Here is a 230,686-nt window from a genome sequence, read left to right as displayed (position 1 = left end):
CGCTGTCGGTGTCAGCAGGGTCCAGTTCACTTCAGCTCGGAGAGCACGGCTTCCATGCTGGTGATCATTGCGACCGGAGCCTCGAACATCGCGTAGTGCCCGGCGTTCGCGAGGACGTCCAGCTGGCACTGCGGCAGCTGCTCCATCCACGTCGCCTTCATGGTCTCGGCGCCCAGCGCGGGATCGTGCTCGCCGACGATGGCCTTGACCGGGATCGACGTCTGCGGCAGCGCGTCGACGAAATCGGCCCCGCCCCACGAGCGCAGGTACGCGCCGAACGCGGGACGCGTCGTGTGGTCCACCGAGAACTGCGTCATCTGCTTCAGCCACGTCGCCGACTGGCGGTTGCCGGTCGTGAAGTCGAGGATCGCGTAGCGGTTGCCGTCCTCGTTCTCGGCGCCGGTGAACAGCGCATCGCTGTCGGCGTCGAACGGGACACCCGACGCGGGCACCGGGCTGATGCCGATCACCGCGGTGATCCGCTCCGGGGCGTCGGCCAGGACGCGCAGCGCCGCGGCGCCACCCATCGAATGACCGACCAGGGCGAAGCGGTCCCAGCCGAGCTCGTCGGCGAGAGCGAGGGTGTCCGCCGAGATCTCCTCGAGCGTGTACTCGCCGGCCTCGTCCTTGCGGGCGCCGTAGCCGCGGTAGTCGATGAGCGCGTACGTGTAGGCGTCGGCGTCGACGAGCTCGGGCAGCATGCCCCAGCCCTCGGACGTGCCGAACCAGCCGTGCAGCGCGATCACCTTGACCGGGCCGTGTCCGACGAGCTTGTGAGCGATGGTCATTCGAAGTCTCCTGTCTGTAACTGCTGCCGTCGAGTATGCCCAACGAGACGGGCCCCGGCCCGATCCCACGCGGGGGAGCGAACCGGGGCCCGGTCGTCAGGCCGGATCAGCCGAACCGGCGGTCTCGATCACGCGACCGCATCGAGGTCCACGCCCTTGGTCTCCCGGCTCAGGGACAGCGCGATCACCGTGATCGCCATCGTCACCACCAGGTAGCCGACGACCATGCCGACACCGAAGTTCTCGATCAGCCACACTGCGATGAACGGAGCCGGGGCGCCGGCGATGATCGACGAGCCCTGGAACACCAGCGACGAACCGGCGTAGCGGTAGCGGGTGGGGAACAGTTCGGTGATCCACGCGGCCTCCGGGCCGGCGAGCATGCCGTGGAAGAACGCGCCCACGCACACGCCGAGCCACAGCATCGGCAGGCTTTCCATCTGGACCAGCCAGAAGAACACCGGCGCCCACACCACGAGGACGATCGCGGGCACCAGCATGGCCTTCTTGCGGCCGATGCGGTCCGACCATGCGCCGCCGCCGATCATGCCGACGAATTGGAACAGCGACGCGAACGTCACGGCCAGGATGATGTCGCCGCGGTGGAAGTCGAAGTACGTGGTGGCGTATGCGATGACGAAGACCGTGTACACGTAGAACGCGATGTTCTCACCGAGGCGCATGCCCAGGCCCACCAGGACGGCGCGCGGGCGGGACAGGGCCTCGAGGATCGACGAACGCTCCTGTGTCGCCGGAGTCTTCGCGGCCTGTTCCTGCGCGGCCTTGAAGACGGGGGACTCCTCGACTCCGCGACGCACCCAGAAGCCGACGATCAGCAGCGGGATCGCGAACAGGAAGGCGACACGCCAGCCCCACTGGTCGAACGCGTCGTCGGTCAGGAAGACGCCGAGAACCGAGACGATCACGGTCGCCAGGACGGTGCCCATCGGCGCACCGGCCTGCGGCCACGACGCCCAGAAGCCGCGCTTCTTCGGCTCACCGTACTCGCTGACCAGCAGCACCGCGGCGCCGAATTCGCCACCGAGCGCGAAGCCCTGGATCATGCGCAGCACCACCAGCAAGACCGTCGCCCAGATGCCGATCTGGTCGTACGTCGGCAGCAGGCCGATCGCCGCGGTCGCGGTACCCAGCATGATGAAGGTGGCAACCAGCATCGGCTTGCGGCCGAACTTGTCACCGAGGTGACCGAACACGATGCCGCCCAACGGGCGAGCGACGAAGCCGAGACCCTGTGTGGCCAGCGCCAGCAGCAGCTTCGTGACGCCGCTCTCGCCCGGGAAGAACAGCGGGCCCAGGACGGTCGCGGCGAGGATGCCGTAGATCGCGAAGTCGTACCACTCGAGGACGGCACCGGCCATGCTGCCGGTCAGGACGCGCTTGAAGCTCGACCGGGGTGGCTGGTCGGTCGTGGGCGAGCCCGGAGACGCGGCGGCCCCGGTGACGGTCGGAGATCCCATGACGGATCCTTTCGGGTGCTGAGGAGATTCTGGGGGAGGTGGGTCAGAGCGCGAGGGTGATCTTCTTGCCGCACGCGCGCGAGCAGCAGGTCATCATCGACTTGTTCTGAGCCCGTTCGGTTTTGGTGAGCACCATGTCGCGGTGATCCACCTCGCCGTCGAGGACGGGGGCTTCGCACGATCCGCACAGCCCCTCCTCGCAATCGCTCTGGATATCGATGTTCGACGCGCGCAGGGCATCGAGCACCGTCTGGTCGGCCGCCACCTGGATGGTCAGCCCGGAGTCGCGCAGTTCGACCTCGAACGCGTGCTCGTCGGCCGGATCGAGGGTCGCCAGGTTCGACGTGAAGTGCTCGACGTGGAGGGAGTCCTCCGGCCAGTGCGCGGTGGCCTCGTCGAGTGCGGTGAGTAGACGCTCCGGCCCGCACGAGTAGATCTGGGTGCCCTCGGTCGGCGTCGCGAGCAGTGCCGGGATGTCGAGACGGTTGCCGGTGGCGCTCGAATGGATCTCGACCCTGTCGCCGTGGTCGGCAGTGAGCCGGTCGAGCAGCGCCATGGTCGCGACATCGCGTCCGCAGTAATGGATCTCGTAGTCCTTGCCGGCGGCCTTGGCATGATCGGCCATCGCGATGACCGGAGTGATGCCGATGCCGCCCGCCACGAAGATGTAGCGCCCGGCATCCGGGTCGAGCTTGAAGTGGTTGCGCGGACCACGCATCTTCAGTGTGTCGCCGGTCTGCAGCGTGTGGTGCACATAGCGCGACCCACCGCGGCTCTCAGGCTCGTCGAACACCGCGATCTCGTAGTGCGACAGGTCGTTCGGGTCGCTGCACAGCGAGTACTGCCGAGACAAGTCGCCGAGTTCGACGTCGATGTGTGAGCCGGGGGTCCACTTGGGTAGCGGCTTGCCCGACGGATCGGACAGCGTCAGACGCACGACGCCGTCGGCGGCCGTGGTGATGGCGTCGACCGAGACGGTGCGCGAGATATTGGTCTTGGACGGCTCACCGATCTTGACCGGCTGGCGGTCGTCGAGGATCGACGGGTCGGCGCGCTCCGGGTTCTTCGTCGGATCCCACTGCACCAGAACGTGGTCCGGTCCACGGAACGACGTGTTGGGTAGGTAGGTGAACTTCTGGTCCGGGACCAACTCCATGTGCGGGAGGCGCTTGGTGAACTCCTCGAGGAAGATCTGCATCTCCATGCGGGCCAGGTTCTTGCCCATGCACTGGTGGCTGCCGTAGCCGAACGTGAGGTGGTCGCTCGAGTTCTCGCGTCGGATGTCGAAGTCGTCGGCGTTGTCGAAGTGGCGCTCGTCGTGGTTCGCGGACGACGTGACGATCAGCAGCTTCGATCCCTCGGGGATGTCGATACCGTCGATGGTGGTGTCGGCGGTGACCAGGCGGCGCCACGCGGCGACCGAACCGGAGTGGCGCAGGCACTCCTCCACGGCGTTGGGGATCAGGCTCGGGTCGGCGCAGATCTCCTCCCACACGCTGCGGTTCTCGAGCAGCAAACGGAAGGCGTTGGCCGAGGCGTTGGCCGTGGTCTCGTGTGCTGCAACGATTCCCGCCATCATCATCGAGTGCAGGTACGAGTCGGTGACGACGTCGGGCTGCTCCTGCTGGACGCGGATACCGAAGGGCATCCAGCCGTGGCCGGACGGATCCTTGCGCATCTTGTCGAGCACCTTGCCGGCGTACTGCCAGAACTTGCCGACGGCCTCGGCGACCGCGACCTGCTCCTCGACCGCGGGCCGACCCCAGGTATTGACGGTGTGGGCGATCGAGTAGCTGCGCAGCTCGTCCATGTCCTCCTCGGGCACGCCGAGGAAGTGCAGAGCGACGGTGAGCGGGACTTCCCACAGCATCTCGTCGACGAGGTCGGCCCGGCCGGTTTCGACGAAGCGGTCGACGTATTCGCGGGTGAGGCGGCGAACCATCGGCTCGTGGTGGACCAGTTCCTTGGGGGTGAACGGGTCCATCAGCACGCGGCGGCGCGGCATGTGCGCGGGTTCGTCCTCGTTCACCATGGTGCGCGCCATCGCGTAGTCGTACTTCGCGAGCGTCGCGGTCGCCTCGTCGGAGACCGGGGTGATCTTCTCGAGGGCGATCGACGGCGAGAACAGGATGTTGTCGCGGAAAACGGCCTTGACGTCCTCGTACCGGGTGACCACCCAGTAGCCGAGTTCCGGGCTGAAGAACACCGGTTCCTCGTCGCGCGACCAGCGCAGCGATGCGGCGGGGTCCACCTGGTACGGCCCGGTGAAGGGATCGAAGGCGGCAGCATTCGCGGAAACCGGGCAGCCCGTGCTCTGCAGGGCTTTGTGGTCGATCGGACACGCGCTCATGACTTGAATCTCCGTTTGTCTGAAACTCGCTCGAACTGCGAAGTTACCAATAACGCACAACTTGTAGCGTTGAGCGAACTGCGCATAGAGTAAGTGCGGTCACATTCGAGGTCAAGTGCGACCTGATAACCACGCAGCTGGTTTGTTATCGGGAGCGGGGAAATGCTCGAAGTCGTGTGCGGGCAGCGTGATTCGCGCGCCCCACCGCCCGTCGCGTTTTGCGCACTCAGCGCTGATTCAGCACGCCGTTTGCCGCGAAAAGTGCGCAAAACGCGAAAAACGGCACCCGCAGGATGCGGGTGCCGTCAGGCGGGTGCCGGCGAGGTGATCGTCAGTTGGTGATGAGTCGTTCGATGTGGCGGGCGCTTCGCTGGACCGCGTCGGCCGCGCGCGCGGTGTCGAGGCCGTCGATCGCGACGACGCCGACGCTGCGCTCGAGCCCGGTCGTGGCGCCGACCCCGGCGGGCAGGCGGATACCTGCCGCGACGCCGACGGCGCCGTGTTCGAGTTGACCGCGGGTGAGGCTGTATCCGTCGACTCGGGCCTGGCGGACCTCGTCGGAGTCGCTCGGCTTCTCGGGGCGAATCGCGAGGATGGCGATGCCGGCCGCGCCGCGGTCGAGGGGGTGGCTGCTGCCGACGCGGTAGCTGACGCGCAGGAGGGTCTGCTCCGGTTCGGCCACCATGATCACGACGCAGTTCTGCCCCTGGGCCACCGAGATGAACGCCGTCGCGCGGGTCTCGTCGGCGAGCGTGTGGAGGATCGGCTGGACGTCGCCCGCGAACTGCGGTTCGAACCGGGAGGCGAGGACGGCGGCGCTCACACCGAGGCGGATTCTGCCGTCGGTCGCGCGGGCAATCAGTCCGTGCGCCTCGAGCGTGGCGACGATCCGATAGCAGATGGCGCGGTGCACATCGAGTTCTCGGGCGAGGTCGGCCACCGAGATACCGGCGGAGGACTGGGCGACGATGTCGAGCGCTCGCAGCCCACGATCGAGGGTCTGCAGTGTGCTCATGCTCATCCTGTTCAGGGGGTCGTCGCGTCCAGTCCGGGGCGCTGTGTCGCTGGTCTGGGTCCTTTGTACAGCCTTTGGGTCGCGTATGGACACCTCATGGGCGCGCAGGGTCGAACGTTGGGGTCGAACGTCCCTCGGGGTTCCGGCCGGCGGTAAGTCAGATGTCCGATATTAGTTAATAGATATACTAATTTGGTGAGGTTTGGACGACGTTTCGAGTGGCGCGAGGCTCTGCGCTGCCGCGATAGGGTGGCCGCATGAACGGCGATGGCGACGAGGGGCGCAGTGCGCACGCGGCGGACGGATCGGCGACGCCGGCCCCCGGGTCGCTCGACTTCTGGTCGTTCATCGACCTCGCCAATGCGCGTCTGAGCACCGAGTTCGGGTCCACCCACCACCTGGCCACGCAGGTTTTACTCACCCTCAACCGGGCGGCGAACGTCATCACCTACGACCTGGAGTCGTCCGTCCACCGCCCGCGAGGGCTGTCGTGGTCGGCGTTCCGGCTGATGTTCGTCACCTGGCTGGCCGGCCCGATCGAACCGAAGAGTGCTGCCAAGCTCACCGGCATGAGCCGCGCTGCCGTCTCGAACCTCGCGAAAACGCTGGTCGCGAGCGGTCTGCTCGAGCGATCCCCGGACGAACGCGACGGCCGTTCGGTGCAGCTCTCGCTCACCGAGCAGGGGCGTTCCGAGATGGCCGCGACCTACCGTGAACACAACGAGCGCGAGTACGCGTGGGCGAGCGTGCTCACCGAGGCCGAGCAGCACATTCTCGTCATGCTCCTGGACAAGTTGATCACCAACCGCAGCCAGTTCGACGTCCGCGGCCGCAACTGAACCCGGCGCCGCCCGCCTCTCCCGCCCCGTCTCATCCCCCCGCGCGTTTTGCGCACTTGTCGCTGTTCCCGCGTCTCCACAAGCGCGCTGAGTGCGCAAAACGCGGGGATGGGGGGCGCGAACTCGCGCTAAGTGCGCAAAACGCGGGGGCGGGGGAGACGAGACCGCTCATGTGGTTGCGCTCACGCCCAGAAACTAGTTAATCTGTTTACTAACCTCGGAGAGAGACCGGCGGGCCGGGGCAACTGCGGTCCGCGCTGCTGTTTCGCCGACGGTGACGACCACAGCCCGAGATCGGGCGCGAGTACACAGGAGGCCGGTCATGGCGTTCTACCGACAGCTCGGCAACGTTCCGCCGAAGCGGCACACGCAGCACCGTGACGAGAACGGCCAGCTCTTCTTCGAGGAGCTGATGGGTGAGGAGGGCTTCTCCTCGGACTCCGCGCTGCTGTACCACCGCCACATCCCGTCGGCCATCGTCGACGCGACCGTGTGGGAGCTGCGCGACCAGACCACCACCCCGAATCATCCGCTCAAGCCGCGGCACCTCAAGCTGCACGATCTCTTCCCCGAGGAGATCTGGGCCGAGACCGACGTCGTGACCGGGCGACGGCTCATCCTCGGCAACGCCGACGTGCGCCTGTCGTACGTGGTCGCGGCCAAGGAGTCGCCGCTGTACCGCAACTCGCTGGGCGACGAGATGGTGTACGTCGAGTCCGGCGAGGCCATCGTCGAGACCGTGTTCGGCGCGCTGCATGCACGCCCGGGCGACTACGTCCTGATCCCGATGTCGACCACCCACCGCTGGGTGCCGCAGGGGTCGGAGCCGTTGCGCGCCTACGCGATCGAGGCGAACAGTCACATCGTCCCGCCGAAGCGCTACCTGTCGAAGTACGGCCAGCTGCTCGAGGACGCCCCGTTCTGCGAGCGCGACCTGCACGGCCCCACGGAGCCGTTCGTGGCCGAGGGCACCGACGTCGAGGTGCTGGTCAAGCACCGCGCGGGCGGCGCGATCGTCGGCACCCGCATGGTGTACCCGAACCACCCGTTCGACGTGGTCGGCTGGGACGGTTGCCTGTACCCGTACACGTTCAACATATCGGACTACGAGCCCATCACCGGCCGCGTGCACCAGCCGCCGCCGGCGCACCAGGCGTTCGAGGGCAACAACTTCGTCATCTGCAACTTCGTGCCGCGCAAGGTGGACTACCACCCGCTGGCGATCCCGGTGCCGTACTACCACTCGAACGTGGACTCCGACGAGATCATGTTCTACTGCGGCGGTGACTACGAGGCCCGCAAGGGTTCGGGCATCGGCCAGGGCTCGATCTCGGTGCACCCCGGTGGCCACGCCCACGGCCCGCAGCCGGGTGCGTACGAGCGCAGCATCGGCGTCGAGTTCTTCGACGAGCTCGCCGTCATGGTCGACACGTTCCGGCCGCTCGAGCTCGGTGAGGGCGCGCTGGCGTGCGAGGACGACGTCTACGCGTGGTCCTGGTCCGGGCGGGGGCCGAACAAGTGACGGCCATTTCCCCGCTCCTCGCCGGCCTGTGCGACGACGCGGCGCTGTTCCCCCCGGGGAACGCGCCGATGGACGCTGCGGTACCCGCGCACCTCGAACACGAGCACGCCGATCACGCTGCGCTGGTGGGGCCGTTCGTGTTCCCGGCCCCGCGTCTCGGTGAGCTGCCCGCGATCCTCGGCGAGACGGCTGCCGAGCAGGACGGCGAGCTCGAGCTGAGCCTCACCGTCCCGGGCGGTACCGACGCGGTCGGCGCGGCGTTGGTGCAGTTGCGTGCCATCGACGGCGTCAAGCTGGTCGCAATGGAGATCGCGGTACCCGAGGGGCAGGCTCCTGCGCAGCTGCTCGCGGCGCTGGACGAGATCGCTTCTGCTGCACCGGGCGTCGAGATCTTTGTCGAGGTCCCGCGCGACGACCGCCGACCCGAGATCCTCGCCGGCCTGGCCGGCTCGCCCTACTCCGCGAAGTTCCGCACCGGCGGCATCGTCGCGGCTGCGTACCCGGACGAGACCGAACTGGCCGCCGCGATTCACACCGTCGTCGGAGCGGGCGTGCGTTTCAAGGCGACCGCAGGTCTGCACCACGCCATCCGGAACACGGACCCCGACACGGGATTCGAGCAGCACGGCTTCCTCAACGTCATGCTCGCGACGCATCGGGCAACCGACGGCGCGAGTGTCGAGGAGATCGCCGCGACGCTTGCCGACCGTGACGGAACCAGCCTCGCCGGAGCACTGGCGGGACTGTCGGCCGAGGCGGTGGACTCGCTGCGCGCGAACTTCCGGTCCTTCGGCACTTGCAGCATCAGCGATCCGCTGACCGAACTGGTCGGCCTCGGACTGGTGCCCCGATCATCCACCGAGCCCTCCGCGCCTACGGGCTCGGTGGATTCCCCCTCGACCGAGGAAGGACCCCTCGCATGACCGTCATCTCGATTCCCGCCGATTCCCTGTTCGGTCTCGACAACCTGCCCTACGGCGTGTTCTCGACCGCCGACGCGGGCCCGCGGGTGGGTGTGCGCGTCGGCGACAGTGTCGTCGACCTCGCCAAGGCTCTGGGCGATGACGTCTTCGCCGAGCCGACTCTCAACGCGTTCATGGCACAGGGCCGCGAGCGCTGGGTCGCGGTGCGTGCGCAGATCACCGAGCTGGTTGCCGGTGAGATTGCCGACGACGCGGTCTTCTCGGTCGACGACGTCGCGATGCACCTGCCGATCGCGGTGGCGGACTACGTCGACTTCTACGCGTCGGAGAACCACGCGACCAACCTGGGCAAGCTCTTCCGCCCGGATTCGGCTGCACTGATGCCGAACTGGAAGCACCTGCCCGTCGGCTACCACGGTCGGTCCAGCACCGTCGTCGTGTCGGGCGTCGACATCGTGCGTCCGTGCGGTCAGCGCAAGGCTCCGGCCGACGCTGCGCCGTCGTTCGGTCCGTCGATCCGTCTCGACATCGAGGCCGAGATGGGCTTCATCGTCGGTGTCGGCTCGCCGATGGGTTCTTCCATCACCCCGGATCAGTTCGCCGAGCACTGCTTCGGCGCCGTGATCCTGAACGACTGGTCGGCCCGCGACATCCAGGCGTGGGAGTACGTCCCGCTGGGCCCGAACCTCGGCAAGAGCTTCGCGACGTCCATCTCCGCGTGGGTCGTTCCGCTGCTGGCGCTCGAGGCCGCCCGCGTCGATACTCCCGTGCAGGATCCGACGCCGCTGCCGTACCTGCGGGGCGACGAGAAGTGGGGCCTCGACATCGATCTCGAGGTCGAGTGGAACGGCGACGTCATCTCACGTCCGCCCTACGCCCAGATGTACTGGTCGCCCGCGCAGATGCTGGCGCACACCACCGTCAACGGCGCGGCCGCCAGCACCGGTGACCTGTTCGGCTCGGGCACCATCTCGGGTCCCGAGAAGGATCAGCGCGGCGCTTTCATCGAGTTGACCTGGGGCGGAGCCGAACCCGTCGAGGTGGCCGGCGAGCAGCGTACGTTCATCGAGGACGGCGACGAGATCTCGATCTCGGCGACCGCGCCCGGTGTGAACGGTGGGCGCATCGGCTTCGGTGAGGTGCGTGCCCGCATCCTGCCCGCCACCGGTGGTGCTGCATGAGCAAGGTCTTCGCATCCGCAGCCGAGGCCGTCGCGGACATCGCGGACGGCTCGACGCTGGCGGTCGGTGGCTTCGGGCTGTGCGGTATCCCCTCCGAGCTGATCGGCGGGTTGGCTGATCGCGGTGTGTCCGGTCTCGAGGTGTTCTCCAACAACTGCGGCGTCGACGACTGCGGGTTGGGAATCCTGCTGTCGGCGGGTCAGATTCGCCGTGTGACGGCGTCGTACGTGGGTGAGAACAAGGAGTTCGCGCGGCAGTACCTCTCGGGTGAGCTCGAGGTGGAACTGACCCCGCAGGGCACCCTCGCCGAGCGGCTGCGTGCGGGTGGTGCCGGGATCCCGGCGTTCTACACGCCCGCCGGTGTCGGTACTCCGGTCTCGGAGGGTGGTCTGCCCTGGCGCTACGACGCCGACGGTTCGGTCGCGATCGCGTCGCCGCCGAAGGAGACTCGCGAGTTCGGCGGCAAGACGTACGTGCTCGAGCAGTCGATCGTCGCCGACTATGCGCTGGTGCACGCCGAGATCGGCGACACCGAGGGCAATCTGGTGTTCAACAAGACCGCGATGAACTTCAATCCGCTGGCCGCGATGGCCGGCCGGATCACCATCGTGCAGGTCGAGAAGCTGGTCGAGCCGGGCGAGCTCGATCCCGCCCAGGTGCATCTGCCGGGTGTGTTCGTCCAGCGTGTGGTGCATACGGGTGTGCAGGACAAGCGAATCGAGAAGCGGACGGTGTCGGCATGAGCTGGTCACGTGAGCAGATGGCCGCGCGTGCTGCGGCGGAGATGATCGACGGCGAGTACGTCAACCTGGGGATCGGGCTGCCGACCTTGATCCCCAACTACCTCCCCGACGGGGTGAAGGTGGTTCTCCACTCGGAGAACGGCATTCTGGGCACCGGCCCGTACCCGAGCGAGGATGCGGTCGATCCCGACCTCATCAATGCCGGTAAGGAGACGGTGACGGTGAACCCGGGAGCGGCGTTCTTCGATTCGGCATTGTCGTTCGGCATGATTCGCGGTGGCCACATCGACACTGCGGTCCTCGGTGGCATGCAGGTCTCCCGTAGTGGGGACCTCGCCAACTGGATGGTGCCGGGCAAGATGGTCAAGGGCATGGGCGGCGCCATGGATCTGGTGCACGGTGCCCGGCGCGTCATCGTGGTCATGGAACACACCGACCGCGATGGCGGCGCCAAGATCGTCGACCGGTGCACGTTGCCGTTGACCGGACAGGGTGTGGTGCAGCGCATCATCACCAACCTTGCCGTGATCGACGTCGCCGACGGCGCCCTGGTGTTGCGTGAACTCGCGCCCGGCGTCACCGCCGTGCAGGTGCAGGACGCGACCGGCGCCCCGCTGGTCGTGGACCTCGACGCCGACGCCGCCTAGCACCACCCCGATCGCCCGTCCGGTCCGGACCTCCCCCCTACGGGCCGGACGGGTTTCCACGTCAGCGGGGGCGGATCGCCTCGGAAATGAATGTGGCGGCCCGCTCGAACTCCACTTCCATGTCCGTGACGGTGTTCTGGCGCCAGTACCGGATCGTCGTGACGTAGACGGCGGTCACCATCTGCGAGAGGAAACGCAGCGGGTAGTCCAGCCGTACTTCGCCCCGGGCGACGCCCGCCTCGAGGATTCGCCCGAACGCCACGATGAATCGTTCCGTGCGGGCAGCGCTGACCGCCGGCGTAGCGAGATCCCGATCGAGTTCCCGCGTGGTCGCCCGGAAGTAATGTTCGAGGGTGACTGCCGCCTCGACGACATCGTCGAACAGGGAATGGATTCGTTCGGCTGTCGTGAGGTCCCGGGCGAGCAGGTCGTCGATGATCCCCGGCAACTTGTTCATGTGGACCATGTGCAGCGCGGCCAGGACAGCGTCTTTGCTGTCGAAGTAGTTGAAGAACGTGCCGCGGGAGACGCGCGCCGCCGCCGCGATGTCGTCGATGGTCGTACGGTCGAACCCGTGTTCGGAGAAGAGTTCGCGAGCGGCCTGGAGCAGCCTCTCGAACGTCCGTTGTCGTCGTTCGTCCCGCCGCGTCACGATCTCTCGACTTTCCCCCACCTTGCCGCCTCCGCGTTCGACTCGCAGTATCGACACCTTCCGACCAGTCGGAATCTACCCGTCGAATGACGGTCTCGGACAAACTTCGTGAATCCGGCGTCGTTCACGGGTGGGGAGTGAGCGTCTCCGCCACGTACGTCGCGGCCATGTGGAAGCCGTCGGCGAGGTCGTAGTTCGCATCCTGGCGCCAGTAGCGGATCGTCGAGATGTACACGGCGGCGATCATCTGGGCGAGGAACCGGGGCGGATAGTCGGAGCGGACCTCGCCGCGCTCGATCCCCGGCTCGAGAATCCGGAGGAGTTCCGCGGTGAAGCGTTCGGTGCGCTCGACGCTGATCTCGGGCGACGCGAGATCGCGCTCGAGCTCTCCCGTCACCGCCCGCAGGTAGCCGGGAAGTTCCTCCGTCGCGTGCACGAAGTCGGCGAAGAGTTCGAGGATCCGTGCCTCGGTCGTCAGGTCCTGCGCCAACAGCCTGTCGATGGTGGCCGACAGTGAATCCATGTTGTCGGCGTGCAGCGCCGCCAACAGGTCGTCCTTGGTCGGGAAGTAGTTGAAGAAGGTGGCGCGGGACACCCCGGCCCGGTCCGCGATCTCCTCGACCGTCGCTCCGACGCCACGCGCGGCGAAGAGTTCGCGCGCGGCGGTCAGCAGGCGTCCCCGCGTCTGCAGCTTGTTGCGTTCGCGGCGGCCGAGTGTCGTGGGCTCGTTCATTCTCTCCAGGTATCTTCCGATCGTGCACTTACACGAGTGTTCCTGTCTGGGTGAATGGCACCCGATAGTCTTCGCCGATCGGCGCGCCCGTGTCCAATCCGGCGGGGTGGGTGACGGGCGGGCGCGAAAGAAATCGTGAATCTGTTCCCAAAACCTAGACTAGCGTCTATCTTTAGCCTCCGAGTCCAGAATTCGAAATAGATCTGGCGAGATCAGCGCGGCCGGAGCGGCATTCGTCGTCCCGGTCGAACCATCTTCTTCGGTAAGGAGGCGGCCTTGGGCGGATCCATCGGTCCTCTGGTGGCAGCGGACGAATACTTCAACCATCAGATCGTCGAGACGTTCGCGACGGTGGCGCAGACCGACTACTCGTGGACCGAGAAGGTGTGCCTGATGGCCGCCGCGAAAGACGGTTCGCTGCAGATCGGATTCGGTTTCGGCAAGTACATCAACCGCAACGTCATCGATGCGTACGCCGGCGTGGCTCGCGGCACCGAGCAGTGGACCGTTCGGGCGAGTCGTGAACTGTCCACCGACCCGGACTCCGTGGACGTCGGGCCGATTCGCTACGAGATCATCGAGCCGCTCCGGCGGATCCGTGCGGTACTCGAGCCCAACGACGTCCAGCCGGTCGCGTTCGACCTGATCCTCGAGGGCGTCGTGCCGTGTGTTGCGGAAGAGCGGGAAGACCGGCGGAACATCACCGGATACCGGCGCACCGCGGACCAGATCCGGTACCACCAGACGGGTGTCGTGGCGAGCGGTTGGATCGAGGCCGACGGTGAGCGGATCGAGGTCGGACCCGAGGACTGGGTGATGACCCGCGACCATTCGTGGGGGGTGCGCCCCGGCGTCGGTGACGACATCGCGGACCTCGCTCCGGATCCCACCGAGCGCTACACGCCGAGCATCCTCGCGGTGTGGAACCCCCTGTACTTCGAGCACCCCGACGGCAGCAACTACGCTTTCCACCAGTACCTTCTGCACTACGAGGGCCCCGGCTACCTGCACAAGGTCGCGCAGGGCGGCTTCGAGTACGCCGACCGGCCGCGGGACCTGATCACCGGCATCGAGCCCAAGATCACGTTCGATCCCCGGAACCGGCGGTTCCTCGGTGGGGCTTTCCACCTCGCAATGTCCGACGGGCGTATTCGCGTTCTGGAAGCAGAACCGGTGTCCGACACGGGATTCCATCTCGGCGCAGGCCACTATCTGCGGCCGAACGGTGAGCGCGGTGGTTCCTGGAAGGGTTCGTTCCACCTGGACGGCAGCTACTACGCCGACACCTCGACACCCGAGGCGGCGGAAAAACTCAACCAGTTCCGGGACTGCGTGATTCGCGTCCACGACGTCGAGACCGGCGCGACCGGATGGGGCAATCTGCAGACCTGGGTCGCCGGCACCTGGCCCGACATGGGTCTGCCCGAGTAGGCCCAGTCGTGACGAGTGATGTGGAGACGGTTCGATGACGGTGCGGTACGAGCGGCAGGATCGCGTCCTCGTGGTCCGGATCGAGCGTGAGGAGCGGCGCAACGCGATCGACCGCGAGACAGCCGAGGGACTCGAGGAGGCATTCGACCTTCTCGACGACGACGATGACCTGTGGGTCGGAGTGGTCACGGGAACCCCACGGATCTTCTCCGCCGGCACCGATATTCGTGAGCGGGCCGATCTTCGTATGCCCCGGGGCGGCGAGTACGGCATCATTCGACGCAGGCGGGTCAAACCGCTGATCGCCGCGGTCGAGGGGTATGCACTCGGCGGCGGCTTCGAGATCGCGCTGGCATGCGATCTCATCGTTGCCGCCCGCACCGCCGAGTTCGGCCTGCCGGAGGCGCGACGGGGACTCGTCGCCGCGTCGGGCGCGCTGTTCCGTGCGCCTCGAGCGCTTCCGGTCAACGTCGCGCGCGAGTTGCTGATCACCGGTCGGACGCTCTCGGCCGAGCGTGCATTCACGCTCGGAGTGGTCAACGAGGTGACCGACCAGGACGGGGCGCTCGCGGGTGCGCTGGCGATGGCGCTCGAAATCTGCGAGGCGTCGCCGGTGGCGGTGCGTGAGAGCCTGCGCGCGCTCGATGCGCAGACCTCGGCCCAGGACGAGCGAGGATGGGAAGTCACCGCGGACGCTCTGGGCGTGGTTCTCGTGTCGGAGGACTTCCGAGCCGGTATCGAAGCCTTCGCGCAGCGTCGCCAACCGGTCTGGTCGGGCCGCTAGACCGTCCTTCTCGCGTTCGTGGTTGTCCCACAATCGAATACGGGAGTCCAGGGTCGGGCCACATCGTGGCCCGGCCGTTCGCCGTTTGTTCCATCCGGCGGTCCCGGTCGGAACTAGAACCCGACTTCATTTTCTTCGTCGAATTCGTTGACACCGGCTCGCAGCGCTGCTGTACTTCTTGGAAGTCCGAGGCGCCGAGCGGGTCGAGAAGCTCTGCACAGCAGACGATTCCGGCCATTCTGGCGCCGTTATCAGCCTGTCCGGACGCACAATCTCACCGTGCGAGGAGCGCCCGCCGTGGACTCGTCTCGCCGAAACGAATGGGAGGTACCGCATGACCGCCGACAGCGTGATGCCAGAGGGTGTGGAAGCGAACATCACGACCACCGAGACAGATCTGGACGCGCTGCGGGAACAGCTCGCCGGATGGCTCGGAGACCGACTGCATGCCGATGCGGCGCCGCGGGTCTACAACGTCGAACGGCCCGGGCACTCCGGAATGTCGAGTGTCTCGGTGCTGTTCGATCTGGACTGGAGGGCGGATGGCGAAGCCCATACGGCGCAGCTGGTGGCCAGGCTCGCGCCGGAGGCCACGGCGTTCCCGGTGTTTCCCGGCTACGACCTGCAGCACCAGTTCGACGTCATGACCGCCGTCCGTGAACGCAGCGCAGTGCCCGTTCCTCGGGTGCGGTGGGTGGAGAATTCCTCGGAGCCGCTGGGTAATCCGTTTCTCGTGATGGATCGTGCGAGTGGGGCCGTACCGGTCGACAACCCGCCGTACGTCTTCGGTGGCTGGCTGCAGGATCTGGACGAGTCCGGCCGGAAGGCTGTGCAGGACGCCAGCGTGCGGGTGCTCGCGGATATTCACGCGATCGACGACCCGGCGAAGGCGGTGCCGTCGCTGGCGGTCCCGGCCGGTGAGACCAGCCTGCGCCGTCACTTCGACAGCGAGCGCGCCTACTACGAGTGGACCCGACGTAACGACGGCCTTCGTATCCCGGTGCTCGAGCGGGCATTCGACTGGCTCGAAGCGCACTGGCCCGTCGCGCCGTCGCCGGACGTGTTGTGCTGGGGCGACTCTCGGATCGGCAACATCATGTACGAGGGCACCGAGGCGGCGGCCGTGCTGGACTGGGAATCGGCGGTACTCGCTCCCCGCGAACTCGACCTGGGTTGGTTCATCTTCTTCCACCGCCAGTTCCAGGACCTGGCCGAGCAGTTCGGCATGCCGGGACTGCCCGAGATGTTCACGCGCGCCGACGTCGTCGCGCAGTACGAGCGGGCCTCCGGGGTAGAGGTTCGCGACCTCGACTTCTATCTCGTGTACGCCGCGCTGCGACACGGCATCGTGATGTCGCAGATCGAACGCAGGCGAATCCATTTCGGGGAAGTGCAGACGCCCGAGAACCCCGACGAGTACGTGATGCATCACCGCATGCTCGCGGCTCTGATCGACGGCACCTACGAATGGGAGAAGTGAAGCATCAGGCCGGTTTCCCTCGACGAGTACCCGATTCGCCAGTCGCCCTTGTCGATGGCGCGTGTGGCGTCCACGGACCGGAACTTCCACGGCCGTAACTACTTCAACGCGCACGACCGCACCGGCGACGTCTACCTGATCTCCGGTTTCGGCGTGTACCCGAACCTGAGTGCGGCGCGGACTTTGTCGTGGACCCCGAAGCGTGGACGGCCGCCACGATCCCTCGGGTTCGTCGGCTGGATGGACAGGGCTCCCTGATCGAACATGACTCGAGATAGGACGAAGGGCAGGGTGGCAATCGCCACCCTGCCCTTCGTCTTTCGTCAGTGCTTGATGCTGATGACGCGGGTGTCGAGGAAGTCCTCGACGCCGGCGGTGCCGCCCTCGCGGCCGAACCCGCTCGACTTCGTTCCGCCGAAGGGGAGTTCGACCTCGAGTGCGTTGTGCTGGTTGATCCACACGGAACCGGCGTCGATCCGGTCGGCGACCTTCTCGGCGTTCTCGATGCTGCCCCACACGGAGGCGCCGAGCCCGAATTCTTGCTCGTCGAGTGTCGCGAGGACGTCCTCGACGTCGGTGTACGCGACGACGGGGAAGACTGGCCCGAACTGCTCGAGGGAGACGATCTCGGCGGTGTCGTCGACGTCGCGGACGAGGGTGGGCTCGAGGAAGTAGCCGGGCAGGTCGGTGCCGCGTCCGCCACCCTTGACGACCGTGGCGCCGCCGGTGACGGCCTTGTCGAGCAGGCCCTGTACGAACTCGAGTTGGGCCTTGTTGTGGAGCGGACCGACCTTGGTGCCGGGCGCCAGTCCGTATCCGACGGGCAGGGCGTCCATGGCGGCGGCGAAGGCGTCGCAGAACTGGTCGATCTTGTCGGCCGGCACGTATGCGCGTTTGGGGGCGACGCACATCTGACCGGTGTTGAAGAACGCGTTCTTGGCGAGAATGGTTGCGGCGCCCTCGATATCGGCGTCATCGAGGATGATCGCGGGATCGTTGCCGCCGAGTTCGAGGGTGACCGGGGTGATCGTGTCCGCCGCCTGGCGCATGATTTGGCGGCCGACGCCGGTCGATCCGGTGAACGAGACCTTGCGGACGCGGCGGTGCTCGACGAGAGCGCGGCCCACCTCGGGTCCGCCGTGGACGATCTCGATGACGCCGGGGGGAAGGGTGGACTGCAGGATCTCCACGACTTTCCCGACCACCAGCGAGACCGATTCGGCGGGCTTGACGACGACGGTGTTGCCTGCGGCGAGTGCGGGCGCGATCTTCGCGATCAAGAGGAAGACGGGGAAGTTCCACGGCACGATGGCGGCGACGACGCCGAGGGGGCGGTGTTCGATCCGGGCGGTGCGTCCGGCGGCTTCGGGTGCCTCGGTGACGTCGTCCCAGTCGAGGCGGGCGTTGTGGGCGAAGCATTTCGCGGAGATCCAGATTTCACCGCCGGCGTCCTCGGCGGTCTTGCCCTGCTCCATGGAGAACAGGGGGACGATCTCGGGGATCTTGCGCATCAGTTCGTAGGAGCAGGCGGCGAGGAGGCCCTGTCGGTGGGCGCGGTCGGTGCGCCAGGTTGCGAAAGCGTTGTGGGCGCGCTCGATTCGGGTGCCGAGTTCGGTGAGCGTGGTGACCGGGGTGCGGCCCACCTCCTGCAGGGTGGCGGGATCGATCGAGACGAGTTCGGTAGTGTCGGACATGTGTGTGTCGTCCCCTTTTCTACTGGGCGGCCGCGGCCATGGCCGGCGCGATGTAGTTGCGGAAAACCATGGAGCTCAGGCCGCCGTCGACGGGGATGTCGGCGCCGCTGACCCACGACGACTCGGACGAGGCGAGGAAGAGCAGGGCGTCGGCGATTTCCTCGGCGTGGGCGTGCCGGCCGGCCCACATGGCGGCGCCGTCGATGTTCTCGGCGCCCATGGTGGCGGTGAAGTCCGCGAGCAGTGGGGTGCCGATCGTGCCGGGGGAGACGCTGTTCGAGCGCAGTCCGATGTGTTTGGCGTCGACGGCGAGGTTGCCGGAATTGATGATGGCGGCTTCCTTGGACAGGTTGTAGCAGGCGGTGTCGATGTCGGGGAAGTCGGCGAGGGAGTCCAGGGCGGTATCCCAGTCGTCGATCGCGAGGAAGGCGTTGAGCCGGGCGAAGTTCTGCTGCCACTTGAACCCGGCCTGCGATGCGGTGGTCACGATGACGGGTTCGGGCCCGAATTTGGGCAGGAGGGCGCGGGTGAGGTCGCGGGGGGCGAGGGTGTTGATGGAGAGCACTGTTCGCCACGGGAGGGTGGCGGCGACACCGGCGTTGTTGATGAGCACGTCGATGGGGCCGGTGATCTGGTCGGCGATGGCGCGGACGCCGTGGTGGGTGGACAGGTCGCCGATCACCATGTGGGTGATGGCGGGGTCGGTGCTCGCGACGCGGTCGACACCGATGACGGTGGCGCCTTGGACGGCGAGTTTGATGACGGCGGCGGCGCCGACACCGGACGAGCAACCGGTGACGACGACTTTCTTGCCGGAGAAGTCGGGCATGGACGGACTCCTTGCGGGATGACAGGTATGGGCCGGGTGTGCCGGAGGCGAAGCGGGGTGGATTCTTAGACCCAAGTCTAAGAATTGAATGTGAACTGTAACACTCGATCGGCGCTGCGAAAAGGGGTGAACTCTGCATTTCCATAGCAGGGCAGCGCTTCTCGGAACTATTGACGCGTGTCAATTTTGGCCCTACGGTGTGAGTCACCTCACGTATGTGCCTGATGGGCGGTCTCGGCGACGCACCCACGCACGCGGTCCACCTCGAACGGAGCACGATGGCGAAACCCACGACCTGCATCATCGGAGCCGGAATCAGCGGTCTGACGGCCGGCAAGATGCTCACCGACTACGACATCCCCTACGAGTGCTTCGAGAGCTCCGACCGCATCGGCGGCAACTGGGCGTTCGGGAACCCGAACGGTCATTCGAGCGCTTACCGGTCGCTGCACATCGACACGTCCAAGCACCGGCTGTCGTTCAAGGACTACCCGATGCCGGAGGAGCTTCCGGACTTCCCGCATCACACCGACATCAAGCGGTACCTCGACGACTATGCGTCCGCGTTCTCGCTGCTCGACCGAATCCAGTTCGAGAACGGCGTCGAGCATGCGGAGCACCTGCCGGGAGGTGGGTGGGAGGTCTCGACCCAGGACGGCGAGACGCGCCGCTTCGACTTCCTTGCTGTCGCGAACGGGCACCACTGGGACCCCCGACTGCCCGACTTTCCCGGCGAGTTCACCGGCGAGTCGATCCATTCGCACGCGTACATCGATCCGGAGACCCCGCTGCATCTGCGGGACAAGCGAATTCTCATCGTCGGACTCGGAAACAGTGCTGCGGACCTTGCCGTCGAACTGTCGCAGCGTGCGCAGCGCAACAAGGTAACGATCTCCACCCGCTCCGGCGCGTGGATCGTGCCCAAGTACGCGTTCGGCGTCCCCGCCGACACGCTGATCCAGACGATCCCACAGATTCCGCTGTCGTGGCAGCGGCGGATGGGCCGCCGCGGCCCGATCTTCCTGTCCGGCCGACCCGAGAGCTTCGGCCTGCCCAAGCCGGACCATCACTTCGGCGAGGCGCATCCCACGCAGTCGCAGGAACTGCTGGTGCGCTTCGGGTCCGGTGACCTCGATGCCAAGCCGAATATCGAGCGACTCGACGGCGAAACCGTGCACTTCGTCGACGGCACGAGCCGCGACTTCGACGTCATCATCTACGCGACCGGATACAACATCACGTTCCCGTTCTTCGACCAGGACTTCCTGAGCGCGCCCGGGAACGACTTCCCCTTGTACAAGCGCATGTTCAAACCCGGCATGGACGATCTTGCGTTCGTCGGCTTCGCGCAGTCGGCGCCCACACTGTTCCCGTTCGTCGAGTGCCAGTCTCGTACGCTTGCCGCCTATCTCGCGGGCAACTACCGGCCGCCGGCCGAGGCCGAGATGCACCGCGTCATCAAGGCTGACGAAGAACGGTTCGTGGGGCACTTCAACAACCGGCCCCGTCACACGCAGCAGGTCGACTACTACATCTACGAACACGAGATGCGGACCAAGGAATTGCCGGCCGGACTGGCGCGGGTGCAGAGGGAGGGTGCCGTCCGATTCGCGGCTGTCCCGGCATGATGGGATCCCGTACGCCGTAGCCGACCGGAAAGCCGAAACATGAGCAGTCGCCCAGCCTCTACCGACGCGACGCGCACACGGAGAGCGAACAAGGGTGAGGAGCGCCGCGCAGCGATCCTCGAGGCCGTCGAGTCGCTGCTCGAGGACCACGCGCTCGATGAGATCAGCATCAGCGACATCTCGCGCGCGGCGGGGGTCACCCGGTCGGGCTTCTACTTCTACTTCGACAACAAGGCGAAGGCCGTCGCGGCGCTGTCACGGACCGTCTACGGCGAGATGCAGGAGGGCGCTCGCGCCTATCTCGGCCGGGTGGGCAGCCCGCGGGAGATGATCGCGGGCTTGATCACCGAGGTGATCAGCACCTGGGAGCGCCACCCCAATCTGTATCGGGCACTGCGGGATGCACGAGACTCCGACCCTGCGGTGCGCGAGATGTGGGACGGTGATCGCTCGAGCTTCATCGAGCCGGTGGCGTCGGTGATCGACGCCGAACGGGCGTCGGGACGGGCGGTCGACGGACCCGACAGCCGGGCACTCGCCGTGGTTCTACTCGACATGAACGATCGCGCCGTCGAGAGCCTGTCGCGAGGCGGACCGGGGGCTCTCACCCCCGAGGCCGCCAACGAGGCTCTCGTTGCGGTGTGGCTCAACACAATCTATGGGAGCAAACTGTGACACGTACCGATATGGACATCCCCGTCCAGGGGGAAACCTGCTCGGCCTGGCTCTACCGGGGTGAGGGCGATGCGTTCCGGAACGAGGCCGGTCGCCCGTGCGTCGTGATGGCACACGGATTCGGCGGAACCGTGGACTGCGGGCTCGAGGGCTTCGCCGAGGGCCTCGCCGCGGCAGGACTGGACGTCCTGGCCTTCGACTACCGTGGATTCGGACGCAGCGGCGGTGCGGTCCGTCAGACGATTTCGATCCGCGACCAGCTCGAGGACTATGCGGCCGCGATTGCCGCAGCCCGACGCACCGACGGCGTCGACCCCGATCGCGTTGTCGCATGGGGAGTCTCGCTGTCCGGCGGTCACGTCCTCAGCCTGGGGGCGAGCGACCCCCGGTTGGCGGCGCTCGTCGCACTGACTCCGGCGACGGATGCCCGGGCGGCGTCCGCTGCGTCGATGAAGCAGTACAGCGCCGGACATCTGGCGAAGAGTTCGTGGGCCGCGCTGCGTGACAAGGTCGGAGCCTCGCGCGGAGGCGGCGTCTCCATCCCACTCGCGGGTCGTCCCGGCGAGGTGGCCGCGCTGTCCCTGCCCGGAATCTACGAGGACTACCTGTCGATCGCCGGCCCCAGTTGGCGGAACGAGGTCACCGCGCGGTCCTTCCTCGAGATCGGTTCGTACCGCCCGGTCACGGTTGCCGAGAAGGTGACGGCGCCGCTGCTGGTGCAGATCGGGGACCTCGACCGCAGTGCGCCGCCGCACGCCGCGGCGAAAGCTGCCGAGAAGGCCCGTGCCGAGGTGCGGCACTATCCGTGCGACCACTTCGACGTCTACCCGGGCAAGCAGTGGTTCGACCGCGCACTCGAGCATCAGATCCTGTTCCTGCGCAGGCATCTCGCAGTAGAGCCGGCCGCAGCCGTCGTCGAGGAGGTGCGCGATGCGCGCGTTGCAGCTGGTTGAGCACGGCCGAATCGCGGTCGTCGATACCGACATTCCTGCGATCGGACCCGGCGAAGTGCTGATCGAGGTCGCTGGAGCGGGGTTGTGCCACTCGGACATCCACGTGCGGCACTCGCCGATCTCGATGCTGCCGCCGCCGATGACCCTGGGGCACGAGACCGCCGGCCGCATCGCCGCGCTGGGCGACGGCGTCGAGTCGTTCGCGGTGGGCGACGCCGTCCTCGTATTCCTGGTCTGGAGTTGCGGGACGTGCCGGGCATGCGTGCAGGGCCGGGAGAACTCGTGTGAGCGTGGGACCGGACGTCAGGGTGTGCCGCTGTGCCCCGGACTCGCCGCGCACGGCGGCATGGCCGAGTACATGAAGGTCGATGCCCGGTTCGTCGAGCCGCTCGGCGACCTGGATCCGGTGACAGCGGGGCCGCTCGCCGACGCCGGCCTCACCACCTATCACGCGATCGACGGCGCCCGGGACCGACTCGGGCCGGGCACGACAGCGGTGGTGCTGGGCATCGGCGGGCTGGGGCACACTGCCCTCCAGATCCTCGCGGCGACGACGTCGACCCGGATCGTCGCGGTGGACTCGGCGGAGGACAAGCTCGAACTGGCGACCACGTTGGGCGCCGACCACGCCTTCGCCAGCGACCCATCGTGTGTCGAGAAGATCCTCGAGCTCACCGACGGGATCGGAGTCGACGCGGTCTTCGACTGCGTCGGCGTGCAGGCGACGGTCGACATCGCGACCCAGGTCATCGGCCGGGACGGGGCACTGCGGGTGCTGGGACTCGGTGGTGGACAGTTCGACTGGACAGGATTCGCGCTGCCGTGGGGCGCGAGTGTGCGCACGAGTTACGCCGGCACCCGCGCGGATCAGCGCGCGGTGATCGACCTGGCCCGTCGCGGACTCGTGACCATCGAATCCGAGACGATCCCCCTCGAGGACGCCGTCGCGGCCTTCGACGCGCTCGAGGCGGGGAAGATCAAGGGCCGGGCCATCCTGGTGCCGGGCAAGGGCTGATCCTCGAACGCCGAACGGGAGTCCACGGCACGCTTTCGTTGACGAAGCGTGCCGTGGACTCCCGTTTGCGGGACGACGTCAGTACAGACGGTCCCCGTGCGCCTTGCGGTCGAACTCCGGCATCGGGTCGCCGTCTCGGAGGCGCTGCGAGATAGCGGGATCCGCCATGTGCAGGCGTCCGATCGCGACGAGGTCGAACTCGGCCTCGTTCACGCGGCGCATGAGGTCCGGCAGGGTGTTCGACATCTGCGGCAGGCCGGCGATGACCTGCTCGTTGAGCGCGCTGTCGAGGCCGACGCTGCCGACCGCCATCACGGTGGCGCCGGTCAGCTTCTTCGCCCACCCGGCCAGCGAGAGGTCGCTGCCCTCGAACGCGGGGGCGTAGAAGCGGCGGATGCTCGCGTCGAGGATGTCGACACCTGCATCCACGAGCGCGTTCAGCACCACACCGAGTTCCTCGGGCGTCTCGGCGATCTTGGAGACGAAGTCCTGCTGCTTGTGCTGCGAGAATCGGAAGATGATCGGGTAGTCCTCGCCGATCTCCTTGCGGATCGCCTTGACGACCTCGACGGGGAATCGGGTGCGGCGCTGTAGATCTCCACCCCATTCGTCGTCACGCTGGTTGGTGGGTTCCCACAGGAACGCGTCGAGCAGGTAGCCGTGGCCACCGTGCAGGGCGATGCCGTCGAATCCGACATCGATCGCGTTGCGCGCCGCGGCGGCATACGCCGCGATCACGTCGGCGATGTCCTGCTCGGTCATTGCGGCGGTCACCGGACGCATCTGCTCGACGTACTCGTCGGAGTACATCGTGTTGCCGACCGTGCCCCAGTGTCCGGACGGGCGCATCGGGGTGACGTCACCGACCGGTCCCATCGCGCCGAACAGTGGTCCGACATGCCACAGCTGCGGGACGATCTTGCCGCCCGCGGCATGGACGGCGTCGACGACATTGCGCCAACCCGACAGTGCCTCTTCGCCGTACATGACCGGGACGGTGTCGGCGTCGACAGCAGACGGATGCTCGATCGCGACACCCTCGGTGACGATGAGCCCGGTGCCGCCCTCGGCGCGCCGACGGTAGTACGCGACGACCTCGTCGGTGGGAACGCCACCCGGCGATCCGTGGCGGGTCATGGGCGACATCGCGATTCGGTTCCTCAGCTCGAGGGACCGGACGGTGAGCGGCTCGAAGAGCGCGGACGTGTCGAGGGCTGCGGTGGTCACAGGGCTCCCATGTAGTCGAAGAAGTTGGGGGTGTGGGTTTCGCGCAGGCGGGTGAGCTTGCGGTAGCTGATCAGCCACGTGCCCTCCACCTTGCGGTACTCCTCGTGGTAGTGGCCGTAGCCGTGGAGGTGCTCCTCGGCGTCGCCGTTGGTCCACCACAGCTCGTCCTCCATGGCCCAGATGCCGGTGGCGGTGGTGTCGGAGGTGAGGGTGATCTCGGGCTGATGGCCGTGGTGTGCGGTGGTGACGTGAGTCGAGGAGCCCAGCATGCCGCGGATCGAGTTGGTGAGGTGCTCGCGTCCCGACGCGCGGTTGGCCTGCCCGTTCGCCTTCGGCTGCTTGTCGCCCGGCAGCCCGGCCCACGTCTCGGTGACGACGTCCTCGGTGTGCAGGGGGCCGTAGAGATCCCACTGCTTGGTGTCCATGACGCGCAGGCGCGTAGCGAACACCCGCTTGATCTCCTCGATGGCGAGCAACTGCTCGGCGGCAGTCATCGTCAGTTCACCGGTGGGTGCGGCCATGCGTGGACCTCTTTCGTCGATCTGGTTTCACTCAGTCAACCAAGCAATTGCTTTGGTGATCTGGAGCACAGCATATCTAGCGCGGCGGACGGGTGGTTCCGCGGTAGTCGTAGAAGTCGGGCGACGCGGTTTCGCGCAGGCGGGTGAGCTTGCGGTAGCTGATCAGCCACGTGCCCTCCACCTTGCGGTACTCCTCGTGGTAGTGGCCGTAGCCGTGGAGGTGTTCCTCGGCGTCGCCGTTGGTCCACCACAGCTCGTCCTCCATGGCCCAGATGCCGGTGGCGGTGGTGTCGGAGGTGAGGGTGATCTCGGGCTGGTGACCGTGGTGCACACTCGTCACGAAAACTTTGCCGTCCAGAGTGTTTCGAATCGCGTCGGCGAGCAGGTCGCGTCCGGTGACTCGGTTGCCGGCGCCCCACGACTCACTCACGACGTCCTCGGTGTGCACGGACCCGTAGAGGTCCCACTGTTTGGTGTCCATGATGCGCAGGCGCCGCGCGAACACCTGCTTGATCTCTTCGACGGCGAGCAACTGCTCGGCCGGCGACAGCGTCAGTGACGGCGGCTGGTGGTTCGTGTCAGGCGTGCTCATGATCGACCTCCGGAATCTGGGAGTGATACAGCGGGCTGTTGACCGGCCTGGAGCCTAACCGCGAAACATCCCCGGGGGACCGGCGTTCCCGGCCAGTCGGATCGGAGGACGCCGAGATGTCAGGCTGCCGCGGGTGCCGGTGCGTCGTGCTGTGAATCCGGATGGGAGCAGTGGGTATCGACCGCGAATCCGTCGAGAAAGATGGTCACACAGTCCGCGGCGAGACGATGGGTGGTGTACGCATCGTCGGCGGTGTGCCATCGCGTCGACAGCCACACGCAGTCGCGGATGAAGCGATGGAATACGTCCGCCGGCAAATCGTTTCGGAAGGCACCGCGGCGTTTGCCATCCTCGATCGTGTCGATCCACGCCTGCTGAACCTCGTCCGCGAGCTCACTCGCGCGGGTGCCCGGTGAACGCTTCCGCAGGTGGGGGAGTTCGTCCTGGTAGACGGCCGTCGCATGCGGACGTTCGTGTGCCACGGCGAGGGAGGTGTCGACGATCGCCTGCAGGCGTGAGCGCGGGTCGAGATCGCGTGAATCGATCGCGCGGTACCGGCGTTGCAGTTCTTCGAGGTAGTCGATCACGAGTTCGTCGACGATGGCGAGTTTGGACGGAAAGTGGTGGTAGAGCGCGCCCGACACGACGCCGACACGGTCGGCGATCTCGCGGATCGTCGTCGCGGCCACGCCTTTGCGTGCGAACAGTTCGGCGGCCGCGTCGAGGATCTCGCGGCGTCTCGTCGAGCATTCCGTCATGGTCAGGCCCTCCCAGCAGTGCCAAGCAATCGCTTGGCTGAAACTATAGGGTGGAGGAGCCCTGCGGAAAAGGATTGTTCCGCTCAGCAAAACGCTGCTGAACTGCGTTTATCCGCCATCGACGCGGCCGGAGACGGGTCCGGCCGGTCAACCTAACGGCGTTTGGTTCTCAGGCCAGGATCTTCGCCTCGATGTCGTAGGTGAAGTCGACGGTGAGTTCACGCCGGGCGATCCGCCAGGCCCCGTCGGCACGGAGGTATTCGTCCTGGTAGCGGATCGCCACGACGTAGTCGCGGTGACCGGTCTCGGTCGCGTACACGTGGTGCGCCTCGCCGTAGACCTGGCCGCGGGCGATGTCGGCCGAGCGGTCGACGATCTGCTGGTTGACCACGTGCCGGGTGACGTGGAGATGCGCCACGGCCTCGAGGACGCCCCGGGCGATGTCGGTGTTCCCCGTCAGGATCGCGCTGCGGCCGCGTCGGACCAGGCCGGTGGGTTGCACCAGTTCCGCGTCCGCCGTGAAGAGTGCCATCAGCGCCAACTCGTCACGGCGATCCACCGCGATGGCGTATTGGGCGACGAGATCGGACAGGGCCAGGCGGTCTGCGAGTTCACTGCTCATGAGAAGCATTCTCCCTGCCGACCCGGGGGTCGGCAGGGAAACTTCTCACTGATCGGCAATGTCGCCGTTACGGGGTGACCTGAGCCTCCATCGCGGCCAGGAATCCGTCCCCGTACGGCGGCAGCATCCCCCACTCGCCGCGAGGATCGTGCTCGGGAGCCTCGAAAACCGTACGGGCATGGCTGAATTCGAGGAAGCCCTCGCGGCCGTGGTAGTGGCCCATGCCGGACGCGCCGACGCCTCCGAACGGGGCGTCGTGCATGCCGGGGTGCATCATGATGTCGTTGACCGTCACGCCGCCCGAGCAGGTGCGGGTGAGGACGGCCTGCTGCTCGACGGCGTCGGTTCCGAAGTAGTACAGCGCCAACGGCTTCGGTCTGCTGTTGATGTCGGCGATGACGTCGTCGGTCTGGTCGTACGGCAGCAGGATGATCGCAGGGCCGAAGATCTCTTCCTGCATGATCTTCGAGTCGGCCGGCGGGGAGACCACCAGGCGCAGGGGCCGCTTGCGGTCGCCGTCGACCGGATCGCTCTCGTCCACCGGTGTCGCGACGATGAGCGCTCCACGGTCACGCGCATCGGCGACCAGTGCCTCGACCCGGGAGAGATGCCGGTCGCTCACGACCGCAACGACATCGGGGTTGTCGGTGATCGACGGCAGCAGCGACGCGTACGACTTCTCGAGCGCGCTCACGAACGTGTCGAGCTCCTCGCGGGGCACGTACACGACGTCGGGGGAGACGCAGATCTGGCCGGAATTGGTGGCCTTGGCGATCGCGATCTTGCCGGCCGCGTCGTCGAGGTCGGCGCTGCGACCGACGATGGTCGGCGACTTGCCGCCCAGTTCGAGGGTGACCGGGACGAGGTTCTTGGCGGCGTTGGCCATCACCAACTTGCCGACCTCGGTGCTGCCCGTGAAGACGAGATGATCGAACGGCAGCGACGTGAAGGCGTCGGCCACGTCCGGTCCGCCGGTCACGACAGCGACCTCGGCGGGATCGAACATCTCCGCGACGGCGTCGGCGAGGACCTGCGCGGTCTGCGGCACCACCTCGGACGGCTTGAGGATGACGCGGTTGCCCGCGCCCAGCGCGCACGCCAGTGGGCTCAGCAGCGTGAACAGCGGAGCATTCCACGTTCCGATGACGCCGACCGATCCCTTGGGCTGGTACTGGATGTACGCCTTCGCGCCCAACTGGTCGTACGGCGGGTACGGCGGCCGCTCCTCGTTCTGCATCCAGGCATCGAGCGAGTCCCGGGTGTGCTTGAGCGACGTGATCGATCCGAGGATGTCGTTCATGATCGAGAACGCGACGAGGCGCCCGCCGAAGTCGGCATCGATCGCCTCGGTCAGCGGCTTGTGATAGCGAACCAGCAGGTCGATCATCTTCTGCAGCCGGGCGCGACGCACCTCTGCCGACGGGATCCCCTGTTCGGACGCAGCACGTTTCTGGGCCTCGAGGATCTGGGGGAGGCGGGTGATCGTCGCACTGTCCGTACTCATGGGTAACTCCTGTCGTTGCCGATGTCACGAAGTTAACGACCTGTGTCGGCGGTAACAGCACGACGTCTCGCCCACCGGGAGTGTTCTTCACTGGTCGGCTCAGGAGGGGTCGACCGGGGGAGTTCCATCCCGGTAGGAGGTACCCCGGGCAGGGGAGTCGGGGGACCTCGCTAGTCGGGACTTCCGTCCCCCCGGTGGGACTCGTCGCCGGGGTCGTCGGGTTCATCGAGGGCGGCGCCGCTGCGCGTGACCACGAGGGCCGTGCCCCCCAGTCCGATGAGAACCACCGCGATCGCGACGCTCGGCCAGCCTTCGGTCTGCCAGTAGACGTCGCGCAGCGAGATCAGCAGTGCGGCCTCGTCGACGATCAGGGCGAGTGCGATACCCAGTGCCAGGCCCATCCAGGTGCGGGCCCCGGGGCTGCGATCGACCATCCCGAAGATTGCGACACCCGCAAGGATCAGAATGCCCCAGAGGTAGTGGTGCAGGTGGGTCCCTCCGGCGGAGATGTCGCCGACGTCGCGGGTGTCGATCTGGATCAGCCACGTCACCAGTCGCGCGCCGCCGAACGTGACCGTGAATGCGAGCCACGCCAGGACGATGCCGCGTCGCGTCTCGTCGATCTGCTTCCATCTGCGCGGGAAGCGCACGCGGTTGATCTCGGCGTGCTTCCGGTGGTCGTCGTGGCGAGGTCGTTCCATGTCTTCTGTATTACTCGCGGTCGGCGCTCACCGCAGGGCGCCGAACGGGCGTACACATTCCGCGACAGTTGGAACGTGTTCTAGCTACGATGCGGCATGCGCAAAGCGAAGATGTCGACGCTGTCCCTCCTCGCCGTGGCTGCCGCGGCCGCCGTTGCCGTCGTGACCCCCGCGGCAGCATCGGCCGCGCCGAACCCGTCCGACTCCCCGAACGAAGCGATGGCGCGCGCCTACATCGACGCGCTCGTCAGCCACGATGCGAGTGCCGTGCTGTTCACGCCCGACGCCACCCGCGTCGAGGCCGGACTGCAGACCGGATTCAACGGGCCGCAGTTGGCGAACGACCTCGATCACGGCATCCAGTACCGCGTCATCCAGGGAGTGCGTGATCTGACGATGAGCGAGTCCGGTGACACCGTCCACACCCGATACCTGCTCGACGCGGGTGTGGGGCCGCAGCGGCTGATGACCGTCGAGATCGTCGAGTCGTTCGAACTGGAAAACGGTGCGATCGACCGGATCGTCGCCACCATCTCACCGGTCTCCCTGTCCTGATGCGGCAGTCCGCGTAGCCTCACCGACGGACGACACCGGACAGTGGGAGGAAGCGGCAATGACGGACGGCAACCAGCGGGTCGCAGTGGTCTCGGGTGCGGCGCGGGGCATCGGCGCCGCGATCGCCAAGCGTCTCGCGTCGGACGGTCTCGCCGTCGCTGTCCTCGACCTCGACGAATCCTCGTGCGGTGCCACGGTGTCCGCGATCCGGGACGCGGGTGGCCGCGCGCTTGCCGTGGGCGCGGACGTCTCCGACGAGGCATCCGTCGAGGCCTCGGTCGACCGGATCGCCGGCGAACTGGGCGCCCCGACCGTCGTCGTGAACAACGCCGGCATCACGCGCGACAACCTGCTGTTCAAGATGTCCGTCGACGACTGGGACGCCGTGATGAACGTGCACCTGCGCGGGGCCTTCCTGCTCACGCGGGCCGCGCAGAAGTACATGGTCGAACAGAAGTGGGGGCGGATCGTCAACCTGTCGAGCATCTCGGCGCTCGGCAACCGCGGCCAGGTGAACTACTCGGCCGCGAAGGCGGGCATACAGGGGCTCACCAAGACGCTCGCCCTCGAACTGGGTCCGTTCGGCGTCACCGCGAATGCCATCGCACCCGGATTCATCGCCACCGAGATGACGGCGGCGACAGCCGAACGGCTCGGTGTCTCGTTCGACGACTTCATGGCCGCCGCCGCCGCGGAGACTCCGGTGCGCCGGGTCGGCCTGCCCGAGGACATCGCGCACACCGCGTCGTTCCTGATCAGTGAGGGCGCGGGATTCGTCTCGGGACAGGTGATCTACGTGGCGGGCGGCCCGAAGGACTGAACCTCGAGGGCCAACTGGGTGCGGGACGCGCATCCGGTGGCCGCGAGGATGCGGCTCACATACTTCTTGACGGTGTCCTCGGTGAGTGTGAGTCGACGGGCGATCGCCGCGTTGCTCAGTCCGTCCGCGACCAGTCTCGCGACGTCGCGCTGGCGTTCGGTGAGCGCGGCGAGCAGGTCGCGCCGCGGTGCCGCCTCGAGGTTGCGGGTGAGCGCCGACAGGTGCCGGGCCAGCAGGCGCAGCGTGGCCAGGTCCCGGGCGCCGAGCGCGTTGTCGTCGCAGTCGAAGAGGCCCACGAGCGCCCGCGCCTGGCCGGGCAGGTCCAGGTGCATCGCGTTGACCGAGCGCATGCCCCAGGCGCCCAGATAGTCCCGCACGTAGGCGGCCGACTCGGCGGGCAGGTCCTGCAGATCGTCCAGCGACACGACCCGGGTCTGCTCGAGCCGGCGTCGCGCCTCGGGAGTTGCGAAGACGTCGTGCCGGGCCCACTTCTCCTGGTAGACGGGACGTTTGCGGTCCCATCCGAATCCGCCGACGAGCGTGGCATCGGGATCCGTGAACTGGCTGTCATACGAGTCGCCTACGAAGCACGTCGCCACCTGCACCGGGAAGACATCGGTCATCGCCGCGGCGATCCGGGCGCGGAACTCGGGCACCGTTCGCACGTCCGCGCACCGGTCGAGCACCGCGAACACGCGCCGGTAGTCGGTGGCGCGCAGCGAGACGTCGGACAATTCGGTCACCACCAGCTCGATTCGAAACGGCGTGCGCCGTAGTGGTTCACGGGAACTGTCCACCAAAGTGCACTGCCGGTAGGGCGAAACGAATTCTAGCGTCGGAGACGACTGTGTTTCAGTGATTTCCCGAGGAGTACACGCATGAGCAGGCTACGTTTCGGCGCATTCATCGCACCGCACCACGCGATCGGACAGAATCCCACCGTCGCGCTGCAGCGCGACCTGGAACTCGTCGAGCACCTGGACCGCCTCGACTTCGACGAGGTGTGGATCGGCGAGCACCACTCCGCGGGCAGTGAGATCATCGGCAGCCCCGAGATCTTCATCGCCGCTGCCGCCGAACGGACCAAGCGCATCAAGCTCGGCACCGGCGTGACCTCGCTCAGCTACCACAACCCGCTGTGGGTGGCCGACCGCCTGGTGCTGCTCGACCACCTCACCCGCGGGCGCGTCATGCTCGGCGTCGGACCGGGCTCACTGCCGACCGACTCGGCGATGATCGGCCTCAACCCCACCGAGTGCCGCGAGTTGCTCGACGAGAACCTCGACATCGTCGTGCGTCTGCTGAACGGCGAGTCGGTGACCGCGACCACCAAGACGCACACCCTCGTCGACGCCCAGCTACAGCTGCGTCCCTACTCGCACCCGTGCTTCGACATCGTCGTCGCCGGGGTGGCATCGCCGACCGGCCCGCGGCTGGCCGGCAAGCACGGCCTCGGCCTGCTGTCGATCGGCGCGACCCTCACCCCCGAGGGCTTCGACGCGCTCGGTCATCACTTCGGGATCATGGAGGAGCGCGCCGCCGAGTACGGCACCGCCGTGAATCGCGATCAGTGGCGTCTCGTCTGCCCGATGCACATCGCGGAGACCGAGGAGCAGGCCCAGGAGGACGTCCGCTTCGGGCTCGGCGAGTGGATCGACTACTTCGGAAAGGTCGCGGCGTTCCCGCATTTCGGCTCCGGCGGAGCCGCGATGGAGGACATGATCAAGTACATGAACCACTCCGGCATGGGCATCATCGGCACCCCGGCACAGGCGCGGGAGCTGATCGACAAGCTCGCCGCCCAGTCCGGCGGATTCGGCTCGATGCTCATCATGAACGCCGACTGGGCCAACCCGGCCGCGACGAAGCGCTCGTTCGAGCTGATCGCCCAGCAGGTGGCCCCGCACTTCCAGGGCCAGTCGCAGCCACTGCTCGCCGCCGCCGCCCGCGCCGGCCAGAAGCGCGACGGGTACAACGAGGCTCAGCACGCCGCGATCGCACACATGACGAAGAAGTACGAGGACGAATTGGCGGCCAAGGCATGAGGGCCGCGGTCCTGCACGGCATCGACGACCTGCGCGTCGTCGACGTTCCGGAGCCGGAACTGAAGGACGGATACGTCCTGATCGACGTGGCGTTCAACGGGATCTGCGGATCCGACCTCGGCATGATCCACTCGTTCGGGATCTCCGAGCACCCGCATCCGCTGACCGGCGCGTGCGGACCGCAGATCCTCGGCCACGAGTTCTCCGGAACCGTCCGCGAGGTGGGCGCCGGTGTCGTCGGCGTGGCCGTCGGCGACCGCGTCGCGGTACAGCCGAACTATCACTGTGGCAACTGCATCCGCTGCCGCGACGGGCACCGGCACCTGTGCACGTCGGCCGCGTTCCACGGGATCAACGCCCCGGGCGGCGGTCTCGCCGAGCGCACCGCTGTCCCCGCCGGCAACGTGCACGTGCTGCCGGACGGGGTCTCGCTCGAGCAGGGCGCGGTGGTCGAACCGCTGGCCGTCACGCTGCACGCCGTCGAACTGTCGGGCGTCGAGGCCGGACAGAGCGCACTGATTCTCGGTGCCGGGCCCATCGGTATCGCGACCGCGCTGAACCTGCGCGCCGGTGGCGTGGACCGCATCCTGCTCAGCGAACCGTCCGAGACCAGACGGAACGTCGCGGCCGCACTGGGATTCGACGTGATCGATCCCTCCGTGACGGATCCCGTTGCCGCGGTGCAGGATCGCACCGACGGCGCCGGAGTGGACGTGGTGTTCGAGTGCGCCGGCGTCGGCGTCGCGGTGCAGACGGCGCTCACGGCCGTCCGGTCGCGGGGCGCGGTGGTCCTGCTCGCGACGTACAAGGAGCAGGTGCCGCTGAACACGTACGCGCTGATGTTCGGCGAGATGCGGCTGATGTCGTCGCTCGCATACTCGCGCAAGGAATTCGCCTCCGTCATCGATCGCATGGCGGCGGGCGCCTATCCGCTCGACGGGTGGGTGGAGCGCGTCCCGCTGACGGACGTGCTCGACGGTGTCCAGGCGGCGTCCGACGGTCGTCGTATGAAGGTTCTCGTGGAGGTGTCTCATGTCTGACAACACATTCGACGGTTCGCGCTTCGCCGGGCGGGTCGCGGTCGTCACCGGCGCGGCGTCGGGCATCGGTGCCGCCGTTGCGACCCGGCTGGTCGGCGAGGGTGCGTCCGTCGTCGGCATCGATGTCGCGGCCGAGGCGCTCACCCTGATGGAGAAGGAATTGGGGGAGCGCTTCGTCGGCGCGACCGCCGACGTCACCGTCGAGGATCAGGTCGCCGAAGCTGTCGCCGTCGCGGTCGAGCGGTTCGGTGCCCTCGATCTGGCATTCAACGTGGCCGGTGCGGCACGGGGCGGCAAGATCCTCGACCTCGAGGAGTCCGACTGGGACTTCACCGTCGACCTCGTGCAGAAGGGCGTGTTCCTGTGCACCAAGCACGAGGCGCGGCACATGGTGACGAACGGCCGCGGCGGCGCGATCGTCAACGTCGCGTCCCTCAACGCGCACGTGCCGATGATGGGCGGCAGCCCCTATGTGACGGGTAAGGCGGGCGTCGAGATGTTCGGCAAGAACGCCGCGCTCGAGCTTTCGTCGCACGGCATCCGCGTCAACACCGTGCTGCCCGGTCTCGTCGACACCCCGCTCGTTGCCGGCGTCACCGGCTGGGAACCGCTGCTCAACGGCTTCCTCGAGCGGATCCCGATGGGCCGGCCCGCGACGCCGGACGAGATCGCCGCGCCGTGCCTGTACCTCGCCAGCGACGACGCCACCTACATCACCGGCGCGAGCCTCATGGTCGACGGCGGCTGGGAGATCTCCAACTACCCGGATGTCATGAAGTTGGTCGGCTAGCGCTGTCGGCCTGAGCGCCCACTCTTTCCTCGTGCACGCGGGTTCCCGTCGATCGGGGCGAGGAGTGGGCGCTCAGGCCCGGCAGTTCAGTACAACTCAGTACAACTCAGGGCCACTCAGTGCCACGTGTGGTCGACGATCGGCGTGCGCGGCCCGAACTTGGGCTTGCGGGCCTGCCCGCTGATCTCGAGCAGGCGAATCGCCCGGTAGCGGTGCGGGCGTAGGTCGGCGAGGTACTCGACCATGCCGTCGTCGTCGAGGGGGCGTCCGAGCAGGGACCATCCGACGATCGCGGCGAGGTGGAAGTCGCCGACGGACAGGGCGTCGGCATCGCCGAGCGCGCGCTGGGCCACCTCGGCCGCCGTCCACTCCCCGACGCCGGGGACCGCGCGCAGACGCCGGTACGCCGCGTCGTGATCCATCCCGACGGTCTCCTCGAGGCGGTCTGCGACTCGCGCGCACGTGACGACGGTCTGCGCCCGCCGCGGGTCGACGTTGGCACGGTGGAACTCCCACGACGGGATCCGCCGCCAGGCCTCCGCGCTCGGTGGGACTCGCATGCCGTCGGGTGCGGGCCCCGGTGCCGGCGTGCCGAACCCGGTGACGAGCCGACGCCACGACGCCTGGGCGGCAACGGTGTGCACGCGTTGCTCGAGGATGGCCGGTACGAGTGACTCCATCACCCGTCCGGTCCGCACGATCCGCAGGTTCGGGAAGCGGCGGTGTGCCTCGGCCAGTGTCGGGTGGGCAGGCGCGAAGTCGTCCGAGCGTTCGGCGTCGTCCTCCCCGACGAGGCCGGGCAGGTACGTCTCCAGTTCCGCCGCGCCGGGACCCCATGCCCGGGCGTCGACGACGTTGGGGCCGCGCTGCCGGAGACGGTAGGTGACCGCGCCCGACGGCAGCAGCGACGTACGCCAGACGGTGCCGTCCGGTTCGCGGCGGTGACACGGATCGAAGCGGCCACGGCGCAGCGGCGACAGTGTCGACGCGAGATCCACGGGACGTCGCGTCGACACCTCGAACTGCACTTCGGAGGCCGTATCGGTCATCACCGGCAGCCTATCGCCGCCGCGCCGGGACCTGTCCGGCGCCTGTCGTAGCGGCAACGTATTGTCCGAACCCATGATCATCGTGAGTACCGACGGTTCGTGTCTGAAGAATCCCGGTGGCGCCATCGGGTGGGCGTGGGTCGATCACGAGGGTCCGAGCCGGTCGGGCGGTGCGGTGGCCGGCACCAATCAGATTGCGGAGTTGTGGGCGCTGGTCGAAGCGGTCGTCGCGCATCCCGGCCCCGAACCGCTGCTCATCGAGTCCGACTCGCAGTACGCCATCAAGTGCGCGACCGAATGGCTGCCCGGGTGGAAGCGCAAGGGCTGGAAGACGGCGTCGGGCGGCCCCGTCAAGAACCTCGAACTGGTACAGGACATCGACCGGGCCATCGCCGAACGCACCGGTCCGGTGCGGTTCCGCTGGGTCCGTGGACACGTCGGAAATCACTTCAACGAGGTTGCCGACAAGCTGGCAGGGGAGGCGGCGCGCGCCGTCGCCTCCGATCCGGAGCGGGCCCGCCCGTGGCGCGGACTCGCACCGCAGGTGGCCCCTCCGGCCGCCTCGGCGGCGGCCCCGGCCCCCGTTCGTGGGCCGGAACCTGTGCTCACGCTGTTCTGAGCTAGGCGACGACGTACTGCGGCCGCCCGGCGTCCATCCACTCGTGGAAGCGGGCGCCGATCCGCTCCGCGATCACGTCGTACGTCTCCCAGCTGTCCTCGACCCGGTAGATCTCGTCCGCGGTCGTGTCGAACGCGTCGACGTAGTCGTCGAGGTAGCGGGAGTCCTCGTTCTGGCCGGCGTAGTACGCGACGGCGAAGGCGTTGCCGTCGGCGGTGAGATCGTCGCTGACGAACTTCTCGTCGAGCACCGTCATCAGGAACGCGCCGGGCGTGATCTCGCGTGAGTCGAGCGGCTCGAGCTCGTCCTCCACGCTCTCCCCGGCGAAGCCGGTCAGCAGGCACCAGGTGGCGAACATGCCGATGTGGGTGGCGCCGGCCTCGTTCGGCAGGTCGTCGGGAAAGTCGCCGCCGTAGTGCCAGTCGGCGTCGTCGTACGTCGTCAAGAGTTCAAGTCCTTCGGGGTCGGTTTGGGCTGCGATGCCGCCCAGACGAGCTGGTCGCCGCAACTCCTCGTGCGGAGGTGTTGCGGCGACCAGGAGATCACGTCGAGCGAAGGCCTACGTCAGCGAGCCCTCGTGGACCTCGCGGACGAACTCGGGCAGCGGGTCACCGGCGCGCAGCGTCGAGGCCAGCGCGGGGTCGGCCAGGTGCAGGCGGCCGATCGCGATGAGATCGAATTCGCCGCCACCGATGCGCTTCTCGAGCTCGGGGATGTTGTCGACGACGGGAGTGGAGCCCTCGACCCGGCTGTCGCGCAGCGACTTTCCGAGACCGACGCTGCCGACCGCCATCGTGAACGCGCCCGTCACCTCCTTGGCCCAGCCGGCCAGCGACACGTCGCTGCCCTCGAACGCGGGGATGTCGAAGCGGCGGATGCTGGCGTCGAAGACGTCGACACCGGCGTCGGCGAGCGCGCCCAGGATCGTCTTCAGCTCGTCCGGGGTCTCGGCGATGCGGGCGGTGTAGTTCTGCTGCTTGTGCTGCGAGAACCGGAAGAAGATCGGGAAATCCTCGCCGATCTCGGCGCGGATCGCCTTGACGACGGCGACGGGGAAGCGGGTGCGACGCTCGAGGTCACCACCCCACTCGTCGTCACGCTTATTGGTGCCTGCCCACAGGAACGAGTCGAGCAGGTAGCCGTGGCCGCCGTGCAGGGCGATGCCGTCGAAGCCGACGTCGACCGCGTTGCGGGCCGCGCGCACGAACGCCGAGATGACGTCCTGGATGTCCTGCTCGGTCATCGCCTCGGTGGCCTGCTGGACCCACGAGGTGTACGACTCCGGGTACGACGTGACGCCGAGCGGGCCCCACTCGCCGGACGGGCGCATCGGCTTGAGGTCGGGGTCGACCTTGCCCATTGCGCCCCACAGCGGGCCCACGTGCCACAGCTGCGGAATGATCTTGCCGCCGGCCGCGTGCACGCCCTCGACGACCTTGCGCCAGCCCGCGAGGGCCTCGTCACCGAACAGGCGGGGGACGCGCGAGTTGTCCACCGCGGTCGGGTGGTCGATGGCAACGCCCTCGGTGACGATCAGGCCCGTGCCGCCCTCGGCGCGGCGGCGGTAGTACCCGGCCACGTCGTCGCCCGGCACACCGTCGATCGAGTACGACCGCGTCATCGGCGACATGACGATGCGGTTGGCCAACTCGAGCGAGCGCACCTTCAGCGGCTGGAACAGGGGAGATGAAGAGGTCATATCGTCGGCGCCTTTTCGGGATCGTCGTAAACCAAGCAATTGCTAGGTAGCGTTTCAGGCAGTTTCCGGAACCGTCAAACCGGGGTCTCACTCAGCGCAAACGTGCCGGGACTAGGGTCGGCTCGTGTGCTCGGGGCCACTCGGGCCACCCGAATCGAGAGGGGCATGTCCGTGTGTGAATCGGTGGTGGGGACGGAGCTCGACCGGGAGTCCGAGGCGGCCGGTGTGGTCGCCTTCCGTGAGGCGTTGGGACTGTCCACGCTGATCGACGTGCACACCCACTTCATGCCCAAGAACGTGATGGACAAGGTGTGGGCGTACTTCGACTCGGCAGGCCCGCTCACGGGCCGGGAATGGCCGATCCGTTATCGGATGGAGGAGGACGCGCGAGTCGCGCACCTGCGGGCGTTCGGGGTCGGCCGATTCACGTCGATGCTTTATCCGCACAAGCCGGACATGGCGGCCTGGCTCAACCAGTGGGCGGCAGACTTCGCGGCGCGCACCCCGGACTGCCTGCACACGGCCACCTTCTATCCGGAGCCGTCGGCTCCGCAGTACGTCGCGTCGGCGCTCGACGCCGGTGTCCGGGTGTTCAAGTCCCACATCCAGGTGGGCGACTACGCCCCCGACGATCCGCTTCTCGACCCGGTGTGGGGACTGCTCGAGGACAGCGGCACCCCGATCGTCATCCACTGCGGTTCCGGACCCGCGCCGGGCAGGTACACCGGCCCGGACCGCATCGCGACCCTGCTCGCGCGGCACCCGCGGCTCGCGCTGATCGTCGCGCACATGGGTATGCCCGAGTACGTCGAGTTCCTCGACCTCGCGGACCGGTACCCACTGGTCCAACTGGACACGACGATGGCGTTCACCGACTTCACGGAAGCGCAGATCCCGTTCCCGCGCCACGAGATTCCGCGCCTGCGCGACCTCGGAGACCGCATCCTGTTCGGCAGCGACTACCCCAACATCCCGTATTCGTATCTCGATGCGCTCGAGGCACTCACGCGTTTCGATCTGGGTGACGACTGGGTGCGCGGCGTGGTCCACGAGAACGCGGTGCGCCTGTTCGGGATCTGACGGCGGTCACGACGGCGTTTCCGGCTGCATGATGCTGAACACCGCGCCCTGCGGGTCGGCGAGCACGGCCATCCTGCCTACCGTCGCCATGTCGAACGGATCAGCCATCAGCGCCCCGCCCTCCGCCGCAGCTTTGGCGACGGTCGCGTCGGCGTCCTCGGTGCAGAAGTACACGTGCCAGTGATTGGGGACGTCGGGGCGCGGTGGGGCGATGCACCCGCCCACTCCGTCCCCGCCGACCTGCAGCACGGTGTACTCGCCGTCGGGCATCGGCATGACGGCGCTGCCCAGGCCCACCACGGCCGAGTAGAAGGCGAGCGACGATGACGCATCGTCGGTGATCAGTTCGTTCCAGATCAGCGCACCCGGTTCGTTCACCAGCGTCGCGCCGACGTGCGAGCGCGCCTGCCACAGCCCGACCTGGGCACCCGAGGGGTCGGCCACGAACGCCATCCGCCCGGCATCCCCGACATCGAACGCCGGGAGGACCAGCTGCCCGCCCGCCGACTCGACCTTGCCTGCCGACGCGTCGGCGTCGTCCACCGACAGGAAGGTGTTCCACGTGGGGGGTGTGTCTGCGGGCGGGGCGCCCGCAGGTAGTGGCGCTATGGCCGCGACTTGCTCGCCGCGCAGTGTCGCAACGGAATACACCACGTCGTCGAGCATCGGCCGGTCGTCGTACGACCAACCGAACAGTGCGGTGTAGAAGGCTTTCGCCTCGGCCTGATCCGAGGTCTGCAGATCCACCCAACTGGGTGTGCCCTCGGCGTAGTTCGAACGTGTAGACATCGCGATGTCCTCTCATCCGTTTCGACGCGTTCACGACGTGGTCGAGTGGGATCGTTCGAGAAAAGGCTATCGCAGACAGCGACCTGCCCGCGTCCCCGGCGAGGCTGCGCGGGGACACGGGCAGGGGCGCTCACTGGAGGTCGGTCGAGATGATCTTCTCCATGTTGCGCTCCGCCAGCGCGGTGATCGTGACGAACGGGTTGACGCCGACGTTGCCGGGCACGAGCGAGCCGTCCACGACGTACAGGCCGGGGTACTCGGGCAGACGCCCGAAGTTGTCGGTCGCCTTGTTCAGCAGCGCGCCGCCCAGCGGGTGGTACGTGAAGTCGTCGCCCCACGTCTTGTACGTCCCGAACAGGTCGGTCCGGTAGATCGTGCCTTCCTTCTTGTTGATCTTGTCGAAGACCTTCTTGGCCATGTCGATGCCGACCTGGTTCTGCGACACCGTCCACGACAGATCGACCTTGCCGGTGCCCGAATTGAACTGGAACCGAGCACGGTTCGGATTCTTCGTGATCGCCAGGTACAGGCTGATGTACGTCTCGAGGCCCGCGGGGAGCGGAGCGATCTCGGCGAAGATGGGCGCATTGGGATCGGCCCAGTTGTCGATGCCCATCGTCGGGATCGTCGCTTGCTTGGAGCCTGTCGCGTCCCACATGTGGTTGGCGCGGCCGACCATCACGTTGCCGTTGTTGCCCCAGCCCTCACCGATCTGCGACGACAGGTTGGGCAGGTGGCCCTGCGCCTTCATCGAGACCAGCAGCTTGCTGGTGCCGACGCTGCCGGCTGCGAAGAACACGCGGTCCGCGGTCACGACCTTGGTCGCGATCTTGTTGCCCTGCTCGTCGATCTGGTCCATCGTGACGCTGTAGCCGCCGCCGGACGCCGGAGCGACCTTGGTGACCTGGTGCAGCGTCGTGATGGTGAGCTTGCCGGTAGCCGCGGCCTGCGCCAGGTAGGTCTTGTCGAGCGACTTCTTGCCCGCGTTGTTGCCGTAGATGACCTCGCCGCCGAGACCCGACTTGGTGACCTGTCCCGCGGCTTCCTTCTTCATGTACTCGAAGTCGTAGACGTTCGGCACGAAGACGGTGTCGAAGCCGGACCGCTGGGCCGTCTTGCGGCCGGTGCGGGCGAACTTGTACCACTCGGTGGACTCGAACCAGGCCTGGTCGATGTTGTTGACGCCCAGGCCGGTGTTCGCGCGCGGGAAGAACTTGGTGTACATCTCGTTCGCATCGACCGAGGGCAGGATCTCCTCGAAGTAGTTGCGCTTCGGGGTGACCGCCATGCCACCGTTGACGAGCGAACCGCCGCCGACGCCGCGACCCTGGTACACCCGGATGCCGGAGAACCGCTCGGAATCCAGCACACCGGTGTACTTGTCGATGTCCTTGTTGATGCCGATACCGATGAACTTGCTGACCGGCTGATCCGTCTTGTTGGACAGCCACGTCGAGCGCTTGTCGGGATTGAGCATCCCGCAGAAGATCTTGCCGTCGGGGCCGGGAGTGTCCCAGCTGCGGCCCATCTCGACGATGTGGGTCTGAATCCCCGCCTGGGTGAGGCGCAGTGCGGCGACCGCGCCGCCGTAGCCGCTGCCGATGACGAGTGCCGGGAGACGGTCGCCGTCGGCGACTGCTCGACGGGGGGAGGCGGAGGCGGACGTGGACATCGACGAGAGCAGCAGGGCTCCCGCGGTCACACCCGTCCCGGCAATGAATCGTCGGCGTGAGACGGACGCAACCCCCCGAGTCGCGTCGCTTCTGTTCGCCCGGCTATCGGTCATGGAACTCCTCTGTCGGCGGTTTGGTAGGTGGCCCGCTTCACAGTGGGCTGCCAGGCTTTATACCGCCGACAGAGGAGGTTACGAGGCAGTACCGGAAAATTGGTACACCTCGGACAGAATCAGCGCAGCTTGACGCTGCCACCGTCCGCCATGACGGTCTGACCCGTCATGTACTTCGAGTCGTCGCTCGCCAGGAACAGTGCGATCGGCGCGATATCGGTCTCGGGATCGCCGATCCGCTGCAGCGGAACCTTCGCGATCGACGCTGCGGCGCGCTCCGGAAACGCCTTCTGCCATGCCACGACGCCCTCGGTCGCAGCGAAGGGGCACAGCACATTCACCCGGATCTGGTCCGCGGCCCACTCGTTGGCGGCCACCCGGCTGATGCCACGAATCGCTTCCTTGGCCGCCGCGTACGAACCCTGGGTCGGCATTCCCTCGAGGCCCGAGCTGGACCCGAAGTTGATGATCGAGCCCTGAGATTCCTTGAGCTGCGGGTGGCAGGCCAGCATCAGGTGCAGCGTCGGGTAGAACCCGGTGCCGAACGAGATGTCGAACATCTCCTGCGTCTGCTCGAGGAGCGGCGCCTGGCGGGACGCGTGAGCGTTGTTCACCAGGATGTCGATCCGACCGAACGCCGCGACCGCGGCGTCGCGGATCGCGGTGGCCGAATCCGCCTGCGAGATGTCGACGTTGAGGAACTTCGCCTCACCGCCGGCCTCCGCGATCTCCTTCTCGAGCGCGAAGCCGTTGTCGTCGCTGATGTCGACGAACAGCACCTTGGCGCCCTCGCGGGAGAACACTCGTGTGATCGCGCGCCCGATGCCGCCGGCACCGCCGGTGACGATCGCAACCTTGCCCTGAAGCCTCATCTCGAACCCCCGGTCCCGATCAGACGCCGGCAGGCGCGTCGGTGGCCAGGGCGATCTTCTCGAGACCCGCGACGCTGTAGGCGGCGTAGGTCTCGTACGGGCCACGGCCCGAGAAGTACGGCGTCATCTGGCCAGCGAGCTCCTCGATGGAGAACTCGGAACCGGCTGCGTCGAAACGATTCTCGACCTTCGGTGCGGCCATGAGCGCGACCATCTTGCCGTACACGACGAACACCTGGCCGTTGATCTCGTCCGACGCGGGCGACGCGAGGTAGCGGACCAGCGTGCCGACGCGCTCGGGTGCCAGCGGGTCGAGGCCCTGGGCGCCGGTGGTGTTCTCGGTGCCGAACGCGTCTGCCGTCATGGCGGTCCGGGCGCGGGGGCAGATCGCGTTGGCGCGCACGCCGTAGCGGGACAGGCCGGCCGCGGTCGACAGCGTCAGCGCGGTGATGCCGGCCTTGGCTGCCGAGTAGTTGGGCTGTCCGGCCGAGCCGAACAGGAAGGCCTCGGACGACGTGTTGATCACGCGACCGAAGATCGGTCCGCCCGCGTCCTTGCTCGCCTGGCGCCAGTGCACGGCAGCGGCGTGCGACGTCGCGGCGTGGCCCTTGAGGTGCACGCGGATGACGTCGTCCCAGTCCGACTCGGACAGGTTGAAGATCATCTTGTCGCGCAGGATGCCCGCGTTGTTGACGAGGATGTCCATCGAACCGAAGTTCGCGACGGCCTCCTCGATCATGCGTCCGCCGAGCGACCAGTCGGAGACGTCGCCGGTGATGGCGAGCGCCTGTCCGCCGGCGGCCTTGATCTCGTCGACGACGTCGTGGGCCGCGGAGCCCATGTCGTTGACGACAACCGCGGCGCCGGCCTCGGCCAGCGCGAGCGCCTCGGAGCGGCCGAGGCCGGCTCCGGCGCCGGTGACGATGGCCGTACGACCGGCCAAGCTCAGGGATTCGTCCATGTCAGGCTCCTAACCTTCAGTGCAATGACCACCAAACTAGTATTCATTCTAGTTCTGGCACAAGGGTCCGCGATGTATTCGTCGCCGACTGTATCTGCCCATCGTGCAGCAGGTTCCCTGGTCTCGCCGGAAGAACCGCCAATGATCTCCGCAGCTATTGATCGATTTATCGAAATATGTTCTACTCGCAGGTGCTGTGACCCCTGGCACACGGGGGCATGTTATGTGGTAGAACGCACTCTGCTGTGTGCGATTCTCTCGAAGGGCTGGCCATGTCTCTCAACCTCGCGGATCTGACCGAAGCTGTGATCGATGCGGTGCCGGACAAGGTCGCGCTCGTGTGCGGATCCGAATCGCGGACGTTCGCCGAGTTCGATGCCGCCGCGAACCGTATCGCCCACCACCTCGCGGCGGAAGGTGTGCAGCCGGGTGACCATGTCGGTCTGCACGCGCGCAACAGTCTCGAGTTCGTCGAGTCGCTGCTGGGTTGCCTGAAGGTCCGCGCCGTCCCGGTCAACGTCAACTTCCGCTACGTCGACGCCGAACTCACCTACCTCTACAACGACGCCAAGCTGGCCACGGTGATCGCGGACGGCGAGTTCAGCGACGTCATCGCCGACGTACTGCCCAAGTGCCCCGGCCTGAAGCGCATCGTGCTCATCGGCGAGCCGGCCGGTCCGGCGCTGTCGGAAGCCGCGGCTGCCGCCGATGTTTCGCTCGTCGACTACCACAAGGCCTCCGCCGAGCAGCCCTCCGCGCGGGACTTCCCGGAGCGCAGTGGTGACGACTTGTACGTCATCTACACCGGTGGCACCACGGGCATGCCCAAGGGCGTGATGTGGCGGCACGAGGACTTCTACCACGCCGCCCTCGCCGGCGGCGCCATCATGGGCGGCGACCCCATCCTCTCGCCCGCCGAGCTCGGTGCCGCCGCGGCCGCGAACCAGTTCGCGATGACCTACCTGGTCACCGCGCCGCTGATGCACGGCGCCGCGTCGTACTCGCTCTTCACCTGCATGTTCATGGGCTCCAAGCAGGTCCTCATGCCCAAGTACGACGCGGTCGAGGCGCTCGAGCTGGTCGACCAGCACAAGATCAACACCGTCATGGTGGTCGGAGACGCCATCGCCCGTCCGCTCGCCGACGCGATCGAGGCACACGGTGAGCGGTTCGACCTGAGCTCGCTGTGGATCATCGGTTCCGGCGGCGCGCTGTGGTCCGCGAGTGTCCGCGGGAAGCTCAACAAGCTGATGCCGAACGTCTACCTGCGCGACGCGTTCGGTTCGTCGGAGTCCGGCAACGACGGCGAACTCAAGAAGGACGAGGACGGCCTGCTGCGGATGCCGCCGTCGCCCAAGGCCCGCGTGGTCGACACCGACTTCTCCACCATCGAGCCCGGCTCGGACAACGTCGGCTACCTCGCCCGCGCCGGACACGTGCCGCTCGGCTACTACGGCGACCCCGAGAAGACCGCCGCAACGTTCCCGGTCGTCGACGGCGTGCGACTGTCCGTGCTCGGCGACCTCGCACGCGTCGAGGCGGACGGCACCATCATCGTGCTCGGCCGCGGCTCGTCGTGCATCAACACCGGCGGCGAGAAGGTGTACGCCGAGGAGGTCGAGGAGGCTCTCAAGGGCCATCCCGACGTGCTCGACGCGCTCGTCGCCGGGATCCCGGATCCCATGTACGGCCAGCGGGTGTCGGCCGTCATCTCGGCCCGTGAGGGCATCGACGATCTCGACGAGGACGAGGTGATCGCGCACTGCCGGACCCAGATCGCCGGCTACAAGGTGCCGCGCACCCTCGTCGTGGTCCCCGAGGTCGTCCGGTCGCCGGCGGGCAAGGCCGACTACCGTTGGGCGAAGGCGACTCTCGAAGCCGCGAGCGAATAGTTCCGACGTCGGAGGCCCGGGCCGCGCCAGTGCGCGGCCCGGGCCTCTTCGCGTTCTGGAACGATCTTCCCGGTTGTCCGGTTTCAGACGAGAATACGTTCTACTCTTCTGCCTCATCGCGCGAAACGGCCCGCCTTCCCCTGGGGTGGGAAGCGGGCCGTTCGTCGTCGTGCGAGCCGATCAGCTGCCGGCGCGACCGAGCAGTTCGGGTGCCTCGGGGTTGCCGTCGAGGACACGCGACGTGCGGCGCTTGATCTGCCACTTACCCTCGATCTTGGCGAGATCGAAGCGGTTCGCGGTGACGCGCCAGACGCGGAACGAATCCTCGTTCGGGTTGCGCAGCAGCAACTGTGAGTGACACGTGGCGATCGCAGTGTCGCCGTCGACCACGATGTTGATCGGATCGAGAAGGTGGCCGCAGCCGTTCTTGATGTAGTCCTGGTGCGGGCTGGTACGGACCATCTCCATGATCTCCGCGCGGCCGTTCATGTTGCGGATGTCGATGTCGTACACCGCATCCTCGGCCCACAGGGCGCCCACCTTGTCGGCGTTGCCGGCGTCGACGGCCGGACCGTACGCGGTGATGAGCTCCTGGATCGCGAGCTTGTCCTCGAGCAGTTCGACTCGCTCGAGAAGCGACTGGACGAGCGCGGCAGTATCGGTCATCGGATCTCCTTCAATGTTTGTCCAGCTATCTGGTGAAACGTGTTGTCCTGCAGATCTATGTCAACGGCCCGCGGTATCGAACTCGATGCCGAGCTCGAGTCCCAGCTCGTGGAGCGACTCCAGCTGATCGCGGTAGTGCGTGCCCGAGGTCGCAGCGACGGATGCGCTGGCGATCGTGGCTCCGGCCTCGCGCCGACGTTCGAGTGCTCGGATCGTCCGCTCGCGTGCGCCCAGCGGGTCGAGGGGTGCACCCGCGCCCAGAACGAGATCGAAATGCTCTGGAATGTCGACCTTTTCGAGCATGCCACGGAGCTCGTCGACGCTCAGCCCGAACGGTGCCCAGCCGTCGCCGTGCGTGATGGCGCGGCGCAGCGACCGCATCGTGCGGCCGCCGATCCACAGCGGCACCCGGTCCTGCACGGCGTGCGGTTCGACCAGTAAACCCTCGAAGTCGTAGTAGGCGCCGTGGTACTCGGGCTCGCTGCGCGAGAGCGAGGCGCGCAATGCGGCCAGGGCGTCGTCGGCGCGAGCGCCGCGGTCCTCGAAAGGCGCGTCCAGCAGATCGAACTCTTCCTTCAGCGTTCCCACGCCCAGGCCGAGGATCAGCCGGCCGCCGCTCACGACGTCGAGGGTGCCGTAGCGCTTGGCGATCTCGAGCGGGTGGTGGTAGCCGAGCACGAGTACCTGGGTGGCGAGCCGGATCGAGGTGGTCCGCGCCGCAAGGTAGCCCAGCGTCGCGAGCGGGTCCCAGTACGTGCCGCCGCGGGCGCGGGCCACCTCCACCGGGACCGCGACGTGTTCGCTGCAAGTCAGGTGGTGGTAGCCGAGCCTGTCGGCGGTTTCCGCGATCAGCGCGAGGTCTTCGATCCGGGCGTCGCGCTCCCACGCGGAGTGGGCGTCGGGGTGCAGGACCACGACTGGGGAGACGATTCCGATGTGCATCCCTACAGCTCCGTTGCTGGTCGGCCGGTGTCGCTTCGTTCTACCGGAGTGGGTGAGGCAGTACCCCCGATTTTCCGGTCACCGGGAGTCTGATCGGTTCAGACGGCGCCGCGAGCGCGGGCAGGTCATGATGGCAATGTCCGATTCGGACAAACGGTCGACCAAGAAAAGGTCCCGCCCAGCGGGACTTTCCTGCTAGCCTGTCAGAATTGATTTCAGTTTTGAGTCAGATTGCCTCTCTGGCCAGGGGCTCGAGATGTTGCTTGGAGGTGTCGATGACTGTCGTCGATTCCGGTGAGTCGGTCACTACCCCGGCCCCGCGCCGGGAGCTGCCGCCTTCCATGGTCGAACGAATGACCCTGATTCTCGATGCGTTCGACGGTCGAGCATCGCGGCTCACGCTCGAGGAAGTGGCGTGCCGTACGCAGTTGCCGCGATCGACGGTGCACCGGATTCTCGATCAGTTGGTGCGGTTGAACTGGGTGGAACACGCTTCGTTCGGATACTGCCTCGGGCGCCGCGCGCTCGGTCTCGGTGGTGGGGACGGTGGGCACAGCGAGATCCGTGCCGCGGCCGCCCCCCTGCTGCACGAACTGCACATGCAGACCGGCATGGTCGTGCACCTCGCGGTGCTGGACGGGAACGAGAGCGTCTACCTCGACAAGGTCGGCGGGCGTTTCGCATCGACGCTGCCGTCGCGGGTCGGTGGCCGCGGTCCCGCCTACTCGACGGCCGGCGGCAAGTCGATGCTCGCGTGGCTCGATCCGGAGCGGGTCGACAGCCTGTACGACGCGCGCCTCGGCCGCTGCACCGACCGGACCATCACGGACGTCGCCACACTCCACCAGGAGCTCAACCGGATCCGGCAGCGTCGTGGTCTGGCCTTCGAGCGCGGCGAATCGGTGCGCGGCGTGGCCTGCGTCGGCGTCGCGGTTCGCGGCTACGACGGCCCGGTCGCCGGCATCTCGCTGTGCGGGGATGCGCGGACCGCTCAACTCGAGCGCGTCGCGCCCCTCGTGGTCGATGCCGCACGTGAGGTGTCGCGCACGCTGTACCCCGACATGGGCACTCCGCGGCGCGCCCGCCGGGCACCCGAACCGCCCGTCAACACCTGGTCCGCCGACGCGATGGACCGACTGCTGTCCATCCAGAGCGGGCAGTGGATCTGACGGGTAGCTGACCTTCGCGCGGAACCCGACGGGAACCGGCGGCACACTTTCTTCGCGGAGGTGTGCCGCCGGTTCCCGTTGGGCACCGACGCGCCGGGATCAGGAGCCCGCGGCCACCAGTTCGGGGGCCGCGATGCCGAACTGGCCGCGGAAGAACACCATCGGGCGCTCCTCGCACACGGCGTCGAGCTCGAGCACGCGGCCGATGATGATGTCGTGGTCGCCGGCGGTGTGTACCTCGTGCACCTCCGCGTGGACTCGCATCAGCACGTCCGGCAGCGACGGGGTGTTCCAGCGGGACAGCTCCCAGTCCAGGTCCTCGTACTTGCGGCCCTTGCTCGAGCCGAACCGGGCGCACAGCTCCGTCTGGTCCTCGTGGAGGACGTTGACGCAGAAGCGTCCGGTCTCGCGGATGCGGGGCCAGGCCCGGCCGCGGTGATCCGCGCAGATCAGGATCAGCGGCGGCTCCAGCGACACCGACGCGAACGACTGGCACGCGAACCCGACGGGGCCCTCGTCGTCCACGCCCGTCACGACGGTCACGCCGGTCGCGAACTGACCCATGACGCGGCGCATGTCGGCCGGAGTCGGCTCGGCTCCCACCGGGTTCTCCTGTGCAATCGCCTCTGTGGGCATGGGGCCACCTCCGATTCGGGAAACTGCTCGGCGTCAGTGCGCCGAAGTCGATGTTTGCGAGCGTATGGCTGCATGTCGGCAGCCCTGAATTGCTGTCTCGATCAGCGGAACCGACCTCGGCGGTGTGGCCTGCGCCACCCGATGGTCTCGCTGATCGGGATGCGATATGGATCTACGACGCGTCGACTGGCACCCTGCTGCCCTGATGGGCTGTGACCCGAATGACATTTTGCGACGGATAGAGGCGGACGATGACTACTGAGCTGAGTTACGAGGACACCCTGCGGGAACTGCAGACCGATCAGGGCGTGCTCCGTTACCACCAGGCCGGCGACGGTCCGCCCCTGCTGCTGCTGCACGGCTCCGGCCCCGGTGTCACGGGCTGGCGCAACTACCGCGGCGTCCTCGCGGACTTCGCGAAGCACTTCACCTGCTACGTGCTCGAGTTCCCCGGCTTCGGCGTTTCCGATCCGTGTGACGGCCACCCGATGGTCGAGGCCGTCAATGCGGTCCCCGTCTTCCTCGAGGGTCTGGGTCTGGGCCCGGTCGACATCATCGGCAACTCGATGGGCGGTGTCGTCGGCGCCCGCATCGCGATCGCGCGCCCCGAGCTCGTCAACAAGTTCGTCTCGATCGGTGGCATGGGCAAGAACGTGCTGTCGTCCTCGCCGGGCGAGGGCATCAAGCTGCTCATGGAGTTCACCGACAACCCGACCCGCGAGAGCCTGGTCCGCTGGCTGCACTCGATGGTCTACAACCCCGCGATCGTGACCGAGCAGCTCATCGAGGAGCGCTGGGCGCTCGCGACCGAGCCCAAGACGCTCGAGATCGCCCGCCGCATGTACAGCAGCAAGGCGTTCGCCGCGATGGCCGCCGCCAACGCGCAGGCAAACGGCACCCCGTACTGGGCTCAGTTCGGCAAGATCAAGGCCCCCACCCTGCTCACCTGGGGCCGTGACGACCGCGTCAGCCCCGTCGACCTCGGCCTGCTGCCGATGCGCGACATCCCCAACGCCGAGTTCCACGTGTTCCCGAACTGCGGTCACTGGACGATGATCGAGGCCCGCGACGCGTGGGTCGCGTCCGTCCTGTCCTTCCTCCTGCGCGACCAGAAGTGATGTGCCGAGCAAAATGACTGAAAACCACAATTTCGACACCGTCGTCGACTTCCTCATCGTCGGCAGCGGCGGCGGCGGCATGGCCGCCGGCATCACTGCCGCGGACCGCGGCCTGTCGGCGCTGATCATCGACAAGGGCAAGACGTACGGCGGTTCCACCGCAATCTCCGGCGGCGGCATCTGGATCCCGAACGCGCCTGCGCTGGTGCGCAAGGGCGCCGGCGACTCCCGCGAGTCGGTCCGCCGCTACCTCGACAAGGTCGTCGACGGCAAGGCATCGGCCGAGCGTCTCGACGCGTACGTCGACAACGGCCCGCCGATGATGGAACTGCTCGAGCGCAGCCCCCACATCGAGTTCTACTGGGTCAAGGGCTACTCCGACTACCACCCGGAGGAGGAGGGCGGACGTCCCCTCGGCCGCACCACCGAGTGCACGCCGTTCGACACCCGCGTGCTCGGCGAGGACGAGAAGTACCAGCGTCCCAACAGCCTCAAGGGCCCGCTGGGTCTGTGGATCACCTCGAAGGACTACCGCGACCTCGCGATGGTCAAGCGCACGTGGCGCGGACGCCGGGCGTCGCTCGTCGCCGCGTGGCGCGTGTCGTCGAACGTCATCCGTCGCCGCCACATGGCGACCGGTGGTCGCGCGCTCGTCGCCCGCATGCGCATGGCGCTCAAGGACGCCGGTGTTCCGCTGTGGCTGAAGACGTCGATGACGGAACTGATCGTCGACTCCAAGGGTGCCGTCGTCGGTATCGTCGCGGAGAAGGACGGCAAGACCGTGCGCATCGGCGCCCGCAAGGGTGTCCTGCTCGCCAGCGGTGGCTTCGACCACAACAACGAGATGCGCGCGCAGTACCTGCCCGAGAACGGCGTCCCGAACATCAGCGCCGGTGCGCGCGAGAACGTCGGTGACGGCATCCTCGCGGGCCAGAAGCTCGGTGCGGCCGTCGACCTCATGGACGACGCGTGGTGGATGCCGTCGGTCATGCACCCGATGGGTGCGGTGATCCCACTGGTGTCCGAGCGGTCCATCCCGCCGGCCGTCATCGTCAACCAGGACGGCAAGCGCTTCACCAACGAGTCGTCGCCGTACGTGAACTTCGTGCACGACCAGCTCGACGGTGGGCACGTCCCGGCGTACTTCATCATGGACAGCAAGGCTCGTTCGCGGTACCCGTTCGCGCAGGTCCTCCCGGGTGCTCCGTTCCCGCAGGGCTTCTACGACAAGGGCATCGTGCACAAGGCGAACTCGCTGAGCGAGCTGGCCGAGAAGGTCGGCATCCCGGCGCCGAACCTGCTCGAGACCGTCGACCGGTTCAACGGCTACGCCCGCACCGGCAAGGACGAGGAGTTCGGCCGCGGCGACAGTGCCTACGACCAGTACTACGGCGATCCGACGATGAAGAACGCGGCCATGGACGAGATCGTCAAGGGCCCCTTCTACGCCGTCCGCATCGAGGCCGGCGACCTGGGCACCAAGGGTGGTCTGGTCACCGACGCCGAGGCGCGCGTCCTGCGTGAGGACGGTTCGGTCATCAACGGCCTGTACGCGACGGGCAACACGTCCGCATCGGTGATGGGCAACGAGTACGCCGGCGCCGGCGCCACCATCGGCCCGTCGATGGTGTTCGGTTACGTGGCTGCGAACCACGTCGCGGACAGCGACGTGAAGCGCGTCGACGGACCCGGGACGAAGTAGTCCGAAAGTCCCCCCGAAACGCTCACTCAGCGGGACTGGGAAACCGGCTCTGACGTGGCCGAATTCCAGTCCCGCTGAGCGGGAGATGTTTTGTCCTCCCAGGGCGATTCCTGGGACCGTTCCAACCACACGATCAGCGCAATCGAATAGCGTTGGTCTCCGATCCGCACCAGGAGGGCGCCATGTTCGCAGGCACCATCCGGCACACCGGTGCGGGCAACCAGACACCTCCCTCGACCTCCACGTCGACGGTGTCCGTCCCAGCTTCCTCGAGCATGCCGCCGCGCATGCCAGGCCTCACGGCGCCTCCGAGCTCTCATCGAGTCCGGGCGCCCGAGCTTGCCGGAGGACAGGAAGACCAATTGCTCTAGTTCGCAGTAGGTCTGGCCGCTAAGAATTGACCCGCGTCGCCGTGGGATCGCAGAGAGAGAGCTGATAGCAATGGGTCAGGTTTTGGACAACATCATGCAGTTCGCGGACGAGATCCGCGAGGGCGGCATCGAGGGCGAGAAGCTCATGCGCCTGTCGGACGGCAACGCGAAGCGTGTTCGCGACGCCGGCGTCATCCGGATGCTGCAGCCGAAGGAGTTCGGCGGCCTCGAGTCCCACCCCCGCGAGTTCGCCGAGACGGCCATGGCTCTCGGTGCCGTCGACGGCTCCACCGGCTGGGTTTCCGGCATCGTCGGCGTCCACCCGTGGGAGATGGCTTTCTTCGATCCCAAGGCGCAGCACGAGGTCTGGGGCGAGGACATCAACACCTGGATCGCGTCGCCGTACGCGCCCATGGGTGTCGCAGTGCCGGTCGACGGCGGCTACATCCTGAACGGCCGCTGGTCGTTCTCCACCGGTAACGACCACAGCGAGTGGGTCATGATCGGTGCTCTCGTCGGTGACCAGAAGGGTGTGCCGACCGGCAAGATCCTGCACGTGCTGGTTCCCAAGGCGGACTACACCGTCGACCACGAGAGCTGGAACGTCGTCGGCCTGCGCGGCACCGGTTCGAAGGACTTCACCGTCAAGGACGCCTTCATCCCCGAGTACCGCACGATCGACGCCGAGATCGTCCTCAGCGGCAACGGTGCCAAGCACGCCGGACGCGACGAGACGCTGTACAAGTTCCCGTTCTCCTGCATCTTCCCGCTCGGCATCTCCTCGTCGCTGATCGGTATGGCCGAGGGCGGTCTCGCTCTGTACATCAACATGCAGAAGGAGCGCGTCGCGGTCACCGGCGTCCCGATCAAGGAGGACCCGTACGTCCTCTACGCCGTCGGTCAGGCTGCCGACGAGATCAACGCGTCGCGCGTCGCGATCCTCGAGACCGTCGACCGCTTCTGGGACAAGACGGAGAAGGGCCAGGAGGTCACCTTCGAGGAGCGCGCCATCGGCCGCCGCACCCAGACCAACGCCGCGTGGCGTGCAGTGAGCGCGCTGGACGAGATCTTCGCCCGCGCCGGTGGCGGCGCCATGAAGGTGACGCTGCCGCTGCAGCGCTTCTGGCGTGACGCGCATGTCGGCCTGACGCACGCGATCCACGTGCCCGGCTCGATCAACCACTCGTCGGCGCTGACGCAGCTCGGTGGGGAGCCGCAGGGCGTCCACCGCTCGATGATCTAGTTCGAACCCACCTGTATCACCCACTCAGGGACGGATTGATATGACGGAAATTCGGGGTCTCGGTTACCTCAGGATCCAGACTCAGGACATCGCCCGCTGGCGCGAGCTGCTCGTCGACGGCCTCGGTATGGCGATCGGCACCGGGCCCGAGGCCGACGGCCTCTACCTGCGGGTCGACGAGCGCCGTTCGCGCTTGGCGGTTCTGCCGGGCGAGTCCGACAAGGCTCTCGCAGTGGGCTGGGAGGTGCGTGACGAGTTCGCTCTGCAGCGCGTCCAGGAAGCTGTCGAGAAGTCGGGCATCGAGGTCGAGGTTCTCTCGCACGAGGAGTCGACCTACCGCGACGCCGAGAAGGTCATCGCGTTCGACGACCCGGCCGGCACCCGCGTCGAGGTCTTCTTCGGACCGGTTCTCGACCACAGTCCGGTCGTCACGCCGCACGGCGGTCGCTGGATCACCGGCACGCAGGGCCTCGGCCACGTCGTGCTGCCGACCGCGAAGTTCGCGGAGTCGTACGCCTTCTACACCGAGGTGCTCGGCTTCCTGCCGCGCGGCGCCATCCGGCTCGCGGACGGCAAGTCGCGCGTCCGCTTCCTCGGCGTCAACGAGCGTCACCACAGCCTCGCGCTGTGCCCGGCGCCGCCGACCGACGAGCCCGGTCTGGTCCACCTGATGACGGAGGTCGACACCCTCGACGCCGTCGGCCAGGCACTGGACCGCGTCGCGAAGGACGGCTTCACGATCTCCTCGACGCTGGGTCGCCACACGAACGACAAGATGATCTCGTTCTACGTGCGTGCACCCGGCGGCTGGGACCTCGAGTTCGGTACCGAGGGTATGCCGGTCGACGAGACCTACTACACCGCCGAGGAAATCACGGCGGACAGCTACTGGGGCCACGACTGGTCGGCCTCGGAGCCGCTGAAGGCGTTCATCCCGAAGGCGTGATCGCTCGGTAAGTGATGCTCTACGAGTAAGGGCCCCACACGGATTCGTCCGTGTGGGGCCCTACTTTTCGTTGTGTCGTCAGGCCGGCAGATCCAGTGACCGCGCGAGGGTCGGCCACGCCTTGGGTAGCCGGTCACGCCAATACGACCAGCCGTGGATCCCGACAGCCTCGTAGTCGAAGGTCGCGGGGATGTTCAGTTCGTCGAGCCGCGCGTCGAGGATACGGGTGCAGCCGTTCACCATGATCTCCATCGGGCCGCCGATGAACACCCGGTCGAACCAGTCGGACGCCGCCGGATCCTCGTACTCACCGGGCACCCCCGACGCTACCGATACGTAGATGTCCATGCCGCGCAGTGCCTCTGCGTTCCGGACACTGTCGTGAGCGGCCCACTCGGGTCCGCCGACCTCACCCCACAGGTTCGCGATGTCGCCGCCGCGCGACGAGACCGTCGACTGCACGCTGAGTCGTCCCAGGTCGTCGACCGTCGAGTAGCATCCGCTGAACACCGCGATCCCGCGGTACATGCCGGGATTGCGGTGCGCGAGCATCATCGCGCCCTGCGAGCCCATCGAGATGCCGAGCAGCGACTTGACGCCGTTGGTGTTCAGACGGGAATCGAGCAGGGTGGGCAGTTCCTCGGTGATGAAGGTTTCCCACTTGTGCAGCCCGACGGCGGGGTCGGCCCGGTCCCAGTCGGTGTACAGGCCCGAAACGCCACCATTGATCATGACGACGTTGACGTTCTTGTCGGCGAAGAATGCCGGCGCACCGCCGATCGTGCCCCAGCCGCTCATGTCCTCGCGCGCATCGACACCCTCGAGTGCATAGATCGACGGACGCGGCACCGAATTATCCTTCGGCAGGAGTACTTCCACACCGACCTCGCGACGCAGCGCCGGTGAGGCGACGGTGAAGCGCACGAGCTGATCGGTCTTGTGCTCCTCGCCGGTGATCGCCGCAGTGGTGATGTCGTCGCGCAGCGGGGGCAGCGACGGATGCTCGTTCTGCAGGGGGCCGGGGATCACCGACCCGGCGGTGACGCTGCCGTTGTCGGAGCTGGCGGCAGCGCTGCCGCTCGACCCACCGGCGGCACTGCCGAGGCTGCCGGTACTCCCGGCGCTGCCGGGTGCGGCCACTGCCTGGCCGGCCAACGGCACCGTCACCAGTGCGGCGAGCGAGACGCCGAGCACGGCGTGCCGAAGTCGACGGCGTGTGGCTGCACGCCGAGGCTCGGAAACCAACATTGCGGAAACCCCCAAATCGTCACGGACCGAGGGTCGAAGGTACTCCGATCCTCGGACAGATATCGCCTGGTCGGTGAAAGACGTTTCGCCCGGTCCGTCCCCGGCCTAGACTCCGTCGGCATGGCGGACGTCCGGGTAGGCATCTCGGGATGGGTGTATCCGGGATGGCGAGGCGGCTTCTATCCGAAGGGTCTGGTGCACCGCGAGGAACTGGCGTATGCCGCGACGCATCTCACGTCGATCGAGATCAACGGGTCGTTCTATGCGTTGCAGAAGCCGTCGAGCTTCGCGAAGTGGTACGACGAGACGCCCGACGGTTTCGTCTTCGCGGTCAAGGGCGGCCGCTACGTTACGCATGTGCGCCGGTTGCGGGACGTCGAAGTCCCGCTCGCCAACTTCTTCGCCGCGGGTGTGCTCGCGCTGCGCGGGAAGCTCGGGCCGATCCTGTGGCAGTTGCCGCCGAACATGCAGTTCGATGCGGCGGTGATGGAGGAGTTCTTGAGCCTGCTGCCGCGGACGACGACGGCGGCCTGCGCCCTCGCCGCTCGCCGCGACGACAAACTCTCCGACGACCGGGTCCTCGACACGACGGATGCCGACCGCCCGATCCGGCACGCGCTCGAGGTTCGGCACGAGAGTTTCGCAGTACCCGAGATGGTCTCGATCGCCCGCGATCACGGCGTCGCGATGGTGCTCGCCGACACCGCCGGCCGGTACCCCAGAATCGACGAGGACACCGCTGATTTCGCGTACGCCCGGCTGCACGGCGACGCTGAGCTGTACGCGAGCGGCTACACCGACGACGCCCTCGACCGGTGGGCGGAGAAGGTCCGCGGGTGGACCGCCGCCGGGCGGGACGCATTCGTGTACTTCGACAACGACGTCAAGGGCTACGCGCCGTTCGATGCCATGGCGCTGCTGGGAAGGCTCGACTGATCCGGTCAGGCCCGCTCCAGGCACGCGCGGGCGTCGGCCACCGCAGACGAATCCTCCGCATACGACTCGGTGGCGTAGGGCGGCCACGCGGTCCACTGTCTGGCCGATCGATCCAGTGACTCGAAACTCACTGTGTCAGTGTCGATGTCGAACGATTCCGCCGGTTGCGGCCCTGTCGCCACGCCCCAGGTTCCACGGTGTTCCGTGCCGTCGGGGGCGGTGAAACTCATCGCCACTGCGTAGTACGCGCCGACGTCGCGGTAGTGGCGCGCGCTCAGGTCCCGCTCGATCCACGGTGCGCGCACGGCCACCGCGGCACGTGGCTTCACGGGCCCGTCGGTGGGCAGGCTCGCGATTCGCGCACTGACGGCGGGCTCGACATCCAGGCAGCGGTGGGTCTCGTCGGCGGTGTTCCAGATCGCCGCGACGAGTGCCGTCGTCGCGGTCAGTGCGAAGACGAGTGTCAGCGCCGCACGGAGCGGCAGTCGCTTTCGAGCCGCCATCCCTCACTCCCCCCGCCGCTTCTCGGTACGACCGAACGTACATCTGATCCGCCAGGACTTCGTCAACGCGCGGCGTGTACGCACGCGATTACCCGGAATCGGGCGTGCTGCCTGCTAAAAACGACCCGACGATCTTGGACAAACGTTCAACGACAGGCAGGATTCGACGATGAAACTCACCGGGTCGATAGGTGCCGCGCTCGGCGCGCTCGCCGTGACCGTGTCCCTCGGGGCAACCCCCGCCGCGGCGGCGCCGAATCCGCCTCTACCCGGACCGATTCCTTTGGCGGACACCTGGTATCAGGAGCCCGGCAACGTGGCCGACTACGCCCCCGGCGACGTCATTCGCGCGCGAGCGGCCGAGGTGCGTTACCCGGCGAACACGGCGTGGCCCGTTGTGACCGCCACGCAGTTGCTGGTGCGCAGTTCCGACGCGCACGGCGCTCCCGAGTCGACCGCGGCCACGGTCGTCGTCCCGAACCGGCCCTGGACCGGGCCGGGGGAGCGGCCGTTGCTGTCGCTGCAGGTGCCCACGGATTCGCTGGGGCTGCAGTGCAACCCGTCGGTCGAGCTGACGCAGGGCGCCGACTCCGACCTGGCGCTCGTGGCACCCATGCTCGCGCTCGGGTACGCCGTGGTCGCCACCGACTACGAGGGTCCCGAGATGGCCTGGATCGCCGGCTACCAGGCGGGTCATGCTGTGCTCGACGGCATCCGCGGCGCCCAGCGTCACGCGCCGCTCGGGCTGTCGAAGTCGCCGGTCGTCATGTACGGCTACTCCGGTGGCGGCCAGGCGACGGCGTGGGCGGCGCAGCTCAAGGCGTCGTATGCGCCCGAGCTGAACGTCCTCGGCGCGGCCGAGGGCGGCGTCCCCGGCAATCTCGCCGAACTCAGCGCGAGGCAGCCGGCGGCCGGGTTCACCGCGTGGGGTTCGCTGCTCGGCCTGTCCCGCGCCTACCCGGAGAAGGTGCGCCCGCAGGACTACCTGAACGCCGACGGCATCGCCTTCGCCACAGGACTGACCAACCAGTGCCTCCCCGATCTGCTGAAGAACACCAACAACGTCAGCCTGGACCAGTACTCCACCGTCGGCAACATCCCCGACGTTCCCAGTGTGCGAGAGGTGTTCGAGATCAATTCGCTCGGCCGTACCGCCGACACTCCGGACATGCCGCTGTACGTCTTCCACGACAGCAAGGACACGCTGATCCCGGACTGGGCGATGACCGGCGTCGTCCAGGAGTACTGCGACCGCGGCGTCGACGTCCAGTTCGTTTCCGGTCCCGGTGTGGATCACGTCGGCTTCGCGCTGCTGGGAATCCCCGGTGCCTACAAGTGGCTCGACGACCGCGTCATGGGCCGTCCGACCACGCCCAACTGCGGTGCGCCCGTCGTGCCCGGTCTCTCCTGATCTCGTTCACCGGTCGAAGGGCGGTCCGACCATGTCGGGCCGCCCTTCGTGGTTCCCGCTCACGTGTGGTTGCGGACCTTCCCCACGACCCGGGTGAACACGTCCTCGAACTCGGAGCGAAACTCCTTGCCGTGGTAGGCGAGAACCATCGCCGTGTAACCGTTGACGGCGGCGTATCCCAGCAGAACCTCTTTGTCGGCCCACTTCGGGTTGTCGGAGTGGGTGACCTCGGAGACGACGACGGCGTTCTCCGACGTGAGCGCGGGCGGGAGGTCGAGGCGTTCGGTGCGGACCGTGCGGCCGAAGGTGGCGGGGTCGTCGTAAGTGACCGTGTAGGTCGAGCAGGCTCCGGTGTGGGCGTTCGCCATTCGCTGCACATCCAGGTCGGTCTCGCTGACCAGCATGATGTAGCCGCGGTCGTCCCCGAGTAGTGCGCCGGCGGCGGAGCCGTTCTCGATCAACCCGATTCGCGCCGCGTCCGAGTAGTTGTTCTCGGCCTCGCATCCGGGCGGATCGAACGTCGGCGTCGTCTCCAGCCCGGTGCCGGTGCTCGGGGCGTCGAGCTTGAGGCTGAGCACCATCTCCTCCTCGCCGGGCAGCGGTTCGGTCACCGCCCCCACGGGGAGTTCCGACGCGCCCGGTAGCAGGCTCGCACGAAAGGCGGCCGGATCGGTCGGGGGCGCAGATTCCGCGGACCCGCACGCTACGACGCTCAGCAATCCGACGATCCCCACCACGACAAGCCGATACCTCGACATGTTCCCTCCCCGTTGCGCATCGGGGTTCCGGCCCCTGTGCAGACGGTATCGGGCAAATCGGTCGATCGTTACGTTGATCCTGAAGGATTCCTCTCGCCTAGCGAGAGGAATCCTTCAGGATCGCCCGGTGTCGTTATGCTGTATCGGTGCGCAGCCGGGTCAGACGCATCGCGCTGATCTGCCAGTCGTCGCCGGTCTTGCGGTACTCCTCGACGTAGTGGCCGTAGCCGTGCAGGCTGCCGAGCCCGGGCACGGCGCCGTCCGGCCACCACAGCTTGTCCTCCATCGCCCAGATGCCGGTCGCGGTGGTCGCCGAGGTGAGGGTGATCTCGGGCGTGTGTCCGTGGTGGACCGTTTGGACCTGCTCGATGCTCGCCCGCAGGAACGGCATGTACTCGGCCACCGAACTCGTCACGCCGCCACCGGTTTCGGTCATGTCGATCGAGACGTCGGGGGTGAAGACGGCGGCGAGGCCGTCCCAGTCCTTGTTGTCCATCAGCCGGAAGTAGCGGGCCTTGAGGTGCTTGACGGCTTCGATGTCGGCGGCCGCAGTGCGCGGGTTCACCGGCGACGACCCGGCGTCCCAGTGTCCGGGACCCACCCCGAGCACCTCGATCTCGCCCTGGGTTCCGTGCATGTGCTTGGTGCGGTGGCTCATTCGCCACGCTCCGTCGGTGAGCCGCCACTCGTCGTGGTAGTCGCCGAGCGTGGAGAAGCTCAGCCCCCGCTGGTCGCCGACCCCGAGGTGCAGGTCGGACACGTACGTGCGACTGGTCGCGGTGCCGGCCGCGAGGTCGACGTCGATCAGCATGTTGCCCAACAGGTGCTGGGTGGGTCCGCAGTCGTCGAGGAACGAGCGGATCGCGGCCTCCACCTCGCCCGGCCCGTGCAGGGTTCCGGTGCCCAGTTCGGCGGTTGCGTCGGGCAGCATCACTTCGTGCAGCACCGGCCAGTCCCGTTCGTCCATCGCGCGTGCGAACCGGGTGACACCGCGGGCAATCTCCCGTTCGGCCAGCAGAATCTCGAGAGTCATCGACGTTCCTTCCGGGCTGAGGTGCGAATACAGCTGTGGCTGCGACCTTTCGGTCGCAGCCACAGCTGTATTCTGTCTGGAATTCTACGAGCGGTTCAGCAGCTTGCGCATCGCCTCGGCCGCACCCTTGACCATCTTGTCGCGGGGGAAGCCACTGCGCTTCTCGGCGGCCGCGTAGTTGCCGCCGGCAACCCACACGGGGCCGTCGGTGAGGTGCTCGAGACCCTCACGCGCCGCGTCCTCGGCCTCCTGGACGATCATGCCCGGGATGTCGAAGTTGAGTCCGGCACGCACCATCGCGGGCGTGCGGGTGACGCCCAGGATCAGCTCCACCACGTGGACGTTGAACGGCTCGAGCTCGAGCCACAGGCTCTCCGCGAACACGCGGCTGAACGCCTTGGCGGACGCGTAGATGCTCTGGTGCTCGGAGCCCATGTAGCCGGCCAGCGAGCCGAGCAGCATGATGCCGCCGCGGCCACGGTCCTTCATCTTCGCGCCGAAGTGGTGGGACAGCTCGAGCTGCTTGGTGATGTTGAGGTTGATGACCCCGTTGAACCCGGCCAGATCGCCGGTGACGAACTCGTGGCCGTAGCTGTTGGCGCCGGCGTTGAAGATGAGCAGGCCCACCTCGAGGTCGTCGGTCACCTTGCGGATCTGGTCCAGGGCGTCGTCGGCCAGCAGGTCCAGCGACAGCGTGCGAACCTCGGTGCCGTTGGCACGGACCTTCTCAGCGGTCTCCTCGAGCGGACCCGGCTTGCGGGCGATCAGCACGAGGTTGAGCCCCGCCTTGCTGAGCTCGTCGGCAAACGCTGCGCCGACGCCTTCGGAGCCTCCGGCGATGACGGCCCACGGACCGTACTGGTTGGTGTCGATCATGTCGGCTTCTCTCCTAGGCAGAGCGGGCTCAGTGTTCCGCGAGCTGCGGGGTGGGGACGGGTTCCTCGTTGGTGATGGCGAGCCGGCCGTCGAGTGCGGCGACCTGGATGGCCGCACTCAGCGACTCGCATCGCATCACCGGGGCGCCGGGGCGTCCTTCCCGGCCCACCCAGTCGTGGATCTCGACGCACGCTTCCTGCGCCGTCTCGCTCCACTGGACGGCGGTGTGCTCCCAGCTGTGCTTCTGCACGAGCACACACGCCCCGCAGCGATCACACTCCAGCGGCTGCATTCTCACGCGCCTTCTGCTCGAGGTTGTCCTCGACCACGAGACGCCACGATGCGACGGCCTTGGTGGTGTCCATCTCGTGCTCGAAGCGGTCGGTCATCTCCGAGGTGACGTCGGAGCGGTCGACGTAGAACTGCTCGTACCAGCGACGCAGCTGGTAGACCGGGCCGTCCTCCTCGCACAGCAGCGGGTTCTCGATCCGGGTCTTGTTCTTCCAGATCGCGATGTCCTGCTCGAAGCCCTTGGCGATGAACTCGCCGAACTTCTGTGCCGTCGCGAGCGCGTTGTCACCGAGAGCCGGCGACTTCTTGACGATCATGCCGTACATGAGCACGAACTTGTCGGGGCTCACCGGGTAGTGGCAGTTGATGAGGATCGACTCGACGTCGTAGCCCTCGTACTCGTAGGCCAGGTCGTCGATCATGAACGACGGACCGAAGTACGACGCGTCGGAGCGGCTGCCGAGCATCTTCGGGACGCCGGCTGCGTGCGGACGCATGTCGGTGCGGGCCTCGCCGCGCATGAACTGGCTGGCGACCGGGCCCTCGAACACGTTCTTGAAGAACGTGGGGAACGAGTAGTGCACGTAGAAGAAGTGCGCCATGTCGACGATGTTGTCGACGATCTCGCGGCAGTTCGTGTCGACCTCGGTGGTGTACCAGACCCACTCGGTCCACTCGTCGCTCAGCGCACCCTCGATGCGGGGGATGTACATGTCCTCGTCGGACGGAGCCTTGCCCTCGGGGTCGTGCCAGATGAAGAGCATGCCGTCCTGGTCCAGGGTCGGCCATGCGCGAGTCTTGGCGACCGGGGGAACGCGGCGGGCGTAGGGAATGTCGGTGCAACGGCCCTTGCCGTTCCAGCGCCAGTCGTGGAACGGGCACGCCACCGAGTCGCCCTTGATCTCGCCCTGGCTGAGGTCGCCACCCATGTGGCGGCAGTAGGCGTCGAGGACCTGGATGTCGCCCTTGCTGTCGGCGAACGCAACCAGCTTGGTGCCGAAGGCGTGGACCGAATGCGGCTTGCCGTCCTTGAAGGTCTCGGACAGGCCGAGGCAGTGCCAACCACGAGCGAAACGGGTGGGGGCGTTACCTGCGACGATCTCGCGGACTTCGGTTTCATCGGACTGATTGAGCGTCACTTCGTCCGTCCTTTCAGGGAAAGCAGTTTTCGAGTTCGGACGCGCCGCGAAAGTCGAGCGCTTGCCGCTGGCGAGCATCCCATGTGCAGGATGCACAGTCGTGGCGTCGAGGGCCACGCTAGGTGACACCTATCACCCGGATTTCGGTAGTCCCACTGGGCGGGACCGTCCCGCGAGAGCGTTGCGCACGCCCCGTCGGTCGGCCGAGTCGATGCCCGGCCCGCGGCCCGCCGCCACCTCGACCTACCATGCGGGTACCCCCCTGTCCCTACATGTGACCCCGGTCGGGGTCGTGGAGGATCACCCACATGCCCAACGACGTCCTGTGTTCGGTTCGCGAACTGTTACCTGCCATCGCCGAGCGCGCGCAGACCGTCGACGACTCCCGTCGCGTGTCCGACCAGACGATCCGGGATCTGACGGCGGCCGGCGTCTTCCGGATGTTGCAGCCCGCGCGGTACGGCGGGTACGAGTCCAACCCGGTCGATTTCTACGAGGTGGTTCGCGCGATCTCGGGTGTGTGCGGCTCCACCGGGTGGGTCACGTCGGTGCTGGGGGTGCACCCGTGGCATCTGGGACTGTTCGACGTCAAGGTCCAAGACGAGGTGTGGGGGCAGGACAGCACGACGCTCGTCTCGTCGGCGTATGCGCCTGTGGGGGAACTGGTTCCGGTGGACGGCGGCTACGAACTGTCGGGTAGCTGGCGGTTCTCCTCGGGCTGTGACCACGCATCGTGGGCGTTGCTGGGCGGTCTCGTGGTGGGGGCCGAGGGGCGGCCGGTGGACTTCATGACCGTGGTGGTGCCGCGCACCGACTACCGGATCAAGGACGTCTGGGACGTGGTCGGCCTTCGCGGGACCGCGAGCAACGAGATCACCGTGGAGCGGGCGTTCGTGCCCGAGTACCGGACGATTCGTAACTACGAGGTCGCGCAACTGCGCGCGCCGGGGCACAAGGTGAACCCCGCGCCGCTGTTCAAGCTGCCGTTCGCCGCAATCTTCACGAGCACCGTCGCGGCGCCGGTGATCGGCACCGTCGCGGGGTGTTACGAGACCTATCTGACGTCGATGCGCGACCGCGTCCGACTCAGTCTCGGTGGCGGACGTTTCGCGGAGGACCAGTCCGCGCAGATCGCGGTGGCGCGGGCGTCGTCCGAGATCGACGCGGCGATCCTGCAGATGGATCGCAACATCCGCGAGTTGCTGGAGCTGGCCGAGGCCGGGCAGCCGCTGCCGATGAGCATGAGATTGCGCGCGCGGCGTGATCAGGTGCGCGGCACCGAGCGGGCCATCGATGCCATCGACGTGCTGTTCAAGACCGCCGGTGGCAACTCGCTCAACCGCGGCAACCCCATCGAACGTGCGTGGCGAGACGCGCACGCGGGCAGTGTGCACGTCGCCAACGACGCCGCCCGCGCCCTCGCGATGTACGGCCGCGGCGCGTTCGGTCTGCCGGTCGAAGACAACTTGGTCTGATCCTCGACCTGTCCCGCACACCGGGTTGTCCGGGCCTGCATGGTTGTGTCCGGCATCGATTTCGGGTTCGATATGAACTCAATTGCAGGTACCTGCGCCGGACAACGCAACTCCCACTGAACGGAAGTGCTGCGGCCGGGAGGTGTCGGCTGGGAGCATTCCAGTGTGCACGGCGCCCCGCGGTGCACGGTTTCGATGCAGAGGACGAGTAGGGGGTCGACGGTGCCGAGAGTGGCCGAGGCACGAGACGCAGCCGAGCCGAGTTCGGCGGAGCAGCGCGCGCGGTTCACCCGCATGCTCGACGCTGCCGCCCAGTTGGGCGCCGAGAAGGACCTCGAGCGCGTCCAGATGCACGAGGTTGCGAAGCTCGCGGGCGTCGCGATCGGCACCCTCTACCGCTACTTTCCATCGAAGACGCACCTGTTCGTCGCGGTGATGGTCGACCAGATCGACCAGATGGGCGAGGGTTTCGCGCGGCGGACGCAGCCGGCGGAGACGCCGCAGGACGAGATCTTCGAGACCCTGTTGCGCGCCACGCGGGCGCTGCTGCGGCAACCGCTGCTGGCGAACGCGATGATCCAGTCGACGAGCACGGCCAAGGTCACGACGATCCCCGACGTCGCGCGGGTGGATCGCCAGTTCCGGGACGTGCTGTTCGCCGCGGCCGGGCTGGATCAGGTCACGGAGAACGATTCGATCCTCGTCCGTTTACTGGTCTCGGCGTGGTTCGGGATCATCCAGTCGTGCCTCAACGGGCGGATCTCGGTTCCGGACGCCGAGGCGGACCTCCGTACGGCGTGCAGGTTGCTGCTGGCGGACCTGTCGAACGCACAGTTGCCTCCTGTTGCCGGGATGGCATAACTGAAATGAATTCTATTTCCGGCCTCGCGAGCATCTCGCGGGGCCGGAGTCGTTCGCGGAGCGCGTGCCGGGGGTGTGGCACCGGGCCCGGGCGACATGGCGTAATCCGCTGACTCTTTGAACTGAATGTGGCGCGAGGCACTGTTCCCCGAGGGTGTGGCCCACTTCCCGTGGAGCCATTGCCCTCGCCGCGAAAGTAGAATACATTCCAAAAATGAACGAGTTACAGTCCCGATGCGGGACCGACTCGTGGATTTTGCACGTACTCGCAGTTCTTCAGAGGAGCACTCCATGACCAACGTCGTGATCGTCGAGGCCGCCCGCACCCCGATCGGCCGCCGCCGCGGCCAGCTCGCGGGCCTGCATCCGACCACCCTGCTCGGTGCCGCCCAGCGCGCCGTGCTGGAGCGCACCGGTGTCGCTCCCGAGGAGATCGGTCAGATCGTCGGCGGCGTCGTGACGCAGGCCGGCGAGCAGTCCAACAACGTCGCGCGCAACGCGTGGCTGCATGCGGGCCTGCCGTACACGACGGCCGCGACGACGATCGACTGCGCGTGCGGGTCCTCGCAGCAGGCGGTGCACATGGTGGCGGGTCTGATCGCGTCGGGCCAGATCGACGCGGGCATCGCGTGCGGTGTCGAGTCGATGAGCCGCGTGTTCCTCGGCCAGGCGCTCGCCCCGGGCACCGGCATTCCGTACCCGAACGACTGGACGGTGGATCTGGGCGACCAGTTCACCTCCGCCGAGCGCATCGCGGCGAACCGCGGCATCAAGCGCGGTGACACCGACGCCTTCGGCCTCGAGTCGCAGCGCCGGGCCGCGCAGGCGTGGGCCGAGGGCCGCTTCGACCGCGAGATCGTGCCGGTCGAGGCGCCCGTCGTGACGAAGGAAGGCGAGCTCACCGGCGAGATCGCGACCGTGACCCGCGACGGCGGCCTGCGTGAGACCACCGCCGAGGGCCTGGCCGCACTCAAGCCGGTCATGGACGGTGGCATCCACACTGCCGGTTCGTCGTCGCAGATCAGCGACGGCGCCGCGGCGGTGATGCTGATGAGCGAGGACAAGGCGAAGGCACTGGGTCTGCGCCCGCGCGCCCGGATCGTCTCGTCCGGCATGGTCGGCTCCGACCCGTTCTACCACCTCGACGGACCCATCGACTCCACCCGCCACGTGCTGGCCAAGGCCGGAATGTCGCTGGGCGACATCGACATCGTCGAGATCAACGAGGCATTCGCGGCCGTCGTGCTGTCGTGGGCGCAGGTCCTCGAGGCCGACATGAGCAAGGTCAACGTCAACGGCGGCGCCATCGCGCTCGGCCACCCCGTCGGCTCCACCGGCTCGCGCCTGATCACCACGGCGCTGCACGAGCTCGAGCGCTCGGACCGCTCCACCGCGCTGATCACGATGTGCGCGGGCGGTGCGTTGTCCACCGCCACCGTCATCGAGCGCATCTGACCCTGATTCCCCAGAGCCGCATCTACTTCCGAGGATTATTCGATGACCATTGGACTGAGTGACGAAGACCGCGAACTCCGCGATTCCGTGCGTGGCTGGGCGGCGCGTCACGCGACGCCGACCGTGATCCGGGAAGCGGTCGAGGCCAAGGCCGAGACGCGCCCCGCGTACTGGGGCTCGCTCGCCGAGCTGGGCATGCTGGGCCTGCACCTGCCGGAGGAGGTCGGCGGCGCCGGCTACGGCCTGGTCGAACTCGCGATCGTCACCGAGGAGCTCGGCCGGTCGATGGTCCCCGGACCGTTTCTGCCGACCGCGGTGGTCTCGGCGGTTCTCAACGAGGCCGGCCGCACGGCCGAGCTCGAGGGCCTGGCCGACGGCACCCTGTTCGGCGCGGTCGCGCTGCAGCCCGGCGGGCTGAAGCTGGTCCGGGACGGCGGCAAGGTCACGCTGTCGGGCACGTCGAGCTTCATCCTCGGCGGCCAGGTGGGCGACGTGTTCCTGCTCGCCGCCTCCGAAGAGGACACCGACGCTGCCGATGGCAATCTCTCGTTCGTCGTGGTCGAGCGTGACCGCCTCGACGTCACCGAGCTGCCCAGCCACGACGTGGTGCGCCGCAACGCCGAGGTCGTCGTCGACGGCGTCGAGCTGGCCGACGGTGATGTGCTGGAGCTGGATTCGCAGCGCGTCCTCGACATTGCGGCGACGCTGTTCGCGGCGGAGGCGGCGGGTCTGGCGGACTGGGCGACCACCACCGCCGCCGACTACGCCCGGGTTCGTCAGCAGTTCGGCCGGGTCATCGGGCAGTTCCAGGGCGTCAAGCACAAGGCCGCCCGCATGTTCAGCCTCACCGAGCAGGCCCGCGTCACCGCGTGGGACGCCGCCCGCGCGTTGGGCGACGACGTCAGCGCCTCCGAGGCGTCCTTGGCCGCTGCGGTCGCCGGTGCGGTGGCGCTCGAGTCGGCCTTCCAGGTCACCAAGGACTGCATCCAGGTCCTCGGCGGCATCGGCTTCACCTGGGAGCACGACGCGCACCTGTACATGCGCCGCGCGCAGTCGCTGCGAATCCTGCTGGGCTCCACCGCTTCGTGGAAGCGTCGTGTCGCGCAGCTGACGATCGAGGGCGCCCGCCGAGTGCTGAGCATCGATCTGCCGCCCGAGGCGGAGCAGATCCGCGCCGACGTGCGCGCCGAGCTCGAGCCCGCGAAGGTGCTCGAGGGCGCCGAGCAGAAGGCGTACCTGGCGGAGAAGGGCTACACCTCGCCGCACCTGCCCGCACCGTGGGGCAAGAGCGCGGACGCCGTCACCCAGCTCGTGATCGCGGAGGAGCTTCGCGGCAGCGCGCTCACGCCGCACGACATGATCATCGGCAACTGGGTGATCCCCACGCTGATCGCGCACGGCAACGCCGAGCAGATCGAGCGGTTCGTCCCGCAGTCGCTGCGCGGTGACGTCGTGTGGTGCCAGCTGTTCTCGGAGCCCGGCGCGGGTTCCGACCTGGCCGGCCTGTCCACCAAGGCCACCAAGGTCGACGGCGGCTGGAAGCTCAACGGGCAGAAGGTGTGGACGTCGATGGCCCGCGAGGCGGACTGGGGCATCTGCCTGGCCCGCACCGACGCCGACGCCCCCAAGCACAAGGGCCTGTCGTACTTCCTGATCGACATCAAGAACAGCGGCCTCGACATCCGTCCGCTGCGTGAGATCACCGGCGAGGCGCTGTTCAACGAGGTGTTCCTCGACGACGTCTTCGTCCCCGACGAGTGCCTGGTCGGCGAGCCCGGCGACGGCTGGAAGCTGGCCCGCACCACCCTCGCCAACGAGCGCGTCTCGCTGTCGCACGACTCGTCTCTCGGCTCGGGTGGCGAGGCGCTGCTCGACCTCGCGGCCGAGATCCCCGGTGGCCTCGACGCCGAACAAATGACCGTTCTGGGCAAGGTGCTGTGCGACGCGCAGTCCGGCGGGCTGATGGGCCTGCGCACGACGCTGCGTTCGCTCACCGGCGCGCAGCCCGGCGCGGAGTCGTCGATCGCGAAACTGCTGGGCGTCGAACACATCCAGCAGGTGTGGGAGGTCGCGATGGACTGGGCCGGCCCGAACGCCCTGCTCGGCGAGCAGCATCGTCGTTCCGCGACACAAATGTTCCTCAACTCGCAGTGCATGTCGATCGCAGGTGGTACCACCAATGTGCAGCTCAACATCATCGGCGAGCGGATCCTTGGTCTGCCGCGCGATCCCGAACCCGGAAAGTGAGTTCGACAAGGCATGAGTAATCGCACGTTCGTCATCGGCGTGGGCATGACCAAGTTCGAGAAGATCGAGTCCCGTGACTGGGAGTACCCGGACATGGTGTCCGAGGCCGTGGGCACCGCCCTCGCCGACGCCGGCATCTCGTACGACCAGGTGCAGCGCGCTGCGGTCGGGTACGTCTTCCAGCCGTCGGCCGCCGGCCAGCGCGCGCTGTACGAGACGGGCCTGACCGGCATCCCGATCATCAACGTCAACAACAACTGCGCCACCGGCTCGTCGGCGCTCATGATGGCGCGCGAGTGGGTGCAGGGCGGCATCGTCGACGTCGCCCTCGCCGTCGGCTTCGAGAAGATGACCAAGAACGCGCTCACCGGTTCCGGTGAGATGCCGAAGGTCACCACGCTCGACGACCACCTGAAGGTCATGACTGCCAAGCACGAGTGGGGCCGCGGTCCCATGACGGCACAGCTGTTCGGCAACGCCGCGCTCGAGCACATGGAGCGCTACGGCACCACCGCCGAGCAGATCGCGTCCGTCGCGGTCAAGAACCACAAGCATTCGGTCAACAACCCGTACGCGCAGTTCCGTGACGAGTACACGCTGGCGCAGGTGTTGGACGACAAGATGATCCATGCGCCGCTCACGCGTTCGCAGTGCTCACCCACGTCCGACGGCGCGGGCGCCGCGGTCGTCGTCAGCGAGCGTTTCGTGCGCGAGCACGGCCTCGAGGACCAGGCGATCGAGATCGTCGCGCAGGCCCTCACGACCGACACCGCGGAAGCGTTCGCCGACAGGTCGATGATCGACGTCGTCGGTGCGCCCATGACGAAGGCCGCAGCCGCGCAGGTGTTCGCCGAGTCGGGCCTCACGGTCGACGACGTCGACGTCATCGAGTTGCACGACTGCTTCGCGATCAACGAGATCATCACCTACGAGGGCCTGGGCCTGTGTGAGCCGGGCGAGGGCGGCAAGCTCGTCGAGTCCGGCGGCACCACCTACGGCGGCAAGTGGGTCGTCAACCCGTCCGGCGGCCTCATCTCGAAGGGTCATCCACTCGGCGCCACCGGCCTGGCGCAGTGCGCCGAGCTGACCTGGCAGCTGCGCGGCAAGGCCGACGCCCGTCAGGTCGACGGCGCCCGTGTGGGTCTGCAGCACAACCTCGGTCTCGGTGGCGCGTGTGTCGTCACGCTGTACCAGGCCGGGACCATCTCCAAGGAGTCGTAATGCCCATCGATGTGAACACCGCGCTGTCGGCCGAACCGACTGTGCGTGAAGCCAACTGGACCGAGCGCGACGTCCTGCTGTACCACCTGGGCCTCGGCGCGGGTGTGAACTCGCTCGACCCCGCAGAGCTCGGCTGGGTGTACGAGAAGGGCCTGCGGGTCCTGCCGACGTTCGCGATGGTCGCGGGCCAGGGTGTCTCTGCCGGCACGTTGAAGCCGGCCGGGATGAACATGCCCGGCATCGACATCGACCTGCGCAAGATCCTGCACGGCGGCCAGTCGCTGACGCTGCACGCGCCGATCCCGACCACCGGTTCCGCGCGGATCTCCTCGCGCGTCGCCGACGTGTGGGACAAGGGCAAGGCCGCGGTCATCGTGCTCGAGCAGTCCGCGACGGACCAGGGCGGAAACCCGTTGTGGACCACGGGCATGCAGATCTGGGCACGCGGTGAAGGTGGCTTCGGCGGCGACGCCGGACCGGAGGTCACCAGTTCGGTGCCCGAGCGCGAGGCCGACAAGGTCCTCGTCTCGCCGACCAGCACGCAGCAGGCACTCGTCTACCGGCTCAGCGCCGACATGAACCCGCTGCACGCCGATCCGGCGTTCGCGAAGATGGCCGGCTTCGACCGTCCGATCCTGCACGGGCTCGCGTCGTACGGCGTCGTCTGCAAGGCCGTCGTCGACGGCGTGCTCGGCGGCGATCCCGCACGCGTGCAGAACTTCTCGGTCCGTTTCGCAGGCTCGATCTACCCGGGCGAGACCATCGAGACGTCCGTCTGGCAGGACGGAGACCAGCTCACCCTGCTCGCGACGTGCCCCGAGCGCGACGGCCAGCCGGTACTGACTCACGCCACCATGGAGGTTCGCTCGTGAAGACCGGGGACCACCCCACCACGCACACCCATCCGCACGGGACCGTGCTGACGTCGGCGCCGCAGGATGCGCCGGTCGATCGCGCGACCGCCGCGGCGCGACGCGTGATCGACGCGATGCTGCGCACCGATCGCGACAACGCGAATCTCGACCGCGTCGCGGAGGAGTTGAACAGCATCGCCGATCATCTCGAGGAGCACGCTCCCGAGGTCGCCGAGCGCATGATCGACATGTGGAGCGGTGAGGGCGTCACCCGGCACGACCCCATCACCGGACCGGAGAACGCAATCGCGCCGCCACTCGTCCTCCGGGGCCTCGGAGACGGTTCGGTGCAGGGCGTCGTCACGCTGAATCTGCCGTACCAGGGCCCTCCCGGGTGCGTGCACGGCGGCGTCTCGGCGCTGCTCCTCGATCACGTGCTCGGTGTCGCGAACGCGTGGGGCGGCCAGGCCGGCATGACCGCGCAGCTCAACGTGCGATACCGCCGTCCGACGCCGCTGTTCGAAGAGCTGACCATCACCGGCAAGCAGGAATCGGTGGAGGGCCGCAAGATTCACACCGTCGGCGACATCAAGAACGCCGCCGGTGAGGTGTGCGTGTCGGTGGAGGGACTGTTCATCGACGCATCGGTGCCGCGCCCGCGGTAACTGTCTGCTCGAGCTGAAGGGTCCCTTCGTGCGCTGTCGGCGCGTGAAGGGGCCCTTCAGCTCTTCCAGGGACTTCGAAGGGAGAGGTGATCCACTGTGGGAAAGCTCGACGAGAGGGTTGCGATCGTCACCGGTGCCGGAATGGGTATCGGTCGGGGTATCGCGGGCGCGTTCGCGCGTGAGGGCGCAAACGTGCTGGTGGCCGAGATCGATCCGGCCGCCGGGGAATCGACCGCGCAATGGCTGCGCGACGAGTGGGGCGTCAAGGCGGAGTTCCTGCAGACCGACATCACCGACAAGGACCAGGTGCACGCCATGGTCGACGGCGCCGTCGCGCAGTTCGGCCGCCTCGACATCCTCGTGAACAACGCCTGGCGCAGTTCGGGATTTGCGCGGTTCGAGAACATGACCGACGACCAGTTGCGCGGCGGTTTCGACATGGCCGTGATGGCCGCGTTCTGGGCGATGCAGCGCGCCCTGCCCGAACTGGAGAAGCGCGGCACCGGTCGGGTGATCAACCTGTGCTCGCTCAACGGCGTGAACGCGCACATGTACTCGGTGCATTACAACGCCGCCAAGGAGGCGCTGCGCACGCTCACCCGCACCGCTGCCCGCGAATGGGCGCCGAAGCAGGTGTGCTGCAACGTGATCTGCCCGGGCGCCCAGAGCGAGGCGTACAAGCGGGTCGCGGAGGCCAACCCGCAGATGGCGGCGTCGATGGCGTCGGCCAATCCGATGGGTCGCATCGGTGATCCGCTCGACGACATCGGTCCGGTCGCAACGTTCCTGGCGAGCGACGACTCACGGTACGTCACCGGGAACACGCTGTTCGTCGACGGCGGCGGGCACATCAACGGTGTCCAGTGGGCGCCGCAGGTGGACTGACCTCCGGTCAGGCGCTGGGGGAGTCGACGATGCTGCCGTAGGAGCTGCCGAAGCTGCCGGTGTCGGAGCTGCCGAGGCTGCCGGCACTGCCGGTGTCGGAGCTGCCCAGGCTTCCGCCGGACGAGCTGCCGAGGCTGCCGAAGCCGAGCTGGTCGAGGAACGACGTCACCACGTCCGGGAGGCTGAAACTCAGGCTGCCGGCCACGCTGCTCGGCTCGTAGGCTTCCGGCGCGGCGGCCGCCGTGCCGGGCGCGTAGGCCATCACCGCTGCGGTCCCCGCCGCCACCACCGCAGCCGCGAGCGCAGCTCGTACGCGACGGCCCATCGAGTCAGACGCCATGTCGGGCTTCCTTTCGTTTGTTCGGACGAATGAAACACGACGGATCGCCCGGTCGGGGCGGGATCGGCCGGATTCACCCCGGCGTTCACGTCGGAGCCGGTCGGCGGGTGCCGCCTCTGCGGTGCCCAGCCGACCGGGTCGATCTTCCGTAGGGTCGGCTGGGATGACGTACGAACCGACTGCAATCGAACTGTCCGACAGTGCGCGAACGTGGTTGATCGAGCGGCCCATCCAGATCGCGGTCTATATCGTGATCGCGCTCGTCCTGCGTTTCGTGCTGAACCGCATCGTCGACCGTGCCACTCGGGAGAGACCCGGTGGCGAGCCCGGGCTGCTGCGACCGCTCCGGGACCGACTGCCGGCCGGCACCCGGGACTCGGTGGCCGCCCAGCGGCGAGCGCAGCGCGCCCGCACCATCGGGTCGGTGCTCAAGTCCGGGATCTCGATCGTGACGCTGACGTGGTGCGTGCTGCAGGTCCTCACGGTGTTCAGCGTCAACGTTGCACCGCTGGTCGCGTCCGCCGGCGTGGTGGGCGTAGCTCTCGGCTTCGGCGCACAGAACCTGGTGCGCGACTTCCTCACCGGCATGTTCATGTTGCTCGAGGACCAGTACGGGGTGGGCGACATCATCGACGTCGGCGAGGCGTCCGGCACCGTCGAGACGGTGGGATTGCGCGTCACCACGATCCGGGACCTGAACGGCACGCTGTGGTACTGCCGCAACGGTGAGATCGCCCGGGTCGGCAACATGAGTCAGGGCCATGCCGTCGCGGTGATCGACCTCCCGATCGCGCACAGCGCGGCCGTGCCCCGGGCCACCCAGATCGCACTCACCGCGGCCATCGAGGCCACCGAGGAGGAAGTGATCGCCGACGCGGTCCTCGAACGACCGCAGATGCTCGGCGTCAACGGCGTGACAGCCGAGGCTGTGATGCTTCGGCTGACCGTGCGGGTCAAGCCGGGGCAGCAGTGGGCGGTGCAGCGGTACATCACGCAGGCTGTGCTCACCGCGTTCGACGAGCACGACATCGGCGCCCCGCTCGCGATGCTGTCCGCGATGCGCAGCGGGGCCCAGGGCTGAGCCTGTCCGAAACATCCAATCGCCGGTCGCCGGGGGGCGGCTAGCGTGGCCACCATGATTCCTCAGCTGAACGCAATCGGATTGGTGACGACGGATCTCGCAGCGTCGCTAAGTTTCTACCGTCTCCTCGGCCTCGACATCCCTGCCGACATCGAGTCCCAGCCGCACGTCGAGGTCGTCGCCGGCGGGGTGCGTCTGATGTGGGACACCGTCGAGGTCGTGGAGTCGTTCGGTGGCCCGTACACCCCGCCTACCGGCGACGCGCGTGTGTCGCTCGCATTCGAGTGCAGCAGTCCCGCCGAGGTGGACGAGGTGTGGGCGCGTCTCGCCGAGGCCGGACACGCCGAGGTCGAGCCGTTCGACGCCCCGTGGGGGCAGCGCTACGCGACGATCGCGGACCCCGACGGCAACGGGGTGGATCTCTTCGCGGCTCTGCCGTCCTGACGCAGTTCCCCGAACGGACGTCCCGTGATGCGACGGGACTCGCGGATGAGATGGCCCTGGTCCACGTAGCCGCACTGGGCCGCCACGGCGGCGGACGACATCCCGCGCTCGGCCAGGCCGCGGGCGCGCGCGAGGCGCAGGATGCCGGCCAGGGCCTTGGGTCCGTAGCCGAAGCTGCGGTTGCCGAGGCGGTGCAGCGCGCGCGCCGAGAGTCCGGTGGCCTCGGCGACGGCGGCCACCGACATTCCCGTCCCGAGCAGGTGGGCGGCCACCGTCACGGCCGGGTCCGGCTGCCCGGACTCCGCCAGACGCCCCGCCGCGAAGGACTCGAACGCCGCGGCGGCGTCGGCCGGGTCCAACCCGGTGAGGGCCGTGCCGCCCGACCTGCCGACAATGTCGTCGAGCGGCACCCGCGCGTTGCGCAGGTGCGCGGCCGGGACGCCCAGGATGTGGGGGAGCAGACCGGGTGGGAAGCGCACCCCCACGCCGGGCTCGGACGACGCGGTGACCGTGAACGGCTCGGTGTCGGGCCCCGCGACCAGGACCGTGCCGCCGCGCCACACGAGATCCATGCAGCCGTCGGGCAGCACGGTGCCGTCCGACGAACGGACGGTGCGCCAGACGGTCGCACCGGGAATCACGTGTGACGGGTGCTCGGTGTACACGGCCCCAGTAGAGCACGCAGTGCCGACAGGTCCAGCCCAGCCTGCTTGTCGAGCAGTTAGGCGATCGCCTCGTCCATGCCTACCGTCGTCATCGCGCTGCCTCCTGCGTGGTTCCGGCTGTGGACTTCAGTCCTACCGCCCACTCGATCAGCTGCGGAACCTCTTCTCCCGCTGCACAGAAAGTTGCGGGCCGGAACACGGCGACGGTCGCGCCGGCGGCATGCCAGGCCTGGGTCTTCTCTGCGGTGGCGTCGAGGTCGACGGTGCCGTCGTCGCGGCGCTCGGGGCCCACCGATACCTGCACGATGGCCGAGTGAGGGTCGCGGCCGTGTGCCTCGAAGGTGTTGTGCAGCAGTGCGACGCTGTCCGAGAAGGTCTGCATGTCAGCGGGATTGGCCGTCCAGCCGTCGGCGATGCGGGCGATCCGATCGAAATTGCGCTGGCTGGGGCCGAACCCGAAGATCACCGGCACCCGGGTCTGCACCGGGAAGGGGCGAGCGTGGAAATCCTCGAACGAGAATTCGCGGCCCTGGAAGGTGGCCGGCGCCTGGGTCCACAGCTCGCGGCACGCGCGGACGGTGTCCTCCATGCGGCCGAAGCGGGCGTCGAACGGCATGTTGGTGGCCGTGTACTCGGCCTCCTGCCAGCCGACACCCATGCCGATCGCGGCCCGGCCCTCGGACAGTCGGTCGAGGGTGGCGATCTGCTTGGCCAGCAGTACCGGCGGTCGCACCGTTGCGATCAGCACCGACACGTTGAGTAGTGCGCGCTCGGTGACGGCGGCGACCGACGACAGCAGCGACAGCGGTTCGTACCAGTCATGTTCGATCGGGAACGGGAAGCCATGGGTACGAACGCGTTCCGCGTGCGCGTCCGCGTTGAAACCGATGTGATCCCCGGTGGTGATCATATCGATCCCCGCGCGGTCCGCGGCCGCGGCGACATCGAGCACCGGGCGGATCCGTCCGGCATAGAGGTTTTCGGCTCCGAGGATGTTCAGACCGACCTGCATGGTGCTCCTGTTCTGCGGCTACGTGTGCGGCAGCTCGCTTGTCGTTGGCATCGCGCCGTACCCCCGCCGCAACTTCGTCGACCTCACCGACAGCGTGCGGGCTCCGGGCGTGGCCGACCCGATCTTCGACGTCACCGAGATGTGGTGCGAAGACCGGGCAGGGAGTTCGGACTTACGGGCGAGCAGCGCTACAGCTTTGAACATCGATTCTTCCTCATCAAGATCGATCGAAGGGGAAGATTCTCACAGAGTGCGCTGAGCGTGCTCGCTGAGATTTCCGACCAGGTCGATGCACGTGAGTCGCTGCGTGAACATCCACTCGCCGTCGCGGACTGCGAACGCGTCGAAGTAGCGTCCGGCCAGGATCGGCTGCAGAGGAAGCGCTTCCGTTGCCTGCAGCACCGTGAAGTACGACAGCGACGTGGCGGTGCGGCAGTCGTCGGCGATGTCGACGCGCAGATTGGTGACCACGTGCTTGGTCCGCGGACGCGGGGGCGTGCCGTGCATCCGGATGAATCCGCGGCACGCGTCCAGCACGCCGCTGGGGTCGGAGTCGCGCACCGGCCCCAGCGGCGTCCCGGCACCGTCGCACTGCCCGTACACCGCGTGCGCGAAGAGATCCGCGACCTCCTCCAGACGCGCCTCGTCGATGAGGTGCGTGTAGAGGTGTGAGAGGTCGCGGATCGCCTCGACGGCGCCCAGGCGTTCGACCGTGAAGGTCGTCATCGAACGTGGATCTCGCGGCGGTTCATCTTGCCGGTCGCGTTGCGCGGCAACAGGTCCGTCGTGATGCGCCACAGCGTCGGCACCTTGAAGTACGAGAGGCGCTCGGCTGCGAACTCCCGCAGTTCCTCCTCGGTGACCGTCTCGCCCGGCGTCACCACGACCACTGCCGACACCTCCTGACCCAGATCGGGGTGCGGGGTACCGACCACCGCGCACTCCTGTACCGCGGGGTGCTCGTCGATGGTCTGCTCGATCTCGGTGGGGTAGACGTTCTCGCCGCCGCGCAGGATCAGGTCCGAGCGACGTCCGGTCAGGCGCAGGCGGCCGTTCTCGACGATTCCGTAGTCGCCGGTGCGCAACCAGCGGTCAGGGGTGATCGAGCTCGCGGTCGCGTCGGCATCGTTCCAGTAGCCGAGCATGACGAACGGGCTGCGCACGCATACCTCGCCCTCCATGCCGTCGGGCAGCCATTCGCCGAACGGATCGCGGATCTCCATGCTCACCGTGATGATCGGCCGGCCCAGCGTGCCCGGGTACTCCTCGAGTTCCGCCGAGGTGGCCACGGCGATCGCGGTGCTGCACTCGGTGAGCCCGTAGCTGTCGACGAGGGCATTGCGGGCGAACGGCACCTGCTCGCGCAGACGGTCCTTGAACGCGATCGACGACGGTGCCGACGCCAGCGAGAACGACGTCAGAGACGACAGGTCGTACTTGCCGAGGTTGCCGTGCTCGAGCAGTCGGGAGGCCATCGTCGGGACGGCGCCCCAGTTGGTGACGCGCTCGCGCTCGATGAGACCGAGGATCCGATCGACGTCGAACGACCCCTGGTTCATGACCAGTGCGCCACCCATCGCCAGACGCGGGACCGCCAGGTTGTGGAGGCTCGCGATGTGGAACAGCGGCGAGGTGAGCAGGTCGCGCATATCGGTCGGCACGTCGGGATCGCTGGGCTTACCCGTGAATGCCGCCATGAGCGCGCCGTTGTAGCGGTGGTAGTCGACGACCGCGAGCAGGTTGCGGTGCGAGTGCAGCGCGCCCTTGGGGCGGCCGCTGGTCCCGGACGTGAAGAGGATGACGGACGGATCGTCCTCGTCGATCTCGACGGTGGGGCGCCCAGCGCCGGCGAACTCCGCGAACAGCGCGGGGAGATCCTCCTCCATCGTCAGCACCGCGATGCCGGTCGTATCGACGCCGGCGAGGGTGGCGCTGCGCTTGGCGTCGGCGATCACGACCTTGGGGGTGCTGTGCTGCAGGCCGTATTCGATCTCGCGCGGCACCCACCAGCCGTTGAGGCCGACGGTGATGGCACCGAGTGCCTGCGTCGCCCAGAAGGTGGTGACCCACTCGGGGGTGTTGGCTGCGAGGATCGCGACGCGGTCGCCCTTGTCCACGCCGTAGCGTTCCTTCAGCGCCGCTGCCAGGGCGTATGCGTCGGCAGCATGCTGGGCGAAGGACACGCGGCGGTCCTCGGTGACGAGGTAGTCGCGGTCGCCCCACTTGACGGACTGGGCAAGCAGATCGCCCACAGCCCGGTCCCGGTTCTTCATGACCGGCATACGCGTGCCGAGGACTTCTTCCTCGTTGATCTCGAACGGTCCGCCGGAGCCGGTGAGACGGGACATGACCTGATCCAGGTGCAGTTGCGGATCGGCGGGGGCTGTCATGAGTGACCTTTCTTCGATGTCACAGAGTCGTTCCTGTCACCATTTATCAGTGAACACCCAGCTAGCAGCCGTGGGATGAGGGATGTGACGGGTTTCTCACGGCAATTTGTCACGTCCCGAAGCCGCCATGGGGGGAGTTACCACTGAGCGAGACTGGCGGTGATCTGCGCGACACCCCACGGATACTTTCGCGAATGAGGCATGGCTGACCTGCCGACACGGCCGAAGGCCATCAGTACCGCGCCTACCGGCGCTGCGACAGGAGTGAATGAGTTGGAACGCACCACGATTGCCGAGATGCTGCTCGATCGCGTCGGGGACGAACACCTCGGTCTGCGCACCCGCGACCAGGACTGGACGTGGGATGAGGTCGTCCGCGAGAGTGCCGCGTGCGGCGATCTGGCCCGTTCCCTCCGGGCCGACGGCCCGTTCCACATCGGCGTGCTGCTCGAGAACGTGCCGGAGTTCCTGTTCTGGCTCGGCGGCGCCGCGTTGACCGGTGCGACGATCGTCGGCATCAACCCCACCCGCGGGGCCACCGAACTCGAAGCCGAGATCAAGTACGTCGACTGCCAGTTGATCGTCACCGACACCGCCGGCATGGAGAAGTTGAAGGGCCTCGATCTCGGTCTGACCGAGGACCGGTTCGTCCTCGTCGACGCCCCGGACTACCGCGAGCGGATCGCCGCCCACCGGGTCGAGCCCGCGATCGCCGACGGTATCGACGAGTTCAGCCTGTACCTGTTGCTGTTCACGTCGGGCACGACCGGAATGTCGAAGGGCGTCAAGTGCAGCCAGGGCCGTCTGTCGCGCCTCGCGTACGCGAACACCGCGAAGTACGGCCACAAGCGTGACGATGTCGACTACTGCCCGATGCCGCTGTTCCACGGCAACGCGCTCATGGCGCTGTGGGCTCCGGCGCTCGCGAACGGTGCGACGGTCTGCCTGCCCGAGGCCCGCAAGTTCTCGGCATCCGGCTTCCTTCCCGATGTGACGTTCTACGGCGCGACGTTCTTCACCTATGTCGGCAAGGCGCTGTCCTACCTGATGGCGACGCCCGAGCAGCCGAGCGACATCGACAACAAGCTCGAGCGTGGCTTCGGCACCGAGGCCTCGCCCGAGGACAAGGCCGAGTTCGTACGCCGGTTCGGCGCCGAGCTGTTCGAGGGCTACGGCTCGTCCGAGGGAGCGGGCTCGGTCAAGCTCGACCCGCAGGCGCCGTCCGCCGCCCTCGGGCGTCCCGCGCACGACGGCATCGCGATCGTGAACCCCGAGACGCGTGAGCAGTGTGCCCGCGCGATCCTCGACGAGCACGGCCGGGTGTTGAACCCGGACGAGGCGATCGGCGAGATGATCAACAAGGAGGGTGCGCGCGCGTTCGAGGGCTACTACAAGAACGACGCCGCCGACTCCGATCGCATCAAGCACGGCTGGTACTGGACCGGCGATCTCGGCTACATCGACGACGCCGGGTTCATCTACTTCGCCGGCCGCAAGGGCGACTGGATCCGGGTCGACGGGGAGAACACGTCGGCGCTGATGATCGAGCGCGTGCTGCGCCGCCACCCCGAGGTCATCGCGACCGGCGTGTACGCGATCCCGGACCCGCGCTCGGGCGACCAGGTGATGGCCGCGATCGAGGTCGAGTCGCTCGACAGCTTCGACGAGGTCAAGTTCGCCGAGTACCTGACCGGTCAGGCCGATCTCGGTAGCAAGGCGACGCCGCGGTTCGTGCGAGTGTCGACGAATCTGCCGATCACCGGATCGAACAAGGTCCTCAAGCGTGAGCTGCAGGCGGAGCTGTGGCGCACCGACGAGCCGGTCTACCGCTGGGAAGGCCGCGGCGAGCCCGTCTACAAGGCGATGACCGCCGATGACAAGGCCGCGCTCGAAGCCGAGTTCGTCGCGTCCGGCCGCCAGCGCTTCCTCGGCGTCTGACATGACGGTCCGCAAAGTCGCGCTCGTCACGGGATCGAGCCGCGGTATCGGTCGCGAGATCGCACTCGCATTCGCGCGCAAGGGTTTCGATGTCGCGATCACCGCGCGCACGGTTCGCGAGGGTGAGGGAGCCGTCACGCCCCGCACCCGCGCGGAAGGCGAGTCGTTGATCTCGGTGCCCGGCAGCCTCGAGACGACGGCCGCGGAGATCGAGGCGTGCGGCGCCCGCGCGCTGCCGATCCGGATGGATCTGCTCGACGCGGATTCCGTGGTCGGTGCGGCCGACGAGGTCCTGCGCGAGTGGGGCCGTGTCGATGTCCTCGTCAACAACGCCTACGCGCAGACGGCCGGTCACATGGAGCGCATCCTCGATCTGCGCATCGACGACGCCGACGTCATGGTGCGCGGCAACTATCTGCACCAGTTGGCGCTGATCCAGCGGGTGCTGCCGTCGATGATCGAGAACGGCGAGGGCGTCGTCGTCAACCTCGTCTCGGGGTCGGCCACCACCGATCCGCCGGCCGCGCCCGGTGAGGGCGGCTGGGGCGTCGCGTATTCCGCGTCGAAGGCTGCGTTCGGTCGTCTGGCGGGGGCCGTCAACGCCGAGTACCGCGGTAGCGGCATCCGGGCGTTCAATCTCAGCCCCGGCTTCGTCGTCACCGAGTCCGGCAAGGCGCGCGGCGGCACCGACAAGATCGAGGACGCCGGGTTCGATTCTGTGCCCGCTACGGTGCCGGCCGACGCCGCGGTCTGGCTGGCCACCGCGCCCGACACCGAGCGCTTCCTCGGAAGGGTGGTCTGGGCGCCCAAGCTGGTGAATGATCTCACTGGTTCCACCACGCCCTGACTCGGTGGCCCGGTTCCGCTCGAGTGCAGGTCGGGTAGTGATTCCCGCTGTGCGAGATGCGCGACCCGGCGATCCGGCGCTATCGCTAGCGTCCGGGACAAAGTAGGCAGGCAGTCACCGGGCTCGGTGACTGTCTGCGTTTGGTAAACGACGTCGTTCGGTATTAGAGGAGTAACGATGGATTTGAGGGAATCCCCCGAGCAGCTCGCGCTCCGCAAGGAGCTGCGGGCGTACTTCGCGGCCCTGTTGCCGGAGGAGAAGCGCCGTAAGGCCGGCGAGGAAGGCGTGGGCGGCCAGTACTTCCGCGAGGTCGTCAAGCTGCTCGGCCAGGACGGCTGGCTGGGCATCGGCTGGCCCAAGGAGTACGGCGGACAGGGTCGTTCGATCGAGGAGCAGTTCGTCTTCTTCGACGAGGTGCAGCGCGCCGGCCTGCCGTTCCCGTTCGTCACGGTCAACACCGTCGGCCCGACGCTGATGAAGTACGGCACCGAGGAGCAGAAGGAACGCTTCCTTCCCGGCATCCTCGCGGGCGACATCGTCTTCGCGATCGGCTACACCGAGCCCGAGGCCGGCACCGACCTCGCGTCGCTCAAGACCCGCGCCGTCCTCGACGGCGAGGAGTTCGTCGTCGACGGCAACAAGATCTTCACGTCCGGCGCCAACACCGCCGACTACGTGTGGCTCGCGTGCCGCACCGACCCCGAGGCCCCCAAGCACAAGGGCATCTCGATCCTGGTGGTTCCCACCGACGATCCCGGTTTCTCGTGGTCGCCGATCAACACCGTCGGTGGCCTCATGGTCACCTCGACGTACTACAGCGGCATTCGCGTCCCGCAGAAGGACGTCATCGGCGACGTCAACGGCGGCTGGCAGCTGATCGCCGCGCAGCTCAATCACGAGCGCATCGGTCTGGCCGCGATCGGCGGCCGAACCTACGGCCTGTGGCATCAGGTGCTGGACTGGGCCAAGGAGAACGGTGCCATCGAGATCCCGTGGGTGCAGCAGGAGTTCGCGCGCACACACGCGAAGCTCGAGGCGATGCGTCTGCTCAACTGGAAGATGACCGCGGCCGTCGCTGCGGACAAGCTGTCCGGTGCGGACGCCGGCGCCACGAAGGCGTACGGCACGGAGACTCACATCGACACCTACCGCACGCTGCTCGCGATCCTGGGCGCGGCCGGACGCATCCGTCCGGAGTCGCCGGGCGCGCTGCTGGCCGGTCAGATCGAGCAGATCTCCCGCCAGGGCATGGTCAACACGTTCGGCGGCGGCGTCAACGAGGTGCTGCGCGACATGGTCGGCACGATGGGCCTCGGCCTCGTGCGTGAGAAGAGGGTCAAGTGAGCGAATTCCTCACCAAGCTCCAGGCATTCGAGGGGCAGGTCCTGACTCCCACCACGTGGGGTCCGGACGAGGTCAACACCCCGATGATCCGGCACTGGGTCGAGACGATGGGCGACACCAGTCCCGTCTACCTCGATGACGAGGCCGCTCGGGCCACCGGTCGGGACGGCGCCGTCGCGCCCGCGCTCATGGCGCAGGTGTGGACGATGCGCACGTTCAACGACAAGATGGCGAACAACGATCCGTCGCAGGTGTGGACCGATCTCATCGCCACGCTCGACGACGAGGGCTTCACGTCCGTCGTCGCGACCGACTCGGATTTCGAGTTCTTCGTGGAACTGCGCCCCGGCGACCGGGTTTCGCTCACCGAGGTGATCGACAACATCTCCGAGGAGAAGAAGACGGGCCTCGGCGTCGGACATTTCGTCACGACGCTGAAGACCTACCGCCGCGGCGGTGACGACGAGGTAGTCGCGACGCAGCGCTGGCGCACCCTGCGGTTCAAGCCGAAGGCGAAGGCCGACGAGGCTCCCAAGCCCAAGGGCCTGCGCCCGCGTCCGGCGCTCAACGTCGACAACGCTTTCTGGTTCGAGGCCGCCAAGGAGCACCGCCTGGTGATCCAGCGCTGCACCAACTGTGGCGTGCTGCGGCACCCCACCGGTCCGATGTGTGGCGCGTGCCAGTCCCTCGACTGGGACACCGTCGACGCCTCGGGCCGCGGCGTCGTCTACAGCTTCGTCGTCAACCACCACCCGCAGATTCCCGGATTCGAGTACCCGCTCATCGTGGCGACGATCGAACTCGAAGAGGGCACCCGCCTGATCGCGAACATGACCGGCATCGCGCCGGCCGATGTCGAGATCGGCATGCCGGTGGAACTGGACTGGATCGACGCCGACCCGGATCTGACGCTGCCCGCGTTCCGTCCGGCCGCACGGGAGGACTCCTGATGGACTTCAACTTCAGCGAAGAGCAAGAGGCTATTCGCAACCTCGCCGACGAGGTCTTCACCAGCAAGGCCGACATCGACCGGGTCAAGCAGGTCGAGCAGAGCGACGAGCGCATCGACCGCGACCTGTGGCGCGAACTCGCGAACACGGGCCTGCTCGGCATCGCGCTGCCCGAGGATCTCGGCGGCGGCGGGCTGGGCCTGTCGGAACTGTACGTTCTGCTCGAGCAGCAGGGCCGCCACGTCGCGCCCGTGCCGATCTGGCAGTCGGCTCTCGCGGCTCTCGCGGTCGCCGAGTTCGGCACCGATGCCCAGCGCACCGCGCTGGTCCCGGGTGTCGCCGAGGGCAGCACCTTCCTGACGATCGGGATCGAGGAGTTCGGCCCGTACGTCGACGGTGAGCCGCAGACCACGGCCACCGAGAACGGTGGCCGGTGGACGCTGACCGGCGCCAAGGCGGCCGTCCCGATCACCCACGTCGCGGATCGCGCGATCGTCTCGGCGACCACGCCGAACGGTGCGGCGCTGTTCGTCGTCGACCTCGCCGGTGCGGGCGTCTCGGTGGAGCAGACGCACTCCACCAACTGGGAGATCTGCGGCAACGTCACGCTCGAGTCGGCTCCCGCCGAGCTGCTCGGTCCCGCCGACGGCACCACCGCGCAGTGGCTCGTCGACCGTGTCGAGCTGGCGCTCGCCGCGATCCAGCTCGGTGTCGGCGCCGGCGCCGTGGCGCAGGCCGTCACGTACCTCAACGGTCGTCACCAGTTCGGGCGTCCGCTCGCGACGTTCCAGGCCGTCAACCACCAGTTGGCCGATTGCTACATCGACCTCGAGGCGATGCGCGTGACCCTGTGGCAGGCCGCGTGGCTGCTCGCCGAGGGCCAGGAGACGGGCACGTCGGTGCTCGTCGCCAAGTGGTGGGCCACCGACGGCGGCCAGCGCGTGGTGCACCGCACCACGCACGTCCACGGCGGCATGGGCGTCGACACCGACTACCCGGTGCACCGCCACCTGCTGTGGGGCAAGCAGATCGGCGCCACTCTCGGTGGTTCCGCATCCGACCTGGCCCGTCTGGGCGCGCAGCTCGCCGCCGGTGTCGAGGTGGTCGCATGACCGCCACCGTCACCGTCACGGGCCGCAGCTACGACGAGATCACCGTCGGCGAGGTGCTGCCCGAGCTGGCCATCCCGCTGACCCGCACGCTGATCGTGTCGACCGCGATCGCGACGCGCGATTTCCAGGACGTGCACCACGATCCCGAGCTGGCGCGGGAGCGCGGCTCGAAGGACGTGTTCATGAACATCCTGACCAGTAACGGTCTGGCAGGACGGTTCGTGACGGACTGGGCAGGGCCGGTCGCGACGGTGCGCCGCGTGAAGATCCGCCTCGGTGCCCCGAACTACCCGGGCGACACCATGACGATGACCGGCGAGGTGGTCTCCAAGGAGAACGGCCTCGTCGAGGTGAAGGTCGTGGGCGCCAACAGCCTCGGCAACCACCTCGCCGGTTCGGTCACCGTCGCCTACCCCGCCGCCACCGAAGGGAAGGACGCCTGATGGCTGTCAGCCCGCTCTCGGGTGCCGCCGCGATCGTCGGCATCGGCGCCACCGAATTCTCGAAAAAGTCCGGCCGCTCCGAGCTGCAGCTCGCGTGCGAGGCCGTCACCGCGGCCCTCGAGGACGCGGGGATCGATCCGTCCGAGGTGGACGGTCTGACGACGTTCACGATGGAGACCAACGGCGAGATCCTCGTTGCCCGCAACTGCGGACTCGGGGAGCTCAAGTTCTTCTCCCGGATCGGCTACGGCGGCGGCGCGGCGTGCGCGTCGGTGCAGCAGGCGGCGATGGCCGTCGCGACCGGCATCGCCGACGTCGTGGTGGTCTACCGCGCGTTCAACGAGCGCTCCGGTATGCGCTTCGGTGCGGGTCAGCACGACCGCCCGATGGACTCCACCGCGGACCGTGCAGCCTACGCATGGCTGACCCCGCAGGGATTGGCGACTCCCGCCCAGTGGGTCGCGATGTTCGCTCGGCGGTACATGCACCAGTACGGTGCCACGAGTGAGGATTACGGTCGGGTCGCAGTCGTGGCGCGCAAGCATGCCGCGAACAACCCGAAGGCGTGGTTCTACGGCAAGCCGATCACGCTCGAGGACCACCAGAACTCCCGGTGGATCGCCGAGCCGCTGCACCTGCTCGACTGCTGCCAGGAGACCGACGGTGGACAGGCCCTCGTCATCGTCTCGGCCGAGCGCGCCAAGAGCCTGCGCCAGAAGCCCGCGATCATCAAGGGCGCTGCGCAGGGCAGTGGCAAGGACCAGCACATGATGGCGAGCTACTACCGCCCCGACATCACCGGCATCCCGGAGATGGGTCTGGTCGGCCGCCAGCTGTATGCGCAGGCCGGTCTGACGCCGGACGACATCGACGCCGCGATCCTCTACGACCACTTCACCCCTCTGGTGCTCCCGCAGCTCGAGGAACTCGGTTTCTGCCGTCCCGGCGAGGCCAAGGACTTCATCCGCGAGGGCAATCTGGAGATCGGTGGACGGCTGCCGAGCAACACGCACGGCGGCCAGGTCGGTGAGGCGTACCTGCACGGCGTCAACGGCATCGCCGAGGCGGTCCGGGTGCTGCGGGGTACGTCCACCAACCAGCCCGAGAACGTCGAGAACATGATGGTCACGGCGGGAACCGCGGTTCCCACGTCCGGCCTGATTCTCGGCGTCGCCTGACCGAATTACCTGGAAGGACCGAAGAATGACGGCAGTGGAGCAGAAGCCGGCCGGCGCGTGGCGTGGGGTCGACCTCGGCACCCGCACGGTGAGCTACGACGAGCGCGATGCGATCCTGTACGCGCTCGCCGTGGGTGCGAAGGCCACCGACCTGGACCTCGTGATGGAGGACCGGCTGCGGGTGCTGCCGACGTTCGCGCTGACGCTGGCCCAGTGGGCCCCCGACGAGCTGGGGCAGCGCGGTGCCTTCGACATGAAGACCGCGCTGCACGGTTCGCAGGAGCTGAAGGTGCTCGCGCCGCTGCCCCGCAGTGGTGAGGTCACGCTGAAGGCCAGCGTCGGCGAGGTCTGGGACAAGGGCGCCGCGGCGGTGTTCGAGGTCAAGGTCGAGTGCGAGTACTTCGTCGCGACCTGGTCCCTGTTCGCCCCGGGCGCAGGCGGATTCGGTGGCGAGCGTGGCCCGTCCAAGCCGCCGGCACCGGAGGGCGAGGCCAATGTGACGGCGCAGCTGGAGACCGCGTTCAACGTGGCCGCGCTGTACCGGCTGACGGGCGACCGCCATCACATCCACATCGATCCTGCGGCCGCTGCCGGCATCGGCCAGCCGCGTCCGATCATGCACGGCCTGTGCACGCTCGCCGCGTCGACGCTGCCGCTCGCCGCGGAACTCGGTGTGCATCCGGCGGATCTGACGGAGCTGCAGGGCCGCTTCGCCGCTCCCGTGTTCCCCGGTGACACCGCGGATCTGCGGGCGTGGGGCGACGCGTCGGGTCTGTCGTTCGAGCTGGTCCGCGAGGGCAAGCCGGCCATCTCCGGTGGCTACGCGGTCTTCGGCAAGTAGTCCCGCCAGCACTTCAGCTGCGGGAGCGTTCGACTTCGGTCACGCTCCCGCAGCTGTTTTCATTTCGGGCTCAGTTGCCCTGCGTCGCCATGTAGCGGGCCGGGTACTCGCCGCCGCCGTGCACGGCCAGATCGGCGCCGTTGACGTACGACGACAGGTCGCTGCCCAGGAACAGGCACGCCTTCGCGATGTCCGACGGAACCGCCATGCGCTCCATCGGCAGGGTGCGGGTGACCGCCGCGCCGCCGTCCTCGCCGTACACGGTGGCCGCCGCCTCGGTGCGGATCAGGCCGGTGGTGATGTGGTTGACGCGCACCTTCGGCGCCCACTCGAGGGCCAGTGCCTTGGTGAGGCCGAGGAGTCCGGCCTTGGCCGCGGTGTACGCCGCGGTGCCGGGCTGCGGCTGATGTGCCGAGACGCTGCCGATGTTGACGATGGCGCCGCCCGTCTCCTGTTCGCGCATGACGAGATTCGCGGCCTGCGCCATGTAGGCCGGGGCCAGCAGGTTCAGGGCGATGATCTTCTCGACGAAACGCGGCGACACCGTCGCGGCGTCGGCGTCGGGGGAGCCGCCGGCGTTGTTGACCAGCACGTCGAGGCGTCCGAAGCGATCGACGGCGTCCTGGATCAGGGCGGTAGCGTCGGCGGGGTCACGGACGTCCACGGCACGGAACGCAGCGGTGCGGCCGTCGACGGTGGGCAGGGCGTCGGGCTCGTTGCGGGCGCACACGAGCACGTCGGCGCCGGCCTGCAGGAAATGTTCGGCGATGACGTAGCCGATGCCCTTGGTGCCGCCGGTGACGATCACTGCGCGACCGCTGAAGTCGATCGGGTTGGGGTAGTTCACGCGAACTGCCTTTCTGTCGTGTCGCAGCGCCGCACGCCACGAGGATCCTTGGTGCTCAGAAGTTTTCGTCACCAATTTCGCGAAAACGCTGCGCTCAAGCAAATGCTTGGTCGAGAATAGTCGACTGGAGGTCTCTCACACCAGATCTTCCCAGTTCACGAGACTTGAGAGCGGGTACACATGGGCAAGCTTGACGGCAAGATTGCACTCATCACGGGCGCCGGGCAGGGTATCGGCCGGGGCATCGCGCACGCGCTGGCCAAGGAGGGCGTGTCGATCGCCGTCGCCGGACGCACCGAGTCCAAGCTCGTCAAGACGGTCGAACAGATCGAGGCATACGGCGGCAAGGCGATACCCGTTCGGTGCGACGTCAGCAACGCGGACGACATCGAGGCGGCTGTCGAGCAGACGCTCGGGTTCTTCGGCGGTGTCGACATCCTCGTCAACAACGCCAACGACTGTGGCCCCGGACCGCTGCTGTCCGTCAAGGACGACGACTTCGAGCGGTCGTTCAAGACCGGCCCGCTCGCGACGCTGCGCCTGATGCGCGCGTGCTACCCGTCGATGAAGGAGCGCGGTGGCGGTTCGATCATCAACCTCGTGACGTCGGCGGCGGTCCGCTGGGACGCGAGCGACTACGGCGCCTACGGCTCGATCAAGGAGGGCATGCGCTCGCTGACCCGCGCTGCTGCCTGCGAGTGGGGTGTCGACGGCATCCGCGTCAACTCCATCGCGCCGCACGCGATGTCGCCGGCCCTCGAGGGTTGGATCGCGGCACGTCCCGAGGAGGCCGAGGCGTTCAAGGCCAGCATCCCGCTGCGCCGCATCGGTGACGCGGAGACCGACATCGGCCGCGCGGTCGTGTTCCTCGTCGGTGAGGACGCCGGCTACCTCACCGGTGCCACGATCCCGCTCGACGGCGGGCAGTCCCGCTGGGGCTGATACCCGTGGATGCGCGCACGGCCCCGAATCGGATCCTGCTGCTCGGCGCGGATCCGGCGATCGGTGAGGCCGTGCGCGTCGCCGTCGGCGACACCGCAACAATCGTCCGGCCCGCCGAGCGAACCGTCGATGCGGTGCGGGCGCTGATCCCGGAGGTCGACGTCGTCGTCGCCGACTGGAGTGGGGCATTGCCTCTCGGGCCGGCGGAAGCGGAGTTGGGCGCGCACCTGCGCCTGATCCAGCAACCCGGCGTCGGGATCGCCTACATCGACGTCGATGCCTGGACGCGCGCCGGGGTTCCGGTGGCGAACACACCCGGCGGCAACGCGGCGTCCGTCGCCGAATGGGCGGTGGCGGCCACCGCGAACCTGTGCCGATCGATCGGGTGGGCGGACGCCGAGATGCGTTCCGGGCGTTGGCCGCAGTCGTCGATCCTGCAGCGCGACAGTCGCGACCTTGGCGATCGCCGCATCGGACTGGTCGGCTTCGGCGACATCAACCGTCGTTGCGCCGCGTTGTTCCGGGCGTTCGGGTGCGAGGTCGCGTACCACTCGCGTCGACCGGATCCGGAGTCCGCGGTGCCGTACCGCGCACTTGACGACCTCCTGATGGAATCTGACGTCGTGGTGGTCGCGGTCCCGCTCACCGCCGAGACCCGGGGGCTGATCGCGGCGCGTGAGTTCGCGCTGCTTGCACCGGAAGCGCTGGTCGTCAATGTCGCTCGCGGTCCCGTCGTGGACGAGGTGGCACTCGCTGACGCCATCCGCTCGGGTGCGGTGGCCGGTGCGGCACTGGACGTCTTCGCGCGCGAACCGATCGAGGCCGACAGCCCGCTGTTCGGCCTCGACAACGTGCTCCTGAGTCCGCACATCGCCGGCGGCAGTTCGACGGCCCGCGAACGAATGTTCCGCATGACCGGGGAGAACGTTGCGCGGGTGTGCCGCGGCGAGGCGCCGCTGTGGACGGTCGGCTGAGCCCGCCCCGCTCGTCTCCGAATCGACCGGTACCGAATCGAACGTTCGATGCGCCGTGAGTGATTCGGCGATCGAGAGCAGGATCGAGGGCGTTTGTCGGTGGTCGATTGTTCGTGCCGAGCAGCCTTCACGATCCGCTGATAGCGTACGAACCGTACCAATCGGTTCCTGCTCTACCGACAGACAAGGGGTGTCGAAATGTTCAGCACGAATGATCTTTTCACCATCATCCTCAACCTGGCGTTCTCGGCGGGCTCATCCGGGTTCCAGGTCAGCGGCTCGGGCGGTGGCCCGGTCGACCCGCCGACGTAACGACCGACGCTTCACGAGAATCGGCTGTGCGCCGGACGAAACCGTCCGGCGCACAGCCCTTTCGCTCCGGCGCACAGCCCTTTCGCTTCGAGCATCTCGAAGACCGGGTGTCTCGAGACGCGAAATGCGCGGTGCGCGGGACCTCCCCCTGCCGCGCACCGCACACTCGCGCCGTGACCCTGCTTTCTAGAGCAGGTGGACCTTCTTGTACAGCAGCTTCGACGGACCGCCGACGAGTCCGACGCTGTCGAGGAAGCTCATGAGCTTGGAACCCGATGTGCGGATCTTGTCGTGGTGGTACTTGTTCGCGCGGGCGACCTCGAGGGCGCGCTCCTTGTCGAGACCGGCGTTCGCGTAGACGTCGGGGTGGATCATGCTCTTCATGACGAAGTAGACGGTGGCCGCGGTGCTGACGCGTTCGAAGGCTCGTCGGGCACGCGATGCGCCCTCCAGTCGCCGCGTCACCTCCTCGCGGGCGAAGCGGATGTGCCGGGCCTCTTCGAGGACGTGAATCTTGCTGACCGTGCGCGTGATCGGCTGGACCCGCTCGTCTTTCATGAAGTCACGCTGCATCATGTCGAGGATCTCCTCGGCCGCCATGACGCTCGCGTACGCGTTGGCGCCGCGGAACAGCCCGCCCCAGAGTCGACCGGCTTTGTGGATGAACGTGATCGGGCCGTAGTCGGGCATCCCGAACTTCTCGCCGGCGCGCGCGAACATCACCGAGTGGCGGCACTCGTCGGCCACCTCGGTGAGCGCGAACTGCACGTGGCGCGAGTGCTTGTCGCGTCCGTAGACGTCGCGCAGCAGCATCTGCATCAGCAGGATCTCGAACCACAGTCCGACGCTCGAGACGCTCGCCGCCTCGTGCTTGGTGACCTCGATCTTCTGCTCGTCGGTGAGTTCGTCCCACATCGCGGTGCCGTACAGCGTGCTCCACTCGGGAGTGAGGCCGAACTTGTCGTGGGGCACCGGGGCGTTCCAGTCGACCTCGACCATCGGGTCGTACGACTTGCGCGCGGACGAGGCCAGCAACCGCTGCGCGGTCTCCTCGCGATCGGTCACCGCGGGAGCGGTGCGGGTCGACGGAGTCGCAGTGGTCATGACTTCCCCTCGTCTTGTCACGGCCGCAGTCGCGGCGAGCCATCTGTGTGTGACTACTGGTAACTGTTAGCTGAACCATACAATGGACATTGTCACGATGGCAATGGGTAGCGCGCCGACGAGGAGGCGCGCCGGCGCTACCGGACGTTCCCCAGTTCGGCGGCCACGTCGCGGACCAGCGCTCCGACCTCGGCGAAGCGGTCCGGCGTCAGGCGGGTGTCCGGGCCGCTGACGACGACCGCGCCGATCGGGTGTCCGGACGAATTCAGCACTGCGGCCGCGATGCTGGTCGATCCTGGCGCGATCGCGCCCTCGCACACCGACCATCCCCGGGTGCGAATCTCCGCGTATCCGGCGTCGTCCAGGAGCGCTTCGGGGTGGGATGTCAGGGCTGTGCGCGCTTCCGGGGTCAGTCGTGCACACACCGCGCGACCCGCGGCGCTCACCTCCGGCGGATGGATCTGGCCGACTTGCAGCGCGGTGCGGACGATCTGCTTCCCTTCTGCGACATCGACGACCGCGATCGCCCCGTCATCGACTATCGCCAGGTGTGCGGTCTCGCCCGTCGCGTCGCGCAGTGAGCCGAGGAGGGCGCGTGCGCGGATCGGCAATGGCGACGACGCGATCGCACGACCCGCGACAATCAATGGCTTGGTGGACACTTCCCACCTCGGGGGTGAATCCGGAAGCGGGTGAATCCATCCCGCGTCGTGGAGTGTCGCGAGGGTGCGCTGCAGGGCGCTCTTGTCCTCGTCGAGCAGTCGGGACAGTTCGGTCAGCCCGACCGGCTGGTGCGCGGCGACGGCCTCGACGACGCGGAGGCCGCGCGCGAGGGTGCCCAATGTCTTGACTGCGATCTGGATCACCCCTAATGTGTATCCGTAAGTGATACTTAGTATCACATAGTGATACATCGCGTGGCAAGGTGGCTCCTGAAGTCGCCTCCGTGATTCCCCGAAGGAGTACGCCGTGACGGCTGTCAACCAGGAACTCGACCCCGAACTCTTCAACCCCGAGCCCGAACCGGCCGACGTCAAGTACACGGTCATCTCCGTCGACGACCATGTGGTCGAGCCGGCACATCTGTTCGAGACGTGGATGCCGGCGTCGCTCAAGGATCGCGGCCCGAAGATCCTGGAGGGTGAGGACGGTTCGCAGGTCTGGGAGTTCGACGGCAACATCTACTCCCAGGTGGGGATGAACGCCGTCGCCGGCCGCCGGAAGGAGTCCGTCAAGTACGAGCCGTTCCGCTTCGACCAGATGCGTCCCGGCTGTTACGACATTCATGCCCGCGTCAAGGACATGGACAAGGGCGGCATCTGGGCGATGCTCAACTTCCCGTCGCAGATCACCGGCTTCTGCGGCCGCGTCTTCGCACACGCCTCCGACAAGGAGGTGGGCATCGCGGCGGTGCGCGCCTGGAACGACTGGCTCTACAACGAGTGGCACCTCGAGTACCCGACCCGCGTGATCCCCGGCGGCATCACCTACCTCACCGATCCGGTCGAGGCCGTCAAGGAGATCGAGCGCAACGCGGCGCGCGGCTTCACGTCGGTCACCTTCCCCGAGCGTCCGCACGCCATCGGCCTTCCCTCGCTGTGGGATCGCGACCACTGGGATCCGATCATTCAGGCCTGTGTCGACACCGACACCGTCATCTCGCTGCATGTGGGCAGCTCGGGCATGTATGCGTATCCGCAGGGCGCGCCGGGGCTCCAGTTGGGCGCCACCATGTTCGGTCAGCTTTCACTCGGCGCGTGCAGTGAATGGCTGTGGTCGGGGTACCCCAAGGAGCATCCGACCCTCAAGATCGCGATGAGCGAGGGTGGCATCGGCTGGGTGCCGATGCTGATCGACCGCCTCGACAACATCATCGACCGCTCCGGCTACGGTCTGGGCTGGGACGAGCGCCCGTCGGACATCCTGCGACGCAACTTCTGGTTCTGCACGTTGGACGACCCGTCCACCATCGCGCTGCGTCACGTCATCGGTGTCGAGAACATCATGCTCGAGACGGACTACCCGCACGGTGACGGAACCTGGCCACACACCCAGAGCGTCCTCGAGAACTATTGGGGCGACATTCCGGCGAACGAGATGCGCGCGATGTGCAGCGAGAACGCCGCCAAGCTGTACCGCCACCCGCTGCCCGAGATCGTCCTGCCCCGAGGCTGAGGGGGGAGAGGCTTGCTCGTCGACGTGGGTGAAGTCGAGATTGCCACGCGGGTGGTCGGTTCGGGCCCGCCTGTGCTGCTCCTACACGGGTATCCGCAGACGCGCCGCGTCTGGCAGCGGGTCGCGGATGCCCTCGCCGATCGCTTCACCGTCGTGACCACAGATCTTCGGGGGTACGGCGACAGCAGTAAACCGGCGGGCGACGACGCCCACGCGACGTATTCCAAGCGCGCGATGGCCGGCGACCAGGTAGAAGTCATGCGCAGGTTGGGCTTCGAAAGATTTGCGGTCGCCGGCCACGACCGGGGTGCGAGGGTGGTGCATCGCATGTGCCTCGATCACCCGGAGCGGGTGGTGCAGGCCGCACTGCTCGACATCCTGCCGACGTCGGAGGTCTACGCGACGACCGATCGGCAGTTGGCGACGATGTACTTCCACTGGTTCTTCCTGATCCGGCCGCATGCACTCGCCGAACAGTTGATCGACGGAAACCCGGATGCGTGGATGGACAACGTGCTCGGCCTGGCGGGCGGGGCGGACTCCACGATGTCGGCGGAGGACGTCGAGCACTACAAGCGCTACTTCCGTGATCCGGCGGTCGTCCACGCGACGTGTGAGGACTATCGGGCCGGTGCGTCCGTCGATCTCGAGCACGACGCGCTCGATGCGGGTCGTCGGATCGCCTGCCCGGTGCTCGTGCTGTGGGGTGACCGCGGCCCGCTCACCCGGCGCGAGCATCCGCTGACCGTCTGGAAGCGTTTTGCGCACGACGTCACCGGAGTAGCCGTCCCGGGCGGGCACTTCTTCATCGACGACTCGCCGGACGACGTCGCCGGCGCAATCGCGGAGTTCTTCGCACCGTGGCGGCGCGGCGAACTCGACTGAGCGTCAACCGGGGCCGTCGTGCCTCGCAACACAAGAGGAGTTTCTACGTTGGAATTCACGCCTACCGCGGATCGACTGATCCCCGAACTCGATCCGCGCGAAGAGATCGTCATGCTCGGCCGCACCCTCTGGAACGAGGGCTACCGCGACAACCTGGCGGGCCACATCACCTACAACCTGGGTGACGGCACGCTGCTGTGCAATCCGTGGCTGCTGACGTGGGAGGAGATGTGCCCCGAGGATCTTCTGCGAATCGATCTGCAGGGCAATCTGATCGAGGGTGACTGGCCGGTGCCGCTCGGCATTCCGCTGCACCTCGCGCTGCACAACGCCCGCCCGGAGGTGGTGTGGGCGCTACACAATCACTCCGAGTACGGCACGGTCTGGGGCGACATCAAGGAAGTACCGCCCGCGTACGACCAGAGCTCGAGCCTCGGCGGCGGCGAGCTGGTCCTGGTCGACGAGTACGACGGCGCCGTCAACAGTATGGAAGCCGCCGAAAAGGCGGTCCGCGCGATCGGTGATGCGGATCGCGCGCTGCTCGGCGGTCACGGTGTCTTCGTCATCGCGGACACTGCGCGTGCAGTGTTCCTCCGTGCGGTCGCGCTCGAACAGCGCTGCAAGAACGCATGGATGGTGCGGGTGGCCGGCGGTCCCGACAAGACGTCGCTCCCCGACTGGTGGCTGGACAGGCAGCTGAAGAACGACGGCAATGGCTACCACGGCTTCTGGGAGGCCGCGGTGCGCAAGGAACTTCGCGCCGATCCCGCACTCGCGCAGAAGATCCTGTCGCGGCCGCGATGATCATGTCGTCGATCCCCGTCGAGGCGGAGGCGGACCACGTTGCGGCCCGTCCCGCCTCGGCGGACCGCGTAGCGGACACCTTCACGTGCCGCGAGGTCATCCGGATCATCTCCGGCATCGAGCGCCGTCCACTCGGCGAGCGCCTCGACGAGTACTACTGGGCTGAACTGCTGGGTGGATGTACCGAATCCGAGGTCCTGGAGGCGACGTGGGATCACTACCGTCGTCACTCGCGTCCGATCTGGCCGGCCGACATCCTCGCCTCGGTGGAGTCGCGGCGGGCAGACGGACAGCGGACGTCGCGATGACGTCGACGGTGGTCCTCGTCCCCGAGGAACGTGGTGTGTCGGTTCTCGGGAAACTGCCGGGTATCCGTCCGGTCGTGTACGACCCGGAGTCGGGTCGCCTCCCGGACAGTGCCCGCGACGCAGAGATTTTGGTGGCGAACCGGATCGATCCCGCGACCGCAGGTGCGCTGTTCGCACAGCTGCCGCGACTGCGCATGGTGCAGTTGTTCAGTTCGGGGGTCGAGCGCTGGACGAACGTCGTACCCGACGGTGTCGTCTTGTCGAATGCCGACCACGCGCACGGCGGTGCGGTGGCCGAGTGGGTGGTGGCGCAACTGCTCGCTCACGTCCGCGATCTCGCGGGCTACCGGATCAAACAGGAGAACCGGCAGTGGCAGGCGCATCGCACCGGAACCCTCTCCGGCAGTAAAGTGCTCGTGTTCGGCGCCGGCGACATCGGTGAGAACCTTCTTCGACGGCTCGAGCCGTTCGGCTGTACGGTCACCCTCGTCGGACGGACGGCACGGGCAGGCGTCCTGGACCTCCACCAGGCGCGGTCCGTGGTCGGGGACCAGGATGTCGTGATCCTGGCTCTGCCTCTGGACGACTCGACGGTGCGACTCGCGGATGCGGATTTCCTCGAATCGATGAAGGGTGGTGCGGTGCTGATCAATGCAGGACGCGGTGAACTCGTGGACACGGACGCCCTTCTGGAGGCGGCCGGGCGCGTGTACGCCATTCTCGATGTCACCGATCCCGAACCCCTTCCCGCGGATCACGACCTGTGGTCCGCGCCGGGCGTCGTGGTGACGCCGCACGCCGCGGGCATCACCGACGATGTGCTCGACCGGTGCTGGGCTGCGGCCGCACGCAAGATCGGCCGCTACGTCGACAGTTCCACCGTGACGGCCGCCTCGTGAAGGCGTTCGGATTCGACTGGCGCTGGTCCGGTTCTGCAGACCTCCTGAGCGTCGACGACTACCGGCGCGTCGCGGGCCGGAAGGTGCCGCGCATGGTGTGGGCGTACATCGAGGGCGGCGCCGACGATCTGCGGACCGTCGCCGGCAACCGTTCGGCCTTCGACGACTGGTGGCTCGTGCCGAGCGTTCTCGCCGGTCACGACTCCCATGACCTGTCCACCACGGTTGCGGGGCTGCCCGTTTCGATGCCGGTCCTCACCGCGCCCACGGGATTCAACGGACTCACCCGGTGGAGCGGTGACCTCGACACGATCCGCGCCGCGGAGCGCGTGGGGACGCGGTGCGTCGTGAGCACGGCGTCCACGTGGTCGGTCGAGGAGGTCGCGAGCGCGGCTCGGGAACAGCACGCATTTCAGCTGTACCCCGGCTCGGGTGGCGTCGCGGCGGCCCTCATGCGTCGCGCGTGGGACGCCGGGTTCCGGTCGCTGTTCGTGACGGTCGACGTGCCGGCCGTCGGAAACCGCGAGGGCGAGAAGCGGGCCGGGATGGGTGTCCCACCCGTTCTCACGCCGCGCCGTCTGCTCGACGTCTCCCGCCACCCGCGGTGGGCCTACGACGTTGTGCGACATCGGCGGATCGGTGGCCGCAACCTCGCGTCCGGTGACGGTGTGACCGCCGCGCTCGCATCGATCGAGGTGCAGGAACGCCACCTCGTGCAGTCGAGGCTGAACTGGGACGACCTTGCCTGGATGCGTGACAACTGGCAGGGCCGCCTCTTCGTGAAGGGAGTGCTGCGGGCCGACGACGCAGTCCGGGCGGTCGATCTCGGTCTCGACGGCGTCGTCGTGTCGAATCACGGTGGTCGCCAACTGGACAGTTGCGTGCCGTCGGTGACGGCCCTGCCGGAAGTTGCCGATGCCGTCGCCGGGCGGGCGGAAGTTCTCCTCGACGGCGGGATACGGCGCGGTACGGACGTGATCAAAGCCCTCGCCCTCGGGGCCGACGCGGTGCTCGTCGGCAGGCCGTGCCTGTACGGGATGGCGGTGGCGGGTGAGCAGGGCGTCGAGCACGTGCTGACGATCCTGCGTGCGGAGATCGAACGCGGGCTGACTCTGCTTGGTGTGCGCGACGTCCGGGATCTCGACCGTTCCCACGTGCGTCCGGTGTCGATCGGAGATCAGAACGGGGTTTCGATCCCCTTGATTGCCACCCAGTGAGACCCGCGCCACAAAAGCGTCGAATTCCTCTGTATCAAGAATCCCGTTCCAGAAATCTGCCTGCTCGAGGAGGACTGCTATGGGTAACCCGGTGATCGTGGATGCGGCGAGGTCGCCGATCGGTCGGCGTGGCGGGTGGCTGTCGGGCCTACACGCCACGGAACTGCTGGGTGCCGTCCAGTCCGGGCTTCTCGAGCGGATGGGGGTCGATTCGGCGATCGTCGAGCAGGTGATCGGCGGATGTGTCACGCAGGCGGGAGAGCAGGCGTCGAACGTCAGCCGTAACGCGTGGCTGCATGCGGGTCTGCCGGAACGCACGGGTGTGACGACGATCGACGCCCAGTGCGGTTCGGGTCAGCAGTCGGTGCACCTGATCGCTGCGCAGATCGCTGCGGGTGTCATCGACGCGGGCATGGCATGTGGTGTGGAGGCGATGTCGCGGGTGCCGTTGCTGTCCAACATCAAGGGCGACTTCGGCAGCCCCAAGCCCCCGAACTGGACGGTCGATATCCCGGCGCAGTTCGAGGGTGCCGACCGGATCGCGCGCCGACGCGGCCTCACGCGCGAGGACCTCGACGCGTTCGGCCTGCGCTCGCAGCAGCGGGCGGCGCAGGCGTGGGCGGAAGGCCGGTTCGATCGGCAGATCATTCCGGTGAAGGCTCCCGGCACGGACGGCGGCGCCCCGGCCGAGGTCTCGCGTGATCAGGGTCTGCGGGAGACGTCGATGGAGGCGCTCGCGAAACTGAAGCCGATTCTCGAGGGCGGCCTGCACACCGCGGGTACGTCGTCGCAGATATCCGACGGTGCCGCCGCGGCGCTGTTGATGGACGAGGCGCGTGCCCGTGACCTCGGTCTGCGACCGCGGGCGCGAATCGTCTCCCAGTGCCTCATCGGCGCGGAGACGCATTTCCTGCTCGACGGTCCGGTGCAGGCTACCGAGTACCTGCTCGACCGAACCGGGCTGTCGGTCAAGGACATCGACCTGTTCGAGGTCAACGAGGCGTTCGCTGCCGTCCCGATGTCGATGGCGCGCGTGCACGGTGTGGACGAGGACCGGCTCAACGTCAACGGTGGTGCGGTCGCGCTCGGTCATCCTGTCGGGTCGTCCGGCGTCCGGCTGATCGCGGCGGTCATAGACGAACTGGAGCGTCGCGACGGTGAGCGTGCTCTCGTCGCGGTGTGTGCCGGCGGCGCGATGGCAACGGGAGCGATCGTCGAAAGGGTGTGATGTAGTGCAGCTCACCGGGCTGGACGGCAAGGTTGCCGTCGTCACGGGTGCCGGTCGGATGCGTTCGATCGGCCGGGAAATCGCGGTCGAACTCGCCCGTGCCGGTTGCGACGTCGTCGTCACCGGCACAGGTCGGACGCCGGATCGCTTCACCGACGAGGAGAAGGCCGCCGGTTGGCGTGACATCGAATCCGTCGCCGACGAGATCCGTGGGCTCGGGCGTCGGGCCCTCGCCCTCGTGACGGACGTCGCCGACGAGGACGCCGTGAACAAACTGCTGACCAGGGTTCGGGACGAGTTCGGCGGCGTGGACGTTCTCGTCAACAACGCCGCCGCCGCGCGCGGTGGTGATCGCGTTCCCGTGACCGAACTCGACGTCGAGGTCTGGGATCGCGTGCTGCGGGTGAACCTGCGCGGGACCTTCCTGATGAGCCGGGCATTCGCGCGAGCGATGGTCGAGCGAAACGTGGGTGGGTGCATCGTCAACATTTCCTCGATCGGCGGGAAGTTGGGTGGTGCCGACACCGCCGCGTACGCCGCGTCGAAGGCCGCGGTGCAGTCGTTGACATCGTCGATGGCGAAGGAACTCGGGCCGTCGGGGATTCGAGTGAACGCGTTGTGCCCTGGCGTAACCTCCACAAGCCGGCTCGACGACTGGCCGGCCGACGTGTGGCAGCGATACGTCGAGGCCAACATCCCGTTGAGGCGCGCCGGTGATCCGCGTGAGGTAGCTTGGGCTGCAGTCTTTCTGGCCAGTGAGCAGGCCGGATGGGTAAGCGGCCAGTCCTGGAACGTCGACGGCGGCCAATTGACCGTTCGTTGATCGGTATCGGCGCCGCCGGCCCCGACCGACAAGTCCTCGAGAGGTGTAGAGATGTCCGACCTTCGTCGTGCGCCGGATGCGCGCGCGGAAGCCATCGCGCGGCTGACCGCGCCGGGTGCCCCGTTCGAAATCGTCGAGGAGCAGGTGCGCGGAGCGGCGATGCCGGTGTTCCGCAACAGGTACCGGTCCCTGCACAAACTTCTCGTCGACTCCGCCCGCTACGGTGACGCCGAGTACCTGGTGTGCGACGACCTCCGGCTGACGTTCATCGAGCATCTCGATCGGGTCGCGTCGCTCGCATCCGAGTTGCGTTCGCGGTACGGCATCGCGGAGGGCGATCGGGTCGCGATCCTGTCCGCCAACAACGCCGAGTGGATCATGACATTCTGGGCGGCGACCGCGCTGGGCGCCGTCACCGTCGGTATGAACTCGCTGTGGTCGGCCCGCGAGATCGCCTACGGTGTCGAGCTGTCCGAGCCGCACCTGATCGTGGCGGATGCGTCCCGCCGAGAGCTGCTCGGCGAGGTGAACGTCCCCGTCCTGTCGGTCGAGGTGGACATTCCGGCACTGTCGACGGCCCGGCCGGGTGCAGCACTGCCGGAGCCGGTGGTGGACGAGGAGGATCCGGCGGTCATCCTCTTCACCAGCGGCACGACAGGACGTCCCAAGGGGGCTACGCATTCCCAGCGGAACATGATGGCCGCGGTGGACTTCCACCGGTTCAACGATGCATTGGCGGCCGAGTTCGGACGTGCTCCGAGCGGTCGTCGATTCCTGCTCGCGACGCCGCTCTTCCACATTGCCGCCCTGCACAACCTCGCGGTTCCCCGTCTCGCTTTCGGTGACACCGCGGTGATCACCACCGGCCGATTCGACATCGACCGCGTGCTCCGTCTCATCGAGAGGGAGCGGTTGACCAACTGGGGAGCCGTCCCCACCATGGTGAGCCGGCTGGTCGAGCACGGAGACCTCTCGGCTTACGATCTGTCTTCGCTGCAGACGATCTCGGTAAGCTCGGCGCCGTCGTCGGCCGCTCTCAAGGAACGGCTGCGGAAGGCCCTCCCGGCAGCGGAGCGGTCCCTCGGAACCACGTACGGGCTCACCGAGTCCTCCTCCGCGGCGACACTCGCAACGGCGGCGGACCTGGCCGAACGCCCCGACACCGTGGGTGCGCCTGTGCCCACCATGCGGGTCGAGGTTCGAGACGGCGCCGGGCAGCCCGTGCCGGACGGCGTCGAGGGCGAGATCTACCTGCGCGGTCCGCTCGTGATGCTGGGGTACTGGAACAACCCCGAGGCGACTGCGGCGAGCATCGACGACATCGGGTGGATGCGGACCGGTGACCTGGGGACCATGGAGGACGGACACCTCCGGATCACCAGTCGCCGTTCGGATCTCATCCTGCGTGGTGGCGAGAACGTCTATCCGGCCGAGGTCGAGGACGTACTCGCGGAGCATCCGGAGGTGCGCGAGTGCATCGTGCTGGGCGTCGAACACGCCGACCTGGGCGAAGAGGTGTGCGCTGTTGTCGTGACCTCCAACGACGACGCGGTCACCGTCGATGAGCTCCAGTCATTCATGTCGGAACGCATTGCGCGGTACAAGGTGCCGAGTAGATGGATCCTGAGGGATGAGGAGTTGCCGCGTAACGCGACCGGCAAGGTCAAGCGGGTGGAGGTTCTGGCTACTCTGTAGTAAGTTGACCGCCCGAAAATTGCTGTAGCCAAAAGGATCCGGCCGGCGCGCACCGTATGGGTGTGGGTCGGCTCGATGCTGTCTCCATTCGGCCTCGAGGTTCGGGTGAAGTCGATCAATGTGCGTGCCGTTAGACGACAACCCGTTGCGCAACGACCGTTGTGTGCTGTTAGAGTCGTCACAGCGGCGAACGGAACTTTTTCTGCTGCTTGGATTTCGGGTGCGTCGAGGTGGCGCCTCGACTCGGCGCGGACCGTCCGAACTGCGCGGCAGTCGGGTAGGTGATTCGCCTACCGCTGCTCGATACGGGAATGCGCACACATGCGATTGGTCGTTCGCGAGATCTTCGAGAGGAAAATAGTATGAGGGACAAGTGGATTCGTGGTTCGAGGAACGTGGCGGTCGCCGCGGTCGCGGCCGTCGCACTGGCCGGCTGCGGCGGCGGCGCATCTTCGTCGACGACCTCGTCGGCTAGCGGTGGGGAACTGGACTCGTCCGCGACCCTGCGCGTCGCGACCGCGGCTCCGTCCCGAAACCTGGATCCGTACCTGCAGACCAGCGTCGGCGGTTACGGCTACCTCTCACCGATCTTCGATCGCCTGACGGTGGTCGATGCGGGCGGCAATCTCGAACCGGGTCTGGCGGAATCGTGGGAGTTCGCTCCGGACGGCTCGTACCTGGAGCTGAAGCTGCGTCAGGGTGTCACATTCCACGACGGAACCCCGTTCGATGCGGAGGCGGTGGCCGCCAACATCAAGCGCGGCCAGACGATGGACGGAAGTACCGTGGTGGCGGCGATGAAGAGCATCGCGGGCACCGATGTGGTCGACGCCCACACGCTGCGCCTGCGCCTGGCTCCCGGTGCCGGCGTCGAGCTGCCGGGCGTCTTCAGCACCAACGCGGGAATGATGATCAGCCCCAAGTTCATCGCGGCCGGCACGGACATCAGGAACGATCCGGGCAAGAGCGGATCGGGAGCGTACGAGGTCGCGTCCTACGTGCCTGAAGAATCGCTCGTGCTGGTTCGCGCCGAGGGCACCAACTGGGATTCGGAGGCCGGCAAGGTCGCCGGAATCGAGATCAAGGCGATGCCGGACGCGAGCACTCGGTTGAACGGGTTGAAGACCGGTGCCGTCGACCTCAGCTGGGTCAGCTCCGCGAACGAGGTCGTCGAGGCGCAATCGCTCGCGAAGAGTGGAACCCTCGCGGTCGACGAGGTCTCGTTCCGCAACGTGCTCGGTGTGTACATGCGGGCGCAGGGCGATCTGGCCAAGCCGGAAGTCCGTCAGGCTGTGGCCCACTCGATCGATCCCGCTGCGATCAACGCGCTGTTCTCGGGCACGTGCAAGCCGCACCAGCAGCTGTTCCCCGCCGACAGTTGGGCGGCGGACGACTCCTACAAGTACCCCTACGCATTCGACCTCGACAAGGCCAAGAGCCTCGTTCAGGGCGTCGGAGGCGCACCGAAGATCACCCTGACATTCGGCGCGGGAACGAACACCGAGAAGCCTGCCAACGTCATTCAGTCCATGCTCGCGGCAGCGGGACTCGATGCGGAACTCAACCCGGTGCCGAACAGCCAGAACGAACCTCGCTACGCGGCCGGCGACTTCCAGTCCATGGTCGGCAACAGCTTCACGCCGAAGGTCGATCCGGCCGAGACCGTCAGCACGTACATAACCGGGTCCTACGACCTGTCGAACGGCAACCCGCAGATCAAGGAACTGGCGACGAAGGCTGCGAATCCGACTCTGTCGCAGGATGAGCGGGCGCCCATGTATCAGGACATCGCCGACCAGACGTTGCAAGAGGCGATGTTCGTGCCGATCTGCAACCTCACCAACGCGACCGTCGCGACCAACAAGGTCACGGACATCGACGGAATTGCCTGGGTGAACAACGGTCTCTTCGACATCCGCCACGTGGGAATCGCGAAGTAACAACCTTTCCCGTCACTGTCCCTAACCACCGAGACGTCTCGAGGGCCCCCGATGCTGCGTTATGCCGGTAGGCGGCTGTTGGCGGCGATTCCGCTGCTGTTGGTCGTTCCGTTGTTGATATTTCTGTTGATCGATCTGGCTCCGGGTGATCCGGCGGTGATTCTGGCGGGTGAGGATTCGACGCCGGAGCGGCTCGCGGAGTTGCGGGCCACGTTGAATTTGGATCAGAACGTGTTCGTGCGGTACCTGGACTGGGTGGGATCCGTGCTCCGCGGTGATCTCGGGGTCTCGCTGCTCTCGGACCAGTCGGTCGCGGATCTGCTGTTGCGGCGGATGGCGACGACGTTGTCACTGGTCGGGTTCGCGATGGTGCTGGCGGTCGTGATCGGTGTGGTGTTGGGTGTGCTGGGGTCGTTGCGCCCGGGCGGCATCGTGGACCGGGCGATCAATGTGATCGCGTCGATCGCGATCGCGATCCCGGCGTTCTGGTTCGGTCTGGTGCTGGTGTCGGTGTTCGCGGTGTCGAACCAGATCTTCCCGGCGTTCGGGTATGTGCCGCTCTCGGATGGTGTGGTGCCGTGGTTCCAGCATCTGGTGTTGCCGGGTGTGGCGTTGGCGTTGTTGCCTGCGGCGGAGGTGACGTTGCAGTTGCGCTCGTCTCTCGGTCAGGTGATGGGCAGTGACTACATTCTGAACGCGAAGGCACGTGGTCTGGGGCAGGCGAGTGTGGTCCTCAAACACGGCTTGAAGAACGCGTGCATCCCGGTGGTGACGGTCCTCGGCTTCCGTGTAGCGGAGGTCCTCGGTGGGGCGGTGACGATCGAGATCATCTACAGCATGCCGGGAATGGGATCGCTCGCGGTCAACAGTGTTCAGAATCATGATGTTCCGGTGTTGCTCGGGTTCGTCCTGTTCACCACGTGTGTGGTGGTGATCGTGAATCTGTTGGTCGACATCTCCTACGGATACTTCAACCCGAAGGTGCGCGCATGACGACGACGGCTTCCTCGATGTCGGGCGATGTCGAGTCTCGAAACGGTTTTGGTTCCAGGGTTCTCGGGTTCGTGCGTCGTCGCCCGGCGGCGACGGTTGCCGGGGTGTTCGTGTTGATGTTGGTGGTGATGGCGATCTTCGCGCCGTTGTTGGCGCCGTACGATCCGTATGCGCAGGATGTCGTGGGTCGTTTGCAGCCGCCGTCGTCGACGCACTGGTTGGGGACCGATGATTACGGCCGCGATGTGCTGAGCCGGTTGATCTACGGTTCCCGGATCTCGTTGCAGGCGTCGTTGCAGGCGGTCGCCCTCGCGCTGGTGCTGGGGCTACCGTTGGGAGTGATCGCCGGGTACCGGAGCGGTTGGGTGGACACGGCACTCACGCGGATCATGGACGCGTTGATGAGCGCGCCGTCGCTGGTGCTGGCGATCACGATCGTCGCGGTGCTGGGGTCGGGGATCACGAACGCGATGCTCGCGGTCGGCCTCGTGATGGCGCCGCGGTTCTATCGGGTGGCTCGGGCGTCGACGATGGATGTGCGGGGCGATACGTACATCGAGGCGTCGGTGGCGCTGGGCTGTAAGACATCCCGGACGATCATGCGCCACATTCTGCCGAACGTGATGCCTCCGATCGTCCTGGTGATCTCGGTGTCGCTCGGCACGGCGGTCGCGGCGGAGGCCAGTCTGAGCTTCCTCGGGCTCGGGGCGAAGGCGCCCGCGGCGAGCTGGGGATCGATGCTGTCGACGGCGGCCTCCAACATGCAGTTGGCCCCGTATCTCGTGTGGCCACCCGGAATCATGATCTTCCTGACCGTGCTCGCGTTCACGTATCTCGGTGACGGTGTGCGCCGAGCGCTCACGAGGAGTCGTAATGGCAGTAACTGACACGATGATCCGGCCCGGCGCGGCGCCGGTCGATCCTCTGGCACCGCTGTTGCGGGTGCGGGATCTGACGGTGCAGTTCCCGGCGGGTCGCAAGCAATGGGTGACCGCGGTGCAGGATGTGTCGTTCGACGTCGCCGCCGGCGAATCCGTCGCCCTGGTGGGCGAGTCGGGTTCGGGGAAGACGGTGTCCTCACTCGCGGTGATGGGCCTGACACCGGATACCGGTGGACGGATCGCGCGGGGCAGTGTCGAATTCGATGGCCGTGACCTGACGAAACTCCACGCCAAGGAGTGGCGGAACCTGCGCGGTACGGGGATGGGGATGATCTTCCAGCAGCCCATCCGCTCGCTGAATCCCGCCTACACGGTGGGTGATCAGATCGCCGAGTCCGTCCGCAAGCATCTGGGTTTGGGCCGCAAGGCGGCGATGGCGCGGGCGATCGAGATGCTCGAGCTTGTGCAGATCCCACGGGCGGCGGATCGGGTGCGGGAGTATCCGCACGCGTTCAGTGGCGGTATGTGCCAGCGGGTGATGATCGCGATGGTCATGGCCTGTAACCCCCGGTTGCTGATCGCCGACGAGCCCACGACAGCGCTGGATGTGACGGTGCAGGAGACGATCCTGGATCTGTTGCGGGATCTGCAGCAGCAGACCGGGGTCGCACTGCTGTTCGTCACCCACGATCTGGGGGTGGTCGCGGAACTGTGTGAGCGCGTCGTGGTCATGTACGCGGGAGAGGTCATCGAGGACGGCCGCTCCGACGACGTGTTCTTCCGGCCCGAACACCCCTACACGTCCGGGCTGCTGGCGTCGATTCCCCGGCCCGGAGCGAGCACCGATCGGCGGTTGACGGCGATCCCGGGGCGGATCCCCGCGGCGGGGGAGTGGCCCGTGGGCTGCCACTTCCACGACCGGTGTGACCACGCCCGGGCCGGGATGTGTGATGTCACGCATCCCGCGCTGGTCGAGTCGACCCCGGGCCGCGCCGCGCGTTGCCTGCGAGTATCGGACCTGCAACTGAAGGGTGTGGACGCGTCATGAGCCTGCTCGAGGTCACGAACCTGACCAAGTCGTTTTCCACCCGCCGCGACTTCCTCGGCCGGAAGGCGGGGTGGACGCACGCGGTGAAGGACGTGTCGTTCACCCTTGATGCCGGGGAATGTCTCGCCGTGGTCGGCGAGTCCGGCGCGGGGAAGTCCACGGTGGGTCGGATGGTGCTCCGGCTCATCGAACCCGACACCGGCACAGTGATATTCGACGGCGAGGATGTCCGGGCCGCGAAACCCGCACGGCTGCGGGCAATGCGGCGCGGAATGCAGATGATCTTCCAGGATCCGCACTCGTCGCTGGATCCACGGATGACCGTCGGGGACGCGGTCGCCGAACCGCTGATCGTGCACACCGACCTCGACAAGACTGCGCGCGCCCAGCGGGCCCGTGAGTTGCTCGACAAAGTTGGCATCGGCACCCGCTACCTCGGGCGGTACCCGGCCGAACTCTCCGGTGGTCAGTTGCAGCGGGTCGCGATCGCCCGCGCGCTGACGCTCGAGCCGAAGATGATCGTGTGCGATGAACCTGTTGCCGCCCTTGATGTGTCGGTGCGGGCGCAGGTGCTCAATCTGCTCCGGGATCTGCAGGAAGAATTGGGTTTGGCGTACCTGTTCGTATGCCACGACCTCGCGTTGATCGAGGTCATCGCCGACCGGGTGCTTGTCATGAAGTCCGGCGAGGTCGTCGAATCCGGCACCGTGGCAGAGATCTACAACGCACCCGGCCAGGACTACACCCGAGCGCTGTTGGACGCCATCCCCGTCCCTATTCCGCGGGCGGCCCGGCAGTCCTGACCGGTCAGTCGACCTCCGCCAGCGAGTGGGCTTCGGCCCCTTCGTCGAGCGCAGCGATCCCGCGCCCGCCGGGGGCCCAGATCCCGAGTACCACCGCGCTGACGAGCATGACGCCGGCGAGCGCGAGGGAGGCTTCCTGCATACCCTGCAGGAAGGACTCCCTCGCGAAGTCGGCCAACTGCTGTCCCTGCGGCCCGGCCAGTTTCGACACCTCGAGCGCGGCGGCCAGGGAGTCGCCGACGGGTTGCTTCGCCTGTTCGGGCACGGCATCGACGGCGGGTGCGATGTTCCGTCCGTATCCTGCCGCGAGCACGCTCCCGGCGAGGGCGACACCGATGGCGGCGCCGATCTCGCGGGTGGCGTCGTTCACCGCCGACGCGACGCCCTGCTTCGCGGTCGGGGTGTTCTGGACGATCGCAGTGGTCGCCGGCGCGGTGCACAGGCCTAGTCCGACCGCCGCGATCAGGAGCGGCACGGCCACATCGCGGTAGGAACTGTCGGCGTCGAGCTGACCGAGCATCGCCAGCGCGACCCCGAGTACGGCGAGCCCGACGAACGTGAGTACCCGTAGGCCGATCCGGGGGATCAGCCACGGGGCCGCTACCGACAGCGCGAGGACCACGACGGCGATCGGGGCGAGAGCGAGTGCCGACTGCAGCGGGGAGTAGTCCAGCACGAGTTGCAGGTGCTGGACGATGAGGAAGAACAGTCCGAAGGTCGCGAGGAACTGCATCAGCAACGACACCGCGCCGACGCCGAACGTGCGGTTGCGGAAGAGGCGCACATCGAGGAGGGGATGCTCGGTGCGCGCCTCGACGACCGCGAAGACCACGCCCGCCGCGATGCCGCCGACGATCGCTGCGAGGACCCACGGGTCGAGCCAACCGCGTTGCGGGGCTTCGATGATGCCGAGCACGAACAGACCGATCGAGCCGGCGCTCAGCACCGCCCCGGGGATGTCGAAGCTGTACGGGTGTTCGTCGCGTGAGGACGGGATCGAGAACGCCAGCACGAACAGCACGGCCGACGCCACCGCCAGGCCGATGAAGATCGCGTGCCACGACCATTTCTCGAGCAGCAGGCCCGATCCGATCAGCCCGGCGACACCACCGGAGCCCGCTACGCCCGACCAGATTCCGACGGCCTTCGCACGTTGTGTCGCAGGGAAACTCGCTGTGAGGATGGACAGCGTCGCCGGCATGACGAGTGCGGCGCCGATACCGGCGACGGCGCGTGCGGCGATGATCTCGGTGGGGGAGTCGAGGAGAATCGGCGCCGCGGAGGCGAGCCCGAACACCAGCAGGCCGACGATGAGCAGTCCGCGCCGGCCGTATCGGTCGCCGAGTGCGCCGGATGGCAGCAGTAGGCACGCGAGGGCGAGCGTGTAGCCGTCGACGATCCAGGTGAGCTGTGACTGGGTGGCCCCGGTGTCCCGTGCGAGATCGGCGAGTGCGGTGTTGAGCGCCGCCATCGCGGCCACCACGAGGGCGACCGCCCCGCACGACACGGTGAGAGTCCAGATCTGGCCCCACGTCATCCGATCGGTCGTTCCCGTGTACTTTCCAGCCATGCGGGCCTCCCCGTAGGAAACAAGACTGTCAGTATCGTAGGTGTACTGATGGTTCCACAAGAGGTGGTGGCGGATGGGTGCGGACGACAGGGACACGGTCGTGGCCGAACAGGACCCCAGAAAGGCCCGGTCCCGGGCGCGGCTGGTCGAGGCCGCGACGACGCTGCTCGCGAAGGGCGGCACCGAGGCGGTCACGATCGACGCGGTCACCAAGCTCGCGAAGGTGGCGCGCGCGACGCTCTACCGCCACTTCGACAGTGGCACCGAACTGGTCGCGGCGGCATTCGGGAAGCTCGTGGCCCCCGCGCCGGAGGTCGCCGTCTCGGGCGGTCTGCGCGAACAGCTCATCGAGCTGCTGACCGCGCAGGCGCGCATGATCGAGGACGCGCCGATGCACGTCACCGCGCTGTGCTGGCTGGGCATGGGCCCGGCGCTCGACGACTACTCGAGTGCGTCGGATCTCGAGGCTGCCGAGCGGCCGGGGCGGGACCGACCCGAACTGAGGTCGCTGCGTGAACACGTCGTCGTGCAGTATCGGGGGGCGTTCGACCGGGTGCTCGGCACCGACGACGCGAGGGCGCAGCTGGGCGACTTCGACTACGACCTGGCGCTCGCACAACTCGTCGGACCGCTCGTGTTCACACGACTCGCGACGCTGGCGCCGCTCGGACCGGACGCGTGCGTGCGGATCGTCGACGACTTCCTCGCGGCCCGGAGGTCAGCTGGCATCCCGGCCGCGACCGGGGCGCAGGGCGAAGGCCCGCAGCCGGGAGTAGCCGCGGACGCGCAGGGGGCGTAGCGAACGGAGGTGGACGTCGCTGTCGTCCACGAGCGCCGCGGACAGCTCGGCGTCCACCAGTACGGTGCCGGGGCGTGCCGCGCTCGTGAGCCGCGCCGCGATGTTGACGGCCTCACCGAACAGGTCGCCGAAGCGCACGAGGACGGGGCCCAGGGCGAGACCCACCCGTAGATCAGGTTGTTCCGGGTGGGCGTGTGCCGCCTCCTGGAGGCCCAGCGCGATCCGTGCCGCGTCGGATGCGTGCTCCGCCGCGAACATCACTTCGTCGCCGACGGTCTTGATCACCCATCCGCCGCCCTGCGTGATGACCGACGTGGTCTGCGACTCGAAGTCCTCGAGCAGTGAGCTCAGCTCGTCGACGCGGATCCGGCGGGTCAGGCTCGTGTAGCCGACCATGTCGGCGAAACCGACGACGAGGGTCCGGTGCGTGGTGTTCTCGCCGACGTTGCCGGATCGTCGCGAGGTGGCCGCGGCGAGGTGCCGCCGCCACACGTACGACTGCAGTGCCTCGACGGCGGGCAGCAGGTCGGAGGTGAGGGCGCCGACGGCGTCGCGCAACGCCTGCTCGTCGACCGCGCCGCCGTCCCGGTGTGTCGCGGCCAGTTCGTCGGCCAGGTGCGAGTTCAGCACCGCCACCTGCCACTCCGCGAGCCGCGACATCGACTGGCCGAGCGCGCGGGTGGCGGCGACGGCCGCGTCCGGGGCCAGAGCGCCGCTATCGACGAAGCCGACCAATCCGCGCAGTGCGGCGGCGTCGGCGTCGGTGAACATGGCCGCGTCGGGATCCGCGTCGATCGCGAAACCCATCGACACCCACAACCGTTGCGCGCGTTCGAGCGGCACTCCGGCAAGCTCGGCGACCTGCTCGCGCGTGTACCGGCGCGGGCCGCCGAGCAGGGTCTGTTCCACCTCGGACTGAATGACGTCGAGCACGGAAGGATCGAGGTGCTCGGAGAGTTCCAACGCAGACCCCTTTCGTGATGGTTGCCCCGCAATGAACCACGCGAGTGCGGGCCGCAACGACTGTCGGGTGCCTGTGGAAAGGTAGCGGGGCAAGCATTCAGTCGGTACCAGGAGGACCCCATCATGCCGCCCCGCAGTCGTTCTGGAGCAGGCTCGGCAACGCCGGAACACCTCACCGCGGAAAACCTCGAGACGCTGTCAGCAGCGGTCGCCGAGGGAAAGCGCGCCACCGTCTACCTGCGCGAGGCCACCCCGAGTCTCGGCATCGAGGCGGGGTGTTCCGCGAAAGTCCTTTCCGTAGAAGGGAACACGGTGGTCATTCGCCCCAAGGGGGTCAACGACGAGCTTCCGTTCGAGGCGGAGGAACTGCGCCTGACGCGCAAGGCGCCGGAGCCGGTCAAGCAGGCCCGGCCGGTCAAGTCGGCGCCGGCCCGTCCCGCGGCGGCCAAGCCACCGGCGCCGGCTGCGCCCAAGGCTCCCACGATCGCCCCCGCACCGGCAGCAGCCAAGGCGCCCGCGCCGGCGCCCGCAGTGCCGAGGACAGCTGCGCCTGCTCCCGTATCCGTGCCCGCCTCCCCGGCGCCGGTGCCCGCACCGTCGACCCCCGCATCGCGCCGCGCCAAGAAGGTGCCGGGGGGCGTGAGCGTGACCATTCACGCCGGTGCCGACAACGACTGGACCGTGACCGTGACGCACGGTGCGAAGCGGCCCGGCAAGGCTGTTCCGGTCACTCCGGATGCGGTCGATCGGGCAATGCGGGAACTCGGCGACGACGTCGCGCTCGAGGCGGTCCAATCGGTCATTTCCGCAGCAAGAGAGGCTGCGGAGCAGCGAATTGCGGCATTGTCGAAGGAGCTCGAGGACGCGCGTCGGGCTCTCGAGGCGTTGGGGGCGACGCCCTAGTCGGCGATTAGGTGACGATCGGATGAAGGCGGCCCGAGCGCTGAGACTCGGGTGGGAAAGTTGCCGGAGAGTGTCCCGCCGACCCGCGCGCTGAGCGCCGGGGGCGTGCAGGCAGAGTCCGACAGCAGGCATGTGGCGGTGATCGACCGATGGCACATTCGTAGCGCCAACCGGGAGGGCAACATGCTCAAGCGACTTTCCTTGATCTTCGCGGCGTTGGCGGTGATCGCCGCCACGCTCGGGATCGGCACCGCGACCGCCGCACCGCCCAGAGCGGTCCTGGGCGGCGGGTCCGGAATCGTGATCGACGATATGTATCAGTGCACGCTCACCACGATCGGGCACGACAACGCCGGACGTCTGGTCGGCATCACGGCCGGGCACTGCGGCGAGGTGGGCTGGCCGGTGGTGCCGGAGTCCGATCCCGATGCGGGAGTGGTGGGCCGGTTCGTGGTGTCGAATCACGACTACGACTACGCGGTGATCGAGTTCGATCCCGCGAAGATCCAGCCGGTGAACACGATCGGCCAGGTCACGATCACGGACATCGGCAAGCCCGCACAGTTCCCGGCGGTCGCGTGCAAGCAGGGGCGCACCACCGGGCACACGTGCGGCGTCGTCTACGGCGATCTGCTGCAGTCGCAGGAAACGTGGACGCAGTTGTGTGTCATCGAGGGCGATTCGGGGTCACCGGTCGTCGTCGGGACCACGTTGGTCGCGATGGTGAACGCCTACCTCGGGGTGGCGTGCATCGGTCCGGAACTGGGCACCAACATGACGGCGATCATCGACAACATCAACGCCTCGGGCGGGGTCGGGGCCGGCTACATGCCGATCTGACCGGGCCTTCGACGGCGTCGGCCCGCGGCCTCAGCCGCAGACGGCGCCGCCGGAGGCAGACCCGACCAGCTTGGTGTATTTCGCCAGGACACCGCGCGTGTAGCGCGGAGGCAGGGGCTCCCATCCGCTTCGGCGGGTGGCGAGCTCCTTGTCGTCGACCAGGAGATCGAGGACGCCGTTCGCGACGTCGAGGCTGATCCGATCGCCGTCGCGCACGAACGCGATGGGTCCGGCGTCCACGGCCTCCGGCGCGACGTGTCCGACGCACAGCCCGGTGGTGCCGCCGGAGAATCGGCCGTCGGTCAGCAGCAGTACGTCCTTGCCGAGTCCGGCACCCTTGATCGCGGCGGTGATCGCCAGCATCTCCCGCATCCCGGGTCCGCCCTTGGGGCCCTCGTAGCGGATCACCACGACGTCGCCGGCCGTGATGGTGCCGTCCTCGAGTGCGTCCATTGCGGCACGTTCCCGGTCGAAAACCCTTGCCGTGCCCTCGAAGACGGACGAATCGAACCCGGCCGACTTGACGACCGCGCCGCCGGGAGCGAGCGAGCCCTTCAGGATCGTGATGCCGCCCGTCGGGTGGATCGGGGACGACAGCGCGCGCAGCACCTTCCCGTCCGGATCGGGCGGGGCGATGTCCGCGAGATTCTCGGCGAGGGTGCGTCCGGTGACGGTGAGGCAGTCGCCGTGCAGCAGTCCGGCGTCGAGCAGGGACTTCATGATCACGGGGACGCCGCCGATGCGGTCGACGTCGATCATGACGTGCCGACCGAACGGCTTGACGTCCGCCAGGTGCGGGACGCGCGCGCCGACGCGGGCGAAGTCGTCGAGGGTGAGCGACACCTCCGCCTCGTGCGCGATCGCGAGCAGATGCAGCACGGCGTTGGTGGATCCGCCGAACGCCATCACGACGGCGATCGCGTTCTCGAACGCCTCCTTGGTGAGAATGTCCGACGTGGTGATGCCGCGGCGCAGCATCTCGACGACGGCCATACCGCTGCGCCGGGCGTAGCCGTCGCGCCGCCGGTCGGTGGCCGGGGGAGCGGCGCTGCCGGGCAGTGACATCCCCAGCGCCTCGGCCGCGCAGGCCATCGTGTTGGCGGTGTACATGCCGCCGCACGCTCCCTCTCCGGGGCAGATTGCGCGTTCGATCGCGTCGACGTCCTCGCGGCTCATCAGCCCGCGCGAGCACGCGCCGACGGCCTCGAAGGCGTCGATGATCGTGACTTCCTTCTCGGTGCCGTCGGACAGTTTCGCGATTCCGGGCAGGATCGACCCGGCGTAGAGGAACACGCTCGCAAGGTTCAGGCGTGCCGCGGCCATGAGCATTCCGGGCAGCGACTTGTCGCACCCGGCGAGCAGGACCGAACCGTCGAGGCGTTCGGCCTGCATCACGGTCTCGACGCTGTCCGCGATCACCTCTCGGGACACGAGGGAGAAGTGCATGCCCTCGTGTCCCATCGAGATGCCGTCGGAGACCGAGATCGTGCCGAACTCGAGCGGATAGCCGCCCGCCGCGAACACGCCGTCCTTGCTCGCGTCGGCCAAGCGGTCGAGGGACAGGTTGCACGGGGTGATCTCGTTCCACGACGATCCGATGCCGATCTGCGGTTTGTCCCAGTCGTCGTCGCCCATGCCGACCGCGCGGAGCATGCCGCGGGCGGCGGTCTTCTCGAGGCCGTCCGTGACGTCCCGACTACGCGGCTTGATGTCCGGTGCGGAGGAATCCTTCGACGTGGTCACAGCGCTTCTCCCAACGATCGTTCGTCACGGATGGCGGGCTGAAGTCCATGTAACCACGTCGGATCTACCCGAGTTCGGTGGTTGTGGAGAACCCCCGGTAGCCGTCGGATGCGACCTGCGTGCACAGGTTGCGGTAGTTGCCGACGCCGCCGAGGTACGGCATGAAGATGCGCGGCTTTCCGGGGACGTTGGCGCCGAGGTACCACGAGTTCGCCTGCATGTAGAGGCTGCCGACGGCAATGCCCGTCACGTGATCCACCCACTCGTCCTGCGCCCGCGGCGTGGCCTCGGCGAACCGGGCGCCCGTCTCGCGCATGTGGTCGAGGTAGCCGATCACCCATTCCACGTGCTGTTCGATCGACACGACGACGTTCGACAGGACCGACGGACTACCCGGTCCGGCGAGCACGAACAGGTTGGGGAATCCGGCCACCGCGACACCGAGGTAGGTGCGCGGGCCCGCCTCCCACGTGTCGCGCAGCCTCACCCCACCCCGTCCTCGGATGTCGATGGCGCCGAGCGCGCCGGTCATCGCGTCGAACCCGGTGGCGAAGACGATCGCGTCGAGTTCGTGAACACCGGCATCCGTGCGGATGCCCTCGGGGACGATCTCTTCGATCGGGGTGGCGTGCAGGTCCACCAGTTGGACGTTGTCGCGGTTGTAGGTCTCGTAGTAGTCGGTTCCGACACACACGCGCTTGGCGCCGAGTGGATAGCCCTTGGGGCACAGCGCTTCCGCGGTAGCGGGATCGGTGACGGTCTCGCGAATCTTCGAGCGCACGAACTCGGCTGCGGTTTCGTTCGCGGCGGCATCCGTCATGACGTCGCCGAACGTGGTCTGGAAGGCGAGTCCACCCACGGCCCAGCGCGTCTCGTACTCCTTGATTCGAACCTCCGGCGCGGTCTCGAGAGCGAGCCCGACCGGCGGGGGAAGAATCCAGCCGCCGTGCGATTCGCGCTGCAGTTGCCGCCGGGTCGGGTAGTCGGCCTTGATCTCGGCGAGTTCGCCGGGCCCGAGTGGCCGATTGCGTGCCGGAAGAACGAATCCGGGAGTTCGCTGGAATACCGTCAGCTCTGCGGCCTGCTCCGCGATCACCGGAATCGCCTGGACCCCCGATGATCCGGTGCCGATCACACCGACCCGCTTGCCGCCGAAGTCGACACCGTGCTCGGGCCAGCTCGCGGTGTGGTGGATGTCGCCGGTGAACGTGGCCAGGCCTGCGATGTCGGGGATCCGGGCGGACGACAGCGGTCCCGTCGCCATCACGGTCCAACGGGCGGTGACGGTGTCGCCGCCGTCGGTGGTGACCGTCCACAGTCCGCGCGCGTCGTCGAAGTGCGCCGACGTCACGCGCGTGCCGAACGTGATGTCCTCGCGCAGCCCGAAGCGGTCCGCGACATGCTCGAGGTAGCGCAGGATCTCCGGCTGGGCCGGGTAGCGCTCGGTCCACACCCAGTCCTGCTGCAGGGCATCGTCGAACGAGTAGGAGTAGTCGGCGCTGTCGACGTCGCACCGCGCCCCCGGGTAGCGGTTCCAGAACCAGGTGCCGCCGACGCCGGACCCCGCCTCGAACAGCCGCACCGACATGCCGCGCCGGCGCAGGCTGTGCAGGGTGTACAGGCCGGCGAAGCCGGCCCCGACCACGACGACGTCGTACGTGGGCTCGGCCGGTGGGGTGTTCGTCATATCGGACCTCGTTTCGTGGTGGGTGGCGCGCCTGCCAGTAGCATCGGTGCAGGCAGTGCTGGTGTCCCGCGGATCGCGCGGGGTTGTGGAAAGGGTGGGAGCGTGGGGACTGGCGGTCCGGACCGTGGGGGCAGGCCGTCGTTGCACGACCCCTCGTTGCTTCCGAAGGGGCAGCGCGAGCGGCGTCAGCGCATCGTCGACGCCGCCGCGGAGTTGTTGGTGGCCGACGACTTCGAGCGCATCCAGATCCGCGATGTCGCGGAACGCTCCGGTGTGGCCCTCGGGACGGTGTACCGGTATTTCTCGTCCAAGGAACACCTGTATGCCGCGGTGCTGGGGGAGTGGTCGGCGACCGACCCGATCAAGCATGGGGGCCTCGTCGATCCGACGTGGTTGCCCGCCGAACGCATCCGGACACGCCTGCACCATTCGGTGCACCGGTTCGAGGAGTATCCGACGTACCTGAGGCTGCAGAACCTCCTGCGGCAGTCCGCGGATCCGATCGTGTGTGCGCTGTTCGCCGAGTTCTCGACGCAGGTGATCGAGTCGTACCGGGAGACCCTCACCGATCTGCCGGACGAGGATGCCGCGGATATCGTGGCGGTGGTGACCGCAGTGCTCGCGCACGAGCTGATCCTGTTCGGGCTCGGGCGCCAGGACGTCGCCGAGGTGCACCGACTGCTCGACCGCACCGTCGACATGATTTTTACGCCTGCCGGCTGAGCCTCCGCCCACCGCTTCGATGTGACCGTTGTCATACCATCAGACTAGAGTTAGATTCTAGTTCATGACAAGAGTGGTGCAGGACAATCGAAGTGAACTGGACCCGGCCTTCCAGGCCGTCGCGAACGCGGTCGCGGGCGCGGTCGCGGGCGCCGGCCTCGCGCCGATGGTGGAACTGGGACCCGACGGCGCGCGCGAGCGGATCCGCGGCGCGCTGCAGTCGTGTGCCGCCGGACCGCACGTCGCGTCGGTCACGACCCATGCGGTGAACGGCGACGTCACGGTCCGCCTCTATCGCCCGGAGGTGGCGCGGGGCGACGCAACCATCGTCCACTTTCACGGCGGCGGTTGGGTCACGGGCGATCTCGACTACGCCGACGCCATCTGCCGCCGCATGGCGCAGACTGCCGGCGTGCCGGTCGTGAGCGTGGACTACCGTCTCGCTCCCGAGGCTCCGTTCCCGGCGGCGATCGACGACGCGATCGCCGCGCTGCGCTGGGTCACGCGCGGGCCCGAGGAGTTGTCGCGTCGCATCGTCGTCACCGGGGACAGCGCGGGCGGCAACCTCGCCGCAGTGAGCGCCAACCTCGCCGCCGACGAGGGATTCGATGTGGTCGGCCAGGTGCTGATCTATCCGGTGGTCGACTCCGATCTCACCCGCGCGTCGTACGAGGCCAATTCGGGTGTCTTCCTGGGAGCCCGGGAGATGCAGTGGTTCCTCGATCACTACTGCCCGGATCCGGCCGATCGAACCTCCCCGCTCATCGCGCCGATCCGTGCACGTGACCTGGCTGAGGCCGCGCCCGCGGTCGTGGTCGTGGGCGGTCACGACCCCCTGCTCGACGAGGGCGTCGAGTATGCGGAGCGGCTGGCCGCCGGGGGCGCGTCGGTCGAGGTACTGCGGTATCCCACGCTGCCGCACGGCTTCCTGCAGTTCACGGCGGTCTCGCCGACCGCGAACGAGGCCGCAGGCGCGATCGCCGCCGCGGCGGCGCGCCTTGTCGAAGAAGCAGTCACACATCAGGATTCGATCTCGGGAGACGACAATGCATGATCTGGTGATTCGCGGCGGTCGCGTCGTCGACGGAACGGGCACGCCGCCCGTCCTGGCCGACGTCGCAGTCGACGACGGGCGCATCACGGCGGTGGGAGAGGTGACCGAACCGGGCCGCCGCGAGATCGACGCGTCGGGGTTGCTCGTCACCCCCGGCTTCGTCGACATCCACACCCACTACGACGGTCAGGTCACGTGGGATCCGCTGCTCACCCCGTCGTCGCTGCACGGTGTGACGACCGTGGTGATGGGGAACTGTGGCGTCGGCTTCGCGCCCGTCAGGCCGGAGCAGCGAGACTGGCTGATCAGCCTGATGGAAGGAGTCGAGGACATCCCGGGAAGCGTTCTCGCGGAGGGGATGACGTGGAACTGGGAGTCGTTTCCCGACTACCTCGACGCGATCGACACGCCGCATGCGATCGACTTCGCCGCGCAGTTGCCGCACGGCGCACTGCGCACCTACGTGATGGGTCAGCGTGGCGGTGACCATCAGGCCCGCCCCACCGCCGACGAGATGGACCGGATGTCCGACCTCGTGGCCGAGGCGGTCGAGGCCGGTGCGCTCGGTTGGTCGACGTCACGGTCGGCGGTGCACAAGACATCGGCGGGCGAGCCCACTCCGAGTCTGACCGCATCGCGCGAGGAACTCACGGGGATGGCGCGGGGACTGGCGAAGGCGGGTGCGGGCGTCATCGACTTCATCTCCGATTTCATGGACCAGCCGGAGGAGATGGAGTTCGTCGGCGCGATCGTCGAGGCCGCACAGAGGCCGATGTCGGTGTCGATCGTGCAGAGCGACCGGGCGCCCGACAAGTGGCGCGATCTTCTGGACGGACTGGCGAAAGTGTCGGAGCAGAAGAACATTCCGATCACCGGCCAGGTGGCTCCACGTGCCGTCGGCGTGATGCTCGGATGGGAGCTCAGCTGGCACCCCTTCATGGCGTACCCGAGTTACGCGCCCCTCGCCGATCTGCCGCGTGCGGAGCGTGTGGAGCAGCTGCGGCGGCCGGAAGTTCGTGCCGCCCTCCTCGCGGAGGCTCCGGTGACGGAGAGTGAGTTCGTGGAGCGGCTGTCGACGAGGTTCGACCAGGTGTACCTGCTGGGCGATCCGCCCAACTACGAACCCGGACCCGCGGATTCGGTGGCCTCCCTGGCGGAGCGATCCGGTGTCCCGGCGGCGGAGGTGGCGTACGACGCGATGATGGCGCAGGACGGACGCGGACTCCTGTACTTCCCGATGCTCAACTATGCCGCCGGTGATCTCGAGGCCGTGCGGGAGATGATCGCCCGGCCGGACACCGTCCCCGCTCTGGGCGACGGCGGTGCACACTGCGGCGCGATCTGCGACGCCAGCTTCCCCACCACGCTTCTTACACACTGGGGTCGAGATCGCAAGGCAGGAGGTCTCTTTCCTGTCGAGTGGTTGATCAAGCGGCATACCGTCGACACCGCGGCCGTCGTCGGCCTCCTCGACCGCGGGCAGGTGCGCCCGGGCTATCGAGCAGACCTCAACGTGATCGACTTCGACCGACTGCAGGCCGATCATCCGGAGGTGCTGTACGACCTGCCGACCGGCGGCCGCCGCCTCATGCAGACTGCGAGCGGCTATGTGGCCACTGTCGTCGCGGGTGAGGTGGTTGTCGAAGAGGGTCGCCACACCGGTGCGCTGCCGGGTCGTCTGGTGCGTGGTGCGCAGGAGGCTCCCGCCGCCCCCTGACCTCCCGGACGGCATTCTCCACATCGGAACCGCACCACGTGCCCCTGACGCTCTACGACCGGACACAGTGCTCCGAAAACGACACGGTCGCCGCAACCTCTCTGTCGAGAGTGTTGCGGCGACCGTGTGGACCAGACCCGGGGGATCAGAGTCCCTGGGGTGATGTCGCGACTACTTCTTCAGGAATGCCTTGTCGAACAGGATGATTCCGTCGACGGTCGGGTTGGCCCGGTACACGTCCGGTGTCCACGCGACGTAGTTGACGCCGGCGCCCCACGACAGGAACGGCTGATCGGTGTTCACGAGGTTCTGGACCTCGACGATCGCGGCGCGCTTGGCAGTCTCGTCCGGAGCCGAGAGCACCTTACCGAGCAGGGCGTCCATCTGCGGGCTCTTGTAGCCCAGGATGTTGTTCGTCGAGGTGCTCGACAGCGAGCTGAAGAGCCGGATCTCGGGAGCGACGTCGGCGACGCTGTACGCGCCGTAGCTCATGTCGTAGTTGCGGTCGATGTACAGACGCTTGACCATGTCGGTGATGCTGCTGGTGTACTCGAGCGCGACGTCGAAGCCGACCGCGTTCATCTGAGCCTGGACCGCCAACGCGATCTTCTGAGCATCGGGGTCGTTGACGCCGACATAGGTCAGCTTCCCGTTGAAGCCGTCGGCCTTGGCCTGGTCGACCAGTTCCTTGGCCTTGGTGGCGTTCGGGGTGATGCCGCTGACGTTGCCGAACCACTCGGACCACGGCTGGAACATGTCGGTGCCGGGCATGCCCTGGCCCTCGCGCACGCGCTGGTTGAGGACCTCGGGATCGACTGCGTACGCGATCGCCTGACGGACGCGCGGATCGGCGGCCGGGCGGCCGGGTGCACCGTTGAGCTGTCCGACCATCGACATGCTCGTGGTGTCGACGTACCCCGGGAACTCCGCCTTCGCGGCATTCACGGTCTGCGCGTTGCGTAGGTAGGCCATGTCGATGCCGCCGGTCTTCAGCGCATCCACCTTGGGCTGCTCACCCGCGATGGCGACGAACTTCAGACCTTCGAGATTCGGTGCGCCACCCCAGTAGTCGGCGTTGGCCTTGAGCTGAAGCTCCTGCTGAGGCTGGAGGCTGACGAGCGTGAACGGGCCGGCACCGATCGGGTTGAACTTGTCGCCCTGCTGCGACGTCGGCGCCACGATCATGCCGTGACCGTAGGCGAGCATCGCCGGGAACGTGCGCCACGGCTGCTTCAGGGTGAAGACCACTGTCGACGGATCCGACGCGACGTTGCTTTCGACCATCTGGGTGTAGACCTGTGAGTTTCCGCCGCGCCGCTGGTTGTAGCGGTTGATGCTGGCGACCACCGCGTCGGCGTTCAGCGGGGTTCCGTCGCTGAACTTGACGTTGTCGCGGAGCTTGAGCGTCCAGGTCAGGAAGTCGGGGCTCTCCTCGAACGACTTCGCCAACTGCGGCTCGAAGCTCTGTGACTTCGAGTCGTATCGCATCAGGACGTCGTACACGGCAGCCATCTCGGTGCCGCCGGTCGCGCCGGCGGGCTGAGTCATTGCCGGGTCGAGGCTCGTGACGGGTGCGTACGACGCAAAGCTGAGTGTTCCGCCCGACACCGGGGTGCCACCGTCGCCCTGGTCGCCCAGGATCCCGTAGGCCGTCGTCGTCGCGGCGGACCCGGTGTTCTCGTCGGAACTCTCCGACGACGCACAGCCGGCGAGCGCGACCGCGCCGACGACGGTGACGGCCATCGTGCGGGCGAGCCTTCTCGAATACTTCTTCATTTACCAACCTCCACGGTCAGGGGTCGTCGCCTGCCGAACGGTGCGGGCCGGATGGCCCGCCCGGATGATCGAACTGAATCTCGGATTCGACGGGACTGGTTGTCCGGTCGACGAGGCCGAGTGCACCGAAATTCGATGCAGTCGGGGTGGTTGCAGAAACGGACTCTAGCTTGCAGAACGGACGTCCACAAGGAATCGCGAGAACTGGTGATTCTGCAGCGTTACAGCGGTATTCAGGGCTCTCTTTCCCGGCCGCGCGGGGCGCGCTGTGCGCCGATGCCGCACCCCCGAAAATCAACCGAAATGAATTTCACCAAAAGTCTTGTGGAACCAAGACGGGTGTCCTAGATTGTCGAGAACGCAGATTTGTATAGACAAAGTTCTCGCCTCTGTCGCGGATGGTTCCCGCGCGGCCGCGGTGAGGTCCTGCGCGACCGACAGCGGCTGGCGTCAGACGGAGAGGACTTCCTTGATGTACCTCGTGGCTCGTGTGTTATCCGCGTCCTCGAACGGGCGGAGAGCCTCCGTTCCGTGACGGACCCGCAGCATGTGCTGCTCGCGCAGGACCTTATTTCGCGGATCCAGTCGGGGGAGTTCACGGTGGGCGACAAGTTGCCGACCGAACTCGAACTGTGTGAGACCCGCTCCCTCGCCCGTGGCACGGTCCGGCAGGCGCTCAAGCACCTCGAGGATGCGGGGATGATCAGCCGGCGTCGCGGAGCGGGCACGACAGTGGAGGCCCCGGATCCCGTCGCAGGACACCAGGCTTTCGTCACCAGCAGTATCGGAATGCTCGCGTTCGTCGAGCGGACGCGGATCGTCGATCCGATCGCGAAGATCGTTGTGGCAGACAACTATTTGGCAGACAGGATCGGGGTGCCGACCGAATCGGAGTGGTACTGCGTTTCCGGCCCACGCATCGTGCGAGGCTCGGCTCTGCCCCCGATCTGCTGGAGTGAGGTGTATCTGCGGTCCGACCTACCGCATCGACAGATGGTGATGACCGGCGAGTTCGGTATCGGCAACCTGGTTCGGCAACGCATCGAGCAGGTGGTGAGCGGCGCCGTGCTTTCCTCCGACCTCTCGCATGCTCTGGATGCGGAGAACGGAAGTGCCGCACTGGTTGTCACGCATCGACACGTCAACTCGAACGGCTTGCTCGAGGCTGTCGGCATTCACACGCATCCGGCAGATCGGTACCGCATCATGACGTCGGTGGGCGTGCAACTGTCGACCGACTGATCGGGCAGCTCAGGTTCGGCGGGCGACGGCGACCGGGTCGGTGAAAAGCTACCCGGGAGTAGCGGTACCCAGGTAATGACATGAATTCTATTGTGCGCTAGCCTCTTCAAAACGGCCTGTGACGTACATCTCATGAGGGAGTCAAACGTTGGACCGCAGTGCGACGACCAGGGCCGATGCGGTCATCGACCGGATCCATGTGGGCGGCGTCGTGCTGCAGGCTCCGGGCTCCCCGCCCGCCACGGCATTTGCCGTCGCCGGCGGTAGGTTCGCTGCTGTCGGATCGGATGCCGAGATCCGCGCGCTCGCCGGTCCGGACACCGAAATCGTCGACCTGAGAGGGCGCACCGCCGCTCCGGGATTCATCGAAACCCATGTGCACCCGCACATGTCGGGAATGAACAGCGCCACGGTGGATGCCGGATCGGACGCCTGCCCCGACATCGATTCACTGATCGTCGCACTCACGGCCCGCGCGGCGGTCACTCCGCCCGGGCAGCAGATCGCGGCCACAGGCTTCGACGACAGCCTCGTCGCCGAGGACCGGGGACTCACGACGGCAGATCTCGACCGCGTCGGAGCCGAGCATCCGATCGTGGTGCGCCACCTGTCCGGGCACGGGCTGTATGTCAACTCCTTCGTGTTGCGGAGTCGAGGAATCGATCGCACGACACCGGAGCCGGAGGGAGGTGTCGTCGTACGCGATTCGGCGGGCGATCCCACCGGGGAGTTCCGCGAGATTCCCGCGATGCGACTCGTGGCCGCACCGGACGAAGTGATGCCGTCGGGCGACGACATGGATGAGGGTCTGCGGCGTGCTCTGCAGCAGATGGCCTCCGTCGGCGTCACGAGCTTCCACGACATGTTCGTGACCCCCGCGATGGTCGACTCGTACCGACGTCTTCTCGACTCGGGTGATCTGATTCTCCGCGGTCGCCTCTACATGGGGTTCGGAACTCTCGAGGGTTTCAGTGTCGAGGGCGACGACCGTGACGAGCAGCACGACCACCTCGCGGTCGGGGGCGTGAAGCTGATCTCGGACGGCTCGATCCAGTTGCACACCGGAGCGCTCACCGAGCCCTATCACGATCTCGGCGAATGTCATTGCGGTGAAATGGCGATTCCGCCGGCCGACCTCGACGACATGGTGCGCCGGTGTCATGAGGCGGGTCGCCAGGTCGCGATCCACACCAACGGGGACCGGGCCATCGACCTTGCACTCGACGCCATCGAGAAGGCGTTCGCGGCTGCCGGCGGAGTGCAGCTGCCGGGTGGCCTGCAGCACCGGCTCGAACACGTGCAGACTCTTCGCGACGATCAGATTCGGCGAATGCGTGAACTGGGTGTGTCCGCGTCGGTGTTCGTCAACCACGTCTACTACTGGGGCGATCGGCACCGCGACCGATTCCTCGGTCCGGAGCGGGGTAGCCGGATCAGCCCCCTGGCATCGATCACTGCGGCACAGGTTCCGTTCGCGCTGCACTGCGACAGTCCGGTCACCCCGGTCAACCCCCTGTTCACGATCCACACCGCGGTCAATCGCGTCACGCGCGGTGGTGCCGTCCTCGGACCCGAGGAGCGATTGGACGCCGAGACCGCGCTGGCCGGCTACACATCGTCGGCGGCTCGCCTCGGCGGTGAGTCCGAGGCCAAGGGTGCGATTGCGCCCGGGCTGTTCGCCGACTTCGTGGTGCTCGACGCGGACCCGACAGCTGTCGATCCGTCGGAGATCAAGGACATCGCGGTTCTCGCGACCGTGGTCGCGGGACAGGTCGTGTACGCGGCCGATTCCGAATTTCACTAGTTGCGTTTCGACTTCGACGGAAGTAGGCACGAATGACACGATCCTCGTTGGCCCGGGCAGGGACGATCCTGACCGCGCTCACCGCGGCAACCGTCCTGCTGGCGGGCTGCGCCGGCGGCGGTTCCGGCTCGTCGACAGACGCGTCGTCGGTGACGACCGGACTCGTCGGTGACCAGGCGGACGGCGGCGATCCGGTATCCGGTGGCACCTTGTCGTACGCGACGTACAACGGCGTGAGCAGTCTCGATCCGGCCGATCGCCAGGACGGCGGTGCCACCGGCGGCAGCGAGATGGCGGCGATCTACGACCTGTTGATGCGATACGACCCCGAATCCAAGGAATACCAACCGCAGCTCGCGGAGTCGTTGGAAGCCAACGGCGACAACACCGTCTGGACGCTGAAGCTGCGTTCCGGCGCGACATTCAGCGACGGCACCCCGGTGGATGCGGCGGCGGTGCAGTGGAGCATCAACCACTACCTCGAGAAGAAGGCCACGCATTCGCAGGTGTGGAAGGCGACGGTCGCCGACATCCAGTCGCCGGACTCGTCGACGGTGGTCTTCACGCTGAAGCAGCCGTGGAACGAGTTCCCGATCATGTTCACGACGGGCCCCGGCATGATCGTCGCCCCGTCGTCGATGGCCTCCGGCACTTTCGCGCCCATCGGCGCCGGCCCGTTCACGGTGGAGAAGTTCGCGTCGCAGGACGAGTTGGTTCTCGCTGCCCGCCCGAGCTACTGGGACGGCCAGCCGCACCTGGCGAAGCTCCGCTTCCCTGCCATCGTCAGCGAGCAGGGCAAACTCGACGCACTGCACACCGGCGGCATCCAGGCCGCCTACCTGCGCGGCGCGGAAGTGGTCCACAACGCGCTCGAAGCGGGCGACGTCGGTTACGTCTACACCGTGAACATGGGTGGCGTCGGGAACATCAATCAGCGTGAAGGCCGAGCCGCCTCGGACGAGCGCGTTCGTAAAGCGATCGTCGCCGGCTTCAACCCGGAGACGTTCAACCAGCGCGTCGAGGGCGGCTACGGGATGCCGGGCAGCGACATGTTCCAGTCGTGGTCGCAGTGGCACGGCGACGTTGCCGGCAGCGGCTACGACCCGGAGGCGGCGAAGAAGTATCTGTCGGAAGCCAAGGCTGACGGGTACGACGGCAAGCTCACCTACGTCGGTCTGAACGATCCGGCGACACAGAGCAGTGCGTTGGCCTTCCAGTCGATGCTGCAGGCCGTCGGCTTCACCGTCGACATCGTGTACGCGACGAGCATCAACGACCTCGTCAAGCGCATGTACGCCCAGCACGACTACGACATCGGATACGCGGGCTTCAACATTCTCGACGAGTCGCCTTTCGTCCGTCTCTACGGCAACCTCTTCAGCGAATCGTCGTCGAATGTTCTGGGCTACAAGAACCCGCAGATGGACGAACTCCTCGGCAAGCTGCAGACCGCGCCCTCCGACGACGACCGCCGCAAGGTGGTCGAGGACATCCAGACCGTCGTGAACGAGACGAATCCGATGCTCGTGGTCAACAGCGGCAAGTACTTCCTCCCGTGGAGCACGGACGCACACGGGATCACGCCCAGCGCCGACGGCATCCTGCTCTTCGGGAATGCTTGGCTCACTTCGGATTCCGCGTCATAGATTCGGATCCATCAAGAAACTCAGATTGGGGCGCCCCATGAATACAGGAAGGAGGCGATGAGGCGATGACGAGAACCGTGATCGACAAGGTGATCGAGCTTATCGTCGTGCTCTTCGTCGTCAGTCTCGGCACGTTCGCACTCGTTTCGCTCATCCCGGGTGATCCGTCCGTCGCGATGCTCGGTGAGGGACGCACGCCGGAGGAGTACGCGCAGGCGCGGGCGGACATGGGACTGAACGATCCCTTCTTCACGCGGTATTGGGATTGGTTGTCGGGCGCCCTGCAGGGTGATCTGGGGCAGTCGATGGTGCCGCCGCAGGGCCCGGTGACCGAAAGCATCAGTGCCGCTATCCCGGTCAGTGTGCAGCTGGCGGTGATGGGCCTGTTCATCGCGCTGGTGGTGGCGGTGCCGCTGGCAATGTACTCGGCGCGTCATCAGGGCGGTTGGATCGATCGTGCGATCAGCGCGTGCACGTTCGGTGTGCTGTCGATCCCGTCGTTCCTGTCGGGCCTGCTGTTGATCATGGTGATGGTCAACTACCTGGGATGGTTCCCGCGCTCGCAGTGGGTGCGGGTCTCGGAAGGGCTGGGACAGAATCTCTATCACGCGATCCTTCCGGCGATCACGATCAGCTTGTTGGAGATGGCGATGTTCATCCGGATCCTGCGCAGCGATCTGGTGATGACGCTGAAGGAGAACTTCATCCTGGTCGCGAAGGCGAAGGGCATGTCGAATGCGCGACTGTTGTTCAGTGACGCGCTGCGGCCGTCGTCGTTCTCGCTGATCACGATGCTCGGCATCGTGCTGGGGTCGATGATCGGTAGCACGGTGATCGTGGAGACGTTGTTCTCGCTGCCGGGAATGGGGTCGCTGATCGTGCGCGCCGCGCAGCAGGGCGACATGCCGATGGTGCAGGGCGCGGTGCTGGTGATCGCCCTGATCTATGTGGTGGCCAACGGTGTCATCGACATCTCCTACGGATACCTCGACCCAAGGAGCCGACGAGCCCATGTCTGAGATCAAGATTGACGACATCGATGTCGACATGCCGGCGATCACGGGCCGTGCCCTCGACGATGCGGGCGCCGAGGAGTTGGCGAACGCGAAGGATCTGTCCGAGCGCCGCAACCTGTATCGCACCGGGGTGATCCTGACCGTCGTGGGTGTGATCGCGGCGGGTATCGGTTTGGCGCCGATGCTGATGATGGGTGCGCGGGTGGCGATCTTCGTGATCGGCCTGATCGCCCTCTACATGGGTGTGCGGCGGATCGGGTTGGCGCGGTTCGGATCGGATTTCGATCTCACGTTCATCCTCTCGTGTGCGTGGTTGACGGTGTTGATCGTGGCCGCGCTCGCGGCGCCGCTGCTGCCGTTGGCCGAGCACCAGGACACCACCAAGACCCTTGCCGCGAAGAGCTACGCGGAGCCGAGTCTGTTCTCGTCGCATCCTCTGGGCACCAACAATTTCGGTCTCGACATGCTGGCACGCTCGATCTACGGTGCCCGCTCGTCGCTGATCGTGGCGGTCGCCGCGGTCGCGATCGGCATCCTGATCGGCGGAGCGATCGGTATCCTGGCCGGCTACTTCGGTGGCTGGGTCGACCGTATCGTCGGAATCTTCACGAACTCGCTGCTCGCGGTCCCGGCGTTGATCCTGCTGATCGCGCTCGCCTCGGTGCTCAAGCCGAACCTGCGCAACGTCTCGCTGGCGCTGGCGGTGCTCGCGATACCGAGCATGGTGCGAATAGCGAGAGCAAACACTCTGGTGTTCTCGCAACGTGAATTCGTCTTGGCGGCACGGGCAATGGGTGCCACGAGATGGCGGGTGATGCTGCGGGAGATCGCCCCGAACGTCGCGCTGCCGCTGCTCTCGCTCGGCATGGTGATGATCTCGGTGATGATCGTCGCCGAAGCATCACTGAGTTTCCTCGGACTCGGTATCCAGCCGCCGTCACCGACGTGGGGCAACATGATCTCCGAGGGTCAGGGCAACGTGTTCGAACAGCACCCGTACATCGTGTTGGTGCCCGGCATGTTCCTGTTCCTGACGGTGTTCTCGTTCAACATGGTCGGTGAGAAGGCCCAGAAGAAGACCGGTGGAACCCGGGAGGTGAAACTGTGACCAGCAACGAACCGATCCTCACAGTCGACGGTGTGTCGACGAGGTTCCGCACCAAGCGTGGACAGTTGCGGGCCGTCGAGCAGGTCAGCCTCGAACTCGACGCCGGCGAGACCCTCGGTCTTGTCGGTGAATCCGGGTCCGGGAAGTCCGTTCTCGGCCAGACCATCATGGGTTTGGTCTCGAACGGCGGCGGCACAACTGTCACCGGCGAGGTGCGGTTCATGGGCCGCGACATGCAGACGCTGACCCGCAAGGATCAGCAGCAGATGTGGGGCAATGACATCGCGATGGTCTTCCAGGACCCGATGTCGGCGTTGAACCCGTTCAAGAAGATCGGCACCCACATCACCGAATCGCTGCGTGCGCACCTGGGTGTGGACAAGAAGCAGGCGCGAGAGCGGGCGATCGAGCTGCTCCGTACGGTCCGTATCCCGGAGCCGACGCGGCGGATCGACCAGTATCCGCACGAGTTGTCCGGTGGTATGCGTCAGCGTGTGGTGATCGCGATGGCACTCGCGTGCGACCCGAAGCTGACCATCGCGGACGAGCCGACCACCGCCCTCGACGTCACAGTGCAGAAGCAGATCCTCGAACTGCTCGACGCGCTGCGCACCGAGATGGGCATGGCCGGCATCCTCGTCAGTCACGATCTCGGAGTCGTCGCCGGACAGACCGATCGGGTCGCGGTGATGTATGCGGGTCGCATCGTGGAGACGGCGCCGACCCGGCAGCTGTTCGCCAATCCGCGCCACCCCTACACCGAAGCGCTGTTGGCGGCGGTGCCGCGTCTCGAGCAGGAGCCCCACACCCGGCTCGAGTCCATCGACGGTGGTCTGCCCGACATGACGAAGCCGCCGACCGGGTGCTCGTTCGCATCCCGGTGCAAGTACGCGCAGGCCGTCTGCCGGGAGTCTGTACCGGCGCTGACGGCGTCCCCGGACACCGCCGGCGCACGCCACCCCCACGAGGTCGCCTGCCACTTCCCCCTGGACGGCACCGGTATCGCCGACCTCGGAGTGCCTGCCGTCGTGGGTGCACAAGATCGTGAGCTGGAAGTGGAGAGCATCTGATGGCCGGTAGTGGAGTGGCGCACCTGCGCGCGCAAGACAAGCCCGTCCTCGCCGTGGAGAACCTCGTCGTCGAGTTCCCGGCCGGCCGCGGACAGACCGTGCACGCAGTGTCGAACATCAGCTTCGACCTGCTGCCGGGCGAAACCCTCGGCATCGTCGGCGAATCCGGCTGCGGCAAGTCCACTGCCGGCCGCGCCGTCCTGCAGTTGCCGGCGCCGAAGTCGGGCAGCGTGACCATCGACGGTGTCGAGCTCACCAAGCTCAGTCCGTCTGCGCTGCGCAAGATTCGGGCGCAGATGCAGATGATCATGCAGGATCCGATCTCCTCGCTGAACCCGCGCCGCAAGGTCAAGCACCTCGTCACCGAGGGCCCGCGCATGTGGGGTCAGCACAACAAGGAGCGCCTCGAGCAGATCGGCCGCGAAACCCTCGCCGCCGTCGGACTCGACCCCGACATGGTGTGGGACCGCCTGCCCGGCGAGTTGTCCGGCGGCCAGTGCCAGCGCGTGTGCATCGCCCGGGCGATGATGCTCAAGCCGAAGATCCTGATCTGCGACGAACCCGTCTCGAGCCTCGACGTGTCCGTCCAGGCGCAGATCCTCAACCTGCTCGAACAGACCAAGACCGAGTTCGAGCTCACCATGATCTTCATCGCCCACAACATGGCCGTGGTCAAGAACATCAGCGACCGCGTCATGGTCATGTACCTGGGCAAGGTATGCGAGATCGCCCCCAGCCGGAACATGGAAACCCGCGCTCTGCACCCGTATTCGCAGCTGTTGCTGGCCTCGATTCCCGATCCCGACGTCCACCGCGGCGAAGCGGACACCACGCCGCTGATCGAGGGGGATCTCCCCTCGCCGTTGAACCCTCCGTCGGGCTGCCGGTTCCGCACCCGCTGCCCCCTCGCCACCGACCACTGCGCCGCCGAGGAACCACAGTTGCGGGAAGTCGAGGCAGGCCACTACGTGGCATGCCACAACGTCTGACACATACACAACCCGCGTTTTGCGCACTTACCGCGAAATCCCCGGCCTCCGGGGAGCGGTAAGTGCGCAAAACGCGTATGACGGGAGAGGTCGGGATCGATGGAGAATCTGTTCGACGATCAGGACATGACGGGTCTGGCTCGCTCGATTCGCGACGGCGACGTCTCCGCGCGCGAGGTGGTGGAGTTCTCGTTGCGCAGGCTCGAGGAACGCAATCCGGCGGTCAACGCCGTGGTGGCCGATCGGGCCGAGCAGGCCCTGGCCGAGGTCGACGCGGGCCTGCCGGACGGACCGCTGCGCGGAATCCCCTTCCTGATCAAGGATTTGCACGCTGACGTCGCCGGCATGGCCACGTCGAACGGGTCGCGACTGTTCGCGGGCCGAGTGGCCGAACGCGACACCGAGTTGGTGTCGCGGTATCGGCGGGCCGGTCTCGTCATCATCGGCAAGACCAACACCCCCGAGTTCGGCCAGAACGCGAGCACCGAGCCCGTCCTGTTCGGGCCGACGCGTAATCCGCGCCGTCTCACACACGGCGTCGGTGGGTCTTCGGGCGGCGCGGCCGCCGCTGTCGCGGTGGGTATCACGCCCGCCGCACACGCCAGCGACGGTGGCGGGTCCATCCGAATCCCGGCCTCCGCGAACGGTCTCGTGGGCCTCAAGCCGTCGCGCGGTCGGATGCCGTCGGAGGCGCCGCTCTCCGGCCCGATGGCAGTGGAACACGCCGTGACCCGCAGCGTCCGGGACACTGCGCTGCTGCTCGATCTCACGTCGGGCCCGGCGGTGGGCGCACCGTTCGGCATCGCGCCGCCCGCACGCCCGTTCGTCGCCGAGGTCGGTGCGGACCCCGGCACGCTCCGCATCGGCATCACCACCACCCTGCCCGGTGGGGAGCCCGCCCACCCGGACTGTGCCACGGTCGCAACCGATGTCGGCGTGCTGCTCGAGAAGCTGGGGCATCGTGTCGAGACCGCCACTCCGGTGTTCCATCCGGAAGCTCTCGGGGCGGCGATGCAGTACCTGATGTCGGCGTCGATGGCCGTCGAGATCGATCGGCGGTTGGCCGAACTCGGCCGGGAACTGCGCGATGACGACCTCGAGACGATGGCGCGTGTGCAGTACGAGCGCTGCAAGTCGCAGTCCGTCACCGATCTGTCCGCGGCCTACTCGGCACTCGAGTTGACCGGACGTGAGATCGGCCGGTTCTTCACCGAGTACGACCTGCTGCTCACGCCGACGCTCGGTGCGCCCACTCCGGAGCTGGGGCTGTTGGACGCGATGAACCTCGAAGCCATGTGGAAGCACGCCGGCATCTACGGGGCATTGACCTCACCGTTCAACAGCGGCGGGCAGCCGGCGATTTCGCTTCCGCTGGGCAAGGATTCGTCCGGAATGCCGTTGGGTGCGCAACTCGTTGCCGGCCACGGCCGTGAGGACCTGCTGATCCGGGTCGCGTCGCAGTTGGAGGCCGCGTATCCGTGGAGCACCGCGACGGTGTGGCCTCCGGTGGCGGGCTGAGTCGCTCGCGTCAGCGAGTGGGTGGTTGAACGGCGGGTGCGGTGACGTCGCAGTGCGGTTGGCACGCGACGTCCTCGCCCGCCGTCTCCGTTTCCTGCACCCTGACCGGGACGTGCCGGGGGATCATCACCGCCGAGATCGCGGCACCGATCAGGAGCAGTCCGGCGCAGATGAGCATCGCGATCCGGAATCCGGACGCGAACGCCTCGGGGTCGCCGAGTGCGTCGGCACCGATTCCGGCGAGCGCCGGCAGCGCGGCCACGGCGAGTAGTTGACTGGTTCGGGCCACCGCGTTGTTCACCCCGGAGGCGACGCCGGCCTGATCGGACGACACCGAGCCGAGGACGGCCGCGGTGAGCGGGGCGACGAGTGCGGACAGGCCCAACCCGAAGACGAGGACGGCGGGCAGGACCTGCGTCGGGTACGACGCGTCGGGCCCGATGCGCAGCATCAGCAGCAATCCGGCGGCGCCGAGCAGTGGCCCGACGGTCATGAGAATCCGTGGTCCGTGCACCTGAGCCCAGCGTCCCGCGCGCGACGACAGCAGCAGCATCAGGATCGTGATCGGCAGTGACGCGACACCGGCGGCGAGCGGCGAGTAGCCGGACACGATCTGCAGTTGCAGCAGCAACAGGAAGAACACACCCCCGAGCGCCGCGTAGACCGCGAGGGTCACCAGATTGGCGGCGACGAACACCCGCGACGCGAACAGTTTCCCGGGCACCAGGGCGGACCGGGACCGTCGCTCGACCACGACGAAGGCCGCCATCACCACGATGCCGGCCGCGGCCGCCCACCAGGCCTTCTCGATCAGTCCGTAGGTGAGCGCGCCCAACGCGAGGGCGGCCAGAGTCGATCCGGGGATATCGAGCCGTTCCGGCGGGTGCGGATCGCGGGTCTCGGGTACGTGCCGCGCCGACACCCACACCACCGCGACCGCGAGCGGAAGGTTGATGAGGAACACCGAGCGCCACCCCGCAATCTCGACGAGCCAGCCGCCGAGTAGCGGACCGACGGCCGCCGCGACCCCGCCGAGCCCGGACCAGAGTCCGATCGCCGCACCCTGATCGTCGTCGTCGAAGGACGCGGAGATGATCGCCAGGCTGCCCGGGGTCAGCAGCGCCGCGCCGACCCCTTGGAGCAGTCTGGCTGCCACGAGGACCGTGACATTCGGTGCGAGAGCGCATAATCCGGACGCGATCGCGAACCACACGGTTCCCCAGACGAAGACGCGCCGGCGTCCGATCCGGTCGCCGAGGGCGCCACCGAACAGGATCAGAGACGCAAGCGTCAGCGTGTAGCCGCTGAGGACCCACTGGAGCCCCGCCACCTCCGCGCCGAGGTCCTCGCCGATGCGGGGGAGGGCGACGTTGACGACGGTGCCGTCGAGCATCGCGAGTGACGAGCCGAGCACGGTCGCGGCTACGACCCACCGTCCTCGCGACGATTTCAGGTGGAGCGCCGGAGCGGTCATGTCTTCGATGGTGCTCGCGACGGGACGCCACGGGAAGGCCGGTTCGAGCATTTGAAACCGGTCTGTCGGTTGTGTCTGGTAAATCAGACCCCGGATACCCGCACACAGCGATTCGACAGCCCGTCACGGAACAGGGGGAATCTATACCTCGAGATGACGTCGTTCTCGAAGTCGGGACTGATCGAGCAGCTGGAGTTCGAGGGCTACACGCGTGCGCAGGCCGAATACGGAGCCAATGCGGCGTACTGACGGGGACAGGCCGTCTCCTCGCGATTCGTGAGGAGACGGTAAGAGTTGCACGCCGCGCCGTCGTAACGGCCACGGCGGCAACACCGCGACTCCTACCGTTGCGCATTCGGAGGGAAATCGACGAGTGGAGCGACATGTTCTCGATACGTGGTGGGGCGAAGCAAAATCGGCGGGCGGCTGCGCTGGCGCTCCTGTGTGGTGTGGTGCTCGCGACCGCCGCCTGTTCGGAGCCGCCTGACCCCGATCCCGGTCCGAGTTCTGCCCCCGGGCCGACGACGGCCGCGACGGTGACGGCGCAGCCGATCGCGGCGCCGACGTCCGCCGAGCTGAATGCGAACCTGTCCCGCGCGTTCGACGAGGCGGTGCCCGCAGCGGAGAAGATGACGCTCGTGCAGGGCGCGCAGGCGGATCCTGCGCTCATCGACCGGGTGGTCGAGGCGGCGAGGGTCAACAAGGCGTCCGCTCTGGTGACCGATGTGACCGACCTCGGCGACGGCATGGTGGCGGCCACCGTCGTCATGACGCTCGACGGCCAGCCGGCACCCGAGAGCATCATCAATTTCGTCGCAGAGGACGGCGTGTGGAAGCTGACGCAGGACAACGCGTGCGGCATCGTCGGGCTGGCGGGACTCACCTCGCCGACGTGTGCGTGACCGTGTAACCGCCCTCGCGGCGTTGCCGAGCCGTCGGCGGCGCCGCGAGTGATGATGGGGCGATGGCGAACACTGTGATCTTCCGGGTAGCCGTCACGACCTTGGTGTCAGGGACTCTCCTCGCCACGGCGGCCTGTTCGGGCACCACGGACGACACTGCGCAGGCACCGGAACCTGCGATGTCCGCGGCTCCGACGACGCAATCTACGCCCACGCCGGTAGTCGAAACTGCTTACACCGCAACATCCGTGCGCGTCGTGGGCGCCAACGGGCAGGCGAGCTACGACGTCCTGGTCCCGCAGATCGAGGGAGGGGACCCGGCCGTCTCCGACGAGTTCGACGAATCGATGCGCGCCGCGCTGCAGGACCAGATCGACGGCTGGCCGGCCGATCGGTTCACCCTCGAATCCACCGACCGGTCGGCAGTGGTGCACATCGGATCCCGGGTGGTCAGCGGGCTCCTGGTCACCTCGTGGAATGCCGACCCGCCGGGCGCACACCCCACACCGTTGGTTGCGACGGTCGTGATCGACGCCGACGATGCCCAGCCGATCACGCTCGAGCGGTTGTTTCCGGACCTGCAGGCCGGACTGAACCGGCTGTCGCAGGAGTCGGCGCTACTCCTCCCGGACACCGCTGCGGGCCCCGACTTCGTGCGCGAGGGCATCGAACCGAAGAGCGAAAACTTCGCGAACTGGGTGGCGACCCCGGCGGGGATGGAGATCCATTTCACCGACTACCAGGTGGGGCCGCACGCGATCGGCCTGATCGACGTGACGGTTCCGTGGAATCGATTGACCGATGTCGCCGCGCCGGGCCTCGTCGGAGTGGTCTCGAGCTGACCCGGACCTCGGGCGCTGATCGAATGACCGTTCAACGGGAGGATCCCTGGATCGCGAGCTCGCGAGAAAGGAGATTGGAAGTTCGAGCGGGGCACCAGCACAGCCCGTTGCGCGCGCCGCTGAACGAAAGGACTCACCCATGACTTCCGTGGATGTCGACACCGACGAGATCCGCATCATCGAGCAGGGCACGCCGCCCGCTCGTTTCGCCCGCGGCTGGCACTGCCTGGGTCTCGTCGACGGTTTCCGTGACGGCAAGCCGCACTCGGTCGAGGCGTTCGGCACCAAGCTCGTGGTGTTCGCCGACAGCAAGGGCGATCTGAAGGTCCTCGACGCGTACTGCCGGCACATGGGCGGCGACCTGAGTCAGGGCGAGATCAAGGGCGACACCGTCGCGTGTCCGTTCCACGACTGGCGCTGGGCGGGCAACGGCAAATGCACCGATATCCCCTACGCGCGACGCGTTCCCCCGGTGGCGAAGACGCGGGCATGGCTGACGATGGAGCAGGACGACCTGCTGTTCGTGTGGAACGACCCGGAGGGGAATCCGCCGCCGCCCGAGGTCACGATTCCTGCGATGCGGAGCGACGACGCCGAGTGGACCGACTGGCAGTGGAAGTCTTTGGTCATCGACACCAATTGCCGTGAGATCGTCGACAACGTCGTCGATATGGCGCACTTCTTCTACGTGCACTACTCGTTCCCGACGTACTTCAAGAACGTCTTCGAGGGCCACGTCGCGATCCAGGAGCAGAAGGGTGTCGGCCGCGAGGATGTCACCGAGTGGACCGACCCCGACGTCCCGAAGCTGGTGGGCAACACATCCGTTGCCGCGTACTACGGTCCGTCCTTCATGATCGACGACCTGATCTACCACTACGACCGGTACGACGTGGAGTCCGTCCTCATCAACTGCCACTACCCGATCGCCCCGGACAAGTTCGTGCTCATGTACGGCATCTCGGTGAAGAAGACCGAGCAGGTGCCCGCCGACATCGCGGACCAGCTCGTCGACGCGATGACCGGCTACATCGGGATCGGCTTCGAGCAGGACATCGAGATCTGGAAGAACAAGACCCGGATCGAGAACCCGCTGCTGACCAACGAGGACGGCCCGGTCTACCAGCTGCGTCGGTGGTACGAGCAGTTCTATGTCGACGTCGCCGACGTGACGTCGGACATGGTGGACCGCTTCGAGTTCGAACTCGATACCACCAAACCTGTCGAGGCGTGGAAGCAGGAAGTGGCCGACAATCTGGCACGCCGCGCTGCCGCGTCGCAGGCGTAGTCGTGGAATCCGTCGAATGCCGCCGCTGCGGCTGCCGAGTGCTGGTGACCAAGAACAGTTGGCAGCACACGTCGGTCCAGTGGACGGCGGAGGCACGCGCCGCCTGTCTGGAACTGGGGGAGGACGCGACAGGTCCTGCGTCGTGCGCGCGTAGTTGCCCGGCGATGCAGGACTCCATCGCACAGGCGGCCGTCGACGGGCGGATCACCGTTCTCGACGGCTGACATCCACACGCCCCACATCGGCGCCCTCACCGTTCGCGGTGGGGGCGCTGTCGTTTCGGTACCCAGGCGCTGGTTGCCGCAGGGGTTCTGCGAGTACCGCATGGCGAGTCGGTACTGACAACCCCTGCGGCAGCGCGACAACCCTTGCGGCAACAGTGTTACCGGCCCGAGCCGCTGCCGTTGAACGGGAAAATCTTCGTACGTGTTCGGTCGGAACGGCGAGGAGTCAGCGACGAGTACCCGCTGGCGGGCCGGTCGCGGAGCAAGTTTGTCGGCCGAAGGAAAGCGATACCCGCCCGGATCCACCGGAACCGGGACCGAGTCGCCGACGGCTCAGAATCCGGCCGCGGGGTCGGTTCCCGTCTGACGTAGTGGTCCATGCCCGGATTGTAGGCGGATGGACGGCCGTGCCTGATGCTCTCGTGGTGCGCCGTGGACATCTCGACCGGGAGTTCGTCGCTCGGGGGACAACAAGGTGAATCGACGGCGACAGCAGGCGAATTGACCGGTTTGCCCACCCTCGAGCACTCAGTCGACCGCTGCTGTTCGCCTGCTCGACACTCGATCGTTCCGGAATCGTTGCCGGGTCACGTGAATATTACTCACGGAGATTCGAGCAGGTCGGAAGTGAAATCGACTGTCTCGCAGAATCTCTGCCCGGATCTCGCAACTAGTCTCGTGAGCGCCGTGCAGCACCCGTCCGCGTGACACCGCGCGGGCACATCATTCACTGTGAGGAGTTTTCGACATGGGTTCTTCCACCGCAGATCTCGCCCTGCTCAAGCAGATCCAGCCGGTCGTCAGCGGCGTCGGCACCGTCATCGGTGGCATCGGCGCGATCCTGTCGGTGATCGGTGCGCTGGGTGTGCTGTTCCCCACCGCCTGATCTTCGTCAGAACACCTCCGGCCCGCATCCGTCAAGGGATGTGGGCCGGAGGGCGTTACGCAGTCTCTACTTGTAGCTGTAGAAGCCCTGACCGGTCTTGCGGCCGAGCTGGCCGGCGTCCACCTTGCGGCGGAGCAGGGCCGGCGGTGCGTAGTGCGGCTGACCGAACTCGGCATGCAGCGACTCGGCCGCAGCGAGCGCGACGTCGAGGCCGACGGTGTCGAGCAGGGTGAGCGGACCCATCGGGTAGCCGCAGCCGCCCTTCATTGCGTCGTCGATGTCCTCGGCGGACGCGTAGCCCGACTCGAGCATGCGAACCGCGTCGCACAGGTACGGGATCAGCAGGGCATTGACGATGAAGCCGGCGCGGTCGCCCGCACGAACAGCCTTCTTGCCCAGGGTGTTGCGTGCGAAGTCCGTCACGGCTGCAACGGTTTCTTCCGACGTGACGAGGCTGACCACGATCTCGACCAGCGGCATCACCGGCACCGGGTTGAAGAAGTGCACGCCGACGACCTGCGACGGACGCTGGGTCGCCTTGGCGATCTTGATGACCGGGATCGACGAAGTGTTGGTCGCGAGGATGCCCGACGGCTTCACGATCTTGTCGAGCTTGCCGAAGATGTCGAACTTGAGAGCCTCGATCTCCGGCGCGGCCTCGATGACGAGGTCGCGGTCCGCGAACTCTTCGATGTCGAGCGTCACGCGCACCCGGGAGATGGCGGCGTCCGCCTCCTCCTGGGTGATCTTGCCGCGGGCGACGCCCTTGCCGATCGAGTTCGCGATGCGGGCCTGGGCGGCGTCGGCGAACTCCTGCTTGGTCTCGAGGATCAGGACGTTGCTTCCGGCCTTGGCACACACCTCAGCGATTCCGGCACCCATCGTGCCGCCACCGATCACACCAACTAGCTCCACAGTCGAATCTCCACTGTCGTCTCTTCACGCCGCCGGTCGGGCGACGTGCTTTCACGGTCATTCTGCTATCCGGCGTCGTGCAACCGTCACCCCGGCGTCGGAAGTTCCGAGGCCGGGGTGACGGGCAGTGCGGGTGTCGACGATCCGGTCAGCTGCCGAGGCTGCCGCCTCCCAGACCGCCGATACCGGCGCCTCCTCCGATATTGCCGCCTTGGCCCTGGCCGCCCATGATGGTCATGAGCTGGCCCAGAACGTCCACCAGTTCTCCGAGAATGCTGATCGATCCCATGCGTAATCAACTCCTCCTGCGTCGGTCACGGTGCCGGCCCCCGAACGGCCTGCCTGGAAAGCAGTTCCCGGTTCGAACCGTGCTGTCACCTACCGCGGCACCACAGGCGCCGTCCCCTCATTGAACGCCCGGGATACCCGGTAGGGAACCGTCGCAGCGGAACTGTGCGTCACTTGAGCAGTGCGCGTGACATGACCAGACGCTGAATCTGGTTGGTGCCCTCGTAGATCTGGGTGATCTTGGCGTCGCGCATCATGCGCTCCACCGGGAAGTCGGTGGTGTAGCCGGCGCCGCCGAACAGCTGGACGGCGTTGGTGGTGACCTCCATCGCGACGTCCGAGGCCAGGCACTTCGCGGCGGCAGAGATGAAGCCGAGGTTCTTCTCGCCACGCTCGGCCCGTGCGGCCGCGGTGTAGACCATGAGACGGGCCGACTCGATCTTCATCGCCATGTCGGCGAGCATGAACTGGGTGTTCTGGAAGTCGGCGATCGCTTTGCCGAACTGCTTGCGGTCCTTGGTGTATGCGAGTGCGGCGTCGAACGCGCCCTGGGCGAGGCCGAGTGCCTGCGCGCCGATCGTGGGGCGCGTGTGGTCGAGCGTCTCGAGGGCGGTCTTGAAGCCGGTGCCGGGCTCGCCGATGATCCGATCGCCCGGAATGCGGCAGTTCTCGAAGTACAGCTCGGCGGTGGGCGAGCCCTTGATGCCCAGCTTGTGCTCGAGCGGTCCCACGACGAAGCCCTCGTCGTCCTTGTGGACCATGAATGCGGAGATGCCGTTGGCGCCCTTGTCGGGGTCGGTCACGGCCATCACGGTGTACCAGGTGGACTGGCCGCCGTTGGTGATCCAGCACTTGGAGCCGTTCAGGATCCAGTCGTCGCCGTCGGCCTTGGCGCGGGTGCGCATGCTCGCGGCGTCGGAGCCGGCCTCACGTTCGGAGAGGGCGTACGACGCCATCGCGCCCTCCGCGATCTGCGGAAGCACCTGCTTCTTGAGATCCTCGGAGCCCTTGAGGATCAGGCCCATCGTGCCGAGCTTGTTGACGGCGGGGATCAGCGAGGACGAGCCGCAGACGCGGGCGACTTCCTCGATCACGATGCAGGAGGCGACGGAGTCGGCGCCCTGGCCGTCGTATGCCTCGGGGACGTGGACGGCGTTGAAGCCGGAGCTGACGAGCGCCGCCAGAGCTTCCTGGGGGAAGCGGGCCTTCTCGTCGACCTCCTTCGCGTACGGCGCGATCTCCTTCTCGGACAGTGCGCGGATCGCGGCCCGCAGCTCGTCGTGCTCCTCGTTCAGCTGGAAGAGGGGGAAATCGGGATTGCCGGACATGGGGACGCTCCTCGTCGTGCGTGCGGTCGGCGGCACCGAGTCGTCGGGCACTCAGTGCCAAGCCGGGTTGGGCTGGCCGTGGCGTACTTGACGGCATGTTTCACCGATCGCGCACGTACGTCCACGAATGATCCCAGTCAAGCATGGCACTTAGTGCCAGTCAAGGATGGCGAGCCTCGAGTTGTCGGCGGACCTGCCGGGCCACCTCGTCCGCCGGTGTTCCCGCCGGGTACGTCACGACCGTCACGATCTCGCCCGGGGCCGCTGTGGTCGCGGGTTCGTGCACGGGGGCACCGGGGACGAACTTGCGTCGGATGTCGGCCAGTGCGTCCCGCAGTGCCTCCGGGGTTGCGTGTTCGTCACCGCGGATCATCGCCCGGAGCAGGTGGTTGTGGCACGCCGTCACGCTCGCCGTGAAACCGACGACGTCGAGAGGCGGCGCCGACGGCACGGCGTCCCGGAGGTAGTCGCTGAACACGCGCTCGTATCGGTAGCCGGTGACGAGTTCGCGGTCGCGCAGCGCCGGCACGCGCTGGACCACTTGGTAGCGCCGCACCGACAGCTCGCGGTTCTCGCGATACCGGTCGAACACCAGGTGGGCGGCCTCGCAGACCGCCTCCCACGGGTCCACCACCGTGCTGGCCAGATACGCGGACGCCTGCTCGATGAGCGATTCGTGGTCGGCGAAGATCACGTCCTCCTTCGACCGGAACTGGCGGAAGAAGGTGCGCCGCGAGACGCCCGCGGCCGCGGCGATCTGATCGACGGTGGTCGCCTCGTATCCGTGCTCGGCGAAGAGCCGGATGGCCTGGGTCGCGACGTGCACCCGGAAGTCCGCGGTGTCGCCGTTCGTGTCGGGTCCCGTGCCCTCGCCGCGCTCACTCATGCGTGCCAGTATCCACGGGCTGACCAGCCCATCTTTACCGCGCTGCCAGGCGGGCGGATACTGCACGTAAGGCGCTGCCCGTCGTAGGACGGCTTCCGCCCGAGGGAGTTTTCGTCCGACGACGGTGGCGCGAGCCACCGTGGCGAAGCGAACCTCTTTGGGGGCGATACGTGGATTCTGCCGAACCTCCCGAATCTCACATGGCCGGTGCCGATGCCGATCCGCACCCGCGCCGGTTCCCGCTGTCGGAGGCCCAACGCGCGCTGTGGTTCGCTCAGCAGTTGGTGCCCGACGTCCCGCTCTTCATCGCGCAGTACGTGGAGATCGACGGCCCCCTCGACATCGACGTGCTGCGTGCGGCGAACGTCCGCGCGGCCCACGAGTTCGAATCACCGTTCCTTCGTGTCGTCACCGTCGACGGCGAACCGATGCAATATGTCGACCAGGATCGGGACACGTCGATCGAGCTGGTGGACCTCCGTGTCGATGCCGACCCGGAAGCGGCAGCGCACGCGTGGATGCAACGCGAGGCGGCGACACCGATCGACCTCTCCGTCGACCGGCTCGTCCAGACCTCGATCCTGCAGATCGGTGATCGACATTTCTTGTGGTACAGCCGAAGTCATCACATCGCGCTCGACGGGTACGGTGCCGCGACCATGCTCTACCGCATCGCCCATCTCTATACGGCGATGGTGGAGGGGCGTGAGGCCGATCCGCCCGCGGCCGCCGATCTGAGATCCCTCCACGACATCGACGAACGCTATCGGGCGTCGGACCGTCACCGCACGGACCGTGCGTACTGGACACACCGGCTCGGCGGGGTTCGCGGTGTGACGCTCGTCGGTGCGGGCGCGCCCGCGGTGGCCGAAAGTCGGCTCGCAACTGCGATGTTGTCCGATTCGACGATGCGTCGACTCGAACGGACGAAGGAGGCGCAAGGGCCCGGCGCCTCGGCCGCGGCGCGGATCATCGCGGCCTTCGCCTGGTTCCTGAGCCGGACGACGGGTCGCCGCGACGTGGTCGTCGACATCCCGGTCTCGGCACGAACCACCGCTGTGCTGCGGCGGTCGGGCGGAATGACCGTCAACCTGGTGCCGATCGGAGTCGAGATCCGCGACGACGATACGGTCGGTCAGCTCGTCGGTCGTGTGCAGGTCGAACTGGTTGCAGCACTGCGACATCAGCGTTGCAGTCGCGCCGACATCCAGCGTGACCTCGGCGTCGACCTCTCGGCGCCGATCGTCAACGTGATGTTCTTCCACCCCGAGATCGTGATGGGTTCACTCGCAACCGAGTTCCACATCATCACCTCCGGGCCGGTGGATGACCTGCTGGTCAACGTCTATCAATCCGGCACGCCGGTAAGAACTTTCGTCGACTTCCGGGCGAACCCACACCGGTACACGGAGGAGATCGAGGCCTCCCACCACCGACGCTTCCTGGAGTTGCTCGAACAGTTCGTCGCCGCGGATGCGCAGTCGCCGCTCGCCGAGTTGCACGTGGACGCCGCACCGTCTCCGGTGGCGGACGCATCCGCGGCGCCGGCCTCGCCGGCGCCTGCCGCGGTGCCCGAGTCGAACGCTCCCGATGTGGACGGCGCCACCGAGCAGGTGATCGCCGACGTGTTCACCGAGGTCCTGTGCACTACCCGGCCGGTTCTGCCCGAGGACAGCTTCTTCGATCTCGGGGGTGACTCGCTGGTGGCCACGAAGGTGGTGGCCCGGCTGAACACGGCTCTCGGTGTGACGCTGACGGTGCGGGATCTGTTCGAGGCGCCCACCGCGCGCCGCCTTGCGGGGCACGTCGGCGCCTTGATCGGGACGGGCGGAGCGCCGGCCGGTCCGGCGCCGATCCTGCCACCCCGCCGCGGGGACCGACCGGAGCGACTCCCGCTCTCCCCGGCGCAGCGGCGGATGTGGTTCGTCAACCAACTCGACATCGATTCGCCGGTGTACAACATCGCATTCGCGGTGACGCTGACCGGACAGCTCGACATCCGGGCGCTGCGCACCGCGATCGCCGATGTCGTCGAACGTCACGAGGCGCTGCGCACGGTGTTCCCGGTGGACGTCGAAGGCCCCCGTCAGGTGGTCGTGCCGACCGAGTCGGCGGTGCCGGACGTGACGCCGATCGCGGCGGTGCGGGACGAGGTGTGGAACGAGGTCCGGGCCGGCGCCATCGTGGGATTCGATGTCCGTGAGCAGCTTCCACTGCGTGTGCGCCTGTTCCGGATCGGCTCGGACGAACACGTCCTGGCGGTGGTTCTGCATCACATCGCGGCCGACGGACAGTCGGTGCTACCACTGTCGCGCGACGTGATGGTTGCGTACGACGCCCGACGAGCCGCCGGTCTGCCCGCCTGGACCCCACTACCGGTCCAGTACGCCGATTATGCTCTGTGGCAACGCGAGATGCTCGGGGACGAACGCGATCACAACTCGGTCGCTGCCCGTCAGCTGCAGTTCTGGACGGCCGAGTTGGCGGACCTGCCTCCTGCCATCGCGCTGCCGCACGACCGTCCACGCTCCGCGACGGCGACGACGCGCGGGGAAACAGTCACCTTCGACATCGACCCGGACACGCACCGGCGGCTGGTCGATCTGGGCCGCGAGTGCGACTGCACACTGTTCATGGTGCTCCACGCTGCGTTCGCTGTGCTGCTGTCGCGGCTCGGGGCCGGCCGTGACGTCGCGATCGGCACCCCGGTGGCCGGACGGGCGGCCGCCGAACTCGACGACTCGGTGGGCATGTTCGTCAATACTCTGGTGCTGCGCAGCGACGTCGATCCCGCGTCGACGTTCGTCGAGACGCTGGCGGGTATCCGCGACACCGATCTGGGTGCGCTCGCGAACGCGGAACTGCCGTTCGAGCGGCTCGTCGAGGAACTCGCGACCGACCGCTCGCCCGCGCAGGCACCGCTCGTCCAGGTGATGCTCGAGCTGCAGACTGCCGAGATCACTTCGGTGGAGCTGCCGGGCGTTGCCGCCGACGTGCGGGAGATCGACACCGGGGTCGCGAAGTTCGAACTGCAGCTGAGCGTGCGAGAACAGGTCGACGAGGAGGGGCAGCCGCACGGTCTCTCGGCTGCAATGCACTTCGCATGCGATCTGTTCGATCGTGCGACGATCGACGGCTTCGCCGAGCGACTGCACCGCATCCTCGCGACGATCGCCGCGGACGGCGATACCGTCGTCGGTGACTTCGAGATCGCCGACGACACCGAACGCGCGCTGTCCGCGTTCGCGCCGGAAGTACGCGGCGTGGCTGCGACGCTGCCTGATCTGCTGAGGCGGGCAGCCGCGGCGAATCCGGCCGCGGTTGCCGTCGTCGCGGACGGGTCGAGGCTGACGTACCGAGCGCTGTCCGAACGTACGAACCGGCTGTCCCGCTGGCTGATCGGGCGTGGGATCGGACCGGAGTCGCGGGTAGCTGTCGCGATGACGCGGTCGGTGGACCTGCCGGTCGTCCTCGCCGCGGTGGTCGGCGCGGGAGCCGCATACGTGCCGGTGGACGTCGACTACCCCGACGAGCGCATCGCCTTCCTGCTCTCCGATGCCCGCCCGGCGTGCGTACTCGTCGATTCCGCTGGTGCCCGCCGCTTGTCGTCGGTGCCGGTCGACGTCCCGCTCGTGAGTATCGACACCGATCCGGTCCGGGCCGCGGTGGCCGAGATGTCGACGGACCCGGTCGTCGACGCCGACCGCACAGCGCCGCTGCGACCCGACGCGACCGCGTACGTCATCTACACGTCCGGCTCGACCGGCCGGCCCAAAGGGGTTGCCATCCCGCACCGCAGCGTGGTCACGTTGTTCGAGCGCACACAGCCGCTCTTCATGTTCGACGCGACCGACGTGTGGACGATGTTCCATTCGTACGCATTCGATTTCGCGGTGTGGGAACAGTGGGGTGCGCTGCTGCACGGCGCGACCGTCGTGGTGGTCGACCGCGACACGGCTCGATCGCCCCGGGACTTCCTCACATTGTTGCGCGACGAAGGCGTGACGATTCTGAGCCAGACCCCGGGCGCGTTCCGTCAGCTGATCGACGTGGATTCGGCGTCGGGCGACGGAGAACGCGCACTGCGGTTGCGGCACGTGATCTTCGGTGGTGAGGCGCTGGACCCAGGGCAATTGTCGGCTTGGTTCGAACGCTGGGGCGACGCCCGCCCACTGCTGTCGAACATGTACGGGATCACCGAGACGTGTGTGCACGTCACCCACAGTCTGCTCAGTGCAGAGTCGGCCTCACGCGGGATCCCGGGTGCGATCGGGCACCCGCTCCCGGGCATGGTGGTGCGGGTACTCGACGGGCGGCTGCACCCCCTGCCACCCGGTGTCGTCGGCGAACTGTACGTGGCCGGTGCGCAATTGGCGCGCGGCTACCTCGACCGGCGCGGGTTGACCGCGAGCCGGTTCGTAGCGGATCCGTTCGGTGCCGGCACCCGGATGTATCGGACGGGAGACCGGGGCGCCTGGACGGCCGACGGCACCCTGCGATTCGCGGGGCGCGCCGACGCACAGGTGCAGGTCCGCGGTTACCGCGTGGAACTGGGCGAGGTGGAGTCGGTCCTCGCCGCGGTTCCAGGGGTCGGCTCTGCCGTTGCGATCGCCGACGACGCTCCGTCCGGAGTTCGGATTCTCGGCTACGTGGTGCCGTCGGACGGGGTGCCGCTCGATCCCGGCAGCGTGCGAGATGCCGCGGCGCGCACGCTGCCGGGATACATGGTGCCGTCGGTGGTCACGGTCCTGGATCGGCTGCCGATCACGGCGCACGGCAAGCTCGACCACGCGGGGCTGCCCGCCCCCGAGGACGCCGAGCGCGTGCTCGTCGCTCCGCGTGATCCTGTCGAGGAGGCCGTGGCAGCGGTGGTCCGCACGCTGCTCGGGCTCGATCGGATCGGTATCGACGACGACTTCTTCGCGCTCGGCGGAAACTCGTTGGTGGCCGCCCAGCTGGCGGCCCGCGTCGGCGATGCGACGGGTGCCGATCTCGGTATCCGGGACGTGTTCGACGCGCCCACCGTCGCGGGGCTGGCCCGCCGAGCCTCCGGGACGGACGCGGTGGGCCCGCGGGCCCGGCCACCCCTCCTCGCGCGGCCCCGGCCGCCGCGGATTCCGCTCTCGCCCGCCCAACAGCGGATCTGGTTCATCAATCAGTTCGACACGGACTCACCGTCGTACAACATCTCGCTCTCACTGCACCTGTCGGGAGTGCTGGATCGGGACGCGCTTGTCGGGGCGATCGGCGATGTGGTCGCGCGGCACGAGTCGCTGCGCACGATCTACCCGCTCGACGACTCCGGCCCCCGCCAGGAGGTGCTGTCCGTCGACCGGATGGATCTCCTGATCGACGGCGAGGACGTCGACGGCGAGGGCGACTTGCAGCGGCGGATGCGGGCGGTCATGTCGCGGGGATTCGACGTCTCGGTACGGGTGCCTCTGCGCGCCAGTTTGTTTCGGATCGGTGAAACCGAGAACGTGCTCACAGTGGTCCTGCATCACATCCTGGCGGACGGGTTCTCCCTCGGGGTGCTTGCGCGTGACCTCGTGACGGCCTACGCGGCCCGGACGGCTTCGGGTGCGCCATCGTGGACGCCTCCTGCCGCGCAGTACGCGGATTATGCTCTGTGGCAGTCGGACTGGTTGGGGGATGTCGACGACCCGGACTCGCTGCTCGCCCGCCAACTCGACTACTGGACGACGACCCTGGCGGACCTGCCCGCCGTGCTGGACCTGCCGTGTGACCGGTCCCGACCCGACGTGCGGACCCAGGAGGGCGATCGCGTCGAGTTCGAGCTCCCGGCCGATCTGCACGGACGGATCGTCGAGCTTGCGCGCCGGCATGATTCGAGTGTGTTCATGGTGGTGCACGCGGCTCTGGCAGTCCTGCTGGCACGGCTCGGTGGGACCGACGACATCGCCGTCGGCACACCGATCGCGGGCCGCGGCGCGGCGGCACTGGACGACATGGTCGGCATGTTCGTCAACACCCTCGTCCTGCGCTGCACCGTCGGCGGCAGCCGTTCGTTCGCGGAACTGTTGCACCAGGTTCGGGAGACCGACCTGGGTGCGTTCATGCACGCCGACGTCCCCTTCGAGCGGGTGGTCGAGGCGGTGGATCCACCGCGGTCCACCACGTACTCCCCGCTGTTCCAGGTGCTGCTCGAGTTCCGGACGATCGCGCGCCCGGAGGTGGAACTGCCCGGGCTGCGGGTACGTACGTTGGAGCGTGGCGACGAGGAGGCCAATTTCGATCTCCAGGTGAGCGTGGCGGAGGAGTTCGACGCCGACGGCGACGCCGCGGGCATGGCGGCCGGGATCGTCTTCGCGACCGACGTGTTCGATGCCGGGACCGTCCGAGGGTTCGCCGACCGGTTGGTGCGGATACTGTCGGCCGTGGCGACCTCTGCCGAGGCCATCGTCGGGGACATCGACCTTCTGGATCCAGTCGAACATGCTGCGCTGGTCCCGGTTCGGGGCGAGCGGGGGATCGCGCCGCGGACGCTCGCGGATCTGCTGTCGGTCGCCGCGGATGCGGATCCGAAGCGCTCCGCGCTCCGGTTCGAGGGCGCCGACATCACGTACGGCGAACTCGACCGGGTGTCCGACGAAGTGGCCCGCACATTGATCGACGAGGGGATCGGCCCCGGGGCCGTGGTGGCGCTGGGGACGCCCCGATGCCCCGGCTACCTCATCGGTGTGTGGGCGATCGCGAAGTCCGGCGCCGCCTTCCTTCCGGTGGATCCGGCGCATCCACCGGAGCGGATCGAGCTGATGCTGCGCGACTCCGGAGCGGTGCTCGGGCTCACCACCGCGGAGCTGCGGGACTCGTTCGCCGACACCGTCCCCTGGCTGATCATCGACGAGAAGCGCGCCACTGCGCCCGTTCCTGCGCGACCTATACGTGACGGCGAGCGAACTGCGCCGCTTCACCCGGACGATGTCGCCTACCTCATCTACACGTCGGGATCCACCGGCATCCCGAAGGGCGTCGCCGTCACTCACCGGGGACTCGCGAATTTCGCTGCAGACCTACACGAGCGGTGTCGCACTACACCCGGCTCCCGGATCCTCCAGCTCACCTCGCCCAGCTTCGACGTGTCGGTTCTCGAACTTCTGCTCGCGGTCGGCGTCGGCGCGACGATGGTGATCGCGCCACCCACCGTGTACGGCGGTGAGGCGCTGCGTCACCTGCTGGCATCCGAGCGGGTGACGCACTGCATCATGACGCCGACCGCACTGGCGATGACGCCGACGGCGGCGGAGGCCGACGACGCGTCGGCCGATCTCAGCGGCCTGACGTGTGTGCTCGCCGCCGGCGAAGCACTGCCCACCGACGTCGTTGCCCGCTGGGCACGCGGGCGCGAGATGCTCAATGCCTACGGACCCACCGAGACCACCGTGATCGGGACGGCCAGTGCCGGACTGGAACCGGGGCGCGCGGTGACGATCGGGGGACCCATCCGGGGTTTCCACGCGCTGGTCCTCGACGATCGACTGCGGCCCGTCCCGGTGGGCACACCCGGCGAACTGTATCTGGCGGGGCCCGGGCTGGCTCGCGGCTACCATCGCCGGCCCGCGCTGACGGCCGCCCGGTTCGTGGCCGATCCGAGCGGGGATCCCGGTGGGCGCCTGTACCGCACCGGGGACCGGGTGCGGTGGACCGACATCGGCACGCTCGAGTACTTCGGTCGTGGCGACCGGCAGATCAAGTTGCACGGACACCGGATCGAACTCGGCGAGATCGAGGCGGCGCTGACTCAGCACCCGGACGTCGGGCACGCCGTCGCCGACGTCCGCAGCGTGAATCGTCTCGGTGATCGATTGGTCGCATACGTGGTCCCGGCCGCGGGCGCCGACATCGACACCGCGGGTCTGCACGAGGCTGTGGCCGCTCGATTGCCGTCGTACATGGTGCCGCGCCACATCACGGTGCTGCCCCGGATCCCGATGACCGTGCACGGCAAGCTCGACCGGGCAGCGCTGCCGGAACCAGCGGTCGGGGTCGAGGCGTCGACCACCCGTGCACCCGTCACGGCAGCGGAGCAGACACTCGCGCGCGTGTTCGCGGATGTGCTGGGGTTGGAGACGGTCGGTGTCGAGGACTCGTTCTTCGATCTCGGTGGCGACAGCATCATGTCGATTCAATTGGTGGCCCGCGCGAAGGCGGCCGGGCTGTCCGTGACGCCCCGGGACGTGTTCGACCGTCGGACCGTCGCGGCGCTGGCGACGAGTGCGATCGCGAACGAGGATGCGGCCGAGACTCTTCCGGAGCTGGATGGCGGAGGAGTGGGGGACGTGCCGCTCACGCCTATCCTGGCGTGGCTGGTGCGGCGCGCAGGTCGCCGGATCGACCGCTTCGCGCAATCGGTGCTGCTGAATCTCCCGAGCGGGGTTCGGGAGCGGGATCTGGTGGCGGCGGTGCAGGCGGTGCTGGACCGCCACGACATGCTCCGCGCCCGGCTCGCACACGGTGAGTCCGGTTGGCGGACCGATGTTCTCCCTGTCGGTGCCGTCGATGCCGGCGACGTCGTCACCCGCCACGCGGTGCGCGCCTTCGACGACGAGTTCGAACGTCTCGCGGCAGCCGAGGCGGAGGCGGCGGCCGACCGACTGGATCCCGCGGTGGGCGGCATGGTCCGGCTGGTCTGGTTCGACGGGCCGGGCGGCGCCGGACGCCTGCTCGTCGTGATCCACCACACCGTGGTCGACGGTGTGTCGTGGCGGGTGATCGTGCCTGACCTCGCCGCGGCGTGGGTTCAGTCGGTCGACGGGCGCAGCCCGGAACTCGAACCGGTCGGCACGTCTATGCGCAGGTGGGCGTACGCGCTCCGCGACGCCGTGCCTCACCGGACCGACGAACTTCCTCTATGGGAAGACGTCGTCGCCGAAACCGGTCCACCGATCGGTCGACGCGCGCTCGACCCGGATCGGGACGTGCATGCGACGACTGACACTATGCGGGTCGATGCTCCGGCCTCCGACACCACGGCACTGCTCACAGCCCTGCCCGCCGCGATTCACGGCTCCCCCCAGGACGTGCTGCTCGCCGCGCTCGTCATGGCGAGCGCGCGGTGGAACGCGATGCGCGGCCGCGGCGCCGGCACTGTGTTGCTCGGAATCGAGGGGCACGGCCGTGAGGAGGGCGCCGTGCGCGGCGCCGACCTGAGCCGGACGGTGGGCTGGTTCACCACGATTCGTCCGGTGCGGCCGAGTCTTGCGCGGATCGATCTCGACGACGCCTTGCGCGGCGGGCCCGCCGCGGGGACCACTGTCAAGCTCGTCAAGGAACACCTGCGGGCGGCACCCGACCACGGCATCGGATACGGGTTGCTCACCGAACTCGACGGCGACGAGGGGCGCCGGCTGCGGACGTCGCCGCAGATCATCCTGAACTACCTGGGCCGGCTCACCGTCACGGACGGTCCCGCTTCCGGGCCCGGACCGTGGATGCCGGTCGAGGCCGGCGGGCTCGGCCTCACCCAGGACCCCGACATGCCGGTGTCCGCGGCCCTCGACATCGCCGCGGGCGTGCGCGGTGGATCCGGCGGCGCGGTGCTGCAGGCGTCGTGGACGTATCCGACGGGGGTGCTCGACCGTGCCGAGGTCCAACAGCTCGCCGAGCTGTGGCTGGAGGCGTTGCACGGACTCGCCGTGTACGCCCGCACGCCCGGGGCGGGTGGCCTGACGCCGTCGGATCTGGATCTCGTCCACCTCGATCAGAACGGCATCGATACGTTGGAGGCGACGCGGCACCGTGTGGCCGACGTGTGGCCGGTGACGCCGCTTCAGGCGGGGCTGTTGTTCCACGCGCAGCTGGTGGAGGACGCGCTGGATGCGTACCTGATCCAACTCGTGATCGAGTTGCGTGGCGAGCCGGCGCGAGAACGCCTGCAGGAGGCGGCCCGCGCCCTGCTCGATCGGTACCCCAACCTGCGAGCCTGTTTCGTCGACGACGTCGATGGCGAGACATTCCAGGTGATCGAATCCGACGTCTCGGTGCCCTGGCGCGAGGTCGATCTGTCGGGCGACGCGCCCGCCGACATCGAGCATCGGTGGCAGGTACTGCTGGCCGAGGACCGCGCGACACCCTTCGCGATGGATCGGCCGCCGCTGTTGCGGTTCACGTTGGTGCGCGTCGGGCACGGGTCGTACCGGCTCCTGCTGACGCACCACCACATTCTGCTCGACGGTTGGTCGACACCGCTCCTGCTGCAACGGTTGCTGATGCAGTACGCGGCGGAGGCCGACGCGACCGCGCTGGCTCCGGTCGGTGACTACCGGGACTACCTCGCCTGGCTCTCGGCGCGCGACCGTGACGCGTCGGTCGCGGCATGGCGTCGCGCCCTTGCCGGGGCAGCGGACCCGACGCTGCTTGCCGCGCCGGACGCGGTGGACACCGCCGGCGAGTCACACGACGTCGAATTGATACTGAGCGAATCCGACACGGCTGCGCTGACGCGGGTCGCGCGTGACCACGCCGTCACCCCCAACACCGTCTTCCAGGTCGCGTGGGCACTGGTGCTCGGAGTCCTCACCGGGCGAACGGACGTCGTCTTCGGGGCGACCGTATCGGGTCGGCATCCGGACGTGCCCGGAATCGAGTCGATGATCGGTCTGTTCATCAACACCGTTCCGGTGCGAGTGCGGTTGGATCCACGTGAAACAGTGGGGGAGTTGCTTCGTCGTGTGCAGCGCGAGCAGGTGGCGCTGATGGAGCATCACGACGCCGGTCTCGCGGATGTACAGCAAGCGGCCGGGCCGGGGGCCGTGTTCGACACCCTCACCGTGTTCGAGTCGTATCCAGTCGATCGCTCCGCGCTCGAACGTGGCGCCGACATCGCAGGTTTGAGTGTCACCGCGGTACGCGGGATCGACGCCACGCACTACCCCTTGACCCTGAGAGCCGCGCTCACCGACCGGCTGCACGTGACACTGAAGTACCGGTCCGGCGCATTCGACCAGGCGGGTGCCGAATTGTTGCGCCGTCGTGTTCGATCGGCGCTCGACCAGGTGATCCACCGGCACACGCGGACGATTGCCCGTATCGACCTGTCGACAGCGGCCGAGCGGAAGGCGTTGCTCCCGAGCGGTGGCCCTCCGTCGTCGCCGGTGCTGCTCTCGCAGATCCTCGCGGCCGGCGCGGCCGCGAACCCGGACGGTCTCGCGGTCGTCTTCGGCGATGTATCCCTGACGTACCGAGATCTCGATGAGCGATCGAATCGTCTTGCGCGGTCGTTGATCCGAGCGGGCGCCGGGCCCGGAGCCGTTGTCGCGTGCGCGCTGGCGCGTTCGGCTGTATCGGTGCAGGCGGTGTGGGCCATCGCGAAGTCGGGAGCGGCGTTCCTCCCGGTCGACCCCGCCTACCCGCGCGAGCGCATCGACAACATGCTCGGGGACGCTGCCGTGGCAGTGGGTGTGACGTCGGCGGCGGACCGTGCCCAACTCCCGGATACGGTCCGCTGGTCGGTGCTCGACGATCCCGCAGCCGTGGGTGCCCGCGAATCGGCGGCCGTCGTCACCGATCGGGACCGGACCAGGCCTGTCCACGTCGACGACGTCGCCTACCTGATCTACACGTCGGGTTCGACCGGACGGCCCAAGGGCGTCGCCGTCACTCATCGCGGCCTGTCGAGTCTGGTCGACGAAATGCGTTCTCGCTACCCGATCCCGCGTTCGGCTCGGTGCCTGCACGTCTGCTCCCCGAGCTTCGACTTCGCGGTGCTCGAACTTCTGCAGGCAGGTGCGGTCGGCGCTGCGCTCGTGGTGGCACCGCCCGACGTGTACGGCGGGTCCGCGCTTGCCGAGTTGCTCGCCGCGGAGCGGATCACGCACGTCTGCATCACCCCTGCGGCCCTCGCCACGGTCGAACCCGACCGATTCGACGACCTGGCCGTCGTCGTGATCGGAGGCGACGCCGTCGGATCGGAGCTCGTCGCAGGCTGGGCCCCAGGGCGCACGATGATCGACGGTTACGGGCCGGCGGAGTCGACTGTCGTCACGACGTTCAGCACGCCTCTGGTTCCCGGGGCCGACATTCCGATCGGGACGCCGATCCGCGGAACGGGCGTCCTGGTGCTCGACGCGTATCTGCGTCCGGTCCCGACCGGTGTGCCCGGCGAACTCTATGTCGTCGGTGCCGGTATCGCCCGCGGCTATCACCGTCGACCGGGGCTGACCGCCGGCCGGTTCGTGGCCTGCGCTGCCGGGACCGCCGGTGACCGCATGTACCGGACCGGTGACATCGTGCGCCGCCGGGCCGACGGGGCGCTCGACTATCTGGGACGCAGCGACTTTCAGGTCAAGGTGCGTGGTCTCAGGGTCGAGCTCGGCGAGATCGAGGCAGTTCTGGTGGCGCACCCGGCGGTGGCCCACACGGTCGCGGTGGCGCGTCGGCGCGGGGCCGGAGATCCACTGCTCGCCTCGTACGTCGTGCCCGCGACCGACGGTGGTGTCGACGTCGCAGAACTGGCGGAGTTCGCGGCCCACCGGTTGCCGCGGCACATGCTGCCGAACACGTACGTGGTCCTGGACGAACTCCCGATCACCCCGGTCGGCAAGCTCGACCGCGATGCGCTGCCCGAACCCGATTTCGTCCGGCCGACAGCGCCCTACCGTCCACCCAGCACTCCTGCGGAGGAGCAGGTGACGGCCGTGTTCGCAGACATCACCGGTGCCGAGCGGGTCGGCCTGGACGACAACTTCTTCGGACTCGGCGGCAACTCGCTCGGCGCGACCCGGGTAGTCGCCCGGATCAACCGGTCGCTCGGTTCCGGGCTGGACGTGCGGGACCTCTTCGAGTGCGGGACCGCCGGGCGGCTCGCCGCGCGGGCGTCGGAGCGCGTTCATGTCGAGACCCCGGCCAAGTTGCGTGCCACGGTCCGGTCGGAGCGCCCACCACTGTCGTGGGCGCAGGAACGGATGTGGTTCATCGATCAGTTCGATCCCACGTCGGCCGCCTACAACGTGCCGATGGTGTTGCGGCTGACCGGGACGCTCGACATGCAGGCGCTGCGTGCCGCGCTGACCGACGTCGTGGAACGGCAGGAGTCGTTGCGGACGGTGTTCCCGTCCTTCCCGTCGGGTCCGTCGCAGGTAACCGTCGCGGCCGCGGACGTCGTGGGAGAACTCGAGCCCGAAACGGTGCGCCGCGACGACATCGATGCCAGGATTCGGGAGCTGATCGGGTCGGGATTCGATGTGGCGCAAACTGTTCCGGTCCGGGCCCGCATCCTTCGGCTCGAATCGCGCGTGCATGTGCTGGTCCTCGTGCTGCATCACATCGTCGCGGACGGCTTCTCGGTCGGACCGCTCGCCCGGGATGTCGCGGCCGCGTATGCGGCGCGGGTCGCGGGCCGACCACCCGACTGGGATCCGTTGCCCGTCCAGTATGCGGACTACGCGCTCTGGCAGAGGCGCGTTCTCGGCGATCCCGACGACCCGTCGTCGGTGCTCGCCCGCGAGGAGGAGTACTGGCTCGACCGGCTCGCCGGTGCGCCACCGGTCACGACACTGCCCTTGGATCGTCCGCGGGATGCGCGCCGATCGACACGAGGTGGGCGCGTTTCCCTGTCGGTGGGAAAGGATGTGCATCGGGCACTGTCCGATATTGCCGAGCAGCATGATTCGACGATCTTCATGGTGGTACACGCCGCACTGGCGGTGCTGCTCGCGCGGATCGGGCAGGACCGGGACGTGGTGATCGGCACGCCCGTGGCCGGACGTGGTGAGGCCGAACTGGACGACGTCGTCGGCATGTTCGTGAACACGCTGGCGTTGCGTACCGAGGTTGATCCGGCTGCCTCGTTCACGACGGTCCTCGCGCGGGTGCGGGACGTCGACGTCGAGGCGTTCGCGCACGCGGACCTGCCTTTCGAGCGCCTCGTCGTGCGGTCCGGCGCCGCGCGGAGCACGTCCTACGCCCCGCTGTTCCAGGTGCTGCTCGAATTCCGGAACGTCGAGGCACCCCGTCTGGAGCTGCCGGAGCTGACGGTCGAGTCCGTCGCCGTCGACACCGGCGAGGCCAAGTTCGACCTGCAGTTCGGGATCGGCGAGCGACACGACGAGGGCGGTGCGCCGAGCGGGCTGGTCGGCGAGATCGTCTACGCGACCGACGTGTTCGACGAATCCACGGTGAGCCGGTTGGGCGACATGCTGTCCCGTCTGCTCGAGGCGATCTCGGCGGACCCCGTCAGCGCGGTCGGTGACATGGAACTGACCGAGGTCCGGGCGCCGGTTACTCGGCCCGAGGCGGCCGCGGGCAGCCTGGCAGATCTGTTCGCCACGGCGGCCGCCGCGGCACCGGACTCGGTGGCGGTTGTCGGCGGCGATCGCCGGGTCACCTATCGCGAACTCGATGCGCGTTCGAATCAGCTGGCGCGCTGGCTGATCGAGCAGGGTCTCGGGCCCGAATCGGTGATCGCGGTGGCGATGGACCGGTCGGTGGACCTGGTCGCGACCCTCGTGGGCATCGTGCGAGCGGGTGCGGCGTACCTTCCGGTGGACCCGGACTACCCGCCCGAGCGCATCGGTTTCGTCGTCCGGGACGCGGGAGCGGTAGCGATGCTCACCGATGCCGGGTCGGTTGCCCGTCTCGTGGACACTCCTCTGCCGGAGGACATCGAGATGATCTGCCTCGATGCCGAGGACGTGCGGCACCGGATCGACGGGCGGCCGTCGGGACCCGTCGCCGACCACGAGCGCACCCGCCGGCTGCACCCCGACTCGCCGGCCTACATCATCTACACCTCCGGGTCGACCGGGCGACCCAAGGGCGTCGTCGTCACCCATCGCAACGTCGTGACGCTGCTGTCCGGGGCGCGTGACGTCCTCGGTTTCGATTCGACCGACGTGTGGACGATGTTCCACTCGTATGCGTTCGACTTCGCGGTGTGGGAGCTGTGGGGTGCCCTGGGGTTCGGGGGCTGCGTCGTCGTCGTGGATCGGTACACCGCGCGAGCGCCGGACGATCTACTCGACCTGTTGGCAGCAGAATCGGTGACGCTGCTCAGTCAGACTCCTTCGGCCTTCCATCAACTCGCCCGCGCCGAAGCCGACTCGGGCCGTGGTCTCGCCCTGCGGCGGGTGGTGTTCGGCGGTGAGGCACTCGATGCGACACGACTGGCCGACTGGGTGGAGCGCCACGGAGTGGATCGTCCTGCGCTGATCAACATGTACGGGATCACCGAGACGTGCGTGCACGTCACGTGGCACCGCATCGGTGCCGCCGAGGTGGGCGCCGCCCGGACTGCGGGGTCGGTGATCGGCGTCGAGCTGCCCGGGATCGGTGTGCGCGTTCTCGACGATCGATTGCATCCGGCGCCCGTAGGCGTCGTGGGCGAACTGTACGTGGCGGGACCACAGGTGGCGCGGGGCTACCTACACCGACCGGACCTCACGGCGTCACGGTTCGTCGCGGACCCGTTTGCACAGTCGCAGCGGATGTACCGCTCGGGTGACCGGGTCCGGTGGACCGCGGCGGGCAACCTCGAGTATGTGGGACGTGCGGACTTCCAGGTGCAGGTGCGCGGCTTCCGGGTGGAGCCGGGAGAGGTGGAGTCCGCGCTGATCTCCATGCCGGGCGTCGCGTCGGCGGTGGTTCTGGCCCGCGCCGAGTCGGCGGGCGCGCACCGGTTGCTCGGTTACGTCGTTCCGGACCCGGGGACGGCAGTCACGGCCGAGACGGTGACCGAGGCTGTCGCACAACGGTTGCCGTCGTACATGGTGCCGTCCGCGGTGACGGTGCTCGAGGAGTTCCCGCTGACCCCGAACGGCAAGATCGACCGCGCGGCGCTGCCGGATCCGCGGCCGGTCGGCAGTGAGGCCCACCCACCCGCGACCGACGTCGAGCGCGTCCTCACCGACCTGTTCGCCGACGTTCTCGGCGCCGAGTCGGTGGGCGTCGACGACTCGTTCTTCGGACTCGGTGGCGACTCGATCATGTCCATCCAGCTGGTGTCCCGTGCGAAGACTGCCGGGGTGGCGATCACCCCACGCGACGTATTCGAGTGCCGCACCGTCGCCCGGCTCGCCGAGGTTGCCGCTCAGGTCGACCGGCGCGGCATCGAACTGCTGCCGGAACTGCCCGGTGGCGGTGTGGGCGACGTCGCCACCACCCCCGTCGTCCACTGGCTGGCGGAGCGCTCCGGCGACTTCGGCCGGTACGCGCAGACGCTTCTGCTGGACGTGCCGGTCGACCTCGATTCCGGCGCGCTGGTAGCGGGAGTGGAGGCCCTGCTCGACCGCCACGACATGCTGCGCGCGCAGTTGCGGCGCGACGACCGCTCGCGCACGGGCTGGCGCGTCACGGTGCCTCCTGCGGGAACGGTCGACGGGCGCTCGGTGATCCAGGAGATTCCGGTCCCGACGGTGCTGGGATCCGCGTTCACCCGGGCAGCGCGTGAAGCGCTCGACGAGGCCGCGGATCGGCTGGATCCGTTCTCCGGGAACATGTTCCAAATCGCATGGTTCACCGCGCCCGACGGCGCTCGGCTGCTCGTCGTCGCACATCACCTCGCGATCGACGGGGTGTCGTGGCGGATCCTGATCCCGGATCTGGCAGCCGCGTACACCCGGTCCGCCGCGGGTGAGGACCCCGCGCTCGCTCCGGTCGGCACGTCGATGCGGACGTGGGCGGACGGACTCGTGACGACCGCGCAGAACCGGGGCGGTGAACTCGACCTGTGGCGGTCCATGACCGAACCCGTCGGGCCGCGTCTCGCAGCACGGGAACTGGATCCGAGTGTCGATGTCGGCGCCACCACCGAGCGGATCGAGATCGAGCTGTCGGCGGAGATCACCGGCGGGCTCACGACAACCGTGCCGCGTGTCTTCCACGGCTCGGTCGACGACGGCCTGCTGACCGCGCTGGCGCTCGCAGTGGCGCAGTGGCGACACGAACGCGGCATCGACGTCGACGCAGTGGCGGTCATGCTCGAGGGGCACGGCCGCGAGGGCCAGGTGGTGCCCGGCGCCGACCTGTCCCGCACGGTCGGCTGGTTCACGTCGCTCCATCCCGTGCGGTTCGACCTGTCCGGCATGGACATCGATGCGGCGATGGCGGGCGGCGTGGCCGCCGACACGGTGGTCAAGGCCGTGAAGGAGCGAATGCGCTCGATTCCCGACCACGGCATCGGCTTCGGTCTGCTCCGGTACCTGAACGACGACACGCGGTCCGACCTGTCCGCCCGTCCGATGCCCGAGATCAGCTTCAACTATCTCGGCAGATTCGATGCCGGCGCGGGCGGTACCTGGCTTCCCGTCGATAGTTCCGAGTTGCGTGGAGTGGCCGCTCCCGAACTGTCCGCGCCCGCGGTGATCGACGTCAACGCCGCGGCGGTGTCGGGTCCGGACGGCACGCGGATCACCGCGACGTGGGACTTCCCACGCGGGATCCTCAGTCGCGGCGAGGTGGAGCGGTTGACTCAGTGGTGGGAGCGCGCGGCCGAGGCGATCGCCCTGCACGCGAGCGCGCCCGGCGCCGGTGGGTTCACACCGTCCGATCTGGATCTGGTCACGTTGGATCAGGGGGCGATCGAGCTCCTGGAAGACCGGTACCCCGGACTGTCCGATGTATGGCCGCTGTCCCCGATGCAGCGCGGCATGATGTTCCACTCGGAACTGTCCGCCGAAGCCGCCGACGCCTACCTGGTGCAGTTGGTCCTGACGCTCGACGGCTCCGTGGAGGTGTCGCGGCTGCAGCGCGCCGCGCGTGCGCTGCTCGGGCGGCACTCGAATCTGCGTACGGCCTTCGTCCGTGGTCCGGGCGGTGACGCGGTACAGGTGGTGCAGGATTCGGTCGATGTGCCGTGGAAGGAAGTCGACCTCCGTGGATACGGGGAGACGGATGCCGTCGCTCGAATGAACGCGCTGATCGACGCCGACCGCGCGACCGCGTTCGATCTATCCCGTGCACCGCTCGTGCGAATCACGCTGGTGCACATGCCCGGCGATGCCGAACGCATCGTGATCACCAACCATCACATACTGTTCGACGGCTGGTCGACGCCGCTGCTCCTCGAGGAGTTGTTCATGCTCTACGAGGCGGACGGCGATCCGTCCGGGTTCCCCACGGCGAGTTCGTACCGCCGCTTCCTTCACTGGCTCACCACGCGTGACGAGGCGTCGACCTTGCAGGCGTGGACCGACGCTGTGGCCGGTGCCGCCGAGCCCACGTTGCTGGCCGACCGGTCGGCAGCCACCGATCGGTACATCGAGTCCCACGATCTTCCCTTCCGGCTCGACGCCGCCACGACCGATCGGCTGCGCGTTCGTGCGGGGGAGCGGGGAATCACGCTGAGCACCGTCGTGCAGGCCGCGTGGGGGATCGTGCTCGGGCTGCTGACCGGTCGCGACGATGTCGTCTTCGGTGCGACCGTGTCCGGCCGGCCACCGGATCTCGCCGGCGTCGAGTCGGCCGTCGGCCTGTTCATCAACACTGTTCCGGTGCGGATTCGGCTGGATCCGTACGAGAGTCTCGGTGAGCTGCTCGAGCGGGTGCAGGCCGAGCAGTCGACGATGCTCGACCACCACCACGTCGGACTCGACGACATCCAGCGGTCCGCCGGTCCCGGCGCGGTGTTCGACACGCTGACGGTCTTCGAGTCGTACCCGCTCCGCGACGACGGCGGCGTGGACACGGAAATCGGTGGTCTCCGGATCGTCGGCATCGAGGCCCGCGACTCTGCGCACTATCCGCTGAGCGTCGTCGCGGCCGTGCGCGACGGGCTCAACGTGACGATGAAATTCCGACCCGATGTGCTCGCGGAGAAGAAGGTCGCCGCCATCGCCGAGCGTTTGCTGCGGGTTCTGCGTTCCTTCGCCGACGAGCCGGAAGGCCGTCTCGCCACACTCGACTTCCTCACGGATTCGGAACGTCGCGAATTCGGTCCGATGCGTACGGGTCGCGGCTCCGCGCCACGCACCCTCGCCTCGATACTCGACACCGCCGCGGCCCGGGACCCCGAGGCCCCCGCGCTGGTCGGCACAGGGCGGGAGGTGACCTACGGGGAACTCGACCGTCGCTCCAACCGGCTCGCCCGGCACCTGGTCGACCTCGGTATCGGACCGGAATCGATGGTGGTGCTGGGGATTCCGAGGTCGTTCGAGTCGGTGCTCGGGGTGTGGGCGGTGGTGCGGTCCGGGGCGGCGTTCGTGCCGATCGACCCGGACTATCCCCCGGAGCGGGTCACGACCATGCTCGCCGATTCCGGTGCGACGATCGGTGTCACGACTCGGGAGCACCGGCCCCGGCTGCCGGATACAGTGCACTGGCTTGTGCTCGACGACCCGGATTTCGTTCTCTCGTACGAGAAGTGGCCGTCCGATACCGTCACTGACGCCGACCGCACCTCACCCCTGCAACTCGACGGTGCCGCCTACCTGATCTACACGTCCGGGTCGACGGGACGCCCCAAGGCCGTCACCGTCACGCACCGTGGACTCGGCAACTACGCCGACGTTCAGCGGGACCGGTGCGGGCTGACCTCGGACGCACGGACCCTGCACTTCTCGTCACCCAGTTTCGATGTCTCGGTGGTCGAGTATCTGCTGTGCTTCGCGGTCGGCGCGACGATGGTGATCGTCCCCCGAACCGTCTACGGTGGCTCCGAACTGACTGCGGTTCTGCGGAAACGGAGAGTGACGCACGCATTCATAACCCCGGCTGCGCTCGCGTCCGTGGATCCGTCCGGGCTCGACGACCTCGAGTGTGTGCTGGTCGGCGGCGAGGCCTGGTCCCCGGAGTTGGTGGACGGCTGGCTGCCGCAGTGCCGAATCCTGAACGCGTACGGTCCGACCGAGACGACGATGGTGGTCAACCTCGAGGAGTCCGTCGCGGATCGGGCGGGTGAGCATTCCCTCGGAGGGCCCATTCCGGGCGTCGCCGAGACCGTTCTCGATTCCTTCCTGCGGCCGGTCCCCGTCGGGGTCTCCGGTGACGTCTACATCGCCGGGCCGGGGCTGGCCCGGGGATACCACCGGCGACCCGGACTGACCGCGGCCCGGTTCGTGGCAGACCCGTTCGGTGCGCCGGGTGAGCGGATGTACCGGACCGGGGACGTCGGTGCGTGGACAGCCGACGGCAAGCTGGAGTATCGCGGGCGCAGCGACTTCCAGGTCAAGGTCCGTGGCTTCCGAGTAGAACTGGGCGAGATCGATGCCGTTCTCACCGGGCACCCGGATGTGCGCTTCGCGGCCACGCTCGGTCGGCGCGGGCCGGCCGGGGACACCATGCTGGTGAGTTACGTCGTCGCGCGCGACGATCACCGTGTAGATGTCGACGACCTGAGGGACCGGCTGGCCGAGCGAGTTCCGGAGTACATGGTGCCGACAGCCTTCGTCGTGCTCGACGACATCCCGCTCACCCCCGTGGGCAAGCTCGACCGGCGGGCACTCCCGGAGCCTGAGTTCGGCTTGACTGCAACGGTGTTCCAAGCGCCGACCGACCCGGTGGAGGAGGCGATCACGGAGGCCTTCGCAGAAGTTCTCGGCGTCGACCGGGTGGGGACCGGCGACAACTTCTTCGACCTGGGTGGCAACTCGTTGTCCGCGACGCGGGCGGTGGCGCGGCTCGACGAATCACTCGGCATCGACCTCGGTGTGCGGGTGCTGTTCGAGGCACCCACGGCGGCCGCGCTCGCCGAGAGGATCGAACACTCGGACACCGGGCCCTCGGGTCGTCCCGTGCTCGAAGTCGTGTCGCGCCCCGCGGAAATTCCGCTGTCGGCGGCAGAGCAGCGGATGTGGTTCATCAACCAGTTCGACCCGTCGTCGCCCGCGTACAACGTGCCGATGGCGGTGCGCCTGACCGGTGCGCTCGACGCCTCGGCGTTGAGCGCGGCGATCGGCGACGTCCTGTCTCGGCACGAGTCGTTGCGCACACGCTTTCCGATCGGCTCCGACGGGCCGATCCAGGATGTCCGTCCGGTCGGCGAGGTCACGATCGACCTCGACCCGGTGGCGGTCTCGGGCGAAGACGATCTGTCGGTTCGGACGCGCGCGATCATTTCTGCGGGATTCGATGTGACGGAGCAGGTTCCAGTCAACGGAGCGTTGTTCGAGTTGGGTCGAGATCTGCACGTCCTGGTCCTCGTCGCGCACCACATCGTGATCGACGGACTGTCGTTGGGGCCGCTGTCGCGCGATCTGATGCGCGCCTATGTCGCGCGCACCGTCGGGCGCCGTCCGGACTGGGATCCGCTGCCCGTGCAGTACGCCGACTACACGCTGTGGCAGCGGGCGCTCCTGGGCGACGAGGCCGACCCGGGGTCCGTTCAGTCCCGGCAGCTCGGGTACTGGGCCGAGACTCTGTCGGGCGCACCCGATCTGCTGGGGCTGCCGGCCGATCGGCCTCGCCCGATCCAACAGTCCTTCCGTGGTGATCGCGTCGAGTTCGGACTCGATTCCGGATTGCACCGACGGCTGCTCGCGTTCGCGCGTGAGCACGGCACCAGCCTGTTCATGACCATTCATGCCGCACTGGCGGTGCTGCTCGCCCGATTGGGTGACACCGACGACATCGTGGTGGGCACTCCCGTCGCGGGGCGTGGCGAGCGCGCACTGGACGATCTCGTCGGAATGTTCGTCGGGACCCTCGCGCTGCGCACGCGGATTGACGCACGACAATCGTTTGCGGATCTCCTGGCGTCGGTCCGGGATGTGGATCTCGGTGCGTTCGCGCATGCCGACGTGCCGTTCGAGCGTGTCGTACAGGAACTCGCCCCGGCCCGATCCACTGCCTACTCGCCGTTGTTCCAGGTCGCGTTGGAGTTCCAGAACGACGAGAGCGCCCAGCTCGAGCTCTCCGGCCTGCGTCTCGAGGGTGTGTCGATCGGTGCCGGGATGGTCAAGGAGGATCTCGAGTTCGTGCTCGGTGAGCGGGTCGACGGTGCCGGGGCGCCCGCGGGAATCGCCGGTGCCATCGCGTTCGCGACCGACCTGTTCGACCGTGACACCGTGCAGGGCTTCGCCGAGCGTTTCGTGCGCATCCTCGAGGCTGCGTCGGCTCAGCCGGATCGGCCCGTCGGCGACCTCGGGATCCTGCACGCGCACGAACTGGCCGGGTTGGCGCCCGCGCGAGGTGCAATGGACGCGCCCACGGTCCTCCTCGCCGATCTCCTGGCGTCCGCCGCACGAACCCCAGGTGCCGTCGCTGTGGAGTGCGACGGCCGGGAACTCACGTATCGGCAACTCGACGAGGGGGCGAATCGATTGGCCCGTCGCCTGATCGCGATGGGCGCCGGACCGGAAACATATGTTGCGCTGGGTCTGTCACGTTCGGTGTCGTCGGTGCTCGCGGTGTGGGCGGTGGCGAGGACGGGTGCGGCCTTCGTGCCGGTGGACCCCGGGTACCCTGCGGAGCGCATCGCACGGATGCTCGCCGACTGCGGTGCTGCAGTGGGTGTCACGGTGCGATCGTGCCGGGAGCGAGTGCCGGGTTCGTTCGATTGGCTGGTGCTCGATGATCCCGAGGTCGCGGAGGCTGTCGCGGCCGAGCCCGCCACGCCGGTCTCCGACACCGACCGGATTCGCCCGCTGCGTGCCGACCATCCCGCGTACCTGATCTACACGTCGGGTTCGACGGGCACGCCGAAGGGCGTGGTGCTGACCCACCAGGGGCTGGCGAACCTGGCAGCCGAGGAACGGGACAGGCTGGGCGTGACGCCGACGGCGCGGACCCTGCATTTCGCCTCACCGAGTTTCGACGCCTCGGTGTTCGAGACGGTGATGGCGCTGAGTGCGGGGGCGACGATGGTCGTCGTACCACCGGACGTATACGGGGGCACCGAGTTCGCCGCGCTCCTCGAAAACGGGCGAGTGACACATGGTTTCGTCACTCCGACCACGCTGGCCTCGCTGGATCCGGTCGGACTCGAGAATTTGCGGACCCTCGTCGTCGCGGGCGAACCGTGTCCGCCCGAACTCGTGACCCGGTGGGCGCCGGGGCGGACCATGCTCAACGCGTACGGACCCACCGAGACCACGATCATGGCGAACATCAGCGCGCCGATGAGCCCGCATCGTCCGGTGACGCTGGGCGGCCCGATCCGGGGTGTGCGCGAACTCGTGCTCGACTCGCGTCTGCATCCGGTGCCCCGCGGGGTGATCGGAGAACTGTACGTCGCCGGACCCGCGCTCGCCCGCGGCTACCACCGGCGCTCCGGACTGACAGCCACGCGCTTCGTCGCGGACCCGTTCGGGGCCGCCGGGGAACGGATCTACCGCACCGGCGATCTGGTGCGGTGGCGGGCCGACGATACGCTCGAGTACGTGGGCCGCAGCGACTTCCAGGTCAAGGTGCGCGGATTCCGGATCGAGCCGGGGGAGATCGACACCGTCCTCGCGGCGCAGCCCGGGGTCGGGTTCGCGGTCACGCTGGCCAGGTCGGGACCGGCCGGAAACACGCTGTTGTGCTCGTACGTGTGCCCCACCGCAGACGTGCGTGTCGACCCGGACGAGTTGCGCCGCGCCTCGGCCCGGCACCTACCGGCACACATGGTGCCGTCGGCGGTTACGGTCCTCGACCACATTCCACTGACGCCGACAGGCAAACTCGACCGCGACGCCCTCCCACCGCCCGCCTTCCTGTCCGCGGAGACCGTGTACCGGGAGCCGGACGGCCCGGTCGAGAGTGCCGTCGTCGACGCGTTCACGGCGATCCTCGGCGTCGATCGGATCGGTATGGACGACAGTTTCTTCGACCTCGGAGGGACGTCACTGCTCGCGACGAAACTCGTCGGGGACCTGGGAGACCGGGTGGGTGGACCGGTACCGCTGCAGGCGCTGTTCCTCGACCCCACCCCGGCGGGTCTGGCGCACCGCATCGAGACGTCGGCGCCGGACGACGTCGGTGCCGCGCTGGCGCCGGTGATAGCGCTCAGGGCCGACGGTGACGGCCGGCCGCTGTTCTGTGTGCACCCGGGAATCGGATTGTCCTGGGGTTATGCGGGTCTCGTCGGTTTCCTGCCGTCGGAGCGCCCCGTGTACGGGCTGCAACTGCCGGCCATCGCAGGTGGGCCGCAGTCCGCATCGGTGGAGGCGCTGGCCGCCAGGTACGTCGACGAGATCGAGGCGGTGGCCCCGGACGGCCCGTACGATCTGCTCGGCTGGTCGCTCGGCGGTGTGCTGGCGCACGCGATGGCTGTCGAGTTGCAGCGGCGCGGGCGGCCGGTCGGCGCACTCGCGGTGATGGACAGCTACCCCGACGACGGCGCCGAACCGCTGCTCGGGCGCCTCGACCTCGTGGACCTGCTCGGCGGACTGGGGCTCGAGGTGGACGGCCCGGACCCGATCACGTACGACGATGCCGCCCGAATGCTCAACGCGCACTTCGGAACCGCCGACGGTATCACCGCGGCTCACCTCGAACGGATCAGCGACGGCTACGCGAACTCGAGACTGCTGGTCCATCGATACGTTCCGCAGGTGTTCGACGGCGACCTGCTGGTGTTCCCGGCGGTCGGCGCGGACGGCGGCGACCGCCGGTCACCCCAGGAATGGCGTCCGCTCGTCACCGGCGACATCGACGAGCATCCCGTGGACTGCGGCCACAGCGACATGGTCGAGGGCGAGTCGCTCGCGGTGATCGGGCCCGCGCTCGCCGACTATCTGGCGGGGCGGGGCTGACGGAGTTACAACTCCGCGACCGGTGTAGACGGTTCGATGTCGATGCCCAGCGCGCGGAGGTTCGCGTCGAGCACGCTCCAGATGGACGTCTCGAGGAAGCGGGCGAGATCCTCGCTCGGCACAGGGCTCTCCGGTTGGCTCAGCCAGCGGTTCACGGTGGCGTCGACCAGGCCGACCAGTGCGAATGCCATCGGCTCCGCGAGGGTGGACGTCGCGCCGCGGCGGTCGAGGATGCCGGCGAGCAGATCGCCCAGTTGCACGCCGATCGCGGTCTTGGTTCCCGTGACGGCTCGGGAGCCTACGGACTTTCGGCTCGGTGCGCCCTTCCCGAGGAACGCGTGCAGGCGCGGGTGCGCGACGATCCACCGCAGATAGGTGTCGACCGCGAGCACGATCGTCTCCCGCACCGTCCCGTGCGGCGTGAGCACCGGTCCCAGTTCGGCCATCATCACGTCGATGATCCGTAGGCGAATCTGTTCGTCCAGGTCGCCGCGGTCGGCGAAGATGCGGTAGACGACCGAACGCGGGACCTGTGCGCGCTCGGCGATCTGCTGCACCCCGATGTCGGATCCGCCGCCTTCGATCGCGGCCAGCGAGGCCTCGAGGATCCGGTCCCGGCGCTGCACCTTGTGGTCGTCCCACCGGGTCGCCCGTCCATCCGTCATTCGGCGAACAGTACTCGAGTTCGGGCGGAGGTCATTGACTGGACACGGTGTCTCACTTACTTTTGGCTGGACAGCGTGTCACAGACAAATCGATCCGGGTCAGGAGTCGGCATGGGCAACAGGGTTTTCGTCATCGGAGTGGGGATGACGAAGTTCGAGAAGCCGGGGGCACGCGAGTGGGACTACCCCGACATGGCGCGGGAGGCGGGCACGAAGGCGCTCGAGGACGCGGGCATCGACTACGGCGAGGTGCAGCAGGCGTACGTCGGGTACGTGTACGGCGAATCGACGTCGGGACAGCGTGCCGTGTACGAACTGGGGCTCACCGGGATCCCGATCGTCAACGTCAACAACAACTGTTCCACCGGATCCACCGCGCTCTACCTCGCGACGCAGGCCGTCCGGAGCGGTCAGGCCGACTGCGCGCTCGCGCTCGGGTTCGAGAAGATGCAGACCGGTTCGTTGGGAACGATGTACGACGACCGCGAACAGCCGATGATGCGACACCTGCTCGCGCTCGCGGAACTGCAGGAGTTCGCGATGCCGCCCGCGCCGTACATGTTCGGTGCCGCCGGTAAGGAACACATGGAGCGCTACGGCACCACCGCCGAACAGTTCGCGAAGATCGGCGTCAAGAACCACCGGCACTCGATCAACAATCCGTACGCGCAGTTCCAGGACGAGTGCACGCTCGAGGATGTGCTCGCTTCGAAGCCGATCTACGGTCCGCTCACCAAGCTGCAGTGCTCGCCGACGTCGGACGGTTCCGGCGCCGTGGTGGTGGCCGGTGAGGCGTTCGTCGACAAGCACGGCCTCGCCGCGCAGGCCGTCGAGATCGTCGGTCAGGCGATGGTCACCGACCTGCCGAGCACGTTCGAGGACAAGAGCGCGATCAGCCTGGTCGGTGCCGACATGACCCGGACGGCCGCGAGACTCGTCTACGAGCAGGCCGGCATCGGTCCGGCCGAGATCGACGTCATCGAACTGCACGACTGCTTCTCCACCAACGAACTGCTCACCTATGAGGCTCTCGGCCTGTGCGCCGAGGGCGAGGGGGGCAAGCTCGTCGACGCCGACGACACTACGTACGGCGGTCGCTGGGTGGTCAACCCCTCCGGCGGCCTCATCTCGAAGGGCCATCCGCTCGGCGCCACCGGCCTGGCGCAGTGCAGCGAGCTCACCTGGCAGCTGCGCGGCGCCGCCGACAAGCGTCAGGTCGACGGAGCGCAGGTGGCACTGCAGCACAACATCGGGCTCGGCGGGGCGGTCGTCGTCACCGCCTACCGTCCCGCAGAACGCTGAATCACCCTTTCCCTCAACCATTCCAGGAGTAGTCATGGCTTCCGTTTCCGTCTCCGCCGCCCTGCCCGCCGCGCCCGACAAGGCGTGGGACGCCCTGTCCGACCTCTCCCGCTGGGAGGAGTGGCTCACTATTCACCAGGGCTGGAAGAGCGACCTGCCCACGGAGGTCCGGCTCGGTGCCACCTTCACCGAGGTCGTTTCCGTGATGGGCATGGCCAACAAGATCGAGTGGACCGTCACCGAGGTCGAGGTGCCCAGACTGGTCAAAATCGCCGGCACCGGCATGGCCGGCGTCACCGTCGAGTTCACATTGCAGGTGGAGCCCGACGGCTCCGGCAGCAAGGCCATCATCGACGCGAGTTTCAAGGGCACGATGATCGTCGGGCCGATCGGCAAGGCTGTTGCCAAGAATGCCGCCGCGGATCTCGAGGCGTCGCTCGCCAAGTTCGCCGAGCTGGTCGGATAGCAACATGACTACGCCCACAGTGGAATTCGATACCTCGGGGATCGGGGTGTGGACGGATCCCGAGCGATTCGACGTCACCGCCGAACGTATCGCCGAGTACGCGGCTGCCACCAACGACCCGATCGAGCGGCACCTGCGCGGCGAGATCGCCCCGCCGGTGTTCGCGGTGGTGCCGGCATTCTTCTCGATGGCGCCCGCGGCGCTGTCCGTGGCGCCGGTCGAACTGCTGATGAAGCTGGTGCACGGCGAGCAGGACTTCCACTTCCACCGGCCGATCCACCCGGGTGACACGTTGGTGGTGCGGGCCAAGCCGATCGGCTTCGAGGGCATGGACAACGGCTCCACTGTCGTCGTCTATGTCGAAACTCGCACCGAAACAGGAGAACTCGTCAACGAGCAGTGGATGACGGCGTTCTTCCGGAAGGTCGATGCCGGCCCGGGACTCGGCGAGCCGGCACCGCCGCACCGGTTCCCCGAGACGCTGCGTGGGCAGACTCCGGCGGCGCGGGTTCTGCAGCACATCGACAAGGACCAGACCTTCCGGTACTCGCCGGCGTCGGGCGACCCCATGCCGATCCATCTGGACGACGAGATCGCCCGGATGTCCGGACTGCCGGGCATCATCAACCACGGTCTGTGCACGATGGCGTTCACGTCGTGGGCCGCGCTCACCGAGTTCGCCGACGGCGACACCCTGCGCCTGAAGCGCCTCGCGGTGCGCTTCGCGAAACCCGTTCTGCCCGAACAGGACATCGAGACCCGATTCTGGAGATCGGGTTCGGAGTCCGGTGCCACCGCCTACGCCTTCGAGACCAGTGTCGGCGACGAACTGGTGATCAAGGACGGCCTGGCCGTCATCGCCGACTGATCTACCTGCAGACCTGCCGACAGGCTTCGTGACAAGAGGGGAACACATCATGGGAACACTGGACGGACGCGTCGCGATCATCACCGGCGCGGGGCGGGGCATCGGCCGCGAGCATGCACTGCTTTTCGCGCGGGAGGGTGCCGCGGTGGTCGTCAACGACCTCGGCGGCGCCAACGACGGCACGGGATCCGACGCGGGTCCGGCGCAACAGGTGGCCGACGAGATCGTCGCCGCGGGCGGCAAGGCGATCGCGAACACCGACAACGTCGCCGAATGGGCGGGCGCCGAGGCGCTCGTCGCGCAGGCCGTTCGCGAGTTCGGCCGCCTCGACATCCTGGTGAACAACGCCGGCATTCTGCGTGACAGTTTCATCGCCGGCATGGAGGAGGGGCAGTGGGACGCCGTCATCGCGGTGCATCTCAAGGGGCACGCCGCGACGCTGCACCACGCCGCCGCGTACTGGAAGGAGCAGTCCAAAGCCGGTGAGTCGGTGCAGGCCTCGGTGATCAACACCGCATCGGCATCGGGCACTTTCATGCCCAACGCCGGTCAGAGCAACTATGGCGCCGCGAAGGCCGGCATCGCGGCACTGACCCTGGTGGCGGCGGACGAACTCGAGCGGTACGGCGTCCGCGTCAACGCGATCGCGCCCATCGCCCGCACTCGGCTCACGCTCGCCACCCCCGGCATGGGTGCGCTGTTCGCGGCCGAGATTCCGGAAGGCGAGTTCGACGCCTTCGCCCCGGCCAACATCTCGCCGCTGGTCGCCCGCCTGGCGGCGGCCGACTGCAAGCTCACCGGCAAGGTGTACGCCGTCCAGGGTGGTGCGATCTCCGAACTGATCAACTGGCACGGCGGGGACGCGATCGAGAGCGACGGCCCGTGGACCGTCGGCGACCTGGCAGAACGACTGGGCTGAGGAGAACGCGCATGGCACGCAACGCCTACGAACTCGGACTGGGGCTGAGCGACGAGCATGTGGCGCTCGCCGATTCGGTCCGCAGTTTCGCGGAACGCACGATCACGAGCGAACAGGTGCGGGCCGCGGTCGACGCACGCACCGAAGACCGGTTCCCACCGTTCTGGTCGGCGCTCGCCGGGCAGGATCTGCTGGGGCTGGCGGTGCCCGAGGACCGCGGCGGTCACGGGGCGGGCCTGCTCACCCTCGCGGTGGCGCTCGAGGCGCTCGGGCGAGCGGTCGCGCCGGGGCCGTTCGTGCCGACGGCCGCCGCGGCGGCCGTCCTCGGTGCGGCCGACTCCAAGATCGGAATCGAGGTGCTGCCGGGACTGCTCGACGGAACCCGGACGGCGACAATCGCTCTCGGGCGCCCCCTCTCCGTCACGCCGGAGGGCGACGGCTACGCGTTGTCGGGGTCGCTCGATGCGGTGGTCTCGGCCGAACACGCGGACGTGCTGCTGCTACCGGCGGTCGTCGGCGACACGGTGCGCTGGATCGTAGTGGACGGTGCCGATGTCACCATCACGCCGCAGGACAGCGTCGACGTGCTCCGCGGCTCGGCCCGCGTCGAGGCCACCGGGGTCACGGTCGGGGCCGACCGGGTCCTGGACGGGCTGAGTGCGCGCCGGGTGCGTTCCGTCGTGTCGGTGGTGTTCGGCGCCGAAGCGGTGGGCGTGCTGTCGTGGTGTGTAGCGGCCGCGGCCGAATACGCCAAGACCCGCGTCCAGTTCGGGCGTCCCATCGGACAGTTCCAGGGCGTCAAGCACAAGTGTGCGCACATGGGCATCGCGCTGGAGAAGGCGCGGGCCGCGATCTGGGACGCGGCATCGGCGCTCGATACCGACGACGCGACAGCCGATTTCGCGGCCGAGGTGGCGGCAGTCATCGTGCCCGACGCCGCCGTGACGGTGGCGCAGGACTGCATCCAGGTGCACGGCGGGATCGGGTTCACGTGGGAGCACGACGCCCACCTGTACTATCGCCGGGCCCTCGCGATCCGCGGTGTCCTCGGAACCCGCGAGGAGCGGGTGGAGCGCGTCGCCGAGCAGGCGCTCGCCGGCGTGGTCCGGCAGTCGGAGTTGGAACTGCCGCCCGAGGCCGAGGACCTGCGCGGGGTGGTGCGCGCGGCGCTCGCGCCGATCGCTGGGATCGACGACGAGGACGACCAGTTGATCGCGTTGGGCGACGGGGGCTGGGTGCAGCCGCACCTGCCGAAGCCGTACGGCCGCGGCGCGGGACCACTCGAACAGATCGTCATCGCACAGGAGGTGAAGTCTGCGGGAATTGCATTGCCACAGTTGCTGATGGGCGGCTGGGCGGTGCAGGCCGTGGTGGCGCACGGCTCCGAGAAGCAGAAGCAGGAACTGGCCGTACCCACCCTGCGTGGCGACCTGGTGTGGTGCCAGCTGTTCTCCGAACCGGGTGCGGGCTCCGACCTGGCGTCGCTGACCACCAAGGCGGAGAAGGTGGATGGCGGCTGGAAGATCACCGGTCAGAAGATCTGGACCACTGTCGCACAGTTCGCGGACTGGGCGATGCTCATCGCGCGCACCGACCCGGCGCGGCCCAAGCACGAGGGCATCACGTACTTCGTGCTCGACATGTCCACGCCGGGCGTCACGGTGCGGCCGCTGCGGGAGATGACCGGATCGGCACTGTTCAACGAGGTGTTCCTCGACGACGTGTTCGTTCCGGACGAGAACGTCGTGGGTGAGGTGAACGACGGCTGGCACGTTGCCCGCACCACGCTGGCCGGCGAGCGGGTGGCGCTGAGCCAGAAGATGGAGGCGTACGCGAGCGACAAGGATCTGCTCGCCTTCGTCCACGGTCGTGAGCTGGGATCGGTGGGCCGTCACCGATTCGGAGAGCTGATCGCCGAGAGTCAGACGATCGATCTGATCGGCTCTCGCGTGGTGCTGAAGCAACTGTCGGGCGCCGACGTGAGCACGACGTCGTCCGTCGGAAAGCTGCTGGGAATGGGTCTGGGGCAGTCGATCTCGGAGTTCGTGGTGGCCGAGCTGGGCGCGGCCGGCGTGGTGGCCGTGCCGGGGCAGCCCAGCGACAAGGCGATGGAACAGCTCATCGCCGGTCGCGCGACGACGATCTACGGCGGCACCACCGAGGTGCAGCTCAACGTGATCGCCGAACGCATGCTCGGGTTGCCCCGGGACTGAACGGTGCGGTGGTGGCCTGCGGATCCGGTCCGCAGGCCACCGCTCACGTCAGCTGTGCGCGTTGCGCAGTTCGAACTTGAGTACCTTGCCGGTGGGGGTGCGCGGCAGTTCGAGCGGGAACACGATCTCCTCCGGCACCTTGAAGCGCGCGATGAGTCCGCGGGTGTGTTCGATGATGTCCGCGGCATCGGCTGCGGCGTCCTTCTTCAGGATCACGAATGCCTTGGGTCGCTCACCCCACTTCTCGTGCGGCACACCGACAACCGCGACGTCGAGCACGGCCGGATGCGACATGATCGCCTGCTCCACCTCGACGGTCGAGATGTTCTCGCCGCCCGAGATGACGATGTCCTTGGCGCGGTCCTTGAGCTGGATGTAGCCGTCTGGGTGCATCACCCCCAGGTCGCCGGTATGGAACCAGCCGCCCGCGAACGCCTCCGCGGTGGCGTCGGGGTCGCGGTAGTAGCCGAGCATCACGTTGTTGCCGCGCAGCACGATCTCGCCCATCGTCTCTCCGTCCGCCGGCACGTCGACCATGTTCTCGTCGACGATGCGGGCGTTCTCGGCCTGCACCATGCCGACGCCCTGGCGGGAGGTGAGCGCGGCTCGCTCGGCAGGAGTGCAGTTTTTCCACTCGTCCTGCAACTCGCAGATCGTGTACGGCCCGTACACCTCGGTGAGCCCGTACACGTGCACGAAGGTCATGCCGAGCGCCTCGAGTTGGGCGATGGTCGTCGGCGCCGGGGGTGCGCCACCGTTGGTGATGCGCAGCGACTGCACCGGATGGGCGCGATCGGCTCCGGCGATCGTGGTGCACACGGCCGGCGCCCCACACAGATTCGTGATGCCGAGGTCGTCGATCGCGTCCCAGATCGCGTCGGCCCGCACCGCGCGCAGACACACGTGGGTGGCGGCGGCCTGCGTGACGGCCCACGGCGTGCACCATCCATTGCAGTGGAACATCGGCAGCGTCCACAGGTACTTGGTGTTGCCGTCGAACCCGTTGTGGAACGTCACGCCCAGCGAGTTCAGGTACGCGCCTCGGTGGGTGTACATGACGCCCTTGGGCTTGCCCGTCGTGCCGGACGTGTAGTTGATCGAGATGACCTGCTGCTCGTCCTCGACTCCCCACACGAGCGGCTGGTCGGTGAGGCCGTCACGCCTGTTCAGGAACTCGTCGTACTGTGCCGTCGCAACACCGGCGGGGACGTCGGGGCGCGGGACCGTCGAGTCCGGTATCTCGACGATCTCCGCAATGCTGCCGACGTTCTCCCGCGCGGTGCTCACCGAGCCCACCAGCTCGGAGTCCACGAAGAGGATCTTCACGCCCGCGTGGTCGAGGATGTACTCGAGTTCGGCGCCGGCGAGACGGGAGTTGAGGGCCACCAGCACGCCGCCGGCGAGCGGCACCGCGAAGTGCGCGATCAGCATTTCGGGGGTGTTGGGGCACAGGTAGGCGATGCGGTCGCCCGGCTCGATCCGGGCCCGCAGCACGCGGGCAAGCCGTTCGGCCTCGTCGGCGAACTCTCGATACGTGTAGCTCCGGTCTCCGTGGACGATCGCGGTCTTGTTCGGGAAGACCGTGGCCGAGCGGTCCAGGAAGCGCAGCGGACTGAGCGGGGTGTGGTTCGCCGAAGCGGACAGTTCGGACACGGGTACCTCCGGGGTGGCGACAGGTGACGGGCGTTACAGACCGCCGGGGCGACGCTATGGGCGCGGGTTCCGTGGCCGCTACCCTCTGAAGTGGGTACTCGACGTGAGGCCCGGCCCCCTATCGACCGAGAACGCGCCGAACGAACAGATGACCGAGACCCTGAGACCGAGTGACGAGGACGCGATCCGCGCCGAACTGCGGTATCTGCGCACCAGCACGACGCTGCCGGTGCTGTTCGGGGGCATGGTCGACGGGCCGAGTCTGAGGTTGTCGGGGTTCGTCGGCACCCGCGGCCCGATGCTCCGCGATCTCGTGATCGACACCGAATGCGGACTGGGTGGTCGAGTCATGGCCGAGCAGCGGCCCGGCGCGGTCCAGGACTACGCCCACTCCCGGCACATCACGCACGACTACGACCACGAGGTGGCAAGCGAGGGGATCGAGTCCCTGTTCGCGGCACCGGTCGTAGTGCGCGGGAGCACCCGTGCCGCGGTGTACGGAGGGCTGCGGGCCAACCTCCCGATCGGCGACGTGACCGCCGAGACGGTGATGCGGTCGGCGCACAAGCTCGCGCGGGAGATCGAGATCCGGGACGAGGTGGACCGGCGGCTCGAAATGATCGAGAACTCCCGCACCGTGCCCGTCGCGTTCCGTGACCCGAAGCTGTCCGAGGGCATCACCGAGGCCTATCTGACGCTGCGGACCATTGCAGACCGACTCGACGACGCCGCGCTCAGCGCCGAGGTCCAGGCCGTCGAGGAGAAACTGCGCGGGCTCACCGCCGGTGAGTCTCGGCCCGGCGACGTGGTGCTCTCGCCGCGCGAATTCGAGGTGCTCGTCCACGTCGCACTCGGCTGCCGCAACGCGGAGATCGCCGAGCGGTTGGGGCTGCGCCTGGACACCGTCAAGAGCTACATGCGCAACATCATGTCGAAGCTCGAGGTGCGCAGCCGGCACGAGGCCGTCGTGGTCGCGCGGCGGCAGGGACTCATTCCCTAGCGCTGTCGGCCCCGGGTGACTCCACGCCATCGGATCGTCGGATCATGTTCAGCGCCAGCGCGATCAGGCTCACGATCGCCGCAGCGACGGAGAACTCGGCAACCGCGGCGGACATGCCCTGATAGGTGACCAGCAGCCCCGCCGCGACGGCCGGCACACCGAGCCCGACGTAGGTGAACGTGAAGAACGCGGCGAGGACCGCACCGCTGGACTCGCGGGCGCGCGTCGCGACGACCGCGCTCACCCGCTGCATGCCGCCGGCGAAGGCGAGGCCGTGCCCCATCCCCACGACGATCGACACCACGATCAACAGCGGCAGGCTCGGGAACCGATCGACGACGAACAGGCCCACCATCCCGGCGAACATGAGGACGGTCCCGATGCGCTGTGCCACCAGGGGGTCGAGGCCCCGCATGCTCAGCTGGGCAGCCACCGAGCAGGACATCACCAGGGCCGCGGCCGCGGCGCCGATCAGCAGGTTCGACATCCCGAGCAGTTGCGCGATCCACGACGGAACCACCGACTGGAACAGGCCCACCGTGGCCCAGGCGATCGCGGCGGGAAGTGTCGCCCGGACGAACACCGAGCGGATCTCGCGCGGCAGGCGGGGGATCTCGAAGAGGCGGCGCGGGGTGCCGTCACTCGGTCCACGGCGTCGGGGCGCCGACTGTTCGGGAAGCAGGACGAGCGCGACGACGCCCGGGACGAGGGCCACTGCGAAGAATATGTACGGAAGTGCCGTCGGGTGGGGCAGGTACTCGGCGATAGCGCCGGCGAGGAGTGGGCCGAGCGCCGCGCCGGCCGCCGTGCTCGCCGTCGCAGCGCGGGCGGCGCGCACGGGATTGCCCATCGGAACGTGGTCCAGGAGCGCCGCGGCACCGGCGGCCGAGCAGGCTCCGACCGACAGTCCCTGGAGGACCCGCCCGACGATCAACCAGGCGGTCGCGTCGGCCACGACGAGCACGGCCACCCCGGCGAGGCCCGCTACGAGGGCTGTCGCCAGAACCGGTCGGCGACCCACTCGGTCCGACAGTGGGCCGAAGAGGAAGAGTGCGGGCACCAGTGCCGCCGCGTAGATCGCGAAGATCACCGTCTGCGTGACGGGGCTGAATCCGAAGTCCTCGCGGTAGATGCCGTACAGCGCGGTCGGCATGTTTGCGCCGACCAGGAGGATTGCGAGCACGTACCCGACGCCGTGGAAGTGGCGTGCCGGCCAGCGCGTGCCGGAAGGGTGGGCGGTCGCGGTCGTCGCGGTCGTCGGGGTCGTCGCGGTCGTCGGGGTCGTCTGTGATCGGAAGGTCGTCGGCGGCACGAATACATCCTACGTAGGACGTCCTATGTATTCTCGACGACGGTGGGGCAGAGGCTCGTGTGAGGATGAACTCGTGACGGTTGTGCAGAGGGAATCGGCTTACCAGCAGGCGCTGGACTGGATGCGCGCCCGGATCGCGTCGGGAGACTGGTCGATCGGCGAACGCATTCCCACCGAACCCGAACTGGCCGAGCTGCTCGGCGTGGGACGCAACACCTTGCGTGAAGCGATCAAGTGCCTCACCTCCACCGGGATCCTGGAGATCCGACGCGGGGACGGGACGTACGTCTGCGCGCGCACCGACATCGGTGGACTCCTGACCCGGCAGGTCGCCGTCTCGGAGATGCTCCACGTCTACGAGGTCCGCCGGGCGCTCGAACTCGAGGCGGTCCGACTCGCGTGTATCCGCCGCACCGAGGACGACATACGACGTCTGCGAGAGGCTCTCGATCTGCGGAACGAGACCGGCCGCAGCGGCGACGGCGCGGCGTTCGCCGACGCCGATCTCGCGTTCCATGTCGCGGTCGTCGCTGCAGCCCACAACCCGGTTCTCGACGAACTGTTTGCCGGCCTCTCGGAGCCGCTGCGAGCCACGTACGACTTCACCGAGGGTGTTCACGAACCGGAACTCGGGGCCGGGTACCACCGGAACGTCGTCGACGGGATCGTGCGGGGCGACGAGTCGCTGGCGATGCGCGGCACGTGTGGTCACCTGGACCTGTTCGTTGCCGGGGTGCACGAACGCCGGGCCGATGCCGATGGCAAGGCGCACGCCGGGTAGAAGTTCCGGAAGTACATCTCTTGTCCGAAAGGCGTTTTCCACGTGGCAATCTACCGACTCGGTGAGCTGGTTCCCGACATCCACCCGGCCGCGTTCGTGCATCCCGATGCGGTCGTCGTGGGCGCCGTCACGATCGGTGCCGAGGCGTCGATCTGGCCGTCGGCGGTGCTGCGGGCCGACTACGGGACGATTCGCGTCGGGGCCCGCACCTCGATCCAGGACGGCACCGTGCTCCACACCTCCCGCGAGTGGCCGACGATCGTCGGTGCGGAATGTGTGGTGGGGCACAACGCCCATCTCGAGGGGGCGATCGTCGAGGACGGGTGCCTGATCGGATCGATGTCCACGAGCCTGCAGCGAGTGGTGGTGGGCACAGGCAGCCTCGTCGGCGCGGCCGCACTGCTCACCGAGGGGACGGTCGTGCCGCCGCGGTCGCGGGCGCTGGGCGCGCCGGCATCTGTTGTGCCGCATCCGAATCCGGAAATATTCGCGGAAGGAATCCGGCGCGGGGCCGCCACCTACGTCGCGAACGCGGCGCGCTATCGGTCGGAAATGGAACGCATCGACTGACCGTCCGGTTGTCGCCCGAGTAGATGCGGGAGTAGGGTGTCGACGTTCGGATCGACTCCCTGCCCGCGCACGGTCGGGGGCTTCGAGGAAGAGGAGGTGGGGCTAGTCATGAGTAGCCAACCTCCGAGTACCAGCTGAAACAGGACAATTCCGCGCCATCCTCATCGGGGGTGGCGTTCGACTGGTGTCCGCGTCCACCGTGACAGACGGTGCCGCTGCGGGCCTTCCCGAAAGCCGTATTCGTATGCGTGAAATGCGTCCGATCCGCTCGATCCTTCCTCGCCGTGCCGCCGGCACCGCCGACGACGTCGTCTCGCCCGAGCATTCGATGGCCCCTCGCCATCCGGGGCAGCCCGTGCCCGCGTCGCCGCAGGACGGTGTGGTGGAGCCCAGCGTCGTCAACAGTGCGGTGTACCGCGACGGCCGGCGCATCGCCTCGCCCGAGACCCTGGCGGAGGCTCTCGCGAGCCTGCCTGACGCGTCGTCGATGGCGTGGATCGGTCTCTACCGTCCGTCGGATACCCAACTGCACGCTGCGGCAGAGCAGTTCGATCTTCACGAGCTGGCGGTCGAGGACGCGATCGCCGCGCATCAGCGCCCCAAGCTCGAGCGCTACGGCGACACGCTGTTCGTCGTGCTGCGTGCCGCGCGCTACCTCGACGAGTCGGAGTCCGTCGACTTCGGCGAGCTGCACATCTTCTGCGGTCCCACCTTCGTGCTCACCGTCCGGCACAGCGAGTCGCCCGACCTGTCGAACGTGCGCGAGCGGATGGAGAGCGACCCCGAACTGCTCGAGCTGGGCCCCGAGGCCGTGCTGTACGCGATCCTCGACGCCGTCGTCGACGGGTACGCGCCCGTCGTCGCGGGATTGCAGAACGACATCGACGAGATCGAGACCGAGGTGTTCAGCGGCGACCCGATGGTGTCGCGGCGCATCTACGAACTCTCGCGTGAGGTCGTCGAGTTCCAGCGCGCCACCAAGCCGCTCCTCGGGATGCTGCGCGCGCTGTCCGCGGGCTTCGACAAGTACAACACCGACGAGGAACTGCAGCGCTACCTGCGCGACGTCACCGACCACGCGACGACGGTGGTCGAGCGGGTCGACGGCTTCCGGGAACTGCTCGGCAGCATCCTCGCCCTCAACGCCACCCTGGTCTCGCAGGCGCAGAACGAGGAGATGCGCAACCTGACGCAGGCCAGCTACGCGCAGAACGAGGAAATCAAGAAGGTCTCCTCCTGGGCGGCGATCCTGTTCGCGCCCACCTTGATCGGCACCGTGTACGGCATGAACTTCGAGCACATGCCGGAACTGCAATGGGTGGGCGGCTATCCGTTGGCACTGATGCTGATGTTCCTGACCTGCGCCGGGCTCTACACGATCTTCAAGAAACGCGGCTGGTTGTAGCGCGTTCGGCGCGTTACAGTCTCGGCTGTGACGGGACTGCGCACGATCGACCTCGGGAGGCTGCTGACGCGGCGTCGCCACGTCGATTTCGCGCTGGTGTGCACGTCCGGTTGTCGTCGGTCCTGACCGACCCCGACGACCCTTCGCCGGGTGCTCTCGGGCGCCCGGAATCCGCACGCTCACGACAGGTTCTCGCATGACCACAGCTTCCGTTTCACATCTGTCCGCCATCGTGGCCGCCACCGCCGACGCGGTCGCGGACGACGTATCCAAGGCTCACGTCGTGTTCCGGGCGAAAGCCCGGGCGCACGACGCCGTCGCCAGCACCGTCTCGCTGGGCAAGTACTCGGTGGAGGTCGACGAGCCGCCGGCCCTCGGCGGTGACAACTCCGCGCCCAACCCGGTGGAGTACTACCTGGCGTCGCTGCTGTCCTGCCATGTGGTGACGTACCGGTTCTGGGCCGAGCGCCTCGGAATCCGGGTCGACGACATCAAGGCGCGCGCCGAAGGCGACCTGGACGTCCGCGGCTTCTTCGGTTTCGAAGACGCCGTCCGTCCGGGGTTCGGTGAGGTTCGTGTCGTCGTGACGATCGACGGCCCGGAATCGCGTGAGCGCTACCTGGAACTGCACGCGGCAGCCGAGGCGCACTGCCCGGTGCTGGACCTGACGCGCAATCCCACGCCGGTCGTCTCGGTACTCGAAACGCCTGCGGCGAACGGCTGATCGACTGTCGGCGCTGCTCATCGCACCGGTGAGCAGCGCCGAACCAGCGCGCAGACGGCGAACGGGTGTCACTATGGACCCCGTGGATCTCCCGATCGCGCCGCCCCTGCAACCGATGCTGGCCAAGGCCGCATCGGGAGTGCCCGAGCAACCCGCCGGTGAACCCGTGTGGTCGTACGAACCGAAATGGGACGGATTCCGTGCCATCGTGTTCCGCGACGGCGACGATGTCGTCCTCGGTTCGCGTGGCGGCAAGGACCTGGCCCGGTACTTTCCCGAGATGGTGGACGCGGTGCGGGAGGAACTGCCGCCGCGGTGCGTCGTCGACGGTGAACTGGTGGTGCCGCGCGAGATCGGTGGCCGCACCCGGCTGGACTGGGGTTCGCTGTCCGAGCGGATCCATCCGGCGGACAGCCGGGTGCGCCTGCTCGCCGCCGAGACCCCGGCGCAGTTCATCGGTTTCGATCTGTTGGCGCTCGGCGACGACGACTTCACGAAGCGTGCCTTCGCGGAACGCCGGGAGGCGCTGTTGGGGGCCGTCGGCGGCGGGATCCGCTGTCACGTCACCGCCGCGACGCTCGATGCCGAGGTGGCCGAGCGTTGGTTCGAGACCTTCGAGGGCGCCGGGCTCGACGGTGTCGTTGCCAAACGACTCGACGGTCATTATCTGCCGAACAAGCGGGAGATGGTGAAGGTCAAGCACTCTCGTACCGCGGATGTCGTGGCGATCGGCTACCGACCGCACAAGAGTCAGCCGGGCATCGGCTCGATCCTGCTGGGGCTGTACGACGGTGGCGAACTGCACATGGTCGGGGGCGCTTCGGCATTCACCGCCAAGCGCCGCGTCGAACTGCTCGCCGAACTCGAACCGCTGCGGGTGGGTGACGACGTCGTCGCCGAGGGAGAGGCCACCCGGTGGCGGTCGAGCGCCGACCGCAGTTGGGTGCCGCTGCGTCCCGAACGGGTCCTCGAGGTCGCCTACGACCAGATGGAGGGCGGACTCGGAGAGCGCGGAAGCCAGGCCGGGGTACGGTTCCGGCACGCCGCGCGGTTCCTGCGGTGGCGCCCGGACCGGGCCCCGGAGTCGTGCACGTTCGAGCAACTCGAGGTCCCGCTGCGCTACGACCTCGCAGACGTACTCACAGGAGAGAGCTGAACCATGGCGGCCACCAAGCGTTCTCCGGCGGAGGAACTCGACGTCGACGGCGTGGCCGTCCGGCTGTCGAATCCCGACAAGATCTACTACCCGCGGCTGGGCCCCGAGGGCGGCACCAAACGCCACCTCGTCGAGTACTACCTCCAGGTCGCGACCGGCGGTGAACTCTTGCGGGCACTGCACGACCGGCCCACCCACCTGCAGCGGTACCCGGACGGTGTCGAGGGCGAGGAGATCTACCAGAAGCGGGTGCCGGCCAAGCGGCCCGAACACGTCGCGTCGTGCGAGGTGACGTTCCCGTCGAAGCGCACCGCGGACGTGCTGCGGGTCCGCAGCGCCGCCGACATCGTGTGGGCCGCCAACCTCGGCACCGTCACATTCCATCCGTGGGCGGTGCGCTGCCCCGACGTCGAGCACCCGGACGAGTTGCGGATCGACTTCGACCCGCAGCCCGGCACCGACTTCGACGACGCCCGCCGCGTCGCGCTCGACGTCATGCAACCGCTGCTCGACGAACTGGGCCTCATCGGGTTCCCCAAGACGTCGGGCGGTCGCGGCCTGCACGTCTACATCCGGATCGAGCCGCGCTGGGATTTCGTCGAGGTGCGCCGCGCCGGTATCGCGCTGTGCCGGGAGATCGAGCGGCGCAGCGGCGACCGGGCCACCACTCACTGGTGGAAGGAGGAACGGGGCAAGCGCATCTTCCTCGACTTCAACCAGAACGCGCGCGACAAGACCATCGCGTCGGCGTACTCGGCCCGTAACACCCCGATCGCGACGGTTTCGACTCCGGTGACCTGGGCGGAACTCGCGTCGATCGAGCCCGACGACTTCACCATCGCGACCGTTCCGGCACTACTCGCCGGCCGCGGAGACCCGATGGCGACGCTCGACGACGTCGCGCATTCGCTCGAGGGGCTGCTCGAGATGGCCGAGCGGGACCTGGCCGACGGGCTGGGGGATCTGCCGTATCCGCCGAACCATCCGAAGATGCCGGGCGAGCCCAAACGAGTGCAGCCGAGCCGGGACCGAGATCTGAAGAAAGACTGATTCGGTCGCTTGACCAGGTCCATTGCCGGTCAGACTTTTCTCGAATGTCTGTTTCACTCCGCACCGGCCCCTTTCGCCCTTAGGCTGCGCCAATCACAATGGTGTGAGGAGCGGATCGGAGGTCGCGATGGCGATCCATGTGGAGCGCGGCAGTGCGCCGCGGACGGCGGCGGTCGCCCCCGGACGGCCCCCGCTCGAACAGGTGCCCGCTGCCGCCCCGGCCGCAGCGCAGGCACGTACCGAGATGCTGGTGCATCCGCGGTTCCTGCCGCTCGCGGACCGCTTCTTCTCGATGTACCGCCAACCGAACAACGGGGGCGGAGCCCTGGTCGCGTACGTGCACGGCGAGAAGGTGCTCGACGTCTGGGCCGGGTACGCCGACCGGGACCGACGCTGGGACCGGGACACCGTGTCGCTGTCGTTCTCGACGGGCAAGGGCGTCGCGAGCACCGTCACGCACCGCCTGGCCGAGCGCGGCATCGTCGACTACGACGCCCCCGTGGCCACCTACTGGCCCGAGTTCGGCGCCGCCGGCAAGCACGAGATCACCATCCGCGACGTCCTGACGCACCGCGCCGGTCTGCACAAGGTGCGCGGACTGGTGGCCGGCCGAACGGGACTCCTCGACTACGAGTCCGTCATCGAGGCGCTCGCCGCCGCGGCCCCGGATCCTCGTCGGCTGCGCGGACCCGGCTACCACGCCGTCACCTACGGCTGGCTCGTCGCCGAGACCCTGGCGCGCGCAACCGGCAAGCCGTTCACCGAACTGGTCCGTGAGGAGATCGCGCAGCCGCTCGGACTGGACGAGTTCTGGTACCGCGTGCCGCAGGACCAGCGGCGGCGGATCGCGAAGCTGTTCCCGCACATCAACCCCGGCGGACTCGACTGGCGTCTGACCTCGTCGGTCCTGTCGTACGCCGGCCCGCTGCGGGGGCTGGCGGAGGCCGCGATGCCCGACGGCTTCGACGAACTCGTCCGCAATCCGGCCGTGCACGACGCCGTCATGCCCGGATGGAACGGCGTGTTCAGCGCCCGCTCGCTGGGCCGGATGTACGCCGCGATCGCGAACGGCGGCGTCATCGACGGCACCCGGTTCCTGCAGCCCGAGACGGTGGAGCAGATGGGCGCCGTACAGACCCGGGACCGCGACTACGTGCTGGGCGTCAAGCTCGGGTGGCGCCTTGGTTATCACCCCCCGCTGCTGGCCAGCCGCGTCCAGCCGACGCGCGGGCTCGGGCACTACGGAGTGGGCGGATCGGGCGCATACGCCGACCCGGAGACGGGCCTGGCGCTGGCGTTCGTCACCAACCGACTCGGCAACGCGGTCACCGCGCTCGGTGACCTGCGGTTGGCGAGGCTCGGCGCCGAGGCGCAGGCGATCATGCGTACGTGAGGGAGGTCTTCGGATGAGCGACCACGTCTATCGGGTGATCGAGATCGTCGGTTCGTCGAGCAAGGGAATCGACGACGCGATCGCCAATGCGGTCAGCAGGGCGAACGCGACGATGCGCAACCTGGAATGGTTCGAGGTGATCGAGACCCGCGGTCACATCGAGGCAGGGGCCGTCGCCCATACTCAGGTGACGTTGAAGGTCGGCTTCCGGCTCGAGTGATTGCTGGGGCTCGACCGATCACGTTCCGACGCAACGGAACCTCGATCGAAACTGAAACACGTTATAGTCTGAGCGAGAACGCCAGTCTCGGTCGGGTACGCACAGGTAGGGAAGAACTGTGGCTTATGTGATTACGCAGGCATGCTGCAACGATGCATCATGCGTGGACGTCTGTCCCGTCAACTGTATCCATCCGACGCCGGACGAGCCCGAGTTCGCCACTACGGAGATGCTCTACATCGACCCGCAGACGTGCATCGACTGCGGCGCGTGCGTCGACGAATGCCCGGTAGACGCGATCTTCGGTGAGAACGAACTCAGCGAGGCGCACTCGATGTACCCCGAGATCAACGCCGCGTACTACGAGAAGCATCCGATCGGACCGGAATGGCCCGAACTGGCCTCGCCGCGCAAGCTGAGCGCCGATCTGGGGACACTGCGCGTCGCGATCGTGGGGTCCGGCCCGTCGGCCTGCTACGCCGCGATGGAACTCACCTCCCGTCCGCGCGTCGAGGTCGACATGTTCGACCGTCTGCCCACGCCGTACGGACTGGTGCGCGCCGGCGTCGCCCCCGACCATCCGGGCACCAAGGGCGTCGCGGACGTGTTCCGCTCGGCCCTCGGTAAGCGTTCGGTGCAGTGCCACTTCAACGTCGAGGTGGGTCAGCACGTCAGCCACGAGGAGCTTCTCGAGCACCACCATGCCGTCATCTACGCGGTGGGCGCTGCCAGCGACCGTCGCCTCGGCGTGCCGGGTGAGGACCTGTCCGGATCGCACGCCGCCACGGAGTTCGTCGCCTGGTACAACGGCCACCCCGACTACGCGAACCACGCGTTCGACCTCTCGGGTGAGCGCGCCGTGATCGTCGGCAACGGCAACGTCGCCCTCGACGTCGCCCGCGTCCTCGTGACCGATCCCGACGAACTGGCGAAGACCGACATGGCGGAGCATGCCGTCGAGGCGCTGCGCCACAGCAATATCCGCGAGGTCGTCATCGTCGGCCGCCGTGGACCGGCGCAGGCCGCCTACACCAACCCCGAACTGATCGCGCTCGGGCAGATGGCCGACGTGGACATCGTCGTCGACCCCGACGAGGTCGTCCTGGATGCGGCCAGCCGCGCGTGGGTCGACGGCCCCGACTCGGAGGCGTCCGAGAAGCTCAAGGTGCGTCAGGCCGAGGAGTTCGCGAAGCGGACCACCACGGACGGCCGCAAGCGGATCGTGCTGCGCTTCCTCGCATCGCCCGAGGAGATCACCGGCGACGATCGGGTCGAGAACATCCGCCTGGTGCGCAATGAGCTGGTCGCCGACGACCCCGAGAACCCGACGAAGCTGAGCGCCCGCCCTACCGACCGTGTCGAGACCCTCGCGACCGGCCTGGTGCTGCGGTCGATCGGCTACAAGGGCCTGCCGATCGCCGATCTACCGTTCGACGAGCGCCGCGGTGTGGTCCCCAACGAGAACGGTCGCGTCATCGATCCGGAGACCGGCAAGCCCGTTCCTGGCGTGTACGTCGCGGGTTGGATCAAGCGCGGCCCCACCGGCGTCATCGGCACCAACAAGCACTGCTCCGCCGCCACCGTGGATCTGCTGCTGTCCGACTTCTCCGACGGAATGCTGCCCCAGCCGGGCAGCGAGCGCGAGGATCTCGGCCGCATCATCGGGGAGCGCCAGCCCGACGTCGTCGACTTCCAGGGATGGCAGCGCATCGACAAGAAGGAACGCGCGCTCGGCGCCGAGAGCGGGCGCTCGCGCACCAAGATCGTCGACATCGCGGCGATGCTCGAGGCCGCACGCGGCGAGGCCGGCTGAGTGCAGTAGCTCGCGGCGGGTCGGTTGTGGGACGCGCGTCCGGTATGGCTGAATAGGGCGTACCGGGCGCCCGCCCTTGGCGGCGCCGCCCGTGGCAGGTGTCGTCGAGCGAGGGGGGAACGCACATGACCGGGCAGTCGATCGCAGGACGTGGTTCGAGGCGCCGGCGGTGGTTCGCCCGCGCGGCGGCAGTCGTCGTCGGTGCCACTGCAGCCGGCACCGTTCTCGTCGGCCCCGCGCAGGCCGCGCCACTGTTTCCCGGTAGCGCGGAGATCCCCGGCGTCCAGCTCCCCACGTTCGAGCTGCCACAGATCCCCACGCCGCCGCTGGTGCTGCCGCCGGGATTCGAACTACCGCGCGAGGTGCAGGCCTTCCTGCCGCCCGGGCTGGTCGTGACAGCCCCACCGCCGATCGGTCCGGCGAACTTCTCGGCGCCGTCGCTGAACCCGGCGCCCGGCGAGGTCGTGGGCATCGCGCAGCCGATCATCATCCGCTTCAACGAGGCCATCGGTGACCGCGCCGTCGCCGAGCGTGCCATCCGCGTCACCACCGATCCGCCGGTCGAGGGCCACTTCTACTGGATCAATGACAAGCAGGTCCGTTGGAAGCCGAACCAGTTCTGGCCCGGCAACATTCAGGTGACCGTCGATGCCGGTGACTCGCACTCCACGTTCTCGATCGGCGACGCGCTCGTGACCGTCGCTGACGACAACACCAAGCAGATCACCATCACCCGCAACGGCGAGGTCGTCAAGACCATGCCGACCTCGCTCGGCAAGCCCGGATACGAGACCCCCAACGGCACCTACATCGTGGGCGAGAAGTTCCGCGACATGTACATGGACTCGTCCACGTACGGTGTGCCGATCGACGCCCCCGAGGGCTACCGCACGTACGTCGAGTATGCGACGCGAATCTCCTACAGCGGCATCTTCGTTCACGCCGCACCGTGGTCCGTGGCGCAGCAGGGCTACAGCAATGTCAGCCACGGCTGCCTCAACGTGAGCACCGAGGACGGCCGGTGGTTCTTCGAGAACGCCAAGAAGGGCGACCCGGTGGTCGTCCAGAACACTGCCGGCGGCATCCTCAGCGGCGCCGACGGGCTGGGGGACTGGAACCGCTGATCTGACGTTCCGGCAGCGCACCGACCGCACCGCGGTTGTGCAGGATCTGTGTCAGAGCCGTGATGACCACGAACGCGGCGGTGATTCCGAAGGGAAGTGCCAGGATCGGCACGGATTCGAGCGTGCGCGCCACCGGCAGCGTCCCGAACATCAGCATCGGTCCGCCGGTGCCCTGCAGGCAGTCCCAACGCCGCGGACTGTTCGGTGGTGACCCCAACCATGGAAGCTGCTCGCCGCGGTTCTCTCGATACATTCGACGCTGTCCGGCAAGGACGAGGCCCGCCCCCACCGCCATCATCGTCATGCCCACCACCACGGCCGCCGTGGACGGGGGAACCAGCACCGCGACAACACCCGCGGTAGCGGCGGCGATCACCGACACCACAACCCACCAACCGGAGTTGTGGCCGGGCCGGTCCCGATCACCGTGCCGCACCGGTTGTTCGGGAGGAATCGCATCCATCGGTCCATACTCCCAACCGGTACGGGAGATTTCAGGTATTCACGACTACCGGACAATCTTCCCGGCCGGACAGCACCTCGCAAGATCTCGGGCGGGAGAATCTCGCGCATAATCCCTGCCATGACCGTGACGCGTTCGATCCTGCTGTTCGTCCTGGCCGCGCTGTTCGAGATCGGCGGCGCCTGGCTGGTGTGGCAGGGCGTGCGCGAGCAGCGGGGCTGGTTGTGGGTCGGCGCCGGCATGATCGCCCTCGGCATCTACGGCCTGGTTGCGACGATGCAGCCCGACGCGAACTTCGGACGCATCCTCGCCGCGTACGGCGGGATCTTCGTGGCGGGTTCACTGCTGTGGGCGGTGGTCATGGACGGCTTCCGACCCGACCGCTACGACATCATCGGTGCCGCCCTCTGTCTGTGTGGTGTCGGCGTGATCATGTATGCGCGCTAGAGGGTTCGGGGCCTGTGGTCAATGCTGGTAGACGCTCAGGTCGCCGGGCTCGGTGTCGAGCACCTCGCGGCGGAACTTCACGAGCCACAGGAAGTACACCCCGCCGGCGAGAATCAGGCCGGCCACCATCGCGACGGGCACACGCGCCTCGGCGGGGGACACGACCACGAACAACACGACGACCATCCACACCAGCGCGCCGATCGCCACTGGCAGCTCGAAGCGGCCGAGATTGAACGCGCCCTCCCTGCGGTCCAACCGGCCGCGCACCGCGAGATAGAGAATGATCGTGCCGCCGTACACGATCACCGTGAGGACCGTCCCCGCCACGATCAGCTTCAGCAGGGCGGCACCCGGTAGCGCGAGCATCAGCACGACCGCGACGACGCAGATCAGGATCGTCGCCGGGACCGGGGTCCGGGTCTTCGCGTTGATCTGCCGCATCACCCCGGATGCGGGAAAGCGTGAGTCGCGGGCCATCGCGAACACGATGCGCGAGCACGCGGCCATCGTCACCATCCCGGCGCCGAAGAACGCAAATGTGATCGCGATCAGCAGTATTCGTTCCACGACCGGGCCGAGCTGATCGCGCATGATCTCCGCGACCGGCGAGGCGCTCTCGCTGATCCGGGGGATGTCGTCGATCGCGACGGTGAGCGCGACCAGGAACACCAGCCCCAGTAGCGAGGCCGCGACGACCGATCCCACGATCGCGCGCGGCACGCTGCGGAAGGGATCCTTGGCCTCCTCGGCGAGGTTCGCCGCAGCGTCGAAGCCGACGAGCGTGGCCAGGCCCATGATCATCGCGCCCATGAGCCCGCCGCCGACGGCGAAGTAGTCGGGTGCGTTCGCGGTGACGCCGCGGGAGGCGAGATTGTCGACCGACCCGTTGCCGGAGACCGCCACGGCTACGACGAGCGCGATCGCCAACACCAGGACGATGACCAGTTCGAGCCCCACCGCGCTCGCGTTGATCATCGCGACGATGCGCGTCGAGAACACGACGAGCAGGGCCTGCGCGAGCACCATCGCGAGCGTGATCAGCCGCGCGGTGCCCTCGTCCTCCGCCATGCCGAACAGCGGCATGAATGCCTGGCTCGCCAGCGCATTGTCGACAGCGACGACGCCGAACGACAGGTAGCAGACGGTGAGCCAGCCGAACCCCCAACCGATCTTCGGGTCGGCCAGCCGTGACGCCCACTGATAGGTGGAGCCGCTGAGCGGGATGCGGGCCGCGAACTGCGCGTACACGAGCGCCACCAGGACCTGCCCGACCGCAACCACGACCCACAGCCAGATCCCGACCGGGCCGGCATTCTGGAGCACGTCGTCGTAGGTGCCGAAGATGCCGACCGCGACCGAGATGAATGCGAACGAGATCGCGAACACCTGGAATGAGCCGAGTGTCCGCTTGAGCTCCTGGTGGTATCCACTGTGTTCGACGGACTCCGACGGGGTCTCGGAATCCGAGGGAATCTCCGCCACCGTGGTCACCTCATCTCCCGTCGGGCACTGCGGGATCGGAGCGAAACTGGTCGGCTCTCATCGTGCCCCGGATGGACGGGCGTGTCAGCGTTGGTTCGGTTCCCTAAGTTCCTCGGTGTCCACGAGAAGGGCGGGTCGCCGGTCACAGGACCGGCGACCCGCCCACGTCGGAACTACCAGATCTTGACGCGCTTGTCCGGCTCCAGATACAGGGCGTCACCCGGCTCGACCCCGAACGCGTCGTGGAAGCTGTCGAGGTTGCGGATCACGCCATTGCAGCGGAACTCCGGCGGCGAGTGCGGGTCGACGGCGAGGCGTCGGATTGCTTCTTCCTTGCGCGCCTTGGTCCGCCATACCTGCGCCCAGCCGAAGAACACGCGCTGCAGGCCGGTCAGTTCGTCGAGCACCGGTGCCTCGGTGCCCTCGGTGGCGATGCGGTATGCCTCGAGCGCGATCGACAGGCCGCCCAGATCGCCGATGTTCTCGCCGATCGTGAACTCACCGTTGACGTGGTGCCCGGGCAGGTCCTTGGGCTCGAAGTCGTTGTACTGCTCGATGAGTGCCTTGGTGCGCTTGCCGAACTCGGTGCGGTCGTCGTCGGTCCACCAGTCGACCATGTTGCCGTCGCCGTCGTACTTGGCGCCCTGGTCGTCGAAGCCGTGGCCGATCTCGTGGCCGATGACCGCGCCGATACCACCGTAGTTGGCGGCGTCGTCGGCCTCCGGATCGAAGAACGGCGGCTGCAGAATCGCTGCGGGGAAGACGATTTCGTTCATGCCCGGGTTGTAATAGGCATTGACCGTCTGCGGCGTCATGAACCACTCGTCACGGTCGACCGGTCCGCCCAGCTTCGCGATGTCGCGGTCGTGCTCGGCGGCGTAGCCACTGCGGTAGTTGCCCACCACGTCTGCCGGGTCGATCTCGACGGCCGAGTAGTCGCGCCACTTGTCGGGGTAGCCGATCTTGGGAGTGAACTTCTCGAGCTTCGCGAGCGCGGCTCGGCGGGTCTTCGGACTCATCCACTCGAGATCGGAGATGTTGCGGCGGTACGCCTCCTGCAGGTTCGCGACCAGTTCCTGCATGCGCGCCTTGGAGTGGGGCGGGAAGTGCCGCTCGACGTACTGCTTGCCGACGGCCTCGCCGAGCAGGTCCTGCACCAGCGAGACGCCGCGCTTCCACCGCTCGCGATTCTCCTGCGTGCCGCTGAGGGTCTTGCCGTAGAACGCGAAGTCCTCGGCGACGATCGCCTCCGTGAGGAACGCGGCCCGCGAATGCAGGATCCGCCACGTGGCCCACGCCTTCCAGTCCTCGATGGGACGCGACGTCCACAGCTCGGCGAACGACTCGACGAAACCGGGTTGGCGCACCACGATCTCGGCGAGCTGCTCCGGCGTAGCTTCGAGGCCGGAAATCCAGGCGGTCCAGTCGAATCCGCCGTACTGCGACTGCAGGTCGTCCAGCGTCACCAGGTTGTAGCTCAGCTCCGCGTCGCGACGCTTGACGACGTCCCAGTGGCCGGCCGCGATCGCGGTCTCGAGATCGAACACGCGCTGCGCGTCGTAGTCGATCCCGGCCAGCTCGAACATCTTTCGGATGTGCGCCAGGTACGCGTCCCGGACCTCGGCGTAGTTGTCCTCGCGGTAGTACGACTCGTCGGGCAGGCCGATGCCGGACTGCGTGAAGTGCACCAGGTAGCGCGCCGAGTTCTTGGCGTCGGTGTCGACGTACTGTCCGATCGCGCCGCCGACGCCGGTGCGCTGCAGGCGACCGACGATCCCGGCCAGCTCGCTCAGGTCTGCGGCGTTCGCGACGGCCGACAGTTCCTCGGCGATCGGGGTGAGGCCCGCCGCCTCGACGGCGTCGGCGTCCATGAAGCTCGAGTACAGGTCGCCGATCTTCTGGGCGTCCGTGCCGGGCGCCGCGCCGGACTCGGACGCCTCCTGGATGAGCGTCTTTACGTCCTCCTCGGCCTTGTCGTACAGCGTGCGGAACGCGCCGTCCACCGCACGGTCGGCCGGGATCTCGTACCCGTCCAGCCACTTGCCGTTGACATGCACGAACAAGTCGTCCTGTGGGCGCGTGCCCGCGTCCAGATGGCTGAGGTCGATGCCGGAATGCTGCGCAGTCGTCATCGCTCCATCTTTACACCGCGTCGACTGAGACGGCCGATCCTGAAGGATTCCTCTCGCAGGCCGAAGGGAATCCTTCAAGATCGGCGCGCGAGTGCCTGACGGATCTGCGTGAGCACGCTCTCGGGATCGTTGCGCAGGTGGTGCCACGTGAATCGGAGGACGTGCCAGCCCGCGTTGACGTTCTGCCGTTCCGTGTCGCGATTGAACCGTTCGACGTCGCGGTGCCACGCCCAGCCGTCCGCCAGGCGTCGGAAATCCTTCAGGATCAGCAGGAGTCAGGCGTCAGGCGTCGATGCCGAGGTTGATCGCGGCCAGCATGCGGTCCGACTGCCGCGACGTCACCATGAGGCCGGTCGCGTCGAAGATGTTGTCGTTGTCGTTGCGGGTGTCTCGGCCGGTGTGGTCGGAGTACGGCGAGACGGTGGAGAAGATCTCGTCGCTCAGGGCATCGTCGAAGAACAACTGCGTGGTGAGGACGGTCTTCTTGTCGACGTGCACCTTGAGGTGGATGTGCACGGTGCGGCCGGTGTACCAGCCGGGGAAGATCGTCGTGAACCGCACGATGCCGTTGGCGTCGGTGGTCTGGGCGCCGCGCAGGTAGGTGCCGTCGTCGGTAGTGGTCGCCTCCTGGTCGCCGACGCTGTACGAGCCGTCCGACGTCTCACCCGAGCCGCCCATCCCGCCGGGAGCCCCGCCGCCGGGACCACCCATGCCGCCCTCGGGAGGCGTGCCGCCGGGCGGAGGACCGCCCATCCCGCCCTGCGGCGGCTGACCCATCCCGCCCTGCGGCGGCTGACCGCCCATGCCGCCGCCTTGGTTGGCGGCGGCGGAGCCGGACTCGAAGCCCGAGTACACGCCGCCCGCGTCGCAGTGCCAGATCTCGACGACCGCGTTCGCGACGGCGCCCGCGCTGCCGTCGGCGCTGCAGTTCGTCAGATCCTGCACGCGCATGGCCAGATTCAGTTCGAGACCCGGCCGGTCCTCGCGGATGTCGCTGCGGATGGAGTCGACGTCGAACCAGTACGGCCCCTGCGTCTCCTCGACGGCCATGACGCACCGTGGCGCCTGGTCGAGCAGGGCGAGCAACTGCTCGTCGACGGTCCCGGCCGCGCCTGCCGAGGAGGCGGCCGCCGCCGATGTGATTGTCGGCGTGGTGGTCGCCGTCGAAGAACTACCGCCACCGCTGCACGCCGCGAGCAGTCCGGTCAGGCTGACGGTTCCGCCGAGCGCGAGCGCCCGCCGTCGGCTGATCCGCAGCCGGCTCAGCTCTACGTCTTTGTTCACGCGACATCCTTCCTCGCAGCAAGTGATTCGAGAACCATCGTGGGCGAGCGAACTGGCGCGGACCTGGACGTCGGCTGGGAGTTACCTGTGAACCGGAAGTCAGGCGTCGATGGTCAGATTGATCGCGGCCAGGATCCGGCCCGGTTCCCGCGCGGTCGCCAGCAGTCCGGTGTCGTGGAAGATGACGTCGCTGTCGTTGCGGGTGTCGCGGCCGGGATGGGCGGTGTAGGGGGAGACGGTCGCGAAGACGTCGTCGCTGAGCGTGTCGTCGACGTACAACTGCGTGGTGAGCACGGTCCGGCGATCGATGTGCACCTTGAGATGGATGTGCACGGTGCGGCCGGTATACCAGCCGGGGAAGATCGTCGTGAACTGGGCAATGCCGTTGGCGTCGGTGGTCTGGGCGCCGCGCAGGTAGGTGCCGTCGTCGGTGGTGGGGATCTGGCCGTCGTCGAGGCTGTACGAGCCGTCGGACATCGTGATGATCGACGAGGGGCTGCCGGTGGACGGCGCTCCGCTGTTCGCCGCGACCGAGTCGGCCTCGTAGCCGGAGTACACACCGCCCGCGTCGCAGTGCCAGATCTCGACGACCGCGTTCGCGATGCCGGGTACGGCGCCGTCAGGGCTGCAGTTCCGCACGTCCTGCACGCGCAGCGCCAGGGCCACCTCGAGTCCCGGCCGGTCCTCGCGGATGTCGCGCCGGATCGAGTCGACGTCGAACCAGTACGGGCCCTGCGTCTCCTCGACCGCCATCACGCAGCGCGGAGCCCCGTCGAGCAGTGCGAGCAGTCGCGGATCGATGTCGCTCGGGACCGCGGTCGTGGGCACCGTGGTGGTCGCGGTGGTGTCGGGGTTACCGCCGCATGCCGCGAGCAGAGCACTCAGGCTGACGGTGCCACCCAGCGCCAGCGCCCGACGTCTGCTGATGCGCAGCCGGCTCAGTTCCACGTCGCGATTCATGCTGTCTCTTCTCAGAGCAACTGCGCGCTCGCGGCCGCCCGGACGAGGACCTGCCCGGAGTTGTCGAACAGACTCGATTCGATGAGCGCGACGCGGCGTCCGGCGCGGACCACCTCGGCCTCGGCGCGGATGTCGGGGCCGTCAGTGGCGGGGGAGCGGACGAAGTCGATGCGCAGGTCCAGGATCCGGTACTGCTGGTCGACGGCGGTGAGCGTCTGTGCGACGAGGCCGTTCACGAGGTCGGCTGCCGTGATCAGGATGCCGCCCTGGATCGAGCCGAGCGGGTTGCTCATCCAGTCCCGCGGCGCGAACGTCGCGGTCAGCGAACCGCGTTCGACGTCCACCAGGCGCAGGTCGAGCATCCCGGCGAGCGGGCCGCGGGCGATCTGCTCGGATGCGAGGCCGTCGACGATGTCGAGACCTGCGCGTCCGGCCAGTTCGTCGGGGGCCGCGCCCGACTCGGACGCCGGTACGGGCAGGCGCTGGCCACTCAGCACGGTGTCGGCGTTGGCGCGCGGTCGTGTGACCAGGACACCGCGCGACTGTAGGACAGCGACCGTGTGGCCGTCACCGTCCTGCATCGCGCCGGACGCAAGACCCATCCCGGCGTCGATGTCGAGGTAGGTGGCGTCGCCGGTCGAGACGACGACGCCGTGGGCCGGCATCGGCGCGGCCAGCGTCGCCGACATCTGCGACAGCACCATGCCGACGCCGGCAGGGATCGAGTTACCCAGCGAACCGCCGGGGCAGGCGTCCGCGAGCACGCCGACGGAGCCGAGGATCGTGTGTCCGCGATGGTCGTGGAATCGGGGGCCGACCTCCTGCGCGAGCACGAGGTGTCCGGGGCGCACCTCCCGGGCCTCCACCCCCATCAGCAGATTGAGACGGTCGAGTCGCTCGGGTGCAGAGCTGGGGGCCTGGGCGTCCGAGGCTGTCGCGGTCATCCGACCTGTGTACCACCACCGCCCGCGGCCAACGAACCGCTATCCCAGTTGCACGCTGGCCCGTGCGGACACGAGCAGTCCACCGTCCGCGCTCGACAGACGCGTCTCGATCAGAGCGAGGCGGCGTCCGGCCCGTACGACCTCGGCCTCCACCACGATCGGTGGCCCGTCGACGGCGGGCGAGCGGACGAGGTCGAGGTGCGCGTCGAGGGTGTGGAACGAGCCACCCGGTTCGGTGAGGGTCTGCGCGACGAGTCCGGCGGCGAGGTCGGCGACCGACAGCAGGACGCCGCCCTGCACGGTGCCGATCTCGTTGCTCATCCATGTCTGCGGCGTCATCAGCGCGGTGACTGCACCCCGGGCCGCCGCGTCGACGCTCAGGTCCACCAGCCCGGCGAGCGGTCCGCGCCGCACGGTCCCGGCCGCGATCGCCTCGACGATCGCCAGACCCGGAAGCGCCGCGAGTTCGTCGTGTGGCGTGGTCGTCTCGGGCTCCGGGACAGCCAGATCCGCGGCCGGTCCGTAGTGCAGTTCGGCCTGAGACGCCCGGGTGACGACGAAGCTCCGGGCCCGTAGAAGTGCGGCGATCCCACCGTCCGGATCATGGACCTCACCGCTCGTGACGCCGGTGCCCGCAGCGAGATCGAGGTGCGTCATCGACGCCGACGCGGTGACGAGACCGGTTCGGGGCAGCGGCGCGGCGGCGGTCACGACGAGTTGTGAGACCACAGTGCGACTGCCCGTCGGCACGCCCGCATAGAACGCCCCGGCGACCGCGTCGTCGGCGACGACGCCGACGGAACCGAGCGTCGTCAGCCCGCGGTGGTCGTGAAACCGCGGGCCGACGGACTGTTCGAAGCGGGCACCCGCCGCATTCATCGCGAGGGTGCGCACACCCATCACGATGTTGAGCGGGTCGATGCCGCGGGGCGCGACCGATACCGAAGTCATACCGTCCTGGCTAGCAGGCCGAGGCGATCCTCCGCGGCGCGGATCTCACCCGCCGAGACGGGCGTGCATCTCCCAGACGAGGATCTCGGCACCGGTCTCGGAGGTGACGGCCTGCCCGCCCGAGGCGCTCAGCCGGACGGCATCCCCCTCGTACAGAATGCCGACGCCCTCCATCTCCGCCGTGCCCTGCGCGACGAACACGTGCACGAACGGCGCCTCGGGGAGACGGACCGACGTGCCCGGCTGCACGCGCGCGGCGTGCAGCGACGCGTACTTGTTCTTGATGCGGATGGCCGCGTGATCGCGGTGCTGCGCCATGCCCGACGCGACCGGAACCAGCCCGCCGGCGAGGAGTTCGGCGTCGATCTCGAGCTGCTCGTAACCGGGAGTGATGCCAGGCTCGTCCGGCACCACCCACATCTGGACGAAGTGAACCGGCTCCTCGTGTTCGTCGCCCCGCAGCTTCCACGAGTCGTTCTTCTCCGAGTGCAGGATGCCGGTGCCCGCGCTCATCCGTTGGGCGAGGCCCGGATAGATGACACCCGAGTGCCCGATCGAGTCCTGGTGCACCAGCGATCCCCGCAGCACCCACGTGACGATCTCCATGTCCTTGTGCGGATGGGTGTCGAAACCCTGGCCCGGCTGGACGATGTCGTCGTTGTTCACCAGCAGCAGGCCGTGGTGGGTGTTGTCGGGGTCGTAGTGCTGGCCGAACGAGAAGGAATGCTTGGAGTCCAGCCACGGGATCCGGGTCTTGAGGCGATCACCCGAGCGGTGGACGTCGACGTGGGGGGTGGTGAGAGCTGGCATGCGGTCCTCCTCGCTGACAGACGCGGTCAGAGTTTGCGCCACGGCGTTCGCGCTGTCGAGTCACCAGGGTACGAAGTGGGACCCGTCGGCGCCGAATCCGTGGTGTCGGTTCGGTCTCGGACTGTTCACGGACGAGTGTCGGACGCCGGGGCGATCACAGTCGGTCGGTCGTTCGACCGATGTGATCGCCTGTCCGGCAAAGGTATTCAGTTGAGGGTTTCGTGGGCTGCCGGGATGGAACCCAGTCGCCCGGCTTCGAAATCCTCGAACGCCTGCAGGACCTCGGCCTTGGTGTTCATGACGAACGGTCCGGCCATCGCGACGGGTTCGCGGATGGGCTGACCGCCGAGGACGAACACCTCGAGCGATTCGGTGCGCGAGTCCTGGGTGTCGGCGGCCGTGATCGTGATCGAGTCGCCGCGGCCGAAGACCGCCGTCTGGCCCGACGAGATCGGCCGACGCTCGGCGCCGACGAAGCCGTCCCCGGCGAGGACGTAGACGAGGGCGTTGAAGTCGCGGTTCCACGGCAGGGTCACACTCGCACCCTGTGCGACGGTCGTGTGGGACAGCGCGATCGGCGTGTATGTCGACCCTGGCCCCTGCTGCCCGGCGATCTCACCGGCGATGACGCGGACGAGGGCACCGCCGTCGGCGCTCGACGCGAGTGCGACCTTGCTGCCGGTGATGTCCTGGTAGCGCGGCGCGGCCATCTTGTTGCTCTTGGGCAGGTTGACCCACAACTGGACGCCGTGGAACAGGCCGCCGCTCATGACGAGATGCTCGGGCGGGGTCTCGATGTGGAGGATGCCGCCACCGGCCGTCATCCACTGCGTGTCGCCGCCGCCGATCGTGCCGCCGCCGCCGTTGGAGTCCTGGTGCTCCATGATCCCGTCGATCATGTAGGTGACGGTTTCGAATCCGCGGTGCGGGTGCCACGGGGTGCCCTTGGGCTCGCCGGGTGCGTAGTTCACCTCGCCCATCTGGTCCATGTGGATGAACGGGTCCAGGCGCGTCATGTCGATCCCGGCGAACGCGCGGCGGACGGGGAAACCCTCGCCCTCGTATCCGACGGGTGCGGTGACGACACCCAGGACCGGGCGGTCGACGGCGGTCGGATCCACGGCTTCGATACGCGGCAGCGCGAGGATGTTGTCGACGGTCACGGCGGGCATTCTGATCTCCTCCGAGCGGTTAGTTGATGTTTCAACTAGTTCACCGTAGCTCAACACCCTGCGAATCCATGTATTCCCGCCCGATCGCGTCCCAGGTCAGCTGTCGGAGTCGTGCCTGCTCGTGAGCAGCCCCAGCCGGGTCGCGGTCAGCAGCGCGTCGGCCCGCGAATGAACGCCCAGCTTGCGGTAGAGGCTGCGGAGCTGGGTCTTGACCGTGTTCTGCGAGACGTACAACTGCGCGGCGATCTCTGCCACCGACGGGGTCGACGCCAACGCCTCGAGCACCGCGGACTCGCGGTCGCTGATTCCGACCATCCGGATCCGCTCGGGGAACACCTCCCGGCCGGCAGGGGGCACCGCCGACAGCCACGCCGCGGGCAGGTCCACCCCCAACCCGACGAGACGGCCGATGCAATTCTCGGACATCGACGCGAAGGGGCGGACCAACCCCGTCTGTTCGAAGAGTGCGACGGCGCGCTTCAGCAGCGCTACGGCCGGTTCGGCATTCGACATGTCGAGATGCGCCACGGACTGCAGTAGCGCCGACTCCATCCGGATCCGCGGGTACGGGCAGTTCGAGACCACCGGCCGGGCGCAGCCGGCGAGGGTGGACGCCGGGTAGCCGCTCGACAGGTCCATCCGGGCCCGCGCGATCGCGGTCCACGGGCCGCGCCCCCGCGCCTTCTCGAGTGCAGTCCACGTGTCGTTGCCGCGGCCGAGTGCCGAGTACAGATCCGCCTCGGTCGCCGCGAGAAGCGGCGCGGCGACCGATCCGGAGGTGAACCACCTGTCGTACACCGCGGTCGCGCGGTGCAGTCGGTCCAGCCCCTGCTCCGCGTTCCCCGTCACGAGGGCGGCCTGGCAGTGCGCATGCGCGGCGAACGCCCACAATTCCTCGTCGTCGGGCAGGTCGCCGAGTTCCGAGAGGGCCTTCGCGGCGCAGGTGACGTCCATCCGATCGAGGGCGACCAGTGCCGACGCGATGAGGCCGCCGACTCGGACCATCGCCGACATTCCCGAGCCTGCGTCGTCGTAGCGACGTTCGCGTTCGAGCCAGGAGTCGGCGTGGGTCAGTTCCCCCGTCAGGGCGTAGCCGAGTGCGAGATTGCCGGCCGCGTTTCGTGCGACGAAGTCGGTCCCGGCCGGGCGGTTGCCGTGGTGAGCACGGCGCAACTCGGTGGACGCCTGCGTGAGATCGCCTCGCAGTTGATGCGTGATGCCCCACTGCAGTCGCAGCAGTGGCAGGAACTCGGTGACCTTGCCGTGTTGTGCCTTGAGTGCCCGATCCGCCAGGGCGGAGAGTTGAGTCGTCATCTCGTCGGCCCGTTCGAAGTCTCCTGCGACCCGCAGGATCAGTGACTGCACGGTGCCCACCGCGAGGGTCTCGGTGACCGCCGCCGCGTCGGTCTCCACGACATCGGTGTCGTACGACGGGACGGTCGGGGCCGCGAAGCCCGCCGAGTCTGCGCCGAATCGCAGGAACAGCTCACGGCCGGCCTTGATCGAGAGGTCGCCCTCGGCGGCCTCCGCCGGGAGCGCAAGCAGCGACTCGCGCACCAGACGGAAGTGCCGCGAGACGAGTTCCACCCAGTTGGACTTGAGGATCGAGACGGTCAGCTCCCAGTCCTGGCCCTCGACGGCGTGGGCGAGCGCGGGGTCGAGGTCACCCCGTTCGAGGAACCAGCGGGCCAGGGCCGCCGACGCGCACAGCGGTCCCTGCGGCGCCTCCAGGCGCAGGTCGCGCATGAGGGATTCGCGGATCGGCTGAGGGAAGCGCCATTCGGTGTCCCTGGGCCACATCGACCGGACCAGCAGGCCCGCGGACTCGAGCGCGCGGACCTGTTGCGGTGCGGTGTCGTCGTCGGTGAGTACCGTGGCGACCTCGTCGGAGACGGTCCGCGCCGCGGAGATCGTCAGCATGAATTGCCTCAGTCCGGCCAGGTCCGGGTCGCTCAGGATCGTCCGTTCCACGTAGCGGTCGATCGACCGCTCGAGGGCCCGCCGGGCCAGCTCGCGACTGTCCTCGTAGTCCGTGCCGAACGGGCGCGCCACCGCGACGGCGGCCTGCACGAGCGGAGGAAAGCCCCCGGTGACGGTCTGCACCGTCTCGAGCAGGTGCGGTGCCAGCTCGATTCCACGGGCCTGCAACACGGCCTGCGACTCGGCGGGTGTGAACAGCAGGTCGGTGGGGGAGATCGTGAGGACGTCGACATCGACGTCGAGCATCGTGGCGTCGTCGAAGACGGCCGTGGAGCGGGTCGTGACGACGACGTGCAGGCGGTGGTCACCCTCGACGAGTCCGAGGATGTGGGACTCCGCGGCGGGATCACCGAGTCGGTCGACGTCGTCGAGCAGCACCACGATCGGGTCGTCGGAATCGGGTACCGCGTCGATACTCCGGGACAGCGTGTGCCAGTAGTCGTCCGGGGATGTGCCCGCGACCGGCGAGTCGTGGTCGATCGCCACCCCGGTGAAGTCGGGCTGCGTCTGGAGCCAGGTCCGCAGGAGTGCGGACTTGCCGGCCGCACGGGGGCCCCGGACCACCGTCAGTGCCGCAGGTTTCGACAACAGCTGGAACAGGCGCGGTCGGTCCAGCAGGAAACGGTCCGCCCGCGGTTGTCGTCCGCCGGCAACGGTCGCCGATCGATCAGCTGCCACAGCACACACTCCCCATGTCGACCGACCCCCGTCGGTGCGATTGGTTCGCCCCCGCTGCGAAACCCTGTGCGTGCACATGGTCACGAATCGTGACCATGTGCACGAACAGCAAATATTGTCACAGGCCTTCGGTGCCCGGGAGGGGAATGCGCGCAGGCCGTCAGACGGTCGTCGATTCCGGTGTCGCGGAACGCCCCGGGGCGTGCGTGGAATCGAGAGACGTGCCCTTGGTCTCCCGCGTGAAGAACGCCGCGACCGCGACGCAGAGGGCCAGCGCCACGACGTACCACGTGAACAGGTCCGCCGCTCCACGCGAGGTCAACCAGGAGTTCAGGTAGGGGGCGGTCCCTCCGAAGACGGCCGCTGCGAGCGACACCGCGATGCCGACACCCGTCGCGCGGGACTTGGTGGCGAACAGTTCGGCGAACCACGCGACCTGGGTGCTCGCCGCGAATGACTGCAGGACGAGTGCCAGTGACATGGCAGTCACGAGGCTCACCGCCGACCCGTCGAGCATTCCCGAGAGAGGGAAGGCCAGCAGTGCGACGCCGACACCCCACACCATGTTGTTCACTCGCCGCCCGACTCGGTCCGCGAGCATTGCTGCGAGCGGGAGAGCGGCGATGAACACCAGGTTCGCGGCCACGCCCGACCACATCGCGAGGCGGTCGTCCACGCCGTGGAAGCTGATGGCGTAGGCAGGTGCATTGACCGACCACGTGTAGGAGAACACCGACGTGCCGCCCACGAGGATCGCGACCCGCAGGATCGACCCACGCTGGGCCCAGACGTCGCGCAGGGCGGTCTTCACCGGTGACTCCGATGTGGGTTCGGCCGAAGACGCACCTTCGAACGTCTCGGATTCCTCGAGCCCGCGGCGGAGGTAGAGCGCGAAGAAGCCGAGCAGTCCGCCGATGAGGAAGGGGATGCGCCAGCCCCAGTCGGACATGGTCGCGGAGTCGACGCCGGTTCGCATGATGGCCCCGAGGAGCGTGGCGAGGACGGTGCCACCAACTGTCGACATGATCACCGTGCTGCCCCAGAGCGCGCGATTGTCCGGTCGCGCGACCTCGGCGATGTAGGTGTACGAGCCGCCCTGTTCGCCGCCGTGAGCCAGCCCTTGGAGGCAGCGCACCACGAGTAGCCACACCGACGCGAAGGCGCCGACCTGGCCGTAGGTCGGGGCGATCGCGATGAGCACGCTGGATGCCGCAACGAGCGACATCGTCAGCACCATCACGAACTTTCGGCCGCGACGATCGGCGACGAGTCCGAAGAACAGCCCGCCCAGCGGTCGCATGACGAAGCCGACGGCGAAGACCGCCATTGTGGAGAGGAGGTTCGACACCTCGTTGTCGGAGTGGAAGAACTGGTTGGAGAAGTACACCGCGAAGATCGCGAAGACGGTCCAGTCGAACCACTCCAGGGCGTTGCCCATGTTGACCGCGAGGATCATCCGGGCTTTGCCCCGGACGGTGGAGCGGGGGAGGGGTGAGGGGGTAATGGTCATGAGGTTCTCCTTCGGAGACTGCCCGTGAGGGAGGGGAGCTAGCTCTCGAAACGGTGGAGATCGGGGGCGGCGTTCGGCCACAGCGGATTCCGCTCGATCAGCGAGCTCGAATCGAGAAGCCATGGTGATCCAGGACACGCCGAATGTCAATCGCTCGATTGGCTCCCAATCAAGTGATTGGGCGAGTAATGTCCGCTACGCGGTGCCAACGAAGGCACCCGACCCCGCGACGGGAGGCGAGATGGTGGGCGTGTCACGAACTGTCGGATTCACCAGGATGGACGACGCTACGGTCTCCGAAATGGAGCTGATCCGGGACGAGGCGGCCGCGCATCGGCGCGATCACTGGCTCGAAACCGTTGTGCAGCTCCTGGAGTCGATGAGGGGCTACACCTTCGGCTACCGCGTGGACCGATATGAGCACTCGCTGCAGTCGGCCACGCGCGCACACCGTGAGGGTGCGAGCATCGACCTCGTGGTGGCTGCGCTGCTCCACGACATCGGAGACGACCTGTGCCCCGACAATCACAGCGAGGTAGCCGCCGCGATTCTTCGCCCCGTCCTCGACGACGAAGCCGTCTGGGTCGTCAAGCATCATGGTGTCTTCCAGACGTACCACTACGGCGACAAGCTCGGTCTGCCGACGGACAGCCGTGATCGGTACCGGGATTCGCCCTACTTCGAGACCTGCGCTCACTTCTGCGCGGCGTGGGATCAGGAGTCGTTCGACCCGGGCTATGACTCGGAACCGCTCGAGTTCTTCATGCCGATGCTCGAAGAAGTGTTCTCGCGGCCGCCGAAGGTGTGGGGCGATCCGGATCTGGCACGGCACGAAGGATGAGCGGTCCGCGACGGAGCGGCCGGCGCGAGGAGATCGTCGCCTGTGCCGCTCGTTTGTTCTCGTCGCGCGGGGTCGGCGCGACGACCGTGCGCGACATCGCCGACGAGGTAGGTCTGCATTCGGGCAGCCTGTATCACTACTTCAGTTCGAAGGACGAGCTCGTCGCGGAAATCCTCGCCGCCTTCCTCGACGATCTGACATGCAGCTATGCGGCCGAGATCCGCCGGTTCGTGGCCGCGCCCGAACAACTGCGCGACCTGATCCACGTCTCGCTGCGGGTCGCGGTGCGGCACCCGCACGCGTCGGAGATCTACGACAAGGAATTCGCCTCCTTGCCGTCCGTGCCCGGGTACGAGCACATCGCTGCGCGTGTCCGTGAGGCGCAGGACGTGTGGGCCCGAATTCTCGCGAAGGGTGTCGCCGAGAGGCAGTTCCGGCCCGACTTCGCGTCGGTGCAGTTGCAGAGGTTGCTGCGAGAGATCGTATGGACTGCCACGCGATGGCACCGTGATTCGCTGGACGACGACTACCTCATGCTGTCGACGACGCTGGTAGGCCTGTTCGTCGACGGCATCACGGCCAGATCGGCCGGATCGCCTGCTCCGCCGGTGGTAGCGCCACCGGCCCCGCTCCGACGGGAGGCCGCGGGACGCGATCTCGCACAGTTGCGGAGCGAAGTTCATGCTCTGCGTGGTGTGGTGGACGAGTTGCGTCGGGCGTCCGCCTGAGTGCACGCCCCCCGGAACATCATCTGTTCGAAAGGTTCTCGGTTCGATGAAGCTCGGAATGTTCCTCGATATGCGCAACCCGGCGCCATGGCGCCGGCCGTGGGCGGACCACTATCGGCAGACGCTCGACCGCGTCGCGTGGGCCGAGAAGCTGGGCGCCGACTCGGTCTGGATGACCGAGCACCACTTCTTCGACGACGGCTATCTCCCGCAGCCGTTGACACTCGCAGCCTCGATAGCCGCACGGACCGAACGGATCCGCATCGGCACCGCGATTCTCCTCGCACCGCACCGGCATCCGATCCACATCGCGGAGGAGGCCGCGCTGGTGGACCTGATCTCGAACGGACGTCTCGAGCTGGGCCTCGGAGCGGGCTGGTCGACGGACGAGTTCGAGGCGTTCGGCTCCGACTACGGCAAGCGCTACACGGCGACGGACTCGGTGTTCGACACCGTGCGGAGCCTCCTGTCCGATGGGGGAGTTACTCCGGGGCCGGTGCAGACACCGGTTCCCATGTGGCTCGGCTACCAGGGGCCGAAGGGCGCGATGCGGGCCGGCCGTCTCGGCGCGGGTCTGCTCACGCTCGATCCGAATTTGATGGCGCCCTACCGAGCCGGTCTCGAGGAAGGTGGCCACGGCACGGATGCCGCTCGCACCGGCGGGGTTCTGGACATCATCGTTGCCGACGACCCGGAATCTACCGTGCGACGTTTGATACCCCACCTTGCCCATCAGCAGGCGACGTATCGACGGCAGCGCGGAAGTGAATGCAGTGCAGAAGATCTCGAGGTCGAGTTGACGGCCGCGTTCGACACCGGCGGGTCGGTGCCCGGGCTCACCGTGGCGACGCCGTCGGCTGCTGCTGCCGAGATTCGCCGACGCACCGCCGATATGCCTGTCGAACACGTCTATCTGTGGGCCAGTCTCGGCGGGATGCCCGACGACATCGTCGATCGGCACCTCGAGTTGCTCTTCACCGTGGTGCGGTCCGAACTCGCGGGAGATGCATGAGGGCGGCCCCATCTTGCCCAGCGGGACGAGAACTTGCGCGCGTACACCTTTCTTTCTATACAAAGATAATGAAGACTGACGGGATCGTCGCGGTAGCGGCGACCGCGACGAGTGGAAAGGGTTCTTGTCATGACGATCGATGCGTCGAGTGAACGACAAGTGAGTTTCACGCGGATGGACGAATCGACTTCGGACGACATCGCGCTCATCGTGGCGGAGTCGAAGATTCACCTCAATGATCGGCTGCCCGACACGATGATCGACATGCTCGAGGCGTTGCGGGGTCCCACCCTCGGGTATCAAGTCGACCGCTACGAGCACTCTCTCCAGACAGCGACGCGTGCGCTCCGTGAAGGTGCGAGAACCGATCTCGTGATCGCGGCGCTGATGCACGACATCGGTGACGCCATCGCGCCGGCGAATCACTCCGAACTCGCCGCCGCGATCGTTGCGCCCTATCTGGATGCCGAGTCGACCTGGGTTGTCAAGCACCACGGCGTGTTCCAGGGATACCACTACTGGGATCGGCTGGGTCTGGATCCGGACACGCGTGAGCGCTACCGGGACAGTCCGTACTTCGATACGTGTGCGCACTTCTGCGCAGAGTGGGATCAGGTGTCGTTCGACCCGAGTTACGACACGCTGCCGATCGAGACCTTCGTTCCGCTGCTGCGCGAGGTGTTCACGCGGCCGGCCAGTGGTTTCGGCTCCGACTGAGTCGACGCCGCTGCAGGGCAGAGGTTTCGAGGAAGCGCTCGTCCCGTTCGGGACGAGCGCTTCCTCGTTCTCGGGGGATCCGGTCGATTCTCATCTTTCGATGAGACGGGGGCTTACATTGCTATCTTTTGTAAGTTAGAGTTTCGGCAGATTGCCGATGTGGCCGGTGCTCGCCGCGACCCGCCCAGGCGTTCGCCCGGACTTTCCACCCGACTGTGTAGATGGCGCAGTCGGATTCAACGAACCCGAACAATCGAGGAGTGTGCACGATGGCCAATCTCGACGACCTGATTCACAACACCGACTTCACGACCAACGTCAAGGGCAAGGTCACGTTCCTGCCCGAACCCGAAAAGGCCCACCGGCCCTTCCCGTTCATCTCGGTCGACGATCACATCGTCGAGCCGAAGGACACCTTCGAGGGGCGGCTACCCGCCAAGTTCGCGGACCGGGCGCCCAAGGTCATCCACCGCGACGGCGCCGACATCTGGGTGTACGACGGCAAGGAAATTCCGAACGTCGGGTTCAATGCGGTTGTCGGACGTCCGGTCGACGAGTGGGGCTTCGATCCGCAGCGTTTCGAGGACATGCGCCGGGGATCGTGGGACATTCACCACCGCGTCAAGGACATGAACCTGTCGGGTGTGTATGCGTCCCTGAACTTCCCGTCCTTCCTGCCCGGTTTCGCCGGTCAGCGTCTGCAGCTGAGCACGAAGGACCAGGAACTGGCGCTCGCTGCGACGCGCGCCTACAACGACTGGCACCTCGAGGACTGGGCGGGCCCGTACCCGGATCGCATCATCCCGTGCCAGATCCCGTACTTCCTCGACCCGGAGATCGGCGCACAGGAGATCTACCGCAACGCCGAGCGGGGCTTCAAGGCCGTGACCTTCTCGGAGGGCCCGCACGCCCTCGGTCTGCCGTCGGTCCATTCGGGCCACTGGGACCCGATCATGCGCGCGTGCGAGGAGACCGAGACCGTCATCAACCTGCACATCGGTTCGTCGAGCACGTCACCCAGCACCTCCGACGACGCGCCGCCGGACGTCGCCGGCACGCTGTTCTTCGGGTACGCGATGTTCGCAACCGTCGACTGGTTGTTCTCGAAGATCCCGGTGCGCTTCCCGAACATCAAGATCGTGATGTCCGAGGGCGGAATCGGCTGGGTTCCTGCGCTTCTCGACCGGCTCGACCACATGACGACGTACTCGTCGATGTACGGCACGTGGGACGGCATCGACATCTCCCCGGCGGACGTGCTCAAGCGGAACTTCTGGTTCTGCGCCGTCGAGGATCCGTCGACGATGGTGCTGCGCGACCGTATCGGCATCGATCACATCCTCCTCGAGGAGGACTACCCGCACAGCGACAGCCTGTGGCCGCGCACGATGGAGGTCGTGAACGAGTCCATGAAGGGACTCTCGGCTGACGAGCTGCGCAAGATCACATGGGAGAACGCCTCCAAGCTCTACCGGCATCCGGTGCCGCAGAGCGTGATCGACGACCCGAACAGCTTCTGACCGGGCCCCCCGCGCGCGTCAGCCGAAGAAGAGGCGATCTCGTGCGACGGCCGGATCCAGCGGCACGTGAGGGCGGTCGGGATCGTGTGGATACGTCTGGACGTCCCGTAGGTGCCGCGCGGCGATGACCCGCGCCGACGCGGCATCGCCGTCCTCGATGCACTGCAGGATCTGACCGTGAACGGCGAGGGCCTGGGCCCGCTCCGTCGGCGGAATCGCGTCGGGGTCGGCACGCTCGTTCGCCCACCCCGTGACGTGGCTCGACCACAGGGACTCGAGGGCGCCTGCGAGCACGATCAGCGACCGGTTTCCGCACAGTTGGACGACGGCCTCGTGGAAGCGGCGCGACAGCGTGGTCGCGGCGACGAGATCGTCGATCTCGGCGAGGGACTGTTGGTGCAGGGCGCGCAGGACGGGAACCACCTCGGTGGCGCGGTCCGAGCGTTCGGCGCACAGTGCGGCGCACATGGGTTCGACCTCGTGGAGGGCGCGGCCCACGTCGTCGATGTCGGTGCCCGACATCGCGAGGACCATCGAGAGGCTGTACGCGACGTTGCCGGGGGTGGGGCGGTGGACCACCGCGCCACCCCGGTTGCCGCGGCGGACGCGGACCAGGCCCTCGGCCTCGAGGATGCGCAGGGCCTCGCGCAGGGACTGGACGTTGACCGGGTACTGCTCTCGCAGCTCCGCCTCCTTGGGCAGGAGGTCGCCCTCGGAGAGGTCGCCGCGGAGGATGCGTTCGCGTATCTGATCGGCCACCATCTCGGCCAGCCTGCGCCAGCGGAGACTGCTCGGATCGACAGCACGGGGCTTCCTGTCCGGTCCCTGGTCGGGCACCGCGTCACTTCCTTCCGGTCGCCGACGGCTTCTCCGACACGGGATCCGTCACCTTAGTTCTGAATGTTAGCGAAGTCAGTACCCGCGGGGGCGCGTCGTCCCCGGACAAGGAGAAACAGATGAGTCTGATCGACCCTGAGGCTGTCGGCCGCTACGTGGAGTCCGGCTGGTGGGGGACGGAGCCGCTCCATCGGTTGGTACGTGAGCGTGCGGCCCGGACGCCCGGTGCCGATGCCTACATCACTCCGGAAGGCCGAACAAGCTGGGCGACATACGATTCCGTCGCGGAAGATCTGGCGCGCGCCCTGGTTGCTCTGGACATCCAGGTCGGTGACCGGGTGGCGGTACAACTGCCCGACACGTTCCTCGTGCACGCCGCGCTGGTGGCGACGGCGCGTGCCGGTGTCGTCGCGGTGGGAATCGGCGCCCGCGCGGGAGACCGGGAGATTGCGCATCTGGTCCGCAAGACCGGAGCGCGGGCATTGATCAGCCTCGAGGCTCTCGGCGGTCGTTCGTCGGCCACGGTGGTGCGGGAACTGCGTGACCTCGGCCTTCCCCTTGATTTCCACGTGGTGATGTCGGACGCCGGTGTGGAGAGGATCGTCGACGTCTCCGGCCGCGTTCCCGTGTCGATCACGCCGGGCCGCGCCGACTCCGATGCCGTCGAGCGCCGCAGCTTCGGCCCGAACGATCTCAGCATGCTCAACTCGACGTCCGGAACGACGGGGCTTCCGAAGTGCGTGACGCAGTTCGACAATCGGTGGATCGCGTTCAGCCGCCTGGCGATCGATGCGGGTCGGTTGAGCGACGACGAGGTGTTCTTCGGTGCGGTGCCGGCCCCGTTCGGATTCGGGTTGTGGACGTCGCACTACGCCCCGACGATGCTCGGTGCGCCCACGGTGGTGCTTCCCAAGTTCGATGTGGAGAGCATGATTCGGATGATCGAGCAGGAGCGCGTCACCGTGCTGTGCTGTGTCAGTACGCAGTTCCGGATGCTGTTGAACTCTCCGCTCGCCGCGGAGGCGGACCTGTCGTCGCTGCGGGTGATGTTCACCGGGGGTGAGGCGGTGCCCGCGGATCGTGCGGCCGAGTTCGAGGACCGGACCGGAGCGAAAGTGCTGCAGTTCTTCGGGTCGAACGAGAGCGGCGCATTCAGTGTCACCCGGGTCGAGGATTCAGTCGCGAAGCGGCTCAACACGTCCGGACAGTTGATCCCGGAGATGGAGGTGCGCCTGTTCGACGAGGACGGCCGCGACGTGACCGCCAGCGGTGGCCCGGGCCAGCCGGGTGGTCGCGGTCCGCTGACGTGCGCCGGATACTACGACGACGCCGCGGCCAACGCCGAACTCTTCACCGAGGACGGTTGGATGCTGATGGGCGATCTCGTGACCGTCGAGGACGACTACCTGACTCCCGTGGGGCGTACGTCGGACATCATCATCCGCGGCGGCAAGAACATCTCGGCGCCGCAGGTGGAGCAGGAGGTCGAGACGCACCCGGCGGTGGATCTGGCGGGCGTCGTCGCGGTCCCCGACCCTGTCTTCGGCGAGCGTGTGTGCGCGGTGGTGAGTCTGCGCCCCGGCCGGGAACTCACCATGGCGGACCTCGTCGAGCACCTGAGTGCCCGCGGGGTGTCGAAGGAGCTGTTCCCCGAGCACCTCGTCGTCGCCGCCGAGTTGCCGCGTTCGTCCGGCGGCAAGCTCGCCAAGGGCGAGATCCGCGCGATGGCCCTCGAGTCGGTCGTCGTCGCCACGGTTCGAGCGAGCGTGCCGTGAGCCCCGTCAAGACCGTCGACGTGTACACGTGCCGAGAGGTGCTGCGGATTCGGGCCGGCGTCGAACAGGTACCCGTGCCGGACGAGCCGGGTGAGTATTACTGGTCGGAGATACTCAGGGACTGTGCGGAATCCGATGTTCTCGAGGCGACGTGGGCGCACTACCGGACCACGTCGAGACCACTGCTTCCCGCCGACATCCTCGGGCGGGTCGGCACCGTCTCGAAGCAACGGATTCAGGCGTCGCGTGGTGTGTGCGAACGACTGCTGATGGATCGTGCGCTGCTCGGATGGGATCCGGATCGACTCGCCCGGTGGCACACGGACTTCACCGCCGAGATCGGCCGAGGGGCGTCCCCGGAGGACGCGTGCGGTTTTGCCGACGCGGCAGCCTCCGGTCACGCGACACTCGTGGCGGTCACCGGGGAACTCGCGGCGGGGTGACCCGTCGAGTGATGCTCCACCGCGCGGTCGACGAGACGCACCAAGGCGTGCGCCACCTCGCACGCCTGCTCCAGGATCACCGAATGTCCCGCACCGCCGAGCCGAACAAGTTCGGCGGAGGGGAGATTCGACGCGATCGCGACCGAGTGTTCGAAGGGCGTGACCATGTCCGCGGTGCCGCCGAGGACGAGGGACGGTATCGCGGCCAATCGGGCGAGAGAATGCGACTCGTCGAAGCCGACCAGTGACCGCAGGAATCCGTACATCGTCACCACCGACGTGGGGTTGTCGAGGACGAGACTGATCAGGCGCTGGCTGAGGCGCGGCATGCGCTCGACACCGAACTGGAACGCGGAGACGAGCGGGTGCCGCAGGAATCGGCCGAGTCCCGAACGTGTGATGTCGCCTGCCGCGGTGGAGAGCAGACCCACTCCGACGATGCGGTCGCCCACGGTCTGCGGGTTCTGGCGCGCGTAGGCGAGGGCTGTCATGCCGCCCATCGAGTGACCCACCAGGACGATGGGACCGGACGGAACGGTCGACCGGATGACCGCCTCGAGATCGCGGCCCAACTGGTCGATCGTGTACGTGTGTGCCGGCGCGCTGCCGGATTCGCCGTGGCCGCGATGGTCGTAGAACACCATCCGCACCGCGGTGCCCCACTCGCGCGTCAGATGCGAACGCAGACGCGCCCACGAGTGGGTGTGCAGGCAGTGCCCGTGCACGAACACCGCGGTGACCGGTGCATCAGTCGGTCCGTACTCGCGGACCGCGAGCGACACCCCGTCCTCGGACTCCACCACGTGACGACGGCTGCGTTCGTGAGTGCTCGTCCTCATGGCATCCTCCCGGGCTCGTGTCGTTCCTGCACACTCCAATCTCGTCGTCGGGAGGAGCGGCCGACAGAGTCCCCGAGGTGGTCGGCCGATCACCGAGGTGTGGGCTTTCCACCCCCTCGGTGTCGGATCGGCCGTACCGGTGCGGAAGGTCCCGGTGCGACGCCGGTCCTCGCCGAACATCGCCGGGTCGAGAAGCTCGACGCCGCGGGCGTGGCCTTCCTGTACGGATGCCGAGCCTGCTCAGGCTGTCTGTTTCTCGGCCCAGTCCTTCGCGATCTCCGGATAGCCGGCCGCGATCTCGTCCACGCGGGCGGGCGTCGCGGATTCCAGTTCGGCCCGGTGCCGTTGCGCCTCGGCGAGAGATCCGGTGAACCCGTTGGCGGTGGGTACCGGTGACGGCTCGCGCTCGGTCGGTGCTTGCAGTTCGAGCGTGTGGATGAGTCCGTCGAGTCGACTCGCCACGAAGTGTCGCTTGTCCTCACTCATGAATCCATGAGACCACCGCGCCGGTCGTGTGCCTAGCCCCGCGATGAGTTTTCGGTGCGGCGGTGGTCTGTTCTCTGTGCGAGCCCCGAAGCGGGCTCGGCCCGACCCTCACTGCGAGCAATGGAGAGCCCCATGTCCCGTCTGATCTTCGTCAACCTGCCGGTCGAGGACGTCGCCGCCACCCGTGCGTTCTTCGGTGGCCTCGGCTTCGAGTTCAACGAACAGTTCTGTGACGAAAAGACCGCCTGCATGGCGATCAGCGACTCGGCCTGGATCATGCTGCTGCAGACCGAGCGCTTCCGCGACTTCATCGCCGACGACATCTGCGACACGTCGAAGAGCCGTGAGGTGCTCACGTGCATCTCGGCAGACAGCCGTGAGGGCGTCGACTCGCTGGTCGATGCCGCGATCGCCGCCGGCGGCACCAAGTGGATGGACCCGCAGGACCACGGGTTCATGTACGGACGGTCGTTCCGCGACCTCGACAACCACGTCTGGGAGGTCATGTGGATGGATCCGGCCGCTGCCGGTCAGTGACTCGGTGACCGCCCCGCGGGGTGTCAGAGCTGCGACGGCAGCCCGAACCTCGCGAACAGGTCGATGTCGAAGAAGCACGTGACGTGGGCGACCCCGCGCTCGGTGATGTCGAGGACGTGGAGCTGGAATGGACGGTGGACGCCGTCCTCTTCACGCATGTACAGGCCGAGCGCGGGCTGGCCGTTCGCGGATGCCGGCAGCAGGCGCATGTCGCCCGGACCGTCGGACGGGCACTTCTCCTTGATGAGCCGCGCGATGTCGGGCCCGCCGACGTACCAGCCGACGAACGGCGGCATCTCCCACACGGCGTCCTGAGTGAACAGATCCACCAGGCCGTCGATGTCGTACCGCTCGAACCCGTCGACATAGCGGCGCAGCAGTTCGCGGGCGTCGTCGGACTCCGGTTCGACGAGGTTGTCCTGGGTGGGCGTCGCCTCGGACAGTTGGGCGCGGGCGCGCTGCAGCAGACTGTTGACGGCCGCGGTGGACGTGCCCATCGCATCGGCCACCTCTGACGCCTTCCACTGCAATACGTCGCGCAACACCAGCACGGCGCGTTGCCGGGCCGACAGATGCTGCAGAGCTGCCACGAAGGCCAGCCGCACCGACTCGCGTCCGGCGACCACCGTCGCGGGATCGTCGGCCCCCCAAGTCGAATCACCCCACACCATGGAATCCGGGATCGGTTGGAGCCACGGCACCTCCCCGCGTTCGATCAGGTCGTCCGACGGATCGGAACTGGGCGCACCCAGTCCGGTGGGCAGTGGCCGCCGATCGCGGCCCTCGAGCGCCGTCAGGCACGTGTTGGTGGCGATCCGGTGCAACCACGTGCGGATGGACGAGCGGCCGTCGAACTTGCCGTAGCCGCGCCATGCACGCACCAGCGTCTCCTGCAGCAGGTCCTCGGCGTCGTGTATGGAGCCCATCATGCGGTAACAGTGGGCCAGTAGTTCGCGCCGGTAAGGATCTGCGGCCGTGAGGAATTGGTCGTCGAGGCTCTGCTCTACGGTCATGTTCGGAACCCTAGCGGCGGATACCGACAAGCGGAACAGGGTGCGGGAGCGCCACCCGAGGGTGCCTGTCGGGGGCCGCCGAACGCGCCGAGGATCGAAGACATGGACCGGCCGACCGCGCCGTCCGCGTTGGGAGATACGACATGCGTGCGAACGTGACGACCCTGAAGGCGAAGAACGAGATGTCCGCTGCCCGTGCCCGTGAGGTGTTGCAGGAGTGGGTGCCCGACGCGGTGGCCGGGGACCGGGAGGCGCGGGAGCGCGTGCTCGCGATCGTCTATCCGCTGGTGCGCCGCTACTGCTTCGCCCGCCTCGGCCGTGGCGCGCTGCAGTCGGTGGCCGAGGACGTTTCCCACGAGGTGTGTGTGGCACTGATGACCGCGCTGCCGCGATACTGCGACCGCGGGGCGTCCTTCCTGACGTATGTGTACGCGATTGCGAGCCACAAGGTGGTCGATGCCCGCCGCGCCGCCCGGAAGGCCTGCGCACCACTCGAGGATGCGGGAGAGGTGGCGTGCACCGACGCCGGTCCCGAGGAACGCGCCATCGCCCAGGAGCGGGGCACCTGGGCCCGCAGCCTGGTCGAAACCCTGCCGCACCGGCACCGCGAGATCCTGGTGATGCGCCTGGTACGGGGCATGTCGGCAACCGAGACCGCGGACGCCCTGGGAACGACGCCGGGCGCGGTGCGGATCGCGCAGCATCGTGCGCTCGCTCGACTGCGCTCCCAGTTGCCGCAGACCTCGGCGATCGCCGACATCGCCGACACCGCGGCCTGACGGGTGTCACAGATCGTGTTCGGTGATCACCCCGCTGTGCAGGGCCTTCTCGACGAGGCGCAACCGCTTCTGGTTCTGCGGCAGATTTTCGACACCGAACTTCGCGAACAGCGCGCGCAGGTGCGTCTTGACGGCGTCGACGCTCAGGAACACCTCATCGGCGACCTGCTGATTGGACGCCGGATTCGCGAACGCCGCATTGTGCTTGTACGGCCGGCACAGCGCGACCAGGATCGAGCGTTGGGTCCGCGTCAACGACCGCACCGTCGGAATGTCGGCGGCCACGCGGGTCGGCTCGCCGACCTGGCCCGTCAGGTCGCGGAACACGAACGCCGAGTTGCCGATCCGGATGCTGTCGCCGTTGCGCAGGCGCCTGCGTCCCGTGATGCGCTCACCGTTGACGAACGTGCCGTTGCGGGACAGGCCGTCGTCGACGATGGTCCAGTCGGTGCCGATCCACTCGAGTGTCGCGTGCAGGCGGGAGACCTCCGGGTCGGCGGCCAGCGAGACGTCCGCGTCGGATGCCCGGCCCACCGTCACGCGTGGGGTGTCGACGGACAGCGGAACCTCGCGGGCCTGCCCGGTCTTGTCGGTGTACCTCAGGTACGGGGCATCGGTCGCGCTCATGGGCACTCCAGTCACTCCTGCCGGCCACCTTCATCGTGCCGCCGGACGAACGGGCTGACAAGCGCCGGGCCGACAAGCGCCGGGCGACAATCGCCCCATGGCCGCGTTCGCCGACCTAGACTCGGCGACGTGCAGCACACAGAGTCGGAATTCGCCGGGGTGCACGGCACCCGCATCGTGTACGACGTCTGGCGTCCGGACGGTCCGCCGACGGGCGTCCTTCTGCTCGCGCACGGCCTGGGCGAGCACGCGCGCCGCTACGATCACGTCATCGAACGTTTGACGGCGCTCGGCCTGGTCGTCTACGCGCCCGATCACCGCGGGCACGGGCGTTCCGGCGGCAAGCGGATCGAACTGCACGACTGGTCGGAGTTCACCGACGATCTGCACCGACTGTCGGGCATCGCGACTGCCCAGAACCCAGGACTCGACCGGTTCCTGTTGGGGCACAGCATGGGCGGGGCGATCGCGCTGTCGTACGCACTCGATCACCAGGACGAACTGGCGGGTCTGATCCTGTCGGCGCCCGCCGTCGATGTCACCAGCGGCAAACCCAAGATCGTGATCGAGATCGGCAAGATCATCGGACGGTTCGCGCCGGGGGTTCCCGTGGAGACCCTCGACGCGAAGGCCGTCTCGCGTGATCCCGCGGTGGTGGCGGCGTACGAGTCCGACCCACTGGTCCATCACGGAAAGGTCAAGGCCGGCATCGCGCGCGGCATGATCACCGCGGCCAAGAGCTTCCCGGCACGGCTGCCGTCGCTGACCCTGCCGGTCCTGGTGCTACACGGCACCGAGGACCGTCTCGCCGACATCTCCGGAAGCCGGATGATCGCGGCACGCGCCGGGTCGAAGGACCTGACGTTCAAGACGTACGACGGCTTGTTCCACGAGGTGTTCAACGAACCTGAGCAGGAGAAGGTGCTCGACGATCTCGTCGATTGGCTCCGCCCTCGCCTGAATTGACCTAATCTCCCGGAATGACCGATCCTGCAAAAACACTCACTCACCGAACCGTGCGCGTCGGCGATATCGACATGCACATCGCGGAGCAGGGCCAGGGCGATCCTGTCGTCCTGTGTCACGGCTTCCCGGGACTCTGGTACAGCTGGCGGCACCAGTTGTCGGCGCTGTCGGCGGCCGGATATCGGGTGATCGCCCCCGATATGCGCGGGTACGGCCGCACCGACGTGCCGTCGGATCCGCGCGAGTACGACCGTCGGCACACCGTCGACGACATGGTCGGTCTCCTGGACGCCCTCGGTATCGAGCAGGCTGTGTTCGCGGGCCACGACTTCGGCGCGCAACTGGTGTGGGACCTGCCGAACTGGGCGCCGGGCCGGGTCCGCGCGCTGATGCAGTTGAGTGTTCCGCGGATGCCGCGGCAACCCGTCCGACCCACCGACGGGTTCCGGTATCTCGCGTCGCAGCACTTCGTGCACCTGCACTACTTCCAGGAGCACGGGCCGGCCGATCGAGAACTCGGCGAGAACCCGCGGGAGTTCCTGGCCAAGATCTTCCACGCGCTCAGCGGCGCCAACCGCTACCTCGACTGCTGGGACTTCCCGTACGAGGGCAACGGATACCTCGACGTGCTGCCCGAGCCGCCGGCGCTGCCGTGGTCGTGGCTGAGCGAGGAGGAGTTCGACTACTACGTGGACGAGTTCACCCGCACCGGCTTCACGGGCGGGCTCAACTGGTACCGCGCCGACGACTACGTGTGGGAGCAGAACGAGGAACTGCACGGCCGCCCGATCACGGTGCCGACCACGTTCATCGCCGGCTCGAAGGATCCGGTGCTGGAGATGATGGGCGAGAACCCGTTCGAGACGATGGCGTCGATGGTGCCCGGCCTGCGCTCCACCCACGTGATCCCCGACGTCGGGCATTTCGTGCAGATGGAGGCAGCCGAGGAGGTCAACGCCGCGATGCTCGAGTTCCTGCGCGGGCTCGACTGACGGCGCCGCCGAGAAATTTTCGGCACCGCTGTCCTTTCGCGGCCTCCTCGTTCGTCGTCATGGTGAACCGCAACAACGAGAACCTCTCGAGGAGGAACCGATCATGAAGTACCTGATGCTGATCAACGCCGAATCCGCCGACGCGAACAACGGCTGCACCCCCGAGGACTGGATGGTCTACGACAAGGAAGTCAAGGACGCCGGCATCTTCGTGTCGGGGGAGTCGCTGGCAGATCTCGTCACCGCGACGAGCGTGCAGGTCGCCTCGGACGGCGTCCGGACGATCACGACCGATGGACCGTTCGCCGAGACCCGTGAGGTGCTGGGCGGCTTCTACGTGATCGACGTGCCCGATCTGGACGTCGCGCTCGACTGGGCGGCCCAGTGCCCGGGATCGCACGGAGGTGGCCGGATCGTGGTGCGCCCCATCGCCGATTTCGGCAACTGACGATCCATGGATCCGGAGGGCAGCGGCCGCGCGAACGACGCGGAGACGTCCGTCGAGGCGGTCTTCCGTGAGGAGTGCGGTCGCCTGCTCGCCGCCCTGGTGAGCCGATTCGGTGATCTCGATCTGGCCGAGGAGGCCGCGTCCGAGGCGATCGAGTCGGCGCTGCGGCACTGGCCGGTGGACGGCGTGCCGTCCAAGCCCGGTGCCTGGTTGCTGACCACCGCCCGGCGCCGGGCCGTCGACCGTCTGCGCCGGGACCGGGTGCTCGCCGCCCGGATCGCGGTGATGCAGCTGGAAGCGGACCGCGCCGATCCCGCTCCGCCCGCGGACGCGGACGGCGAACTGCCCGACGAACGCCTGCAACTATTCTTCACGTGCGCGCACCCGGCGCTGCCGCCCGAGGACCGGACCGCGCTCACTCTGCGCTGCCTCGCCGGTCTCACGACACCCGAGGTGGCCCGGGCCTTCCTCGTGCCGACCGCGACAATGGCGAAGCGAATCACGCGTGCGAAGGCGCGGATTCAGGCGAACCGGATACCGTTCCGGGTACCCGGGGCGGACGAGCTTTCTCAGCGGCTGCCCGGCGTCCTGCAGGTGCTGTACTCGATCTTCACCGAGGGGTACGCCGCGAGCGCCGGGCCGCAGTTGCAGCGTCTCGACGTCGCCGAGGAAGCCATCCGGCTGACGCGCGTTCTGCACCGGTTGTTGCCGGACGAACGAGAGGTGTCGGGACTCCTGGCCCTGCTCCTGCTCGTACATGCTCGTCGAGGCGCCCGTACGGGTCCGGGCGGTGAGTTGGTGCTGCTCGATGCTCAGGACCGCGGGGCCTGGGACGGCCCGATGATCGAGGAGGGCAGTGCGCTGGTGCTGGTCTCGCTCACCGGCGGCCCGCCCGGCCCCTACGGTGTCCAGGCGGCGATCGCCGCACTGCACGACGAGGCGGTCGATGTCGTGAGCACCGACTGGCCGCAGATCGTGGCCCTGTACGACGTGCTGTTGCGGCGCGTGCCGTCGTCGGTGGTCGCCTTGAATCGTGCGGTGGCGATCGCCATGCGCGACGGTCCTGAGGCAGGTCTGGCGCTGCTCGACGATCTGGCCGACGAGCCACATCTGCGTTCGCACCATCCGTACGCGGCGGCGCGCGCGGAACTGCTGATCAGGCTCGGACGTCGAGCGGAGGCAGCCGACGAGTACCGGCGCGCGCTCGACCTGGCCGGCACGGAGCCGGAGCGCGAATATCTGCGCGGCAGGCTCGCGGAGACGACGGAGCAGTCGTAGCTGGGCCCGGTGTGGAAGCGGTGGGCCGTTCTCGATCCTCGCTGGGGAGGAAACCCTGGTGTCGCCGACGCTCGCGATGGGGACGACGGGTGTGATTCTGTCCTCGGCGAACGTCTGTGCCGGCCAGTTCGTCGAGCTGTTCCGGTTGTGGCGCATTGGAACTCCAATGCGAGCGCGATAACTGGGCATCTGTGCTGCCCGTTCTACGCTGCCCGTTCTACGCTGCCCGTTCTACGCTGCGCGTGGCCCGGCGCGGTTGTGTGCGGGGATCGGTTTCCGGTACGGGTCCAACGAGCCTGGCGGTGTGAACCACGGGTGGTGGTCGTCGCCGATGGCTACTTGCCAGTGGGAGTGGTGGAGTAGCCGGTGGTGGTAGCGGCACAGCAGGACCAGGTTGTCGAGGTCCGTCGGTCCGCCGTCGACCCAGTGTTTGATGTGGTGGCCTTCGCAGTGGGCGGGTGGTGTGCCGCAGCCGGGGAAGGCGCAGCCGTGGTCGCGGGCGACGAGTGCGCGGCGCTGTTTCTTGGAGACTGTTCTGCTGCTGCGTCCGAGATTGAGCGGCACTCCGTCGTCCATGACGACGGGTGTGAGGTGGCAGTCGCAGGCGAGGCGTCGTGCGGTGGCGATCGAGAGTGGCCCCATCCAGGGCATCCGGGCGATGTCTTTGTCGCCCAACAAATCCGGCTCGCCGTGCCCCCCGTCGTGCTCGGTGTCGGAGCGCGCGAGATCGGCCGCGTTCACGTGCAGCGATAGGTGTGGCTTCTCTCCGCCTTCGACCGGGGCCTCGCCTGAGTCGAGGTAGTGGCGCACGATCTCGGTGAACGCTTCGGCACGGCGGTTCCCGGGACTCCGCATGCCGGCGGGGTCGTCGACCGGATTCGTCGGCTTCGTCAACGCCGACAGTGCGGTGAGCAGCATCTCGCCGGTGACAGCGTCGAAATCGCCCTTCACCGCCACCCGACCGTTCAGAGTCTTCGACGCATGGAATTCGTTGCGGTCGGTGTCTTCGCTGGCGGGGAGGTCGTCGGACTCGAAGATTCGCTCGAGTTTCGCGATCGCACCCCGTAATGCATCCGTCGTCGCGGCAGGTCCCGTGGCGCAGTCGAGCAGCGCTTGTCGGCAGGGGCCGAGTGCTTCGTCGGGCATGCCGTTGGGGGGTTTCTCGCAGAACTTCGCGATCAGCGCGGCGTGGTCTCCCGAAACCTGGCCGCTGTTGTAGGCGTCGGCGATCTCGGGTTGCCGACCCAGCGCCCGTCCGAGCGCGAGTATCCGTGCGGCGGCAGGTACTTCGAGAAGGGTGTTCGACGCCAACCACAGTTTCACGCTGCGAAACCCGAGGGTGTCGAATGAGACTGGCCGTTGGTCGATCTCGGCGACCATGGTGACACGCAATGCTTCCAGGCGCTCGATCTCGTGTGAGATGTCGAGAGTGGACTGCAACATCTGCGTCTCGGGGAGACGGCGCGCGTCGTCGGCGATCAGCGATAGCGCTGTGGTGCCTGGCTCGATGATTCCCCCCGGATTCATGCCTCGAGTTTAGTTCGAACTGGTGTTCGAGTCAATGCTTGTGGCGTTCCGGACACCAGACCTATCTGATTCGGCGCGCGGAATCACCCTCGCGTCCTTACTCTTACGCGATGAGCACTCCGAAACACGTGGCAGCGCCCCGAATCAGTGGTCGCCACCTCTCCTACCTGTTGTTCGCCGTCATCGTCGTCGTGTACCTGGTGATCATCCAGTTCGGCGGGACGCTCATCGCGGGCTGGGGCAACGAAGACGACACCGTGACCACTCGCGGCGTCGTCTTCACGATGCTGATTCCTCTGGGTCTCGCGTTGGCGTTCACCTACGGCGTCATTGCGACACTGGGCTGGTGGCGGCCGGCTATGAAGGACGACCGACCCGTCAACCGCTGGGTATGGGTCGTACCCATCGTGCTGCTGGTCGCGATCGTCCTGGGCATCGACTACAGCGCGCTCGCCGAGAAGGGGTGGCTCTTCGTCATCACGCTTCTGGTCGTCACTCAGTTCGTGGGATGGGGCGAGGAGGGAATGTTCCGTGGCATCGGAGTGACCATGCTGCGCAACCACGGCCTCCGTGAGGGTCAGGTAGCCCTGTGGTCCAGCCTCATCTTCGGTGTGGTCCACCTGACGAACGTCTTCGGTCACGGCGCTTCTGCGATTCCGCAGGCGATCGCGGTCAGCCTTGCCGGGTACTTCTTCTATCTGACCCGTCGTGTCTCGGGCGGCAATGCGCTCAACTCGGTACTGCACGGACTCTTCGACTTCGCCTTGCTCAGTGGATCGGCAATTCTGCTGGACCAGCAGGGCTACGTCGGATCCTTTGCGCCGATCCTCGCTTACGTGATCCTGGGCGCCGTGCTGCTCGTCAAACGCCGCGACGTCGAGCCGAACCGTGCGGCCGACGTCAGCGGCTCCGCGCCGGGGAAAGGTCAGTCCCCGCGGGCGGTGTGAGTCGGCGGAGCAATTGCGATGTTTGCCGCGGATTCCGAAAGTCGGCGAACGACGTCGACCGGCCACGGCCGTCGGATTGCACCCCGAAGCGCCGGGTCGTCGGCGTATCGTTCGGGCCATGCCGTCGGATGACGAGCCCGGACGCGGCGCGCCCAGCGCCGCCGTTGTTGCAATCCTGGACCGCCTGGACGCCAGGTTCGATGCGCTCGCCCGAGACGGCCACCGGCCCGGGGCGCCGTCATCCGTGATGCGGCCGAATCCGGAACTGGTGCAGCGCAGTACGCTCAAGTTCTTCCGTCTGGCGGTGAGAGCGATCCGGGAGGACCGGTCATTCACCGCGGACGAGCTGCGGCCGGTTCGCGAGGGCGCGGTGCAGGCGGCGGTGGACGGGGCATCGCTGTCGGCGGTTTTGAGTAGTTGGTACCGATTCGGGCGAATCCTATTGGACGAGTGTCGTTCCGCGGCCTCCGGTGAGCGTGCCTCGGGCCTCGTCGACATCGCGGACGGTGTGCTGCGGCTGCAGGAAGTCATCACTCGGACGGTGGTGGATTGCTACGAGGGCGAACGGGTGGCGCTCGAGGGCGACGAGCAGCCGTCGCGGGAATTGTTGGCACGCTTGTTGTTGGCGGGCCAGGATGCCGATCCGACGGCGCGCTGGTGCGGGATCGAACTCGCCGACGAGTACTCGGTCCTCGCCCTGTCGGGCGGCGGCGTCGAGTCGGACCCGAGGACGTGGCGGACCCGTGAAGCTCGGACGGTGCGGGTACTCGAGAGCGTGGGTCCGCCTCCGGCCCTCGCGATCGTCGAGCCCGACGCGACGACGGTGCTGGTGCCGAGATGGGTCGGCGCGGATACCGACTGGTTCCGGGTGGCGGTGGAACTGGCAGCGGGTGTGGGAGAGGTAGCCGGTGCACCGGTGGTCGGCGCGGTCACCGAACCCGTCAAACGCCGGGAACTCGCCGGTGCCGGAGGGCTGGCGCGCGAACTCCTCGAACTCGCGCGTCGAATGGGCCGCGCGCCTGCCGTGTATCAGCTCAAGGACCTCGCGCTGCCATTCCAGTTGTCGAGAGCCACTGCCGGTCAGCAGTATCTGGTGGACGCGCTGGTGGCATTGGATCCGTACCCGGAACTGGTCGAGACGCTCGACGTGTACCTGCACCACGACCTCGACCGGGGGCGAACGGCCCACGCATTGAGTGTCCACCCCAACACGGTGAACAACCGCCTGGGCAGGATCCGGGACCTGGTCGGGCTCGATCCCAATTGCTATGAGGGCATCATGACCCTGGGATCCGCGCTCGACGCACGACGGGCGGGTGGCTGGACGTCCTGAGTGCGCATCCGTCTCGCTCAGTGGTCGACGGGCGCCCCGAGGCGATCCATCGTGGCAAGTTCGACTCACTGCTTGCGAAGGGATACCTCGATGACGACGACGGCCTGTCAGTGACCGATGCTGCATCGCACTGGAGTGCTCCAGGAACACATGAGGTTGCCCCCGGCGTCTACCGCATTCCGCTACCGCTTCCGGAGGGCCCACCGGCGATCAATGTCTACGCCGTCGTCGACGGCGCGAACGTCGTACTGATCGACTCGGGCTGGGCGACCGACGACGGTGCGCGCCATCTGACCGAGGGCCTCGAGCGAATCGGCTTCGACCCCGGTCTCGTCAGCCAGTTCCTCATCACGCACTGGCACACGGATCACTACTCGCTGGCGATGGACATCCGCGGACGGCACGGCACACCGGTCAGTCTCGGCATCGGCGAACGGAACATGGTCGGGTGGCATGCGGGCGAAGCGGCTTCTGCAAGTGAGTCATTCGGTGCGTCCGCCGCTCTGTCCCGGGCCGGGGCGGGGCACCTGGCCAACAGCCTGCAGGCTGCATTGCAGAATTCCTCCTCCGTCGCGGTGGAGTTGCCGGACCGGTGGCTCGAGGGTAGCCCTCGGATCGTGCTGCAGGACCGCACCCTGATCGGGATTCCCACCCCGGGTCACACGAACGGACACTATTCGTTCTGGGATCCCGATGCCGGACTGTTCTTCACCGGCGACCACATCCTCCCGAACATCACGCCGTGGATCGGGCTCGAATCCGGGCCGAATCGGTTGCCGCTGAGCGACTACCTCGCTTCGCTCCTACTCGTCCAGACGATGCCGGACGCGCAACTTCTGCCCGCGCACGGCCCGACGACGCCGAGCGCATCGCAGCGCGCCCGTGAACTGATCGAGCATCATCACACTCGTTTGAACGTCACGTTGGAGGCGGTGACATCTCATCCGGCCACCGCGCTGGAGACGGCACACCGGTTGCGATGGACGCGGCGGGAGCATCGGTTCGCTGACCTGGCCGAACCTCTGCAGGGGTATGCCGTGCTCGAGGCAGTCGCACACCTCGACGTGTTGGTCCACCGCGGTGCACTGCACCGCACGGAAGTGGACGGGATCGCCCTCTACAGTCGGTGATCCTGTGGCGTAGCGCCTTTCGGGGACCGGACGCCCGGAGTCCGGCCGGTGCCGACGGGCAGTCCCGCCGCGCACTGCGCACTCGACAGTTCTTCGAGCCCGGCTCGAACGTCGTCGGGGAAGGATGCCACCCGGCGCGCGGACAGATCGAAGTGCAGATCCAGTTGCTCGCCTACGGCGACGCGGTGTCCCGAGGCCGGCGAGCGCAGTTCGTGGAAGAAGTGCGCTCGCTTGTCGTCGACCCCGAGCAGCCAGGAATCGACGACGATTGCCTCGTCGCGCCGGAGTTCACGCTCGTAGGTGATGTGGCTTTCGACGACCACCTTGCCGCACCCGGTCTGCTCGACGTACTCGTCGCCGAGCCCGATCAGGTCGGTGAACCGGGCGTGGGCGTCGTAGATCACCAAGCCGAAGAACTGCGCGTTCATGTGGCCGTTGACGTCGATCCATTCGTCTCGAACGTGGGTTTCCAGGCTCCGGTAAGGGCCCGGTGCGGTCGGGAGAAGGCGCTCGGTCATGGATGCAGGCTATGGACTCCGCGCCGAACGCACGGGGGCTCGTCCCGGCGACCGAGAGATGAGCCCGGTCAGAATGCGTGCGGGTGCGCCTTCTCGTACGCGGCCTTCTCGGCGTTGTGGCGCGCGAGCTTCTTCGGGTTCTCGAGGTTGGGGTCCAGACCGTTCTTCTCGAGCCGGCGGCGGCGGTTCTGTTCCATGTACGCCGCGGAGAAGAACAGCGCGAGGAAGACGCCGAGCAGCACCATCGATCCCCGCAACCACAACGGGCCGGGGAACAGGAAGAACGCCGCGAAGATCGGGATGAACGGCACCATGCTGCGGATCATGTGCCGCGGCACGGCCCAGTCGCCGATGAGATCGTTGCGGACCCAGTCCTGCATCGAATCGGGAAGCCTGCGGCCGCAGGAGTAGGCGACCCACTGGAACGGATTGGGACGCTTGGCCTTCGATCGGGTGGACATGTCCTGGATACCTGTACCTGTCTGGAGGGAGCGGTTCACTCGTGCAATGCGCCGGCGCGCAGTGCCGCCGCATTGACACGGGAGAGGACGGAATGGAGTTCTTCGAGCTCGGCGAGGCTCACGCCGAGCCGCTGGACCACGGCGCCGGGGATGCGTTCGGCCTGGGCGCGCAGAGCTTTCCCGGCATCTGTCAGCTCGACCACCAGTTGGCGCTCGTCGGCGACGCTGCGGGTGCGCGTGATGAGCCCACCGGACTCGAGCCGCTTGAGCAGTGGAGACAGGGTGGGGGAGTCGAGCTGCAGCGCCTGCCCGATTTCCTTGACCGACATCGGTGCGCGGCCCCACAGTGCGAGCATGACGAGGTACTGCGGGTGCGTCAGTCCCATCGGCTCGAGGAGGGGGCGGTAGACGGACAGCACCGCGCGGTTGGCGACGGCGAGGGCGAAGCACACCTGTCGATCCAGGGCGAGCGGATCGACGTCGCCCCAGCCGAGGCCCTCTGCGATGGTCGTCGTGGTCATGAAATGAAGCATACACGATTAAGTCGCGCACTAACTAAATGTTCACCGGGTGGACAAAAGAGAACGCGTTCTATATGTGTGGATGTGGCGGCCGCCACGGGGTGGCCCGGCCTGTTGCACGGGCCACACCTAGCGCACCGAGTGGAGTTCTACATGTACGAGTGGTCAGACACCGACCTGATGTTCCGCGACGCCCTGCGTGGCTTCATCGACAAGGAGGTCAAGCCGCACGTCGACAAGCTCGAGAGTGGTGAACTGCCCCCGTTCGAGATCATCCGCAAGATGTACTCCACGTTCGGGATGGACGAGATGGCCACCGAGGCGCTCGAGAAGTCCTTCGCGAAGGAAGAGGCGAAGGAGCGCGGCGAGGCGCTGCCCGAGTCGGGTGAGAAGTCGAGCGGCTTCAGCGGCGCCGGCAGCATGGGCGTCATCCTCAACAGCGAGATCGCCGGCGTGAGCCTGGGCCTGGTCGCGTCGATGGGCGTGAGCATCGGCCTCACCGCCGGCACCCTGCGCAGCCGCGGCACCCTCGCGCAGAAGAAGCGCTGGCTGCCCGGACTCGTCACCATGGACAAGGTGGGCGCGTGGGCCATCACCGAGCCCGACTCCGGCTCCGACGCGTTCGGCGGCATGAAGTCGTACGTCCGTCGTGACGGCGACGACTACATCCTCAACGGCCAGAAGACGTTCATCACCAACGGCCCGTACGCCGACGTCACGATCGTCTACGCCAAGCTCGCGGAGGGCGCTGTGGGCGACTCGAATCCACGCGATCGCAAGGTGCTCGGCTTCGTGCTCGACAAGGGCATGGAGGGCTTCACGCAGAGCGCGCCGTTCAAGAAGATGGGCATGAACTCCTCGCCCACCGGCGAGCTGTTCTTCGACAACGTCCGGATCAGCAAGGACCGTCTGCTCGGTGAGACCGAGAACCCGGCCAAGGGCGACGGCAAGGAGAGCGCGAAGGAGTCGTTCGCGGCCGAGCGCATCGGCATCGCGTCGCTCGCGCTGGGCATCATCAACGAGTGCCAGCGTCTGTCGATCGACTACGCGAAGAACCGCAAGCTGTGGGGCAAGGAGATCGCGCAGTTCCAGCTCATCCAGCTCAAGCTGGCCGAGATGGAGATCGCGCGCCTCAACGTGCAGAACATGGTGTTCAATGCGATCGAGCGCACCGCGGCGGGCGACAAGGTGACGCTCGCGGAGGCGTCGGCGATGAAGCTGTACTCGTCCCGCGCCGCTACCGAGGTCGCGATGGAGGCCGTGCAACTGTTCGGCGGCAACGGCTACATGGCCGAGTACAAGGTGGAACAGCTTGCGCGCGACGCGAAGTCGCTCATGATCTACGCCGGCTCCAATGAGATCCAGGTGACCCACATCGCGAAGGGTCTGCTGGCCAAGTGATCCCGGCCCCGGTCCGCGCGGGGGGTGCGCGCGGACCGGGTACCGTTCACGCCGCGCTGTCGGCGGCGGCCAGCCGCCGGAGCGCGAGTTCGCTGTAGAGCGCGGCGCCGTCGCCGAGAACTGCGTCGTCGAACTCCGCGAGCGGCGAGTGGTTGAACGCGGCCGCCGTCGGATCCCGGTCCGCGGGGCACGCACCGAGGAACACGAACGCGCCTGGAACCTCGTTCAGGACCCGCGAGAAGTCCTCGGACGCGGCCGCCGGCTGCGGCTGCCACGCGAACCGCTCGGGGCCGTGGACCTCGGCGACGACATCGGCCACGAACTCCGTCTCGGTGTCGTCGTTGACGGTCACCGGATACTGCTCGTCGTAGTCGACGTCCACCTCGAGCCCGTGCGCGGCGGCGATGCCGCGGCACACCCGGGCGATGCCGTCCCGAACCTTCGCCTGACTCTCGGCGGAGAAGGTGCGCACCGTGATGTCGAACCGGGCATCGTCGGGAATGACGTTCGCCGCGGTGCCGGAGTGGAACGAGCCCACGGTCAGCACTACCGGGTCGAACGGGGCGAACGTGCGGGTCGCGAAGGTCTGCAGGGCCGTCACCATCTCGCATGCGGCGGGGATCGGGTCGAGGGCCGCGTGCGGCGACGATCCGTGGCCGCCGCGCCCCAGCACTCGTACCGTCGCAACGTCGCTCGCGGCCATCAACGGGCCCTTCCGGGTGACGAACACGCCGCCGGGTGCCCCCGACGCGCTGACGTGAAGTCCGTACGCGGCGACCGGCCGGGACCCCGACGCCTCGAGTACACCCTCGGCCAGCATGTGGCCGGCGCCGTCGTAGCCCTCCTCGCCGGGCTGGAACATGAACACGACGTCGCCCGCGAGATGTTCGCGGCGCGCCGACAGCAGGTGCGCGGCGCCGACGAGCATCGAGGTGTGCAGGTCGTGCCCGCACGCGTGCATGTGTCCCGGGACGGTCGAGGCGTAGTCGATGTTCGCCCGCTCGCCGACCGGGAGCGCGTCCATGTCGCCGCGCAGCAGCACCGTCGGACCGGGTCGTCCGCCGCGGAGTACCGCGGTGACCGAACTCAGCGCGGCGCCGGTGCCGATTTCGAGCGGCAACCCGTCCAGCGCGGTGAGCACGCGTTCCTGGGTGCGGGGGAGATACAGGCCGATCTCGGGTTCGGCGTGCAGGGTGCGGCGCAGGTGGACCAGATCCCCGTGCAGGCCCTTCGCGTCCTCGGTCAACGACACGGGCGACTCCATCTCTTCGGCGGTGTGCCGCGTCGACGCGGCTGAGGCATGATGCCCATGACGTGCATCACACCCGCCGAATCTGCAGGATTTTTTCGTGAGCAATGGATCTGTTCAGGAATCTGACGCGTTGGACGAGCTCGATCTGAGTTTGATCAACACCCTCCAACTGGGCCCGCGGGCGTCGTGGGCGCAGGTCGGCGCCGCGCTGGGCGTCGATCCGGTGACGGCCGCACGGCGCTGGTCCCGGCTCGTCGAGAGCGGATCGGCGTGGGTGACCGCGCATCCCGCGGGCCCGCAGGCCGCCGCGCTCATCGAGATCGAGTGCGTCGCCGGTCAGGTGCTGCCGACGGCCGAGATCCTGGTGCGCTGGCCCCACGTTCTCACCGTCGAGCACACCAGCGGTTCCCGCGACCTGCTGCTCACCGTGAGTGTCCGCGACCTCGCAGCCCTGTCGGACATGCTGCTGAACGCGGTCGAGCAGCTGCCCGGAATCCGATCGACCCGAACGCATCTCGTGATCCGTCCGTACGCAATGGGTGGGGACTGGCAGCTGCGGGCGCTCGACGCCGAGCAGCGCGCACACCTCGACGGCCGCGGCCCGCGCGCGAGCGGCACGCTGCGTCCGCTCGACGACACGGACCGGGCCCTCATCGCGTGCCTCTCCCGGAACGGCCGGGCAACGCTCACCGACCTCGCCGCCACACTCGGCTGCAGCGTCAGCACCGCGCGGCGCCGCGTCGACGCCCTGCTCGACCGGCACTCGCTCCTGCTGCGCTGCGACGTCGCGCAGCCGCTGTCGGGCTGGCCGGTGTCGGTGTGGATGTGGGCGCACGTGCCCGTCGACGAGTGCGACGCCGTCGCCCAGCATCTGACCGCGCTGCCGGAGACCCGCGCGTGCCTCGTCCTCACCGGAGCACCCGCCAACTTCTTCTACTCGGTGTGGGTTCGCTCGCTCGCGGACGTGCATCGGATCGAGCAGCTGCTGCGCCGGACGGTGCCGTCGCTCGAGATCCTCGACCGCTCCGTCACGCTGCGCTTCTTCAAACGGATGGGGCGCATCCTCGACGAGTCGGGGCGCAGCGTCGAGTGCGTCCCGATGGACATCTGGTCGGATCCCGTCGAGGGCGCCCGCGGTCTGTGATCAGGCGGCGGTGATCAGCGGAGCCGCGCGCGGCGCGAGATCGTGCTGCGCAGCCCCTCCGCCGCCGCGCGGACGGCCGCGACCTGGCTCTCGGGCCGGTAGCGGTTCGTCGGGCCGGTGACGCTGATGGCCGCGACGACGTGGTCGTCGTGCCCGAAGACCGGGGCGGCCACACACGCGATACCCAGCGCCGACTCCTCGCGCTCGAACGCGACACCGGTCTCGACCACCTTGTCGAGCTGGCTCTGCAGAATGCCCGGCGCCACGATGGTGTGCGGGGTCCGCCGGAGCATGGGCGCCGACAGCACCTCGCGGCGCAGGTCCGGGTCCGAGTGCGCGAGCAGGGCCTTGCCGATCGCCGAGCAGTGCAGTGGAATGCGGCCGCCCGTCCGGGACGGGGAGACCGCCTGACGGTGGCCGCCGATCTTCGCGACGTAGACGACGTCGTGACCGTCGCGGACCCCGAGGTGCACGGTCTCGTGACTGCGCTCGTAGAGGTCCTGCAGGAACGGCATCGCCATCTCGAGCAGGCTGCGCTCGAGCGACGCGAGCATGCCGAGCTCGAACAGTCCGCCGCTCAGCCGGTAGCCGCCGTCGACGCGGTCGAGCAGCCGATTCGCCACCAGTTCGCCCGCGAGCCGGTGCACGGTGGCCTTGTGCAGCCCGGTCCGTCGGACCAGTTCGGCGAGGGGCACGACGTTGTCCTCGGGGCGGTAGCTGCGCAGGATCGCGACCGCCTTCCCGAGGACCGTGTCGAGGTTCGCGGCGCTGGTCATGGACCGAGCGTATCGCTGAGCGAGACGAAAGGTTGGCCTCGGGCGGTTGCGCCCAGCACAGTTGTCGGCATGAGCCAGTCCACGAACTCCACCACGGTGAGCGAGTCCGCAATCGCCGCTGCCGCGGAGCGCCTCGCGTCGGCCGCCGCGGCCGGTGTGCCCTGCGCGCCGATCCGTGACCTGATCGGCGCCGACGACCTCGTCGCGGCGTACCAGGTGCAGGAACGCGTCAATGACCTCCGGATGAAGGCGGGCGCCGTCGTCGTCGGCCGCAAGATCGGCCTGACGTCGGTGGCCGTCCAGCAGCAGCTGGGCGTCGACCAGCCGGATCTCGGCGTCCTGTTCGACGACATGCAGTACGCCGACGGTGACGACGTCCCGATGAGCGTGCTGATCCAGCCCAAGATCGAGGGCGAGGTCGGCTTCGTGCTCGGCGCCGACCTGATCGAGGGCCCGCTCGACGCCGCGCAGGTGCGCGGTGCCATCGAGTACGCGGTCGCCGCGCTGGAGATCTGCGACAGCCGCATCGAAAACTGGGACATCCGCTTCGGTGACACCGTCGCGGACAACGCGTCGTCGGGCGTCTACGTCCTCGGCACGCAGCGCCGCACGCTCGACGAGTTCGAGCCCAAGGATGTCGTCATGTCGATGGCCGTCGACGGCCAGGAGGTCTCCTCCGGCAACGGTGCAGCCTGCCTGGGCGACCCGATCGAGGCCGTCGTCTGGCTCGCTCAGACCGCACGCGAACTGGGCCAGCCGTTGCGGGCCGGTCAGGTCATCCTGTCCGGTGCGCTCGGACCCATGGCGCCGGTTCGGGCCGGCAACGTCGTCACCGTCTCCGTGTCCGGACTCGGTGTCGTGACCACCCGTTTCAAGGAAGGAACCGAGGCATGAGCAAGGTCAAGGTCGCGATCATCGGATCCGGCAACATCGGCACCGATCTGATGATCAAGGTGCTCAACCACTCCGATCACCTCGAGATGGGTGCGATGGTCGGTATCGACCCCGCGTCGGACGGTCTCGCGCGCGCCGCGTCCATGGGCGTGCCGATCACCGCCGAGGGCGTCGAGGGCCTCGTCGGCCTCCCCAACTTCGACGAGATCGAGATCGTCTTCGACGCGACGTCGGCGAAGGCTCACGTCGTCAACGACGCGCGCCTGCGCCCGCTGGGCAAGCGCATGATCGACCTCACCCCCGCCGCGATCGGCCCGTTCGTCGTGCCCGCGGTCAACGGTGACGAGCACCTCGACGCCACCAACGTGAACATGGTGACCTGCGGTGGCCAGGCCACGATCCCGATGGTCGCGGCCGTCTCCCGGGTCGTTCCGGTTGCCTACGCCGAGATCGTCGCGTCCATCGCGTCCAAGTCCGCCGGCCCGGGCACCCGCGCCAACATCGACGAGTTCACCGAGACCACGTCCAGTGCGATCGTGTCCGTCGGTGGCGCCAAGCGCGGCAAGGCGATCATCATCCTGAACCCGGCCGAGCCGCCGTTGATGATGCGCGACACCGTTTTCTGCCTCGTCGACGCGGCGGACCCGGCCACCCACGACCAGATCCGCGAGTCGGTCGCGAAGATGGTCGGCGACGTCTCGGCGTACGTGCCCGGCTACCGCCTCAAGCAAGAGGTCCAGATCTCGGAGATCCCCGCGGATCAGCCGGTCGAGACCCTGATCGAGGGCGGCAACCGCCCGACCCACCAGGTGTCGATTTTCCTCGAGGTCGAGGGTGCAGGCCACTACCTGCCCGCCTACGCAGGCAACCTCGACATCATGACCTCTGCCGGCCTGCAGATCGCTGAGCGCATCGCCCAGAAGAAGGAAGCCACCCGATGAGCACCAACCCCACCATCTTCGTCCAGGACGTCACGCTGCGCGACGGTATGCACGCTGTGCGCCACCGTATTTCGCCCGAGGACGTCAAGCGCATCGTCAAGGCTCTCGACGCTGCCGGTGTCGACGCGATCGAGGTCGCGCACGGTGACGGACTCGCCGGCGGTTCCGTGAACTACGGTCCCGGCTCCAACACCGACTGGGAGTGGATCGAGGCTGCGGCCGACGTCCTCGAGAACGCCCGCCTGACCACCCTGCTGCTGCCGGGTGTCGGCACCATCGAGGAGCTCAAGCACGCCTACAAGCTGGGTGTGCGCTCGGTGCGCATCGCCACGCACTGCACCGAGGCCGACGTCTCCGCGCAGCACATCGAGACGGCCCGCGAGATCGGCATGGACGTCTCCGGCTTCCTCATGATGAGCCACATGGCTCCTCCGGAGGAGCTGGCCAAGCAGGCCAAGCTGATGGAGTCGTACGGCGCCAACTGCGTCTACGTCACCGACTCGGGCGGACGCCTGACCATGAACGGTGTCCGTGACCGCGTCCGCGCCTACAAGGAGGTCCTCAACGAGGGCACCGAGATCGGCATCCACGCGCACGAGAACCTGTCGCTGTCGGTCGCGAATAGCGTCGTCGCCGTCGAGGAAGGCGTCTACCGCGTCGACGCGTCGCTCGCCGGACACGGCGCCGGTGCGGGCAACTGCCCCATCGAGCCCTTCATCGCCGTCGCCGACCTGCACGAGTGGAAGCACGGCTGCGACGTCTTCGCGCTGCAGGATGCTGCCGACGACATCGTCCGCCCGCTGCAGGACCGTCCGGTCCGCGTCGACCGCGAGACCCTCACCCTCGGCTACGCCGGTGTGTACTCGAGCTTCCTGCGTCACGCGGAGACCGCGTCGGCTCGCTACGGCATCGACGTCCGCACCCTGCTGCTCGAGGCCGGCAAGCGCAAGCTGGTCGGTGGCCAGGAGGACATGCTCGTCGACATCGCGCTGAACCTCGTCGCCGAGCGCGAGGCTGCGAACGCCTGATCTGAAGGCAATCCCCACTCGGGCGCCGTGACCGTTTCGGTCACGGCGCCCGAGTTGTTTCTCGGGTGGGGTTACGGTCGAGGGAGCAGGACCGTCGTCGAGTAGGAGAGTTCGTGGCCTTCAACGAGTTGGATCTGGCCGAGCGGTTGAACATCGCGCGGGAAGGCACCGCGTACTTCGCGGAGCGGCTGGCGATGCTGTCGGACGCGGACCTGTCCGGTCCGACCCTGCTCGAGGGATGGACACGCAAGCATCTGGTGGCGCATGTCGCCTACAACGCTGCTGCGCTGTGCCGGATCCTGGACTGGGCGGCGACCGGGATCGAGACGCCGATGTACGAGTCGGTGGAGCAGCGCGCCCGCGAGATCGAGGAGGGTGCCACGCTCAGTGCCGGCTCGTTGCGAAAACTGTTCTCCGAGAGGTCAGCCCAGCTCGACGAGAAGTGGCGCACGCTTCCGGATGCCGCCTGGGATTCCGAGGTGCGGACCGCACAGGGGCGGATGGTGCCGGCGTCGGAGACGGCGTGGATGCGCAACCGCGAAGTGTGGCTCCACGCCGTCGATCTCGGAAACGGCGGACGGTTCGAGGACTTCCCGGAGGTTGTGCTCGACTCGCTCCTCGACGACATCGTTGCGATGTGGCGACGCAGGGGTGAGGGCGCGGGCCTAATCCTCGAGGTGGGCGATCGTCGGTTTGTCGTCGTGGAGGACGGTCCGCCGGTGACCGATACGGTCGCGGGTTCGCTTGCCGCCGTGGTCCGCTGGGCATCGGGTCGTGGCGCCCGTGGGCTGGCTGCGGGCAGCGAGCTGCAGCCGCCGCGCTGGCTCTAGGGCGATCGAAGGTAGTCGACGGGCTGCGTCGCCGAGCTCTGGAATTTGAAGACCCGCTCGCGAATTGCCCTGCACGGCAGTCTTATCGGTGGACGGTCTCGCCCCTTCTCGTCGCGTCGACTCCGGGTGTCCATCGCAAGCCCAGGTGCAAGACAGGCATAGTGTTCGGTGTGTGGTCGCCCCAAAGGGGCACCGCTCACGCCCTCGTCACCCGCATGGCCAGCGCGGCCACGCGGCGCAGCTGCTCCTCATCGGCGCCGTCGCGAGCGTAGGACGACAGGCCCACGAGCAGAGCATGGGTGAAGGCGGCGAGCGTTTCGGCGTCGACGCTCGTTTCCGTGTCGATTGCGACTCTCCGCAGTCGGTCTGCGGTGATCGCGCGGTTCTGGTTGCGATTGCCGGTGAGCTCGGGTGCGCTGTTGACGAGGCATCCGCGCGGATGTGCTTCGCTGGCGTACTCCTGGCATGCACG

At 67.7% G+C, this 230,686-nt stretch carries 200 protein-coding genes and 1 pseudogene; 123 read left to right on the top strand and 78 right to left on the bottom strand.

The window, feature by feature from the left end:
* Positions 1–26: 26 nt before the first annotated feature.
* From C8K36_RS18530 to C8K36_RS18515, 4 genes are all read right to left on the bottom strand, one after another.
* Positions 27–788, bottom strand: coding sequence for an alpha/beta fold hydrolase (locus C8K36_RS18530; RefSeq protein ID WP_107985986.1), 762 nt, complete (start codon positions 786–788; stop codon positions 27–29).
* Positions 789–916: 128 nt separating this feature from the next.
* Entirely contained in the window at positions 917–2,266 is a 1,350-nt protein-coding gene (locus tag C8K36_RS18525) for an MFS transporter (RefSeq protein ID WP_107985985.1), read from the bottom strand.
* Positions 2,267–2,309: 43 nt separating this feature from the next.
* Positions 2,310–4,616, bottom strand: coding sequence for a cytochrome P450/oxidoreductase (locus C8K36_RS18520; protein WP_107985984.1), 2,307 nt, complete (start codon positions 4,614–4,616; stop codon positions 2,310–2,312).
* A gap of 331 nt (positions 4,617–4,947) precedes the next feature.
* Positions 4,948–5,631 (bottom strand): IclR family transcriptional regulator, encoded by a 684-nt coding sequence (locus C8K36_RS18515; protein ID WP_181319629.1) that lies wholly within the window; start codon positions 5,629–5,631, stop codon positions 4,948–4,950.
* Positions 5,632–5,888: 257 nt separating this feature from the next.
* Here C8K36_RS18515 and C8K36_RS18510 point away from each other — a divergent pair, with 257 nt between their 5' ends.
* The 6 genes from C8K36_RS18510 (at position 5,889) to C8K36_RS18485 (ending at position 11,486) form a co-directional block, all read left to right on the top strand.
* Positions 5,889–6,470 carry a MarR family winged helix-turn-helix transcriptional regulator gene (locus C8K36_RS18510; RefSeq protein ID WP_107985982.1) on the top strand — a complete coding sequence of 194 codons (582 nt, stop codon included), beginning with the start codon at positions 5,889–5,891 and terminating at the stop codon, positions 6,468–6,470.
* Between the two features lie 322 nt (positions 6,471–6,792).
* Positions 6,793–7,992: a homogentisate 1,2-dioxygenase gene (locus tag C8K36_RS18505; protein ID WP_107985981.1), complete on the top strand. Its 1,200-nt coding sequence runs from the start codon at positions 6,793–6,795 to the stop codon at positions 7,990–7,992.
* The gene (locus tag C8K36_RS18500; RefSeq protein ID WP_107985980.1) at positions 7,989–8,915 is read left to right on the top strand and encodes a hypothetical protein; all 927 of its coding nucleotides are present in this window, start codon (positions 7,989–7,991) and stop codon (positions 8,913–8,915) included. Before C8K36_RS18505 ends, C8K36_RS18500 begins: the two co-directional genes overlap by 4 nt.
* Complete coding sequence (fahA, locus tag C8K36_RS18495) at positions 8,912–10,096, top strand: fumarylacetoacetase (protein WP_107985979.1); 1,185 nt, start codon at positions 8,912–8,914, stop codon at positions 10,094–10,096. The genes C8K36_RS18500 and fahA overlap by 4 nt, the downstream gene beginning before the upstream one ends.
* Positions 10,093–10,839: a CoA transferase subunit A gene (locus tag C8K36_RS18490; RefSeq protein WP_107985978.1), complete on the top strand. Its 747-nt coding sequence runs from the start codon at positions 10,093–10,095 to the stop codon at positions 10,837–10,839. Before fahA ends, C8K36_RS18490 begins: the two co-directional genes overlap by 4 nt.
* Positions 10,836–11,486, top strand: coding sequence for a CoA transferase subunit B (locus tag C8K36_RS18485; protein ID WP_107985977.1), 651 nt, complete (start codon positions 10,836–10,838; stop codon positions 11,484–11,486). The genes C8K36_RS18490 and C8K36_RS18485 overlap by 4 nt, the downstream gene beginning before the upstream one ends.
* 61 nt (positions 11,487–11,547) lie before the next feature.
* Here the strand turns inward: C8K36_RS18485 and C8K36_RS18480 are convergent, their stop codons facing one another.
* On the bottom strand, positions 11,548–12,159 hold the full coding sequence (locus C8K36_RS18480; protein ID WP_107986057.1) for a TetR/AcrR family transcriptional regulator: 612 nt from the start codon (positions 12,157–12,159) through the stop codon (positions 11,548–11,550).
* Positions 12,160–12,262: 103 nt separating this feature from the next.
* Entirely contained in the window at positions 12,263–12,871 is a 609-nt protein-coding gene (locus C8K36_RS18475; RefSeq protein ID WP_107985976.1) for a TetR/AcrR family transcriptional regulator, read from the bottom strand.
* A gap of 276 nt (positions 12,872–13,147) precedes the next feature.
* On the opposite strand from C8K36_RS18475, the gene C8K36_RS18470 reads away from it, so the two are divergent.
* From C8K36_RS18470 to C8K36_RS18455, 4 genes are all read left to right on the top strand, one after another.
* A complete protein-coding gene (locus tag C8K36_RS18470) occupies positions 13,148–14,302 on the top strand; it encodes a hypothetical protein (RefSeq protein WP_107985975.1) in 1,155 nt (384 codons plus the stop codon).
* 34 nt (positions 14,303–14,336) lie between these two features.
* Positions 14,337–15,086 carry an enoyl-CoA hydratase-related protein gene (locus C8K36_RS18465; RefSeq protein ID WP_107985974.1) on the top strand — a complete coding sequence of 250 codons (750 nt, stop codon included), beginning with the start codon at positions 14,337–14,339 and terminating at the stop codon, positions 15,084–15,086.
* A gap of 334 nt (positions 15,087–15,420) precedes the next feature.
* Complete coding sequence (locus C8K36_RS18460) at positions 15,421–16,566, top strand: phosphotransferase family protein (RefSeq protein WP_107985973.1); 1,146 nt, start codon at positions 15,421–15,423, stop codon at positions 16,564–16,566.
* A 63-nt stretch (positions 16,567–16,629) separates the two neighbouring features.
* Complete coding sequence (locus C8K36_RS18455) at positions 16,630–16,824, top strand: hypothetical protein (protein ID WP_146176505.1); 195 nt, start codon at positions 16,630–16,632, stop codon at positions 16,822–16,824.
* A gap of 65 nt (positions 16,825–16,889) precedes the next feature.
* On the opposite strand, the gene C8K36_RS18450 is transcribed toward C8K36_RS18455, so the two are convergent.
* Both C8K36_RS18450 and C8K36_RS18445 read right to left on the bottom strand, forming a co-directional pair.
* The gene (locus tag C8K36_RS18450; protein WP_107985971.1) at positions 16,890–18,260 is read right to left on the bottom strand and encodes an aldehyde dehydrogenase family protein; all 1,371 of its coding nucleotides are present in this window, start codon (positions 18,258–18,260) and stop codon (positions 16,890–16,892) included.
* A 19-nt stretch (positions 18,261–18,279) separates the two neighbouring features.
* The gene (locus C8K36_RS18445) at positions 18,280–19,089 is read right to left on the bottom strand and encodes an SDR family oxidoreductase (RefSeq protein WP_107985970.1); all 810 of its coding nucleotides are present in this window, start codon (positions 19,087–19,089) and stop codon (positions 18,280–18,282) included.
* A 278-nt stretch (positions 19,090–19,367) separates the two neighbouring features.
* Here C8K36_RS18445 and C8K36_RS18440 point away from each other — a divergent pair, with 278 nt between their 5' ends.
* Genes C8K36_RS18440 through C8K36_RS18425 form a run of 4 tightly spaced genes read left to right on the top strand, consistent with a single transcriptional unit; the run spans position 19,368 to position 23,360 of the window.
* Entirely contained in the window at positions 19,368–20,717 is a 1,350-nt protein-coding gene (locus C8K36_RS18440; RefSeq protein WP_107986056.1) for an NAD(P)-binding domain-containing protein, read from the top strand.
* A 39-nt stretch (positions 20,718–20,756) separates the two neighbouring features.
* Positions 20,757–21,392, top strand: coding sequence for a TetR/AcrR family transcriptional regulator (locus C8K36_RS18435; RefSeq protein WP_107985969.1), 636 nt, complete (start codon positions 20,757–20,759; stop codon positions 21,390–21,392).
* An 11-nt stretch (positions 21,393–21,403) separates the two neighbouring features.
* Positions 21,404–22,345 (top strand): alpha/beta hydrolase, encoded by a 942-nt coding sequence (locus C8K36_RS18430; protein WP_107985968.1) that lies wholly within the window; start codon positions 21,404–21,406, stop codon positions 22,343–22,345.
* Complete coding sequence (locus C8K36_RS18425; RefSeq protein ID WP_107985967.1) at positions 22,323–23,360, top strand: NAD(P)-dependent alcohol dehydrogenase; 1,038 nt, start codon at positions 22,323–22,325, stop codon at positions 23,358–23,360. The genes C8K36_RS18430 and C8K36_RS18425 overlap by 23 nt, the downstream gene beginning before the upstream one ends.
* A 78-nt stretch (positions 23,361–23,438) precedes the next feature.
* On the opposite strand, the gene C8K36_RS18420 is transcribed toward C8K36_RS18425, so the two are convergent.
* From C8K36_RS18420 to C8K36_RS18390, 7 genes are all read right to left on the bottom strand, one after another.
* The gene (locus C8K36_RS18420; RefSeq protein WP_107985966.1) at positions 23,439–24,587 is read right to left on the bottom strand and encodes a 12-oxophytodienoate reductase; all 1,149 of its coding nucleotides are present in this window, start codon (positions 24,585–24,587) and stop codon (positions 23,439–23,441) included.
* Entirely contained in the window at positions 24,584–25,108 is a 525-nt protein-coding gene (locus C8K36_RS18415) for a nuclear transport factor 2 family protein (RefSeq protein ID WP_107985965.1), read from the bottom strand. Before C8K36_RS18415 ends, C8K36_RS18420 begins: the two co-directional genes overlap by 4 nt.
* Before the next feature lie 76 nt (positions 25,109–25,184).
* Positions 25,185–25,700 (bottom strand): nuclear transport factor 2 family protein, encoded by a 516-nt coding sequence (locus C8K36_RS18410; RefSeq protein ID WP_107985964.1) that lies wholly within the window; start codon positions 25,698–25,700, stop codon positions 25,185–25,187.
* 119 nt (positions 25,701–25,819) lie between these two features.
* Positions 25,820–26,458 carry a TetR/AcrR family transcriptional regulator gene (locus C8K36_RS18405; protein ID WP_107985963.1) on the bottom strand — a complete coding sequence of 213 codons (639 nt, stop codon included), beginning with the start codon at positions 26,456–26,458 and terminating at the stop codon, positions 25,820–25,822.
* 169 nt (positions 26,459–26,627) lie between these two features.
* Positions 26,628–27,080, bottom strand: a complete 453-nt coding sequence (locus C8K36_RS18400) for a nuclear transport factor 2 family protein (protein WP_107985962.1) — start codon at positions 27,078–27,080, stop codon at positions 26,628–26,630.
* A 67-nt stretch (positions 27,081–27,147) separates the two neighbouring features.
* Positions 27,148–28,584, bottom strand: coding sequence for a coniferyl aldehyde dehydrogenase (locus tag C8K36_RS18395; protein WP_107985961.1), 1,437 nt, complete (start codon positions 28,582–28,584; stop codon positions 27,148–27,150).
* A 170-nt stretch (positions 28,585–28,754) separates the two neighbouring features.
* Positions 28,755–29,285: a hypothetical protein gene (locus C8K36_RS18390; RefSeq protein WP_107985960.1), complete on the bottom strand. Its 531-nt coding sequence runs from the start codon at positions 29,283–29,285 to the stop codon at positions 28,755–28,757.
* A 96-nt stretch (positions 29,286–29,381) separates the two neighbouring features.
* Here C8K36_RS18390 and C8K36_RS18385 point away from each other — a divergent pair, with 96 nt between their 5' ends.
* Positions 29,382–29,840 carry a hypothetical protein gene (locus tag C8K36_RS18385; RefSeq protein WP_107985959.1) on the top strand — a complete coding sequence of 153 codons (459 nt, stop codon included), beginning with the start codon at positions 29,382–29,384 and terminating at the stop codon, positions 29,838–29,840.
* A gap of 58 nt (positions 29,841–29,898) precedes the next feature.
* Positions 29,899–30,660, top strand: a complete 762-nt coding sequence (gene fabG / locus C8K36_RS18380; RefSeq protein ID WP_107985958.1) for a 3-oxoacyl-ACP reductase FabG — start codon at positions 29,899–29,901, stop codon at positions 30,658–30,660.
* Here fabG and C8K36_RS18375 read toward each other — a convergent pair.
* Positions 30,633–31,406: a LuxR C-terminal-related transcriptional regulator gene (locus tag C8K36_RS18375; protein WP_181319627.1), complete on the bottom strand. Its 774-nt coding sequence runs from the start codon at positions 31,404–31,406 to the stop codon at positions 30,633–30,635. The genes fabG and C8K36_RS18375 overlap by 28 nt on opposite strands.
* Before the next feature lie 132 nt (positions 31,407–31,538).
* Between C8K36_RS18375 and C8K36_RS18370 the strand changes: the two genes are divergently transcribed.
* The 3 genes from C8K36_RS18370 to C8K36_RS18360 are packed head-to-tail and all read left to right on the top strand — an operon-like array spanning position 31,539 to position 34,535.
* Positions 31,539–32,705 (top strand): LLM class flavin-dependent oxidoreductase, encoded by a 1,167-nt coding sequence (locus tag C8K36_RS18370; RefSeq protein WP_107985957.1) that lies wholly within the window; start codon positions 31,539–31,541, stop codon positions 32,703–32,705.
* Complete coding sequence (locus C8K36_RS18365) at positions 32,702–33,745, top strand: alcohol dehydrogenase catalytic domain-containing protein (protein ID WP_107985956.1); 1,044 nt, start codon at positions 32,702–32,704, stop codon at positions 33,743–33,745. The genes C8K36_RS18370 and C8K36_RS18365 overlap by 4 nt, the downstream gene beginning before the upstream one ends.
* Positions 33,738–34,535, top strand: a complete 798-nt coding sequence (locus C8K36_RS18360) for an SDR family NAD(P)-dependent oxidoreductase (RefSeq protein WP_107985955.1) — start codon at positions 33,738–33,740, stop codon at positions 34,533–34,535. The genes C8K36_RS18365 and C8K36_RS18360 overlap by 8 nt, the downstream gene beginning before the upstream one ends.
* Before the next feature lie 116 nt (positions 34,536–34,651).
* Here the strand turns inward: C8K36_RS18360 and C8K36_RS18355 are convergent, their stop codons facing one another.
* Complete coding sequence (locus C8K36_RS18355; protein ID WP_107985954.1) at positions 34,652–35,584, bottom strand: DNA-3-methyladenine glycosylase family protein; 933 nt, start codon at positions 35,582–35,584, stop codon at positions 34,652–34,654.
* Between the two features lie 73 nt (positions 35,585–35,657).
* On the opposite strand from C8K36_RS18355, the gene C8K36_RS18350 reads away from it, so the two are divergent.
* Positions 35,658–36,203: a ribonuclease H family protein gene (locus C8K36_RS18350; protein ID WP_107985953.1), complete on the top strand. Its 546-nt coding sequence runs from the start codon at positions 35,658–35,660 to the stop codon at positions 36,201–36,203.
* A 1-nt stretch (position 36,204) separates the two neighbouring features.
* Here C8K36_RS18350 and C8K36_RS18345 read toward each other — a convergent pair whose 3' ends face one another.
* Entirely contained in the window at positions 36,205–36,648 is a 444-nt protein-coding gene (locus C8K36_RS18345; RefSeq protein WP_107985952.1) for a hypothetical protein, read from the bottom strand.
* A gap of 114 nt (positions 36,649–36,762) precedes the next feature.
* A complete protein-coding gene (locus C8K36_RS18340) occupies positions 36,763–37,902 on the bottom strand; it encodes an NADH:flavin oxidoreductase (RefSeq protein ID WP_107985951.1) in 1,140 nt (379 codons plus the stop codon).
* A gap of 165 nt (positions 37,903–38,067) precedes the next feature.
* Between C8K36_RS18340 and C8K36_RS18335 the strand changes: the two genes are divergently transcribed.
* Positions 38,068–38,982 (top strand): amidohydrolase family protein, encoded by a 915-nt coding sequence (locus C8K36_RS18335; protein WP_107985950.1) that lies wholly within the window; start codon positions 38,068–38,070, stop codon positions 38,980–38,982.
* 6 nt (positions 38,983–38,988) lie between these two features.
* Here the strand turns inward: C8K36_RS18335 and C8K36_RS18330 are convergent, their stop codons facing one another.
* From C8K36_RS18330 to C8K36_RS18315, 4 genes are all read right to left on the bottom strand, one after another.
* Positions 38,989–39,771 carry a VOC family protein gene (locus C8K36_RS18330; RefSeq protein ID WP_107985949.1) on the bottom strand — a complete coding sequence of 261 codons (783 nt, stop codon included), beginning with the start codon at positions 39,769–39,771 and terminating at the stop codon, positions 38,989–38,991.
* Positions 39,772–39,901: 130 nt separating this feature from the next.
* Positions 39,902–41,557, bottom strand: coding sequence for a GMC family oxidoreductase N-terminal domain-containing protein (locus C8K36_RS18325; RefSeq protein WP_107985948.1), 1,656 nt, complete (start codon positions 41,555–41,557; stop codon positions 39,902–39,904).
* Between the two features lie 119 nt (positions 41,558–41,676).
* Entirely contained in the window at positions 41,677–42,429 is a 753-nt protein-coding gene (locus C8K36_RS18320) for an SDR family NAD(P)-dependent oxidoreductase (protein WP_107985947.1), read from the bottom strand.
* A 19-nt stretch (positions 42,430–42,448) separates the two neighbouring features.
* Positions 42,449–43,390, bottom strand: coding sequence for a 3-oxoacyl-ACP reductase (locus tag C8K36_RS18315; protein ID WP_107985946.1), 942 nt, complete (start codon positions 43,388–43,390; stop codon positions 42,449–42,451).
* A 272-nt stretch (positions 43,391–43,662) separates the two neighbouring features.
* Here C8K36_RS18315 and C8K36_RS18310 point away from each other — a divergent pair, with 272 nt between their 5' ends.
* Positions 43,663–45,282: an acyl-CoA synthetase gene (locus C8K36_RS18310; RefSeq protein ID WP_107985945.1), complete on the top strand. Its 1,620-nt coding sequence runs from the start codon at positions 43,663–43,665 to the stop codon at positions 45,280–45,282.
* A gap of 180 nt (positions 45,283–45,462) precedes the next feature.
* Here the strand turns inward: C8K36_RS18310 and C8K36_RS18305 are convergent, their stop codons facing one another.
* Positions 45,463–45,948, bottom strand: a complete 486-nt coding sequence (locus C8K36_RS18305) for a nuclear transport factor 2 family protein (RefSeq protein WP_107985944.1) — start codon at positions 45,946–45,948, stop codon at positions 45,463–45,465.
* 60 nt (positions 45,949–46,008) lie between these two features.
* Positions 46,009–46,890 carry a TIGR03619 family F420-dependent LLM class oxidoreductase gene (locus C8K36_RS18300; protein WP_107985943.1) on the bottom strand — a complete coding sequence of 294 codons (882 nt, stop codon included), beginning with the start codon at positions 46,888–46,890 and terminating at the stop codon, positions 46,009–46,011.
* 275 nt (positions 46,891–47,165) lie between these two features.
* Between C8K36_RS18300 and C8K36_RS18295 the strand changes: the two genes are divergently transcribed.
* Positions 47,166–48,059, top strand: coding sequence for an IclR family transcriptional regulator (locus C8K36_RS18295; protein ID WP_107986054.1), 894 nt, complete (start codon positions 47,166–47,168; stop codon positions 48,057–48,059).
* A gap of 99 nt (positions 48,060–48,158) precedes the next feature.
* Here the strand turns inward: C8K36_RS18295 and C8K36_RS18290 are convergent, their stop codons facing one another.
* Positions 48,159–48,695 (bottom strand): flavin reductase family protein, encoded by a 537-nt coding sequence (locus C8K36_RS18290; RefSeq protein ID WP_107985942.1) that lies wholly within the window; start codon positions 48,693–48,695, stop codon positions 48,159–48,161.
* A 251-nt stretch (positions 48,696–48,946) separates the two neighbouring features.
* Between C8K36_RS18290 and C8K36_RS18285 the strand changes: the two genes are divergently transcribed.
* From C8K36_RS18285 to bphC, 4 genes are all read left to right on the top strand, one after another.
* Complete coding sequence (locus tag C8K36_RS18285) at positions 48,947–49,813, top strand: alpha/beta fold hydrolase (RefSeq protein ID WP_107985941.1); 867 nt, start codon at positions 48,947–48,949, stop codon at positions 49,811–49,813.
* 13 nt (positions 49,814–49,826) lie between these two features.
* Positions 49,827–51,515: an FAD-binding protein gene (locus C8K36_RS18280; RefSeq protein WP_107985940.1), complete on the top strand. Its 1,689-nt coding sequence runs from the start codon at positions 49,827–49,829 to the stop codon at positions 51,513–51,515.
* Positions 51,516–51,956: 441 nt separating this feature from the next.
* Positions 51,957–53,129, top strand: a complete 1,173-nt coding sequence (locus tag C8K36_RS18275) for a hydroxylase (protein ID WP_107985939.1) — start codon at positions 51,957–51,959, stop codon at positions 53,127–53,129.
* 40 nt (positions 53,130–53,169) lie between these two features.
* Positions 53,170–54,075 (top strand): biphenyl-2,3-diol 1,2-dioxygenase, encoded by a 906-nt coding sequence (gene bphC, locus C8K36_RS18270; RefSeq protein WP_107985938.1) that lies wholly within the window; start codon positions 53,170–53,172, stop codon positions 54,073–54,075.
* Between the two features lie 78 nt (positions 54,076–54,153).
* Here the strand turns inward: bphC and C8K36_RS18265 are convergent, their stop codons facing one another.
* Positions 54,154–55,323 (bottom strand): alpha/beta hydrolase, encoded by a 1,170-nt coding sequence (locus C8K36_RS18265; RefSeq protein ID WP_107985937.1) that lies wholly within the window; start codon positions 55,321–55,323, stop codon positions 54,154–54,156.
* Between the two features lie 120 nt (positions 55,324–55,443).
* Between C8K36_RS18265 and C8K36_RS18260 the strand changes: the two genes are divergently transcribed.
* Positions 55,444–56,259 (top strand): DUF72 domain-containing protein, encoded by an 816-nt coding sequence (locus tag C8K36_RS18260; protein ID WP_107985936.1) that lies wholly within the window; start codon positions 55,444–55,446, stop codon positions 56,257–56,259.
* Positions 56,260–56,264: 5 nt separating this feature from the next.
* Here C8K36_RS18260 and C8K36_RS18255 read toward each other — a convergent pair whose 3' ends face one another.
* A complete protein-coding gene (locus tag C8K36_RS18255) occupies positions 56,265–56,762 on the bottom strand; it encodes a hypothetical protein (protein ID WP_107985935.1) in 498 nt (165 codons plus the stop codon).
* Positions 56,763–56,931: 169 nt separating this feature from the next.
* Between C8K36_RS18255 and C8K36_RS18250 the strand changes: the two genes are divergently transcribed.
* Entirely contained in the window at positions 56,932–58,173 is a 1,242-nt protein-coding gene (locus C8K36_RS18250) for a lipase family protein (protein ID WP_107985934.1), read from the top strand.
* Positions 58,174–58,232: 59 nt separating this feature from the next.
* Here C8K36_RS18250 and C8K36_RS18245 read toward each other — a convergent pair whose 3' ends face one another.
* The 5 genes from C8K36_RS18245 to C8K36_RS18225 form a co-directional block, all read right to left on the bottom strand.
* Positions 58,233–58,931 (bottom strand): hypothetical protein, encoded by a 699-nt coding sequence (locus C8K36_RS18245; protein WP_107985933.1) that lies wholly within the window; start codon positions 58,929–58,931, stop codon positions 58,233–58,235.
* A 133-nt stretch (positions 58,932–59,064) separates the two neighbouring features.
* Positions 59,065–59,964, bottom strand: coding sequence for a nuclear transport factor 2 family protein (locus C8K36_RS25485; RefSeq protein ID WP_107985932.1), 900 nt, complete (start codon positions 59,962–59,964; stop codon positions 59,065–59,067).
* 84 nt (positions 59,965–60,048) lie between these two features.
* On the bottom strand, positions 60,049–60,840 hold the full coding sequence (locus C8K36_RS18235) for an SDR family NAD(P)-dependent oxidoreductase (RefSeq protein ID WP_107985931.1): 792 nt from the start codon (positions 60,838–60,840) through the stop codon (positions 60,049–60,051).
* Between the two features lie 28 nt (positions 60,841–60,868).
* Positions 60,869–61,132, bottom strand: coding sequence for a hypothetical protein (locus C8K36_RS18230; RefSeq protein ID WP_107985930.1), 264 nt, complete (start codon positions 61,130–61,132; stop codon positions 60,869–60,871).
* The gene (locus C8K36_RS18225) at positions 61,113–62,270 is read right to left on the bottom strand and encodes a Rieske 2Fe-2S domain-containing protein (protein WP_107985929.1); all 1,158 of its coding nucleotides are present in this window, start codon (positions 62,268–62,270) and stop codon (positions 61,113–61,115) included. The genes C8K36_RS18230 and C8K36_RS18225 overlap by 20 nt, the downstream gene beginning before the upstream one ends.
* Before the next feature lie 308 nt (positions 62,271–62,578).
* Between C8K36_RS18225 and hsaA the strand changes: the two genes are divergently transcribed.
* The 8 genes from hsaA (at position 62,579) to C8K36_RS18185 (ending at position 71,933) form a co-directional block, all read left to right on the top strand.
* The gene (gene hsaA / locus C8K36_RS18220) at positions 62,579–63,745 is read left to right on the top strand and encodes a 3-hydroxy-9,10-secoandrosta-1,3,5(10)-triene-9,17-dione monooxygenase oxygenase subunit (RefSeq protein ID WP_107985928.1); all 1,167 of its coding nucleotides are present in this window, start codon (positions 62,579–62,581) and stop codon (positions 63,743–63,745) included.
* A gap of 222 nt (positions 63,746–63,967) precedes the next feature.
* Positions 63,968–64,606, top strand: a complete 639-nt coding sequence (locus C8K36_RS18215; RefSeq protein ID WP_181319626.1) for a TetR family transcriptional regulator — start codon at positions 63,968–63,970, stop codon at positions 64,604–64,606.
* A 291-nt stretch (positions 64,607–64,897) separates the two neighbouring features.
* Entirely contained in the window at positions 64,898–66,061 is a 1,164-nt protein-coding gene (locus tag C8K36_RS18210) for a steroid 3-ketoacyl-CoA thiolase (protein ID WP_107985926.1), read from the top strand.
* 42 nt (positions 66,062–66,103) lie between these two features.
* Entirely contained in the window at positions 66,104–68,308 is a 2,205-nt protein-coding gene (locus C8K36_RS18205) for an acyl-CoA dehydrogenase (RefSeq protein WP_107985925.1), read from the top strand.
* Positions 68,309–68,320: 12 nt separating this feature from the next.
* Positions 68,321–69,529 carry a lipid-transfer protein gene (locus tag C8K36_RS18200; protein WP_107985924.1) on the top strand — a complete coding sequence of 403 codons (1,209 nt, stop codon included), beginning with the start codon at positions 68,321–68,323 and terminating at the stop codon, positions 69,527–69,529.
* Positions 69,529–70,401: a MaoC/PaaZ C-terminal domain-containing protein gene (locus tag C8K36_RS18195; protein ID WP_107985923.1), complete on the top strand. Its 873-nt coding sequence runs from the start codon at positions 69,529–69,531 to the stop codon at positions 70,399–70,401. Before C8K36_RS18200 ends, C8K36_RS18195 begins: the two co-directional genes overlap by 1 nt.
* Complete coding sequence (locus tag C8K36_RS18190) at positions 70,398–71,048, top strand: PaaI family thioesterase (protein ID WP_107985922.1); 651 nt, start codon at positions 70,398–70,400, stop codon at positions 71,046–71,048. Before C8K36_RS18195 ends, C8K36_RS18190 begins: the two co-directional genes overlap by 4 nt.
* Positions 71,049–71,144: 96 nt before the next feature.
* On the top strand, positions 71,145–71,933 hold the full coding sequence (locus C8K36_RS18185) for an SDR family NAD(P)-dependent oxidoreductase (protein WP_107985921.1): 789 nt from the start codon (positions 71,145–71,147) through the stop codon (positions 71,931–71,933).
* A gap of 7 nt (positions 71,934–71,940) precedes the next feature.
* On the opposite strand, the gene C8K36_RS24875 is transcribed toward C8K36_RS18185, so the two are convergent.
* Positions 71,941–72,273, bottom strand: coding sequence for a hypothetical protein (locus C8K36_RS24875; protein WP_181319625.1), 333 nt, complete (start codon positions 72,271–72,273; stop codon positions 71,941–71,943).
* A gap of 163 nt (positions 72,274–72,436) precedes the next feature.
* Here C8K36_RS24875 and C8K36_RS18175 point away from each other — a divergent pair, with 163 nt between their 5' ends.
* Positions 72,437–73,354, top strand: a complete 918-nt coding sequence (locus tag C8K36_RS18175) for a mechanosensitive ion channel family protein (RefSeq protein WP_107985920.1) — start codon at positions 72,437–72,439, stop codon at positions 73,352–73,354.
* A gap of 54 nt (positions 73,355–73,408) precedes the next feature.
* Positions 73,409–73,798 (top strand): VOC family protein, encoded by a 390-nt coding sequence (locus C8K36_RS18170; protein WP_107986053.1) that lies wholly within the window; start codon positions 73,409–73,411, stop codon positions 73,796–73,798.
* Here C8K36_RS18170 and C8K36_RS18165 read toward each other — a convergent pair.
* The 4 genes from C8K36_RS18165 to C8K36_RS18145 all read right to left on the bottom strand — a co-directional run bounded on the left by C8K36_RS18165 (position 73,735) and on the right by C8K36_RS18145 (position 77,865).
* Positions 73,735–74,463: a helix-turn-helix domain-containing protein gene (locus C8K36_RS18165; protein WP_107985919.1), complete on the bottom strand. Its 729-nt coding sequence runs from the start codon at positions 74,461–74,463 to the stop codon at positions 73,735–73,737. The genes C8K36_RS18170 and C8K36_RS18165 overlap by 64 nt on opposite strands.
* Positions 74,464–74,551: 88 nt before the next feature.
* Positions 74,552–75,475, bottom strand: coding sequence for a TIGR03619 family F420-dependent LLM class oxidoreductase (locus tag C8K36_RS18160; protein ID WP_107985918.1), 924 nt, complete (start codon positions 75,473–75,475; stop codon positions 74,552–74,554).
* 243 nt (positions 75,476–75,718) lie between these two features.
* Complete coding sequence (locus tag C8K36_RS18150; protein WP_107985916.1) at positions 75,719–76,201, bottom strand: nuclear transport factor 2 family protein; 483 nt, start codon at positions 76,199–76,201, stop codon at positions 75,719–75,721.
* Positions 76,198–77,865 carry a class I adenylate-forming enzyme family protein gene (locus C8K36_RS18145; protein WP_107985915.1) on the bottom strand — a complete coding sequence of 556 codons (1,668 nt, stop codon included), beginning with the start codon at positions 77,863–77,865 and terminating at the stop codon, positions 76,198–76,200. The genes C8K36_RS18150 and C8K36_RS18145 overlap by 4 nt, the downstream gene beginning before the upstream one ends.
* Positions 77,866–78,162: 297 nt before the next feature.
* Here C8K36_RS18145 and C8K36_RS18140 point away from each other — a divergent pair, with 297 nt between their 5' ends.
* The 8 genes from C8K36_RS18140 (at position 78,163) to C8K36_RS18105 (ending at position 86,518) form a co-directional block, all read left to right on the top strand.
* On the top strand, positions 78,163–79,803 hold the full coding sequence (locus C8K36_RS18140) for an AMP-binding protein (RefSeq protein WP_219910024.1): 1,641 nt from the start codon (positions 78,163–78,165) through the stop codon (positions 79,801–79,803).
* 1 nt (position 79,804) lies between these two features.
* The gene (locus C8K36_RS18135; protein ID WP_107985914.1) at positions 79,805–80,650 is read left to right on the top strand and encodes an SDR family oxidoreductase; all 846 of its coding nucleotides are present in this window, start codon (positions 79,805–79,807) and stop codon (positions 80,648–80,650) included.
* 177 nt (positions 80,651–80,827) lie between these two features.
* Positions 80,828–81,994 carry an acyl-CoA dehydrogenase family protein gene (locus tag C8K36_RS18130; RefSeq protein WP_107985913.1) on the top strand — a complete coding sequence of 389 codons (1,167 nt, stop codon included), beginning with the start codon at positions 80,828–80,830 and terminating at the stop codon, positions 81,992–81,994.
* Complete coding sequence (locus tag C8K36_RS18125) at positions 81,991–82,944, top strand: bifunctional MaoC family dehydratase N-terminal/OB-fold nucleic acid binding domain-containing protein (RefSeq protein ID WP_107985912.1); 954 nt, start codon at positions 81,991–81,993, stop codon at positions 82,942–82,944. The genes C8K36_RS18130 and C8K36_RS18125 overlap by 4 nt, the downstream gene beginning before the upstream one ends.
* Entirely contained in the window at positions 82,944–84,056 is a 1,113-nt protein-coding gene (locus C8K36_RS18120; RefSeq protein ID WP_107985911.1) for an acyl-CoA dehydrogenase family protein, read from the top strand. The genes C8K36_RS18125 and C8K36_RS18120 overlap by 1 nt, the downstream gene beginning before the upstream one ends.
* Positions 84,053–84,499, top strand: coding sequence for a MaoC family dehydratase (locus tag C8K36_RS18115; RefSeq protein WP_107985910.1), 447 nt, complete (start codon positions 84,053–84,055; stop codon positions 84,497–84,499). The genes C8K36_RS18120 and C8K36_RS18115 overlap by 4 nt, the downstream gene beginning before the upstream one ends.
* Positions 84,499–85,677: a lipid-transfer protein gene (locus tag C8K36_RS18110; RefSeq protein WP_107985909.1), complete on the top strand. Its 1,179-nt coding sequence runs from the start codon at positions 84,499–84,501 to the stop codon at positions 85,675–85,677. The genes C8K36_RS18115 and C8K36_RS18110 overlap by 1 nt, the downstream gene beginning before the upstream one ends.
* Before the next feature lie 25 nt (positions 85,678–85,702).
* Positions 85,703–86,518: a MaoC/PaaZ C-terminal domain-containing protein gene (locus C8K36_RS18105; protein WP_107985908.1), complete on the top strand. Its 816-nt coding sequence runs from the start codon at positions 85,703–85,705 to the stop codon at positions 86,516–86,518.
* 70 nt (positions 86,519–86,588) lie between these two features.
* Here the strand turns inward: C8K36_RS18105 and C8K36_RS18100 are convergent, their stop codons facing one another.
* Positions 86,589–87,365 (bottom strand): SDR family oxidoreductase, encoded by a 777-nt coding sequence (locus C8K36_RS18100; protein WP_107985907.1) that lies wholly within the window; start codon positions 87,363–87,365, stop codon positions 86,589–86,591.
* A gap of 180 nt (positions 87,366–87,545) precedes the next feature.
* On the opposite strand from C8K36_RS18100, the gene C8K36_RS18095 reads away from it, so the two are divergent.
* On the top strand, positions 87,546–88,307 hold the full coding sequence (locus C8K36_RS18095; protein WP_107985906.1) for an SDR family NAD(P)-dependent oxidoreductase: 762 nt from the start codon (positions 87,546–87,548) through the stop codon (positions 88,305–88,307).
* A gap of 5 nt (positions 88,308–88,312) precedes the next feature.
* Positions 88,313–89,281 carry a 2-hydroxyacid dehydrogenase gene (locus C8K36_RS18090; protein WP_107985905.1) on the top strand — a complete coding sequence of 323 codons (969 nt, stop codon included), beginning with the start codon at positions 88,313–88,315 and terminating at the stop codon, positions 89,279–89,281.
* A gap of 498 nt (positions 89,282–89,779) precedes the next feature.
* Here the strand turns inward: C8K36_RS18090 and C8K36_RS18085 are convergent, their stop codons facing one another.
* Entirely contained in the window at positions 89,780–90,697 is a 918-nt protein-coding gene (locus C8K36_RS18085; protein WP_107985904.1) for an AurF N-oxygenase family protein, read from the bottom strand.
* Positions 90,698–90,834: 137 nt separating this feature from the next.
* Positions 90,835–91,563 (bottom strand): IclR family transcriptional regulator, encoded by a 729-nt coding sequence (locus C8K36_RS18080; RefSeq protein ID WP_107985903.1) that lies wholly within the window; start codon positions 91,561–91,563, stop codon positions 90,835–90,837.
* A 103-nt stretch (positions 91,564–91,666) separates the two neighbouring features.
* Between C8K36_RS18080 and C8K36_RS18075 the strand changes: the two genes are divergently transcribed.
* From C8K36_RS18075 to C8K36_RS18010, 14 genes are all read left to right on the top strand, one after another.
* Positions 91,667–92,872, top strand: coding sequence for an amidohydrolase family protein (locus C8K36_RS18075; protein ID WP_107985902.1), 1,206 nt, complete (start codon positions 91,667–91,669; stop codon positions 92,870–92,872).
* 24 nt (positions 92,873–92,896) lie between these two features.
* Positions 92,897–93,757 (top strand): alpha/beta fold hydrolase, encoded by an 861-nt coding sequence (locus tag C8K36_RS18070; RefSeq protein ID WP_258195483.1) that lies wholly within the window; start codon positions 92,897–92,899, stop codon positions 93,755–93,757.
* Positions 93,758–93,805: 48 nt separating this feature from the next.
* The gene (locus C8K36_RS18065; protein WP_107985900.1) at positions 93,806–94,561 is read left to right on the top strand and encodes a class II aldolase/adducin family protein; all 756 of its coding nucleotides are present in this window, start codon (positions 93,806–93,808) and stop codon (positions 94,559–94,561) included.
* Between the two features lie 2 nt (positions 94,562–94,563).
* Positions 94,564–94,869, top strand: a complete 306-nt coding sequence (locus tag C8K36_RS18060) for a galactose-1-phosphate uridylyltransferase (RefSeq protein WP_258195482.1) — start codon at positions 94,564–94,566, stop codon at positions 94,867–94,869.
* Positions 94,866–95,768, top strand: a complete 903-nt coding sequence (locus C8K36_RS18055; RefSeq protein WP_107985898.1) for an NAD(P)-dependent oxidoreductase — start codon at positions 94,866–94,868, stop codon at positions 95,766–95,768. Before C8K36_RS18060 ends, C8K36_RS18055 begins: the two co-directional genes overlap by 4 nt.
* On the top strand, positions 95,765–96,985 hold the full coding sequence (locus tag C8K36_RS18050; protein WP_107985897.1) for an alpha-hydroxy acid oxidase: 1,221 nt from the start codon (positions 95,765–95,767) through the stop codon (positions 96,983–96,985). The genes C8K36_RS18055 and C8K36_RS18050 overlap by 4 nt, the downstream gene beginning before the upstream one ends.
* A gap of 79 nt (positions 96,986–97,064) precedes the next feature.
* Complete coding sequence (locus C8K36_RS18045) at positions 97,065–98,213, top strand: steroid 3-ketoacyl-CoA thiolase (RefSeq protein ID WP_107985896.1); 1,149 nt, start codon at positions 97,065–97,067, stop codon at positions 98,211–98,213.
* 4 nt (positions 98,214–98,217) lie between these two features.
* Positions 98,218–99,036 (top strand): SDR family NAD(P)-dependent oxidoreductase, encoded by an 819-nt coding sequence (locus C8K36_RS18040; RefSeq protein WP_258195481.1) that lies wholly within the window; start codon positions 98,218–98,220, stop codon positions 99,034–99,036.
* A gap of 51 nt (positions 99,037–99,087) precedes the next feature.
* Entirely contained in the window at positions 99,088–100,731 is a 1,644-nt protein-coding gene (locus C8K36_RS18035) for a class I adenylate-forming enzyme family protein (protein WP_107985895.1), read from the top strand.
* 362 nt (positions 100,732–101,093) lie between these two features.
* Positions 101,094–102,671: an ABC transporter substrate-binding protein gene (locus C8K36_RS18030; protein WP_107985894.1), complete on the top strand. Its 1,578-nt coding sequence runs from the start codon at positions 101,094–101,096 to the stop codon at positions 102,669–102,671.
* 51 nt (positions 102,672–102,722) lie between these two features.
* On the top strand, positions 102,723–103,664 hold the full coding sequence (locus tag C8K36_RS18025; RefSeq protein WP_107985893.1) for an ABC transporter permease: 942 nt from the start codon (positions 102,723–102,725) through the stop codon (positions 103,662–103,664).
* Positions 103,661–104,551: an ABC transporter permease gene (locus C8K36_RS18020; protein WP_107985892.1), complete on the top strand. Its 891-nt coding sequence runs from the start codon at positions 103,661–103,663 to the stop codon at positions 104,549–104,551. Before C8K36_RS18025 ends, C8K36_RS18020 begins: the two co-directional genes overlap by 4 nt.
* Entirely contained in the window at positions 104,538–105,593 is a 1,056-nt protein-coding gene (locus C8K36_RS18015; RefSeq protein WP_107985891.1) for an ABC transporter ATP-binding protein, read from the top strand. Before C8K36_RS18020 ends, C8K36_RS18015 begins: the two co-directional genes overlap by 14 nt.
* Positions 105,590–106,396 carry an ATP-binding cassette domain-containing protein gene (locus C8K36_RS18010; RefSeq protein WP_107985890.1) on the top strand — a complete coding sequence of 269 codons (807 nt, stop codon included), beginning with the start codon at positions 105,590–105,592 and terminating at the stop codon, positions 106,394–106,396. The genes C8K36_RS18015 and C8K36_RS18010 overlap by 4 nt, the downstream gene beginning before the upstream one ends.
* 4 nt (positions 106,397–106,400) lie before the next feature.
* Here C8K36_RS18010 and C8K36_RS18005 read toward each other — a convergent pair whose 3' ends face one another.
* On the bottom strand, positions 106,401–107,966 hold the full coding sequence (locus tag C8K36_RS18005; RefSeq protein WP_107985889.1) for an MFS transporter: 1,566 nt from the start codon (positions 107,964–107,966) through the stop codon (positions 106,401–106,403).
* 73 nt (positions 107,967–108,039) lie between these two features.
* Here C8K36_RS18005 and C8K36_RS18000 point away from each other — a divergent pair, with 73 nt between their 5' ends.
* Positions 108,040–108,765, top strand: a complete 726-nt coding sequence (locus C8K36_RS18000) for a TetR/AcrR family transcriptional regulator (RefSeq protein WP_107985888.1) — start codon at positions 108,040–108,042, stop codon at positions 108,763–108,765.
* Here C8K36_RS18000 and C8K36_RS17995 read toward each other — a convergent pair.
* Positions 108,685–109,728, bottom strand: coding sequence for an adenylate/guanylate cyclase domain-containing protein (locus tag C8K36_RS17995; RefSeq protein WP_107985887.1), 1,044 nt, complete (start codon positions 109,726–109,728; stop codon positions 108,685–108,687). The two genes, C8K36_RS18000 and C8K36_RS17995, sit on opposite strands and share 81 nt — an antisense overlap.
* Positions 109,729–109,851: 123 nt before the next feature.
* Here C8K36_RS17995 and C8K36_RS17990 point away from each other — a divergent pair, with 123 nt between their 5' ends.
* Positions 109,852–110,631, top strand: coding sequence for a DUF6319 family protein (locus C8K36_RS17990; RefSeq protein WP_107985886.1), 780 nt, complete (start codon positions 109,852–109,854; stop codon positions 110,629–110,631).
* A gap of 183 nt (positions 110,632–110,814) precedes the next feature.
* The gene (locus C8K36_RS17985) at positions 110,815–111,471 is read left to right on the top strand and encodes a serine protease (protein WP_181319632.1); all 657 of its coding nucleotides are present in this window, start codon (positions 110,815–110,817) and stop codon (positions 111,469–111,471) included.
* A gap of 30 nt (positions 111,472–111,501) precedes the next feature.
* Here C8K36_RS17985 and ilvD read toward each other — a convergent pair whose 3' ends face one another.
* Both ilvD and C8K36_RS17975 read right to left on the bottom strand, forming a co-directional pair.
* Positions 111,502–113,214 carry a dihydroxy-acid dehydratase gene (gene ilvD / locus C8K36_RS17980; protein WP_107985885.1) on the bottom strand — a complete coding sequence of 571 codons (1,713 nt, stop codon included), beginning with the start codon at positions 113,212–113,214 and terminating at the stop codon, positions 111,502–111,504.
* Between the two features lie 64 nt (positions 113,215–113,278).
* Entirely contained in the window at positions 113,279–114,901 is a 1,623-nt protein-coding gene (locus C8K36_RS17975; RefSeq protein ID WP_107985884.1) for a flavin-containing monooxygenase, read from the bottom strand.
* 102 nt (positions 114,902–115,003) lie between these two features.
* Between C8K36_RS17975 and C8K36_RS17970 the strand changes: the two genes are divergently transcribed.
* From C8K36_RS17970 to C8K36_RS17960, 3 genes are all read left to right on the top strand, one after another.
* On the top strand, positions 115,004–115,624 hold the full coding sequence (locus C8K36_RS17970; RefSeq protein WP_107985883.1) for a TetR/AcrR family transcriptional regulator: 621 nt from the start codon (positions 115,004–115,006) through the stop codon (positions 115,622–115,624).
* A gap of 64 nt (positions 115,625–115,688) precedes the next feature.
* On the top strand, positions 115,689–116,678 hold the full coding sequence (locus C8K36_RS17965) for an alpha/beta hydrolase (RefSeq protein ID WP_258195480.1): 990 nt from the start codon (positions 115,689–115,691) through the stop codon (positions 116,676–116,678).
* A complete protein-coding gene (locus C8K36_RS17960) occupies positions 116,671–118,395 on the top strand; it encodes an N-acyl-D-amino-acid deacylase family protein (RefSeq protein ID WP_107985882.1) in 1,725 nt (574 codons plus the stop codon). Before C8K36_RS17965 ends, C8K36_RS17960 begins: the two co-directional genes overlap by 8 nt.
* 171 nt (positions 118,396–118,566) lie before the next feature.
* Here C8K36_RS17960 and C8K36_RS17955 read toward each other — a convergent pair whose 3' ends face one another.
* On the bottom strand, positions 118,567–120,171 hold the full coding sequence (locus C8K36_RS17955; protein WP_107985881.1) for an ABC transporter substrate-binding protein: 1,605 nt from the start codon (positions 120,169–120,171) through the stop codon (positions 118,567–118,569).
* A gap of 531 nt (positions 120,172–120,702) precedes the next feature.
* Here C8K36_RS17955 and C8K36_RS17950 point away from each other — a divergent pair.
* The 8 genes from C8K36_RS17950 to C8K36_RS17915 all read left to right on the top strand — a co-directional run bounded on the left by C8K36_RS17950 (position 120,703) and on the right by C8K36_RS17915 (position 130,564).
* A complete protein-coding gene (locus C8K36_RS17950; protein WP_107985880.1) occupies positions 120,703–121,413 on the top strand; it encodes a GntR family transcriptional regulator in 711 nt (236 codons plus the stop codon).
* A gap of 148 nt (positions 121,414–121,561) precedes the next feature.
* Positions 121,562–123,217 (top strand): amidohydrolase, encoded by a 1,656-nt coding sequence (locus C8K36_RS17945; RefSeq protein WP_107985879.1) that lies wholly within the window; start codon positions 121,562–121,564, stop codon positions 123,215–123,217.
* Positions 123,218–123,249: 32 nt separating this feature from the next.
* Positions 123,250–124,863 carry an ABC transporter substrate-binding protein gene (locus tag C8K36_RS17940; RefSeq protein ID WP_107985878.1) on the top strand — a complete coding sequence of 538 codons (1,614 nt, stop codon included), beginning with the start codon at positions 123,250–123,252 and terminating at the stop codon, positions 124,861–124,863.
* Between the two features lie 65 nt (positions 124,864–124,928).
* On the top strand, positions 124,929–125,882 hold the full coding sequence (locus tag C8K36_RS17935) for an ABC transporter permease (RefSeq protein ID WP_107985877.1): 954 nt from the start codon (positions 124,929–124,931) through the stop codon (positions 125,880–125,882).
* On the top strand, positions 125,875–126,987 hold the full coding sequence (locus tag C8K36_RS17930; RefSeq protein WP_107985876.1) for an ABC transporter permease: 1,113 nt from the start codon (positions 125,875–125,877) through the stop codon (positions 126,985–126,987). Before C8K36_RS17935 ends, C8K36_RS17930 begins: the two co-directional genes overlap by 8 nt.
* Positions 126,984–128,057 (top strand): ABC transporter ATP-binding protein, encoded by a 1,074-nt coding sequence (locus C8K36_RS17925; protein ID WP_107985875.1) that lies wholly within the window; start codon positions 126,984–126,986, stop codon positions 128,055–128,057. The genes C8K36_RS17930 and C8K36_RS17925 overlap by 4 nt, the downstream gene beginning before the upstream one ends.
* Positions 128,057–129,046 carry an ABC transporter ATP-binding protein gene (locus tag C8K36_RS17920; protein ID WP_107985874.1) on the top strand — a complete coding sequence of 330 codons (990 nt, stop codon included), beginning with the start codon at positions 128,057–128,059 and terminating at the stop codon, positions 129,044–129,046. The genes C8K36_RS17925 and C8K36_RS17920 overlap by 1 nt, the downstream gene beginning before the upstream one ends.
* Before the next feature lie 99 nt (positions 129,047–129,145).
* Entirely contained in the window at positions 129,146–130,564 is a 1,419-nt protein-coding gene (locus C8K36_RS17915) for an amidase (protein WP_107985873.1), read from the top strand.
* Between the two features lie 10 nt (positions 130,565–130,574).
* On the opposite strand, the gene C8K36_RS17910 is transcribed toward C8K36_RS17915, so the two are convergent.
* A complete protein-coding gene (locus C8K36_RS17910; protein ID WP_107986048.1) occupies positions 130,575–132,038 on the bottom strand; it encodes an MFS transporter in 1,464 nt (487 codons plus the stop codon).
* A 153-nt stretch (positions 132,039–132,191) separates the two neighbouring features.
* Between C8K36_RS17910 and C8K36_RS17905 the strand changes: the two genes are divergently transcribed.
* The 6 genes from C8K36_RS17905 to C8K36_RS24865 all read left to right on the top strand — a co-directional run bounded on the left by C8K36_RS17905 (position 132,192) and on the right by C8K36_RS24865 (position 136,180).
* A complete protein-coding gene (locus C8K36_RS17905; protein ID WP_420910903.1) occupies positions 132,192–132,287 on the top strand; it encodes an Ltp family lipoprotein in 96 nt (31 codons plus the stop codon).
* Between the two features lie 287 nt (positions 132,288–132,574).
* The gene (locus C8K36_RS17900; protein ID WP_258195479.1) at positions 132,575–132,940 is read left to right on the top strand and encodes a hypothetical protein; all 366 of its coding nucleotides are present in this window, start codon (positions 132,575–132,577) and stop codon (positions 132,938–132,940) included.
* A 248-nt stretch (positions 132,941–133,188) separates the two neighbouring features.
* Entirely contained in the window at positions 133,189–133,782 is a 594-nt protein-coding gene (locus C8K36_RS17895) for an RsiV family protein (protein WP_258195478.1), read from the top strand.
* 139 nt (positions 133,783–133,921) lie between these two features.
* Positions 133,922–135,070, top strand: coding sequence for a Rieske 2Fe-2S domain-containing protein (locus C8K36_RS17890; protein ID WP_107985870.1), 1,149 nt, complete (start codon positions 133,922–133,924; stop codon positions 135,068–135,070).
* 2 nt (positions 135,071–135,072) lie between these two features.
* A complete protein-coding gene (locus tag C8K36_RS17885) occupies positions 135,073–135,294 on the top strand; it encodes a hypothetical protein (RefSeq protein ID WP_107985869.1) in 222 nt (73 codons plus the stop codon).
* A 748-nt stretch (positions 135,295–136,042) separates the two neighbouring features.
* Positions 136,043–136,180 (top strand): hypothetical protein, encoded by a 138-nt coding sequence (locus C8K36_RS24865; RefSeq protein WP_181319624.1) that lies wholly within the window; start codon positions 136,043–136,045, stop codon positions 136,178–136,180.
* Positions 136,181–136,246: 66 nt separating this feature from the next.
* Here C8K36_RS24865 and C8K36_RS17880 read toward each other — a convergent pair whose 3' ends face one another.
* From C8K36_RS17880 to C8K36_RS17870, 4 genes are all read right to left on the bottom strand, one after another.
* A complete protein-coding gene (locus C8K36_RS17880) occupies positions 136,247–137,095 on the bottom strand; it encodes a 3-hydroxybutyryl-CoA dehydrogenase (RefSeq protein ID WP_107985868.1) in 849 nt (282 codons plus the stop codon).
* Between the two features lie 148 nt (positions 137,096–137,243).
* The gene (locus tag C8K36_RS24860; RefSeq protein WP_181319623.1) at positions 137,244–137,384 is read right to left on the bottom strand and encodes a hypothetical protein; all 141 of its coding nucleotides are present in this window, start codon (positions 137,382–137,384) and stop codon (positions 137,244–137,246) included.
* Positions 137,385–137,553: 169 nt separating this feature from the next.
* Complete coding sequence (locus C8K36_RS17875) at positions 137,554–138,711, bottom strand: acyl-CoA dehydrogenase (RefSeq protein ID WP_107985867.1); 1,158 nt, start codon at positions 138,709–138,711, stop codon at positions 137,554–137,556.
* Positions 138,712–138,871: 160 nt separating this feature from the next.
* Positions 138,872–139,597, bottom strand: coding sequence for a TetR family transcriptional regulator (locus C8K36_RS17870; RefSeq protein WP_107985866.1), 726 nt, complete (start codon positions 139,595–139,597; stop codon positions 138,872–138,874).
* A 200-nt stretch (positions 139,598–139,797) separates the two neighbouring features.
* Between C8K36_RS17870 and C8K36_RS17865 the strand changes: the two genes are divergently transcribed.
* Entirely contained in the window at positions 139,798–164,223 is a 24,426-nt protein-coding gene (locus C8K36_RS17865) for a non-ribosomal peptide synthase/polyketide synthase (protein WP_258195477.1), read from the top strand.
* A gap of 5 nt (positions 164,224–164,228) precedes the next feature.
* On the opposite strand, the gene C8K36_RS17860 is transcribed toward C8K36_RS17865, so the two are convergent.
* A complete protein-coding gene (locus C8K36_RS17860) occupies positions 164,229–164,888 on the bottom strand; it encodes a TetR/AcrR family transcriptional regulator (RefSeq protein WP_107985864.1) in 660 nt (219 codons plus the stop codon).
* A 111-nt stretch (positions 164,889–164,999) separates the two neighbouring features.
* Here C8K36_RS17860 and C8K36_RS17855 point away from each other — a divergent pair, with 111 nt between their 5' ends.
* Genes C8K36_RS17855 through C8K36_RS17835 form a run of 5 tightly spaced genes read left to right on the top strand, consistent with a single transcriptional unit; the run spans position 165,000 to position 170,656 of the window.
* A complete protein-coding gene (locus C8K36_RS17855; RefSeq protein ID WP_107985863.1) occupies positions 165,000–166,190 on the top strand; it encodes a lipid-transfer protein in 1,191 nt (396 codons plus the stop codon).
* A gap of 34 nt (positions 166,191–166,224) precedes the next feature.
* The gene (locus C8K36_RS17850; protein ID WP_107985862.1) at positions 166,225–166,656 is read left to right on the top strand and encodes a type II toxin-antitoxin system Rv0910 family toxin; all 432 of its coding nucleotides are present in this window, start codon (positions 166,225–166,227) and stop codon (positions 166,654–166,656) included.
* A gap of 4 nt (positions 166,657–166,660) precedes the next feature.
* Positions 166,661–167,524: a MaoC/PaaZ C-terminal domain-containing protein gene (locus C8K36_RS17845; protein WP_107985861.1), complete on the top strand. Its 864-nt coding sequence runs from the start codon at positions 166,661–166,663 to the stop codon at positions 167,522–167,524.
* 49 nt (positions 167,525–167,573) lie between these two features.
* Positions 167,574–168,443, top strand: coding sequence for an SDR family oxidoreductase (locus C8K36_RS17840; RefSeq protein ID WP_107985860.1), 870 nt, complete (start codon positions 167,574–167,576; stop codon positions 168,441–168,443).
* A gap of 11 nt (positions 168,444–168,454) precedes the next feature.
* The gene (locus tag C8K36_RS17835; protein WP_107985859.1) at positions 168,455–170,656 is read left to right on the top strand and encodes an acyl-CoA dehydrogenase; all 2,202 of its coding nucleotides are present in this window, start codon (positions 168,455–168,457) and stop codon (positions 170,654–170,656) included.
* A 48-nt stretch (positions 170,657–170,704) separates the two neighbouring features.
* Here the strand turns inward: C8K36_RS17835 and C8K36_RS17830 are convergent, their stop codons facing one another.
* Entirely contained in the window at positions 170,705–172,309 is a 1,605-nt protein-coding gene (locus C8K36_RS17830; RefSeq protein ID WP_107985858.1) for a long-chain-fatty-acid--CoA ligase, read from the bottom strand.
* Between the two features lie 148 nt (positions 172,310–172,457).
* Between C8K36_RS17830 and C8K36_RS17825 the strand changes: the two genes are divergently transcribed.
* Positions 172,458–173,309, top strand: coding sequence for a helix-turn-helix transcriptional regulator (locus C8K36_RS17825; protein ID WP_107985857.1), 852 nt, complete (start codon positions 172,458–172,460; stop codon positions 173,307–173,309).
* Here C8K36_RS17825 and C8K36_RS17820 read toward each other — a convergent pair.
* Positions 173,299–174,621 (bottom strand): MFS transporter, encoded by a 1,323-nt coding sequence (locus C8K36_RS17820; protein ID WP_107985856.1) that lies wholly within the window; start codon positions 174,619–174,621, stop codon positions 173,299–173,301. The two genes, C8K36_RS17825 and C8K36_RS17820, sit on opposite strands and share 11 nt — an antisense overlap.
* A gap of 73 nt (positions 174,622–174,694) precedes the next feature.
* Between C8K36_RS17820 and C8K36_RS17815 the strand changes: the two genes are divergently transcribed.
* The 10 genes from C8K36_RS17815 (at position 174,695) to C8K36_RS17770 (ending at position 184,857) form a co-directional block, all read left to right on the top strand.
* The gene (locus C8K36_RS17815; RefSeq protein ID WP_107985855.1) at positions 174,695–175,402 is read left to right on the top strand and encodes a FadR/GntR family transcriptional regulator; all 708 of its coding nucleotides are present in this window, start codon (positions 174,695–174,697) and stop codon (positions 175,400–175,402) included.
* A 42-nt stretch (positions 175,403–175,444) separates the two neighbouring features.
* Positions 175,445–175,972 carry a gamma carbonic anhydrase family protein gene (locus C8K36_RS17810; protein WP_107985854.1) on the top strand — a complete coding sequence of 176 codons (528 nt, stop codon included), beginning with the start codon at positions 175,445–175,447 and terminating at the stop codon, positions 175,970–175,972.
* Between the two features lie 244 nt (positions 175,973–176,216).
* Positions 176,217–177,377: a magnesium and cobalt transport protein CorA gene (locus C8K36_RS17805; protein ID WP_107985853.1), complete on the top strand. Its 1,161-nt coding sequence runs from the start codon at positions 176,217–176,219 to the stop codon at positions 177,375–177,377.
* 196 nt (positions 177,378–177,573) lie between these two features.
* Positions 177,574–178,101 carry an OsmC family protein gene (locus C8K36_RS17800; protein WP_107985852.1) on the top strand — a complete coding sequence of 176 codons (528 nt, stop codon included), beginning with the start codon at positions 177,574–177,576 and terminating at the stop codon, positions 178,099–178,101.
* A gap of 82 nt (positions 178,102–178,183) precedes the next feature.
* Positions 178,184–179,257, top strand: coding sequence for an ATP-dependent DNA ligase (locus tag C8K36_RS17795; RefSeq protein ID WP_107986047.1), 1,074 nt, complete (start codon positions 178,184–178,186; stop codon positions 179,255–179,257).
* A gap of 3 nt (positions 179,258–179,260) precedes the next feature.
* Complete coding sequence (locus C8K36_RS17790) at positions 179,261–180,307, top strand: DNA polymerase domain-containing protein (protein ID WP_107985851.1); 1,047 nt, start codon at positions 179,261–179,263, stop codon at positions 180,305–180,307.
* A 244-nt stretch (positions 180,308–180,551) separates the two neighbouring features.
* Complete coding sequence (locus tag C8K36_RS17785) at positions 180,552–181,700, top strand: serine hydrolase domain-containing protein (protein WP_107986046.1); 1,149 nt, start codon at positions 180,552–180,554, stop codon at positions 181,698–181,700.
* Positions 181,701–181,713: 13 nt separating this feature from the next.
* Positions 181,714–181,920 carry a dodecin gene (locus tag C8K36_RS17780; RefSeq protein ID WP_107985850.1) on the top strand — a complete coding sequence of 69 codons (207 nt, stop codon included), beginning with the start codon at positions 181,714–181,716 and terminating at the stop codon, positions 181,918–181,920.
* Between the two features lie 118 nt (positions 181,921–182,038).
* Entirely contained in the window at positions 182,039–183,733 is a 1,695-nt protein-coding gene (locus C8K36_RS17775; protein ID WP_181319622.1) for an FAD-dependent oxidoreductase, read from the top strand.
* Between the two features lie 125 nt (positions 183,734–183,858).
* Entirely contained in the window at positions 183,859–184,857 is a 999-nt protein-coding gene (locus C8K36_RS17770) for a L,D-transpeptidase (RefSeq protein WP_107985848.1), read from the top strand.
* Here C8K36_RS17770 and C8K36_RS17765 read toward each other — a convergent pair.
* The gene (locus C8K36_RS17765; RefSeq protein ID WP_107985847.1) at positions 184,820–185,320 is read right to left on the bottom strand and encodes a hypothetical protein; all 501 of its coding nucleotides are present in this window, start codon (positions 185,318–185,320) and stop codon (positions 184,820–184,822) included. The genes C8K36_RS17770 and C8K36_RS17765 overlap by 38 nt on opposite strands.
* Positions 185,321–185,440: 120 nt before the next feature.
* On the opposite strand from C8K36_RS17765, the gene C8K36_RS17760 reads away from it, so the two are divergent.
* The gene (locus C8K36_RS17760) at positions 185,441–185,767 is read left to right on the top strand and encodes a YnfA family protein (RefSeq protein WP_107985846.1); all 327 of its coding nucleotides are present in this window, start codon (positions 185,441–185,443) and stop codon (positions 185,765–185,767) included.
* Positions 185,768–185,785: 18 nt separating this feature from the next.
* On the opposite strand, the gene C8K36_RS17755 is transcribed toward C8K36_RS17760, so the two are convergent.
* From C8K36_RS17755 to C8K36_RS17705, 11 genes are all read right to left on the bottom strand, one after another.
* Complete coding sequence (locus C8K36_RS17755; protein WP_107986045.1) at positions 185,786–187,252, bottom strand: APC family permease; 1,467 nt, start codon at positions 187,250–187,252, stop codon at positions 185,786–185,788.
* Positions 187,253–187,425: 173 nt separating this feature from the next.
* The gene (locus C8K36_RS17750) at positions 187,426–189,384 is read right to left on the bottom strand and encodes a M13 family metallopeptidase (RefSeq protein WP_107985845.1); all 1,959 of its coding nucleotides are present in this window, start codon (positions 189,382–189,384) and stop codon (positions 187,426–187,428) included.
* 74 nt (positions 189,385–189,458) lie between these two features.
* Complete coding sequence (locus C8K36_RS17745) at positions 189,459–189,629, bottom strand: DUF559 domain-containing protein (RefSeq protein WP_420910907.1); 171 nt, start codon at positions 189,627–189,629, stop codon at positions 189,459–189,461.
* Positions 189,630–189,666: 37 nt separating this feature from the next.
* The gene (locus C8K36_RS17740) at positions 189,667–190,668 is read right to left on the bottom strand and encodes a protocatechuate dioxygenase (RefSeq protein WP_107985844.1); all 1,002 of its coding nucleotides are present in this window, start codon (positions 190,666–190,668) and stop codon (positions 189,667–189,669) included.
* A 99-nt stretch (positions 190,669–190,767) separates the two neighbouring features.
* On the bottom strand, positions 190,768–191,628 hold the full coding sequence (locus C8K36_RS17735) for an intradiol ring-cleavage dioxygenase (protein ID WP_107985843.1): 861 nt from the start codon (positions 191,626–191,628) through the stop codon (positions 190,768–190,770).
* 11 nt (positions 191,629–191,639) lie between these two features.
* A complete protein-coding gene (locus C8K36_RS17730) occupies positions 191,640–192,572 on the bottom strand; it encodes a PaaI family thioesterase (protein ID WP_107985842.1) in 933 nt (310 codons plus the stop codon).
* A gap of 39 nt (positions 192,573–192,611) precedes the next feature.
* Entirely contained in the window at positions 192,612–193,523 is a 912-nt protein-coding gene (locus C8K36_RS17725; RefSeq protein WP_258195476.1) for a PaaI family thioesterase, read from the bottom strand.
* A gap of 45 nt (positions 193,524–193,568) precedes the next feature.
* On the bottom strand, positions 193,569–194,333 hold the full coding sequence (locus C8K36_RS17720; RefSeq protein WP_107986042.1) for a pirin family protein: 765 nt from the start codon (positions 194,331–194,333) through the stop codon (positions 193,569–193,571).
* 206 nt (positions 194,334–194,539) lie between these two features.
* The gene (locus C8K36_RS17715; RefSeq protein ID WP_107985841.1) at positions 194,540–195,505 is read right to left on the bottom strand and encodes a pirin family protein; all 966 of its coding nucleotides are present in this window, start codon (positions 195,503–195,505) and stop codon (positions 194,540–194,542) included.
* Positions 195,506–195,601: 96 nt separating this feature from the next.
* Positions 195,602–198,163 (bottom strand): LuxR C-terminal-related transcriptional regulator, encoded by a 2,562-nt coding sequence (locus tag C8K36_RS17710; RefSeq protein WP_107985840.1) that lies wholly within the window; start codon positions 198,161–198,163, stop codon positions 195,602–195,604.
* A 160-nt stretch (positions 198,164–198,323) separates the two neighbouring features.
* The gene (locus C8K36_RS17705) at positions 198,324–199,673 is read right to left on the bottom strand and encodes an MFS transporter (protein WP_258195475.1); all 1,350 of its coding nucleotides are present in this window, start codon (positions 199,671–199,673) and stop codon (positions 198,324–198,326) included.
* A 301-nt stretch (positions 199,674–199,974) separates the two neighbouring features.
* Between C8K36_RS17705 and C8K36_RS17700 the strand changes: the two genes are divergently transcribed.
* The 5 genes from C8K36_RS17700 (at position 199,975) to C8K36_RS17680 (ending at position 204,491) form a co-directional block, all read left to right on the top strand.
* Positions 199,975–200,514, top strand: coding sequence for an HD domain-containing protein (locus C8K36_RS17700; protein ID WP_258195474.1), 540 nt, complete (start codon positions 199,975–199,977; stop codon positions 200,512–200,514).
* Complete coding sequence (locus C8K36_RS17695; protein ID WP_107985838.1) at positions 200,511–201,242, top strand: TetR/AcrR family transcriptional regulator; 732 nt, start codon at positions 200,511–200,513, stop codon at positions 201,240–201,242. The genes C8K36_RS17700 and C8K36_RS17695 overlap by 4 nt, the downstream gene beginning before the upstream one ends.
* Before the next feature lie 46 nt (positions 201,243–201,288).
* Positions 201,289–202,254, top strand: coding sequence for an LLM class flavin-dependent oxidoreductase (locus C8K36_RS17690; RefSeq protein WP_107985837.1), 966 nt, complete (start codon positions 201,289–201,291; stop codon positions 202,252–202,254).
* Positions 202,255–202,428: 174 nt separating this feature from the next.
* Positions 202,429–202,971: an HD domain-containing protein gene (locus C8K36_RS17685; RefSeq protein WP_258195473.1), complete on the top strand. Its 543-nt coding sequence runs from the start codon at positions 202,429–202,431 to the stop codon at positions 202,969–202,971.
* A 269-nt stretch (positions 202,972–203,240) separates the two neighbouring features.
* On the top strand, positions 203,241–204,491 hold the full coding sequence (locus tag C8K36_RS17680) for an amidohydrolase family protein (RefSeq protein WP_107985835.1): 1,251 nt from the start codon (positions 203,241–203,243) through the stop codon (positions 204,489–204,491).
* Between the two features lie 18 nt (positions 204,492–204,509).
* On the opposite strand, the gene C8K36_RS17675 is transcribed toward C8K36_RS17680, so the two are convergent.
* Positions 204,510–205,328, bottom strand: a complete 819-nt coding sequence (locus tag C8K36_RS17675) for a FadR/GntR family transcriptional regulator (RefSeq protein WP_107985834.1) — start codon at positions 205,326–205,328, stop codon at positions 204,510–204,512.
* Between the two features lie 119 nt (positions 205,329–205,447).
* Between C8K36_RS17675 and C8K36_RS17670 the strand changes: the two genes are divergently transcribed.
* Both C8K36_RS17670 and C8K36_RS17665 read left to right on the top strand, forming a co-directional pair.
* Positions 205,448–207,103, top strand: coding sequence for a class I adenylate-forming enzyme family protein (locus C8K36_RS17670; RefSeq protein ID WP_107985833.1), 1,656 nt, complete (start codon positions 205,448–205,450; stop codon positions 207,101–207,103).
* Complete coding sequence (locus tag C8K36_RS17665; protein ID WP_107985832.1) at positions 207,100–207,546, top strand: hypothetical protein; 447 nt, start codon at positions 207,100–207,102, stop codon at positions 207,544–207,546. The genes C8K36_RS17670 and C8K36_RS17665 overlap by 4 nt, the downstream gene beginning before the upstream one ends.
* On the opposite strand, the gene C8K36_RS17660 is transcribed toward C8K36_RS17665, so the two are convergent.
* A complete protein-coding gene (locus C8K36_RS17660; protein ID WP_107985831.1) occupies positions 207,501–208,385 on the bottom strand; it encodes an alpha/beta fold hydrolase in 885 nt (294 codons plus the stop codon). The two genes, C8K36_RS17665 and C8K36_RS17660, sit on opposite strands and share 46 nt — an antisense overlap.
* Positions 208,386–208,625: 240 nt before the next feature.
* The gene (locus C8K36_RS17655) at positions 208,626–208,871 is read right to left on the bottom strand and encodes a hypothetical protein (RefSeq protein WP_107985830.1); all 246 of its coding nucleotides are present in this window, start codon (positions 208,869–208,871) and stop codon (positions 208,626–208,628) included.
* A gap of 132 nt (positions 208,872–209,003) precedes the next feature.
* Here C8K36_RS17655 and C8K36_RS17650 point away from each other — a divergent pair, with 132 nt between their 5' ends.
* On the top strand, positions 209,004–209,408 hold the full coding sequence (locus tag C8K36_RS17650; RefSeq protein WP_107986040.1) for a VOC family protein: 405 nt from the start codon (positions 209,004–209,006) through the stop codon (positions 209,406–209,408).
* A gap of 23 nt (positions 209,409–209,431) precedes the next feature.
* Here the strand turns inward: C8K36_RS17650 and C8K36_RS17645 are convergent, their stop codons facing one another.
* Positions 209,432–210,421: a sigma-70 family RNA polymerase sigma factor gene (locus C8K36_RS17645; protein WP_107985829.1), complete on the bottom strand. Its 990-nt coding sequence runs from the start codon at positions 210,419–210,421 to the stop codon at positions 209,432–209,434.
* Positions 210,422–210,564: 143 nt separating this feature from the next.
* On the opposite strand from C8K36_RS17645, the gene shbA reads away from it, so the two are divergent.
* Positions 210,565–211,200 (top strand): RNA polymerase sigma factor ShbA, encoded by a 636-nt coding sequence (gene shbA, locus C8K36_RS17640; protein WP_107985828.1) that lies wholly within the window; start codon positions 210,565–210,567, stop codon positions 211,198–211,200.
* 6 nt (positions 211,201–211,206) lie between these two features.
* Here the strand turns inward: shbA and C8K36_RS17635 are convergent, their stop codons facing one another.
* Positions 211,207–211,827, bottom strand: a complete 621-nt coding sequence (locus C8K36_RS17635) for an FHA domain-containing protein (RefSeq protein ID WP_107985827.1) — start codon at positions 211,825–211,827, stop codon at positions 211,207–211,209.
* Between the two features lie 129 nt (positions 211,828–211,956).
* On the opposite strand from C8K36_RS17635, the gene C8K36_RS17630 reads away from it, so the two are divergent.
* From C8K36_RS17630 to C8K36_RS17615, 4 genes are all read left to right on the top strand, one after another.
* The gene (locus tag C8K36_RS17630) at positions 211,957–212,793 is read left to right on the top strand and encodes an alpha/beta hydrolase (RefSeq protein WP_107985826.1); all 837 of its coding nucleotides are present in this window, start codon (positions 211,957–211,959) and stop codon (positions 212,791–212,793) included.
* Positions 212,794–212,807: 14 nt separating this feature from the next.
* A complete protein-coding gene (locus C8K36_RS17625) occupies positions 212,808–213,785 on the top strand; it encodes an alpha/beta fold hydrolase (protein ID WP_107985825.1) in 978 nt (325 codons plus the stop codon).
* Between the two features lie 103 nt (positions 213,786–213,888).
* Positions 213,889–214,233 (top strand): YciI family protein, encoded by a 345-nt coding sequence (locus C8K36_RS17620; RefSeq protein WP_107985824.1) that lies wholly within the window; start codon positions 213,889–213,891, stop codon positions 214,231–214,233.
* Positions 214,234–214,239: 6 nt separating this feature from the next.
* Positions 214,240–215,511, top strand: a complete 1,272-nt coding sequence (locus C8K36_RS17615) for an RNA polymerase sigma factor (protein ID WP_107985823.1) — start codon at positions 214,240–214,242, stop codon at positions 215,509–215,511.
* Positions 215,512–215,742: 231 nt separating this feature from the next.
* Here C8K36_RS17615 and C8K36_RS17605 read toward each other — a convergent pair whose 3' ends face one another.
* A complete protein-coding gene (locus C8K36_RS17605; protein WP_107985822.1) occupies positions 215,743–217,038 on the bottom strand; it encodes an HNH endonuclease signature motif containing protein in 1,296 nt (431 codons plus the stop codon).
* A 110-nt stretch (positions 217,039–217,148) separates the two neighbouring features.
* Between C8K36_RS17605 and C8K36_RS17600 the strand changes: the two genes are divergently transcribed.
* The 3 genes from C8K36_RS17600 (at position 217,149) to C8K36_RS17590 (ending at position 220,448) form a co-directional block, all read left to right on the top strand.
* Entirely contained in the window at positions 217,149–217,985 is an 837-nt protein-coding gene (locus C8K36_RS17600) for a CPBP family intramembrane glutamic endopeptidase (RefSeq protein WP_107985821.1), read from the top strand.
* A 118-nt stretch (positions 217,986–218,103) separates the two neighbouring features.
* Positions 218,104–219,318 (top strand): PucR family transcriptional regulator, encoded by a 1,215-nt coding sequence (locus C8K36_RS17595; protein WP_107985820.1) that lies wholly within the window; start codon positions 218,104–218,106, stop codon positions 219,316–219,318.
* A gap of 20 nt (positions 219,319–219,338) precedes the next feature.
* Positions 219,339–220,448 (top strand): MBL fold metallo-hydrolase, encoded by a 1,110-nt coding sequence (locus C8K36_RS17590; RefSeq protein WP_258195472.1) that lies wholly within the window; start codon positions 219,339–219,341, stop codon positions 220,446–220,448.
* Here the strand turns inward: C8K36_RS17590 and C8K36_RS17585 are convergent.
* From C8K36_RS17585 to C8K36_RS17575, 3 genes are all read right to left on the bottom strand, one after another.
* A complete protein-coding gene (locus C8K36_RS17585; RefSeq protein ID WP_107985819.1) occupies positions 220,436–220,966 on the bottom strand; it encodes a thioesterase family protein in 531 nt (176 codons plus the stop codon). The genes C8K36_RS17590 and C8K36_RS17585 overlap by 13 nt on opposite strands.
* 68 nt (positions 220,967–221,034) lie before the next feature.
* Positions 221,035–221,427 carry a DUF5313 family protein gene (locus C8K36_RS17580; protein ID WP_107985818.1) on the bottom strand — a complete coding sequence of 131 codons (393 nt, stop codon included), beginning with the start codon at positions 221,425–221,427 and terminating at the stop codon, positions 221,035–221,037.
* A gap of 35 nt (positions 221,428–221,462) precedes the next feature.
* On the bottom strand, positions 221,463–221,948 hold the full coding sequence (locus C8K36_RS17575; RefSeq protein WP_107985817.1) for a MarR family winged helix-turn-helix transcriptional regulator: 486 nt from the start codon (positions 221,946–221,948) through the stop codon (positions 221,463–221,465).
* A gap of 153 nt (positions 221,949–222,101) precedes the next feature.
* On the opposite strand from C8K36_RS17575, the gene C8K36_RS17570 reads away from it, so the two are divergent.
* Positions 222,102–223,349, top strand: coding sequence for an acyl-CoA dehydrogenase family protein (locus tag C8K36_RS17570; RefSeq protein WP_107986038.1), 1,248 nt, complete (start codon positions 222,102–222,104; stop codon positions 223,347–223,349).
* A gap of 46 nt (positions 223,350–223,395) precedes the next feature.
* Here the strand turns inward: C8K36_RS17570 and C8K36_RS17565 are convergent, their stop codons facing one another.
* The gene (locus tag C8K36_RS17565; RefSeq protein WP_107986037.1) at positions 223,396–224,601 is read right to left on the bottom strand and encodes a M20 metallopeptidase family protein; all 1,206 of its coding nucleotides are present in this window, start codon (positions 224,599–224,601) and stop codon (positions 223,396–223,398) included.
* A 97-nt stretch (positions 224,602–224,698) separates the two neighbouring features.
* On the opposite strand from C8K36_RS17565, the gene C8K36_RS17560 reads away from it, so the two are divergent.
* On the top strand, positions 224,699–225,745 hold the full coding sequence (locus C8K36_RS17560) for an Lrp/AsnC family transcriptional regulator (RefSeq protein ID WP_107985816.1): 1,047 nt from the start codon (positions 224,699–224,701) through the stop codon (positions 225,743–225,745).
* 14 nt (positions 225,746–225,759) lie between these two features.
* Here C8K36_RS17560 and C8K36_RS17555 read toward each other — a convergent pair whose 3' ends face one another.
* Entirely contained in the window at positions 225,760–226,521 is a 762-nt protein-coding gene (locus C8K36_RS17555; protein WP_107985815.1) for an IclR family transcriptional regulator, read from the bottom strand.
* 69 nt (positions 226,522–226,590) lie between these two features.
* Here C8K36_RS17555 and C8K36_RS17550 point away from each other — a divergent pair, with 69 nt between their 5' ends.
* The 4 genes from C8K36_RS17550 (at position 226,591) to C8K36_RS17535 (ending at position 230,214) form a co-directional block, all read left to right on the top strand.
* A complete protein-coding gene (locus C8K36_RS17550) occupies positions 226,591–227,415 on the top strand; it encodes a 2-keto-4-pentenoate hydratase (RefSeq protein ID WP_107985814.1) in 825 nt (274 codons plus the stop codon).
* A complete protein-coding gene (locus C8K36_RS17545; RefSeq protein ID WP_107985813.1) occupies positions 227,412–228,356 on the top strand; it encodes an acetaldehyde dehydrogenase (acetylating) in 945 nt (314 codons plus the stop codon). The genes C8K36_RS17550 and C8K36_RS17545 overlap by 4 nt, the downstream gene beginning before the upstream one ends.
* Positions 228,353–229,384, top strand: coding sequence for a 4-hydroxy-2-oxovalerate aldolase (gene dmpG / locus C8K36_RS17540; protein WP_107985812.1), 1,032 nt, complete (start codon positions 228,353–228,355; stop codon positions 229,382–229,384). The genes C8K36_RS17545 and dmpG overlap by 4 nt, the downstream gene beginning before the upstream one ends.
* Before the next feature lie 113 nt (positions 229,385–229,497).
* Positions 229,498–230,214 carry a maleylpyruvate isomerase family mycothiol-dependent enzyme gene (locus C8K36_RS17535; RefSeq protein ID WP_107985811.1) on the top strand — a complete coding sequence of 239 codons (717 nt, stop codon included), beginning with the start codon at positions 229,498–229,500 and terminating at the stop codon, positions 230,212–230,214.
* A 196-nt stretch (positions 230,215–230,410) separates the two neighbouring features.
* On the opposite strand, the pseudogene C8K36_RS17530 reads toward C8K36_RS17535, so the two are convergent.
* A pseudogene (locus C8K36_RS17530) lies at positions 230,411–230,686 on the bottom strand (TetR/AcrR family transcriptional regulator); the annotation flags it as partial.

It is taken from the genome of Rhodococcus sp. OK519 (assembly GCF_003051005.1).
In the GTDB taxonomy this organism is placed as follows: Bacteria; Actinomycetota; Actinomycetes; order Mycobacteriales; family Mycobacteriaceae; genus Prescottella.
The sequence above is the reverse complement of the archived record's forward strand: the minus strand, read 5'-3'. Positions and strand labels throughout refer to the sequence as shown.

Excerpts from the sequence above, each read along its gene's own strand:
- C8K36_RS18530 (WP_107985986.1), bottom strand. The coding sequence starts at position 788 with ATGACCATCGCTCACAAGCTCGTCGGACACGGCCCGGTCAAGGTGATC.
- C8K36_RS18525 (WP_107985985.1), bottom strand. The coding sequence starts at position 2,266 with ATGGGATCTCCGACCGTCACCGGGGCCGCCGCGTCTCCGGGCTCGCCC.
- C8K36_RS18520 (WP_107985984.1), bottom strand. The coding sequence starts at position 4,616 with ATGAGCGCGTGTCCGATCGACCACAAAGCCCTGCAGAGCACGGGCTGC.
- C8K36_RS18515 (WP_181319629.1), bottom strand. The coding sequence starts at position 5,631 with ATGAGCACACTGCAGACCCTCGATCGTGGGCTGCGAGCGCTCGACATC.
- C8K36_RS18510 (WP_107985982.1), top strand. The coding sequence starts at position 5,889 with ATGAACGGCGATGGCGACGAGGGGCGCAGTGCGCACGCGGCGGACGGA.
- C8K36_RS18505 (WP_107985981.1), top strand. The coding sequence starts at position 6,793 with ATGGCGTTCTACCGACAGCTCGGCAACGTTCCGCCGAAGCGGCACACG.
- fahA (WP_107985979.1), top strand. The coding sequence starts at position 8,912 with ATGACCGTCATCTCGATTCCCGCCGATTCCCTGTTCGGTCTCGACAAC.
- C8K36_RS18490 (WP_107985978.1), top strand. The coding sequence starts at position 10,093 with ATGAGCAAGGTCTTCGCATCCGCAGCCGAGGCCGTCGCGGACATCGCG.
- C8K36_RS18485 (WP_107985977.1), top strand. The coding sequence starts at position 10,836 with ATGAGCTGGTCACGTGAGCAGATGGCCGCGCGTGCTGCGGCGGAGATG.
- C8K36_RS18475 (WP_107985976.1), bottom strand. The coding sequence starts at position 12,871 with ATGAACGAGCCCACGACACTCGGCCGCCGCGAACGCAACAAGCTGCAG.
- C8K36_RS18465 (WP_107985974.1), top strand. The coding sequence starts at position 14,337 with ATGACGGTGCGGTACGAGCGGCAGGATCGCGTCCTCGTGGTCCGGATC.
- C8K36_RS18460 (WP_107985973.1), top strand. The coding sequence starts at position 15,421 with ATGACCGCCGACAGCGTGATGCCAGAGGGTGTGGAAGCGAACATCACG.
- C8K36_RS18450 (WP_107985971.1), bottom strand. The coding sequence starts at position 18,260 with ATGTCCGACACTACCGAACTCGTCTCGATCGATCCCGCCACCCTGCAG.
- C8K36_RS18445 (WP_107985970.1), bottom strand. The coding sequence starts at position 19,089 with ATGCCCGACTTCTCCGGCAAGAAAGTCGTCGTCACCGGTTGCTCGTCC.
- C8K36_RS18440 (WP_107986056.1), top strand. The coding sequence starts at position 19,368 with ATGGCGAAACCCACGACCTGCATCATCGGAGCCGGAATCAGCGGTCTG.
- C8K36_RS18435 (WP_107985969.1), top strand. The coding sequence starts at position 20,757 with ATGAGCAGTCGCCCAGCCTCTACCGACGCGACGCGCACACGGAGAGCG.
- C8K36_RS18430 (WP_107985968.1), top strand. The coding sequence starts at position 21,404 with ATGGACATCCCCGTCCAGGGGGAAACCTGCTCGGCCTGGCTCTACCGG.
- C8K36_RS18425 (WP_107985967.1), top strand. The coding sequence starts at position 22,323 with ATGCGCGCGTTGCAGCTGGTTGAGCACGGCCGAATCGCGGTCGTCGAT.
- C8K36_RS18415 (WP_107985965.1), bottom strand. The coding sequence starts at position 25,108 with ATGGCCGCACCCACCGGTGAACTGACGATGACTGCCGCCGAGCAGTTG.
- C8K36_RS18410 (WP_107985964.1), bottom strand. The coding sequence starts at position 25,700 with ATGAGCACGCCTGACACGAACCACCAGCCGCCGTCACTGACGCTGTCG.
- C8K36_RS18405 (WP_107985963.1), bottom strand. The coding sequence starts at position 26,458 with ATGACGGAATGCTCGACGAGACGCCGCGAGATCCTCGACGCGGCCGCC.
- C8K36_RS18400 (WP_107985962.1), bottom strand. The coding sequence starts at position 27,080 with ATGAGCAGTGAACTCGCAGACCGCCTGGCCCTGTCCGATCTCGTCGCC.
- C8K36_RS18395 (WP_107985961.1), bottom strand. The coding sequence starts at position 28,584 with ATGAGTACGGACAGTGCGACGATCACCCGCCTCCCCCAGATCCTCGAG.
- C8K36_RS18390 (WP_107985960.1), bottom strand. The coding sequence starts at position 29,285 with ATGGAACGACCTCGCCACGACGACCACCGGAAGCACGCCGAGATCAAC.
- C8K36_RS18385 (WP_107985959.1), top strand. The coding sequence starts at position 29,382 with ATGCGCAAAGCGAAGATGTCGACGCTGTCCCTCCTCGCCGTGGCTGCC.
- fabG (WP_107985958.1), top strand. The coding sequence starts at position 29,899 with ATGACGGACGGCAACCAGCGGGTCGCAGTGGTCTCGGGTGCGGCGCGG.
- C8K36_RS18370 (WP_107985957.1), top strand. The coding sequence starts at position 31,539 with ATGAGCAGGCTACGTTTCGGCGCATTCATCGCACCGCACCACGCGATC.
- C8K36_RS18365 (WP_107985956.1), top strand. The coding sequence starts at position 32,702 with ATGAGGGCCGCGGTCCTGCACGGCATCGACGACCTGCGCGTCGTCGAC.
- C8K36_RS18360 (WP_107985955.1), top strand. The coding sequence starts at position 33,738 with ATGTCTGACAACACATTCGACGGTTCGCGCTTCGCCGGGCGGGTCGCG.
- C8K36_RS18355 (WP_107985954.1), bottom strand. The coding sequence starts at position 35,584 with ATGACCGATACGGCCTCCGAAGTGCAGTTCGAGGTGTCGACGCGACGT.
- C8K36_RS18350 (WP_107985953.1), top strand. The coding sequence starts at position 35,658 with ATGATCATCGTGAGTACCGACGGTTCGTGTCTGAAGAATCCCGGTGGC.
- C8K36_RS18340 (WP_107985951.1), bottom strand. The coding sequence starts at position 37,902 with ATGACCTCTTCATCTCCCCTGTTCCAGCCGCTGAAGGTGCGCTCGCTC.
- C8K36_RS18335 (WP_107985950.1), top strand. The coding sequence starts at position 38,068 with ATGTCCGTGTGTGAATCGGTGGTGGGGACGGAGCTCGACCGGGAGTCC.
- C8K36_RS18330 (WP_107985949.1), bottom strand. The coding sequence starts at position 39,771 with ATGTCTACACGTTCGAACTACGCCGAGGGCACACCCAGTTGGGTGGAT.
- C8K36_RS18325 (WP_107985948.1), bottom strand. The coding sequence starts at position 41,557 with ATGACCGATAGCCGGGCGAACAGAAGCGACGCGACTCGGGGGGTTGCG.
- C8K36_RS18320 (WP_107985947.1), bottom strand. The coding sequence starts at position 42,429 with ATGAGGCTTCAGGGCAAGGTTGCGATCGTCACCGGCGGTGCCGGCGGC.
- C8K36_RS18315 (WP_107985946.1), bottom strand. The coding sequence starts at position 43,390 with ATGGACGAATCCCTGAGCTTGGCCGGTCGTACGGCCATCGTCACCGGC.
- C8K36_RS18310 (WP_107985945.1), top strand. The coding sequence starts at position 43,663 with ATGTCTCTCAACCTCGCGGATCTGACCGAAGCTGTGATCGATGCGGTG.
- C8K36_RS18305 (WP_107985944.1), bottom strand. The coding sequence starts at position 45,948 with ATGACCGATACTGCCGCGCTCGTCCAGTCGCTTCTCGAGCGAGTCGAA.
- C8K36_RS18300 (WP_107985943.1), bottom strand. The coding sequence starts at position 46,890 with ATGCACATCGGAATCGTCTCCCCAGTCGTGGTCCTGCACCCCGACGCC.
- C8K36_RS18295 (WP_107986054.1), top strand. The coding sequence starts at position 47,166 with ATGACTGTCGTCGATTCCGGTGAGTCGGTCACTACCCCGGCCCCGCGC.
- C8K36_RS18290 (WP_107985942.1), bottom strand. The coding sequence starts at position 48,695 with ATGCCCACAGAGGCGATTGCACAGGAGAACCCGGTGGGAGCCGAGCCG.
- C8K36_RS18285 (WP_107985941.1), top strand. The coding sequence starts at position 48,947 with ATGACTACTGAGCTGAGTTACGAGGACACCCTGCGGGAACTGCAGACC.
- C8K36_RS18280 (WP_107985940.1), top strand. The coding sequence starts at position 49,827 with ATGACTGAAAACCACAATTTCGACACCGTCGTCGACTTCCTCATCGTC.
- C8K36_RS18275 (WP_107985939.1), top strand. The coding sequence starts at position 51,957 with ATGGGTCAGGTTTTGGACAACATCATGCAGTTCGCGGACGAGATCCGC.
- bphC (WP_107985938.1), top strand. The coding sequence starts at position 53,170 with ATGACGGAAATTCGGGGTCTCGGTTACCTCAGGATCCAGACTCAGGAC.
- C8K36_RS18265 (WP_107985937.1), bottom strand. The coding sequence starts at position 55,323 with ATGTTGGTTTCCGAGCCTCGGCGTGCAGCCACACGCCGTCGACTTCGG.
- C8K36_RS18260 (WP_107985936.1), top strand. The coding sequence starts at position 55,444 with ATGGCGGACGTCCGGGTAGGCATCTCGGGATGGGTGTATCCGGGATGG.
- C8K36_RS18255 (WP_107985935.1), bottom strand. The coding sequence starts at position 56,762 with ATGGCGGCTCGAAAGCGACTGCCGCTCCGTGCGGCGCTGACACTCGTC.
- C8K36_RS18250 (WP_107985934.1), top strand. The coding sequence starts at position 56,932 with ATGAAACTCACCGGGTCGATAGGTGCCGCGCTCGGCGCGCTCGCCGTG.
- C8K36_RS18245 (WP_107985933.1), bottom strand. The coding sequence starts at position 58,931 with ATGTCGAGGTATCGGCTTGTCGTGGTGGGGATCGTCGGATTGCTGAGC.
- C8K36_RS25485 (WP_107985932.1), bottom strand. The coding sequence starts at position 59,964 with ATGACTCTCGAGATTCTGCTGGCCGAACGGGAGATTGCCCGCGGTGTC.
- C8K36_RS18235 (WP_107985931.1), bottom strand. The coding sequence starts at position 60,840 with ATGATCGACACCAACCAGTACGGTCCGTGGGCCGTCATCGCCGGAGGC.
- C8K36_RS18230 (WP_107985930.1), bottom strand. The coding sequence starts at position 61,132 with ATGCAGCCGCTGGAGTGTGATCGCTGCGGGGCGTGTGTGCTCGTGCAG.
- hsaA (WP_107985928.1), top strand. The coding sequence starts at position 62,579 with ATGCCCAACGACGTCCTGTGTTCGGTTCGCGAACTGTTACCTGCCATC.
- C8K36_RS18210 (WP_107985926.1), top strand. The coding sequence starts at position 64,898 with ATGACCAACGTCGTGATCGTCGAGGCCGCCCGCACCCCGATCGGCCGC.
- C8K36_RS18205 (WP_107985925.1), top strand. The coding sequence starts at position 66,104 with ATGACCATTGGACTGAGTGACGAAGACCGCGAACTCCGCGATTCCGTG.
- C8K36_RS18200 (WP_107985924.1), top strand. The coding sequence starts at position 68,321 with ATGAGTAATCGCACGTTCGTCATCGGCGTGGGCATGACCAAGTTCGAG.
- C8K36_RS18195 (WP_107985923.1), top strand. The coding sequence starts at position 69,529 with ATGCCCATCGATGTGAACACCGCGCTGTCGGCCGAACCGACTGTGCGT.
- C8K36_RS24875 (WP_181319625.1), bottom strand. The coding sequence starts at position 72,273 with ATGGCGTCTGACTCGATGGGCCGTCGCGTACGAGCTGCGCTCGCGGCT.
- C8K36_RS18175 (WP_107985920.1), top strand. The coding sequence starts at position 72,437 with ATGACGTACGAACCGACTGCAATCGAACTGTCCGACAGTGCGCGAACG.
- C8K36_RS18170 (WP_107986053.1), top strand. The coding sequence starts at position 73,409 with ATGATTCCTCAGCTGAACGCAATCGGATTGGTGACGACGGATCTCGCA.
- C8K36_RS18160 (WP_107985918.1), bottom strand. The coding sequence starts at position 75,475 with ATGCAGGTCGGTCTGAACATCCTCGGAGCCGAAAACCTCTATGCCGGA.
- C8K36_RS18150 (WP_107985916.1), bottom strand. The coding sequence starts at position 76,201 with ATGACGACCTTCACGGTCGAACGCCTGGGCGCCGTCGAGGCGATCCGC.
- C8K36_RS18145 (WP_107985915.1), bottom strand. The coding sequence starts at position 77,865 with ATGACAGCCCCCGCCGATCCGCAACTGCACCTGGATCAGGTCATGTCC.
- C8K36_RS18140 (WP_219910024.1), top strand. The coding sequence starts at position 78,163 with ATGCTGCTCGATCGCGTCGGGGACGAACACCTCGGTCTGCGCACCCGC.
- C8K36_RS18135 (WP_107985914.1), top strand. The coding sequence starts at position 79,805 with ATGACGGTCCGCAAAGTCGCGCTCGTCACGGGATCGAGCCGCGGTATC.
- C8K36_RS18130 (WP_107985913.1), top strand. The coding sequence starts at position 80,828 with ATGGATTTGAGGGAATCCCCCGAGCAGCTCGCGCTCCGCAAGGAGCTG.
- C8K36_RS18120 (WP_107985911.1), top strand. The coding sequence starts at position 82,944 with ATGGACTTCAACTTCAGCGAAGAGCAAGAGGCTATTCGCAACCTCGCC.
- C8K36_RS18115 (WP_107985910.1), top strand. The coding sequence starts at position 84,053 with ATGACCGCCACCGTCACCGTCACGGGCCGCAGCTACGACGAGATCACC.
- C8K36_RS18110 (WP_107985909.1), top strand. The coding sequence starts at position 84,499 with ATGGCTGTCAGCCCGCTCTCGGGTGCCGCCGCGATCGTCGGCATCGGC.
- C8K36_RS18105 (WP_107985908.1), top strand. The coding sequence starts at position 85,703 with ATGACGGCAGTGGAGCAGAAGCCGGCCGGCGCGTGGCGTGGGGTCGAC.
- C8K36_RS18095 (WP_107985906.1), top strand. The coding sequence starts at position 87,546 with ATGGGCAAGCTTGACGGCAAGATTGCACTCATCACGGGCGCCGGGCAG.
- C8K36_RS18085 (WP_107985904.1), bottom strand. The coding sequence starts at position 90,697 with ATGACCACTGCGACTCCGTCGACCCGCACCGCTCCCGCGGTGACCGAT.
- C8K36_RS18060 (WP_258195482.1), top strand. The coding sequence starts at position 94,564 with ATGTCGTCGATCCCCGTCGAGGCGGAGGCGGACCACGTTGCGGCCCGT.
- C8K36_RS18055 (WP_107985898.1), top strand. The coding sequence starts at position 94,866 with ATGACGTCGACGGTGGTCCTCGTCCCCGAGGAACGTGGTGTGTCGGTT.
- C8K36_RS18045 (WP_107985896.1), top strand. The coding sequence starts at position 97,065 with ATGGGTAACCCGGTGATCGTGGATGCGGCGAGGTCGCCGATCGGTCGG.
- C8K36_RS18035 (WP_107985895.1), top strand. The coding sequence starts at position 99,088 with ATGTCCGACCTTCGTCGTGCGCCGGATGCGCGCGCGGAAGCCATCGCG.
- C8K36_RS18030 (WP_107985894.1), top strand. The coding sequence starts at position 101,094 with ATGAGGGACAAGTGGATTCGTGGTTCGAGGAACGTGGCGGTCGCCGCG.
- C8K36_RS18025 (WP_107985893.1), top strand. The coding sequence starts at position 102,723 with ATGCTGCGTTATGCCGGTAGGCGGCTGTTGGCGGCGATTCCGCTGCTG.
- C8K36_RS18020 (WP_107985892.1), top strand. The coding sequence starts at position 103,661 with ATGACGACGACGGCTTCCTCGATGTCGGGCGATGTCGAGTCTCGAAAC.
- C8K36_RS18015 (WP_107985891.1), top strand. The coding sequence starts at position 104,538 with ATGGCAGTAACTGACACGATGATCCGGCCCGGCGCGGCGCCGGTCGAT.
- C8K36_RS18010 (WP_107985890.1), top strand. The coding sequence starts at position 105,590 with ATGAGCCTGCTCGAGGTCACGAACCTGACCAAGTCGTTTTCCACCCGC.
- C8K36_RS18005 (WP_107985889.1), bottom strand. The coding sequence starts at position 107,966 with ATGGCTGGAAAGTACACGGGAACGACCGATCGGATGACGTGGGGCCAG.
- C8K36_RS18000 (WP_107985888.1), top strand. The coding sequence starts at position 108,040 with ATGGGTGCGGACGACAGGGACACGGTCGTGGCCGAACAGGACCCCAGA.
- C8K36_RS17990 (WP_107985886.1), top strand. The coding sequence starts at position 109,852 with ATGCCGCCCCGCAGTCGTTCTGGAGCAGGCTCGGCAACGCCGGAACAC.
- C8K36_RS17985 (WP_181319632.1), top strand. The coding sequence starts at position 110,815 with ATGCTCAAGCGACTTTCCTTGATCTTCGCGGCGTTGGCGGTGATCGCC.
- C8K36_RS17975 (WP_107985884.1), bottom strand. The coding sequence starts at position 114,901 with ATGACGAACACCCCACCGGCCGAGCCCACGTACGACGTCGTCGTGGTC.
- C8K36_RS17965 (WP_258195480.1), top strand. The coding sequence starts at position 115,689 with ATGACAAGAGTGGTGCAGGACAATCGAAGTGAACTGGACCCGGCCTTC.
- C8K36_RS17960 (WP_107985882.1), top strand. The coding sequence starts at position 116,671 with ATGCATGATCTGGTGATTCGCGGCGGTCGCGTCGTCGACGGAACGGGC.
- C8K36_RS17955 (WP_107985881.1), bottom strand. The coding sequence starts at position 120,171 with ATGAAGAAGTATTCGAGAAGGCTCGCCCGCACGATGGCCGTCACCGTC.
- C8K36_RS17940 (WP_107985878.1), top strand. The coding sequence starts at position 123,250 with ATGACACGATCCTCGTTGGCCCGGGCAGGGACGATCCTGACCGCGCTC.
- C8K36_RS17935 (WP_107985877.1), top strand. The coding sequence starts at position 124,929 with ATGACGAGAACCGTGATCGACAAGGTGATCGAGCTTATCGTCGTGCTC.
- C8K36_RS17930 (WP_107985876.1), top strand. The coding sequence starts at position 125,875 with ATGTCTGAGATCAAGATTGACGACATCGATGTCGACATGCCGGCGATC.
- C8K36_RS17920 (WP_107985874.1), top strand. The coding sequence starts at position 128,057 with ATGGCCGGTAGTGGAGTGGCGCACCTGCGCGCGCAAGACAAGCCCGTC.
- C8K36_RS17915 (WP_107985873.1), top strand. The coding sequence starts at position 129,146 with ATGGAGAATCTGTTCGACGATCAGGACATGACGGGTCTGGCTCGCTCG.
- C8K36_RS17910 (WP_107986048.1), bottom strand. The coding sequence starts at position 132,038 with ATGACCGCTCCGGCGCTCCACCTGAAATCGTCGCGAGGACGGTGGGTC.
- C8K36_RS17905 (WP_420910903.1), top strand. The coding sequence starts at position 132,192 with ATGACGTCGTTCTCGAAGTCGGGACTGATCGAGCAGCTGGAGTTCGAG.
- C8K36_RS17890 (WP_107985870.1), top strand. The coding sequence starts at position 133,922 with ATGACTTCCGTGGATGTCGACACCGACGAGATCCGCATCATCGAGCAG.
- C8K36_RS24865 (WP_181319624.1), top strand. The coding sequence starts at position 136,043 with ATGGGTTCTTCCACCGCAGATCTCGCCCTGCTCAAGCAGATCCAGCCG.
- C8K36_RS24860 (WP_181319623.1), bottom strand. The coding sequence starts at position 137,384 with ATGGGATCGATCAGCATTCTCGGAGAACTGGTGGACGTTCTGGGCCAG.
- C8K36_RS17875 (WP_107985867.1), bottom strand. The coding sequence starts at position 138,711 with ATGTCCGGCAATCCCGATTTCCCCCTCTTCCAGCTGAACGAGGAGCAC.
- C8K36_RS17870 (WP_107985866.1), bottom strand. The coding sequence starts at position 139,597 with ATGAGTGAGCGCGGCGAGGGCACGGGACCCGACACGAACGGCGACACC.
- C8K36_RS17865 (WP_258195477.1), top strand. The coding sequence starts at position 139,798 with ATGGCCGGTGCCGATGCCGATCCGCACCCGCGCCGGTTCCCGCTGTCG.
- C8K36_RS17860 (WP_107985864.1), bottom strand. The coding sequence starts at position 164,888 with ATGACGGATGGACGGGCGACCCGGTGGGACGACCACAAGGTGCAGCGC.
- C8K36_RS17855 (WP_107985863.1), top strand. The coding sequence starts at position 165,000 with ATGGGCAACAGGGTTTTCGTCATCGGAGTGGGGATGACGAAGTTCGAG.
- C8K36_RS17850 (WP_107985862.1), top strand. The coding sequence starts at position 166,225 with ATGGCTTCCGTTTCCGTCTCCGCCGCCCTGCCCGCCGCGCCCGACAAG.
- C8K36_RS17845 (WP_107985861.1), top strand. The coding sequence starts at position 166,661 with ATGACTACGCCCACAGTGGAATTCGATACCTCGGGGATCGGGGTGTGG.
- C8K36_RS17840 (WP_107985860.1), top strand. The coding sequence starts at position 167,574 with ATGGGAACACTGGACGGACGCGTCGCGATCATCACCGGCGCGGGGCGG.
- C8K36_RS17835 (WP_107985859.1), top strand. The coding sequence starts at position 168,455 with ATGGCACGCAACGCCTACGAACTCGGACTGGGGCTGAGCGACGAGCAT.
- C8K36_RS17825 (WP_107985857.1), top strand. The coding sequence starts at position 172,458 with ATGACCGAGACCCTGAGACCGAGTGACGAGGACGCGATCCGCGCCGAA.
- C8K36_RS17805 (WP_107985853.1), top strand. The coding sequence starts at position 176,217 with ATGCGTGAAATGCGTCCGATCCGCTCGATCCTTCCTCGCCGTGCCGCC.
- C8K36_RS17800 (WP_107985852.1), top strand. The coding sequence starts at position 177,574 with ATGACCACAGCTTCCGTTTCACATCTGTCCGCCATCGTGGCCGCCACC.
- C8K36_RS17790 (WP_107985851.1), top strand. The coding sequence starts at position 179,261 with ATGGCGGCCACCAAGCGTTCTCCGGCGGAGGAACTCGACGTCGACGGC.
- C8K36_RS17785 (WP_107986046.1), top strand. The coding sequence starts at position 180,552 with ATGCTGGTGCATCCGCGGTTCCTGCCGCTCGCGGACCGCTTCTTCTCG.
- C8K36_RS17780 (WP_107985850.1), top strand. The coding sequence starts at position 181,714 with ATGAGCGACCACGTCTATCGGGTGATCGAGATCGTCGGTTCGTCGAGC.
- C8K36_RS17770 (WP_107985848.1), top strand. The coding sequence starts at position 183,859 with ATGACCGGGCAGTCGATCGCAGGACGTGGTTCGAGGCGCCGGCGGTGG.
- C8K36_RS17765 (WP_107985847.1), bottom strand. The coding sequence starts at position 185,320 with ATGGATGCGATTCCTCCCGAACAACCGGTGCGGCACGGTGATCGGGAC.
- C8K36_RS17760 (WP_107985846.1), top strand. The coding sequence starts at position 185,441 with ATGACCGTGACGCGTTCGATCCTGCTGTTCGTCCTGGCCGCGCTGTTC.
- C8K36_RS17750 (WP_107985845.1), bottom strand. The coding sequence starts at position 189,384 with ATGACGACTGCGCAGCATTCCGGCATCGACCTCAGCCATCTGGACGCG.
- C8K36_RS17735 (WP_107985843.1), bottom strand. The coding sequence starts at position 191,628 with ATGAATCGCGACGTGGAACTGAGCCGGCTGCGCATCAGCAGACGTCGG.
- C8K36_RS17730 (WP_107985842.1), bottom strand. The coding sequence starts at position 192,572 with ATGACCGCGACAGCCTCGGACGCCCAGGCCCCCAGCTCTGCACCCGAG.
- C8K36_RS17725 (WP_258195476.1), bottom strand. The coding sequence starts at position 193,523 with ATGACTTCGGTATCGGTCGCGCCCCGCGGCATCGACCCGCTCAACATC.
- C8K36_RS17720 (WP_107986042.1), bottom strand. The coding sequence starts at position 194,333 with ATGCCAGCTCTCACCACCCCCCACGTCGACGTCCACCGCTCGGGTGAT.
- C8K36_RS17715 (WP_107985841.1), bottom strand. The coding sequence starts at position 195,505 with ATGCCCGCCGTGACCGTCGACAACATCCTCGCGCTGCCGCGTATCGAA.
- C8K36_RS17705 (WP_258195475.1), bottom strand. The coding sequence starts at position 199,673 with ATGACCATTACCCCCTCACCCCTCCCCCGCTCCACCGTCCGGGGCAAA.
- C8K36_RS17700 (WP_258195474.1), top strand. The coding sequence starts at position 199,975 with ATGGAGCTGATCCGGGACGAGGCGGCCGCGCATCGGCGCGATCACTGG.
- C8K36_RS17695 (WP_107985838.1), top strand. The coding sequence starts at position 200,511 with ATGAGCGGTCCGCGACGGAGCGGCCGGCGCGAGGAGATCGTCGCCTGT.
- C8K36_RS17690 (WP_107985837.1), top strand. The coding sequence starts at position 201,289 with ATGAAGCTCGGAATGTTCCTCGATATGCGCAACCCGGCGCCATGGCGC.
- C8K36_RS17685 (WP_258195473.1), top strand. The coding sequence starts at position 202,429 with ATGGACGAATCGACTTCGGACGACATCGCGCTCATCGTGGCGGAGTCG.
- C8K36_RS17680 (WP_107985835.1), top strand. The coding sequence starts at position 203,241 with ATGGCCAATCTCGACGACCTGATTCACAACACCGACTTCACGACCAAC.
- C8K36_RS17670 (WP_107985833.1), top strand. The coding sequence starts at position 205,448 with ATGAGTCTGATCGACCCTGAGGCTGTCGGCCGCTACGTGGAGTCCGGC.
- C8K36_RS17660 (WP_107985831.1), bottom strand. The coding sequence starts at position 208,385 with ATGAGGACGAGCACTCACGAACGCAGCCGTCGTCACGTGGTGGAGTCC.
- C8K36_RS17655 (WP_107985830.1), bottom strand. The coding sequence starts at position 208,871 with ATGAGTGAGGACAAGCGACACTTCGTGGCGAGTCGACTCGACGGACTC.
- C8K36_RS17650 (WP_107986040.1), top strand. The coding sequence starts at position 209,004 with ATGTCCCGTCTGATCTTCGTCAACCTGCCGGTCGAGGACGTCGCCGCC.
- C8K36_RS17645 (WP_107985829.1), bottom strand. The coding sequence starts at position 210,421 with ATGACCGTAGAGCAGAGCCTCGACGACCAATTCCTCACGGCCGCAGAT.
- shbA (WP_107985828.1), top strand. The coding sequence starts at position 210,565 with ATGCGTGCGAACGTGACGACCCTGAAGGCGAAGAACGAGATGTCCGCT.
- C8K36_RS17635 (WP_107985827.1), bottom strand. The coding sequence starts at position 211,827 with ATGAGCGCGACCGATGCCCCGTACCTGAGGTACACCGACAAGACCGGG.
- C8K36_RS17625 (WP_107985825.1), top strand. The coding sequence starts at position 212,808 with ATGACCGATCCTGCAAAAACACTCACTCACCGAACCGTGCGCGTCGGC.
- C8K36_RS17620 (WP_107985824.1), top strand. The coding sequence starts at position 213,889 with ATGAAGTACCTGATGCTGATCAACGCCGAATCCGCCGACGCGAACAAC.
- C8K36_RS17615 (WP_107985823.1), top strand. The coding sequence starts at position 214,240 with ATGGATCCGGAGGGCAGCGGCCGCGCGAACGACGCGGAGACGTCCGTC.
- C8K36_RS17605 (WP_107985822.1), bottom strand. The coding sequence starts at position 217,038 with ATGAATCCGGGGGGAATCATCGAGCCAGGCACCACAGCGCTATCGCTG.
- C8K36_RS17600 (WP_107985821.1), top strand. The coding sequence starts at position 217,149 with ATGAGCACTCCGAAACACGTGGCAGCGCCCCGAATCAGTGGTCGCCAC.
- C8K36_RS17595 (WP_107985820.1), top strand. The coding sequence starts at position 218,104 with ATGCCGTCGGATGACGAGCCCGGACGCGGCGCGCCCAGCGCCGCCGTT.
- C8K36_RS17585 (WP_107985819.1), bottom strand. The coding sequence starts at position 220,966 with ATGACCGAGCGCCTTCTCCCGACCGCACCGGGCCCTTACCGGAGCCTG.
- C8K36_RS17580 (WP_107985818.1), bottom strand. The coding sequence starts at position 221,427 with ATGTCCACCCGATCGAAGGCCAAGCGTCCCAATCCGTTCCAGTGGGTC.
- C8K36_RS17575 (WP_107985817.1), bottom strand. The coding sequence starts at position 221,948 with ATGACCACGACGACCATCGCAGAGGGCCTCGGCTGGGGCGACGTCGAT.
- C8K36_RS17570 (WP_107986038.1), top strand. The coding sequence starts at position 222,102 with ATGTACGAGTGGTCAGACACCGACCTGATGTTCCGCGACGCCCTGCGT.
- C8K36_RS17555 (WP_107985815.1), bottom strand. The coding sequence starts at position 226,521 with ATGACCAGCGCCGCGAACCTCGACACGGTCCTCGGGAAGGCGGTCGCG.
- C8K36_RS17550 (WP_107985814.1), top strand. The coding sequence starts at position 226,591 with ATGAGCCAGTCCACGAACTCCACCACGGTGAGCGAGTCCGCAATCGCC.
- C8K36_RS17545 (WP_107985813.1), top strand. The coding sequence starts at position 227,412 with ATGAGCAAGGTCAAGGTCGCGATCATCGGATCCGGCAACATCGGCACC.
- dmpG (WP_107985812.1), top strand. The coding sequence starts at position 228,353 with ATGAGCACCAACCCCACCATCTTCGTCCAGGACGTCACGCTGCGCGAC.